Origin of the sequence: Lacrimispora struthionigena, assembly GCF_048627165.1 — a bacterium.
GTDB lineage: Bacteria > Bacillota > Clostridia > Lachnospirales > Lachnospiraceae > Lacrimispora.
Window position 1 is genome coordinate 230,686 of record NZ_JBMBWP010000002.1, and the last position, 230,686, is coordinate 461,371.

218 protein-coding genes, 5 tRNA genes, 1 other RNA gene, 1 riboswitch and 2 other annotated features (2 of these 227 running past the window's edge) are annotated in these 230,686 nt (G+C 42.1%); of the genes, 39 read left to right on the forward strand and 185 right to left on the reverse strand.

The window, feature by feature from the left end:
• The 12 genes from rpoD to ACOAOT_RS10030 form a co-directional block, all read right to left on the reverse strand.
• Nucleotides 1-906: the 5' portion of an RNA polymerase sigma factor RpoD gene (gene rpoD, locus ACOAOT_RS09975; RefSeq protein ID WP_349673552.1), read on the reverse strand. Its footprint begins 267 nt before the window's first position; 906 of the gene's 1,173 nt are visible here — the first part of the coding sequence; the start codon lies at nt 904-906; its stop codon lies off the left edge, out of view.
• Nucleotides 907-978: 72 nt separating this feature from the next.
• A complete protein-coding gene (gene dnaG, locus ACOAOT_RS09980) occupies nt 979-2,751 on the reverse strand; it encodes a DNA primase (RefSeq protein WP_420216852.1) in 1,773 nt (590 codons plus the stop codon).
• A 49-nt stretch (nt 2,752-2,800) separates the two neighbouring features.
• The gene (locus ACOAOT_RS09985; protein ID WP_420216853.1) at nt 2,801-3,811 is read right to left on the reverse strand and encodes a deoxyguanosinetriphosphate triphosphohydrolase; all 1,011 of its coding nucleotides are present in this window, start codon (nt 3,809-3,811) and stop codon (nt 2,801-2,803) included.
• A gap of 86 nt (nt 3,812-3,897) precedes the next feature.
• Nucleotides 3,898-4,728: an AraC family transcriptional regulator gene (locus tag ACOAOT_RS09990; protein ID WP_420216854.1), complete on the reverse strand. Its 831-nt coding sequence runs from the start codon at nt 4,726-4,728 to the stop codon at nt 3,898-3,900.
• A gap of 72 nt (nt 4,729-4,800) precedes the next feature.
• Complete coding sequence (locus ACOAOT_RS09995; protein ID WP_420216855.1) at nt 4,801-6,504, reverse strand: S8 family peptidase; 1,704 nt, start codon at nt 6,502-6,504, stop codon at nt 4,801-4,803.
• Between the two features lie 46 nt (nt 6,505-6,550).
• Nucleotides 6,551-8,827: a SpoIID/LytB domain-containing protein gene (locus tag ACOAOT_RS10000; protein WP_420216856.1), complete on the reverse strand. Its 2,277-nt coding sequence runs from the start codon at nt 8,825-8,827 to the stop codon at nt 6,551-6,553.
• A 9-nt stretch (nt 8,828-8,836) separates the two neighbouring features.
• A complete protein-coding gene (locus ACOAOT_RS10005) occupies nt 8,837-10,069 on the reverse strand; it encodes an AI-2E family transporter (protein ID WP_420216857.1) in 1,233 nt (410 codons plus the stop codon).
• Nucleotides 10,070-10,167: 98 nt separating this feature from the next.
• Nucleotides 10,168-10,346: non-coding RNA, 6S RNA (gene ssrS / locus ACOAOT_RS10010), on the reverse strand.
• 84 nt (nt 10,347-10,430) lie between these two features.
• A complete protein-coding gene (locus ACOAOT_RS10015) occupies nt 10,431-10,694 on the reverse strand; it encodes an HPr family phosphocarrier protein (protein WP_420216858.1) in 264 nt (87 codons plus the stop codon).
• Between the two features lie 30 nt (nt 10,695-10,724).
• The gene (locus ACOAOT_RS10020; RefSeq protein ID WP_420216859.1) at nt 10,725-11,519 is read right to left on the reverse strand and encodes a GNAT family N-acetyltransferase; all 795 of its coding nucleotides are present in this window, start codon (nt 11,517-11,519) and stop codon (nt 10,725-10,727) included.
• 84 nt (nt 11,520-11,603) lie between these two features.
• Nucleotides 11,604-12,248 (reverse strand): HAD family hydrolase, encoded by a 645-nt coding sequence (locus tag ACOAOT_RS10025; protein ID WP_420216860.1) that lies wholly within the window; start codon nt 12,246-12,248, stop codon nt 11,604-11,606.
• 65 nt (nt 12,249-12,313) lie between these two features.
• Nucleotides 12,314-14,005 carry a phosphoenolpyruvate carboxykinase (ATP) gene (locus ACOAOT_RS10030; RefSeq protein ID WP_420216861.1) on the reverse strand — a complete coding sequence of 564 codons (1,692 nt, stop codon included), beginning with the start codon at nt 14,003-14,005 and terminating at the stop codon, nt 12,314-12,316.
• A 152-nt stretch (nt 14,006-14,157) separates the two neighbouring features.
• On the opposite strand from ACOAOT_RS10030, the gene ACOAOT_RS10035 reads away from it, so the two are divergent.
• Nucleotides 14,158-15,123, forward strand: coding sequence for a pectinesterase family protein (locus tag ACOAOT_RS10035; RefSeq protein ID WP_420216862.1), 966 nt, complete (start codon nt 14,158-14,160; stop codon nt 15,121-15,123).
• A 45-nt stretch (nt 15,124-15,168) separates the two neighbouring features.
• Here the strand turns inward: ACOAOT_RS10035 and ACOAOT_RS10040 are convergent, their stop codons facing one another.
• The 3 genes from ACOAOT_RS10040 to ybaK form a co-directional block, all read right to left on the reverse strand.
• Nucleotides 15,169-15,633, reverse strand: coding sequence for a NanQ anomerase/TabA/YiaL family protein (locus tag ACOAOT_RS10040; protein ID WP_104437587.1), 465 nt, complete (start codon nt 15,631-15,633; stop codon nt 15,169-15,171).
• Nucleotides 15,634-15,736: 103 nt separating this feature from the next.
• A complete protein-coding gene (locus ACOAOT_RS10045) occupies nt 15,737-16,624 on the reverse strand; it encodes a cell wall hydrolase (RefSeq protein WP_420216863.1) in 888 nt (295 codons plus the stop codon).
• A 310-nt stretch (nt 16,625-16,934) separates the two neighbouring features.
• Entirely contained in the window at nt 16,935-17,408 is a 474-nt protein-coding gene (gene ybaK, locus ACOAOT_RS10050) for a Cys-tRNA(Pro) deacylase (protein ID WP_420216864.1), read from the reverse strand.
• A gap of 216 nt (nt 17,409-17,624) precedes the next feature.
• On the opposite strand from ybaK, the gene ACOAOT_RS10055 reads away from it, so the two are divergent.
• Complete coding sequence (locus tag ACOAOT_RS10055) at nt 17,625-18,524, forward strand: LysR family transcriptional regulator (protein ID WP_104437590.1); 900 nt, start codon at nt 17,625-17,627, stop codon at nt 18,522-18,524.
• An 87-nt stretch (nt 18,525-18,611) separates the two neighbouring features.
• On the opposite strand, the gene ilvC is transcribed toward ACOAOT_RS10055, so the two are convergent.
• The 13 genes from ilvC to ACOAOT_RS10120 all read right to left on the reverse strand — a co-directional run bounded on the left by ilvC (nt 18,612) and on the right by ACOAOT_RS10120 (nt 34,696).
• Nucleotides 18,612-19,622, reverse strand: coding sequence for a ketol-acid reductoisomerase (gene ilvC, locus ACOAOT_RS10060; protein ID WP_104437591.1), 1,011 nt, complete (start codon nt 19,620-19,622; stop codon nt 18,612-18,614).
• A gap of 109 nt (nt 19,623-19,731) precedes the next feature.
• Nucleotides 19,732-20,232 carry an acetolactate synthase small subunit gene (gene ilvN / locus ACOAOT_RS10065; RefSeq protein WP_104437592.1) on the reverse strand — a complete coding sequence of 167 codons (501 nt, stop codon included), beginning with the start codon at nt 20,230-20,232 and terminating at the stop codon, nt 19,732-19,734.
• 111 nt (nt 20,233-20,343) lie between these two features.
• On the reverse strand, nt 20,344-21,264 hold the full coding sequence (locus ACOAOT_RS10070) for a cation diffusion facilitator family transporter (RefSeq protein ID WP_420216865.1): 921 nt from the start codon (nt 21,262-21,264) through the stop codon (nt 20,344-20,346).
• 75 nt (nt 21,265-21,339) lie between these two features.
• A riboswitch (NiCo riboswitch) is annotated at nt 21,340-21,432 on the reverse strand.
• 85 nt (nt 21,433-21,517) lie between these two features.
• The gene (locus ACOAOT_RS10075; protein ID WP_420216866.1) at nt 21,518-22,114 is read right to left on the reverse strand and encodes a metallophosphoesterase family protein; all 597 of its coding nucleotides are present in this window, start codon (nt 22,112-22,114) and stop codon (nt 21,518-21,520) included.
• Nucleotides 22,086-24,077, reverse strand: coding sequence for a BMP family ABC transporter substrate-binding protein (locus tag ACOAOT_RS10080; RefSeq protein WP_420216867.1), 1,992 nt, complete (start codon nt 24,075-24,077; stop codon nt 22,086-22,088). Before ACOAOT_RS10080 ends, ACOAOT_RS10075 begins: the two co-directional genes overlap by 29 nt.
• Nucleotides 24,078-24,165: 88 nt before the next feature.
• Nucleotides 24,166-24,633: an SsrA-binding protein SmpB gene (gene smpB / locus ACOAOT_RS10085; RefSeq protein ID WP_104437596.1), complete on the reverse strand. Its 468-nt coding sequence runs from the start codon at nt 24,631-24,633 to the stop codon at nt 24,166-24,168.
• A gap of 85 nt (nt 24,634-24,718) precedes the next feature.
• Complete coding sequence (locus ACOAOT_RS10090) at nt 24,719-25,813, reverse strand: hypothetical protein (RefSeq protein WP_420216868.1); 1,095 nt, start codon at nt 25,811-25,813, stop codon at nt 24,719-24,721.
• A gap of 72 nt (nt 25,814-25,885) precedes the next feature.
• Nucleotides 25,886-28,027 carry a ribonuclease R gene (gene rnr / locus ACOAOT_RS10095; protein WP_420216869.1) on the reverse strand — a complete coding sequence of 714 codons (2,142 nt, stop codon included), beginning with the start codon at nt 28,025-28,027 and terminating at the stop codon, nt 25,886-25,888.
• 139 nt (nt 28,028-28,166) lie between these two features.
• A complete protein-coding gene (gene secG, locus ACOAOT_RS10100) occupies nt 28,167-28,400 on the reverse strand; it encodes a preprotein translocase subunit SecG (RefSeq protein ID WP_104437598.1) in 234 nt (77 codons plus the stop codon).
• Between the two features lie 75 nt (nt 28,401-28,475).
• Nucleotides 28,476-29,666: a phosphopyruvate hydratase family protein gene (locus tag ACOAOT_RS10105; protein WP_420216870.1), complete on the reverse strand. Its 1,191-nt coding sequence runs from the start codon at nt 29,664-29,666 to the stop codon at nt 28,476-28,478.
• A 132-nt stretch (nt 29,667-29,798) separates the two neighbouring features.
• On the reverse strand, nt 29,799-32,219 hold the full coding sequence (gene pheT / locus ACOAOT_RS10110; protein ID WP_420216871.1) for a phenylalanine--tRNA ligase subunit beta: 2,421 nt from the start codon (nt 32,217-32,219) through the stop codon (nt 29,799-29,801).
• 22 nt (nt 32,220-32,241) lie between these two features.
• Nucleotides 32,242-33,261 carry a phenylalanine--tRNA ligase subunit alpha gene (pheS, locus tag ACOAOT_RS10115; RefSeq protein ID WP_104437601.1) on the reverse strand — a complete coding sequence of 340 codons (1,020 nt, stop codon included), beginning with the start codon at nt 33,259-33,261 and terminating at the stop codon, nt 32,242-32,244.
• 55 nt (nt 33,262-33,316) lie between these two features.
• Nucleotides 33,317-33,560 (reverse strand) — a binding site (T-box leader).
• Between the two features lie 74 nt (nt 33,561-33,634).
• Nucleotides 33,635-34,696, reverse strand: a complete 1,062-nt coding sequence (locus ACOAOT_RS10120; protein ID WP_420216872.1) for a GtrA family protein — start codon at nt 34,694-34,696, stop codon at nt 33,635-33,637.
• Nucleotides 34,697-34,858: 162 nt separating this feature from the next.
• Here ACOAOT_RS10120 and ACOAOT_RS10125 point away from each other — a divergent pair, with 162 nt between their 5' ends.
• Entirely contained in the window at nt 34,859-35,893 is a 1,035-nt protein-coding gene (locus ACOAOT_RS10125; RefSeq protein ID WP_420216873.1) for a phosphodiester glycosidase family protein, read from the forward strand.
• Nucleotides 35,894-36,104: 211 nt separating this feature from the next.
• Here ACOAOT_RS10125 and ACOAOT_RS10130 read toward each other — a convergent pair whose 3' ends face one another.
• Complete coding sequence (locus ACOAOT_RS10130; protein ID WP_420216874.1) at nt 36,105-38,177, reverse strand: methyl-accepting chemotaxis protein; 2,073 nt, start codon at nt 38,175-38,177, stop codon at nt 36,105-36,107.
• 346 nt (nt 38,178-38,523) lie between these two features.
• Here ACOAOT_RS10130 and ACOAOT_RS10135 point away from each other — a divergent pair, with 346 nt between their 5' ends.
• The gene (locus ACOAOT_RS10135; protein WP_104437610.1) at nt 38,524-38,835 is read left to right on the forward strand and encodes a helix-turn-helix domain-containing protein; all 312 of its coding nucleotides are present in this window, start codon (nt 38,524-38,526) and stop codon (nt 38,833-38,835) included.
• A gap of 83 nt (nt 38,836-38,918) precedes the next feature.
• Here ACOAOT_RS10135 and ACOAOT_RS10140 read toward each other — a convergent pair whose 3' ends face one another.
• The 10 genes from ACOAOT_RS10140 to ACOAOT_RS10185 all read right to left on the reverse strand — a co-directional run bounded on the left by ACOAOT_RS10140 (nt 38,919) and on the right by ACOAOT_RS10185 (nt 48,014).
• Nucleotides 38,919-39,092 (reverse strand): hypothetical protein, encoded by a 174-nt coding sequence (locus tag ACOAOT_RS10140; protein ID WP_420216875.1) that lies wholly within the window; start codon nt 39,090-39,092, stop codon nt 38,919-38,921.
• Nucleotides 39,089-40,165, reverse strand: a complete 1,077-nt coding sequence (locus tag ACOAOT_RS10145; RefSeq protein WP_420216876.1) for a hypothetical protein — start codon at nt 40,163-40,165, stop codon at nt 39,089-39,091. The genes ACOAOT_RS10140 and ACOAOT_RS10145 overlap by 4 nt, the downstream gene beginning before the upstream one ends.
• Entirely contained in the window at nt 40,152-40,742 is a 591-nt protein-coding gene (locus ACOAOT_RS10150; RefSeq protein WP_420216877.1) for a hypothetical protein, read from the reverse strand. Before ACOAOT_RS10150 ends, ACOAOT_RS10145 begins: the two co-directional genes overlap by 14 nt.
• Before the next feature lie 21 nt (nt 40,743-40,763).
• Nucleotides 40,764-41,234, reverse strand: a complete 471-nt coding sequence (locus ACOAOT_RS10155) for a hypothetical protein (protein ID WP_420216878.1) — start codon at nt 41,232-41,234, stop codon at nt 40,764-40,766.
• Nucleotides 41,235-41,451: 217 nt separating this feature from the next.
• Nucleotides 41,452-42,030 carry an accessory gene regulator ArgB-like protein gene (locus tag ACOAOT_RS10160; protein ID WP_420216879.1) on the reverse strand — a complete coding sequence of 193 codons (579 nt, stop codon included), beginning with the start codon at nt 42,028-42,030 and terminating at the stop codon, nt 41,452-41,454.
• Nucleotides 42,030-42,191, reverse strand: coding sequence for a cyclic lactone autoinducer peptide (locus ACOAOT_RS10165; protein ID WP_242980208.1), 162 nt, complete (start codon nt 42,189-42,191; stop codon nt 42,030-42,032). The genes ACOAOT_RS10160 and ACOAOT_RS10165 overlap by 1 nt, the downstream gene beginning before the upstream one ends.
• A 67-nt stretch (nt 42,192-42,258) precedes the next feature.
• The gene (locus tag ACOAOT_RS10170) at nt 42,259-43,608 is read right to left on the reverse strand and encodes a sensor histidine kinase (RefSeq protein WP_420216880.1); all 1,350 of its coding nucleotides are present in this window, start codon (nt 43,606-43,608) and stop codon (nt 42,259-42,261) included.
• Nucleotide 43,609: 1 nt separating this feature from the next.
• Nucleotides 43,610-44,386: a LytR/AlgR family response regulator transcription factor gene (locus ACOAOT_RS10175; RefSeq protein ID WP_420216881.1), complete on the reverse strand. Its 777-nt coding sequence runs from the start codon at nt 44,384-44,386 to the stop codon at nt 43,610-43,612.
• A gap of 150 nt (nt 44,387-44,536) precedes the next feature.
• Complete coding sequence (locus ACOAOT_RS10180) at nt 44,537-46,282, reverse strand: ABC transporter ATP-binding protein (RefSeq protein WP_420216882.1); 1,746 nt, start codon at nt 46,280-46,282, stop codon at nt 44,537-44,539.
• A 1-nt stretch (nt 46,283) separates the two neighbouring features.
• Nucleotides 46,284-48,014, reverse strand: a complete 1,731-nt coding sequence (locus ACOAOT_RS10185; RefSeq protein WP_420216883.1) for an ABC transporter ATP-binding protein — start codon at nt 48,012-48,014, stop codon at nt 46,284-46,286.
• 115 nt (nt 48,015-48,129) lie between these two features.
• Between ACOAOT_RS10185 and ACOAOT_RS10190 the strand changes: the two genes are divergently transcribed.
• Nucleotides 48,130-49,017, forward strand: a complete 888-nt coding sequence (locus ACOAOT_RS10190; RefSeq protein WP_420216884.1) for a LysR family transcriptional regulator — start codon at nt 48,130-48,132, stop codon at nt 49,015-49,017.
• On the opposite strand, the gene ACOAOT_RS10195 is transcribed toward ACOAOT_RS10190, so the two are convergent.
• Nucleotides 49,014-49,904 carry an SPL family radical SAM protein gene (locus ACOAOT_RS10195; protein WP_420216885.1) on the reverse strand — a complete coding sequence of 297 codons (891 nt, stop codon included), beginning with the start codon at nt 49,902-49,904 and terminating at the stop codon, nt 49,014-49,016. The two genes, ACOAOT_RS10190 and ACOAOT_RS10195, sit on opposite strands and share 4 nt — an antisense overlap.
• A gap of 102 nt (nt 49,905-50,006) precedes the next feature.
• Between ACOAOT_RS10195 and ACOAOT_RS10200 the strand changes: the two genes are divergently transcribed.
• On the forward strand, nt 50,007-50,837 hold the full coding sequence (locus tag ACOAOT_RS10200; protein WP_420216886.1) for a YihY/virulence factor BrkB family protein: 831 nt from the start codon (nt 50,007-50,009) through the stop codon (nt 50,835-50,837).
• Nucleotides 50,838-50,891: 54 nt separating this feature from the next.
• On the opposite strand, the gene cysK is transcribed toward ACOAOT_RS10200, so the two are convergent.
• The 5 genes from cysK to ACOAOT_RS10225 form a co-directional block, all read right to left on the reverse strand.
• Nucleotides 50,892-51,821: a cysteine synthase A gene (gene cysK / locus ACOAOT_RS10205; RefSeq protein ID WP_420216887.1), complete on the reverse strand. Its 930-nt coding sequence runs from the start codon at nt 51,819-51,821 to the stop codon at nt 50,892-50,894.
• Between the two features lie 77 nt (nt 51,822-51,898).
• Complete coding sequence (locus tag ACOAOT_RS10210; RefSeq protein WP_420216888.1) at nt 51,899-53,395, reverse strand: carboxypeptidase M32; 1,497 nt, start codon at nt 53,393-53,395, stop codon at nt 51,899-51,901.
• Between the two features lie 79 nt (nt 53,396-53,474).
• On the reverse strand, nt 53,475-54,551 hold the full coding sequence (locus ACOAOT_RS10215) for a 5'-3' exonuclease (RefSeq protein WP_420216889.1): 1,077 nt from the start codon (nt 54,549-54,551) through the stop codon (nt 53,475-53,477).
• Nucleotides 54,552-54,585: 34 nt separating this feature from the next.
• Nucleotides 54,586-54,819 (reverse strand): hypothetical protein, encoded by a 234-nt coding sequence (locus ACOAOT_RS10220; RefSeq protein WP_104437625.1) that lies wholly within the window; start codon nt 54,817-54,819, stop codon nt 54,586-54,588.
• Nucleotides 54,820-54,868: 49 nt separating this feature from the next.
• On the reverse strand, nt 54,869-55,366 hold the full coding sequence (locus ACOAOT_RS10225; RefSeq protein ID WP_277407789.1) for a macro domain-containing protein: 498 nt from the start codon (nt 55,364-55,366) through the stop codon (nt 54,869-54,871).
• Nucleotides 55,367-55,547: 181 nt separating this feature from the next.
• Here ACOAOT_RS10225 and ACOAOT_RS10230 point away from each other — a divergent pair, with 181 nt between their 5' ends.
• Nucleotides 55,548-56,369, forward strand: a complete 822-nt coding sequence (locus tag ACOAOT_RS10230) for a CZB domain-containing protein (RefSeq protein WP_420216890.1) — start codon at nt 55,548-55,550, stop codon at nt 56,367-56,369.
• 84 nt (nt 56,370-56,453) lie between these two features.
• On the opposite strand, the gene ACOAOT_RS10235 is transcribed toward ACOAOT_RS10230, so the two are convergent.
• The 7 genes from ACOAOT_RS10235 to ruvA form a co-directional block, all read right to left on the reverse strand.
• Nucleotides 56,454-56,906, reverse strand: a complete 453-nt coding sequence (locus ACOAOT_RS10235; RefSeq protein ID WP_097005819.1) for an NUDIX hydrolase — start codon at nt 56,904-56,906, stop codon at nt 56,454-56,456.
• 117 nt (nt 56,907-57,023) lie between these two features.
• Nucleotides 57,024-58,448, reverse strand: coding sequence for a peptidoglycan D,D-transpeptidase FtsI family protein (locus ACOAOT_RS10240; protein WP_420216891.1), 1,425 nt, complete (start codon nt 58,446-58,448; stop codon nt 57,024-57,026).
• Nucleotides 58,438-59,763, reverse strand: coding sequence for an FtsW/RodA/SpoVE family cell cycle protein (locus ACOAOT_RS10245; protein ID WP_420216892.1), 1,326 nt, complete (start codon nt 59,761-59,763; stop codon nt 58,438-58,440). The genes ACOAOT_RS10240 and ACOAOT_RS10245 overlap by 11 nt, the downstream gene beginning before the upstream one ends.
• A 7-nt stretch (nt 59,764-59,770) precedes the next feature.
• Complete coding sequence (locus ACOAOT_RS10250) at nt 59,771-61,903, reverse strand: U32 family peptidase (RefSeq protein ID WP_420219410.1); 2,133 nt, start codon at nt 61,901-61,903, stop codon at nt 59,771-59,773.
• A 134-nt stretch (nt 61,904-62,037) separates the two neighbouring features.
• Nucleotides 62,038-62,406 carry a cell division protein ZapA gene (locus tag ACOAOT_RS10255; RefSeq protein ID WP_170823509.1) on the reverse strand — a complete coding sequence of 123 codons (369 nt, stop codon included), beginning with the start codon at nt 62,404-62,406 and terminating at the stop codon, nt 62,038-62,040.
• 82 nt (nt 62,407-62,488) lie between these two features.
• Nucleotides 62,489-63,487: a Holliday junction branch migration DNA helicase RuvB gene (ruvB, locus tag ACOAOT_RS10260; RefSeq protein ID WP_104437631.1), complete on the reverse strand. Its 999-nt coding sequence runs from the start codon at nt 63,485-63,487 to the stop codon at nt 62,489-62,491.
• A gap of 22 nt (nt 63,488-63,509) precedes the next feature.
• Nucleotides 63,510-64,118 carry a Holliday junction branch migration protein RuvA gene (gene ruvA, locus ACOAOT_RS10265; protein ID WP_420216893.1) on the reverse strand — a complete coding sequence of 203 codons (609 nt, stop codon included), beginning with the start codon at nt 64,116-64,118 and terminating at the stop codon, nt 63,510-63,512.
• 178 nt (nt 64,119-64,296) lie between these two features.
• Here ruvA and ACOAOT_RS10270 point away from each other — a divergent pair, with 178 nt between their 5' ends.
• Nucleotides 64,297-65,391, forward strand: coding sequence for a ribonuclease H-like domain-containing protein (locus ACOAOT_RS10270; protein ID WP_420216894.1), 1,095 nt, complete (start codon nt 64,297-64,299; stop codon nt 65,389-65,391).
• A 5-nt stretch (nt 65,392-65,396) separates the two neighbouring features.
• Here the strand turns inward: ACOAOT_RS10270 and ACOAOT_RS10275 are convergent, their stop codons facing one another.
• Nucleotides 65,397-66,206, reverse strand: coding sequence for an AraC family transcriptional regulator (locus ACOAOT_RS10275; RefSeq protein WP_420216895.1), 810 nt, complete (start codon nt 66,204-66,206; stop codon nt 65,397-65,399).
• A gap of 7 nt (nt 66,207-66,213) precedes the next feature.
• Nucleotides 66,214-66,759 (reverse strand): DUF5662 family protein, encoded by a 546-nt coding sequence (locus tag ACOAOT_RS10280; RefSeq protein ID WP_420216896.1) that lies wholly within the window; start codon nt 66,757-66,759, stop codon nt 66,214-66,216.
• A gap of 211 nt (nt 66,760-66,970) precedes the next feature.
• Between ACOAOT_RS10280 and ACOAOT_RS10285 the strand changes: the two genes are divergently transcribed.
• On the forward strand, nt 66,971-67,168 hold the full coding sequence (locus ACOAOT_RS10285; RefSeq protein ID WP_024295188.1) for a cold shock domain-containing protein: 198 nt from the start codon (nt 66,971-66,973) through the stop codon (nt 67,166-67,168).
• 113 nt (nt 67,169-67,281) lie between these two features.
• Here ACOAOT_RS10285 and hslO read toward each other — a convergent pair whose 3' ends face one another.
• The 10 genes from hslO to ACOAOT_RS10335 all read right to left on the reverse strand — a co-directional run bounded on the left by hslO (nt 67,282) and on the right by ACOAOT_RS10335 (nt 77,576).
• Nucleotides 67,282-68,160, reverse strand: a complete 879-nt coding sequence (gene hslO, locus ACOAOT_RS10290; protein WP_104437636.1) for an Hsp33 family molecular chaperone HslO — start codon at nt 68,158-68,160, stop codon at nt 67,282-67,284.
• Nucleotides 68,153-68,920 (reverse strand): class I SAM-dependent DNA methyltransferase, encoded by a 768-nt coding sequence (locus ACOAOT_RS10295; protein ID WP_420216897.1) that lies wholly within the window; start codon nt 68,918-68,920, stop codon nt 68,153-68,155. The genes hslO and ACOAOT_RS10295 overlap by 8 nt, the downstream gene beginning before the upstream one ends.
• Nucleotides 68,921-69,039: 119 nt before the next feature.
• A complete protein-coding gene (locus ACOAOT_RS10300; protein ID WP_420216898.1) occupies nt 69,040-69,549 on the reverse strand; it encodes an SEC-C metal-binding domain-containing protein in 510 nt (169 codons plus the stop codon).
• Between the two features lie 156 nt (nt 69,550-69,705).
• Nucleotides 69,706-71,013 (reverse strand): TRAP transporter large permease, encoded by a 1,308-nt coding sequence (locus tag ACOAOT_RS10305; RefSeq protein WP_420216899.1) that lies wholly within the window; start codon nt 71,011-71,013, stop codon nt 69,706-69,708.
• On the reverse strand, nt 71,014-71,511 hold the full coding sequence (locus tag ACOAOT_RS10310; RefSeq protein WP_420216900.1) for a TRAP transporter small permease: 498 nt from the start codon (nt 71,509-71,511) through the stop codon (nt 71,014-71,016).
• A 1-nt stretch (nt 71,512) separates the two neighbouring features.
• A complete protein-coding gene (locus tag ACOAOT_RS10315; RefSeq protein WP_420216901.1) occupies nt 71,513-72,535 on the reverse strand; it encodes a TRAP transporter substrate-binding protein in 1,023 nt (340 codons plus the stop codon).
• Nucleotides 72,536-72,754: 219 nt separating this feature from the next.
• The gene (locus tag ACOAOT_RS10320; RefSeq protein WP_420216902.1) at nt 72,755-73,555 is read right to left on the reverse strand and encodes a response regulator transcription factor; all 801 of its coding nucleotides are present in this window, start codon (nt 73,553-73,555) and stop codon (nt 72,755-72,757) included.
• Between the two features lie 12 nt (nt 73,556-73,567).
• Entirely contained in the window at nt 73,568-75,031 is a 1,464-nt protein-coding gene (locus tag ACOAOT_RS10325; RefSeq protein WP_420216903.1) for a sensor histidine kinase, read from the reverse strand.
• A gap of 232 nt (nt 75,032-75,263) precedes the next feature.
• Nucleotides 75,264-75,773 (reverse strand): hypothetical protein, encoded by a 510-nt coding sequence (locus ACOAOT_RS10330; RefSeq protein WP_420216904.1) that lies wholly within the window; start codon nt 75,771-75,773, stop codon nt 75,264-75,266.
• A gap of 123 nt (nt 75,774-75,896) precedes the next feature.
• Nucleotides 75,897-77,576: a S8 family peptidase gene (locus ACOAOT_RS10335; protein ID WP_420216905.1), complete on the reverse strand. Its 1,680-nt coding sequence runs from the start codon at nt 77,574-77,576 to the stop codon at nt 75,897-75,899.
• 159 nt (nt 77,577-77,735) lie between these two features.
• On the opposite strand from ACOAOT_RS10335, the gene ACOAOT_RS10340 reads away from it, so the two are divergent.
• Nucleotides 77,736-79,415 carry a S8 family peptidase gene (locus tag ACOAOT_RS10340; RefSeq protein WP_420216906.1) on the forward strand — a complete coding sequence of 560 codons (1,680 nt, stop codon included), beginning with the start codon at nt 77,736-77,738 and terminating at the stop codon, nt 79,413-79,415.
• 61 nt (nt 79,416-79,476) lie between these two features.
• On the opposite strand, the gene mscL is transcribed toward ACOAOT_RS10340, so the two are convergent.
• Nucleotides 79,477-79,962 carry a large conductance mechanosensitive channel protein MscL gene (gene mscL, locus ACOAOT_RS10345; RefSeq protein WP_420216907.1) on the reverse strand — a complete coding sequence of 162 codons (486 nt, stop codon included), beginning with the start codon at nt 79,960-79,962 and terminating at the stop codon, nt 79,477-79,479.
• An 82-nt stretch (nt 79,963-80,044) separates the two neighbouring features.
• On the reverse strand, nt 80,045-80,938 hold the full coding sequence (locus ACOAOT_RS10350) for a LysR family transcriptional regulator (RefSeq protein WP_420216908.1): 894 nt from the start codon (nt 80,936-80,938) through the stop codon (nt 80,045-80,047).
• 136 nt (nt 80,939-81,074) lie between these two features.
• On the opposite strand from ACOAOT_RS10350, the gene ACOAOT_RS10355 reads away from it, so the two are divergent.
• Both ACOAOT_RS10355 and ACOAOT_RS10360 read left to right on the forward strand, forming a co-directional pair.
• Nucleotides 81,075-82,004 (forward strand): ketopantoate reductase family protein, encoded by a 930-nt coding sequence (locus ACOAOT_RS10355; RefSeq protein ID WP_420216909.1) that lies wholly within the window; start codon nt 81,075-81,077, stop codon nt 82,002-82,004.
• A 138-nt stretch (nt 82,005-82,142) separates the two neighbouring features.
• Nucleotides 82,143-82,679 carry a CDP-alcohol phosphatidyltransferase family protein gene (locus ACOAOT_RS10360; protein ID WP_420216910.1) on the forward strand — a complete coding sequence of 179 codons (537 nt, stop codon included), beginning with the start codon at nt 82,143-82,145 and terminating at the stop codon, nt 82,677-82,679.
• Between the two features lie 18 nt (nt 82,680-82,697).
• Here the strand turns inward: ACOAOT_RS10360 and ACOAOT_RS10365 are convergent, their stop codons facing one another.
• Nucleotides 82,698-83,267 carry a thymidine kinase gene (locus tag ACOAOT_RS10365; protein WP_277407806.1) on the reverse strand — a complete coding sequence of 190 codons (570 nt, stop codon included), beginning with the start codon at nt 83,265-83,267 and terminating at the stop codon, nt 82,698-82,700.
• Between the two features lie 101 nt (nt 83,268-83,368).
• Nucleotides 83,369-84,766, reverse strand: coding sequence for a L,D-transpeptidase family protein (locus ACOAOT_RS10370; protein WP_420216911.1), 1,398 nt, complete (start codon nt 84,764-84,766; stop codon nt 83,369-83,371).
• Between the two features lie 162 nt (nt 84,767-84,928).
• Between ACOAOT_RS10370 and ACOAOT_RS10375 the strand changes: the two genes are divergently transcribed.
• From ACOAOT_RS10375 to ACOAOT_RS10390, 4 genes are read left to right on the forward strand one after another with little or no spacing between them, the layout of a single operon-like run.
• On the forward strand, nt 84,929-85,516 hold the full coding sequence (locus ACOAOT_RS10375; RefSeq protein WP_420216912.1) for a DUF2238 domain-containing protein: 588 nt from the start codon (nt 84,929-84,931) through the stop codon (nt 85,514-85,516).
• Between the two features lie 56 nt (nt 85,517-85,572).
• Entirely contained in the window at nt 85,573-85,716 is a 144-nt protein-coding gene (locus tag ACOAOT_RS10380) for a CPC_1213 family protein (RefSeq protein WP_170313619.1), read from the forward strand.
• A gap of 18 nt (nt 85,717-85,734) precedes the next feature.
• A complete protein-coding gene (locus tag ACOAOT_RS10385; protein ID WP_104437650.1) occupies nt 85,735-85,947 on the forward strand; it encodes a cold-shock protein in 213 nt (70 codons plus the stop codon).
• Nucleotides 85,948-85,965: 18 nt separating this feature from the next.
• Nucleotides 85,966-86,184 carry a heavy metal transporter gene (locus tag ACOAOT_RS10390; protein WP_420216913.1) on the forward strand — a complete coding sequence of 73 codons (219 nt, stop codon included), beginning with the start codon at nt 85,966-85,968 and terminating at the stop codon, nt 86,182-86,184.
• A gap of 80 nt (nt 86,185-86,264) precedes the next feature.
• On the opposite strand, the gene ACOAOT_RS10395 is transcribed toward ACOAOT_RS10390, so the two are convergent.
• Together ACOAOT_RS10395 and ACOAOT_RS10400 are read right to left on the reverse strand one after the other, a co-directional pair.
• The gene (locus ACOAOT_RS10395; protein ID WP_420216914.1) at nt 86,265-86,834 is read right to left on the reverse strand and encodes a class I SAM-dependent methyltransferase; all 570 of its coding nucleotides are present in this window, start codon (nt 86,832-86,834) and stop codon (nt 86,265-86,267) included.
• Between the two features lie 26 nt (nt 86,835-86,860).
• On the reverse strand, nt 86,861-87,571 hold the full coding sequence (locus tag ACOAOT_RS10400; RefSeq protein ID WP_420216915.1) for an SDR family NAD(P)-dependent oxidoreductase: 711 nt from the start codon (nt 87,569-87,571) through the stop codon (nt 86,861-86,863).
• A gap of 277 nt (nt 87,572-87,848) precedes the next feature.
• On the opposite strand from ACOAOT_RS10400, the gene ACOAOT_RS10405 reads away from it, so the two are divergent.
• Together ACOAOT_RS10405 and ACOAOT_RS10410 are read left to right on the forward strand one after the other, a co-directional pair.
• Nucleotides 87,849-89,015 carry an IS110 family RNA-guided transposase gene (locus ACOAOT_RS10405; RefSeq protein ID WP_420215797.1) on the forward strand — a complete coding sequence of 389 codons (1,167 nt, stop codon included), beginning with the start codon at nt 87,849-87,851 and terminating at the stop codon, nt 89,013-89,015.
• Nucleotides 89,016-89,327: 312 nt separating this feature from the next.
• Nucleotides 89,328-89,495 (forward strand): hypothetical protein, encoded by a 168-nt coding sequence (locus ACOAOT_RS10410; protein ID WP_420216916.1) that lies wholly within the window; start codon nt 89,328-89,330, stop codon nt 89,493-89,495.
• A 101-nt stretch (nt 89,496-89,596) separates the two neighbouring features.
• Here ACOAOT_RS10410 and ACOAOT_RS10415 read toward each other — a convergent pair whose 3' ends face one another.
• The 3 genes from ACOAOT_RS10415 to ACOAOT_RS10425 form a co-directional block, all read right to left on the reverse strand.
• Nucleotides 89,597-90,070 carry a GyrI-like domain-containing protein gene (locus ACOAOT_RS10415; RefSeq protein ID WP_420216917.1) on the reverse strand — a complete coding sequence of 158 codons (474 nt, stop codon included), beginning with the start codon at nt 90,068-90,070 and terminating at the stop codon, nt 89,597-89,599.
• A gap of 67 nt (nt 90,071-90,137) precedes the next feature.
• Nucleotides 90,138-90,764, reverse strand: coding sequence for a hypothetical protein (locus ACOAOT_RS10420; RefSeq protein ID WP_420216918.1), 627 nt, complete (start codon nt 90,762-90,764; stop codon nt 90,138-90,140).
• Between the two features lie 160 nt (nt 90,765-90,924).
• Nucleotides 90,925-91,905 (reverse strand): glycosyltransferase family protein, encoded by a 981-nt coding sequence (locus tag ACOAOT_RS10425; RefSeq protein ID WP_420216919.1) that lies wholly within the window; start codon nt 91,903-91,905, stop codon nt 90,925-90,927.
• Between the two features lie 466 nt (nt 91,906-92,371).
• On the opposite strand from ACOAOT_RS10425, the gene ACOAOT_RS10430 reads away from it, so the two are divergent.
• A complete protein-coding gene (locus ACOAOT_RS10430; RefSeq protein WP_420216920.1) occupies nt 92,372-93,589 on the forward strand; it encodes a 6-phosphofructokinase in 1,218 nt (405 codons plus the stop codon).
• A 258-nt stretch (nt 93,590-93,847) separates the two neighbouring features.
• Nucleotides 93,848-95,494 (forward strand): sensor domain-containing diguanylate cyclase, encoded by a 1,647-nt coding sequence (locus ACOAOT_RS10435; RefSeq protein WP_420216921.1) that lies wholly within the window; start codon nt 93,848-93,850, stop codon nt 95,492-95,494.
• Nucleotides 95,495-95,536: 42 nt separating this feature from the next.
• Here ACOAOT_RS10435 and ACOAOT_RS10440 read toward each other — a convergent pair.
• From ACOAOT_RS10440 to ACOAOT_RS10450, 3 genes are all read right to left on the reverse strand, one after another.
• Nucleotides 95,537-95,620: transfer RNA gene (locus ACOAOT_RS10440), tRNA-Leu, on the reverse strand.
• A gap of 175 nt (nt 95,621-95,795) precedes the next feature.
• A tRNA-Leu gene (locus tag ACOAOT_RS10445) sits at nt 95,796-95,879 on the reverse strand.
• A gap of 48 nt (nt 95,880-95,927) precedes the next feature.
• Nucleotides 95,928-96,011 (reverse strand) — tRNA-Leu (locus ACOAOT_RS10450).
• A gap of 158 nt (nt 96,012-96,169) precedes the next feature.
• Between ACOAOT_RS10450 and ACOAOT_RS10455 the strand changes: the two genes are divergently transcribed.
• The 4 genes from ACOAOT_RS10455 to ACOAOT_RS10470 all read left to right on the forward strand — a co-directional run bounded on the left by ACOAOT_RS10455 (nt 96,170) and on the right by ACOAOT_RS10470 (nt 97,581).
• A tRNA-Leu gene (locus ACOAOT_RS10455) sits at nt 96,170-96,253 on the forward strand.
• A gap of 66 nt (nt 96,254-96,319) precedes the next feature.
• Nucleotides 96,320-96,392 (forward strand) — tRNA-Asn (locus ACOAOT_RS10460).
• Nucleotides 96,393-96,644: 252 nt separating this feature from the next.
• Nucleotides 96,645-96,956: a hypothetical protein gene (locus ACOAOT_RS10465; RefSeq protein ID WP_420216922.1), complete on the forward strand. Its 312-nt coding sequence runs from the start codon at nt 96,645-96,647 to the stop codon at nt 96,954-96,956.
• Between the two features lie 55 nt (nt 96,957-97,011).
• Nucleotides 97,012-97,581 carry a DUF6143 family protein gene (locus ACOAOT_RS10470; protein WP_420216923.1) on the forward strand — a complete coding sequence of 190 codons (570 nt, stop codon included), beginning with the start codon at nt 97,012-97,014 and terminating at the stop codon, nt 97,579-97,581.
• Between the two features lie 106 nt (nt 97,582-97,687).
• Here the strand turns inward: ACOAOT_RS10470 and rplT are convergent, their stop codons facing one another.
• From rplT to infC, 3 genes are read right to left on the reverse strand one after another with little or no spacing between them, the layout of a single operon-like run.
• The gene (gene rplT, locus ACOAOT_RS10475; protein ID WP_104439346.1) at nt 97,688-98,044 is read right to left on the reverse strand and encodes a 50S ribosomal protein L20; all 357 of its coding nucleotides are present in this window, start codon (nt 98,042-98,044) and stop codon (nt 97,688-97,690) included.
• A gap of 29 nt (nt 98,045-98,073) precedes the next feature.
• On the reverse strand, nt 98,074-98,271 hold the full coding sequence (gene rpmI, locus ACOAOT_RS10480) for a 50S ribosomal protein L35 (RefSeq protein WP_013272956.1): 198 nt from the start codon (nt 98,269-98,271) through the stop codon (nt 98,074-98,076).
• 27 nt (nt 98,272-98,298) lie between these two features.
• Entirely contained in the window at nt 98,299-98,793 is a 495-nt protein-coding gene (infC, locus tag ACOAOT_RS10485; protein ID WP_104439347.1) for a translation initiation factor IF-3, read from the reverse strand.
• Nucleotides 98,794-99,201: 408 nt separating this feature from the next.
• Between infC and ACOAOT_RS10490 the strand changes: the two genes are divergently transcribed.
• On the forward strand, nt 99,202-99,615 hold the full coding sequence (locus tag ACOAOT_RS10490; protein WP_420216924.1) for an EamA family transporter: 414 nt from the start codon (nt 99,202-99,204) through the stop codon (nt 99,613-99,615).
• A gap of 64 nt (nt 99,616-99,679) precedes the next feature.
• Here ACOAOT_RS10490 and ACOAOT_RS10495 read toward each other — a convergent pair whose 3' ends face one another.
• The 11 genes from ACOAOT_RS10495 to garD all read right to left on the reverse strand — a co-directional run bounded on the left by ACOAOT_RS10495 (nt 99,680) and on the right by garD (nt 112,649).
• A complete protein-coding gene (locus tag ACOAOT_RS10495; protein ID WP_104439349.1) occupies nt 99,680-99,994 on the reverse strand; it encodes a DUF1540 domain-containing protein in 315 nt (104 codons plus the stop codon).
• A gap of 111 nt (nt 99,995-100,105) precedes the next feature.
• Complete coding sequence (thrS, locus tag ACOAOT_RS10500) at nt 100,106-102,067, reverse strand: threonine--tRNA ligase (protein ID WP_420216925.1); 1,962 nt, start codon at nt 102,065-102,067, stop codon at nt 100,106-100,108.
• A 363-nt stretch (nt 102,068-102,430) separates the two neighbouring features.
• On the reverse strand, nt 102,431-103,342 hold the full coding sequence (locus ACOAOT_RS10505; protein WP_420216926.1) for an AEC family transporter: 912 nt from the start codon (nt 103,340-103,342) through the stop codon (nt 102,431-102,433).
• Nucleotides 103,343-103,412: 70 nt separating this feature from the next.
• On the reverse strand, nt 103,413-104,483 hold the full coding sequence (locus ACOAOT_RS10510; RefSeq protein ID WP_420216927.1) for a branched-chain amino acid aminotransferase: 1,071 nt from the start codon (nt 104,481-104,483) through the stop codon (nt 103,413-103,415).
• Nucleotides 104,484-104,584: 101 nt separating this feature from the next.
• A complete protein-coding gene (locus ACOAOT_RS10515; protein ID WP_420216928.1) occupies nt 104,585-105,496 on the reverse strand; it encodes an acetamidase/formamidase family protein in 912 nt (303 codons plus the stop codon).
• Between the two features lies 1 nt (nt 105,497).
• Nucleotides 105,498-106,874, reverse strand: a complete 1,377-nt coding sequence (locus ACOAOT_RS10520) for an MATE family efflux transporter (protein ID WP_420216929.1) — start codon at nt 106,872-106,874, stop codon at nt 105,498-105,500.
• A 190-nt stretch (nt 106,875-107,064) separates the two neighbouring features.
• On the reverse strand, nt 107,065-107,514 hold the full coding sequence (locus tag ACOAOT_RS10525) for a DUF1569 domain-containing protein (protein ID WP_420216930.1): 450 nt from the start codon (nt 107,512-107,514) through the stop codon (nt 107,065-107,067).
• 23 nt (nt 107,515-107,537) lie between these two features.
• Nucleotides 107,538-108,965, reverse strand: a complete 1,428-nt coding sequence (locus ACOAOT_RS10530; protein WP_420219411.1) for an aldehyde dehydrogenase — start codon at nt 108,963-108,965, stop codon at nt 107,538-107,540.
• A 204-nt stretch (nt 108,966-109,169) separates the two neighbouring features.
• Nucleotides 109,170-110,318, reverse strand: a complete 1,149-nt coding sequence (fucO, locus tag ACOAOT_RS10535; RefSeq protein ID WP_420216931.1) for a lactaldehyde reductase — start codon at nt 110,316-110,318, stop codon at nt 109,170-109,172.
• A 163-nt stretch (nt 110,319-110,481) separates the two neighbouring features.
• On the reverse strand, nt 110,482-111,051 hold the full coding sequence (locus ACOAOT_RS10540) for a TetR/AcrR family transcriptional regulator C-terminal domain-containing protein (protein ID WP_420216932.1): 570 nt from the start codon (nt 111,049-111,051) through the stop codon (nt 110,482-110,484).
• 80 nt (nt 111,052-111,131) lie between these two features.
• A complete protein-coding gene (garD, locus tag ACOAOT_RS10545) occupies nt 111,132-112,649 on the reverse strand; it encodes a galactarate dehydratase (protein WP_420216933.1) in 1,518 nt (505 codons plus the stop codon).
• A gap of 195 nt (nt 112,650-112,844) precedes the next feature.
• Here garD and ACOAOT_RS10550 point away from each other — a divergent pair, with 195 nt between their 5' ends.
• Nucleotides 112,845-113,750 carry a LysR family transcriptional regulator gene (locus tag ACOAOT_RS10550; RefSeq protein WP_420216934.1) on the forward strand — a complete coding sequence of 302 codons (906 nt, stop codon included), beginning with the start codon at nt 112,845-112,847 and terminating at the stop codon, nt 113,748-113,750.
• Here the strand turns inward: ACOAOT_RS10550 and ACOAOT_RS10555 are convergent.
• Together ACOAOT_RS10555 and ACOAOT_RS10560 are read right to left on the reverse strand one after the other, a co-directional pair.
• The gene (locus tag ACOAOT_RS10555; protein WP_420216935.1) at nt 113,747-114,181 is read right to left on the reverse strand and encodes a PPC domain-containing DNA-binding protein; all 435 of its coding nucleotides are present in this window, start codon (nt 114,179-114,181) and stop codon (nt 113,747-113,749) included. The genes ACOAOT_RS10550 and ACOAOT_RS10555 overlap by 4 nt on opposite strands.
• 6 nt (nt 114,182-114,187) lie before the next feature.
• Nucleotides 114,188-114,892, reverse strand: a complete 705-nt coding sequence (locus ACOAOT_RS10560) for a YoaK family protein (RefSeq protein ID WP_420216936.1) — start codon at nt 114,890-114,892, stop codon at nt 114,188-114,190.
• Between the two features lie 190 nt (nt 114,893-115,082).
• On the opposite strand from ACOAOT_RS10560, the gene ACOAOT_RS10565 reads away from it, so the two are divergent.
• On the forward strand, nt 115,083-116,495 hold the full coding sequence (locus ACOAOT_RS10565) for an MATE family efflux transporter (protein ID WP_420216937.1): 1,413 nt from the start codon (nt 115,083-115,085) through the stop codon (nt 116,493-116,495).
• A 60-nt stretch (nt 116,496-116,555) separates the two neighbouring features.
• Here ACOAOT_RS10565 and nrdG read toward each other — a convergent pair whose 3' ends face one another.
• The 18 genes from nrdG to coaBC all read right to left on the reverse strand — a co-directional run bounded on the left by nrdG (nt 116,556) and on the right by coaBC (nt 136,268).
• Entirely contained in the window at nt 116,556-117,074 is a 519-nt protein-coding gene (nrdG, locus tag ACOAOT_RS10570; protein WP_420216938.1) for an anaerobic ribonucleoside-triphosphate reductase activating protein, read from the reverse strand.
• A 9-nt stretch (nt 117,075-117,083) separates the two neighbouring features.
• Nucleotides 117,084-119,213 (reverse strand): anaerobic ribonucleoside-triphosphate reductase, encoded by a 2,130-nt coding sequence (nrdD, locus tag ACOAOT_RS10575; protein WP_420216939.1) that lies wholly within the window; start codon nt 119,211-119,213, stop codon nt 117,084-117,086.
• A 113-nt stretch (nt 119,214-119,326) separates the two neighbouring features.
• A complete protein-coding gene (locus ACOAOT_RS10580) occupies nt 119,327-119,950 on the reverse strand; it encodes a flavodoxin family protein (RefSeq protein WP_420216940.1) in 624 nt (207 codons plus the stop codon).
• Nucleotides 119,951-119,969: 19 nt separating this feature from the next.
• The gene (locus ACOAOT_RS10585) at nt 119,970-123,116 is read right to left on the reverse strand and encodes a DEAD/DEAH box helicase (protein WP_420216941.1); all 3,147 of its coding nucleotides are present in this window, start codon (nt 123,114-123,116) and stop codon (nt 119,970-119,972) included.
• Between the two features lie 20 nt (nt 123,117-123,136).
• On the reverse strand, nt 123,137-124,906 hold the full coding sequence (gene argS, locus ACOAOT_RS10590) for an arginine--tRNA ligase (protein WP_420216942.1): 1,770 nt from the start codon (nt 124,904-124,906) through the stop codon (nt 123,137-123,139).
• A 135-nt stretch (nt 124,907-125,041) separates the two neighbouring features.
• Nucleotides 125,042-125,599 (reverse strand): elongation factor P, encoded by a 558-nt coding sequence (efp, locus tag ACOAOT_RS10595; RefSeq protein ID WP_104439369.1) that lies wholly within the window; start codon nt 125,597-125,599, stop codon nt 125,042-125,044.
• A 217-nt stretch (nt 125,600-125,816) separates the two neighbouring features.
• Nucleotides 125,817-126,326, reverse strand: a complete 510-nt coding sequence (locus ACOAOT_RS10600; protein ID WP_420216943.1) for a YqeG family HAD IIIA-type phosphatase — start codon at nt 126,324-126,326, stop codon at nt 125,817-125,819.
• Nucleotides 126,327-126,333: 7 nt separating this feature from the next.
• Nucleotides 126,334-126,786: a transcriptional regulator NrdR gene (gene nrdR, locus ACOAOT_RS10605; protein WP_104439371.1), complete on the reverse strand. Its 453-nt coding sequence runs from the start codon at nt 126,784-126,786 to the stop codon at nt 126,334-126,336.
• 86 nt (nt 126,787-126,872) lie between these two features.
• Nucleotides 126,873-127,133, reverse strand: coding sequence for a PRC-barrel domain-containing protein (locus ACOAOT_RS10610; protein WP_097006749.1), 261 nt, complete (start codon nt 127,131-127,133; stop codon nt 126,873-126,875).
• 59 nt (nt 127,134-127,192) lie between these two features.
• Nucleotides 127,193-128,017 (reverse strand): DUF975 family protein, encoded by an 825-nt coding sequence (locus ACOAOT_RS10615; RefSeq protein WP_420216944.1) that lies wholly within the window; start codon nt 128,015-128,017, stop codon nt 127,193-127,195.
• The gene (locus ACOAOT_RS10620) at nt 128,017-128,340 is read right to left on the reverse strand and encodes a hypothetical protein (protein WP_420216945.1); all 324 of its coding nucleotides are present in this window, start codon (nt 128,338-128,340) and stop codon (nt 128,017-128,019) included. The genes ACOAOT_RS10615 and ACOAOT_RS10620 overlap by 1 nt, the downstream gene beginning before the upstream one ends.
• Nucleotides 128,341-128,488: 148 nt before the next feature.
• Nucleotides 128,489-129,391 carry a MetQ/NlpA family ABC transporter substrate-binding protein gene (locus tag ACOAOT_RS10625; RefSeq protein ID WP_420216946.1) on the reverse strand — a complete coding sequence of 301 codons (903 nt, stop codon included), beginning with the start codon at nt 129,389-129,391 and terminating at the stop codon, nt 128,489-128,491.
• Nucleotides 129,392-129,437: 46 nt separating this feature from the next.
• On the reverse strand, nt 129,438-130,103 hold the full coding sequence (locus tag ACOAOT_RS10630) for a methionine ABC transporter permease (protein ID WP_104439374.1): 666 nt from the start codon (nt 130,101-130,103) through the stop codon (nt 129,438-129,440).
• Nucleotides 130,093-131,115, reverse strand: a complete 1,023-nt coding sequence (locus ACOAOT_RS10635) for a methionine ABC transporter ATP-binding protein (RefSeq protein ID WP_420216947.1) — start codon at nt 131,113-131,115, stop codon at nt 130,093-130,095. Before ACOAOT_RS10635 ends, ACOAOT_RS10630 begins: the two co-directional genes overlap by 11 nt.
• A gap of 333 nt (nt 131,116-131,448) precedes the next feature.
• Nucleotides 131,449-132,852, reverse strand: a complete 1,404-nt coding sequence (pepV, locus tag ACOAOT_RS10640; protein ID WP_420216948.1) for a dipeptidase PepV — start codon at nt 132,850-132,852, stop codon at nt 131,449-131,451.
• 32 nt (nt 132,853-132,884) lie between these two features.
• Nucleotides 132,885-133,337 carry a GatB/YqeY domain-containing protein gene (locus ACOAOT_RS10645; protein ID WP_170821253.1) on the reverse strand — a complete coding sequence of 151 codons (453 nt, stop codon included), beginning with the start codon at nt 133,335-133,337 and terminating at the stop codon, nt 132,885-132,887.
• Nucleotides 133,338-133,386: 49 nt separating this feature from the next.
• Nucleotides 133,387-134,976, reverse strand: a complete 1,590-nt coding sequence (locus tag ACOAOT_RS10650) for a peptide chain release factor 3 (protein WP_420216949.1) — start codon at nt 134,974-134,976, stop codon at nt 133,387-133,389.
• 110 nt (nt 134,977-135,086) lie between these two features.
• Complete coding sequence (gene coaBC, locus ACOAOT_RS10655; protein ID WP_420216950.1) at nt 135,087-136,268, reverse strand: bifunctional phosphopantothenoylcysteine decarboxylase/phosphopantothenate--cysteine ligase CoaBC; 1,182 nt, start codon at nt 136,266-136,268, stop codon at nt 135,087-135,089.
• An 84-nt stretch (nt 136,269-136,352) separates the two neighbouring features.
• Here coaBC and ACOAOT_RS10660 point away from each other — a divergent pair, with 84 nt between their 5' ends.
• Together ACOAOT_RS10660 and sigG are read left to right on the forward strand one after the other, a co-directional pair.
• A complete protein-coding gene (locus ACOAOT_RS10660) occupies nt 136,353-137,117 on the forward strand; it encodes a type III pantothenate kinase (protein ID WP_420216951.1) in 765 nt (254 codons plus the stop codon).
• A 112-nt stretch (nt 137,118-137,229) separates the two neighbouring features.
• A complete protein-coding gene (sigG, locus tag ACOAOT_RS10665; protein ID WP_104439381.1) occupies nt 137,230-138,006 on the forward strand; it encodes an RNA polymerase sporulation sigma factor SigG in 777 nt (258 codons plus the stop codon).
• A gap of 64 nt (nt 138,007-138,070) precedes the next feature.
• Here the strand turns inward: sigG and rsiV are convergent, their stop codons facing one another.
• The 8 genes from rsiV to ACOAOT_RS10705 all read right to left on the reverse strand — a co-directional run bounded on the left by rsiV (nt 138,071) and on the right by ACOAOT_RS10705 (nt 150,023).
• Nucleotides 138,071-138,928, reverse strand: coding sequence for an anti-sigma-V factor RsiV (gene rsiV, locus ACOAOT_RS10670; RefSeq protein WP_420216952.1), 858 nt, complete (start codon nt 138,926-138,928; stop codon nt 138,071-138,073).
• Between the two features lie 20 nt (nt 138,929-138,948).
• The gene (locus ACOAOT_RS10675; protein WP_104439382.1) at nt 138,949-139,428 is read right to left on the reverse strand and encodes an RNA polymerase sigma factor; all 480 of its coding nucleotides are present in this window, start codon (nt 139,426-139,428) and stop codon (nt 138,949-138,951) included.
• Nucleotides 139,429-139,540: 112 nt separating this feature from the next.
• Nucleotides 139,541-140,281: an RNA polymerase sporulation sigma factor SigE gene (sigE, locus tag ACOAOT_RS10680; RefSeq protein ID WP_104438538.1), complete on the reverse strand. Its 741-nt coding sequence runs from the start codon at nt 140,279-140,281 to the stop codon at nt 139,541-139,543.
• Nucleotides 140,282-140,310: 29 nt separating this feature from the next.
• Nucleotides 140,311-141,147, reverse strand: a complete 837-nt coding sequence (locus tag ACOAOT_RS10685; protein WP_420216953.1) for a sigma-E processing peptidase SpoIIGA — start codon at nt 141,145-141,147, stop codon at nt 140,311-140,313.
• A gap of 291 nt (nt 141,148-141,438) precedes the next feature.
• On the reverse strand, nt 141,439-144,078 hold the full coding sequence (locus tag ACOAOT_RS10690; RefSeq protein ID WP_420216954.1) for a valine--tRNA ligase: 2,640 nt from the start codon (nt 144,076-144,078) through the stop codon (nt 141,439-141,441).
• Nucleotides 144,079-144,139: 61 nt separating this feature from the next.
• Nucleotides 144,140-144,360, reverse strand: a binding site (T-box leader).
• 39 nt (nt 144,361-144,399) lie between these two features.
• A complete protein-coding gene (locus ACOAOT_RS10695) occupies nt 144,400-145,215 on the reverse strand; it encodes a tetratricopeptide repeat protein (protein ID WP_420216955.1) in 816 nt (271 codons plus the stop codon).
• A complete protein-coding gene (locus ACOAOT_RS10700) occupies nt 145,212-146,435 on the reverse strand; it encodes a DUF5716 family protein (protein ID WP_420216956.1) in 1,224 nt (407 codons plus the stop codon). Before ACOAOT_RS10700 ends, ACOAOT_RS10695 begins: the two co-directional genes overlap by 4 nt.
• A 15-nt stretch (nt 146,436-146,450) precedes the next feature.
• Entirely contained in the window at nt 146,451-150,023 is a 3,573-nt protein-coding gene (locus ACOAOT_RS10705) for a DUF5717 family protein (RefSeq protein WP_420216957.1), read from the reverse strand.
• 142 nt (nt 150,024-150,165) lie between these two features.
• Here ACOAOT_RS10705 and ACOAOT_RS10710 point away from each other — a divergent pair, with 142 nt between their 5' ends.
• From ACOAOT_RS10710 to ACOAOT_RS10720, 3 genes are read left to right on the forward strand one after another with little or no spacing between them, the layout of a single operon-like run.
• Nucleotides 150,166-151,317, forward strand: a complete 1,152-nt coding sequence (locus tag ACOAOT_RS10710; protein WP_420216958.1) for an NAD(P)-dependent malic enzyme — start codon at nt 150,166-150,168, stop codon at nt 151,315-151,317.
• A gap of 21 nt (nt 151,318-151,338) precedes the next feature.
• On the forward strand, nt 151,339-151,863 hold the full coding sequence (locus ACOAOT_RS10715; RefSeq protein WP_170821243.1) for a DUF4364 family protein: 525 nt from the start codon (nt 151,339-151,341) through the stop codon (nt 151,861-151,863).
• A gap of 37 nt (nt 151,864-151,900) precedes the next feature.
• Nucleotides 151,901-152,113, forward strand: a complete 213-nt coding sequence (locus ACOAOT_RS10720) for a hypothetical protein (RefSeq protein WP_420216959.1) — start codon at nt 151,901-151,903, stop codon at nt 152,111-152,113.
• 42 nt (nt 152,114-152,155) lie between these two features.
• Here ACOAOT_RS10720 and ACOAOT_RS10725 read toward each other — a convergent pair whose 3' ends face one another.
• From ACOAOT_RS10725 to ACOAOT_RS10785, 13 genes are all read right to left on the reverse strand, one after another.
• Entirely contained in the window at nt 152,156-153,112 is a 957-nt protein-coding gene (locus tag ACOAOT_RS10725; RefSeq protein ID WP_420216960.1) for a D-2-hydroxyacid dehydrogenase, read from the reverse strand.
• Between the two features lie 102 nt (nt 153,113-153,214).
• The gene (locus tag ACOAOT_RS10730; protein ID WP_420216961.1) at nt 153,215-153,958 is read right to left on the reverse strand and encodes an amino acid ABC transporter ATP-binding protein; all 744 of its coding nucleotides are present in this window, start codon (nt 153,956-153,958) and stop codon (nt 153,215-153,217) included.
• Nucleotides 153,959-154,753 (reverse strand): amino acid ABC transporter permease, encoded by a 795-nt coding sequence (locus ACOAOT_RS10735; RefSeq protein WP_185140378.1) that lies wholly within the window; start codon nt 154,751-154,753, stop codon nt 153,959-153,961.
• Nucleotides 154,754-154,854: 101 nt separating this feature from the next.
• Entirely contained in the window at nt 154,855-155,733 is an 879-nt protein-coding gene (locus tag ACOAOT_RS10740; protein ID WP_420216962.1) for a transporter substrate-binding domain-containing protein, read from the reverse strand.
• A 67-nt stretch (nt 155,734-155,800) separates the two neighbouring features.
• Entirely contained in the window at nt 155,801-156,400 is a 600-nt protein-coding gene (gene yihA, locus ACOAOT_RS10745; protein WP_420216963.1) for a ribosome biogenesis GTP-binding protein YihA/YsxC, read from the reverse strand.
• 12 nt (nt 156,401-156,412) lie between these two features.
• Nucleotides 156,413-158,731 (reverse strand): endopeptidase La, encoded by a 2,319-nt coding sequence (gene lon, locus ACOAOT_RS10750; protein ID WP_420216964.1) that lies wholly within the window; start codon nt 158,729-158,731, stop codon nt 156,413-156,415.
• Between the two features lie 78 nt (nt 158,732-158,809).
• Nucleotides 158,810-160,111 (reverse strand): ATP-dependent Clp protease ATP-binding subunit ClpX, encoded by a 1,302-nt coding sequence (gene clpX, locus ACOAOT_RS10755; protein ID WP_420216965.1) that lies wholly within the window; start codon nt 160,109-160,111, stop codon nt 158,810-158,812.
• 251 nt (nt 160,112-160,362) lie between these two features.
• Nucleotides 160,363-160,983, reverse strand: coding sequence for an ATP-dependent Clp endopeptidase proteolytic subunit ClpP (gene clpP / locus ACOAOT_RS10760; RefSeq protein WP_349666663.1), 621 nt, complete (start codon nt 160,981-160,983; stop codon nt 160,363-160,365).
• Between the two features lie 51 nt (nt 160,984-161,034).
• Entirely contained in the window at nt 161,035-162,321 is a 1,287-nt protein-coding gene (gene tig, locus ACOAOT_RS10765) for a trigger factor (protein WP_420216966.1), read from the reverse strand.
• Between the two features lie 113 nt (nt 162,322-162,434).
• On the reverse strand, nt 162,435-165,410 hold the full coding sequence (locus ACOAOT_RS10770; RefSeq protein ID WP_420216967.1) for an EAL domain-containing protein: 2,976 nt from the start codon (nt 165,408-165,410) through the stop codon (nt 162,435-162,437).
• A gap of 3 nt (nt 165,411-165,413) precedes the next feature.
• Nucleotides 165,414-166,859, reverse strand: coding sequence for an extracellular solute-binding protein (locus ACOAOT_RS10775; protein WP_420216968.1), 1,446 nt, complete (start codon nt 166,857-166,859; stop codon nt 165,414-165,416).
• Nucleotides 166,860-166,874: 15 nt separating this feature from the next.
• Nucleotides 166,875-167,435: a DJ-1 family glyoxalase III gene (locus tag ACOAOT_RS10780; RefSeq protein WP_420216969.1), complete on the reverse strand. Its 561-nt coding sequence runs from the start codon at nt 167,433-167,435 to the stop codon at nt 166,875-166,877.
• Between the two features lies 1 nt (nt 167,436).
• Nucleotides 167,437-168,498 carry a galactose ABC transporter substrate-binding protein gene (locus ACOAOT_RS10785; RefSeq protein ID WP_420216970.1) on the reverse strand — a complete coding sequence of 354 codons (1,062 nt, stop codon included), beginning with the start codon at nt 168,496-168,498 and terminating at the stop codon, nt 167,437-167,439.
• Nucleotides 168,499-168,637: 139 nt separating this feature from the next.
• Between ACOAOT_RS10785 and ACOAOT_RS10790 the strand changes: the two genes are divergently transcribed.
• Complete coding sequence (locus ACOAOT_RS10790; protein ID WP_277407984.1) at nt 168,638-169,090, forward strand: CYTH domain-containing protein; 453 nt, start codon at nt 168,638-168,640, stop codon at nt 169,088-169,090.
• Between the two features lie 77 nt (nt 169,091-169,167).
• Here the strand turns inward: ACOAOT_RS10790 and ACOAOT_RS10795 are convergent, their stop codons facing one another.
• The 13 genes from ACOAOT_RS10795 to ACOAOT_RS10855 form a co-directional block, all read right to left on the reverse strand.
• Complete coding sequence (locus ACOAOT_RS10795; RefSeq protein WP_277407985.1) at nt 169,168-170,166, reverse strand: galactose/methyl galactoside ABC transporter permease MglC; 999 nt, start codon at nt 170,164-170,166, stop codon at nt 169,168-169,170.
• Nucleotides 170,163-171,716 (reverse strand): sugar ABC transporter ATP-binding protein, encoded by a 1,554-nt coding sequence (locus ACOAOT_RS10800; RefSeq protein ID WP_420216971.1) that lies wholly within the window; start codon nt 171,714-171,716, stop codon nt 170,163-170,165. The genes ACOAOT_RS10795 and ACOAOT_RS10800 overlap by 4 nt, the downstream gene beginning before the upstream one ends.
• A 229-nt stretch (nt 171,717-171,945) precedes the next feature.
• A complete protein-coding gene (locus tag ACOAOT_RS10805; RefSeq protein WP_420216972.1) occupies nt 171,946-173,073 on the reverse strand; it encodes a galactose ABC transporter substrate-binding protein in 1,128 nt (375 codons plus the stop codon).
• A 194-nt stretch (nt 173,074-173,267) separates the two neighbouring features.
• Nucleotides 173,268-174,290, reverse strand: a complete 1,023-nt coding sequence (locus ACOAOT_RS10810) for a galactose ABC transporter substrate-binding protein (protein WP_420216973.1) — start codon at nt 174,288-174,290, stop codon at nt 173,268-173,270.
• Between the two features lie 14 nt (nt 174,291-174,304).
• The gene (locus ACOAOT_RS10815; RefSeq protein ID WP_420216974.1) at nt 174,305-175,276 is read right to left on the reverse strand and encodes a substrate-binding domain-containing protein; all 972 of its coding nucleotides are present in this window, start codon (nt 175,274-175,276) and stop codon (nt 174,305-174,307) included.
• Nucleotides 175,273-177,045 (reverse strand): sensor histidine kinase, encoded by a 1,773-nt coding sequence (locus ACOAOT_RS10820; protein ID WP_420216975.1) that lies wholly within the window; start codon nt 177,043-177,045, stop codon nt 175,273-175,275. Before ACOAOT_RS10820 ends, ACOAOT_RS10815 begins: the two co-directional genes overlap by 4 nt.
• Nucleotides 177,045-178,655: a response regulator transcription factor gene (locus ACOAOT_RS10825; protein ID WP_420216976.1), complete on the reverse strand. Its 1,611-nt coding sequence runs from the start codon at nt 178,653-178,655 to the stop codon at nt 177,045-177,047. Before ACOAOT_RS10825 ends, ACOAOT_RS10820 begins: the two co-directional genes overlap by 1 nt.
• 29 nt (nt 178,656-178,684) lie before the next feature.
• On the reverse strand, nt 178,685-179,320 hold the full coding sequence (locus ACOAOT_RS10830) for a precorrin-8X methylmutase (protein WP_104438507.1): 636 nt from the start codon (nt 179,318-179,320) through the stop codon (nt 178,685-178,687).
• Nucleotides 179,310-180,857 carry a cobyric acid synthase gene (locus ACOAOT_RS10835; protein ID WP_420216977.1) on the reverse strand — a complete coding sequence of 516 codons (1,548 nt, stop codon included), beginning with the start codon at nt 180,855-180,857 and terminating at the stop codon, nt 179,310-179,312. The genes ACOAOT_RS10830 and ACOAOT_RS10835 overlap by 11 nt, the downstream gene beginning before the upstream one ends.
• Nucleotides 180,858-180,861: 4 nt before the next feature.
• Nucleotides 180,862-181,950 (reverse strand): pyridoxal phosphate-dependent aminotransferase, encoded by a 1,089-nt coding sequence (locus ACOAOT_RS10840; RefSeq protein ID WP_420216978.1) that lies wholly within the window; start codon nt 181,948-181,950, stop codon nt 180,862-180,864.
• A 28-nt stretch (nt 181,951-181,978) separates the two neighbouring features.
• Nucleotides 181,979-182,959: an adenosylcobinamide-phosphate synthase CbiB gene (gene cbiB / locus ACOAOT_RS10845; RefSeq protein ID WP_420216979.1), complete on the reverse strand. Its 981-nt coding sequence runs from the start codon at nt 182,957-182,959 to the stop codon at nt 181,979-181,981.
• 20 nt (nt 182,960-182,979) lie between these two features.
• Nucleotides 182,980-183,369: a bifunctional adenosylcobinamide kinase/adenosylcobinamide-phosphate guanylyltransferase gene (locus ACOAOT_RS10850; protein ID WP_420216980.1), complete on the reverse strand. Its 390-nt coding sequence runs from the start codon at nt 183,367-183,369 to the stop codon at nt 182,980-182,982.
• Between the two features lie 24 nt (nt 183,370-183,393).
• Entirely contained in the window at nt 183,394-184,155 is a 762-nt protein-coding gene (locus ACOAOT_RS10855; RefSeq protein ID WP_420216981.1) for an adenosylcobinamide-GDP ribazoletransferase, read from the reverse strand.
• Between the two features lie 520 nt (nt 184,156-184,675).
• Here ACOAOT_RS10855 and ACOAOT_RS10860 point away from each other — a divergent pair.
• Nucleotides 184,676-185,164 (forward strand): YcxB family protein, encoded by a 489-nt coding sequence (locus ACOAOT_RS10860; RefSeq protein ID WP_420216982.1) that lies wholly within the window; start codon nt 184,676-184,678, stop codon nt 185,162-185,164.
• 67 nt (nt 185,165-185,231) lie between these two features.
• On the opposite strand, the gene hydF is transcribed toward ACOAOT_RS10860, so the two are convergent.
• The 20 genes from hydF to ACOAOT_RS10960 form a co-directional block, all read right to left on the reverse strand.
• On the reverse strand, nt 185,232-186,425 hold the full coding sequence (gene hydF / locus ACOAOT_RS10865; protein ID WP_104438500.1) for a [FeFe] hydrogenase H-cluster maturation GTPase HydF: 1,194 nt from the start codon (nt 186,423-186,425) through the stop codon (nt 185,232-185,234).
• Between the two features lie 33 nt (nt 186,426-186,458).
• Nucleotides 186,459-187,874 (reverse strand): [FeFe] hydrogenase H-cluster radical SAM maturase HydG, encoded by a 1,416-nt coding sequence (gene hydG, locus ACOAOT_RS10870; protein ID WP_420216983.1) that lies wholly within the window; start codon nt 187,872-187,874, stop codon nt 186,459-186,461.
• 60 nt (nt 187,875-187,934) lie between these two features.
• On the reverse strand, nt 187,935-188,186 hold the full coding sequence (locus ACOAOT_RS10875) for a TM1266 family iron-only hydrogenase system putative regulator (RefSeq protein WP_104438498.1): 252 nt from the start codon (nt 188,184-188,186) through the stop codon (nt 187,935-187,937).
• Nucleotides 188,187-188,354: 168 nt separating this feature from the next.
• Entirely contained in the window at nt 188,355-188,903 is a 549-nt protein-coding gene (locus tag ACOAOT_RS10880; protein ID WP_420216984.1) for a bifunctional adenosylcobinamide kinase/adenosylcobinamide-phosphate guanylyltransferase, read from the reverse strand.
• Entirely contained in the window at nt 188,900-189,982 is a 1,083-nt protein-coding gene (gene cobT, locus ACOAOT_RS10885) for a nicotinate-nucleotide--dimethylbenzimidazole phosphoribosyltransferase (protein ID WP_420216985.1), read from the reverse strand. The genes ACOAOT_RS10880 and cobT overlap by 4 nt, the downstream gene beginning before the upstream one ends.
• 3 nt (nt 189,983-189,985) lie before the next feature.
• Nucleotides 189,986-190,528: a GNAT family N-acetyltransferase gene (locus ACOAOT_RS10890; protein WP_420216986.1), complete on the reverse strand. Its 543-nt coding sequence runs from the start codon at nt 190,526-190,528 to the stop codon at nt 189,986-189,988.
• Complete coding sequence (locus ACOAOT_RS10895; protein WP_420216987.1) at nt 190,525-191,919, reverse strand: cobyrinic acid a,c-diamide synthase CobB; 1,395 nt, start codon at nt 191,917-191,919, stop codon at nt 190,525-190,527. The genes ACOAOT_RS10890 and ACOAOT_RS10895 overlap by 4 nt, the downstream gene beginning before the upstream one ends.
• Nucleotides 191,903-192,484 (reverse strand): precorrin-6Y C5,15-methyltransferase (decarboxylating) subunit CbiT, encoded by a 582-nt coding sequence (gene cbiT, locus ACOAOT_RS10900; protein ID WP_420216988.1) that lies wholly within the window; start codon nt 192,482-192,484, stop codon nt 191,903-191,905. The genes ACOAOT_RS10895 and cbiT overlap by 17 nt, the downstream gene beginning before the upstream one ends.
• Nucleotides 192,485-192,486: 2 nt before the next feature.
• Nucleotides 192,487-193,905, reverse strand: a complete 1,419-nt coding sequence (gene cobK, locus ACOAOT_RS10905; RefSeq protein WP_420216989.1) for a precorrin-6A reductase — start codon at nt 193,903-193,905, stop codon at nt 192,487-192,489.
• Nucleotides 193,898-194,638, reverse strand: a complete 741-nt coding sequence (gene cobJ, locus ACOAOT_RS10910; protein ID WP_420216990.1) for a precorrin-3B C(17)-methyltransferase — start codon at nt 194,636-194,638, stop codon at nt 193,898-193,900. The genes cobK and cobJ overlap by 8 nt, the downstream gene beginning before the upstream one ends.
• The gene (locus tag ACOAOT_RS10915) at nt 194,635-195,672 is read right to left on the reverse strand and encodes a cobalt-precorrin 5A hydrolase (RefSeq protein WP_420216991.1); all 1,038 of its coding nucleotides are present in this window, start codon (nt 195,670-195,672) and stop codon (nt 194,635-194,637) included. The genes cobJ and ACOAOT_RS10915 overlap by 4 nt, the downstream gene beginning before the upstream one ends.
• The gene (gene cobM / locus ACOAOT_RS10920) at nt 195,669-196,436 is read right to left on the reverse strand and encodes a precorrin-4 C(11)-methyltransferase (RefSeq protein ID WP_420216992.1); all 768 of its coding nucleotides are present in this window, start codon (nt 196,434-196,436) and stop codon (nt 195,669-195,671) included. Before cobM ends, ACOAOT_RS10915 begins: the two co-directional genes overlap by 4 nt.
• Nucleotides 196,437-196,438: 2 nt before the next feature.
• Complete coding sequence (cobI, locus tag ACOAOT_RS10925) at nt 196,439-197,116, reverse strand: precorrin-2 C(20)-methyltransferase (protein ID WP_420216993.1); 678 nt, start codon at nt 197,114-197,116, stop codon at nt 196,439-196,441.
• Between the two features lie 29 nt (nt 197,117-197,145).
• Nucleotides 197,146-198,300, reverse strand: coding sequence for a cobalt-precorrin-5B (C(1))-methyltransferase CbiD (gene cbiD, locus ACOAOT_RS10930; RefSeq protein ID WP_420216994.1), 1,155 nt, complete (start codon nt 198,298-198,300; stop codon nt 197,146-197,148).
• A 71-nt stretch (nt 198,301-198,371) separates the two neighbouring features.
• The gene (locus tag ACOAOT_RS10935; protein ID WP_349666695.1) at nt 198,372-198,593 is read right to left on the reverse strand and encodes an alpha/beta-type small acid-soluble spore protein; all 222 of its coding nucleotides are present in this window, start codon (nt 198,591-198,593) and stop codon (nt 198,372-198,374) included.
• A gap of 120 nt (nt 198,594-198,713) precedes the next feature.
• Complete coding sequence (locus ACOAOT_RS10940) at nt 198,714-198,893, reverse strand: PspC domain-containing protein (RefSeq protein ID WP_104438486.1); 180 nt, start codon at nt 198,891-198,893, stop codon at nt 198,714-198,716.
• 38 nt (nt 198,894-198,931) lie between these two features.
• Nucleotides 198,932-199,825, reverse strand: coding sequence for a hypothetical protein (locus ACOAOT_RS10945; protein WP_420216995.1), 894 nt, complete (start codon nt 199,823-199,825; stop codon nt 198,932-198,934).
• Nucleotides 199,822-200,568: a DUF1700 domain-containing protein gene (locus ACOAOT_RS10950; protein ID WP_420216996.1), complete on the reverse strand. Its 747-nt coding sequence runs from the start codon at nt 200,566-200,568 to the stop codon at nt 199,822-199,824. The genes ACOAOT_RS10945 and ACOAOT_RS10950 overlap by 4 nt, the downstream gene beginning before the upstream one ends.
• Nucleotides 200,565-200,885, reverse strand: coding sequence for a PadR family transcriptional regulator (locus ACOAOT_RS10955; protein ID WP_104438483.1), 321 nt, complete (start codon nt 200,883-200,885; stop codon nt 200,565-200,567). Before ACOAOT_RS10955 ends, ACOAOT_RS10950 begins: the two co-directional genes overlap by 4 nt.
• Before the next feature lie 35 nt (nt 200,886-200,920).
• Nucleotides 200,921-201,169 (reverse strand): PspC domain-containing protein, encoded by a 249-nt coding sequence (locus ACOAOT_RS10960; protein ID WP_104438482.1) that lies wholly within the window; start codon nt 201,167-201,169, stop codon nt 200,921-200,923.
• 220 nt (nt 201,170-201,389) lie between these two features.
• On the opposite strand from ACOAOT_RS10960, the gene ACOAOT_RS10965 reads away from it, so the two are divergent.
• A protein-coding gene (locus ACOAOT_RS10965) for an IS3 family transposase (RefSeq protein ID WP_420215795.1) occupies nt 201,390-202,810 on the forward strand; the annotation gives its coding sequence in 2 pieces (ribosomal slippage) (nt 201,390-201,876 and nt 201,876-202,810; 1,422 coding nt in all).
• Nucleotides 202,811-202,900: 90 nt separating this feature from the next.
• On the opposite strand, the gene ACOAOT_RS10970 is transcribed toward ACOAOT_RS10965, so the two are convergent.
• From ACOAOT_RS10970 to ACOAOT_RS10980, 3 genes are read right to left on the reverse strand one after another with little or no spacing between them, the layout of a single operon-like run.
• The gene (locus tag ACOAOT_RS10970) at nt 202,901-203,836 is read right to left on the reverse strand and encodes an ROK family protein (RefSeq protein WP_420216997.1); all 936 of its coding nucleotides are present in this window, start codon (nt 203,834-203,836) and stop codon (nt 202,901-202,903) included.
• Nucleotides 203,817-205,397: an alpha-L-rhamnosidase-related protein gene (locus ACOAOT_RS10975; protein WP_420216998.1), complete on the reverse strand. Its 1,581-nt coding sequence runs from the start codon at nt 205,395-205,397 to the stop codon at nt 203,817-203,819. Before ACOAOT_RS10975 ends, ACOAOT_RS10970 begins: the two co-directional genes overlap by 20 nt.
• A 13-nt stretch (nt 205,398-205,410) precedes the next feature.
• Entirely contained in the window at nt 205,411-206,769 is a 1,359-nt protein-coding gene (locus ACOAOT_RS10980) for a glycoside-pentoside-hexuronide (GPH):cation symporter (protein ID WP_420216999.1), read from the reverse strand.
• 140 nt (nt 206,770-206,909) lie between these two features.
• Here ACOAOT_RS10980 and ACOAOT_RS10985 point away from each other — a divergent pair, with 140 nt between their 5' ends.
• Entirely contained in the window at nt 206,910-207,953 is a 1,044-nt protein-coding gene (locus tag ACOAOT_RS10985) for an AraC family transcriptional regulator (RefSeq protein WP_420217000.1), read from the forward strand.
• A 101-nt stretch (nt 207,954-208,054) separates the two neighbouring features.
• Here the strand turns inward: ACOAOT_RS10985 and ACOAOT_RS10990 are convergent, their stop codons facing one another.
• Complete coding sequence (locus tag ACOAOT_RS10990) at nt 208,055-209,290, reverse strand: D-alanyl-D-alanine carboxypeptidase family protein (protein ID WP_420217001.1); 1,236 nt, start codon at nt 209,288-209,290, stop codon at nt 208,055-208,057.
• Nucleotides 209,291-209,584: 294 nt separating this feature from the next.
• Between ACOAOT_RS10990 and ACOAOT_RS10995 the strand changes: the two genes are divergently transcribed.
• Complete coding sequence (locus tag ACOAOT_RS10995; protein WP_420219412.1) at nt 209,585-210,886, forward strand: polysaccharide deacetylase family protein; 1,302 nt, start codon at nt 209,585-209,587, stop codon at nt 210,884-210,886.
• Between the two features lie 85 nt (nt 210,887-210,971).
• Here the strand turns inward: ACOAOT_RS10995 and ACOAOT_RS11000 are convergent, their stop codons facing one another.
• Together ACOAOT_RS11000 and ACOAOT_RS11005 are read right to left on the reverse strand one after the other, a co-directional pair.
• Nucleotides 210,972-211,925, reverse strand: coding sequence for a TIGR03943 family putative permease subunit (locus tag ACOAOT_RS11000; protein WP_420217002.1), 954 nt, complete (start codon nt 211,923-211,925; stop codon nt 210,972-210,974).
• A 17-nt stretch (nt 211,926-211,942) separates the two neighbouring features.
• Nucleotides 211,943-213,193, reverse strand: a complete 1,251-nt coding sequence (locus ACOAOT_RS11005) for a CobW family GTP-binding protein (RefSeq protein WP_420217003.1) — start codon at nt 213,191-213,193, stop codon at nt 211,943-211,945.
• Between the two features lie 243 nt (nt 213,194-213,436).
• Between ACOAOT_RS11005 and ACOAOT_RS11010 the strand changes: the two genes are divergently transcribed.
• Nucleotides 213,437-214,462 carry a PTS sugar transporter subunit IIC gene (locus ACOAOT_RS11010; protein ID WP_420217004.1) on the forward strand — a complete coding sequence of 342 codons (1,026 nt, stop codon included), beginning with the start codon at nt 213,437-213,439 and terminating at the stop codon, nt 214,460-214,462.
• Nucleotides 214,463-214,527: 65 nt separating this feature from the next.
• Here ACOAOT_RS11010 and ACOAOT_RS11015 read toward each other — a convergent pair whose 3' ends face one another.
• The 5 genes from ACOAOT_RS11015 to ACOAOT_RS11035 form a co-directional block, all read right to left on the reverse strand.
• On the reverse strand, nt 214,528-214,710 hold the full coding sequence (locus ACOAOT_RS11015) for a FeoB-associated Cys-rich membrane protein (protein ID WP_420217005.1): 183 nt from the start codon (nt 214,708-214,710) through the stop codon (nt 214,528-214,530).
• Between the two features lie 13 nt (nt 214,711-214,723).
• A complete protein-coding gene (locus tag ACOAOT_RS11020) occupies nt 214,724-215,377 on the reverse strand; it encodes a potassium channel family protein (RefSeq protein WP_349670345.1) in 654 nt (217 codons plus the stop codon).
• A gap of 17 nt (nt 215,378-215,394) precedes the next feature.
• Complete coding sequence (locus ACOAOT_RS11025) at nt 215,395-216,750, reverse strand: TrkH family potassium uptake protein (protein ID WP_420217006.1); 1,356 nt, start codon at nt 216,748-216,750, stop codon at nt 215,395-215,397.
• 103 nt (nt 216,751-216,853) lie between these two features.
• On the reverse strand, nt 216,854-217,885 hold the full coding sequence (locus ACOAOT_RS11030) for an LCP family protein (RefSeq protein WP_420217007.1): 1,032 nt from the start codon (nt 217,883-217,885) through the stop codon (nt 216,854-216,856).
• Nucleotides 217,886-217,962: 77 nt separating this feature from the next.
• Nucleotides 217,963-218,616 (reverse strand): HAD family hydrolase, encoded by a 654-nt coding sequence (locus ACOAOT_RS11035; protein ID WP_420217008.1) that lies wholly within the window; start codon nt 218,614-218,616, stop codon nt 217,963-217,965.
• 142 nt (nt 218,617-218,758) lie between these two features.
• Here ACOAOT_RS11035 and ACOAOT_RS11040 point away from each other — a divergent pair, with 142 nt between their 5' ends.
• Nucleotides 218,759-218,944 carry a hypothetical protein gene (locus ACOAOT_RS11040; protein WP_104438470.1) on the forward strand — a complete coding sequence of 62 codons (186 nt, stop codon included), beginning with the start codon at nt 218,759-218,761 and terminating at the stop codon, nt 218,942-218,944.
• A 23-nt stretch (nt 218,945-218,967) separates the two neighbouring features.
• Here ACOAOT_RS11040 and ACOAOT_RS11045 read toward each other — a convergent pair whose 3' ends face one another.
• The 10 genes from ACOAOT_RS11045 to ACOAOT_RS11090 all read right to left on the reverse strand — a co-directional run.
• The gene (locus tag ACOAOT_RS11045) at nt 218,968-220,869 is read right to left on the reverse strand and encodes a PTS fructose transporter subunit IIABC (protein WP_420217009.1); all 1,902 of its coding nucleotides are present in this window, start codon (nt 220,867-220,869) and stop codon (nt 218,968-218,970) included.
• Entirely contained in the window at nt 220,869-221,786 is a 918-nt protein-coding gene (gene pfkB / locus ACOAOT_RS11050; protein ID WP_420217010.1) for a 1-phosphofructokinase, read from the reverse strand. The genes ACOAOT_RS11045 and pfkB overlap by 1 nt, the downstream gene beginning before the upstream one ends.
• Before the next feature lie 258 nt (nt 221,787-222,044).
• Nucleotides 222,045-222,899, reverse strand: a complete 855-nt coding sequence (locus tag ACOAOT_RS11055) for a MurR/RpiR family transcriptional regulator (protein WP_420217011.1) — start codon at nt 222,897-222,899, stop codon at nt 222,045-222,047.
• Between the two features lie 74 nt (nt 222,900-222,973).
• Complete coding sequence (locus ACOAOT_RS11060; RefSeq protein WP_420217012.1) at nt 222,974-223,876, reverse strand: DMT family transporter; 903 nt, start codon at nt 223,874-223,876, stop codon at nt 222,974-222,976.
• Nucleotides 223,848-225,422: a metallophosphoesterase gene (locus ACOAOT_RS11065; RefSeq protein ID WP_420217013.1), complete on the reverse strand. Its 1,575-nt coding sequence runs from the start codon at nt 225,420-225,422 to the stop codon at nt 223,848-223,850. Before ACOAOT_RS11065 ends, ACOAOT_RS11060 begins: the two co-directional genes overlap by 29 nt.
• An 82-nt stretch (nt 225,423-225,504) precedes the next feature.
• Entirely contained in the window at nt 225,505-226,674 is a 1,170-nt protein-coding gene (locus ACOAOT_RS11070) for a class I SAM-dependent methyltransferase (protein WP_420217014.1), read from the reverse strand.
• Nucleotides 226,675-226,734: 60 nt separating this feature from the next.
• A complete protein-coding gene (locus ACOAOT_RS11075) occupies nt 226,735-227,319 on the reverse strand; it encodes a 4'-phosphopantetheinyl transferase family protein (RefSeq protein ID WP_420217015.1) in 585 nt (194 codons plus the stop codon).
• Between the two features lie 17 nt (nt 227,320-227,336).
• A complete protein-coding gene (locus tag ACOAOT_RS11080) occupies nt 227,337-227,984 on the reverse strand; it encodes an MBL fold metallo-hydrolase (RefSeq protein ID WP_420217016.1) in 648 nt (215 codons plus the stop codon).
• Nucleotides 227,985-228,190: 206 nt separating this feature from the next.
• On the reverse strand, nt 228,191-229,489 hold the full coding sequence (gene eno, locus ACOAOT_RS11085) for a phosphopyruvate hydratase (protein ID WP_420219413.1): 1,299 nt from the start codon (nt 229,487-229,489) through the stop codon (nt 228,191-228,193).
• A gap of 16 nt (nt 229,490-229,505) precedes the next feature.
• A protein-coding gene (locus ACOAOT_RS11090; RefSeq protein WP_420217017.1) for an FAD-dependent oxidoreductase crosses the window boundary here: on the reverse strand, nt 229,506-230,686 show its 3' portion. It continues 463 nt past the right edge of the window; the window shows 1,181 of its 1,644 coding nt (coding positions 464-1,644); its start codon lies beyond the right edge, outside the window — the gene reads right to left on this strand; its stop codon occupies nt 229,506-229,508.

A 230,686-nucleotide genomic window follows, 5' to 3' on the forward strand; every position in this document is an offset into this window, starting at 1 on the left:
GTCCTGGATAAAATCACCTAAATGACTGTCTTCTTCCTCGCCGATGGGTGTCTCTAAAGAAACCGGCTCCTGGGAAACTTTCATAATTTCCCGTACCCGTTCCACCTGCATATCTGCCCTTGCCGCAATCTCTTCCGGAACAGGTTCTCTCCCCAGTTCCTGTAAAAGCTGTCTGGATACACGTACCAGACGGTTAATGGTCTCCACCATATGAACAGGGATCCGGATTGTACGAGCCTGATCTGCTATGGCCCGGGTAATTGCCTGCCTGATCCACCAGGTTGCATAGGTGCTGAACTTATAGCCTTTCCGGTAATCAAACTTTTCTACCGCTTTAATCAGACCTAAGTTTCCTTCCTGTATCAGATCTAAAAACTGCATCCCCCGCCCCACATAGCGCTTAGCGATACTGACGACCAGCCGGAGGTTGGCTTCTGTTAATCTTTGCTTCGATTCTTCATCCCCAAGCTCAATCTTTTTTGCTAGTTCAATCTCATCTTCACTGGAAAGAAGGGGAACTTTACCGATCTCTTTTAAATACATGCGGACCGGATCTTCTACGCTGACACCTTCCGGAACAGATAAATCGATGCTTTCCATATCGATTTCTTCCTCTTCCTCGATGTCTTCTTCCAAAAACAGATCTTCGTCTAAATCCAGTTCTTCTCCGCCCATGGAAAGCACATCTACTTTGCTGCTCTCCAGGAAATCATAGATCTGATCCAGACGGTCTGAATCCAGACTCTCTCCAATAAAGAAATCAAGTACTTCCTGATTTTCCAGGACATTTCTCTTTTTTCTCGCCAATAAGAGAAGCTGGTTTAACTTCTCCTCAAACGCCGCTGTTGACTCTTCCTGCCTGCTGCCAAAAACCTGTTCCTCTTCTGTCTTTCCTGAACCCACCATCTTATCTGCTGTCTTCTTAACATTCTCGTCCATGTTTTTCCATCCTTCCACAGCCTGCCTATAGTGTACACCCTAATCCAGCGAAATATTCAAATCCCTCAGCGCAGCCTGTTCCTTTATAATTCTTTGCAGTTCTTCTATCCCTGCTGCATGACGGCTGGCATGATCCAGACTGTTTTTTTTCACTTTCATTATTGTTTCCGAAAACGCTTTTTTCTGTTCTTCATTATCAAGAGACTCTTTTAAGCTCGCATGGAAAAGACCTGCGACAGTCCGGTATTGATCATCATCATCGATGAAATGATTCAAAATCTCGGCCGGATTCAGTGTTCCGGCAGCGTGTCCGTCAAAAACCATCTGTGCCACCTTATGATACAGTTCTTCTATAAAATCATCAGGAGTAACGACCCCTTTAATCTTATCAAATAGTACAGGATTTTCAATCAGCCAGGTAAGCAGCAGTCTTTGAGACTGCATAACCCCATCTTCTTTTTCTTTTTTCCGCTGATTCTTCCCGTTTTCTTCCTCTTCTCCCCTTACCGAGGACCGGGCAGGTCCAAACGTTGCTCCCAGCCGGTTAACCAGACGTTTTAAATCCTGGTAATTAATGAAAAATTCTCTGGAAACAGCTTCTAAATAGTTCTCCCGCTCAAGCGCTTCCGGAAATTCCAGAAGCTTTCTTGCCGTTTGATTATAAAACTCTGTTTTCTGTTCCGGATCATCCATCTTGTAATTCTTTCTCAGAACTTCAATCTCAAAGAGAAAGCTGTTTTGTGCCTGTTCAATTCTCTGTTTAAATTCTTCCGCTCCCAGATTCTTTATAAATTCATCGGGGTCCTTATAAGGCTCCATATTAAGAACTCGAATGGAAACTCCCGCATCCCTTAAAATGGGAATCGCTCTCAGTGCCGCTTTCTGACCTGCTCCGTCACTGTCATAGGTAAGGATCACTTTGTCCGTATACCGCTTTAACAGCTGGGCATGCTGGGTGGTAAAGGCCGTTCCCAGGGAAGCCACCGCATTGGTAAAGCCTGCCTGATGCATGGCAATTACATCCATATACCCTTCGCAGATCAATATGTATTTTTCCCGTGACAATCTGGCATAGTTCAGTCCGTATAAGTTTCTGCTTTTATCAAACAGCTTTGTCTCCGGTGAATTTAAATATTTAGGCTCACCGGATCCCATAACTCTTCCGCCAAACCCGATGACCCGGTTATTCACATCCATGATGGGAAACATCACCCGGTTCCAGAACTTATCATGACTTCCCTTTTCCTCAATGGTCACAAGCCCTGACAGCTTTAATACAGAATCATCATACCCCTTGCCTCTTAAATAGCGGTATAAATCGTCACTGGTTTTATTGGAGTATCCCAGCCCAAAGCGGACTATGGTTTCATCACTTAACTGCCTGTCCTTTAAATATCGGTAACCGGCCTCGCCCTGGGGCTTCTTCAGCTGATAATAAAAATAGCTGGCTGCCAGCTTATTCATCTCTAACAGAGCGGCTCTTAAATCTTCCTGCTCCCTTGCCTCTTTGCTGTATTCTTCCACTGGCAGTTTTACTCCTGCCCGGTCTGCCAGCACCTTAAACGCTTCTGAGAAGGAATAATTCTCATACTCCATAACAAAGGTAATAACATTACCACCTGCACCGCAGCCAAAGCAGTAATACATCTGTTTGGCCGGTGACACGGAAAAGGAGGGAGACTTTTCATTATGAAACGGGCATAAGCCAAAATAATTGCTGCCCTTTTTTTGCAGTTTCACGTACCCTGATACGATATCCACAATGTCATTCCTTACGCGGACTTCTTCTATTATGTCTTCCGAATATCGCATAAAGCCATCATCCTCCTTTCACAAAGATTTATGATAAAATGCTTATTTGTCAAATTGCTTTCCATGCCTTTGGTACAAACAGTTCTTCAAACCGGTCAATGGCATAGCTGTCACTCATACCGGCAATATAATCACAGACAGCACGTTCCTTGTCTGCAGTACCTTTTTCCATTAAATAACGGTATTCCTGGGGAAGCTTATCCGGATGATCCATATAATACTCAAAAAGCATGGCGATCATCTTCTGTGCTTTTCCTTCTTCTGCTTTTGGAATCTCATTCTTATAAACATGCTGAAACATCCAGGTTCTAAGCCCCTGCATGGCTGCTTCCATATCCGAAGACATGATGATCTCATTCTTCTGATAGCTGTTATTGATAATATCATGAATGAGATTATTCAGTCTTTCCCTGACGCTGTGTCCTAAAATATCGGTATAGCAGCCGGGAAGATCCTCCTCCACAAACATCTTTGCCCGAATTGCATCATCGATGTCATGATTGATGTAGGCAATTTTGTCAGACAGCCGGACAATGGCGCCTTCTAACGTAGAGGGATGACCACTGGTCCGGTGATTTAAGATTCCATCTCTCACTTCCCATGTGAGGTTTAAACCCATTCCGTTCTTTTCCAGAATTTCAACTACCCGTACGCTCTGCCTGTAATGGGCGAACCCCTGGGAACAGATCTCGTTAAGAATTGCCTCTCCGGAATGGCCAAATGGAGTATGTCCCAGATCATGCCCCAACGCAATCGCCTCTGTTAAATCCTCATTCATGCGCAGGGACTTGGCAATGGTTCTTGCTATCTGGGAAACTTCCAGTGTATGGGTGAGTCTTGTCCGGTAATGGTCACCTTCCGGTGCCAGAAACACCTGAGTCTTGTGCTTCAGCCTTCGAAATGCTTTACAGTGAATGATTCTGTCACGGTCCCGCTGGTAAGCGGTGCGGATATCACAGGGTTCTTCTTCCCGTTCTCTGCCTTTGGTATTCTTGCTAAAAGCAGCATAAGGACTTAAATAAGCTTCCTCCCACTGTTCAGTGGATTCTCTGATATTCATTCGATCACATCCTTCGCAAAGTTATGGTACATTATATCATATTTTCAGTAATTTTAACACCCTATATTAAATTATTTGCACTGTGCTCATCTGGTGCTGCTGATGTGTTTCCTGTATTCACTGGGCAGACAGCCAAATCGTTTCTTAAATGCCTTGGCAAATGCCCTGCTGTCAGGAAATCCATGCCTCATGGCAATTTCCCCGATCTCATGATCCGTTCCCATGAGTTCACGCACTGCATATTTGACACGCAGGTCAATTAAAAAGGTACGATAATTAACCTGCGCATACTTTAAAAAAATTCTGGATAAATAGGTGGGGCTGAATCCAAAGCGCAATGCCACAGAGTCCAGTTTTAAATCCTGATCATAATTCTCCCTCATATACTGGGTTACATCAGAAAGTTTATCCAGCTGTTTTTTCTGCCGGATGATTTCTTTATCCATATTTTCTGTTTTAAACTCTGTTACCAGAAGATACAAAAGCTGATAGAACTGGCTTTTCACCTGAAAGCTGTAGCCATATTCCTGTTTGTCATAAGTAAAAAAAAGAGAGGTCACAAGATCCTTCAGCCTGCGGTTTGCCTCTTCTCCTTTTCTTTCAAAGTTCACATAGGAGTCCTCGCCCATGTAATCTTCAAAGGTCTCTCCCGGAATCTGCAGGACTATGGTAATATTGGGGTTGGGACATTCAATAGAATGCACCTCATTGGAATTGACCAGTACAAACTCATCTCTGGTAAGCTTAAGATGGGTATTGTTGATAAAAAAATCAATCTCGCCCTCCAGTACCAGAAAAATCTCTACCGAATGGTGCCAGTGCTTTGTCACTTTATAGTTCCCTTCCCTGCCCTCAAAAATGAACAGCCGGAAAGGAAGATCATTATTGGGAATTACCAGCTCATGCCTGATTTCCATTTTACACCTCCGTAAAGTACTGTATCCATTATAAAACATTTCTGTCTGTTTTCCAACGGATTTTCTTTTGTATCACACAGGGAGACTGTCACTGACACATAAAACACCATATCCCAGCTCGGGATTTGGATACTGGGTGATTCCGGGAAGCTTTCTTGCTCCGCGGATCAGATAAGCTTTTATTTTTTCCCCGAAGAGAAACGGATCTCTACCATCTACAATTCCCCACTCCATAAGAAGAGCGGAGCTGCCTGTGACAAAAGGCGTGGCAAACGAAGTTCCTGTAACCGAATCATAACCTCCTCCTGCATATGCTGCGATGATCCCTACTCCCGGCGCAGCCAGGTCAGGCTTTACCTGATTTGTTCTTCTGGTATAACCTCTTCCTGAAAAATCAGCATAGGATTGATAGGTATCATCATATGCTCCCACCGAAATAACTTTTGAAGCTGTAGAGGGAATCGTCAGTGTTGTCTCCGGCGTTGCCCGCAGAAAACGGGTGGACTGATTTAGCACACCGGAGGATGGAAGCCATAAATCGTATTTCCCCTCAACGATCTGTCTGGGTGTCAGCCGGAATTTCCAGATTCCACTGTCAACATACGTGTCCACAGGAAGAAAGTCTAAATAAATCTCCTGTGCCACACTGTATGGTCCCGGTTTTCCGTAGTACAGAAGGATTTGGGTATTTCCGTACCGAATGGTCTGGGGACCAAGCCGGCTGCTGATAGGGCCGATCACTTCTCCAGATGGAGTCACAATGCTGATATCAAATAAATCCGCATAGGATTTCCAGAGCTGGACGCTGAAGCTCTGTTGAAAATTCCCCACACTTAACTCTATCTCCTGGGGACTTGCCATGGTTAATGTTCCTGAAATATGTCCGGCACCAACCCCTTCGTTTCCTGTACCAACCACAATTACAGTTTTTCCATAATTAGAGATATCATCAAGAAATGTTTCCAAAAGACTGGTTCCGTCGTGAGATCCATAAGTATTGCCAAAGCTTAAATTAACGGCAACCGGCATCTGCATATCCACTGCTTCTTTTACTGCAAAATTCACTGCACGCATAAGTTCTGTAGTCCTTGGAAACCCGTTTTCCTGAGGCACTCCCAGCTTCACTACCAGCAGAGGGCTTTCATATGCAACCCCTCTGTACTGACCCCTATTTTCCCTGCCGTTTCCTGCTGCTATGGAGGCTACCGCAGTTCCATGACCGGTAATATCAACGGACGGAACCAGTTTATTGGCCTCTGCTCTGCTTCCTGTTGCCAGAGCCGCATCAATCTCCTCTTTTGTAAATACTCTGTTCAGGGTCTGATCCCACAGCTTTACAATCCGGGTGGTTCCATCCGGGTTACGAAAATCATCATGATAATAATCAATTCCGGAATCAATAATGGCTACAAGAACACCTTTCCCGGTCAGATTGTTCGTTCCCTGCTGGACCAGATTGACACAAGAGGCCGCTTTTGCCTGATTTATGGCAAAAAACAGCCTCTTTGGTTTTTCCACATATTCGATCTGGGGAAGATCACTTAACTGATCAATCAGGGACTCCGGTACATTCAAGATGGCATACTCATTTAACATTTGCTCCACCCTGATTCCTATCTCGGTAAGAAAACCAATATCTCCGGAATGCTTCACAATGACATCCCATGTTTTTTCCACCGGATTATATCCTACATTCAAATTACCTGACTTCTCCCGCTCCTCCGGAGTAGCACTGAGAGCGAGATTAAGCAGATTCTCCAATTTTTGATCCTGCATACAACATCCTGTGCTTTTTTTACATTGTACGCTGGAAGACTCTCTCTCATTCCTTTACACTGTCCGCCTCGCACACCTTAACACCATGATAAAAAAACTGCAGGATATCTTCAAAGGATTTCCCTTCCTTGGCCATAGTCTGGGCTCCGTTCTGGCTCAGCCCCACTCCATGACCAAATCCACCGCCATAGATATGAAACGTAGTGATGTTCTTTTCATCAACTCCCTGATTTTCTATGGCCAGATAAGCACTGGGAAGGGAGTCAAAATTTTTCATCTGGGTCCCGTCTTTTTTTGTAAGTGTCATATATTTATTACCGAGTTTGGCTCTGACCTGGCCCTCTCCGCTTATGGTCATAACGCCCTCTGAGCCCTCGACTCTTAACTTCTTTACGATACCCCCTACCCCTCTTTCAACCACTGTAATGTTTAAGATGGAGCCTACCTCAGTAATCTCTTCTTCCAGCTGCCGGTTGGTCACTGTCGTCTCCCACCGATACATAGGGAATGAGGAGTCATAGGCCGGATAATCCTTATTCTTTATAAATTGTTCAAAATCTGAATTGGTGGACAGATTTAACACTGCCCCTCCATCCTGAAGCAGACTCCCGTCCAGATATGGATACTGGGCTGGATCTCCGCCCCATACACTGCCATCAGTCGTATGACCGCAGGAAGTGGAGAAATAGAATGCTTCAATGGGAGTGTCTCCATAGAACAGCAGTTTCCCGTAAGTCTCCCGAACTGCATCTTCTGTCTTTTGCGCAGTAGGAAGATTATTGTACACTTGAAAACGTGTGCTGTCGTCTACGTGGGCACCATATTTGCTGTAGGTATTGCTTTGGATCTGGCGGTATGCGTAGGTTCTTGCGCATACCGCCTGGGCTTTCAGCGCTTCCTTTTCATAGCTGTCCGGCATCTCACTTGGAACAACTTTTGTTAAGTAATCCTCCAGATACAGTTCATTAATCAGAAGTAATCCATCCGAATCCTTTCTGATCTCAATGCTTCCGCCATAAGAAGGTGTCCCATAGGAACGGCTAATGGAATTCACCTCTATCGCCCCGCCTTTTTCCAGAGGAGCTGCCACTATTCTGCCGCTCTTTAACCTTTCATCGGATGGTTCAATGATCACTTCCGCCTTTGGAGGTACCTGGACAGTCTCTTTATCGTAAGTCAGTATAAGACCTGTTTCAGAAGAGAGTGTAACCGATGGGTGAAAGATGGACTGAAAATTCGTGTTCATCAAAAGCACCCGTATGGTTTTTGCATCAAATTCACGAACAAGTAAGGCTGCACAAAGCTTTCCATGAGCTACTACAAAATCCTGAATGTCATAACCAACTAATATATCGGTGACAGCCCGTTCTTCAAACTGGCCATACAGACGGTATACTTTAAAGTCCTTATCAAACTTCAGCTTTCCATAATTCTCAATTTCTATATAAGAATCAGTAATGGCAAGTACTTTTCCGGATATTCTCTTTTTCTTCAAAGTAACTTTTTCAAGATTCCCCCGTTTCAGACTGATATCTGCCAGATTATTAACCAGATCCTCTGTCTGCCCTAATGATGTATCAAGAGGAAAAGTTCTGATAACAGAACCAAAGTGTGCCTGGAATGTCTGATTATCTCCGGCAGTCAGCCAGACATTCTTATATGTAACAGAATCACTTACCACTTCTTTTAGTGCAATGATCTCACTTCCCTTTACGAGAATCTTTATTTCCCAGTCAATATATGAATCCAGACTGATTCCTTCAAACCCGAATGTACCTTCACTGGTATAGGCAGTCCATACGGAAGAAGGATTGATGTTAGAAGGCGTTCCATAAAGTAGTACATCCATTGTTTTTATCTGATTTTCTTTATCAAGTGATTTTTTTAAATCGTCAAACAAATTCCACCATTCATCAGCGGTTATATGTTTGTTCTTATTCTTTCTTCCTGCATGAATGTTGGTTCCAGAACCAGGAACCAGCGCTTCTGCCAGACTTTCTGCTTCCTGGTAAGTTAAAAACCCTTGTGCAGTTTCTTTGTCTGCAGGCATAAGCCCAGCATCAAGATAGCCATTGGCATATAGGAAATCCATATATTTCGCATACCAGAGGCTCTGATCCTGTTTGGAGAAATATTGCTGTTTTTGATTTTCCGGCATTTTTTCCAAGCTTTCTCTGTCTGTAAGAAGGAGAGCTGCTGACTTGCATGCCAACCCCCTTGAGATCCCCTCTGGTTCCGGCTCATTCATCAATATAATGATAATGAGAACGATAACCAAGAGAGGAATTCCGACGACAAATCCGATCAATGACTTTTTATTCATGCGCTCCTCTTATTTCATATATGTTTTTTTCTCTTCTTCAATCCGATCCAGATTCAGATAATCTTCTGTTTTTAAAGACAGATTTTTCTTTGAAAGTGACCCGTTCACCAGTCTGGTAATCACACTGTAGATCACGGCAAACGTGGGCACGGCAATAATCATTCCCACAAATCCAAACAATCCGCCAAACAGAAGAATGGAAAACAGCACCCAGAAACTGGGCAGTCCGGTGGATTGTCCAAGAATTTTAGGTCCGAGTATATTACCATCAAACTGCTGCAAAAGCAAAATAAAAATCAGGAAATAGAGACACTTTACCGGGCTGACTAAGAGTATTAAAAATGCACTTGGAATTGCACCAATGAATGGACCAAAAAATGGTATTACATTGGTAACTCCCACAATCACGCTGACTAATAGTACATAGGGCATCTTCATTGCATTCAGCAGCACAAAGCACATAATTCCTATAATTAATGAATCTAATAGCTTACCAGTAATAAATCCGCCAAATACACGGTGTACAAAACGAATTTCTTCAATTGCCTGATTGGCCGTTTTTAAAGAAAATATGCTATAAATGATTTTTTTCCCCTGAGCAGAAAGCGTCTCTTTGATATTAAGAATATATACCATAACAATTACGCCGATTAATATATTCTTAAAAACCAGAACAACACTTAACAGACCGCTGGATAAGCTGCCGATTAAGGAAGACATATTGGGGACCAAATCAGTGGTCATCCAGTTCTGAAGCCGGCTGGCAACCTGATCATAGATAGGGATTATGGCTTTTTCAAAAGCAGGATTATCCTGAAACATCTTTTGAAGTCCAAGTGCAATATTGTTGATGTTATCTCCGAAATTATTCTGTATCCCCATAATGCTTGTATATATTTCGGGTATAATCATTGAGAAAAGTCCTATGACAATCACAAACAAAAAAATCAGGCTGACCAGAGTCGCCAGAGCTCTTGAAATGGAGCGAACCGTTTTCTTGTTATGAAACACCAAATTCACCATACGGGCTGCCATATCTCTTGATTTGTTATAAACCGGCAATAAAAGATATGCCAGAACTGCGCCATAAATGACAGGCATTAAGATTTCTACAATCAAACCTATCGTACCTTTTACCGATTCAAACCGGGAAATAAAAAAAGCAAACGCAATGCTTAATGCAATTACTGCAAGAGCGGTTACTCCCCAGCAAACGTAACTGCGGTATTTAAAATCCTTCATGTTCATCTCCTATATGGTGGAATTAATATATGTCTTATCATACTTTACCATATTTTTCCATAAAGTTAAAGCAGCGATTTCTCGCTGCTTTTTTCTTTTGTAACCCCAAAATGCCGGTTCTTACTTATTGACGCCTAGCTAAGCTAGGTGGGCAACCTCACTCAGGCATCTGCCTTCCACTACTACGGAGGCCTGACATCCGCCTAAAAATATTGGAATCCCTTATGTCATAATGTAGGTTCAAAAAAGGTAAGATTATCGCACATCTCAGGAATTACAGTCTCTATTTTCTATGGCTTCAGTATACAACAATTCCAGAGAATTATCAAGTTCCTTTTCCTGTCAGTTTTTAATTTACTGATCAGAAAACAATATTCTTACCGCCAAGAAGTCTTCCGTGTTCCACATATAAATCCAGCCGGTTTAAAAGGGAATCACAGGATTCTTCCTGTATAATCAGTTCAACCGCTTCAGCAGTTACCAGGGAAAGAACAGATAAAAGTGATTTCGCATTTACGATGCAGTCTCCATTCATCAATTCCATCTTTTCTTTACATTTACCGGCTATGGTCACAAATTCCAATATGGAGTCCATCCCCCAAAAACCGATCTTAACCTTTTTCATCTGCTGTAATCCTCCTGATTTTTCTTGCGTCTAATACAGTCCATTCTCCAGATTTCCAAGTCTGTATACCTGATATTCTTTTTCAAAAATATAACCAAGCTTTTCCGCCAGTCCGGCGGCAGGAATGTTGTCCGCATCCCAGGTTGGAAAAATCTCCTGTTTTAAACAGGATAAGATTAATCCTGCACTGCATGCCAGAGCAAGACCACGGCGCTTATATTCCTTGTGTGTCGCAACTTTTACCACAATCTTCTCTTCACTGATCGGATAGGCCGAACAACCGGAAACCAGTTTTTCACCGTCCAGTGCTGCAAATCCAAAACCGCGATGGATAAAATCCTTCTGGGTTTCAAAATCAGAACAGATTTCTCTGCTCCACTCCGAACACATGGCTTTCTCAAAAAGGCCCTCATTCATTTTTGTAATTTGAATTCCTTCAGGAATGGAGTTCAAATAATTATTCAGAGTCTCCTTAGAGAAAAGATCTTCATCTGTTCTCATGGCATAACGGGACATAATCCGGCAACTGCCCCCAAACGTCTCTTCCAGCCATTCAGACCAGCGTTCGTCGGAAGGGGTGATAAAACCCTTACTGCAGTTTTTAATTAAAAGTTCCCTGAGCTCAAGAGCCTGCTCTCCCTTAGGGCAAATTCCGGCCAGATATACAAAATTACCCGAATGAATCAAACAAAAGGACGGATTATCCCGCTCCGGGACCCAGACTTTTCCGATACGCCCTTTTGCAACAGCAGAGGGAATCACCTCTTTGCTCATGCTGCAAAGTTCTCTGACAATCTGTCTCTCATCTCTTTCTAATTCAATCACAATAATTCTCCTTCCGCTGGTGCTTCGTCTTCCAAATACCGATATCAAAAGGACTGTTTCCTGTTAAAGCCCTAGTATAGCACACTAGAAAAGATTCTGCAAATCAAAAATTGATTCTACCAGAAAATCTGCTCCTGCCTCAGTAAGTTCTTCCCTGCTCCCATATCCATACAATGCCCCCACAGATTCCATTTCAAACTCTTTTGCACCCATAATGTCATGTTTTCGGTCGCCGATCATCACTGTTTTTGATATATCACAAATTTGGCAGGTATCAAGCACATAACGGATTACGTCCGCTTTTTTCACACGGATTTCTTCAAAATCCGCTCCTCCCATAAATTCAAAATAAGAATCCAGTTTAAAATGTTCCAATATCTTTCTTACAAAAACTTCCGGTTTTGATGAAGCAACATAAAGTTTTTTCCCTGATTTCACAAGTGCTTCTAAAGACTCTCTGGTTCCCTCATATACTTTGTTCTCAAAGATTCCCTGTGAGGAGAAGTATTCCCGGAAGATCTCCACTGCCTTTTGGGCATCCGATTCTGTAAAGCCATAGTACTCCTTAAAGCTGTCTTTTAAAGGTGGTCCGATAAAACAGCATAAATCATCGAGATTTTCAACTTCGATTCCAAAAGCATGGAGAGCATGGCGGGCCGATTTTGTAATTCCCTCTTTGGGATCGGTCAGCGTTCCATCTAAATCAAACAGCAAATAATCTTTATTCATAACATCTCCTCCACTTACTTAAAAAACAGAGACGAAAAAGTTCTCCTTTTTCGTCTCTGTGACAATTACTTCAATTGATCAACAACCTTCTGGATTGCCTCTAATGCATCATCAGGAAGCTTATCGTATCCTTCTTTTGCAACTGACATATTGGCAACAAATTTCACACGATCCTGCATACGAGCCTTTAACTGCTCTGCATAAGCCGGGTCATTCAGATCCGGAACGAATCCTTCCCACTCAAAGATATCAATATCTGTAAATGGTCCCCACTGTTTGAATTCTGCCTTTTTATCAACAATTGCTTCCAGAATTCCAAGTGTATCCTTAGGCTGAACCTTCTTGCCCATAAAATCACCAGTATTAATAATATAGCAGTCTACGTTCTTTTCTTCAACCAGTTTTTTAAATTTTTCATAATCATTAACAAGAGGATAGGTTCTGAATGGGTTCGCATAAGGAACAACTACCAGTGCGTTAGGATCTGCTCCCGGAGCAAGTCTCTCTGCAGAGGATCTCTTGGTAGCAAGAGTTGCGCCCATAACAGATGCCAGTGATGATCCTTTTAATTTAACTACTGGTGGGATTGTAGGATCCTTCATAATCCAGAAAATTGCATTAACAGGAGAATCAATTTTATCCACACGGTTTGGTGACCATAATTTAGACTTAATTGCACGTCCATTACCGTTTCTGATATCTTCTGTTACCAGCTGGATCTTTCCGTCTTCATCCAAAGTACAGGAGCAGTTCTGTGCAGTCAGTAAGTACTTGTTGTCCTCACATCCGGTAGGATAATCCTGTGTCTTATCAAAATATGTAGGTTCAATCGCAACAGATGCGCAGGTATCGGTGTTAATGATAAATGCATCGTCATGAAGTACGGTTACGCCGTATTTGCCACCGTGTTTTGCATGTGTAATGGTGGATTTACCGGATCCTGATAATCCAAATACAGATGCAACATACTTGGAACCATCAGAAAGGGTATACTCCTTTTGTCCGCCGTGGCAGGAAGCATAGCCGTTACGGTTGGCAAGAGCCCATACCATGGTAAGCGTACCTTTCTTATGCTCTCCAAAATATCTCATGCCGAGAATTGCAGCGCAGTTTTGCTCTGTATTAAAATAACATAGACATTTAGGATCGCTTAAACAGGACAGATCGACTCCAGGACGGTCTGAACCATTCCACTGAGGATCAGAGAAGATATAGATATCAGGCTCTTTGCCATCTCCTACCGGTTTAGAAGCCTTATACATTTTGACATACTGATCAGACATATACTGGAAATTCAGCATCCAGTTATATAAGATATTCTCCTCGCCTTCTGGAATGAGAAGATGGGCCTTCACCATATACTCAGGATCAAGACCAGCGAAAACCTCTGCATGATACATGGTTTTCCACCGAGTCTCATATACAGCATCCATAACAACTTTGTCAAGAGCAGCACAGTTTACTCCAGGTTCCCCTGCAATTCTTCTGGCTGTTGCATACCGGCCGGTAATTGCACCATCATTAAACAAAAGTACCTTTGCATCCTTATCCAGACCGAATTCTTCTCCTCTATAAACCGGCATATCTGTGACAATCGTTCCTGGTGAGTTTTTTGCCAATTCATATGCCTCACGAAGCGTATTAACTTTAATAACGTTATTCCCATAGAATGGTGCCTCGATAATTGAACGTGTCGTTGCAAAGCCAGGCTTTCCTTTTCCAATTTCATTAATTGGGTAATAAGCTTTTGTTGACATATAAAAATCCTCCTTATAAAATTCAAATTTGCTCTCATTATCTCATTTTGTTAAGAAAAAGTCAATATTTTCTATTGCATTTTCCACAAAAATTGTTTATATTTAATGTGCATTATGCATCATGTATACAACAACTAGAAAGAAGGTCAAATATGATACACATTTCCAAAGATGGCACCGGAGATTTTGAAAGCATACAAAAAGCGCTTGACTCATTGCCCCAAAACGGTACAGCTGAATATACTCTTTTCATTCACAAAGGAGTTTACGAGGAGCAGATCACTGTCACCACCCCTCACGTAACCTTTCTTGGGGAAGATAAAGACCATACCATCCTAACCTATGGCTTATATGCCCATATGCCTATGGAAGACGGTATGAAACGGGGAACGTTTCGAACCTATTCCTGTTTAATCGATACTTATGATTTTACAGCAAAAAATATTACGTTTGAAAACAGTGCCGGAAAAGGAGTTGATGTGGGACAGGCTCTTGCTGTTTATGCAGATGGCGATCGTCTCACCTTTGATAACTGCCGTTTCCTTGGCAATCAGGACACCATTTTTACAGGTCCGCTGCCACCAAAGGAAATTGAGCCAAACGGATTTATCGGACCTAAGCAGCATGCACCCAGAATCAATGGAAGACATTATTATAAGGACTGCTATCTGGAGGGTGATATTGATTTTGTTTTTGGAAGCGCTACTGCCTACTTTGAGAACTGCACGTTCTTTTCCAAGTATACTGGAAAAGAAATCAGCAGCTATGTAACTGCCGCATCAACTCCAGAAGGTCAGGAATACGGTTATGTAATGGAAAACTGCCGTTTTGAAGGAAACTGTCCTCCTGATAATGCTTACCTGGGACGCCCGTGGAGAGAATATGCAAAGACGGTTTTAATCAATTGCTACATTGGCGACCACATCTGCCGGGAAGGCTGGCATGACTGGAACAAAGAGGGCGCTCATAAAAATGCCTTCTATGCCGAATATGGAAGCTACGGTCCTAAAGGTAACTTAGAGCACAGACCCGACTGGATTTACAGACTGAAGGATACTGATCTTGCCAAATATACAAAGGATGCCGTACTATCCGGATCTGACGGCTGGAAGTTTTAAAAAAACGGGATTCTGTTCCTTTGAGAAGAACAGAATCCCGTTTTTTTAGTTTTCTTTGATTTTAACAATTACTTTCTTAATTGGAGCTGGTTCTCCGGCTGCAGCCTTTGGTTTATGGCCATCCCAGGGATTAAAAATCATATATTCTCCAGACTTTACTACCGCTTTTAAGCCTGGGTTTTCATTGTCGTAAAATACAACATCTTTTTCATCGTTATATGGTACTTTTTCATTCAGTTCATCAATTCTTGCGTAGGTCATAATCTCAGAACCGGAAATCACATACTGAATATCTGTATAATTATGGTGAGCTTCATATTTCGCTTCTTCCCATGGAATTGTTGTATATTCTACTACATTGGCAAAAACGTTCTTGCCGTCAATCTCATATTTACCTGGCTCCAGTTTCTCCAGATCAGTATTCTTAAGAAAATCTACTGCCTTGGCATATCTGTCTTCCACACCAAGGTTTCTGTAAAAATCAAGGTTTTTTGCTGTGTCAAAAATCATTTGAATACTCTCCTTTTATGTATCAGTATAGTTATAACAAAAGATGGAAAATCCTGTTATTAAACTATAGTATACACCAAAAACAGAATATTTAACAATGTTTTTATTTAAAAAATTCATGGTTTCCGTGCTGGAATAAATAAGTCAAATGGGAATCAAACCAGCTGATCGCGCCGCTCCTTGAACCCCTTCGATTCATAAAATACAAAGCTCCGTTTGAATAGTCCTCACCGTCCAGTGCCCTTTTCACGCAATCAATGGTATTGCTGGTAACCTTTACGGAATTAATGCTTCCATTGGATACCGGGGAAAACTGGGAAGGTGAATAAACAACTCCTTTCACTGTACTTGGAAATTTACCGCTTTTTACACGATTTAAAATCACATTTGCTACAAGAATCTTTCCTTCATCATCACAAACTCCGGCTTCTGCCTGCACAATTTTTAACAAGACATTATAGTCTTCATCTGACAGAGACGTAGCACGTGCTGCTTTTTCCTCTTCTGCCTTTTTGGCAGCTGCTTCTTCCGCTTCTTTCGCCTTCTGGGCTTCTTCTGCGGCTATCTGCGCCTGCTTTTTTGCTTCCTCCTCCAGTGCAATCTGTTCGTTCATGCGCTGGATTCTGGTAAAGGATTCTTTTTCCAGTTCCTGCTTTTGTATGACTTCTTTTTCCAACAGATTTCCAGCAAGTTGCTGTGCCTGCATCTTGGGATCGGTAAGGTTAATTTGTACTTTTGCTTGTGAAGCTGTTTCCTCTTCTTCAACGTTCTCATCATCGGTAGCGTCTTCTAAAGCCCGTGTTTCTGCAAATGCCGTTAATGCATTTTTTCCGCTGCTTCCAAAACCTGTGGAAGTAAAAGCAATTACTGTAATTACTGCGGCACCTGCCATAAAAACTGCTGAGGAACGATACATTCGCTTCGTGACCCTTACGGACATTCCTCTGAAGAACTGACTAATCTGCTGAAGGATAGAGCGTAGTGTAAGCATAAATACTCCTCTTTCTCTAATCTCATTTGCGTGGGCTTCGGACTGTCCCGTACCCGTTTCTTTGTGTCGTCCGTAATTATAGAAGAATCCCGTTAAAAAAGTCAATGGTCATTTAACATTTTTGTGATAATTTAACTTCTTAATTTTTTTCCATTTTTATTTTTTTGTTAGTTATACACTATTTTTACTTGTACTTATGGGGTTTTTTTGTATTAAACATGTGTTAACTTTTTACAATAGTATTACATTTCTGTTAATTATTCACCCCCGCACTATCGGCCCGTCTTACCGTCAAAATGTTTTATGTAAACTAATTCAGGGTAAGTGAGGCGAAATTACCTCTAATAAAGTCAGCAAGTTTCTGTGGAGCAATGACAATTTGCTGACCTCTGATCCCGGCGCTTACTACAATATCAGAATAATTTCCCGCAGATGCATCAATCCATGTAGGAAACTGCTTTTTCATTCCCACAGGTGAACACCCGCCTCTGATATAACCGGTGACAGACTGTAAATCTTTTACAGAAATCATTTCAACTTTTTTATCGCCTGTAAGCTTTGCTGTCTTTTTTAAATCAAGCTCAGCGTCTACAGGGATACAACAGACAAAATAGCCAGTTTTATCTCCTTTTAATACAAGAGTTTTAAATACACTACCATGATCCACGCCCAGCATGTCGGCTGCATGGCTTCCCGATAAATCCTGTTCATCAACGGTATATTCTCTTGTATCATAGGCAATCCCTGCTTTATCAAGCATTCTCATTACATTTGTTTTTATCATATCAGATCACTCCTGTCCTTTTGTTTTATGAATTACATCATAATAAGAAAAACTCTGTTTGTCCAGCAAAAGCTTATGCAGGACTTCCTTCCATGCCAGGTCATTTACCCCCTTGATTTTCCTGCTTTACATTCCGATATTTTTCCTGATATAATATCAATATATAGTATTGTCTATTATTATAATGAATGGTTATAAAATGAAAGGATTTTTAATATGGATCAGAATCTTTCCCAATATAAAATTTTTTATGAAGTAGCAAAAGCTGGTAATATATCCAAAGCTGCGAAAGAACTTTTCATCAGTCAGCCTGCAATCAGCAAGTCCATTAGTAAGCTGGAGGACAATTTAGGTGTGGCATTATTTACCCGGAATTCCAGAGGTGTCCAGCTTACAGAAGAAGGTAAACTTTTGTTTCATCACACAAAAACAGCATTTGAAGCCATAAACAGAGGAGAGCTGGAACTTAAGAGAGTGAAAGATTTTAATATCGGGCACTTAAGAATCGGTGTGAGCAATACTCTGTGTAAATACATTCTTCTTCCTTATTTAAAGGGATTTATTGAAAAGTATCCTCATATTAAAATTACCATAGAAAGTCAGTCCACCACCCATACAGTTGCCATGCTGGAACAACAGCAGATAGACTTGGGATTGATCGCTGAGCCCTCCAACCGCCGCCCTCTTCTATTTAATCCAGTTATGGAAATTCAGGACATCTTTGTATCAACCAGTGCCTATCTGGAAAATCTTTATCTAAGAGAGGGAAAAAATGCAGATTTATTTCAAACCGGTAACATCCTTTTATTGGACAAAAATAATATGACCAGGAAGTATATTGACGAATATCTAAATGAAAACCAGATTATTCCCAATCAACTTTTGGAAATTACTACCATGGATCTACTGATTGAATTCGCCAAAATCGGTCTGGGGATTGGCTGTGTGATTAAAGAATTTGTCCAGGATGAGCTGGATAAAAAAGAACTGATTGAAGTTCCCATGATAGCTGGTATAAAGAAACGAACGGTTGGATTTGCCTATAACCCGGGATCTGTATCCACTGCAATGGAAATTTTCTTTGAAGCAATGCAGAAAGCAGGAATCAGAGGCTAATACGCATAAAAAGGCTGATAGAAAAGAGAAATCGTGTTAACCACATGCTCTTTTCTATCAGCTATTTTACATATACTAAAATTATATTTAGTTATCGATCAGTTTTCCGCCGTTATTCCAGCTGTAAAGCTTACGAAGATCTGCTCCGACTTTCTCTAATTCATGAGAAGCTTCTGCATTTCTCATAGCTTTGAAGTGAGCACCGCCAACCTGATTCTCAAGCAGCCAGTCTTTTGCAAATGTACCATCCTGAATGTCTGTCAGCACTTTCTTCATAGCCTTTTTGGTCTCATCCGTAATAATCTTTGGTCCTGTAATATAATCTCCATACTCAGCTGTATTGGAGATTGAATATCTCATACCAGCAAAACCGCTTTCAAAGATAAGATCAACGATCAGCTTCATCTCATGTACACACTCAAAGTAAGCGTTCTCCGGTGCATATCCTGCTTCCACCAATGTCTCAAAACCAGCTTTCATCAGTGCACATACACCACCGCACAATACAGCCTGCTCACCAAAAAGATCCGTCTCTGTCTCAACCCGGAAGGTTGTCTCTAAAACGCCTGCTCTTGCACCACCAATTGCAGATGCATATGCCAGAGCCTTGTCCATTGCCTTACCGGTATAGTCCTGATGAACTGCTACAAGGCAGGGAGTTCCTCTGCCTACCAGATATTCATTACGAACTGTATGACCTGGTGCTTTTGGAGCAATCATAGTAACATCAACATTCTTAGGAGGAACGATCTGTCCGAAGTGAATTGCAAAACCGTGAGCGAACATCAGCATATCGCCATCTTTTAAGTTTGGTTCTACCGATTCCTTATACATAGCAGCCTGTTTCTCATCATTGATCAGAATCATGATGATGTCTGCTTTCTTTGCTGCTTCAGCTGCAGTATAAACGGATAAACCCTGAGCCTCTGCTTTCGCCCAGGAACTGCTTCCTTCGTAAAGTCCAATGATGACATCACATCCGGACTCCTTTAAATTAAGCGCATGGGCATGACCCTGGCTTCCGTATCCAATCACTGCAATGGTCTTACCTTCTAATAAAGATAAGTTGCAGTCTTCCTGGTAGTAAATCTTTGCCATCTTTCTTTCCTCCTCATATACTGACTCATAATATATTTTGTTAAAGGAACTATGCCGACGACTCACTGTCCGCCTTTGGCAACACCTCTAGCTAACAACAACAGACTGCCTATGGCAGATAGCGGATATCATCTGATCCTCTGGAAAGTCCTGTCAGACCAGTTCTTGCCAACTCTAAAATCTCATAATCTCCAAGGAGGTTAATCAGTGCATCCAGTTTTGACTGGTCGCCTGTCAGCATGACGGTTAAAGAATCTCTTCCCACATCAACAATGGTAGCCCTGAATATATCTGCAATGGCACTGATCGCCTGACGCTCACTGGCATTGGCGCGGACCTTTACAAGAATAAGTTCACGGTAAACAGAACGTCCGGGCTTCAATTCCTTGATATCCCTGACATCCTCCAGCTTTCTCAGCTGCTTTTCAATCTGATCCAAGATCTCCTGTTCACCTACAGAAACCACTGTCATCCTCGAATATCTCTCATCCGCAGTTACTCCTACCGTAAGGCTCTCAATGTTATAGCCACGGCGGCTGAACAGTCCGGCTACGCGGCTTAAAACGCCGGCAGTGTTATCAACCAACAATGATAATACGATTCTTTCCATTCACATCCCTGCCTTTTTGTATAATATTTAAATGATAACAATGTAACTGTTATTTGTCAACTAAATAATAGGAATGTGTATTATAATCTGGAGTTATACCTATAGACATATTTAATCATTTTCTTCCATATCAAGTACAGGATTTACGTGAACCATGCAATGCTTTACATCAGGAAAGTGTTCTTCTATACACAGATGCACCTTTTCTGCTATTTCGTGTGACATTACCAGTTCCAGTTTTCCTTCTGCTGCAATTTCAATATCCACATATACTTTTGCACCAAACATTCTGGTTCTGATATCGTCAATCCTCTTTACCCCCATAACTGACATTGCAAACTCCTTCATTTTTTGAACCGTATCCTCATCACAGGATTTATCGATCATTTTGTTCATGGAATCACGAAATATATCGATAGCTGCCTTACCAATGAAAATACAGATTACAATACTGGCCAGAGGATCTAAAACAGGAATTCCCATTCTTGCACCGCCAATCCCAATCATCGCTCCCACAGAAGACAGCGCGTCAGAGCGATGGTGCCATGCATCTGCCATAACAGCACCTGAATTTATCTTTTTGGCTGCTGCTCTTGTGTACCAGTACATCCATTCTTTTACGACGATTGATAAAACTGCCGCGACCAAAGCAATCAATCCCGGGATTTCTGCCGTCTTTCCATTCTGCCCTGTTATGGCTTTAATACCAGTGATGCCAATTACAACGCCTGTTGCCATTAATAAAGAAGCAAGTATGGCAGAAGCAACACATTCCATCCGGTCATGACCGTATGGATGCTCTTTATCAGATTTTTTATCTGCCAGCTGCACACCGATCATAACAATAAATGTGCTGAACACATCGGAAACAGAATGAACTGCATCCGAAATCATCGCTCCAGAATGCCCAAGCATACCTGCCGCCAGTTTAAATGCAGAAAGCATTAAATTAATGATAATGCTCACCACCGATACGTGCATGGCAAGACTTTTTCCATACTTTTCTTTCTTTAATTTAGTGATACGTTTCATACCAGTTCCCCCAGTTTGATCAGATTACAGCTGCTGATAAATAAAAAATGCACCTGTGGAACAATTAGAGTTAACTACTGTCCCACAGATGCTTTCAAATCATCTGCTGTTGCGAAAGCAACCCGGCTTACAGCTGTTAAAAGCTGACGCCTGCTCAGTTTGTACTGTAGAGTCATGTGCAGTGCAATGAGTTTAATCCCGTAAACGGGCTTCTGTAATAGGATATGAACGTATCGCTGTAAAAGTTACCATATTACGTGTAATCAATAATGCAATATTCATAAGCATTGATCACAACGGTGCTTCCATACTGATCTTCTCTCTTAAAAGCATTGCCATAATTAGCATGGATATGACCGTGAAGAAAGTACCTGGGTGCATACTTGTCCATCAACATCTTAAAGCAGGAAAACCCCCGATGAGGCAGATCCGGCAGATCATTGAGTTCAAAAGCAGGCGCATGGGTTACAAGTATATCAAACCCCTTATTTTTCTTTAACTTCCACCACATGCGCTTAATTCTCTGTTCCATTTTCTTTTCTGTAAACTGGTTGGGAGAACCCGGAATATATTCCATGGAACCACCCAGCCCCAAAATTCTTACTCCATTGAAGGTAACAATCTCATCTTCAATGCAGGTACACCCCTCCGGAGGACATCTGTCATACTGACAATCATGGTTTCCCCTTACGTAATAGACCGGTGCGTGAGAACAGGTGGCAAAAAACGTCAGATAATTTGCTCTTAAATCTCCGCAGGAAATGATTAAATCAATATCTTTTAGCTTCTCCGGTGTATAGAATTCGTAGAGCGACTTGGACTCATGATCCGCCAGTACCAGAATTTTCACGCTGAAGTTCCTCCGTATCCATGTTCTCGTATATTGTCTGACCCTGAAGACGAACCAATGACCGGGCTTCTTCTGTTAACTCTTCAAAATCAGGAATCTGACCTACTACATTTTCCGTAAGCCAGTTCATGGTAGTAATCTCCTCCGGTGTGAGACTTAACCCATCTTCACACTGAATTGTGCCATCCTGAGAGTAAATGGTTCCAACAAATGGCTGGAAGCTTCCTGCCCGAATGGAATTTTTCAAAAATGTAATCAGCCGGTTTGTGCCGTGTGGGAGATTTTGGGAGCAGATCACATCAATGACGTCTGCAGACATTCCCCACCAGTAGTTTATCGCCTGCTTGCCTTTCATTTCTTTCCTGTCAACAGAACCGTGACAGGTGAGATTTACGATTCTTTCATAAAACTTACCCCAATGCCAGATAGGAGTAGCCAGGTTTCTCAGGCTTCCATCTGCAGCTTTCTGATAGAGACCGTATTCTCTTGTAGGTGCCTGAGGAGTAATCATATCATCACCGGATATAAAACGGATTCCTTCTTTCTCAAGTTCTGCCTGAGCATCCCGCCCTGCTATCCTTGACCACTCCAGATAAACCTTTGCATAAGGATTAATCATCCTTGCCCCCAAAGCGAATGCATTGATATTGGCAATGGTGCCATATATGGGATAATCTGCAATATAACCAAGTTTGTCATCCCGTGACATGGATGCAGCTAAAGCTCCCATCAAAAACTTTGATTCGTACATTCTTCCATAATAGGTGCAGACAGAAGAATAGGACATATTGACCGAACAGTTGAACACTCTGATTTCCGGATGGTCAATGGCAGTCTTTACACTTAAATTAATCATCTGGGAAGCTGTTGTAAAAATCATGTTGCAGCCGCCTGCAATCGCAGCATCAAATGCCTTCGCCGTCTCCGCTTCCGAGTCTGCATGGAAAAAGACCATGGTTTCTGTCTTTCCGTCAAATGCCTGCTCCAGATACATCCTGCCCAGTTCATGACCGTAAGTCCAGCTGGAAGTTTCCGCTGTCTTTGCATGAATAAATGCTATTTTAAGCATGGAGGGGTCAAGGCCTGGATTGGGAAGCAGCCAGTTGATCAGCTTCATAGTGGTGTTATCCGATCCCTCTAAAGCCTCCTCCGGCTGCTCCACCAGCGCAATCTTATTGCCTCTGGAGGACAGAAGAAGTTCATCCTTAATCTTAACCAGATCCTTCTTAATCTGCTTTTCCACCCGGTCTTTAACCGACTTGTATCCAAGCAGCTCCACATAGACTAAAAATGCATCGGAGCAGGTCATGTCATAATCATCACCGCCGAATGCGTGAAATGCTTTGGAAAAACGGTCATATGCAGACTTAAACACCAGTCTGTCATCTTCGCTCCACTGTTCTCCCGGAATTTTATTCATTACCTTCAAAAGCTTATCATAGCTGCCTTCCTTGCTGAACCAGATATCACAGTTAAAGGAAACCTGATAAAAATCAAGGAATTCGTAATAAAGCCGGTTGTTTAAATCATCAGTACGCTTTGGAATCATCCGGATTACTGAGGCAGCGATGCTGAAGGCTCCCACATACTTTAATACGCTGACCCTTTTATTGCCTTCCTGTACATAATATTGATTCATGAATTCATAAACAACAATCGGATCATGAATTCCTTCCTGAATCTGATGATCATACAGGTAGGCCCACTTCGCTCCAAATTCGGATTTTTCCGACAAAAGGGGCATGAAATTACTGGCAAATGCATTGGTCCGTCCTTCTGTCTTGGTACCGATTACCTTCTCCAGCGGAATATCCATAATTCCTAAATTGACTTCAGAAACGATATCAGAATAAGATAAGATATCATCAAGCACTGGCAGATACGGATACTCTCCTCTTGATACGGATGCCTGGTACTGCCTTCGCCCTTTTCTTAATGCCCCTACATAATCATATAGTGCCATCCGCAGTTTCCTCCCATTATTTTATACCCCTATTTTACCATCCAATCGATGTTCTGTACAGACGGGCAATTACTTCGTCATACAACCATTACACCTTTAAATTGCGTACTTTAAAGTCACGTTCCAGTTCCCGCTTCTGGTCTTTCTTAGCGATATCATCCCTTTTATCATAAAGTTTTTTACCCCTTGCCAGACCGATCTCCACTTTAACCAGACTGCCTTTAAAATATACGGAAAGAGGAACCAGAGTATATCCTTTTTGTGCAATTTTTTCATCCAGTTTTTGAATTTCCGATTTATGAAGGAGGAGCTTTCTGATACGCAGTGGATCTTTGTTGAAAATATTCCCCTTTTCATAAGGACTGATGTTCATGCCAAATACATAAACCTCACCTTTGTCAACTCGGACAAACGACTCCTTTACACTGCATTTGCCCATACGTATGGACTTTACTTCAGTGCCAAACAGCTCGATACCGGCTTCATATTTTTCATCGATAAAATAATCATGATACGCCTTTTTGTTATTGGCGATTAATTTAAAATTTTCTCCCATATGGATAAATCTCCCTTATTAAAACTTTACACAATCATACTACATTATTTATATCTCGTAAAGGATAAGAAAATCAGCAAAGGCTCTATTTAAAATAAACAATACTGCTGGTATACTGATTTCCATCCCATTCCGTGTAGGATAATCTTTTTCCAGAAGCACTCCAGTTAGTACTTATGAGTTCAGTATTCACAGCAGTCTTTATGGATTTTCCAGTAAGTATATCATATACATACAGATTTCTTTCTGATGCATTATTTGCATCTTCTTTCATGCCATAAGCAATCATCTTCTGATCAGGAGACCAGGATACTCCGTACAATTCAGCATTCTCTGCAATTGTAATTTTTTCATCCTGCTCAGGACTATAAATAATCATGGAACTTTTTGAGTCATTATTCTGTAAGATTATCATCTCTTTATTGTCAGGAGACGGTAAGATTCCAGATACCTGCCCCAGATTAAGACTGGTCTTTTTCTTAGTAGCCAGGTCTAAGGTCATTAAAGTTAAATCTGATTGTGTATTATAATAAATATTGTTACCCAGTTTCTCAGCAAGAAATATTCCTTCCTCTTTTAATTCATCAATCAGGCTCATATTTCCAGTTCTGTCAGCCAGATAAACACCACCGCTATATGCTGAACCGATGACAGTTTCGTTATCCGCCCAGTGCGCACTTTTTGCTCCACCAATCGGTTCTCCCTTAAGCCCAATGCTCTCATGATTCTCCATATTCATAATGAAGTAAGCAGGATCCCCTAAAACAGATTCATCGTATATCAGATATTTCTTATCCCTGGAGAACACAGCTTCCCCAAGCAATACATCTTTTTGTTCCTTAACCAGCTGATATTCTTTTGAGTTAATATTTAGTAAATATAGACTCTTTGGATACTTGTCTGATAGTTCGGATAAGCTCATTTTTTCTAATGATTCATTATCTTTTGATACAATTGCAGTATCATCATCAAACCAGTCACTAATCATTATATGTTCCAAACGCTCTGTTTTATCAACTATTATCTTTGATTCACTTTCTTCCTTCTTCGTTTCATCAATTATTGTTTTAGTAGTTTCAGGCTCTTGAACCGTGATCTTATTTCTTTCCTTTGCACATCCGGTCATGGTAAACAACAATGCTGCTATCATGCATGCATTCATTAAATATTTTATTTTCATATCTGGCAGCTCCCTGATATAATGCAGGCAGGATAAAAACAAAGTATTTTCATCCTGCCAATTTAGTATTTATTATTCCCCGTCAAAATCTCTTCCCAAAATAAAGTCGATGGTACGAAGCAGTTTATCCGTACCCGATACGATTACCCGAATGGGCTGACCAAGTTTAAACGTCTTCCTGGTCATTTCTCCCACCAGTTCATAATGTTCTTCATCAAAATGATAATAATCATCCTGAAGATCATTGACATGAATCAGACCTTCCACCGTATTGGGAAGTTCTACATAAAGTCCCCAGTTTGTTACTCCTGAAATGACTCCCTCAAACTCCTGACCAATATACCTGGACATATACTCACATTTTTTCAGCTTAATGGTTTCCCGCTCTGCTTCATCTGCCCGTCTCTCCAGAGAAGAGGACTGAACGGCCACCTGCATCAGGAGCTTGTCATAATGGCTGACCCGCTTCTCGCTGAGTCCGGATCTTAGGTTCTCTTTGATGATACGGTGGATCTGCAGATCCGGATATCTTCGGATGGGTGAAGTAAAATGGGTATAATACTTGGCAGCCAGACCGAAATGTCCGGTATTTCCTACGGTATACTTTGCCTGCTTCATGGACCGGAGTGCAAGACGGCTGATTAAGGCTTCTTCCGGAGTATCCTCTGCATTGGCAAGCAGCTTCTGAACTTCTTTGGGATATACCTCTCCGTTATGGAAGCGAATGGAATAGCCGAAATTGTTAATCAGCGTAGCCAGACTTTTCATCTTCTCCGGATCCGGGTTGTCATGAGTCCGGTAAAGGAACGGAATTTCCTGCCAGAAATAATCCTCTGCAACTGTCTCATTTGCCATAAGCATAAAATCTTCTATAATTTTAGTGGCAGAATTCCGGTCATAAGGTTTTATCTCCAATGGTTTTCCCCGCTCATCAAGAATTACCTTTGTTTCCGGGAAGTCAAAATCAATAGAACCTCTTTTTTTCCTTTTTTCTCTTAGAATATCAGCCAGTTCCTTCATCTGTTCAAACATGGAAATAAAGGCCTCATATTCTTTCATGACTGCTTCATCATGATCGGTTATAATTGCATTTACCGCCGTATAAGTCATTCTCCGGTCCACATTAATCACCGTTTCCGCAATCCTGTGACCGGTTACCGTTCCTTCTCCATCGATTTCCATGATGCAGCTCAGCGCCAGACGATCCTCTCCCTGATTTAAAGAGCAGATACCGTTAGACAGCTTGTGGGGCAGCATGGGGATAACACGATCCACCAGATAGACGCTGGTTCCTCTTTTTAAAGCTTCTTCATCAAGAGGGCTGTGCTCTGTTACGTAATTGGTTACATCAGCAATGTGTACTCCCAGAGTATATGTCCCGTCTTTTTTTGAAATGGTGATGGCATCATCAAGATCCTTTGCGTCTTCTCCATCTATGGTAACAGTCTGTAATTCTCTCAAATCCAGACGCCCCTGCATATCTTTACCGGTAATAGAATCAGGGACTGACTCTACCTGCTTCATCACATTGTCAGGGAATTCCTCCGGAAGTCCGTAAGCACGCACAATGGAAAGAATGTCAGTTCCCGGATCATTGACATGTCCAAGGATCTCCTTGATCACGCCCTCCGGCTTTTTCCCTTCTCCTCCAAAATCGGTAATCTTCACCACTACTTTATGTCCGTTTACTGCTCCCATATCTTTTCCCTGGGGGATAAAGACATCCTTAGAAATCTTCTGGTTATCCGGAATGACGAAACCAAAATTTTTATTTTTCTGATAAAATCCAATAATCTCTTCATTTGCATGCTGAAGCACCTTAATAACCCGGCCTTCTGCTCTCTTTCCGCCAGAGCCTTCAGCCTCCGCAGATATAAGAACGGTATCTCCATGAAGAGCGCCGCCAGTCTTATCCTCCGGGATAAAGATATCTTTCTCAAAACCTTCTACCGATACAAAACCAAAGCCCTTCTGGTGTCCGAAAAATACACCTGCCATGGAACCGATATCTGGCTTTCCGTATTTTCCTTTCTGGGATACTCCGATTTTTCCTTCTGACACCAAAGCATCCAGTACCTGTTTTAATTCATCTCTCTGATGTTTGGGAACCCCAAATAGCATGGAAAGTTCCTTTAATTTCATCGGTTTATAAGTCGGATCCGAAAACAGTTCCATAAACATGGCTTTCCGCTGCATTAACTGTTCTTCTGTCATTATTTTCCTCTCTTTTCACAATTTTTCTAACAAGTTGATTTATAGTTTTATTATCTGCACTTCACCTGATGGTATGACAGAATTTTTCCTTAAAGCGAAAAAAACACCCTTGCTGCTATACCACAAGAGTGTTTAATCGCTACAGTATATTCAGATTCAGTACTAATGACAGGATAAAAAACAGGATTGCTCCGTACTTTGTAAACTTCTCCAGTTTTCCTTCCATGGAACGTCCTTTGTTCCTGCCCCAGTAAGTATCCGCCATACCACCGATAGAACCAAGACCCTGACTCTTTCCTTCCTGTAACAGGATAATCGCTGATAAAGCAACGCATATAATAACGAACACAATTGATAATATAATCCGGATCATTTTCCCACCTCCTTAAGTCAAACAACGCTTATCATACCATAAATTTTCAGTAAATACAATATTTTTTTCTATTTTTCACTGCCGTCTGCGATAGAATTCCTCAATTCTTAGCAGTTCGTTGTATTTTGCCGTGCATTCTCCCCTGCAGGGTGCACCGCATTTTATATAATCAGCACCAACTGCCGCTGCCATGTCACTTAGAAACACTTCCTCTGTTTCCTTATGGCTGTTTGAAAAGATCACTTTATGCCCAAGCCTTCCTGCTCTCTTTGCCATTTCCAGTGCAGCTGTTACCGTACCTGCTTTCTTCAACTGAATCTCCACCCCATTGGATGCAAAAAAGTCATCGGAAGCTATGGTGAAACGATGCTGAAACATCTGATACATCCGGTTTCTTCCCTCAAGATCTTTTGTCCACAGTCCTTCTGTCACAAGTCCCAGAGGAAATCCGTCTGCCAGCCTTAAATAATAGGAAATAATATCTTTTTGATTTCTGTGTACCAGTATTCCATTATTCAGGCTTTCTTTATCAAAATGGTAAATTCCTTCTTCTTTTACATAAAGATGATCTGCATACCCGGAAATACCAGCGGCCACATCAGAATCCGGATCATATCCGGAAAGTCTGACTGCATCCATTATATAATGAAGTGCTTCCTCTGCACTTTTTACGTCTGCTGCAAAACCGCCGCTTTCCCCCACTGATGTATCAATTCCGTTTAGGGATAAAAGCCGCTTTAATGTCTGGTATACTTCCCCACCCAGTCGCAGTCCTTCTGCAAAAGAAGTCCTGTTTAAGGGGATAATCATAATTTCTTTAAAATCGATTCCTTTTCCCCAGTCTCCACCGTCAATCATGCTCATGACCGGAACCGGCATGACTGGAGCCGTAGATCCACCTAAATAGCGGTATAGCGGAAGTCCAAGACCTGCTCCGGCGGCTCTTGCTGCTGCCATGGAAAGTGCTAACACTCCGGCCTTTCCTCTGCCGTTTTCTTTATGGTCCGCATCGTCTGCCTCTCTTTGTCTGATCAGCAGATTATCAATATTTTTTTGTTCTGCAGCATCTTCAAATAAAATCGCTTCCGACAGCCATTCCCTGATATAATCTGCTTCTTCTTCTCCGGTCATTTCATCAAAAACCGAAACCACAGCTTTTCCCTGTGCACCGTTTTCCAGGATCACTTCTGCTTCCACAGCCGGATTTCCTCCTGAATCCAAAAGCATTCTCCCTCTTATGAGTTTAATATCAAGATCATCAAGCATCTGTTTTGCCTCCCTGTTTTCAAACATTCCTCTACCGTAAGGATTGACGGGATTTTTCAGTTCCATGCAGGCAAACAAAAAAAGATGCCGGAAGCTTTTGCTTTTCTCCCGACATCTATTTATAAAAAATTTTTATGCTCTTAACTCAATACCAAGTGCCTGTAAACCATTGAGTATTTTTTTCATAACTCCTGAAACTTCCTGTTCTTCCAGAGTATGATCTGCTGCACGGAAAGTGATGGAATAGGCAACTGATTTAAAACCAGCCAGAATCTGTGCACCTTCATAAATATCAAACAACTCATAGTTTTCTAATATCTTGCCTCCACGCTGTTCAATGACTTCTTCTATCTGGCCTACCAGAATATTCTTTGGTACTACCATACTGATATCTCTGGTAACTGCCGGATATTTGGCAATTCCGGTGTATTTACGGTCAAAACTTGTAAATGGGATCATAGACGGCATATCGATCACTGCCACATAAGCCCGGTCTCCGATCTTGTAGTTATCGGCTACCTCCGGATGAACCTCTCCTAAATATCCGATATTTACTCCATCATAAATGATGTCTGCCTGTCTTCCCGGATGAAGGAACGTCTTTCCTGCCTTTGGATCATAATGAGGCTTTAAATTCATACCGGTTTTTTCAAAGAACTCCTCAATAACACCCTTCATGTCGAAGAAATCACCATCTCCGTAAAAGCCCAGAGTAAACTGCATTCTTTCATCTGGAAGCTCTGTAAGAGGAAGGCTCTTTGGCAGATAAATATTGGCCAGCTCATAAAGGCGAACATTTTTATTACGTCTGTTGTAGTTTGTAGACAGTGAATTTAACATTCCGTGAAGAGGAGTTGTTCTCATTACACTGAAGTCCTCACCAAGGGGATTTAAAATATTCACAGTTACCCGAAGAGGACTGTCCTGAGGAAGAAGGAGACGGTCAAAAACTTTAGGGCTTTCAAAGGAATATGTCATTCCCTGAGAAAATCCGCAGAACTCTGCAACTTCTCTTGCCAGCTCCTCCACTCTTAATTTATAGGAGAGTTTACCAGTCGTCGCTTCCCCGGTAGGAAGAGAAACCGGGATCTTATCATAACCATAAAATCTTGCTGTCTCTTCTGCCAGATCCGCCATACATTCTAAATCCTGACGGAATGTAGGAACAATGATCTCACCTGTTTTTTCATCATATTCCAGTTCCAGACGCTTGTAATACTCAAGCATCGTCTCTGCTGTAATATCTGTACCAAGAAGACGGTTCATTCTCTCCGGTTCAAATGCAACACGTTTTGCCTCTCTCTTCTCCGGATAAATATCAATCATACCGCCAATTACTTCACCTGCGCCAAGCTCCTCAATCAGCTGGCATGCACGGTCAATTGCAACCTTTGCATTGTTGGGATCAAGGCCCTTTTCGAATTTGCCGGAAGCATCAGTTCTTAAACCAACTTTCTTAGAGGAAAGACGGATATTGGTTCCATCAAAGCAGGCGCTTTCAAATACCATGGTCTGGACTTCATCAGTTATTTTAGAATTTTCCCCTCCCATAATACCGGCAATCCCCACTGCCTTCTCTCCGTCACGAATCATGAGAACGGTGCTGTCCAGTTTTCTTTCCTGGCCATCTAAGGTCTGGAAGGTCTCTCCATCTTCTGCACATCTGACAACGATCTCATGACCTGCCAGCTGTTCATAATCAAATGCATGCATTGGCTGACCGTATTCTTCCATTACATAGTTGGTGATATCAACAATGTTATTGATTGGTCTGATTCCGCAAGCTGCAAGTCTTCTCTGCATCCAGACAGGAGAAGGAGCAATCTTAATATTTTTTACCATTCTTGCGCAGTAACGGGAACAAAGACGGCTGTCTTCTACGGTTACTTTCAAATAATTGTGAACATCTTCGCTGTTGCCTGTAGCAGTTACTACCGGAGGAACAAAGGTTTTGTTAAATGTAGCTGCTGCCTCTCTGGCAATCCCTATTACACTGTAACAGTCCACACGGTTTGAAGTTACTTCATATTCAAAAACAGAATCATGAAGACCAAGAAGTTCTACTGCATCACTTCCCGGTACGGAAGTCTCGGGAAGAATATAGATTCCGCTTTCAGGAGCGTCAGGATACATTTCGTTTGTAAATCCCAGTTCTTCAATGGAGCACATCATTCCGCAGGATTCAATGCCTCTTAACTTGCCCTTTTTGATCTTAATTCCATCTTCCGGAAGAGGACCGCCATCATGGCCTCCTGCAACCTTTCCGCCGTCTAAAACAACCGGTACCTTATCTCCTGTTTTAACGTTTGATGCGCCAGTTACGATCTGAACGGTCTCAGAACCTACATTCACCTGGCAGACAATCAGTTTATCTGCATCCGGATGGCGTTCAATCGATACGATATGACCGACTACGATCTTCTCCAAATTTTTATCCAGGCATTCATAGCCCTCAACCTTCGTTCCGGTCAGTGTCATGGCATCTGTATAATCCTGAGGTGTCACTTCCAAATCCGGTACATATGCTTTAACCCATGATAATGGTGTATTCATCAATCTATCTCCCTTCCTGTTTCTAGAACTGCTTTAAGAATCTGATGTCATTTTCATATAATAATCTCATGTCATCAATCTCATATTTTAACAAGGCAATTCTCTCCAAGCCCACTCCGAATGCGAATCCAGAGTATTCATTGGAATCGATTCCGCTCATGGCAAGCACGTTGGGGTGTACCATTCCGCAGCCTAAAATCTCAATCCAGCCAGATCCTTTGCAGAAACGGCAGCCCTTTCCTCCACATTTAAAGCAGGTAACATCCATTTCTGCGCTTGGCTCAGTAAACGGGAAATGATGGGGGCGGAATTTCACCTTTGTCTCAGGTCCAAATAACTCTCTGGCAAATTCAGCCAGGGTTCCTTTTAAATCTGCAAATGTTATATTCTTATCGATTACCAGTCCCTCAATCTGATGGAACGAAGGTGAATGGGTTGCATCTACTTCATCAGAACGGAACACTCTGCCTGGTGCCAGCATACGGATGGGAAGCTTTCCCTGCTCCATGGTACGAACCTGAACAGGAGAAGTCTGACTTCTTAAAACAATGTTGTCACTGATATAAAAAGTATCCTGCTCATCTCTTGCCGGATGGTTCTTGGGAATATTCAGCTTTTCAAAGTTATAATGGTCATACTCTACTTCCGGGCCTTCAATTACTTCATAACCCATGCCCACGAAGATTCTCTCCACCTCTTCTAATGCGATGGTATTAGGGTGGGTATGGCCAACCCGGTTTCTCTTCGCCGGCAGTGTGACATCGATTACTTCTTTCTTCAGCTGCTCTTCTCTTGCTTTTTTCATCAGCGCAGTCATGGCCGCGTCCAGCTTACCTTCAATTGCTTCTCTGGCCTCATTCACCATCTGTCCAATCTTAGGTCTGTCTTCCGGAGTAACGTCCTTCATGCTCTTTAACACGCTGGTCAGTTCTCCCTTTTTCCCAAGATAAGCAACTTTAATGTCGTTGAGTTTTTCCAGCGCATCGGAAGCTTCAATTTGCTTTAACGCTTCTTGTTTGATTTTTTCTAATTGATCTTTCATCATGCTCTCCTTCTTTGATTCATTCCCTGATACATTAAAAAAAGCTCCATCCCTGTAAAGGGACGAAGCTGTGTTCGCGGTACCACCCTGATTCCTGCATCAAAAGCAGGCACTCGGCATACGTAACGTGTACGGACGTCATGACCTACCCGCCTGCCAATTAAATAAATTCACAAGTTTCAGCCATGCTGCTTCAGTGGGAAATTCGAACTCTTAATTGAACTTAAAAGGGCTTTCAGCCGGTGACCCCTTCTCTCTGATAGAAATTAAGATTCTACTTGCACTTTCATTGCATTTCATATTTTAATGTAATATTGTCACCATTATAATAAGATAAAATTAAAATGTCAAGACATTTTTAAACCTGTCCTTTCTATAAAGCGGAATGAACCGGTCTTTTCTTGAAAACGAAAAATTTCTGAACCAGAAAGTTAACAAAGAAGATCGTGACCTCCACCACAATTTTTGCTTCTAAGCCACCCATTCCCCAATCTCTTACCAGCCATAAAAGCATGGCAGTATTGACTGCCAGTATGGAAAGAGCCAAAGCGGCATAGCCCAAGGCAGACTGCAACAGGTTTCCTTTGTAATGAAATACATAATTGCGGTTTACAAAGAAGTTAAATGAAGCACTTACAATTCTTGACATGATGTTGCTGACAGCATCTGCAGTTATAACCCCGAGTCCGGAAGTAAGGGATAAAAGAATGCCAAACAGCAGGTAATCGATACAAAAACTGAGAAACGAGGACGAAACAAATTTTAGCATCGTCATATAAATCCGTGCAGAGTCTTTTAAGGGCCGGAAATGAGAAGATTTATTTCCTTCCAGATAAATCGTTTCAATGGGAACTTCCACAATCCTGATATTTTCTTTAATACAGGTCAGAAGCATATTTGTCTCATATTCATACCGCTCTCCTGATATCTCAAGTAGCATTGGAATTAATGTGCTGTCAAACCCTCTCAGCCCAGTTTGCGTGTCTTTCAGCCATTTTCCAGATAAAAGCCAGAACGTAAATCTTGTAAGCTGATTACCTAATCTGCTTCTTAAGGGTATATTACCCTGGAAATTGCGGCTGCCGATTATAAGAATATTTTTCTCTCCTGTTTTTGCCTCTAATAAACGAGCAATATCAGTCACAGTATGTTGACCATCTGCATCAGCAATGATTATTCTGCCTGAAACCTTCTGATCTCTGATAAATGTTAATGCAGTTTTAACTGCTTTTCCTTTTCCGTAATTCCTGTCATGCTGCAGTACAATTCCATAGCTTTCTGCCTCACGGAAAATTTCTTCTGCTTCTATCCTGCTCCCATCATTGACAATCAGCAGCACTGCTTCCAATTTGTAACTCAATTCCTTTAAGAGAGCAATTAGCCGATCATCCGGATTATACGCCGGAATAATAATATAATTATTCTTTACTGCCATAGAGTTCCTCTCTTTCTGTCACTTTTTCAACAGTATACAAGTAACTACTGAAATAATACTGAAAAAATTCACACAGAATAATCTTTCTTTTTTTCAGATGTATTTAAGATTCAGGCGTTATACTCAACGCTATCAGTTCCGTTCAAGAAAAGGATACCCAATATGATAAATAATAAATTTATAAAAGTAATATTATTTGATTTTATAATTGCTTTGCTCTGCTTTGGAGCATTTATCCTTTATTTCTATATCATGCCACGTAAAGGGGATCAGAATGCTACCATTTTAATCAATGAGGCCGCTACAGAGTCCCAGGCTTTTGCTCTTCCAGACAGCGTTGACAATACCAATACCAGTCCTTCTGGTAAAAAAAGAGGCAATAAAAATAATCCCGGCAATGGTAATACTAATACAAAGTCAATTGTATCAGAAAAAAACAGCCTGGATTTATCCAGTAAAACCAATACAACTTTGGAGTCATTCAAAAATGATAACATACAGCTGAACATTACAAAAAATGAGTTAGGAGAGGGAAATGATAAAATCACCTATTATACCGCCGATCTATACGTAACCTCCGTCAAGCAGCTTCAAACTGCTTTTGCCAATGGGACATTTGGTAAGAATTTAAGAGAGACAACCGTTCAAATGGCGGAAGATAATGATGCTTTATTGGCGATATCCGGTGATTCCTATGGAAATAATGAAACGGGAATTGTAGTAAGAAACGGAATTCTTTACCGTTCAGATACGAATGATGCAGAAATATGCGTTTTGTTTCTGGATGGTACTATGAAAATATATACTCCAGAAGAATTTGATCAGAAAAAGATACTGGAATGCGATGTATGGCAGGCGTGGAACTTCGGTCCATCGTTATTGGATAACGGGTCAGTCAAGACTACGTTTGAAACTACCTCTTATTTAAATGGCAGCAATCCCCGCTGTGCGATTGGTTATGTCGGCCCAGGGCATTATAAGTTCGTTCTGGTGGACGGACGTAATATAGGATATTCGAAAGGAGCAACCATGAGTGAGCTTGCAGAAATCATGGCCAATGAAGATTGTCTGCTGGCCTATAATCTGGATGGTGGAAAATCCTCTGCTATGGTATACCAGGGTAATTATATAAATCAGCCAGTTGAAGGCGGACGCACGATCAGTGATATTATTTATTTCAAAAAGGAGGGTTCATGACAATGAATAAATGGTATGTTAATTTATGGCCACACTTAACCTTCATTCTGGCACTATTCATAGCAACACTCTGGGTTTTGGATCAGCTAAACCCCATGATGAATTTTCTTAATAATCGGATCGCAGATTCTGCCTTATTTCTTTTTTGCATTTCATCCCTTATTACCTCCGCCATTTCAATCTGGCGGAGGTACAGGTGACAATAATGAAATTACTTTAATTTAAAGCCGGAAACCACCGTCTTAAGTTCTTCTGCAATCCGCTCCTGCTTCTCTGACATCTTTGACATGTCCTGTACAACTTCATATGCCTTTTCAATTGTACTAAGAACCATGCTGCTGTTGCCTGCCGTAGTCTGGACGGATTCGGAAACATTCTGTATGGCATCACGCACTTCCTGCATGACCTGGCTGATGTTGGTGGCCATCTCCTCCACTTCATTGGAAATCTCCTCAACGGTAACTGCATCCCGGCCATATTGCTGACCTACATTCACAAAATTGTTGTAATCAGGAGTCACAGTGTCTCTTAAGAACAACAGCATAGACTGTGATCCGTCTAACATCATAGAAAATGCATTCTGGACATCTGTTATAGTACCCTCAATTTCCTTAACAATCTCAGAAGTGTCCTTGGCAAGTTTCCCGATTTCTCTGGCAACAACTGCAAAGCCTCTGCCCTGCTCTCCTGCTCTTACCGCTTCAATAGAGGCGTTCAGTGACAGAAGATTAATCTGGGAGGCCGTATTGGAAATAAGACGAGCCATATCGCCGATCCGTTCCACTACCTTTGCATGCTGGACAGCCATCTGGAGGTCCTGTTCTCTTTCCTGTGAAATAACAATGGCATTGTCATAGGCTTCTCTGCTCTTTTTCTCAATGTCTTTTGCCCGTTCCATAATCTCACCGGAAATCTTGCTGCTTTTTTCCGTCTCGCTGGCAAGTACTCCTACGGATGAGTTAACCTCTGCAAGAGATGCATTCAGTTCTTCCGTTGCTGCGCTGGAAGACATCATCGCCTTGTCTACATCACTCATATATGTTTTCACATCACTGAACTGAACAAGCAGACCGGTCGATACTTTATTTAAATGTATACTGGCATCGGTAATATCACCAGCCTGGTCGGAAATCTGCTCGATCACGCCTTTATTACTTTGGAACATATTGTTTAATGAGCTGCTCATCTGCCCCAGTTCATCTTTACGTCTGGATTTCAGTGGCTTTACCGTAAAATCGCCGTCTGCAAGAGAGCCTGCGAACTTACGGACTTTCTTAAGACCAGATGTAATACTTCCAACCTGAAGTAAAACTGCAATGATACATAAAACCAAAGCTGCTGCGCTGATTTTCGCCAGCTTTTCATTTAAGGCAACAATGGGTTCTGCCAGCTCGGATTGAGGCATCTTAATCATAATAATCCAGCCCACACCCGGAACCGTATCATAATAGAGGTTATAAGTTTCCCCACCCTCTGTATAGAACGTCTTTCCTTTGTCGTTTGCCACCATCTGGGCTGCTGCTGCGGAAAGTGTGGCATTCTCATCCTGAGTCATATTCACACCTTTACTCACTTTTTCTGCATCTGCGCCGCAAAGATAAACACCTTCACCGGAAATTAATACTGCAGTTCCGTTCTTACCAACTTTAATGGATTTAATCAGTTCGTCAATGTCGCTAAGCTGCATATCTACCGTAACTGCTCCGATGAAACGGTTGCTGCTGTCATAGATAGGAGCTGTGCAGCTTGCCATCATCATGTTGAGGGTGGAATCAAAATAAGGATCGGTTATAATTGCATCCTTTGTCCCTCCTGATACGGATTTATAATACGCCTGATTAAAATAGTCATAGCTCTCATTGCTGTATTCATTGGTTAAGGTCACCTTATCCCCATCTTTATACCAGTAAGGCCCTACATACTTTTGCTGTGGATCATATACATTTGGTTCAAACCAGATACCACTGCCAAGTATTAAATCATTACCAGATATAATATCTGCTATCGCCTTGCCATATGTATCAAGATCCGTGGACTGATAAGAGGCCCCTACGATATGAGAAATATTCATCGCTGTGGTCTCTACTGCATTCAAATAATTGTCAATGCCGTTTACATTCGCTTTCAGCTCTGATTCCATAGTGGAATTACTCTGCTGCTCAATCAACTCTCTGCTTGTAGATTCACTGAGCTTCGCTAATAGTGCCAGTGCCAGCACTACGACGGGTAAAATGCCAAGGAGCATCTTTATCCCAATGCTTCTGATTCCTACTCTTCTTTTCATAATTTTATCTCCTGTAGTTCAAACTTCGACCTCATACCGCATGTTTCGACATCTATATTAGAAACATCATAACATACCAAGGTAAAATTTACTAATTACATTTGCTAATATTATGTATGCCTGATTCCGCTTTTTCTATTGCATTTTTACTTATGTACATATAAACTGATTATCAGAACTTTTATATTAATACAAACTCCTTTCCTCCCTGCACTTTTTACATAATATTAACAGTTTTTAATTATACTATTGGTATTCAAATTATGCAATATATGAATTTTACATATTTTAATCGTGTATTTTACAAATTTTATTATCATAAAATATAGTACGAGAGGTGACTATAATGGATCAAGACTATATCAATAAAAGAATTACAGAATTACGTCTAAAAAAGGGAGTGGCAGAACATAAGATGAGCCTGGAGCTTGGGCACAGCAGAAGTTACGTACAAAGTATCTCCAGTGGCAGAAGTCTCCCTTCCATGGCGGAGTTTCTGGCAATCTGTGAGTACTTAAGCGTAACGCCGAAAGATTTTTTCGATAATGATAATCCCAACCCGCCCTTAGTCAGGGATACAATAGACAAGCTTAAATCTTTGCCGGAAAGTGATTTACTGCTGATCTTAACCATGATCAACCGGCTTCAGTCAAAATAGGCGCAAACAAACTTTTATAACAGATCATTTCATCGTCCCCGTGCAGAAGTACGGGGATTTTGAGGTACAAAGGGACGCGCTGTTTATGTTCTTAAACTGCTGACACCTGAAGAATTTCTAACATCATTGATCTGATCCAGGGAAACAATGGAGGGAATTGCCTCCAAAGCCCTTACATATAATTCATCCATATCCCCTCTGTTTAACATTCCAAAAAAATATCCGTATAAATCCTGAAACGTCTGATCTTTTATCATATAATCTCTTTCCTTTCCCCAGCCGTATCTCCAGCCGGTACGCAACCAATTGCATACGCATGTTCTTCCCAGCCATCTGGTAAATATAACCGAACGGGATCTCCTGGTTTGGGCGTAACATACAAGCCCGTTCCTTCCGGTGATGTATATACAGAAGAAAACGGAAACCAAATGGGCTTTCCATAGGTTTCATCTTTCTCACTCAGCAGCTTTATCTGAACCGCGTTCTCCCCTGTATTTCTAACATTACCCATGATCATAAATCCCGCAAGATTTAAATGCTCCTTTGCAGGAACCAGGAAACCGGACCGGGTGCGGAGTACATAATCAAATTCCACCTTACCCCCGCTATAATTCATACTCATGGAGTATATGTAATAAGCGCTGTCTTCTAACATCACACAATCACATAAGCGCAGGCACTTTCTGCTTTTAATCAGATATTCAACAGTCTCACCTTTCTCATAGTCATCGTAGCATTTAATACGGTACTGGTCGGAATTAAAACACTTTCTGCCTTTTCTTTTTATTCTGCCAAAATGGAAACAGATGTTATTATGAACACTGTCTGCCATCAGAATCTGATTTTTCTTTGCAGCCAGACGTATTAAAAACTGCCAGTCTGTCTCCATATACTGTACAGCAAGACCATCAGACGTTTTCCGCATTTCTTTACTTAAAACCACAGTTGTATTCTCATATCCGGCAAGCACCGATCCAATTATCTGAAGATAATTCTGTCCCTCACCCTGAAACGTCCTTATATGCTTTTCTCTGTCAAGATCCATAGTCAGGGACACTGCAAACAGATTCCAATAATCAGCTCCAGCCCCCTCAATTTCGTATCTTCTTTCGATTCTGCCTTTGAAAACTGGTATTTCTTTGTTTTCCTCGTTAACAAAAGTTACAGTCAGCAAAACCTCTTTTGATCCTCTAAGAATCAGATTAGCTTTATCTGAATTTACCACTCCGGTTACAACAGCTGTAAAATGTTGATTTACTCTTTTATCAATAAAACATTGTGTCGGATAAAACATCTCCCCGGAATCCAAATAGATTCTAAGTTGCTCCAATTTCATTCTCCTTACTATATATCGTAATACTCTTGCGGATTTCGCTTAAGCAGCGGCTCCAGTCCAGCCTTTTCTCAAACGGACAGCTAAACATCACCATCAGCAGCTTTTTGCCCACCGGGTATATAATCAATGTATTAAAGAGATTATCATCAAGCGCTGTACTGATAAATTCCATCCATGCAAAAGGCACATTATATGTTGACTCTGTCCCATCTTCCAGACAAACACTCATTGGTTGAAATCGCTTTAAAACAAGATAAAATTCCTGTATTACATCCGCAAGCTGTTCTGGCTTAATCTCTCTATCTACCATACTGAAGGAGAAATTAACAGTGCCATCTTCATTTGTTTTTATAATTTCAGGACGCTGCTCAGAAAAATACTTTTTCTTCGCATCCTCCGGTTTCATATCCTTAAAGGTGGAGGGAAGAAAAATACCCACTTCGTTCTCAAACATCTTTGCTTCACGAAACTGAAGCAATTCTCCCTCCACATAAATCCCTGTTTCAATACTGGTAAACCGGTTAATCCGTTCAAGATGCCTGTCATTCATCAGTTTCTCTTCTTCGCACATGATTCTTCCTCTCTGTTTTGTTCAATCTTTATCTAATATATACTGGTCCATGTTCTCCTCTCCATGGCCTGCAATATAAGACAGCTCCTGACCTTTTGCGTAAATACCCTTTTCTTCCTCTCCTGCAGCAGATGCTCTGGTCATAACCAAAAGCAGTAATACAATCACTTCAATTACCAGCAGCAGTCTCTTGATTAATGATCCTTTTCTTAATACTGTCTTTTTTGATTTATAAGTAAATCTTGGTATTAAGACCAGCCTTTCCTGTAAGATTCTGCATTTTACAATTCCTGGTTCACGGGAGGCAAAGTCAAACAGCATATTCTGACTTTTTTTCAGATAATATAGACGATTCCAAAAATGGAGATCTCCGTATAAAATATCTGTTTCCAATTCGTAATTTTTTATTTCCTCGGTTCCATCCTCTTTACGGATTGAGCAGCTTGCTCTGTATTGGTAATAGCTTTCATTGTTTCTTTTATTCTGCACCATCAGCCCTCCTTTCGTTCCGAGAACTATATCACTTATAATTTACATTCTACATATAACTGAAAGAAATTCAACCGAAGTGCTAAAATTGTACACATTGAGCTCCAAAATTTGCATGCCGGTCCAGTTGAAACAGCCTTTTATTTAAGAATAGCAAGAAGAACCTGTTGATATCTAAAATAGAAAAACGAGACCGCTGCCAGGCAACAGTCTCGTTTTTCTATTTTACTTTACTATTCTTCAGCACTCCATATACAAGCATAACGGACAGCAGCATATGGCTTATAGCCAGTACAACACAGACTCTCATATTAACAAACCAGAATATTGCACCTACGATTACTTCCGTTAACCAGAACTGTCTGCTCTTTGACCGGTAACGGCTTGTCTCCTCTTTATCGAGAAGCTTGTTCCTGTCAGGAACAGGTGCAAACATAAAGATCAGAATTCCTGAAATAAGAAATCCTGCAATTGGGAGAATAAGAGCCGCTGTCCCAACTATGTACTTCTCAAGCAGACAAACAATCAGAATAAGGATTGCTGATACTACAGTACAGACTCCATTGGTTCTCGCATGATACCCGCCGCAATATGACCTTAATGGTATATAGCTGGCAAGGAACACAAACACTGGCACAGGTGCACGCATGATCACTGCTATGAACACAGCCACGACTATGTTTATAATCTGGTTTATTAATACCTCATAGGCGTAAAGATATAAAGCGCGCTGATCATCTTTTAAAAGATTCTTTTTAATTTGCCAGCTGACTATGTCTTCTGAAATCCGTTGTAACATTAGAACTTCCTGAGCATCTTAGCCTCTTCTGGCACTTCTGGCTGGTGATGAGCCCAGAAACAGGTTACATTAATTGTATAAGCTGCAACCAGTAATGCACATGTGTTCATCACCTTTACCATTGACACTTTTCCTTTTAAAGCATTTAACATTTTTCTCATTTTGAGACCTCCTTTTTTTCTTTCATAATATAACAGTAATTTAGGTTTTTCAAGTCAAGTGCCAAAATTATACACGTTGAGTGCCAAAATTTGCACACTGCCCTTCTGAAAACGCAGAAATCGTTAATATTGTATCGAATAAATTATCTTTTTGAGTAAGATTTAACGACCCTCCGTACTTCTCTGCCAACGATGTTACGATTCCTACTCCCAAACCATGATGTTTTGAATCTTCTTTTGTTGACAGCAGTTTATCCCCCTCCTTTTTGACTTTCACTTTAAAACTATTTTCAATATGGAATATCAGAAAATAATTAGTTCCCATAAATAGTTTTATATTTACTATTCGCTTTCCGGCTTCACATTTTGCAGCTGCCTCCAGCGCATTGTCAAGCAGATTACCGAACATTGATATCATATCGGAATCTGATATGAAATCCAGATTTAAATTTTTTTCTATAAACATAGATAACTGTATCTCAAGTTCCTTTGCCTTTGAAACACGTTCAGATAAAATAGCATTAAATACTGGATTACTGCTATAAATAACAATGTTAATTTCTTCTTGTATTTTACCCTTTAATTCATCAATAATTTCAACTATCTTATTGTTTTCCCCGTTTAAAGCTAATAAACGAAAACTGTTAAAATAAGAATGAACATCATGCATAAAGCAGCGGTAATGGTCATTTATTTTTAAGATATTCTGAAAATGATCATTTTCCATCTCTCTTTTAACCGAATAAAGTTCTGCGTATTTTATTTTATTCATCATATCCGTATATCTCTCCAGGATGATAAATATTGCTGCATTTGATAGATATAATAATACCGCTCCACCGCACATAAAAAATTGCAAAACAATAGTCTTAGGAAAATCCATATATAAAAAGCTGCTTGAAATAGCAAGGGATAGAATTGGCAGGATCAGTAAATACCACGAAAATCCATTATTATTCCTTATGTTTATTTTTTTAATATATTTTTCAATATAAATTAAAAATAAAATACCAACAATATATTCTAATATTAAAAAATATACTCCACCTGATGTGAACCATGGAGGTATGTAAAAAGGCAGATTGTATGAAAGAAATCGATATAATAGTTCAAAAAGAACTTCTTTTCCTCCTACAAAAGCAAAATAAATTATGGTATAAGCAATTCCATTTGTAAAGGAAACTTTAAATAAAAGCAGAGCATAAATATAACAAAAAAGTGGTATCGTAATAAAATTCAGGCCCACACTGCCAATTGCATTTTCAACAAAAATTAATAATGTTATAACTATACTAATCATATAACGCTTCATACCAAAAGTTTTAAAAGGATATATAGCGGCAAAAAATCTGCACATCATATAAACATCTGCACCGCAAAATAAAAGCCTTCTTAATGACAATAAATCATTTCCCATATCAAATGCCATCCTTATATTTTGATAACATAAATTCTTCCTTCAGCATATGAAACTCCTGCGCCTTGCTTCTGGTTATCTGAAACATGGTATCAACATCCTTCAGCCGCAATATCTTACTGGTGCAGTAGATCAAATATTTAAAGTTAATAATATAGCTGTCGTGAGGATAGCCAAAACCATATTTTTTAAGGCGCTCGTAAATTGTTTCCAGTCTTTCTGAAACACGGATATCCGGAACATCACTGCTATCTAAATCTTTTATTCCATAGATTCTGATTGAACTTTCAGAAATATGGACTCTGGTGTTTTTCTTATATTTTTCAATATAAACAATATCATCTGCTCTTAGAAACAAGCGCTCCCGGTTTACATTGGCAGAAAGCAGGGGTGCCTGTCCCAATTCGATCATTTTATCAAGAGAATCCCTTATGTACCGGTCCATAACTTCATCAGTCATATTCTTCATAATATACCGATATGGCTGAACTTCAAAACTACGTGGCGAAGGTTCTGCAAAACCCGTATAAAAGACCAGTATCACATTATTATCCAGCTGACGAACCCTGATTGCTGTTTCTTCTCCATTCATTTCGTTCATCTGAACATCAAGAAATATAATAGAAAATCTGATGTTCTTTATGGCTGCCAGAAGACTGATTCCCGAATCATATTCATGGATGCGGAACTTGTCGCTTTCCGGCATGTTTTTTCCAATTCGCTCTTTTAAACGCTCTCTGTCGCCGATACTATCATCACAAATAGCAATTTCAAACATACTTTTTCCCCTCTTACTAAGTTTCTTTCTATTAGATATCGTACTATCTCCCCTATTTTATAAGAAATATGTCAATAATACAAGAAAAGGTACCAGAAAAATACAAAATTCATATTTTCCCGGTGCCTTATTCATAATTATTCTGCCGAATTATACCGCAAACTGGCTATTGTAAAGCTGAGCATAAAAACCATTTTTAGAAAGGAGATCCTCATGAGTTCCCTGTTCAATAATATGACCATCTCTCATAACAAGTATGACATCTGCCTCCTTGATTGTGGAAAGACGATGGGCAACAATAAAACTGGTGCGCCCTTCCATCATTTTCGCAAATGCCTTTTGTATCTTTAATTCCGTCCTTGTATCAATGGATGAAGTCGCCTCATCAAGAATAAGAATTGGCGGCAGGCAGAGCATAACTCTGGCAATGCACAAAAGCTGCTTCTGTCCCTGTGATAAATTTCCTCCGTCTTCTGATATGATTGTATCATATCCCTGGGGCATTCGTAAGATAAAGCTGTGGGCATGGGCTTCTTTTGCCGCTGTAATAATTTCTTCTTCCGAAGCATCCGGCTTCCCGTATGCAATATTCTCTCTTATAGTACCTGTCTTTAACCAGGTTTCCTGTAGAACCATTCCATATTCAGATCTTAAACTTTTTCTGGTTATGTGCCGCACATCGTTTCCATCAACCTTGATTGATCCTGCATTTACATCATAAAAACGCATAAGCAGGTTGATGACAGTACTTTTTCCGCAGCCTGTGGGGCCAACAATGGCGATCCGCTTTCCCTGTCCTGCATGAAGATTCATATCTTCAATCAAAGGTACACTGGGATTGTAGGAGAAGTCAACATGCTCCAGTACCACCTCACCCTTTGCACCATTCAGTACCATCGCGTTGCTGTCATCTGGTACTTCTATTTCTTCATCGATCAATTCAAATACCCTGGCAGCAGATGCAAGTGCGTTCTGAAGCTCTGTTACCACTCCTGAAATCTCATTAAACGGCTTTGTATACTGATTGGCATAACTTAGAAAGCTGGACAGCTGTCCCACTGATAAAACGCCATTGACTGCTGCAAATGCTCCTGCAATTCCTACACACGCATACACGAGGCTGTTTACAAACCGGGTTGCCGGGTTTGTGATGGAGGAGAAAAATGTCGCTTTCAGCCCCCATATACGTAGGTCTTCATTAATGGCTTCAAATTTCTTCTGGGCTTCATCTTCATAAGCAAAGGCTTTCACCACTTTCTGATTGCCTAACATCTCTTCCACCAGTGAGGTCAGCTCTCCTCTGGTCTGAGACTGCATCCGGAACATGCTGTAAGTTCTTTTTGCAATAAAGCTGGCAACAAACAGGGACAGCGGTGTAACAAGCACAACTAAGGCAGCAATCACCGGGTTAATATAAAACATAAAGAACAAGGTTCCAAGGATTGTTAAAACTCCAGTGAAAAGCTGGGTAAAACCCATAAGCAGACCATCTGAAAACTGATCAATATCAGCAATGATTCTGCTGATGATATCCCCGTGAGCATGAGAATCAATATACTTTAAAGGAAGAATTTCCAGCTTGTTAAATGCCTGGGTCCTGATATCCTTTACTACACGGTAGGTGATCTGATTGTTAATGTGGCTCATAACCCACTGTGCTGCAGCAGTAATCAGTATAACAACAGCAATCTGCAAAAGTATCATACCCATGGCGTTAAAGTCTACCTGTCCTGCTCCTACAATACAGTCAATTGCACGTCCTATTAATATGGGAACATACAAAGTAAAAACCACAGTTAGAAATGCGCAGAACAGAGAGGCCATAACACTCCATTTATACTTTGCAATCTTATTTAAAATCCGCTTAATTGTGGACTTGTGCTTTTTTATATTCATATTACTGCACCTCCTTTTCAGACAGCTGGGAAAGGCAGATTTCACGGTAAACTTCACAGGATTCCATTAAATCACCATGCTTTCCGCAGCCGGCCATCTGTCCGTCGTCTAAAACGACGATTCGGTCTGCATTTCTGATTGTGGAAGCTCTCTGGGATACCAGAAATACTGTCATGTCTTTTGTTTCTTCTTTAATTGCCTTACGAAGGCGGGCATCTGTGGCAAAATCCAGAGCTGAAGCGCTGTCATCTAAAATGAGAATCTGGGGATCTTTGACAACCGCTCTGGCAATGGTAAGACGCTGACGCTGCCCTCCGGATAAGTTCTTACCTCCTGCCTCTATAATAAAGTCAAGACCTTCGCCCTTCTCATCCACAAAATCCTTCGCCTGGGCAATGGTAAGAGCACGGTAAATCTCTTCGTCAGAAGCATCTCTTTTTCCCCACTGCATGTTTTCCCTGATGCTTCCTTTAAATAATACGGCTCTTTGAGGAACGATTCCGACTATATTTCTCAGCTGGCTGAGAGAATAATTTTTGACGTCAATCCCTCCCACTTTAACACTTCCCTTAGATACATCATAAAATCGGGGAATTAAATTTACCAGAGTAGTTTTACCCGAACCGGTTCCGCCTATAATTCCAATTGTTTCACCTTTCATAGCCAGAAATTTAATTCCGGCCAGTGATTCTGCTTTTGCGCCCTGATAAAAAAGACTGACTTGATCAAATTCCACCTTGGGTACATCTGCTTCTTCCTTCACAATATCGTGATTTGTCTCCCTGATTCCCGATTCCATGGAAAATACGGAGCTGATCCGGTTGGCACAGGCCAGCGCTTTTGATATGGTGATAATCAAGTTTGCCAGTTTAACCAGCTCTACCAGAATCTGAGACATATAATTCACCAGAGCCACCACCTGCCCCTGGGTAATGATACCTGATTCAACACGGTTTGCACCAGTGTTAATCAGAACTATGATTGCAAGGTTAATAATGACATAAGTAAGAGGATTCATCATTGCAGAGATCTTTCCTACAAATACCTGAAATTTTACCAGCATGCCATTTTCTTCATCAAACCGGCTGATTTCATCATTCTGACGGTTAAAGGCACGAATTACACGGACTCCGCCTAAATTTTCTCTTGCAGTCAGTAAAACCCGGTCCAGCTGTTTTTGTACTTTCTTATATAAAGGCATACTTATAATCATAATGCCAAATACTACAACAGAAAGCACAGGTATGGAAACCGCAAATATAAGAGCAGCCTTAAAATCTATGGTAAATGCCATGATCATTGCACCGAATACCACAAAGGGGGAACGGAGAAATAACCGCAAAAACAGATTGACCCCTGATTGAACCTGATTCACATCGCTGGTCATTCGTGTAATCAAAGTGGCAGTTCCTACGGTATCAATTTCCTGATAAGACAGGCTGTTGATATGGGCAAATAAATCATTTCTCACTGATGTACCAAATCCGGCTGCTGCCTTTGCTGCAAAGTACTGGGCAGTAATGGAGCAGGCAAGTCCTATAATACCTAACAACACCAGCAATCCGCCCATAGAAAGAATATAGTGGAGATCGTGATTCTTAATTCCAATATCTATCACTCTGGCCATAACCAAAGGCACTAAAAGCTCAAAGCTGGCCTCCAGAAGTTTAAACAAAGGCCCCAGAATACTTTCCAGCTTATACTCATTTAGATATTTAAGGAGCTTTTTCATTTTCCTTTTCCTCCGTAATCAATACTTTTTTAGAATAATGCCTTGTATTATTATACCATTTTGATATAATAATACAAGCACAAATTGAAAATCTTATGAATAGAGGATGTACCATATGGTTCCGATTAATTCAAAACAGCTTTATTATTTTACAGTCATTTCAGAGACCGGCAGTTTCACAGCTGCCGCAAAGAAACTGGGAATATCCCAGCCGCCTTTAAGCAAGCAGATCATGCTATTGGAAGAGGAGTTGGGAGTTAAACTTTTTGAACGGGGAGCGAAAAAAACAGAACTTACAGAAGCAGGCACTTATTTATATTTTAAAGCAAGAGATATTTTATCTCTGATGGACTCCGTATCAGAAGATTTAAAACACTTTCCCTCTTCTGCCAGAGGTCTTTTAAAGCTGGGTGTCATCTCCTCTGCGGGAACAGTTCTTGTGGATTTTCTGAAACATTTTACAGCTGATCATCCAGGTGTCCGGTTTGAAGTGACAGAGGGAAACACCTATGAGCTTTTGGAGAAGATGAAAAACGGATTGGTTGAGTGTTCTATTATAAGGACACCTTTTAATCCGGAAGGACTGGAATGTGTCTATGGCAAGAAAGAACCCATTATGGCAGTGGGAATTCCAGATTTTTTTCCGGAGATATCAGATAACAAAGTAAGAATTACCGGATTAACTGGAAAGCCTCTGATTTATTACCGCAGATTTGATTCCATCATATCTCTTGCATTTCAAAACAGCGGCATAGAACCGGATATATTCTGCCGTAATGACGATGCAAGAACCTGCCTTCAATGGGCAAAAGCCGGACTTGGGATCGCACTGGTGCCCCAATCCATCTGTGATATTACGTTGCAGGATAACCTTATGTTTAAGGAGATTGATTCTCCTGATACAGTCACTCAGATTGCAGCAGTTTATAAAAAAAATGGCTATGTTTCAAACATAGCCAGAGAATTTGTAAATAGTTTTGGTTGTCAGAACGGTATGCTTTAATCAAACAGGCTTAACTGGGTTATCTGGTAGTTTTTCTTATAAGCATGAATGATATCAGGCATCTTATACAGAATCCTGTTGCGCTCACACTCTTCAGAAAATATTTGCCATAATTTACGCGCTTTGGGACTGGTGCAATGATAATTATTCTTATACTGTTTCATATATTTTTCGTCAAGATGTTCCCCGGGAAACAACTCTCTTAAGCGGTCGTAATACCATTCTCTTTGATTGTTGCGAAGTGTAACTCCAAAAGCCGGATAGATAAAATCGGCACCGGTTTCTTTTGCGGCATTTATGATTGAACGTATATTCTCCTCATGATCCTCTAAAAAAGGAAGCACGGGCATGAGGAGAATCCCTGCAAACAGCCCCCCATCCTTTAACGCCGCAATGAGAGACAACCGGTCAGAGGGTCTGGAAACTCTTGGTTCTAATTTAGCCGCCAGGGCATCGTCAGTGGTTGTAACCGTAACCTTTAACAGTACAGGTGAATGCTCTGCGATACTCTCCAGTATATCTATGTCTCTGGTAAGCAGGTTGCTTTTTGTGGCAATCGCTGCACCAAAACCAAAGGCATCAATTAATTCCAGTGCATGTCTGGTAAGTTCCAAATCCTTTTCCAGTGGATTATAAGGATCGCTCATAGCCCCAGTGCCCACCACTCCGGTTTTTACCTTTCGTCTTAAATCATCCCGGATAATTTGCAGCGCATCCTCTTTGACCCGAACCTGATCAAAATGGTCTATTCCATAACAGTCCGAACGGCTGTCACAGTATATACACCCATGGCTGCAACCCCTGTAAATATTCATATTATAATCAATCCCGAACCACCCGGAATCCTTTGTTTTTGTTACAATTGTCTTTGCAGGAATGAGTTCCATGCATCCGTCCTCTCTTTCTTTTTTGCCAAAAAGGTGATCCCTTGATATTTTCTTTCTGCCATGTTAATATGCTTATACAAGATAAGAAGGGAAGAGTTTATTATGATACGTTTGTTATTGCGCTGCAAGCAGATTTACGACAAATTTACCAGAGATGAAATGACTGTCTATGCAGCACAGGCATCATTTTTTACCATAATTGCTGCTTTTCCGTTTATTATGCTGTTATTAGCAATGATTCAGTTTATCCCCTCTATTACAAAAGCAAACCTGCTCCAGGTTTTAATCACAATCATTCCAAGCACCTTAGAGATTGACAGCGTCATCGTTACCGTAATTGAAGATCTTTATACTCATACTCCAGCGGCAATTTTATCTGCCACTGCCATAGCCGCGATCTGGTCCGCTTCCAGAGGCATGTTGAGCATAGAGCGTGGATTAAACCGTGTTTTCGGTCAGGAGAACAAGCGGAGCTATCTAATGACCCGTTTTGTCTGTGCCTGTTATACGGTTGTATTTATTATCATCTGTCTTCTGACGCTTGTACTTCTGGTACTGGGAGGTTCCATACAGTCATTTATGAACCATCATTTTCCTATCCTTGGTGAGATCACCCGATATGTTATCAGCTTTCGCACCATGCTTTTATTTATTCTCACCTTGTGTTTTGCCATGCTTTATACCTATGTACCTGAAAAGAAACAGCAATTTATGAAGCAGCTGCCGGGTGCCGTCTTTTCTACCCTTGGCTGGATCGGTTTCTCCTTTGCTTTTTCTATCTACTTTAGTAACTTCAGCAACTATTCAGTGATGTACGGAAGCCTGACAGCCATCGTCCTTTTAATGTTATGGCTTTATTCCTGCATCTCCATCCTGTTTTTCGGAGCCGAAATCAATTATTATTATTCAGAGAATTGGAAAGATGGAACATAACTTAGGAAAGCCAGTGATTCCCTTAAGAATCCCTGGCTTTTTATTACGGGCGATCTAAGAAAAAAGGGGCGTTGACAAATATCTGTCACCTGTGTCAGGAAGAAGCACTACGATTGTTTTGCCTTGGAATTCAGGCCGTTTCGCCACTTCTTTCCCGGCCCATACAGCTGCGGCAGAGGAGATACCTACGAGAATTCCCTCTGTCTTAGCGATCTCTTTTCCGGTTTCATATGCGTCATTATTCTCTACCGGTATAATTTCATCGTATATATCCTTATTGAGTACGGTTGGAATAAAACCAGCTCCAATTCCCTGGATTCCATGAGGGCCTGGCTTTCCGCCTGAAAGTATGGGTGATCCTGCCGGTTCCACTCCAATAATCCTGATATCCGGGTTCTTACCTTTTAAAAATTCCCCAACACCAGTGATTGTTCCTCCAGTACCAATTCCTGCAACAAATACATCGACTTTTCCATCTGTATCCGCCCATATTTCAGGTCCGGTTGTTTCACGGTGTATTCTTGGATTAGCAGGATTATCGAACTGTCCCATGATAACCGAACCTTCTATCTCCTTTTGCAGCTCTTCTGCTTTTTCAATTGCGCCTCTCATTCCTTTTGTTCCCTCTGTAAGCACAATTTCAGCCCCATACGCTTTTAAAAGATTCCTTCTTTCTACACTCATGGTCTCTGGCATAGTAAGGATTGCACGGTAGCCTTTCATGGCAGCAATGCTGGCAATACCGATCCCGGTATTCCCGGAAGTAGGTTCAATAATGGTGGCACCTGGTTTAATTGTACCATCTTTTTCTCCAGCCTCAATCATGGCTAATGCTGCTCTGTCTTTCACACTGCCTGCCGGATTAAAATATTCCAGCTTTGCAATGACACGAGCCTTCAGCTCATGCTTCCTTTCATAATTGGAAAGTTCCAGCAAAGGAGTATTGCCAATGAGTTCTATAGCACTTGTTCTGATATTTCCCATAATCAACCTCTTTTCTCATACGTTTATAAATTCCCGCGTATGTGTCCTGATTATATTTTATCTGCAGGCATGTATTATTATGATAAACCGTAAATCTTGCGGTACTTTTCTTTCAGGTAATCAATGAAATATTCGGGAGTAAAGTCCTCACCTGTTGCTGCCTTTAAAATCTCACGGCTTGTCTTCATCTTTCCGTACTGATGAATATGGCTCCGCAGATATTCTCTGATTACATCCATCTTTCCATCTCTTAAAAGCTGGTCAAAATCCATCTCTTTCTTCATATGGAAATAAAGCTGTGCTCCAAAGGCATTCCCAAGTGCATAGGAGGGGAAATAACCAAACAGTCCCTGTGACCAGTGAATATCCTGCAAAATCCCTTTTGAAACCTGTTCTGGACGGATTCCCAGATATTCTTCATATTTATCAGCCCAGATTTCCGGCAGTTTCTTTAAGTCCACATCTTCTTCCATAATCATCTTCTCCAGTTCATAGCGGATCATAATGTGGAGGCTGTAAGTCAGTTCATCTGCTTCTGTACGGATAAATCCGGGATCAACCTTGTTAATGGCTTCCATATACTGATCGATGGGCACAGAAACAAGCTTGTCAGGATAAAGTTCTTTTAATTTATCATAAAGAGGAATCCAGAAGTTGGGATTACGGCCAATGATATTTTCATAAAATCTGGACTGGGATTCATGCATACCCATAGAAGTTCCCTGTCCCACAGGCGTCTGAGTAATCTCATCACTAATTCCCAATTCATAAAGTCCATGACCGCCTTCATGAATCACAGAAAACATGGAGCTGTCCATCTTATCATGATAACTGGTTGTGATGCGGACATCATGATTGTGAAGATTGGTTGTGAATGGGTGGGCGCTCTCAGACAAAACGCCTTTGTGAAAGTCAAACCCAATATACTCAGCAAGGAACCGAGCCATCTCCTCCTGCTTTTCTTTGGGGTATCCTCCAGTGAGAAAGGAATCGTCAATTTCTTTTCCATTCTCTTTAATTTCTTTTAAAAGAGGAATGATCTCTTCCTTCAGTCTACCGAAAAATTCATCCAAAAGCTCTGTATCAAAGCCCTTCTCGTATTCTGCAAGAAGGACATCGTAAAGCTTCTGTCCCTCTTTCTTTCGATAAGAGGCGACTTTTCTTTTATAATTAATTACCTTTTCTAACGTAGGCAGAAATGATTCGTAATCTTCGTTCTTTTTTGCCTTAAACCACACTCTCGCTGCTTCTGCTATGAGCTGGGCATTCTCCCTGTATTCCGCTTTTGGAATACAGATCAGTTCCTCTCTGGCTTCCTTTGCGCCTTTTAAAACTGCCTGCTGGATCTCAGATAAATCAGATTCTTTTTCACACGCTGCAATGGCGTCTCCCATTTCATCACCAGTCATAAATCCGTAATACTCCTCAGAAAGAGTACCAATCACTCTGGCAGTATAAGGTCCTGATTCTTCCGGAGCCAGTGTCTCATTATCCCACTCAAAAAGAACAAGAGCAGTCTGCAGAGCCATTGTCTTTTCTAATATAAAAGATAAGTTTTCATAAGTTTTATTCATTATTATTTCTCCTTTACAAAAAAATCGGGACATTCTGTATGATTGTCTCCAAACCCATTGAAAAAATACCGGAACGGGTTTATTTTCCGCTGCCAAAGATGGAAGCTTCTTTTATATCCAGCTTTATCAGCCATTCCCGGATCTTCTCTTCCATATAAGAAGAAACGTTAAAATCTTCTAATTGAAAATCGATTTCAATATCTGTTTTCATGGTAGCAAGAATTTTAGATAATAAGGCAGCCTTTTCACCGCAAAGTTCTTCTTCGCTGGTCTTCGTCATGGCTTTATACGGTGATCTTGAAATGCCCAGATCATTTTTCCAAAAATCCTGAAGATCCTTTAACCGCTTTTTGTCTGATTCCGCTTCGTGTATGGCAGCATAAATGTTCTCAACAGTTCCATATTCCCGAAGCAGTAATGGCGCTGCACTGCTGACCCCTTTTACCCCCGGAATATTATCAGAAGCATCACCCTGTATTCCTTTTAAATCCGGAATCTGCTCCGGCACTACGCCTTCTTCATGCAAAACTGTATCCGATGTATATTCGAATACTTTTTCCGGAAGATTAATTTCTTCTTTTCCAATACCGTAAAAAGAATAATACTTTTTATAAAGCTCGTCCGCTTTCTCCTGGCGGGACTGAACCATCCACGCACGGACATTATGCTCATCACTTACCAGCTGAAGGTAATCATGATCCTTGGTCAAAACAACCATGGGGATCTGATCCCTGAATTTCATAACCAGACTTCCTGCATAATCATCGGCTTCATACTGATCACAGTAAAGCACCTTAAATCCTGCTTCCTCCAAAATACGTTCCATGAGTGCAAACTGTTCTTTTAACGGATCTGGTGTTGTTCCTCTAGTCCCTTTATACTGGGAATACAGTTCTCTGCGAAAGGTATCTCTGGTTTTATCAAAAACAAAGGCGATGTGGTCAGGCTGCTGCTTCTTCATAAGGGACACTATCATCTTAAGCATACCAAAGATCGCATTGGTATACGTTCCATCCTTTGAATGAAGAATCTTATCATAATGCTTCAGTTTTTCCTCTTCTGTCTTGGCAAACATAATTTCTCTGGGCAAAACCGCATAATAACAGGTTGACAGCATGGATGAGCCATCTACAACCACAAATTTATTTTCTGACATCTATAAACTCCATTCTTTTCCGTTCCAGACGGAATTAAGTAAAATAATTCTGCAATTCCGTTTCATTCTTTGCGCCCAGCCGTTTCATAATTTCCTTCCGCTCCTGAGCAGACAATCCCTTCCACAGCTTTTGAACGCGGGGGTCTGAAAATCCAACATAGGGCAGACCATTTCTATCGCATTCATAAGATGATAAATAGTGATTGAGCGCACTCCATTCCACATAAAAAGCAGTGATACTGCGGCTTAAAGAGCTGACTTTTGCCATATTCGTTCCTCCCGGATATTTTTGCTGACTTTATGCTGCAATGATATATCTATGATTGTGAATCATTTTTCCAAATTTGAACTTCACCTTGGTAATCGGAAAAGCAGCTATTAATAATCTCTTCCACTTTATTCCAGTCTCCACCTGCATTCCCACAGCCGATACCATAGGGAAATGCCACTTTTTCCAGTTTTCCTCTGACATCTACAAAATCCCGGATCTCAGTTACAGCCTTCAAAAGCGCTCTATAATCCGTATAAATTCCATTCTTCCCATAATTATCCTGTCCGTAAAGATTGGCAATCAGAAACCACCGGCCATTTAATTCAACCGGCTGCGCTGAAACCCTGCCTAATAAACCGGAGGTAATTCCGCCGGCCTGCTCCTGCCACTGTTTTGTAATAATCCGATATGTCTTCTCTACCTCAGGAAACATCGTTTTAATCTGCCCGGCAATTCCCCGTCCAAATACTCCCTGGCAATTCACCTGATGACAGATAATGTCCGCATCGGAATTAAAGATATCTCCGCTGAAATACTTTAGCATAATTCTCTCCTCCAAGCTTATCTAATCAGATATCCTAACTCATTATACCCTGATTTTCCAGTTATTCATAGTACATTCACCAAGTTTTAACATATATTTTCCAAAAACCCGTTGAAGTATAGGGAAATAAGATTTATAATAAACATTAACAGCAAATAAAAAAGGTAAGGTACGTAAGAGAATGGAAAAAGAGATTAAATGCCCCTACATTATATTTAAAATTGCAGGTTCTTTATACTGCATAAACAGCAAATACATATCCACAATTTTACAGTTGCCGGAATACAGTACCATTCCTGCCGCACCAGCGAATGTCACCGGAATGTTTAAGTACCGGAACCAGGTCATAAATATGATGGATTTACGCATTACGTTTGGTTTAAAGCCCATCGTAGAAGAATGCAAAGACTTTGAACAGATGATTGATGCCAGAAAACAGGATCATATCAACTGGGTCAATGAGCTTGAAAGATATATCAAAGAAGGCGGCTCCTTTAAGCTGGCAAAAGATTCCCACCAGTGTGCATTTGGAAAATGGTACGATAATTTTACCACGGATAATCAGTCAATTATCAATCATTTAAAAAAAATCGAAGAGCCTCATGAGAAACTCCATAAGGCAGCTGCTGAAGCAGAAGACTGCAAAAGAGACTGTGAAAACTGCCAGGAATCCGAATGTCTGCAAACGGTCTTAAAGCGGGTAAAAGGCGAATCCATGCCGGTTATTTTAAAACTTCTGGATCAGACAAAGGATCTGTTCCGTTCTACTATTTATAAAGAGATGGTTTTAATACTTGATGGTATCCAGTGGGGTATGGTTGTAGACGAAATCGTGGCTGTTGAGGATCTGGATATTATCTCTGAACGTCACGAAGACCCTATGGTTAATCATTGTTCCTATTTAGGCAGAGTTATGGAAAGTGAAAAACGGGAAGGACTGATCTTTGAACTTAATCCAGAGACACTGATGGCTAAATTCAGAGATCTGGAATTAACATTTTAACAATCAAATAGAGAAGAGCCGGAAAAGTTTTGGCAGAAGCTTTTCCGGCTCTTTTTACAGTCAGGAAAACAGCTCTGACTTCTTTCAGAAATACTTTTTATTACCCCAAAGGTTGCTCTTCTTCAAATCCAGATATTCATTGTATGCTTTTTCCAAAATCTGCTTTTCATTGGAAAACTTCAGAAGATGATACGCTTCATGGAACTTATAGTATCCTGAATCAATAAAATATTCTTCCCGCTGTGGTTTACTGTAATAGCTGTCGGCCATCATGAGATACCAGTATACATCCTTTTCCACCATATCCTGAGGCGTATTGAAAGAATACTGACTCTTACCAATGTACTTGATAATGGACGCACTTACTCCGGTCTCTTCCTTAACTTCCCGAAGTGCCGTCTCTTTATACTCTTCACCCGCTTCTACTGTTCCCTTCGGCAAAACCCAACCTTCATACTTGTTTTTGTAATTCTTATATAAAACCAGAATTTTACCTCGAAAAATAACCACACCGCCACAACTCGTTGCTTCTATCATTGCAATTCCTCCAGAGTGAAACCGTGAATCCATGGGGATCCCGATTTTGGTGTGTCTCACAGACTGGCTATAGTATACCTCTTTTTATAATGATATGCAAGTGTGTAATCGCTGTCCTTATCTGGAAAAATATAAATCAAAAAGCGATCTGGCGATGGGTGCAGCAGTTTTTCCCCCAGATCCTCCCTCTTCTACAATCACACTGACGGCTATCTTTGGATGCTCTGCAGGAGCATATCCCACAAACCAGGCATGAGTTTCTTTGTTTTTATCAAATTCCGCTGACCCCGTCTTTCCTGCTACTGTATAGGCATCTGTCCGAAGAGCAGATCCAGTTCCTTCCGTGATCACAGCCTGCATCAGTTCTGTCATTTTGGCTGATTCTTGCGCAGTCATGATATTTCCATAAGCCTGGGGCACAAATTTCTTAATAATATCTCCTCCGGCATTCTCCACATGATCAATCAGATAAGGCTTCATCAGAGTCCCCCCGTTGGCTATTGCTGCAGTAATCATGGCATTATGAAGAGGAGTAATCTGGGTCTGACCCTGGCCTATGGCAGTCTGAAGTATCTGCCACGTATCTGCCCCTGGTGCCATAATATAAGAACTTCTGTTGGAAGGAAACGGCAAAGAAAGATCTGTGTTAAACAGCAACTGCTCGGAAGTGTTCCTTAATCCGTTTAAATCCATCATAAGGCCAAGATTTGAAAAAGCTCCGTTGCAGGAGTTGGCAAATGCCTGGGTAAAATTCTGATGTCCATGGGCGGTCTCATGATAGCATTTGATGGAGTAATCCCCATTTTCATAAATCCCGTCACAGTCAAAAACATAATCTTTATAGTTTTCAGGATTTTCACGGATGTATTCCAGGGCCGTAACAATCTTAAATGTGGACCCTGGCGGATATAGTCCCTGGGTTGCCCGGTTTAACAGCTGTCCTGATGTATTTTCTTCTGCAACCAGACTATTCCAGTCGCTTAAAATCGTGTTGGGATTATAATCAGGCTTTGACACCATGGCAAGAATCTTACCCGTATCTGGTTCCATTACAACAATTGCCCCATTTCTTTTTCCAAGCGCTTCATATGCCTTTTTCTGAAGATCCACATCCAGGGTTGTCACCACGTTATCTCCCTGATTTTTCCTTGAAGACAATTCATTAATTACCTGTTCAATGATATTGACATGGCTGGTAAGCAGATAGAAATTAGACTGGGCCTCCAGCCCGGTCTTTCCGTTAACCGAATATCCCACTGCATGGGCAAACATAGAATCGAATGGGTAAACCCTGGTCTCATGCCCTTCCCCGTCCACATCAGTCCGGGCAAGAACCTGACCGTTACTGCTTCTGATCTCTCCCCTTACTACCCGGTCTGCGAAGCTGTCCAGCCTGGCATTATAGGAATTATTAATTACACTGTCGCTCTTCACCTGAAGAAAGTATCCATAATAAACCACCAGACCTATAAATAGCAAAACAATACCATAGGTTAGAATTAAGATCTGATGATTTGCTTTTGGATTCGCATTAGCTTTCATATTGGTCCTCTTCCTCTTCATTGCGCTTTAGAATGTAAAGTCCCTGGATAATTCCAAATATAATAAAGGTACTTAGCACCGAACTTCCCCCATAACTGACAAGAGGAAGGGTAACACCAGTTGAAGGGATGAATTTGGTCACTCCCCCTACTGTTAAAAAGACCTGGATTGCGTAGATCATACCCAGCCCAAAGGCGATAAGTTTATAAAATACGGCCTGCATATTCCCTGCAATCATCATAAACTGTAAAAAGCAGCCAAGGCATATTAAGAGGACACAGAGGGCAAAAATGCCACCCATTTCCTCTGATATGGCGGAAAATATAAAATCTTTTTCCACAACCGGGATTTTTCTTGGCATCCCACGGTAAAGCCCCATCCCAAACCAGCCGCCTGTTCCAATGGCAAACAGGGACTGACTGATCTGATATCCTTTTCCCGCGATATCAGACCATGGATTCAGCCACGCCGCAACCCTGGTCTTTACATGACTAAATAACTGGAATGCAAGTGTAGACGCTAAAATTCCTCCCACCGTTCCTCCAAGTAAGTATCGCCATTTACCGGTTGCTATAAAAAGCATAAACACATAGGTGATAAAGAATATCAGTGCACTGCCTAAATCCTTGGAGAGTACCAGTATCAGCACATGAAGCGCAGAAACACCACTGACTAAAAGAATTGTCCGGTTACTGACAGAGCGGTAAAACATGGTAGCGATAAAAAAAACATAGCTGATCTTTACAAATTCAGACGGCTGGAAGGAAAATCCAGCTACCCCGATGGAAAGCTGGGCTCCATAGCTTGTGGTTCCAGCGACACACACGACTCCAAGAAGGATTACACCTCCTATGCCATAAACCCAGGGGATCTTACTTAGCTGCCATACCCTGTCAATGATAAATGGTATAATACAGGTTACTGCCGCCGCCACAACCACAATGGTAAACTGCTTCACCGCTTTGTCAAATGACAATCTGGTAAGCATAATAAATCCTATGGATAGAAGCATACACATATTATTAACCAGTAGCTTTGATAAGTTTCTGTAAAACAGCCGGTATAAAAAAAGGTAAGCAAAAAAGAACAGGACCTGTGCTCCATAAAAAACAAGCATCCGCTCATCTTCTGTCTCCAGCCAGATGATTCCATAGGCCAGAAGATGAATCAGAAACATCAAAATGTTCTGCCGCCTGCAAATGCTGTTTTTTCTCTTATCATCCTGAAAAGAAAAATATCTAAAATTTAAATATGTGTATAAAGCGATCAGCAGTATCATCAGATACCGGGATGCATCTATTATCAGATTAATCATAAATCACCTACTCTATACCGCGTTTAAAATGTCCTCTTGTAAATTCCGGCAGATTAATTTCTGCCTTTTTCCCCCTTAGAAACTCGTCTGAAAAAGCCTTAACAATGCTTTCTGTCTCTTTTGGACCCTCAGTTGTAAATTGAAGTCGTAAAGAGGCGGGTGATAAAGAACTCACGGTATCACTTAATCCCAAAAGAGAAAGGGGTGCTGTGTTATAAATGGAATTGTAGCAAAATGCACAATGGTTTCTTACAGGAAATTCTTTTCCCATACGATCTTTTATATTTAATTCCACCGGTGTCTTATCACACCGATCCATTCCCTGGTGAATGCACTGTGCTGTCACCATCATTGGAAGACGACCGTAGATTAACAGCTCTCCTGGAATCTCTAGCTTTTCCAATTCTCTGCTGTTTAATTCCACCGGCCAGGTGATCTCATCTGCACCAAGGTTCTTAAGCATCTTTTGTGCCTGGTTATTCATTCCATATACGCCGAAATCAAATATGAGATTTCCTTTTATGCCTGTCTTCTTTAAATAGCCCGGTTCTTCCATGGAACGGATTAAAAAACCGTCAAATCCTGCTTCTTTTAAATAGTTCTGATGGCGTTCGAAGAACAGCTGCGCTTCTGTACGAAAAATATGAGGCATGGTCAGATAACACTCTTTTCCCTTTTCATGGCACACATTTACATATTGATTCCACCGTTCCGGTTCGAAATGAGCTGCTTCTATATAAAGTCTGTTTACATTGGGATTACAAACCACTGCGTCAAAACATTCTGGTTTTTCCAGAGAAACAGTAAGTTTTGCCGGCTCAGATACTGGGACTTTTAAAGCATCATTACTTTCACCGGAGGATTCATTTTGTGGGTACTGCCTTTTGTATTCCCGGAGTATCTCTGCCTCCAGTTCTTCCAGGCCTCTGCGCCTTAAATCATTCAGAGCCTGAACAGGAACAAAGACATTGCCGCTAATCTCTGCCTCCAGGTTTTCAAATAAAAATGGAGTGTTTCCTGTTTTATTCAACTGCTTTAACACCTTTTCTTCTGACATGGGCTGGTTTAAAGCCGTCATCACCAGATCTCCTTCTATCACAATGTGATGCTTCTGTGACGTCAGGATCAGGGAAGCCTTTTCTCCTTCTGAAAGCAAAATCTTACCGGTAACGGGTACTTTTAACTGCTTTTGTACATATTCACGGTCAAGCATATCAAATAACTGATTGTTCCCCTCCCTGAATGACGGTTTTTCCTTCCATACTATCATATCCCTGCCATTATGTTTTTTATAATAACCGTCTGTCTGTCCGCCTCTGTCAAACAGATCCAGAAGCACTTTTCTGTCTCCGTCTTCTACTTTATAACCGCTTCTGCCTTTTTCCAGATAGAGATCCGCGTATTTGCGGTAAATGCTTACCACACCTGCCGTATATCTGGGACTTTTCATTCGTCCCTCGATCTTCATGGAATAGACTCCGGCTTCAATCATATCGGGTATCAGATCCAGTGTGCTTAAATCCTTCAGGCTTAAGCAGTAGCGCTCCTCTTTTTTCCCAAGAGTCTTTCCCTTATCTTTTACATCAAATGGAAGCCGACAGGTCTGGGCGCATCTTCCACGGTTCCCACTTCTGCCCCCGATGAGACTGCTGAAAAGACACTGACCGGAATAACAGTAGCAGAGAGCACCATGAACAAAGCTTTCGATCTCTACATCAACCTGTTGGTGGATCTGCCGGATCTCTTTTAAAGATAGTTCCCTTGCAGTTACGACCCGTTCTGCGCCAAGCTCCTTTAAAAGCCCGGCACCATAAACTCCGGTAATCGTCATCTGGGTACTGGCATGAACGGGAAGATCTGGAAAATATTCCCTTACTAAGGAAAGCACTCCTAAGTCCTGTACAATAACAGCATCAAGTCCCTGACGATAGTAAGGAAGAAGGTACTCAAAAAGTTCCTTTATCTCCTGTTCTTTCATAAGAGTATTGACAGTTAAATAGAGTTTTCTACCGTGAAGATGAACATAGTCAATCGCCTCCAGCAGCTTGTCCTCTCCTGGATTTTCTGCGAATGCTCTGGCTCCGAACCGGCTTCCTCCAATATATACTGCATCTGCGCCTGCGGCTACTGCCGCCTTCATGCTTTCAAACGAGCCTGCCGGAGCAAGGATCTCAACTATTTTTTTCACATCTGCCTCCAAAATTATCAGTAATTAAATTCTGATTGATAAAAAGGAGGAGGTCACGGAAAATCCATGAAACACCCCCTCCTGCCTTATTCATTCCTGTCTGAACCAGAAGATTTCTTTAATCCAGCCAGTTCTGTTTTCACTGCCTCCAGCTTCATCTGAGTTGCAACCAACTCATGCTTTAAACTGTAGGTTTCCTTCTCCATCTCAGTTTTTTGCTGCTCCAGCCTTGCTATCTGTTCTCTGGCCTTAAAATAATCATCTGCCATATTTAACTCTATCATAACGTTCTGGTATTCTGCACTCTGCTTCGTGAATCCTTCCCGACGTTTTAAAGTTATGATCATCTCATTGATGTAGCTGGCAAGGCGCTGTATATACCCCTCTTCTTCGCTGCCGCCAAGTGCATAAATCTTGCCATCAATCAAAACTTCTGTATATTGCTTGGAATCCATGTTGTTCTCTCCCTGTTATCATTTGCTCTTTCTTTACTATATCATACTTTACACAGTTAGGAAAGTTCTAAAATTCAGGCAGTTACGACTCCATGGGGATACCAAGATGCCCATAAGCCCGTTCCGTTGCCACCCGTCCTCTGGACGTCCGGTTTAAAAATCCATTCATCAGAAGATAGGGTTCATATACATCTTCCAGCGTTCCTGCATCCTCACCCAAAGCAGCAGCAAGGGTATCAAGACCTACGGGACCTCCGGCAAATTTTTCAATTACTGTGGTAAGAATCGCGCGGTCGTTGTAATCCAGTCCGAATTTATCCACATCCAGTATATCAAGAGCGAAATCTGCCACTTCCCTGGTAATCACTCCATGGTACTTAACCTGGGCGAAATCCCGCACTCTCTTTAACAGGCGGTTTGCCAGTCTAGGTGTACCTCTGGAACGCCTGGCAATCTCCACCGCTCCCTCTTCCTCGATTTCCACCCCCAGAACATCTGCGGATCGGGATACAATAATCTTTAACTCATCTGGTGTATAAAATTCCAGCTTTTGAACAACTCCAAAACGATCCCGAAGCGGTGCCGTCAAAAGTCCGGCTCTGGTGGTGGCTCCCACCAGAGTAAACTTAGGAAGGTCCAGCCGGATGGATCTGGCTGCCGAGTCTTTCCCAAGCATAATATCAATGGCAAAATCCTCCATGGCTGGATAAAGTACTTCTTCCACCTGCCGGTTTAAACGGTGAATCTCATCCACAAACAAGACATCGCCTTCCTGAAGATTATTTAAAATAGCTGCCATCTCACCTGGCTTTTCTATGGCGGGTCCTGAAGTAACTTTCATGTTCACGCCCATCTCATTGGCAATAATACCGGAAAGAGTGGTCTTTCCAAGTCCAGGCGGACCATAGAACAATACATGGTCTAAGGATTCCCCTCTGGCTTTTGCCGCTTCAATATATACTTTTAAATTGGTCCGGATCTTCTCCTGTCCGATATATTCATTCAGACTTCTGGGTCTTAAATTCGGTTCAATCTTTTTATCCTCTTCTGTTAACTCTGTGGTTATTATTCTACGCTCCATCTTCGCCATACCCTGTTATATTCTATATAAATGCCAAATGCTTTAAGGAAGCCTTTAAGACATCCTCCACAGACATGGTGTCCGTTACCTCTACCTGACGTACCGCACGTCCGGCTTCCGCAGAAGAGTAACCAAGTGCAGTGAGGGCATCAATGGCCTCGCCAGTGACTCCGGTCTCTTTTCCCAGATCATTGACCGCCTCTTTAAAGGCAGCTGGGATCATATCTTCTATATCAATCTTATCCTTTAAATCCAGAATAATTCTCTGAGCAGTTTTCGCACCTACGCCAGGCGCCTTGGAAATAGCCTTTGCATCCCCTGATACCACCGCTCTTTTTAAATCATCCGGATCCATGGCAGACAAAATTCCCAGTGCTCCTTTGGGGCCAATCCCATTCACACTGATCAGCTGCTTAAACATCTTTAGATCCTGGCGGGACAAGAAGCCGTAAAGACACATGGCATCCTCTCTCACCTGGAAATATGTATATAATTTTACTTCCCTGCCGACACCTGGAAGCTTCTCAAATACAGACAGGGGAATGAAAATTTCATATCCTACGTTTCCGCATTCAATTACGACACAGTCTCCTGTCATCTCGGCAATCGGTCCTTTTACGAAAGAAATCACTCTGCAGTTCTCCTTTTATGCCTTGCAAATACTTTTGTAAAACCATTTCTCTGATTTTTATCATAGCATACTGCCAGTTGATATGCAAGTAATTGATCGAACAAATATTCTGTACTCCGTTGACGAACCAGAAAGCTTTGGCTATAATAAGGAGGGAAAAGAAAGGACGAAACTGCTGATGATCACTCTAAAAAAACAAATAGCCTTTGAAGAAACCTATCCCCTTCACCGTCTGGGAAACCGGGAGGAACTTCTGTTCTTTGACATAGAAACCACTGGATTTTCAGGGGAGTATTCCACTCTCTACTTAATTGGATGCGTCTATTATCGGAACGGGGTCTGGAATCTGGTTCAATGGTTTGCCGATACTCTGAATTCGGAAAAAGAGCTTCTTGTAACTTTTTTCGAATTTCTTAAAAGCTTTCAAAAGGTAATACATTTTAATGGGGATGGATTTGATATTCCTTATCTGTTAAAGCGCTGCCGTGCCTACGGGTTTGACTACAATTTTTCAGGAACCGAAAGCCTTGACATCTATAAAAAAATCCGTCCATACCGGAATCTTTTAGGTCTTTCAAGCATGAAGCAGAAAGCCATTGAAGCATTCTTAGGTGTGGAGCGGAAGGATCTTTATTCCGGCGGACAGCTGATTGAAGTTTATAAAGATTACTTATTCTCCAGGGACCAGTACCTTTTTGATTTACTGATCCTACATAATGAAGACGATTTAAAAGGTATGCCCTTAATTCTCCCCATTTTAAACTACCCGGATTTTCTGGAGCATGATTTTACATTGTCAGACCAGGAGCTTATTATCAATCCTGATTTACTGGGACGGGAGCAGCATCTTCTTAAGCTGACCCTTGAAAATGGTTTTTCTGTACCTGTGGGATTTTCAAAAGCCAATTCCATGGTCAGGGCAACAGCAGACGGCAGAGAGCTCACCCTTCTCATCGACCTGTATGAGGGAGAGCTGAAATACTTTTACCCGGATTATAAAAATTACTATTATCTCATATATGAAGACAGAGCCATTCATAAAAGTGTAGCCGAATACGTGGACAAAGAAGCGCGGGTAAAGGCGGCTGCAAAAAACTGCTATATCCGGCAGACTGGCTGCTATGTACCTCAGTTTTCTCCTTTATGGACGCCCGTTCTTCAGTATCAGTGGAAAGATAAGATCACCTATTTTGCCTATGATCCAAAGTTCTTTCAGGATCATGAGAAGCTTCAGGCTTATATCCGCCACCTGTTCGATCATCTTTCTTCTTAAGCCATTTATCGGATCCCCTGCATTTTCCGGAAGTCTCTTGGAGATACACCTTTGATTTTTTTAAAGGCATCTCCAAAGTAATTTCCGTCACCGAACCCGCATTCAAGTGCGATATCTGTCACAGATTTTGAAGTATTGATTAACAGCTGGGCAGCTTCCCGAATCCGGATATTGGTCAAATACTCTTTAAACCCAAATCCGGTGACTGATTTAAATTTTCTGGAAAAATAGGCAGGGCTCATATGGATCATTTCTGCAACTTCATTGAGAGTCAGGGGTGCTCCGTAGTTATGGTAGATATATTCCGCCGCTTCTTCTATGGCTTTTTCTCCTATCTCCATCTTTCCTGCATCCGTCCTGGATTCCTGGCACCTGGAGAGAAAAATCAGCAGTTCATATAGATAATTTCTCATCATCATAGGAGAATATCCGTCCTGACCAGCTCCCTCATAAACCATCTTCTGAATTAATTCTTCTGCGTAAGACCTGCCGCCTGCCGGTATGGAGACTTTGGAATTTTGAAATAAAGAGTCTGTCAGATGGGAACCGCAGCTTTGAGACATATCATTTAAGTATTCCTGATCAAAGCTTAACGTAATCCTTTCGTTGACCGGACTGGAATAATTAGTAGTCCGGTGGATTTCACCAGGTGTGATGAATACCATATCACCTGGTTCCAGATAATATAAGCTGTGATTAATAAATATTTTACAATGCCCCGATACCAGGTAGAACAGTTCGTAATAAGGGTGCCAATGGCTTTTCCACATATTAAATTCATAAGGACGTCTTGTCCTGCTGATTTGAAATTCCATAATTTCTTTAATAGTCCCCTTTTTTCAACAATTCTCTGATATAGGAAAATGTTTTTTTCTCTCCCTCATCTTTTAACATGATAAGAAGTTTTTCTAAAAGTTTTTCTGTCTCAGGCGCAACAATCATATAAGCCTTCCCCTGTACGTAATATTCCCACGGAGATGCATCCGAATAATCTTTCCCCTTATAGGTCTTAGAGGCTGCAATCCGGTCCATGACCATCTCCACCAGATATTTAAGAGGCATTTTATAACCAATCATCCCTTTTGACGGATCCATGGAGAAATCGATCCAGTATTCACAGTGATGCTTGTTTCGTCCCTTGTGATGAAGCCATGCTTTGGAAAAGCCTTTTTCTTCAATTTCTGCAGCATTGGGACTTCTGTTTCCCTGATAATATAAGACACCTGGTATGAATTCTTCCAGACTGTATTTGGAAAGATCGTGAAGCAGGCCCTGTTTTATCAGCCCTACACGAAAGCAGTTTTTCATAACCCGGATTTTGTGTATATGAATGGTACAAAAATGTCCCCAAAAATTTTTAAATTTCATATTTATCCTTCCTGTCCCAACGTAAAATCTTCACCCATTTTATCACAATTACATATGATTTTACCACATATTTTTCGGTTTCATTTTTTTAAGAGAATTCTTGTTTTTTATGGTGGAAAATGTTTGACACCTTACCCATTTTATGCTATTCTTAGGGAAGTTACAGATATCCTGTAACAGTACAATTTTTAGTCGTTTTGGAGGTATCATAATGAAAGGTACAGTTAAGTGGTTTAACAACCAAAAGGGTTACGGATTTATTTCCGACGAACAGGGTAACGATGTTTTCGTTCACTACTCAGGTCTCAACATGGATGGATTCAAGTCTTTAGATGAAGGCGCTGCTGTAGAGTTCGATGTAGTAGACGGAGCTAAGGGTCCACAGGCTACAAACGTTATCAAAATATAATCATTGACTTATCAGTGTACCTTTTTTCAATATAGGAAGAAGTTATATTGTTTCACATGATTACGATTGGAGCCATCCTAGGATGGCTCTTTTTGACGCTTCTATGGTTTTGATTATTTTGCTTTCTCGTATAACTCTGATAAATCTTCCACTGTAAATTCATAATGTTTATTACAGAAATGGCAGTTTACTTCTATGCTCTTTCCGTCCTCAATCATCTCTTCCAGTTCTTTTCTTCCAATGCTGATTAACGCCTTTTCAACCCGCTGCTTATCACAGTTACAGGTAAACTGAACCGGTGTCTGCTCCATGATCTCAAGTCCAAGTCCGCCCAGAATATAGGTCAGTATCATCTCCGGAGTTTTCCCTTCTTCCAAAAGAGAAGTCACTGAATGGATCTCACCCAGTCTTTTTTCCAGTAATTCAATCATCTCTTCTGATGCTCCCGGAAGAAGCTGGATAATAAAACCGCCTGCCTGCTTTACTGTATTATCTTTGTTCATTAAAACGCCAAGTGCTACGGATGAAGGTGTCTGTTCTGAATTGGCATAATAATAGGTAAGATCTTCTGCAATCTCTCCGCCAACCAATATGGTCTGTCCCACATATGGCTCTTTTAAACCAATGTCCTGGATCACGCTTAAAACGCCTTCTCCAACAGCACCGCCCACATCCAGTTTTCCGAATTCATTGGGAGGCAGCATCACGCCGGGATTATACGCATATCCTTTTACATTTCCCTTGGAGTCAGCAGTTACAGTCAGACCTTCTATGGGACCGCTGCCCTGGATCTTAATTGTAAGTAAATCCTCTTCTCCCTTCATCATAATACCCATCATACCGCCAGCCGTTAAAAGTCTTCCTAACGCAGCCGTTGCCACAGGACTGGTATTATGGGCCTGTCTTGCATGCTCCACCAAGTCCCTGGTAGTCGCTGCAAAGGCTCTGATCTGATGATCCCCTGCTGTTGCCCTTACAATATAATCAGCCATTTTTTTGCTCCTTTCCATGCTCTCGCGCAATCAGATAAATTCGTTCACTGGTATCCTTAACCGGTTCCCTGGTAAAAGCATCGTATGCTTGTAAAAACTCCAGTCCGGCTTCCTTTAATGCCTTCTTAATTTCATCGATGGTATAGGCTCTCTGGTAATGGGTTTCCATATATTTCCGATACAGATCCTCTTCCTCTCTGATAAAAAGAGAAAGATCGTATTCGTTGATTTTTGTATCCTCATCATAAAAATTATCCCAGATAAAACTGCATTCTTCCCTGTCCTCCGCAATGGTAGTATCTCCCATCACCGATTCATACTTATAAACCGTATTCAGGTCAAAGATAAAAACGCCGCCAGGATCAAGATAATTATTTACCAGCCGGAATACTTCCACCAGATCTTTGTATTCCAGAATATAGTTGATACAGTCACAGATACTTAAAACAGCCTTCACAGTGCCATAGAGTTCAAACTCCCTCATATCCTGCAGCAGATAAAGAATATCCTTACCAGATTCCGCCCGCTTATCCATGGCAATCTGAAGCATATCTTCCGAGTTGTCCACTCCAATCATATCATAGCCTGCATCTGCAAGAAGCTCTGTAAGACTTCCTGTTCCGCAACCCAAATCCAGAACCAGGCCGTCTTTCACCCCATGCTCTTTTAAAAGGCCAGTCACATAACCACACCAGTCTTCGTATGGAATATTATCCATAAACAGATCGTAGACTTCCGCAAAATTTGTATACGCTTCCACTTATGAGTTCCTTTCTTTATAGCCCTATTTCTCCCAATGGAAAAACAAAGCAGGTAGCCCCGGAGAGGTACCTGCTTTCCTGTCTCATTGTCTCACTGCAATCGCAGCAACCGTTACAATTACAGGTTCTGTCCGCAGCACTTTTTATATTTCTTGCCGCTGCCGCATGGACATGGATCATTTCTTCCGATTTTAGCACCTTTTACAATGGTTCCGGAAGCCTTCTGAGTCTTATAGAGTTCCTTCTTCTTTTCCTCTGTCAGGATCTGATCCCACTCGGGAAGGCTGTAGAGCCATTCCGCTTTTGCTTCTACCATATTATAATAAAGCTTTTCGGGATCGATCTCAATTTTAACAACGGTATTCTCGTCCATCGTCTCAACAGGATTCTCGTAACCCTTTAAGCTTTCATTGATACCATCTAAAAATCCGGTCATAGTCTGCACGTCTGTGCCATATCTCTTAGCCAGTTCTTCAACGGTTCCTTCCACTACTTCTTCCGGCTTAGACAGAATATGTTCGTAAATTCCTTTTTCAACCTTAAAATACTGGGTCCATAATTCTTCTTTTTCTTTATCATCCAGACCTTCGCCGTATGCCAGATTTCTCCAATTTTCTAAAATAGTCATGATTAAAACCATCCTTTTGTCTGTTCTTTCTTGTAATACTCCATCAAACAGTATATAACATATTGAAAAATTTTGCAATGCAGCTTTTAAGAAAAATACAAACTGCCTTCCATCCTGAGGAAAAAGGAATCGAAGGCAGCTTACACTTATCAAATTTTATACATATCCAAGAAGTCCCGGCAGCCATAAGGACAATGCTGGAATATACGATACCATAAGAAGTACGATAAAAATTGCCGCAAAATAAAGCAGTAATGTCCTGATTACATTTTCAATCTTTGTCTCCCCTACCTTTACACCTACAAACAGGGTTGTTCCAACAGGAGGTGTTATGGTTCCAATGCATAAATTAAAGATCATCATGATACCAAAATGTATGGTATTCATTCCAAGTGCCTGGCAGACTGGCAGAAAGATTGGTGTGAAAATCAGGCAGGCTGGTGTCATATCCATAAAGGTTCCTACCAGAAGGAGTAAGATATTTATAATGAATAAGATAACATAGCGATTGCTGCTGACTCCCAGCATTGCTTCTGAGACTGCAGTTGGTATGCCGGTAAATGCCATAACCCAGCTCATAATGCTGGAAACACCAATTAAAAATATAATAATTCCTGTCATCTGTGCACTTTCCAAAAACAGTTTTGGAAGTTCTGAAAGCTTTAATGACTTATAAAAGAATAAAGATAAAATTAAACTGTAAACTACGGATACCACACTTCCTTCTGTAGCCGTAAAAACTCCTGCGATAATTCCTCCAATTACAATTACAATCATAAGGAGACAGGGAATCGCCTGAAGGCACACACGGATTTTTTCCTGAGTTGTGAAGCGTTTGTTACTTTGATATCCTTTTTTCTTAGCAAGAAAATAAATAACCACCATACAGGCAAGTCCCCATAAGATACCTGGAATATAGCCTGCCATAAAAAGGGCAGCAACAGAGGTTCCTCCGCTGACAAGGGAAAACGTAATCATAACATTGCTTGGTGGGATTAACAGCCCGGTTGGTGCAGTGGCAATGTTTGCAGCTGCAGAGAAGTCTCTGTCATAGCCTTCCTCCTCCTCAATCGGACCAATGATTGCTCCCATCGCAGAGGCGGCTGCCGTTCCGGATCCTGAGATAGAACCAAACAGCATGTTAGCCACAGCATTTGTGTGAGCAAGGGATCCTGGTATTCTTCCTGTAAAAAGTTTTGCGAAATTAATGAGGCGGATTGCTATGCCTCCTTTGTTCATAATATTACCTGCCAATATAAAAAACGGAATTGCCAGAAGACTGAATATGGAGATTCCGGAGAAAATTCTCTGAGCTCCTGTGAGCACTGCTGCGCCAGTATTCAAGATGGGCAGAATGGCACATATGGATGAAACAGCAAGTGCAACGGCAACTGGCACGCCTAATAAAAGCAGGACCACAAGGACCACTAAAATGATCAGTCCGCAAAGTATGGAAATATTCATTTATGCTTCCTCCTTTTCTTTGTAATCCGCATGCAGCAGATCGATTGCATTTACCAGACAAAATAACATAATCAACACACCTGTAACCGGGACTGCTGCATACACATATCCCATGGGAATCTGTAAGGATGCCGTTGTCTGAATCATTGTAAGCTTTGTAATGGAACTTCCGCCATATACCATCACGACTCCGGCAAAGACAAATGCCAGAATTTCAATGGCAGCATCTAACCATTTCTTAGGAGTACCGGTTAATTTATCGGCCAGAAATCCAATTCTCATATGATCCCGTTTTCCAAATACATAGGCAGAGGCGAACAAAGCCATCCATGTAAATGAATAAGTCAGCAGCTCTTCTGAAATAGTACTTGGTCTGTTAAAAAAATATCTGGTAATAATCTGATAACTGCCAATTACCGTCATAGCTGCAAAAAGAACAATAATAACGGCTCCCAGAGCCTTCATGATCCAGTCTTTTACCTGATGCATCACTGACATTTTATTGTCCTCCTTTATTTTTATTATTTTCATCCTGAATATGCTGATATAAATCTCTGATTTTTGGATTTTCACTGAGCATTTTTTCATGAAGTGGAAGCACCTTTTCTTTGAATGCCTCTACATCCACATCAATAAACTCCACACCCATATCTGTTTTTGCTTTCTCCCTTGCTTCATCAATACTTTTATCCCATTCAGCAAGTTCTACCTCTGTGGAATATTTGGCTGCATCTTCAAAAACCTGATATTCTTCAGGGCTTAAGCTGTTTAAAAACTTTAAATTGCCTACCAGCATGTCTGGTACCATCTGATGCTTGTTGTAGGAATAATATTTTGCTACTTCACCATGCTTGTTATTGGTCAGAGCCAGCTCGTTATTTTCCGCTCCATCAATAACGCCCTGCTGGATCGCTGTGTATACATCACCAAATCCCATAGGTGCTGCTGCCGCTCCAAAAGAATTTACCATTGCTACACTGGCAGGACTTTGCTGAACACGTATCTTCTTCCCCTTTAAATCATCCGGAGTGCGAATTGGTGTCTTTGCATAAAAATTCCTGGTTCCTGCATTGTACCAGGTAACAACCCGAAACCCGGCTTCGTCTGTGGAAGCATAAACTTTCTGCATATAGTCCGTATCTTCCATAACGGAGCGATACACTTGCTCGGAATCAAACAGATACGGCATACTGAAAATTTCATAAACATCTGCAAATGTTTCTAAATTTGCAGTACCTGCCACAACAAAATCGATTGCTCCTGTCTGTGTAAGCTCGATTGCTTTTTGGGCAGACCCAAGAAGCTCATTGGGGAAAATCTGTACCTCATACTTGTCTCCCAGACGATCCTCCACATACTGTTTAAATGCAAGAAGCCCTAAATGCTCCGGATGTGTTTCAGACTGGGCATGAGAGATCCTGATGATACGTTTGCCGGAAGTGGCCGTGCCACAGCCGCTAAGTCCCACTGCCATTGCTGCTGCCAGAATGCCTGCTGCCAGTCTTTTTAAGAATTTCTTCATATAATTTTCTTCCTTCCCACTCATTTAAGATCGATTACGGCAAAAAAATAAGCCCCGGGTAATATGATTGAGTAAATCAGTAAAGGGGCAATGCCTGCCTTAATGCTTTCTCAATTATATAACCTGAAGCTTTTTTTTGTACCGAAGAGAATTGTCCTCCAGGGAGAATATTTTAACATCCTCCTTGGAGCTTTTGCCAATTTGCATAAATAAAACATCTTATTTTTGTATATTCTGACTATCACGAAATTCAGAAGGAAGCTGCCCTGTCAGTCTGCGAAACACTTTAGCAAAATAGTTAGAATCGTAATATCCTACCTGCATGCTCACATCTTTTACACTGGCAGTTTTGTTCATAAGTAATTTTTTTGCTTCATTGATTCGGACTTTCGTTAAATAAGTAGTAAAATTCTGGTCAAAGCACTGCTTAAACAGTTTGCAAAAATAAGCATCCGAATAATGAAGCATCCGTGCCGCGTCCTGCATGGAAATTTCCTTACTATAGTTATTTTTAATAAACTCAAGTATTCGTGCTGCCACTTCACTTTTGGGATCCCCATCCGCCAGTTCTAAAAACTCGGAATCTGTTTCGGAAAACTCAGAGCTGTCATTTTCTCCATCTGCACCAGATTTTCCCTTATCCTGTTGATCTGCCAGGCGCATGGCTTCCTCCATGACAGCAAGAAGTTCTTCCTCTTCGCATGGCTTTAAAAGATAATCCAGCGCCCTTATAACAATGGCCCGTTTTGCATAAGAAAATTCGTCGTAAGCAGTAAGAAAAATAATAACGCAGTCCCTGCTCAGATGCCTGATTTGTTCTGCTGCCTCTACACCGTCTAATTCCGGCATGGCGATATCCAATATGGCGATCTGGCAATTATCCCGCTTAAATACAGCCACTGCATCTGCTCCATCTACCGCTTCACTGATTTCTATGCTGTCACCAAAATGCCTGGTGAGTCTTCTCGCCAGTGCCATACGTTCAATCTGTTCATCATCTGCCAGTAAAATACGATACATGCCTCTGCCTCCCTATGAATTCTTATGGTAATCCGGTGTAAAGGAAAGCTGCACGGCTGTTCCTTTTAAAGGAGTACTGAATATAAAAACTTCCCCATCCCCATACATCCCATGGACTCTCCGATAAATATTTCCCACACCGATTCCATTCTTTTTTTCTTCCCCGTCTCTTAATGAGCTGCGGATCTCTTCCAGTCTTTCTTTGTCAATTCCCTCTCCCGTATCGGCCACTGAAATTACCAGTTTCTTATCCCTGAGCCAGGTCCGGATCAGGATCTTCCCTCCCCTGCTTCTTTTGGAAAGTCCATGTAAAACCGCATTTTCAACCAAGGGCTGCAGTGAAAAAGAAGGAATCAGAATATCCAGTGTCTGGGGGCTTATATCAGTCATATACTGAAATCGCTGTCCAAAACGCATCTGCTGCAGATACATATAATCCTGGACAACTTTTAATTCCCGTTCCAGAGGCATGACTGAATCTGTGGATTTTAAATTATAGCGGAACAGACTGCTAAGGGCAGAAATCATCTTTTCAGTGACTAGTGCATCTTCGATCTGAGCCATGCTGGAAATCATATTTAACGTATTAAAAAGGAAGTGCGGATTAATTTGGTTTTTAAGCATTTGCAGTCTGACCTCATCAAGCTGTTTTTCCATTTCATGTTTCTCAGTCAGAGCACTGATATATCCGCGGGTTGAGGATTTCATAGCAGTAAAAGCACGTACCAGCCTGGCAATCTCATCATCTCCTTCCGTTTTCACTTCCTCACCGGAAAAATCGTTTTTACCAATCCTGGACGAATCCTCTGCCAGCTCCACCACAGGTTTTATAATGCTTCGATGAATGGAACTGTTTAGAAGTTTTACAAACAGCAGGGAGGCTCCTCCCCACAAAAGGCTTGCTGCAGGAACAATTACCAATAAATAACGGTTTCTTTCATAGCTCTCGCTCCCCTGCTTTACAGTCATCTGCTCCAGTTGTCCTGCATGAGTTGTCAGATATCCCTGTAGCCGGTATATGGTATAAAGCTGCTCCGTATAGTTCGGATCCTCCCTGGTAAGCAGTTGGAATTTATCCCGGTACCCAGAGTAATTTTCATACATATTACGAATGGACCATACTTTCGCATATTGATACCGGCCTGTCTTTTTGTAATCATAAGGCAGCTGATCCACTGCTTTTTTTGTATCCTGACAGGCCTTCTCGTATACGTCACGGCTGTCTTTCGTTTCCTCTCTTATATAGGAAGCAAATGCATTCTTTTCATTTTCCATGGCAGACCAAAATGCCAGGCTCTGTGAGTTGCTTCTTAAAACAGTACTAAATCCCCTCATACCAAACCCTGCTACCATAAAATTAGCAAGAATTGAAAGTATGATTACAGCTGCGCCACTGGCTGTAATATAATTTATTTTCTTCTGAAGGGACAGGGTACCCCAGAACCAGCGCAGTCTGTTGGTTTTTTCTTCATTCATTTCATTTACCTTTCATACATGTAATGCACGGTAATTGGCATTTTTAGTCAGAGTATATCAGTTATCCTCCTGTTTTTCAAGCATCTTTGTCTTTCCCATAAAAAATACCCCACATGCGACGCCTTTGCCGCACATGGGGTATTAAAAAGGGGAGGATAAGTATTCACTTATCTTTGGTATAATTCTATTATCACCCATACCATTGTTTTTATTCACATAAATCAATTTAATTTTAATGAAGTCCGGAAAGTTTTGCTTTCAGCCCTTCCAGATAGATTCCATCCAGTTTGCGTTTTGACCTTAAGGATTTCACATCTTCCTTTTGCAGCTGCTCATCAAGTGCTGCAATCCGATCCTCACATTCCTTTATCTGTTCCTGAAGTAAGGATCGGCTGGGCTTTTTCATAAGGATGGGAAGATCAAGTGTCCTGGTAAGAAAACGGGAAATGGCTTCCTCTGTCCTTGCCTCATCCTGATATACCCGATTGAAAAAATCGCAGACTGCCAGGTATAAATTTTCATAGACTTTTAAATCCCCACCATCTTTACCGGAAACCAGAATGGTTCCATCCTTAATATAAAAGCTGGTCCTATCTTTTTCTTCTTTCTCTATACTGTATCTGCACTCATCTATTTTATCCAGTTTTAACCGTTCCATAATCAGATCAAATACATACCACTTCAGTTCACTTGTCACCAGACCGTTTAAGGATTCCAGCCCAATCTCTTCCTCATGCTCCATACCGTATCTCCATTCCTTTCTTTTGCATTACTTTTGATTATACAGGAACAACACTCTGACCTCAACTATTATTTCCATAAAATTCGGCATTCCCTTACTTCTGGACAACGGGATGTCCTGAATTTAAATATTGGTGAGCCGTTCGAAAAGAGTGTTAATATCAATTTGTCCATATCCCCACACATTATTGGGATATGTATTAGATGGATTCCGTCTGGCTCCTCTGATCAGAAGCCGGTTTACATCATTCCCTGTTATGGTTGTATAATTTCCTCTTGGTACCGCCCATTCAAAAACCATAGCTTCTATGCCTGCAGCCTGAGCAGCTGCACACCCGCATCCTGTTATGGTGCCATATTGATTTCCTGGTACCGCACAAGTAAGCTGATATCCTGGCGCTGCAATGTCTGGTTTGATATATCCGGTTCTTGTATACCCTCTTCCTGACTCCGGTAATATACTGTCATTTTCCCCATTGTATGCGGTTACGGCAAGGGGATGGGTTGACGTACCCGGAGCAGTTATGGTTGTATCCGGATTGGAATTTAAAAAGAACGTGTTATCACTGATCAGATTTCCCGATGGCAGCCAGGAATGGAACGAGAAAGGTTCCTTTTCCAGATTTTGCAGTTTAATGGTCCAGATTCCCGGTATCGGATTCTGAAAACGGATCAGTATCAATTGATCTCCTGTCTCTTCTTCAAAAATATAATTATTTATGTATATGACACTTTCATTTAATACAAAAGAGAATCTTCTGCATTCGCCAAGTGTAGGAAATACCTGTCCGGTGGTTTCTCTGTTTGGCACTGTAATTTCAACAGATAGCCTTGCCGGTGCAAAGGGCCAGATTTCCAAAGAAAAAAGCTTATCATTTTCTCCCACCCGCATTTCAAATTCATTTATATAGGGATCTGCAACGGTATTATTAAAATAGTGTCTCCGTTTATTTCCTTCGTTACCTGCTGAGATTATGATTCCGGTCTGGGGCTGTTGAGCCAGAAAATTGGTAATATAACTGGTTGCCCCCCGCCCATCGTGACTTGACTGATTGGTTCCCATAGCGATACACACAGCTATGGGCCGGTTAAGTCTCTTGGCAAGTTCTGTCACATAACTGAGTCCGATAATCAGATCAGATTCCTGATAGCATTCCGCATTTTCAGGGACAAAGAATATACGTTTCAGCGTATTTTTTGCGGGCTTCAGCTTTACAATCACCAGATCTGCTTCCGGTACCACACCACTGAAAGACTGGGCTGCATTTGGCTTGCCTGCCAGAACACTGGCGATTGCAGTACCATGTCCGTTGGTATCCTCAGAAGGTACAATTGAGAGGGGATTTTCCGACCGGAGAGCCACATTAATGTACTCTCTGGTATACTCGGATCCATATGTATAGCCTGATGGAGGAGTTCCAGTCTGAACCGTCTGATCCCAAAGTGACAGGATACGGGTTGTTCCATCATTAAAGAGAAACGCCTGGTGCTGATAATCAATGCCAGTGTCTATGACTGCTACTATGACCCCTCTCCCAAATAAAGCCAGATATGGATTTCTCTGAACCGTTCCAATTCCTGATTTTTCCAGACTGACCGTGGAGCTGAGAGTCAGCACAGAGGGAAAAGCATTATAAGGATAGGTTCCTAAATCGCATGGATCCGGCGGAATAGAGGGGATGGGTATGTGAGCCAGGGAATGCCTTAAATTCATATAAGTGATATTATCTCCTGTATCATAAGTGGATCTCATCACGTTACTGATAATGATATCATAATAATTTTCATCCAGTATTTTTTGCATAAGCAGGCCTCCCTGTCTATCACTAGAAGTACATATAATATATCTTATGCTAAAAGGCACTTATTATGAGTTGTGTTGGCAGCAGACCACTCATAATGGAAAGACTTTTGCATAAGATATAACATATGCCTGGAGAATCGGAATAAAGGAGAACAGTTTATGGGAAAAATACTGGACAATAATTATTATGATATGATAATTAATAATTACATGGTGCCCAATTTCGGTGCTGGTGATGATATTACTCTGTTAAATGGATATTTTTCCCTGCTCCATGTATCAAAAAAAAATAAAGATCTCTGTGATCTTGGAGTAAATCCATATCATTTCTTTCCCTCTGTTTATACACTTACATCAGCCATCGGCCAGCATTACTCCACTCCTTTGCGTTCTATCCTGCAGCCCCCTGATTTCTCCCTCTCAGGCCAGGGAACGATTATAGGGATCGTGGATACCGGAATTGATTATCAGCACCCCGCTTTCCTAAACAGGGATAAAACAACCAAAATCCTATCTGTCTGGGATCAGACCATTCAAAGCGGACCTGCCCCACCGAGTTTTACATTTGGCACAGAATACACAAAAGCAGCCATTAACAGCGCTCTCAGCTCTGATGATCCTTTGCTCACAGTGCCGTCCCAGGATTTAATCGGGCATGGAACTGCTGTGGCAAGTATTATTGCCGGAAGCCAGAGTAAGGATCCTCCTTTCCAGGGAATTGTTACAAATGCAGAACTGGCGGTTGTTAAGCTTAAGGAAGCCAAACAAAATTTGAAAATGCTATATGCAATTCCCGATGACAGGCTGTGCTACCAGGAAAGTGACATTATACTTGGTATCCGTTATCTGGTTGTCCTTGCCCAAAAGTTAAAGCGTCCCCTGGTGATCTGCCTTGCTCTGGGAAGCAGCCAGGGAAGTCATGACGGAAAAGGGGTTTTATCCAGATATATTGATGATCTGGTTCAGATACCAGAAGTTGGAATTGTTACTTCGGCTGGTAACGAAGGGAATAATGGAAGACATCATTTTAACTCTGTCGTTTCACTGCCTTATACAAGGGATTTCCAGCTGAACGTCGGTCAGGGAGAAATGAAATTTGCCATGGAAATATGGTCCCAGCCCCCAGGGCAGCTTTCTATAGAGGTTACTTCCCCAAATATGGAAAAGGCTCCTCAGGCCGACCCAGCCTTTAGTGATTGCATAAAATATCAGTTCCAGGAAAGTGAAACCATACTCTGGATTAATAATATAACATTTGAGCAGCAAAGCGGAGATCAGCTTATCTTACTGCGTTTTGAAAATCCCCTTCCCGGCACATGGAACTTTCATCTAAGAAGTACGGAAAACGAGCGTTTCTCTATTAATGCATGGCTTCCCTCAGGAAATTTAATTTCTGAAAATACGTTCTTTCTCAGTCCTGATCCTGATACGACCATCACTTCACCTGGTAATACCAAAAGTGCATTTACTGTAGCCGCCTATAATCAGCAGACAGGTAATATCTTAAATGAGTCCAGCAGGGGATATACAAGAAGCGGTCAGGTAAAGCCGGACGTGGCAGCTCCAGGCTACAACATCACCTGTGCTGTTCCAAACGGTAAATACGGAACATTAACGGGTACCTGCGCATCTGCTGCACAGGCCGCCGGCGCAATGGCAATACTGTTTGAATGGTCGGAGGGAAAAGGAAATCTGACTTCTATAACCGGAGAACAGGCAAACAAACTTTTAATAAGAAGTGCGCAGCGAAGCCCCGCCTACCATTATCCAAATAATATCTGGGGTTACGGGATACTTGATGTTTATCGTATTATTAACCAACTCTATAAAAATTTATAAGTTTCCTATAACACAAAGAGAATGATGATCCCCGTATGATACAAAGATCATCATTCTCTTTTTACGATGTCTGATTTTTAGAATTCAGCTGACTGGTGCAGTGAGGACAGCGGGTAGCCTTGGGATCAACAGGCTGATAACAAAAAGGACATTTTTTATCTTCTGCCGCAGCTGAACCACCCGCCTGTTTCGTTCCTCTTAAAACATTAATCGCCTTAATGATAAGGAATATTACCGCGGCCATAATGAGGAAATTTATTACAGAAGTAATAAAGGCACCATATGCAAAAACCGGGCCCTGCTTCTGAGCATCCGCAAGGGTTTGAATGACAGTTCCATCAGGAACTTTATAAAGCAGGAAAAACTGATTGGAAAAATCCACACCTCCTGTTATCACACCGATTAAAGGGGAGATCACATCTTTGACCAGGGAACTTACAATTCCCTGAAAGGCTCCGCCAATTATTACGCCGACAGCCAGATCCACTACATTTCCCCGCAGAACAAATTCCTTAAATTCAGCTGCAATTGACTTTTTATTATTCATAGAAACCTTCCTCTTTTCTTAAGATTCTAACTACTATCTGACTTTTAGGATTGGTGAAATTTTGTCAGAATATACCTGTATATCAGTTAATGATTACATTTTCCGCATTCTCTTTTACCCATTCCCTGGCAAAAGCTGAGAATATTCTGACTGTTGGACGCAGTGTCTTACCGGAAGGAACTATGAAATAGATAATACGGTAAACTTCCGGATCCAGAGCTTTTCTTACATATCCCCCGCTGCCATAAGAATCCAGAACCAGCTTTGGTAAAATACTGATCCCGCAGCCTCCGCATACCATGGATATGGCTGCCTGATCACTTAAAAAACCACTATGCTCCATTAAATTTCCTTTTGCCTGACGGAGCATTTTTCCCACGGAATAGCTGGTTCCTTCACTTGGTATAATAAAGGTTTCCCCTTTTAAATGAGTAAGAGTAATGGTTTCACAGTCACAAAGAGAGTGATCCTTTGGCAAAATGACATAATAGGGATCTTTTACCAATGGTGTCTCATTCTCCTTTTTGTTTGATTCTGCAGAGATGGCACAGTCAATTACATCTTTCGAGAACCAGTCTTTCATTATTTCGTAATTAATGGCATCGTTCAGGAACACATCCACCTGAGGATATTTTTTTCTGAATTCAATAATTATCTGAGGCATCCATCTGACTGCAACACTTGTGATAACGCCAATACGGATCTTGCCATGCTGAATGTTCTCCTCTCCTGCCAGCTGCCTTATGATTTCTTCCTTTTCTGTCAATTCCTTCGCCACCCAGTAAATTCTTTCCCCCTCTTCCGTTAATGACACCCCATTTCTTCCTCTGTAAAGCAGCTTAATTCCCAGTTCTTCTTCCATGGAAGAAATCATGTGGCTGGCCGCAGTCTGTGAATAACTAAGCTGTGCTGCTGCCTTGGAAAGATTCCCGGTTTCTGCTGCTTTTACAAACAGCATATATTTATTTACATCCATATTGATTATCCTCTCTGCTTTTACCTTCTCTTATTATACATGAATATTTTTCATGATACTATTGAAATTTTAGCATTATATTAAGAAAATAATTCATGGTAAAATCAAGAAAAACATACCGATTACGGAGGACATAATGAACATAGCTATACTTGGCGCGGGAGCCATGGGCAGCCTCTATGCCAGCTATCTGGCGCCCTATCATTCAGTTACACTGTTAGACAGCTACGCTCCCTTAGTAGAACACATTAATACAAAAGGACTGATTAAAGTCAGCCATGACAATACAGAAACACCATTTCAGGTAAAAGCAGTATTAAGCGGAACCAGTCTTGACTATCAGGATCTGGTTATTGTTTTTGTAAAAGGAATTCATACTTATGAAGCCATAAAAAACAACCAGTCTCTGTTAGGACCCGATACAATCGTCATGACGCTTCAAAACGGTGCGGGCAATAACCGGGACATCGCACAGTTTGTTAAAAGAGAACGGATTATTGTAGGCACCAGCAGCCACAACAGTGTTTCCCTTGAGCCTGGTAAGTTTTATCACTCCGGATGCGGACCTACAAACATCGGACCAGATCTCCCCTGTGAAGAATCCTTACGGGATGTAAAAATAGCAGCACAGGCTCTGGAAGAAAGCGGTCTTTCCGTTAATATCATGGAAAATATCCAGTACGTCCTATGGCAGAAGCTGGTTATAAACTGCGGCATCAACGCCTTGAGCACACTGATGCAGTGCAGGATCGGAGAAATATATACCAATCCCTATTTGTGGGATTTATGCAAAAGAATTGTTTATGAATGTGTATTAATTGCAGAAGCAGATGGCACTTATCTTGACAGAAAGGAAGCTCTTCTGGCAGTCTCAAAAGTATGTATCAATGATGCCAATGGTTATGCCAGCATGTATCAGGACAGACAGAATCAGCGAATGACCGAAATTGACAGAATAAATGGTGTTGTCGCCGATCTGGGAAGCCAGTATAAAATTGCTGCTCCCTGCAACTTAATGCTGGTCACTCAAATCCATGGGATGGAGCAGATGTATTCCAGGCAATAACTAATATGCTGAAATAGCAAATATGGATAAACGACTCCTGACATACCATCAGGTTTCGTTTATCCATATGATTGACAACAAAAGCGTTCTGTGCCATAGTTAAGATGAAAGTTACCTTCCCTGCTATGGAGATTTAATATGAAAAATATACCAAACTATATTACAATGGTCCGCCTGATCCTGTCCATCCTTTTATTTTTTATAACGGATAACTGGATTCTTTTTCTAGTGATCTATTTTGTCTGCGGGATAAGCGATGTCCTTGACGGCTTTCTTGCAAGAAAATTTAAGTGGCAAACCAAAACAGGAGCCAGACTGGACAGCCTGGCTGATTTTATATTCTTTTTTGCCGCATTTTTAAGAATGCTGCTTTCTTACAGACTCGCGATACCGGTGCCCGTTATTTTGGGGGCAATCCTGATCGCACTAATCCGTTTTTTTAATTTGTATATCACAAGAAAAAAATTCGGTATGCCAGGTATCCTCCATACCGTAGGAAATAAATTATCCGGAATCATCTTCTTTTTTGCATGCCCCGCGGCTGTTATTCTGGGGTACATACCTCTCTGGGTTATTTTTATTCCCTTAATTTCTTCATTGGAAGAAACCATGATTATAGTTAAAGCAGATACTTATAATCCTGATATCATGAACTTCTATGATTTGTTAAAATAACAACCAGCCAACGCTCTCTCATTCTGGCTTGATTTTTCCTTCATTATAATGTTTCCTGCACAGAGATACATATTTATCATTTGCTCCCATCAGGATCTGTTCCCCGTTTCTCACAACTTTTCCACTTCCATCGATCCTTGCTGTCATTCCTGCCCGATTGCCGCACCAGCAGACGGTCTTTAATTCCGTGATCTCATCAGCCAGTTCCATGAGACGTTTGGAGCCCGGAAAAAGATGTGAAGTGAAATCCGTTCTAAGACCATAGCAGAAAACCGGTATCTCATACTGGTCTACGATATAAGCCAGCTTATCAATATCTGCTTCTGCAAGAAACTGTGCTTCATCTATGATAATAACATCAGATTTTTTCAACTGCTCCGAATCATATTTCTCCAACTCAGACCATACAATACATTCGGCCTCCAGGCCAATTCTTGATCGGATCTTGTTTATCCCATCTCTGGTTTCAATATCCGGCTTTACCAGAAGTACCTGTTTTCCCTTTTCTATAAAATTATATCTGGTCATCAGTGCGTTTGCTGTCTTTGAACTGCCCATCGCCCCATATCTGAAATATAATTTAGCCATCTCTATCCCCTTTATCTTAAATGAAGTAAAAGCGTTAATCCGCCAGTTGCATTTTATCATAGACCGGGTTGGAAGTCTACATAGAATGAATTATATACTCATTATTTCTCCTGATAACAAATGATGGGAATACCGGATTCTATGTGTTTATATATTGTTTTAGCAAGATAATAGGGGGCATTCACGCAGCCATGTGTTCCATTCTTTTTATAAATCTCTCCCCCAAAAGCACGCCTCCATTTTGCGTCGTGAATTCCGATATTTCCATAAAAGGGCATCCAGTACTGGACACCGGCTTCGTAGCCAGGCCCGGATAACACTGCACCTTCCTGTTTATAATTAAGCATGTAAGCTCCGGTTACTGTGGCATTACCTCTGTTTGGGTTTCCTGTAACCACCGGACCCTGGGCTATGAGTCTGCCATCTTTATAGAACCACATATGCTGCCTGGTTATATTTATCTCCACATATGTCTCTCCGATTTCATTGCCGGCTCTGGATACTGCTTTTTGAATATAAGCGGGTTCCCTTATAAGAATTCGTCCTGAGTTAATATTTTCCGCCAGTGCCGATGTCTCAGCTTCCTGATCAATTTTCCAGCCATAGATTCCCCCCTCTATATCCACCATTGTCCCGAGAGAGGTTTTAAAACTTCTTTTCACGCCTACCGTATCATATTTCTTCCCCATAGCTTTCACATAGGCCCTGACTCTATCTTTATCCAGTATAATATCCAGATTCTCGTCTACTGTAATCCAGTACTGTAGCACATTCCCATCAACCACTTCTCTTTTACTTCCAAAAAGATAGGTGACATGTGTAGAAGCGCATTTATTTAAATGTCTCAGGGTTTTATAGGCTTTGGGGGATTTCATGGTATATACTGGATTTATATAACAGGAATTTGCATCCAGATCAAGTTTTGTTTCTCCTTTTAAAAGGCTGTCTGCTACAGTAGCTTTCAGTTTTTCTTTTTCAATTCGATTACCGTAAATTTCCTTTAACATTTGATAATGTCCGTCTGTATATTGATAAGACACATTTACAGGTTCTATTTTCACCTGTTTAAAGCAATTTAACTGATTCAATGTTAAATTAAGCTTGCTCTCATTATAGAAAAATAAATTTTGCGAAAGAAATTTCTGTTTTTTAAATAATGATCCGATCCATTGAAGTGCTTTCTGCTCATTAAGTGCTTCTTTTACATATGTTTTATTCTTGTATTCCAGTCCTGCTTCCTGTCCGGTAATCTCATCCGTTTTACCTTCTCGTTCTATCAGAAGGAGCTTATAATTCTCCGTGTATCTTCTTATACTTTGATCCGCTTGTCTTTCGTTTTTTAAAGATACATCTGCTCCGTTTATGGTCGTAGAAAAAAAGAAATGACTGGTAAAGTAAAAAGAGATGAGTAAATACAATAACAACAATGCTGTCACTATGATTCCCAGGAGTTCTATGGCCTCCCGCTTTTCACAAGCGCTCATTTTTTCATAATTCATAACAGCTCAGCCTCACTTTTGCAATGCACTGGGATCATATCATTTTATGTTCTGGAAATTGTATTTAATACCAGTCTGTTGTAAAAGAAAACTCCATCTTTATTTACAACCAACTTGCATACTCCTCTTACAATCGTACATACTTCATTTCGAGGTGACTATATGCATGTTATTAATCTAATTCAGTTTGTTTTCCGCTGTTTAACAATTGCTTTGGCATTGTACTATTTAATTAAGAAAAAATACAAAATGATTGGTTCTCTTATATTGGTGTTTGTATTATCTTATCTGCCTGGCTTGGCAAACCGGTTTCTGGGTATAGTCATAGATCCCTATAGTATCATGATTTACCTGATTGTTTTATTTATGGCATTATATCTTGGAAGTAGCCTGGGTTATTACGATCGGTACTGGTGGTGGGACCGCTCCATTCATTTCCTTTCCGGGGTTGGATTTACCGGATTTGGAACAGCAATAATTAAGATAAGTCCTGATACAAAAAAAATTATATATCTTCTGTTTGGATTTACATTTTCCCTTACACTCCATGTAATTTGGGAAGTCCTTGAATATGTAAGTGATTGTCTGACACATGGGAATGCCCAGCGTTGGCAGAAAATTCATGGGTCAGTCAATCATATGCCAGAAAATGCAATTCAACCAGCCGGCCTCGTTGATACTATGAACGACACAATCTGCTGCATGATCGGAGCAGGAATCGCTACCATTATATGGTGGCTTATCTTATGATTTTATTGCGGAATCTGTAGCATACTAATAAAGACATCAAGAAAAGGAGAAAAACTATGAGCAGAGATAATTCTAAGAAAAGCACAAGTAATCACAAAAAAGAAGATGGCACCTTTCATTCCAAACATATCAATCACAATCCTCAGGCGGAAAGCGCCAGAGCTGTATTTGGTTTAAAAGAAGATAATTCAAAAAGATAAGGATGGGAGGATTTAACCATGTCAAACTACACCGGTGTTGTTAAATGGTTTGATAACGAAAGAGGCTATGGCTTTATTTCAACCAATGATGGTCAGGATGTTTTCGTACATCATTCACAGGTAAAAGAAAAGACTCATAATAAGGACCTTCACGAAGGTGAGTCTGTTAACTTTGACATCAGACAGGATGAGAAAGGCTTAAGCGCTTTAAATGTCCAGAAAAATGATTAAAAATACAAGGAGCATTCTATGAATAGAATTCATTATGAAACATCAGGAATACAGAATACCGAAATCAAAACCCAGCTTAAAAATGCGTTAGATAAAATCAACGGAGTATCTATGGTAAATATAGATGTAGCGCGAGGCTCCATTGAGGTCGGATTCAATCAATCAGCGGATGAAAATTTAATAAAGTCCTGCATTGAAACAGTTGGGTGTGAAATTACAGGACAAGCTTGGGAATAATAATATCGAAGCAGTTTAAACTACTAACTTTTTTGGGTTAGTAGTTTTTTATGACTATACAGAAAATATTCGCACCAGTTTTACGACTGGATACGCCATATATATCTGACAAGTTCTCTTTGGTTAATTTCATAATTTTTTTTATCTAGAAGTACGTTCTTATCCAATAATTCAAACTCCTCGTCCAGCATAATATCACTTTCTTTTACATCTGGGTTATCAAATGGTATCGTTCGAAAACCATTAACCCACAGCAATCCATTTTTATTCAGTATATCTTCAAAATCTTTTAACAGCCGGGGTGATGGTTTATAATGATTGATTATAATCCCATCAAACTTTTCCTCTAATGTTTTTAAGCTGTCTTGTGACAGATCTGCTATCCTGGTTCTGATATTCAGATTTTCTCTATTAGCAAAATATGTCAATCTGTTTATCGCTTCTTCACAAAAATCAACGGCAAGTACTTCATAACCCAAACGAGCCAGATAGATGGAATTTCTTCCATCTCCACAGGCAATATCAAGAATTTTCCCTTTTAAAGGAAAATAAGACATATCCTCTTCCAGGCACATTTCATGACCCATAATTTCCAGCTTTCTGCTTTTAAACCTGTCTCGCCACCAGGCGGAATCTCCCATATAATTCATAAAATTCTCCATTCTGCTTTTTTAATTTATTTTGAATACATGCTGGTAGAGGATACTCCCCCGTCAACCGGAAAAGCCCCTCCGGTTATATACCCAGCCTCATCGCTTACAAGAAAAGCCACCATATTTGCCACATCTTCCGGCTCTCCGATCCGTTTTAACGGAATGCGGTCAGAGCAACGGTCGGCTGCTTCCTGATCAGGAAAACCATTCTGTAAAAGAGGGGTATTAATCGGTCCTGGCAAGACACAATTAACCCGGATTCCAAGCTCGGCATATTGCTGTGCAAGGCACTTTGTCAGCATAATAAGTCCTGCTTTGGTTGTACAATAGAGGGGCGAGGTTAATTCCGGCACAAGTCCCAGGCAGGAGGCAATAATCACAATGGAACCTTTTGAAGCCTTGATTTTTTCTATTGCATTACGCGTCATAAGATAAGTCCCTTTAATATTAATATCTACCATTTTATCTATCTCTTCATTTGTAGTGTCTTCCAGATATTTTTCAAAGTAGATACCTGCATTATTTACAACAATATCTAAATGCGGAATATGGGACAGCGCTGCTTTAATCTCCTCATCATTACTTATATCAACATGATAAAATTCAAAATCCTCCGGCGGAATCTGTTTGTCAAAAACTATCACTTGCATTCCCATATTTTGAAGCTTTTTTGAAATAGCCAGTCCCATTCCCGAGCTTCCGCCTGTAACAACCGCAACTTTTTTATTTTTCATAATTACCTTGTATGATAATTAGGAAGTTAATTATCACACGTTCCTTTCTTTTTAATATCGTGGTTATAATACATTCAGATACTGTGGACTTTTGATTTTTTCCTGTAGCTTTGACTACTCAACTAGAGTGTATTGCCGCTACCTTTATCTGAATTGTTTATATGCTGGATGTACCGGAGCACTTTGTTCCAATGAGTACTTATTTCAATCAAGTCTACGATGATAATCGCTGGTGGATATCACGGTATCAGATCTTACGAAAGGGAGGTACAACCTCATGATTTACGTTGGTATTGATATTGCCAAACTTAACCATTTCGCCGCTGCCGTTTCTTCGGAGGGCGAGATACTCATTGAGCCGTTCAAATTCACAAATGACGCTGATGGCTTCCAACTGCTGATTTCCAAAATCGAATCATTCGATAAGGACAGCACCATCATCGGTCTTGAGTCGACGGCACACTACGGTGACAACCTTGTTCGATACCTTGTTGCCAGTCTTTACAGAGTGTGTGTTCTCAACCCTATTAAGACGTCTCAGATGCGAAAGAACAACATTCGCAAAACTAAGACAGATAAGGTCGACACTTACGTTATTGCTAAAACTCTAATGATGCAGGATTCCTTACGGTTCGTCAGCTTCTATGATCTTGATCTGATGGACTTAAAAGCTCTTGGGCGCTTTCGCCAGAAAACGATAAAACAGCGAACCCGCCTTAAAATCCAACTGACGACCTATGTTGATCAGGTCTTCCCCGAATTGCAATACTTCTTTAAATCCGGTCTGCATCAGAATGCTGTCTATGCCCTTCTTAATGAAGCACCTTCTCCTAACGAGATTGCTTCCATGCATATGACTCATCTGGCAAATCTGCTCAAAGTGAAGTCTCATGGTCACTTTACAAAGGAGCAGGCCAAAGAATTAAGAGTTCTGGCACAGAAGTCTGTCGGTGCAAACGACAGCGCTATATCTATTCAGATAACCCAGACCATTCAACAAATCGAGTTACTGGATAGCCAATTAAATAAGATTGAAGCAGAAATGACGGACATCATGAATTTCAATGAATCAGTCATCATGACCATTCCTGGTATCGGATACATAAATGGCGGAATGATTCTTGGTGAAATAGGTGATATTCACCGTTTCTTAAGTCCTAACAAGCTGCTTGCTTTTGCTGGTTTAGATCCGTCCGTATATCAGTCTGGTAATTTTCAGGCTAAACGAACTCGTATGTCCAAACGTGGCTCTCGTGTACTGCGATATGCCCTAGTAAATGCAGCTTGGAACGTTGTAAGAAACAACGACACCTTCAAGGCTTATTATGATGCCAAGAGGGCAGAAGGCCGAACTCACTATAATGCCCTTGGGCACTGTTCCGGCAAGTTAGTCAGAATCATCTGGAAGATGCTTACTGACGAAGTTGAATTTAACCTCGAATAAGAGGTCTGTATACCAATATCGATAGATTTTGAAAAAGCACCCTCAGGGAGCTTTATTAAAGTTACCCTATTTTACCTTTGATACGAAAAAGAAATTTTTTGCTGATTTATGCTTGACTTTTCATAGCTGGTCTCCTTTTTGATAATAAATTTACTTCTTTGTAATTTTAGAATAAATATCAAAACCAATGCCTCATATGCTCAATACATTGGATTATACAAACTAATAATATCTAATACAATAGAAAAACTACTTATTAATTTAAAAGTTTTATGATATAATAAGTTATTAATGAATAGAAAGGAGCTTGCTATGAAAGATTTTTTTAATGAGGAATGGACTATTCTTGACAAAAAGCTCGTCGTATCAACAGCATTATTATTTGGTATCATTATTGGTTTTTTATTTGCTCCAATAAAAAGAGGAGTTTATTGCGGAAACCATAACGGAAATACTCAGCTTAATAAAACACAAGATTAAATATAACAGAGTACTAACCGCTTCTTGCATAACAAAGCGGTTAGTTTTTATGTTAGCTTCTATATTTCGATATCAATAAATTCGATTAATAGTCAATTACTCTACAATCTGCGAATAGGAAAATACATATAATTTCTACCTGTTTTGGGACAACTAAAATCATTCACTGCACCTGCAAGAGAAATATTGTTTTCCTCTAGATACGTTATGACATCTTGAAAAATATCGTCATTTTTATTCTCGACATAAATATATTCGTATCCTGGTATCACCCATTTGGTCCAACCGTTCGGTGCTTCTGAATCATCTGAGCACTCGACTCCAGCAAGATATAGTCCTTGTGAGAAGTTTTCCCAAGGTTTGTATGCGCGAGAAAAATCAGACATCGCGCCCCAAATCCCCAGCAGATTTCCTTTATCATCTTTTTTTGCCAGATGTTCTACTTCATCAAAATGTGAATTAGCGTTATCCCAAAGTCTTTGTATAAATCCGCTTCCATCATTTGTAGTGCCTTCTTTCCCAATAATAACAAATGAATCTAGGAAGATGTAATCTCCTGCTACTACTTTTTTCATTATATTTCCCTTTCCTATTACTTTCTACTAAATTAAGTATATGCCAGCTTCTTTCAGCTATCAACACTCAGTTTGATTTAAGTTGTTTTTGTTTAATTGCTCGCCAGACTTCTTCATCCAGATCTTTTAAATTTTTTACATCTGAGTCTGTAAACCCATCATAAATAAATTCCAAAGCCCTATAATCTTCACCTTGAAGGATTAAAAATCCTACATTATAATTAGATTTTGAAAAATCGTATTTATAATCGTGTGAAGAAAGTAACCACTGTGAGAATACATAATATCGATATCCATCATTATCAACCTCACATATTTTTGACAATTCCTTATTGCCTAATTCGTTTTTTTCATTATTTATATTTGCATAGACATATAAATCTTTATTATACAAAAGTAATGTTTCTTCATCAATTCCTTCAATTTTAACTTTTGCAATTACATAGGGTATATATGAATTACCATCATCAGATTTTTCCTGATACAGTTCACATGATGAAAGCGGAATAATATATTCTTTGTATTCCATATCATAAGGCAAAGTTTGCAAATTAAATATTACTCTCTTATCACCTTCATAAATTCTTACACTTTTATCAGCCTCAAAATTTTGCATTATCTGGACATCTTTTGAACAGCCCGCCATTAAAATAATTACAAGAGCCAAATATATTGTTAAATGATACTTTTTCATCGTACAGCCCCCTATTGCTCATCTTTATATTCCATTATATCATAATATTATTTTTCCCTTAATATATTTTTCAGATAGTACACCCACGAAAAATGCGCTCAGCCGATTAATGCACGGCGGAGCGCTTGTGAGGCCCGGAATTATGAATGGTTCGTTTCATCTATTTCGCTGTGATAAATATCTTATTGATTATTTCTTCAGCTCTCTCTTTATAGGTGTGATTTTGTACGCTTAAAACAGCATTTTTACGAACTTTTATATATTCATCTATGTTTTTTCTATAATATTCCAATATCTCAAGAGTCTCTTCAGAAGTATTAGCAATCGCTAGTGCACCGCTATCTCCAAACAAATTTTTTATAGCAGTATTATAACAAGAAAGCCCGAAACCTCCGGAGCCTAATATTTCAAAGGTACGTCTTGTTATAGTTTGATCATGATTTTGTGTGATTAGATTTATAAAGGAATTATTATATATATCGCAGGTCTTCTCATAGGGAATAGTGCCTTTGAACCATTCAATTGGTATATCAAGATTTAGAAATTTTTTTATAACCTGCTTATATTCTGTCGTACCATAAAAATCTATTTTATAATTATTTTCAATTAAAGGTTTTAATATAGTAGGAATTGCTTTACTATAGCGGAAATGAGCAGGATAATGATCTGAATACCATAACCATGCATTTCCAACTAAGCTAATCGTATTATTTTCATTTATAGATGTTGATTTTGGATAATGAATAGTGGGATTATAAGCAAAATCAAGTCTCTCACATGGTATACTTTTACTTTTAAGCTTTTCGAGCATTTCAGGACAAATCGAAAATATCATATCGGGCTTTGAAAATTCAAAACCTGTCATCTGTAAATCGTATTGCCCAACTCCTTCGGTATCCCAGCAAACACACTTATAATTTGGTGAATTTCTGGAACCGATATGAGAAAGCATAGAATGTTGAAAATAACCCATATAGGAAGAAAGAATTAATAAATCAGGATTTATTAATTCCATTAATCTATCAAAATTTTCTATAGAAGTCGGTGTTATTATTTGCGCTTCATGACCCGCTGCAGTAAATCCCCACAAAATATCGCCTGCATAAAGCTTGTCACAATAAATTACTACCTTATATTTCATATTTATTAGTCCTTTTTGCCATCTGGCGCACGGAATTTTAACAGTAACTACTAAAATTATATGAAATAAAAAAATCAAATGCCACTTTATTAATATTTATTCATCAATAAGCACCTTATATACATATATAAACAATAATCGCTTATAAAACACCGCCATTATTCATTCACACATTTTTCACAAGGCGTACAAAAATTATTTACATCTTCTACAAACTTACTTCACATCTCTCCTATATACTAAGTTATAGAAACAAGAACTACTCCAAACTTGTTTTATAAAACTTTTTTTCATAACTCGCCGGTGAAACCCACATTTCACCGGCTCCTCCCTTTTTATCCTCTTTTTTCCATTTCCATTCCTTTCCAATTCCCTTATATCCTTTAAATTGGGTTGCAAAGATGTAGTTTCTATTATAGAATAGGAAACGTGCACCTGGCATATGCAGATTTGGAGGAAATTATACATGAAGAAAAATGTAATCGTAGGACAATCCGGCGGACCAACCGCTGTGATTAATGCAAGCCTTTACGGCGTTATAATAGAAGGAATGGCTCACGAAGAGATCGGCCGGGTTTACGGCATGATCAATGGCATAGAAGGCTTCATGTCCGGGAATTATATGGATCTGACCAATGATTTAACACCGGAGGAACTGGAGCTGCTGAAACTGACACCAGCGGCATACCTTGGCTCCTGCCGTTATAAACTGCCCGATGATTTGTCATCACCATTCTACCCTGCACTGTTTGAAAAATTCCGTGCAATGGAGATTGGTTATTTCTTTTATATTGGCGGTAATGATTCCATGGATACCGTAAGCAAGCTTTCCCGGTACGCTTCTCATCACAAAAGCAGCATCAAATTTATCGGTATTCCTAAGACCATTGATAATGATCTGATTCATACCGATCACACTCCCGGATTTGGAAGTGCTGCAAAATATGTGGCTGACACGGTACGGGAAATTGTTTTGGATTCCTGTGTTTATCAGCAAAAGTCTGTGACGATTGTTGAACTCATGGGGCGTCATGCAGGCTGGCTCACTGCTGCCAGTTCACTTGCAAGAAAATTTGAAGGAGATAATCCTGTCCTGATTTATCTTCCGGAAGCTGCCTTTGAATTTGAACAATTTGCAAACGATGTAGAAAAGGCTTTGTCTAAAAAAAGTTCCGTTATTGTCTGCATCTCTGAAGGAATTTCTGATGCAAATGGTAAATTTATTTGTGAATACGCAGACGAAGTCCGTACCGATACATTTGGCCACAAGATGCTGACTGGAAGCGGTAAAATGTTAGAGAATTTTGTCCGTAATCGATTTGGTGTAAAGGTTCGTTCTATAGAGCTTAACGTAAATCAGCGCTGCAGCGGCATGCTTGCATCGGCAACTGATATCGAAGAGGCAGTTGCAGCCGGCAGAGAAGGAATCAAAGCTTCCTTAAATGGAGCCACAGGTATTATGATCGCCTTTAAGCGTATTTCTGATTCCCCTTATCAGATCCAATGCGTTACGGTTGATGTAAATGAAGTATGCAACAAAGAAAAGCTATTCCCTTCTCATTGGATCTGTGATCATGGCACCAATGTTACAGAAGATTTTCTTACCTATGCCCTGCCTTTAATTCAGGGTGAACCAGACAGGATTATAAAGGATGGCAGACCCCTCTACCTGTACCGGTCTTAATATCCGGGGGCAGAATAAAAGACTGTTTTAAGCTGACAACACAGAATCGGCTTGAAACAGCCTTTTTTCTGTTTATGATATATTTTCTCAACTACTCTTTTTTCTATTTACACCTTACCCTTTTTCCCTATACGAATTACATGTTTTGTATTTATTTTATTATTTTTGTTAAATAAGTAATTTTTTGTATGCTTGCCTCATATGCTTATAATAATAGATATTTCTATTTTCTAACGCACTTATGGGAGAAAGTGAACAATGGACGGAGATGTTTTTTTAGACCGCATACCATGCGGCATACTAAAGCTTAAGGCAGAAGAAAACTTTTCAGTTACTTATTCAAACGATATGATTAAGAACTGGTTTCAGTCACCCTCCTGCCTTGAGGATATGATCTGTGATTCTGAATTTTGCGAAATTGCAGAAAGAATTCACAGTCATATGGAACTGGAATCCAGTACGTTCAGGCTGGAATTCAGATCCAAAGCAATGGATAACCACTGCTGGTACTCCATGGATTTTAATTTTATACGAGAAGAAGAGTTATTCTATTGTTCTGTATCGGATATCACCTGCCTGAAGAGGAGTATGGAAAGCCTGAGAGCTCAGGAGGAGCAATACCGCCTTGCAAGCCGTCATTCCGGCTGTATTGTATGTATTTACGATATACCAAACAGAACCCTTTCTCCTTCCTCAGAATTTACCAGATGTTTTCCGGCCCCATTTAACACGCCCCTTTCCCCGGAATATTTAATCGAAAATGGCGTTGTACATAAGGAGAGCATTAAAGATTTTCTGGACTTTTATGAAGAAATGGAGCGGGGGACTCCGGAAGGCGAATGCGCGGTCAGGCTAAAAACCGGTTCCGGGGAATATCACTGGTTTTCCAAGCATTTTTCACTGGTATATACGGAAGAAAAAAAGCCACTACGTGGAATTATTTCCTATCAGGATATTACAGATCAATACGAAAAAGAGCTGGCATATCAACGTTGGGCTGAGTATATGCGGGAGCAGAAAAAAGACTGTATCGGTTATTACGAGTACAATACCAAATCAGATCTGTTTGAAGAGATAATCGGGGAAATGACCAGCAATGTTCCGGATGAAGCAAAAAATTCTTTTGCCGATATCATGAATTATATTGCAGAGCATGAGATTTTCGAAGAAGACAAAGAGCTTTATTTAAGTTTCTTTAATAAGGAGCACCTGCTTTTCCAGTATTATCAGGGGAACCGCTCTCTCCGGCTGGAACATCGCCGTTTAAGGGCTGATGGCAGCGTCTGCTGGACTCTTGGTATGGTACAGATTGTCACTGACCCTTATACGGACACCATCAAGGCATTTATTCTAATTAAAGATATTGACGCCTCAAAGCGGGAAGCTCTGACTTTACATGAGCTGTCCCAACAGGACTGTCTGACGGGGCTGCTAAACAGATCCGCTGCTATCCGGGCAATCCGTCATATTTTAAACAGTGGGAAAGGACATCATATCCTGATTATGCTGGATATTGATCAATTTAAACAGTTAAACGACAATTATGGTCACCAGTTTGGAGATAAGGCGCTCCATCGGGCCGCATCAAGGCTAAAATCTGCACTTAGGAGAGATGACGTCTTTGGACGTTTAGGCGGCGATGAATTTATTATTCTTTTGAAAGATGTTTCTTACAGCATGGATCTATATTCCCGACTGGAAAACCTGTGCAGTTTAATTGGAAGTGCTCTGGAACCGGAAGTACATATATCAGGAAGCTTAGGAACTGCCGCCTACCCGGAGGACGGGGTCACGTTTGAAGAATTGTATAAGAAAGCGGATATCGCACTGTATCAGGCGAAAAAGCATGGCAGAAACCAGTATACGGTTTATGAACCTGGAATGTCCATGGCCAATATTGAGTAAATAAAAAATGTCCTGCAGTTTTCATGCAGGACATTTTCATTATGCAGAAGAAGGGACTTGAACCCTCAAGGTATTGCTACCACACGGACCTGAACCGTGCGCGTCTGCCAATTCCGCCACTTCTGCTTTCGCAATTGCACAAATTGATGAATCAATTCGTACAATTATATTACTATACTTTTCCAAAATAAGCAAGCACTTTTTTATTTTTTTATTCGTTTTCCTGAAACAATATCATCTTAACGCAATAATAAATTGCAATAAAAAAGCAGTTCTTCATCAGTGAAAAACTGCTCTTTAATGCGGGAGATGGGACTTGAACCCACACGATCATACAACCACAAGATCCTTAGTCTTGCCTGTCTGCCAATTCCAGCACTCCCGCATGTCATATTATATAAAACCTTACAGCCATGACACTCTATAAGATTCGTGCAGAAGAAGGGACTTGAACCCTCAAGGTATTGCTACCACACGGACCTGAACCGTGCGCGTCTGCCAATTCCGCCACTTCTGCAATTCGTCGTTATCTCTTTCAGCGACAATAGCTATTATAGTATACAAGCCTGGTTCTGTCAACACGAATTTCAATTATTTTTAAAATATTTTTTTTGTATATATTTTTTAAATAATATTGACAATTCTTCATAAAGATGGTAGAATTACTTTCGTTGTGCGGGAGTGCTGGAATTGGCAGACAGGCAAGACTAAGGATCTTGTGGTTGTATGATCGTGTGGGTTCAAGTCCCATCTCCCGCATTTTCAATAATAAAAGAGAGTTATCTCTTGACATATTTTACATTTAGAGTATAATAGGTCGTATATTCCTCGATAGCTCAGTCGGTAGAGCAAACGGCTGTTAACCGTTGGGTCGTAGGTTCAAGTCCTACTCGGGGAGTTTTTAATCACACTTTATGTGTGATTTTTTTATTGTCTTTTTCGGAAAACATATTTTTTCATATTCAATCATATATATTACTGTACATACCTGTCAAGGTGGTACTTAGGTGCTTCTTTTGCACCCGCATTTCCGGGCGGAAGTCTCAATCTCCTGTAGACTTCCGCCCCTTTTTTCCCTTTTCAGATTTTGTTAACTGCAATCCATAAATCTCATATAATAATAATAACATAAAATGAAAGGGTGTAGAATATGCCCCCATTCCCACCTTACGGCAACCCTTCAGGCGGTCCAATGCCTATGGGTCCTCCACCATCGTCCGCGCCACCTAAGCCCACACAGGCCCGTTCTGGATCAGCTACCAAAATGGTCAGCCCAGGCTCCATGCAAAACTGTATCGGACGTTTTACCTATATATGGATGAGTAACGGTCAGGAGTTCTGGTTCTTTCCGATTCAGATCTGGCGTGACAGCGTGTCAGGCTTCCGCTGGGACAGACGATTTGGCTGGTCATACACAGGAATATCGTTAAACCGGATTGATATGTTTACCTGCTCCTGGTAGAGATAGCTCAGCCAGACCGTTAAACGATAACAATTCAGAAAGGTGATGTGGTAATATGGATCATTATTCATGCCGTTACGATACGTGCATATTACCCAAAAAAGCAGATGTACCAATCGAACTCTACAAATCGCTGCAAGGAAAATATTTTATCGGCTACGCAGATAACTTGTCTTTTGGCAACAACACTAGCGCCTGGGCCAGGTTATATAATCCCAGCCGTTCACAGGTAAACTTATATGTAAATGTATGGACTGTTACAGATATTTCAGTAGCTCCTTACCGCGCTCAATTTTGGTTCAATGCAACTCCACCTGGTACGCCGATGGATTCAGATTTGGTAACGCCCACCAATACTGCTATTGTTCCTTTGCCCGAACCAATAATTAAGTTACAATATGCATCCAATGTGGAAGGCGACCCAACGGGAGGCGTAAAAGCATTTGTTCGCAGAGCTCAACCGGAAACAACTCTGGTAGAGAGTGAAAATGGCAAACTGATATTCCCGCCGGGAGGTTCTTTATTAATATTCCTCTCTACGCCAGAATCTCCAACCTCTTTAGCCTCTGGCAGAATAGCCTTTGGTTGGTGGGAAGAAAGCATTTATGATTCGTGTATCGTATGACCGGATTACCAGTGAAAGGAAGCAAAGATATCACTTTTGCTTCCTTTCATCATTAAAATAACAAAAAACCCCGTAAACACGAGGTTTCCGAGGTTTGAATATGCGATTAAGCTACTTTAGATTTTGCAAGCTCAGCTAATTTTGCGAAGCCTTCTGCATCATTAACAGCCATGTCAGCTAATACTTTTCTATTTAAATCAACGCCAGCTAACTTTAATCCATGCATAAATACGCTGTAGGATACGCCGTTAATACGTGCTGCTGCATTGATACGAGCAATCCATAACTGTCTGAACTGTCTCTTTCTTTCTTTTCTGCCTGCATAAGAACTTGTTAAAGCTCTCATTACGGACTGCTTTGCTACTCTATACTGTTTGGAACGAGCGCCTCTATAGCCTTTAGCCATTTTTAACACTCTGTTATGTCTTTTCTTAGCGTTCATACCGCCTTTAATTCTTGCCATCGGTCTTTCCTCCTTCTCAACTTAGAATTCTATAAATATGGTAAAATCTTTTTCATTACTTTTGCATTGGTTGCATCAGTAACAATATCTTTTCTAAGATTTCTTTTTCTCTTAGTAGATTTCTTAGTTAAGATGTGAGATTTGTAAGCTTTATTTCTTACAAGCTTTCCTGTACCTGTAACTTTGAAACGTTTTGCAGCTGATTTGCTTGTTTTTAATTTAGGCATTGTATTTTCCTCCTTGATAATGTTCTTTTAGCGTTTTGCGGTTAAAAACATAACCATGCTTCTTCCTTCCACTTTCGATGGTTTGTCAATTGTGGCGATATCGGATAACTTTTCAGCGAAATCCTCTAAAATATATCTGGACTTTGACATATGCGCCATCTCACGACCTCTGAAACGTAAGGTTACCTTAACTTTATCTCCTTTTTCGAGGAACTTCCTTGCGGCGCCCATCTTTGTATTCAAATCATTAGTGTCAATGTTGGGAGATAAGCGAACTTCTTTTATTTCGATTACCTTCTGTTTCTTTTTAGCTTCTTTTTCTTTTCTTGCCAGCTCATAACGATACTTACCGTAATCGATGATCTTGCAAACCGGTGGTTTCGCGGTAGGAGCAATTTTAACCAAATCAAGCTCTGCTTCTTTAGCCATCTGCATGGCATCTTTGGTTAACATAACCCCAAGCTTTTCTCCGTTTTCACCAATCAACAGAATTTCTTTATCTCTGATCTGTTCATTAATCATTAAATCGCTAATTGTCGTGCACCTCCATTATATTGTGTGTATTGGTCGGAATTACATTGCTGCCTTTAGGCATAAAAAAAGTAGATAGACAAACGCTATCCACCACCAAAGTCTCTACACAGTACACCTATGTATCAAAGGCTATGAACCAGGGACACTTACTCGTGCCGTGGTGAGGCGGATACCTACTTTCCTGTCTGTTGCTTTCACAACTTTAATTATAATACTACACAATTTGTGATATGTCAATGTTTTTTCATTTTAATTTGCTGCCAGAATAAATGACACCTGTCTGTCCCCTTTTTATTTACAATTACTGCATAATGCCTGTTGCGAATCCAAGAAATCAGAGATAGAATTTAGTTATAAAAAGGAAAATTGTAAAACTGCCCAGGGAGGTATTTTATTATGTGGTTTGTCTTCGCACTGCTTTCTTCTATCTTTGCTGCATTTACTTCCATACTGGCAAAGCTGGGAATGGAGGGAGTTAATTCCAATCTTGCCACTGCCATACGCACTGTTGTTGTGGTTCTTCTGGCTTGGTTCATTGTCTTTATCACAGGCTCCCAGGATGGAATCCGCCAGATCAGCTCAAAAGGCTGGCTCTTTCTTACTCTTTCTGGCTGCGCTACCGGAATTTCCTGGCTCTGCTATTACAGAGCACTGCAGCTTGGAGAAGCATCCAGAGTTGTTCCAGTGGATAAGTTCAGCATCGTATTTACTATCATTCTGGCATTTCTCATTCTCCACGAACAGATTGTATGGAAAAAGCTGATTGGTATCTTGCTGATTACCGCTGGCACATTTTTTATGATATTATAATTAATATAGAAGAAAGACAAAGACCTGCCATATTCCTGTCGGCCTGTCTTTGTCTTTTTTACCCTTATCTTGTCTTAAATGTAGCGCATTCCGTATGCTCTGAAGATCTGGCGCCATCACCGGCAATGCCAATATGCTCTGCAGAACAGTGACGCCCTTCATTGTACACACAGTTAACGGCTTCACAGTCCACTTCCAGTCTGCTCTCTGGAGTTTTGAATAAATTGTGGAAAGAACCGTCTCTGTTCTCATCAAAGCTGCCGCAGCAGGTATCAACGGTATCCTTGGCCTGAGAGCCTTCCACGATAATTGCAGATTTGCAGCAGTAATTATCAGAATTATGCAGGCAGCTGGTTACATTACAGTCCAATTTTGTCATATTTATTTCCTCCTGGAATACTGATTGAGATTTTCTTTCAGGAGGTATTATGCGCTGTGGGAGAGGAAAATATTCTCAAAGATATCTCCTCTCCCACAGAATGAAACATGATTATTTAGATTCTTCTGTTACATTAATTTTCTTAATTTCTTTTGTACGGATTTCTTTGCAGATATCGTCAATAAAGTCTGCAATCGGACGCTGTCCTTCGTCTCCGTTAAAGCGGCTGCGGACAGAAACCACGCCGTCTTCCTCTTCTTTTTGTCCCACTACCAGCATATACGGCAGTTTGGAAAGGCGTGCTTCGCGGATCTTATAGCCGATTTTTTCAGAACGCTCATCTACTGTGGCAAGAATTCCGTTTGCTTTCAGCTGATCAGCCACTTTTGCTGCATACTCATGATACTTCTCAGAAATAGGAAGTACACGAACCTGCTCCGGACATAACCAGGTTGGGAACGCACCTTCGTACTTTTCAATCAGCCATGCAAGTGTTCTTTCATAGCAGCCAATGGAAGTTCTGTGAATAATATAAGGACGTTTCTTTGCTCCGTCTTTATCTACGAAGCTCATATCAAAACGCTCTGCCAGGAACATATCCAGCTGAATGGTGATCATGGTATCTTCCTTGCCATATACATTCTTCGCCTGGATATCCAGCTTCGGACCATAGAATGCTGCTTCTCCCACTGCTTCTGTATACTGGATTCCAATGTGATCCAGAATCTTACGCATCATGTCCTGTACTTCATCCCACATCTCAGGAGTTCCAAGATAGTGGCTGGCATTGTCAGGATCCCACTTGGACATACGGTAAGTTACATCACCTTCCAGACCAAGAGTTGTTAAGCAGTATTTTGCAAGATCCACACAGCCCTTAAACTCATCCTCAATCTGATCAGGACGAACGATTAAATGGCCCTCGGAAATAGTAAACTGACGAACACGTGTAAGTCCGTGCATCTCTCCGGAATCTTCATTTCTAAACAGAGTGGAGGTTTCACCATATCTGCATGGAAGATCGCGGTAAGATTTCTGGCTCTGTTTATATACATAATACTGGAACGGACATGTCATGGGACGAAGAGCAAATACTTCATCATCCTTTTCCTCATCACCAAGAACGAACATGCCTTCTTTGTAATGATCCCAGTGATCAGAAATAATATATAAATCACGCTTTGCCATAAGAGGTGTCTTGGTTCTCATGTAACCACGTCTTTCCTCTTCATCTTCGATCCATCTTTGCATTGTCTGGATGATTTTAGCACCCTTTGGCATTAAAAGAGGAAGGCCCTGACCGATTACATCTACAGTAGCGAATAATTCCATGTCACGGCCAAGTTTGTTGTGATCGCGGTTTTTGATATTTGCTAAATACTCCAGATATTCGTTTAATTCGTCTTTCTTTGAGAAAGCTGTTCCGTAAATACGGGCAAGCATTGCGTTCTTCTCGCTTCCTCTCCAGTAAGCACCAGAGGATGAAGTCAGTTTAAATGCTTTAATGGACTTTGTGCTCATCAGATGAGGGCCTGCGCAAAGATCGGTAAAATCTCCCTGCTTATAAAATGAGATCTCCTCTCCTTCCGGAAGATCTAAAATCAGCTCCACCTTGTAAGGCTCACCCTTTTCTTCCATAAATTTAACTGCTTCTTCTCTTGGAAGGGTAAAACGCTCAATCGCTTCTCCTTCTTTGATGATCTTTTTCATCTCAGCTTCGATTTTATCTAAATCTTCTCTGGAGAAAGAAGGATTTTCAAAATCATAGTAAAACCCGTTCTCGATGGAAGGTCCGATTGCAAGTTTGGCCTGAGGATAAAGTCTCTTTACTGCCTGAGCCAGAATATGGCTGGTTGTATGACGGTAAGCTGCAAGACCTGCAGGATCACTGACTGTTAAAATGCTTAAAGTGCAATCCTTATCCACGGTAGTCCGTAAATCAACAACCTCTCCATCTATCTCGCCTGCACAGGCATTTCTTGCCAGTCCTTCGCTGATATCGGATGCGATATCAATGACTGACATTGCATGATCATACTCTTTGACTGAACCATCTTTTAACGTAATCTTCATTGTTCTAATCTCCTTTACCAATATTTTTAAATCATGGATCAAATAAAAAAAAGCCCCTTTCCATATGTTTCCATACAGAAAGGGACGATTCTAACATAATAAATCGCGGTTCCACCCTACTTGAAAGAATGATTCACTCATTCAAACCACTTATACTGATGATAACGGAATCACCGTTCCCGATTAAGGGACGCTCCAAGCTGGTCTTCTCCTGATATTCCCGCAAGGCACTTTCACCGTATGTGCCTCTCTCTGAGCTCTCCTGTCAGGATACTGGTCTTGTCACCGCTTTATCTTATTTGCATTTCTATGCCTAAATTATAGCACTCAAAAACGTTTTGTCAAGCGTCATAAAATATTTTCTTACAAAAGGAGAAGAAGTGCTGCCGTAATCGCCACAATACTGGTTACAATGGACAGGGAATTAATGGCGCTCGCCATTTCAATATCGCCTTTTAACTCTGCGGTAAATGCAGGCGCTACTGACGCGATCGGTCCAAGGGTAACGATAGCAAGAGTCTGACGAACCTCCAGACTAAAGGGTGACAGATAATAAAAACCGACTGACATTACAATCGCTATGACATATCTCATGAGAAGTATCTGAATGATTTTTTTTAGTTTCTCTTTATCCATGCGGATCTCAAATCCAATCCCAAGCATCAGAAGAGCCAGAAATGCATTGGCGGCTCCTGCTGTGTCAGCAAAACTGATTAGTATACCCGGAAGCCGGATCTTAAGGATGCTTAATACAGTCATGATTACATAAGCATCAAAAGGAATGGAAGAAAAAAGTTTTTTAACCATCTTCATAACAGTTGGTTTCTCTTCGCCTCCTGCGACCATGCTGGCAAGGGAATAGGTCATCCCCGTACACATCACGGAGTTTCCCGCATCAAAGAGACTTGTCGCCGCAAAGCCTACAGGGCTTAAAAAGCTCTGCACAAAAGGCATGGTAAAATTCCCCACATTATAGCCGGACATATTAAGCATGGCAAATGCTTTACTGTCTCCGGATCGTGAGATATTGGTTATATAGCCGATGCCTATTGTTACAAAATTGCATAGAATTCCGATGATACACATGGCAAGAAGGGAACGCTCCATGGTGATTTTACTGAAATTAGATACAATAGCTGCCGGAAGGGTTATTTTAATTACAACTCTGGATATAAGTTGAAAATCTTTCGCCTGAAAAAAGCCTGCCCGTTTCAGTAAATAGCCCATTATAATAATCGCCACAAAGGCTACTGCCCTCATTAGTACTGCCGTCATAAATACTCCTTTTGTCTCTACGCAAAACTGCCGGCGGTGCTTAGAAGCCCCGCCGGACAATCATTTTTTATTATTTTACCTCTACGCTCCAGCCTTCTGGCCCTGTTAACCTGCCAAGCTGGATACCAGTAATGGTATCGTAGCATCTTTGGGTGAGTTCTCCGATCTTTCCTCCACCGATTGACATTCTCTCATCTTCCAGGCGCAGCTCGCCAACAGGTGAAACAACTGCCGCCGTACCGGTTCCAAAGCACTCTTCCATCTCTCCGGATCTGGCTGCTGCCACGATTTCGTCTACTGAAATCTTCCGCTCTTCAACCTTAATTCCCCATTCTCTGCACAGAGATAAAACAGAATCTCTTGTAACTCCGGGAAGAATGCTGCCATTAAGCTCCGGGGTGATAACAACGCCGTTGATTTTGAAGAAAATATTCATGGCGCCCACTTCTTCAATGTATTTACGATGTACACCGTCAAGCCACAGCACCTGGGAGTATCCTTCCTCATGGGCCTTCACCTGTGCAGCCAGGGAAGCAACATAGTTTCCGCCGGTCTTTGCTTCACCAATTCCGCCTTTTACCGCTCTTACATAATCATCTTCAATCCAGATCTTAACCGGGTCCAGTCCGCTGGCGTAATAAGCACCTACCGGAGACAGAATAATCATGAACTTATAAGTATGAGATGGTCTCACTCCAAGAAACGGATCAGTGGCAATCACAAAGGGTCTGATATAAAGAGAAGTTCCAGGCTTTGTGGGAATCCAGTCCTGATCTACGCTTACAACTGTCTTTAGCGCCTCTAAAAAGAGTTCTTCCGGAATCTCTGGAATGCAGAGTCTGTCATTACTTCTGTTTGCCCTCTCAATATTCTTGTCAGGACGGAATAACAGGATCTTTCCCTCTTCCGTTTTATACGCCTTTAATCCTTCAAACATCTCCTGACCGTAATGGAATACCATGGAAGATGGCTCCAGTTCCAGCTTGTGGTAAGGCACAACTCTTGGATCGTACCAGCCCTTTCCTTCCTCATAATCCACCTCAAACATATGATCCGTAAATATGGTACCAAATGTCAAAGGATTTTCTTTGCCTGGTTTTTCTTTCGGGCAAGCGGTTCTCTCAATTCTTATAGTCTGCATGTTATACTCTTCCTTTCCCATACCGGCATATCGTCAGCTTTTATAATTTGTTTATCATTATCTTCCAAAAGCCTGCTGATGTCAAGAATTTTCAGCCTGTTTTAGTCTGCCGAAATGGAATCAAATCCATAACTTCTGGTTATATAACGGGGAAATTCCATTCTTACCGTCTTCATAGGGTTCACAGTCTGGCAAATTACCAGGTCTCCTGCCATGGTCAGAAGCATTCCGGCATCGTTATCATCAAGGCCCACCTTTTCTTTCAGGAAGCTATACATCTGTCTGACCGCTTTTTTCCATGCAGCCTCAACGTCTTCTGCCGAAGCAATGGTAATCAGCTTTTCACTGGTCTCAATCATAGGATACGGAACGCAATTTTTGTTTTTCACAACATCAACCTGCAGAACCGCCTTTCCTTCTATCTCCAGACCGCAGTCTTCCACCTCACCGTCACCCATAATAGCGTGAAAATCGCCCAGGGATAAAAGAGCTCCCTCTGTAAAAACCGGGAGGTAAAGAGTGACTCCCTTTCTGATCTGTGTACAATCCATATTGCCGCCATGATCCATGGGAGTAATGGTGGAGACGCCGCCTCCGCCCGGAGCCACACCAATCACTCCGATCATTGGTGTTATGGGCAATTTCAACTGCTCACTGTAATGGGCAAATCCGTCAATTACAGGAATCCGCTTTAATGTTTTTTGTGAAAAAAATTCTTTTTCACTGCCGCTTCCCGGTCCCAGCATAACAACTCCCACAGGTCCCAGAACGATATCCAGAATATCAATTTTTAACATGTCTCCAGGCATGGCTCCTTCAATAAAAAGTGGTCCTGTTGCCGGATTTCCAGGCTTACGGACAACATTTTCAAAGGTTGCTTCTTCTGGAAGGAACTGATTGGTAAAGCAGTCATATGTCTCAAATGCAACCGTCTCTCCTGCCCTGATTCGTCCGCAGGGAGGATTATCTTTTGACAGTATGTGGGTAATATAATTTCTGGTTATAGTTTTCATCTTACCCTTCCTTTCCGGGTTTTGTCTTTTGACTAAGTTCTGGCCATACAGTAACCAGCATGGTGATAAAACAGGCGCCTCCCCCGATTAAATTGGAAATTGGCTCTGCCATAAGAACTCCATCTACTCCATTTCCCATAATAACAGGAAGAAACACGATGAGAGGAACCACAATAACAACTTTTCTGAAAATGGAAAAGAACACGGCCCGTCTGGCCTTTCCAAGTGCCACAAAAACAGACTGTCCGGCAAACTGGAGCGACATAAAGAAGAATCCAAAGTAATAAATCCGCATAGAAGGAATTCCTGCTTCCAAAAGCTGCCCATCCTGATTGAAAATCCGAATAAAAAACTCCGGGAAGATATGGACAAGTCCCCACATGACAGTTGTATATATGATGGCTACAACTGATATGAATTTAATTGCCTGCTTCACCCGTTTGTATTCACCGGCACCGTAATTAAAGCCCATTACCGGCTGTGAACCATTGGTCAGTCCATGGACTGGCATGGATATTACTTCTCTGACAGAATTAATGACTGTCATAATTCCTACATACAGATCCCCTCCATAGCGCTGAAGAGATGAATTGTACATGATCTGAACCAGACTGTTGGTTATGGACATGGTAAAACCAGACATCCCAAGAGCCGTAATCGCCTGAACCCGGTGTTTTTTTAAGCGGAGAGTGGAAAACTTCAGCCGTAGTATGGTCTTTTTCCCTCTTAAGAAGAGCACAATCCAGAGTGCTGAGAGAAACTGGGATATAATTGTCGCAAGTGCAGCTCCTCTTACCCCCATATCCAGGGCAAAAATAAAGATGGGATCCAGCACAATGTTAGCTGCCGCCCCAACCAGAACTGTTACCATGCCTATAGTTCCAAACCCCTGGGAATTGATAAAACTGTTCATCCCAAGTCCAATCATAACAAAAATATTGCCAATCAGGTATATACTGATGTATTGATTTGCGAACGGATATGTATTATCACTGGCACCAAACAGATACAGCATGGGCTTTTTAAAAAACAGTCCCAGAGCAGTGAGTATGATTCCGGATATTACAAGAAGTAAAAAGGAATTTCCCATGATTTTTTCCGCTTCTTCGTTATTCCCCCTGCCTCTTTCAATGGAGCACAGAGGTGCCCCTCCCATACCAAATAAATTAGCAAAGGCAATAACCATGGAAATTATAGGAAGACAGAGTCCCAGTCCCGTCAGTGCCAGTGTTGCATCTTCAGCGATTCTGCCTATATAAATTCTGTCGATAATATTATAAAGAACATTAATCAGCTGGGCAAATGTCATGGGCACTGCCAGTTTCATTATGTTTTCAACGATACTGCCTTTTGAGAAGTCATTTTTCGTGTCTGCCATCTGCTCACCCCCTTTGTGATAGATTATGCTTTTTTAGCACTTTTTTAATCATAGCATGATTACTCTTATTTTGCATCCTGTTTTTTAATCTCCTCACAGGTCCTGTTGATTCTGCCATAATTACCATGAGAACAAGTGCCCGGGCGAGCTGATAGAACAGGTATTTACAGGCTCCAGCTAAATGCCCTGTTTAATACTCTAATTCATTCAAATGATCCGCGATGTGCATGGCAAAATATTGGTCATACTCTGATTTACTTAACCTTCCAAACAATAAATGAGGTTTAAGCTCCCTGGTATACATTTGAAACAAATCAATTGTATCCAGTAATTTCTGGATCCCTGCCTGGGCATCAACATCAGAATCCAGCTTGCTCCCGCCTTCAACATGAGCAGATAAGTCGTGCTTCATATACCCTTGACTCAAAAATTTACGAATGGCTATTTTTCCTATGGTCCCGCGAATCAACGCAGGTTTCATCACCGGGTAACCCACCATGGCATATTCAATAGTCTGTGCACAGTGCAGACAGATCTCTGCAACACCCCAGTTTTTCACCTGTACGTGCCTGGCCTCTTTCAATCTCATTAATTCCTTTTTGGCTTCCTCTAATGAGGCTATGTGTAAAACATTCTCCATTTTATAATTCCTCCATTTTAAATTTACTTTAAAATCTTCTTGATCAGATTCAGCTTGTTATGATAGGGGGGAAAGGTAAGTCCAGTTTCCAGACGATCACTCTTTCTCATAATACTTTTTGCATGGGTAAATAAATCAAAGCTGTATTTGCCGTGGTAAGCACCCATTCCAGAGTTTCCAACCCCTCCAAAGGGAAGGTTGTAATTTGCAATATGTGAAATGGTATCATTGACGCATCCTCCCCCAAAGGAAACCTGGGTAAGCACCTTCTTTTCCACGCCTTTATCCCTGGTAAAGAGATAAAGAGCCAGGGGCTTTTGATGATCCTGTACCATACGTATGGCTTCAGACAGGGACTGATAGGTCATAATGGGTAGGATTGGCCCGAAAATTTCATCCTGCATGGCTGCGCAATCCCAGGAAATTGCTTCTGTTAATGTGGGTTCTATAAACAGCAGTTCCTTCCTACACTCTCCACCGTACAGGATATGAGCGCGATCCTGCCCCAGAATGGCGGCAAGGCGGTCGAACTGCCGATCGTTTACGATTCTTCCAAAATCCTTGCTTTCCATTGGAGCTTTTCCAAAGAATTTTATCAGCGCAGAATTCATTTTCTGAACTAATTCATCCCGCACCGATTCCTCAACCAAGACATAATCCGGAGCAATGCAGGTCTGACCTGCATTTAAAAACTTCCCCCAAATAATACGCTTGGCAGCCAGATCCAAATTTGAGGTCCGATCCACAATGGCCGGACTTTTGCCACCCAATTCCAGCGTAACCGGAATCAGATTCTTTGCTGCTGCCTCCATTACAATTTTACCGACCGAAACACTGCCGGTAAAGAAGATATAGTCCATAGGGGCATGAATCAGCAAAGAGGTCTCTTCACGGTCACCCTGTACCACACTGATATACGACTTATGAAAGGTTTCTTTAATGAGACGATCCATGGAAGCTGAAAGATGAGGGGTGTTTTCTGATGGTTTTAAAATAACGCAATTCCCTCCTGCAATGGCACCGATCATGGGTTCAATCAGTAGCTGGAACGGATAATTAAACGGTCCAATAATAAGAACGGTTCCATAAGGCTCTTTTATAATATAGCTTCTGGAAGGCTGAAGGTGGAGCGGTGTTCTAACGGCTTTAGGCTTCGCCCATTTTCGCAGGTTACGGATGATATGCCTAATGCTTTGGTATACAAACCCTATCTCCGTAACATATGCTTCGAATTCACCTTTGCCTAAATCTTGAAATAATGCTTCTTTTATCTCATTTTCATAGCGATGTAACGCCAAATAAAGCTTTTCCAATTGTTTTATACGGAAGGAAATATTATGGGTATGCCCCTGCCGGTAAAAATCTTTTTGCATTTTCAGCAGTGCCTGAACGCTTTTTGAATCAAATGTTTCCATATTAGTTCTCCTTTTTGCAGTAATCTGATCTATAATCCAGTATCAGTTAAAAACTGAACAATATGCATGTGAATGTCATCAATCTATCTTCTGTATCACATCTGATTCTTTAAATAGTATCTTTTTGCCTAGCAAATGTCAATAACTTCCATTTTCTATTTTCAAGTAAAAAAGTGGAGCGATTGCTCCAATAGATTACTCATCTATTTTTGCAACAGCCCCACAACAGACTATAAAATCTCACATAAGGGATTGGTATAACCGGATAATATCTTCCAGACTGGCTTCCTTTGGATTACCGGGAGCACAGGCATCTGCAACTGCAGACTCGGCAAGAAACTGAATATCTTCCTCTTTTGCTATGCTGGTTAAATCAGCAGGGATTCCCACATCCTCAGAAAGCTTTTTAACAGCTGCAACGGCTGCTTTTCTGTATTCTTCCTGACTCATTAATTCCGTTCCTTCCACTCCCATAGCTTTTGCTATATCACGATACTTTTCTCCCGTTGCTTCTGCATTAAACTCCATAATGGCAGGAAGGAGAATTGCATTGGCCACTCCATGAGGAGTATCATAGACGGCACCCAGTGCATGAGCCATAGAATGTACGATTCCAAGGCCGCAGTTTGAAAATCCCATACCTGTTATATATTGTCCCAAAGCCATACCTTCTCTGCCTTCGGGGGTATTATCAACAGCGCCTCTTAAGCTTTTCCCAATCAGCTCCACAGCTTTTAAATTAAACATGTCCGTAATGGGATTGGCTCCTTTCGTGATATAACCTTCTATTGCATGAGTGAGTGCATCCATACCGGTAGCTGCAGTCAGGCCTTTTGGCATGCTGGCCATCATGTCCGGATCCACAATTGCAACAACAGGAATGTCATGAGGATCAACACATACAAATTTACGTTTTTTCTCCACATCAGTAATTACATAGTTGATGGTTACTTCAGCTGCCGTACCAGCTGTGGTGGGCACTGCAATAATCGGTACAGAGGGGTTCTTTGTGGGTGCAACGCCTTCTAAGCTTCTTACATCTTCATATTCCGGATTTGCAATGATAATACCGATTGCTTTGGAAGTATCCATGGAAGAACCTCCACCAATTGCAATGATATAATCAGCGCCGGATTTTTTATATGCTGCTACTCCGGTCTGAACATTCTCAATTGTGGGATTTGGCTTGATATCAGAATAAATTTCATACTCCAGCCCGTTATCTTCCAGTATTTTTGTCACCTTTGATGTTACCTGGAATTTAATTAAATCAGGATCTGATGCGACAAATGCTTTTTTAAACCCTCTTTTTGCCACTTCGCCAGGAATTTCTTGTATTGCACCTGCGCCGTGATAAGATGTTTCATTTAAAATAATTCTGTTTGCCATGGTAATCTCTCCTTTTCTTTTCTCCCATAGATGGAAGCCGTTTCATGCTGTTATAATTTTAACAACCAGACCTGAAAAAATAAAGTTACAGTTTAAAGCTTTTGTAACAAATGTTACATCAGTTTTAAACTGTAACTTCAATTATGTGCATAAGTACTATATTTTAAACAAGCCCGGCTTCCTGAAAAACTGCAGACAGTTTGGGAGGCATGGCCTCTACAAGACTTTTGGCCATCTCCGCTGGTGCCTGAGGCATTCCGGAAAGAACCCACTTAACAGTCATGTACACAGATCCGCGGCAATACATCTCCAATAGAAACAGGATCTCATCTGATAAAGGTTCCTGCCTTCTATGAATCAGTAAATCTGTATAAAAACCCATGATCAGTTCAAAATCATGTTCCTTTAATGAATTATAATCATCGGAACGAAATGCTCCGGTAAAGAACACCGATTCCTTCTGAATAAACTGGAACTTCTCATTCAGGCTCTGGCAAACCGTCTTGTCCACGCCGATCTGGGCAAAGGATTCCAGCACCAGTTTGTCAAAATACCAGTTAATCAGATCATACTTATCTTTAAAATTCCGGTAGAATGTCTGCCTGGTCATCTGACAGCCGTCTACAATATTCTGAACCGTGATTTTATCCACCGGTCTGGTTTTCATGCAGTCTTTCATGGAATCAGCAAGCCGGTATTTTGTCTTTTCACTCTTGTTGGGATAATCAGCCATGTTCCGCTCCTGTCATGTATATTTGATTTCTATTCTATCACAGCAGGAGCTTTTTGTGAATATTGCTGATGAAAATCTTATCAGGTGATTGGAGCCGGATTAAAAATACACAAATCATTGTGGAGACGGTATTTTTCAGCCCAGGTCTGCTTACGGCCGCTGGCAACATCGATGATCTCATGAAACAGCTGGGTTCCAATTTCTTCAATGGTGGTATCTCCTGATGCAATGGTGCCTGCATTGATATCAATCAGGTCCTGCCACTGTGCCTTCATATCATTTCTGGAGCAGACCTTGATAACAGGAGCAATCGCCAGACCGTAAGGAGTCCCTCTCCCCGTCATGAATACCTGGAGCCCGATTCCGCTTGCCAGCTGACAGGGACCGCAGACAATATCACTTGCCGGCGTTGCGGCATAGATCAATCCCTTTTTGCTGGGCTTCTCAGCAGGCGACAGCACTTCCACAATGGGAGACGTTCCTGATTTTGCAATGGATCCCATGGCTTTTTCCACGATATTTGCAAGCCCTCCTTTTTTATTTCCTGGAGTGGGATTTGCACTGCGGTCGACTTCTCCCTCCTGGAGATAATGATCATACCATTTCATCTCACTGGCAAGCTTCTTTCCAACCTCTTCATTGATGCACCGCTCCGCTAACAGATAGACTCCGTCTCTTACCTCAGTCACTTCGGAAAATAAAACAGTTGCTCCGCCTTTCACCAGCATGTCAGAGGCATAGCCTGCTGCCGGATTGGCCGTAACACCGGAAAATGCATCGCTTCCGCCACACTGCATTCCAATGAGCAAATCAGAAAGGGGCAGAGTCACCCGTTTTCTATCATTTAAAATCTGAAGTTTTTTTTCTGCCATCTCCATCAGGGATGTAATCATATCTTCAAAGCCCTCTTTTTCCTGAAGAATAATCACATTGTCCGAATTTATATCAGCAGAATCGCAAAGCATCTCCACTGTAAACTTTTCACAGCCTAGTGCTACAACCATCAGCTGTCCGCCAAAATTAGGGTGTTTGGATAAATTCCGAAGGGCGCGGATTGGTATCTTTGCCTCTGGCGCATTGATGGCAACTCCGCAGCCATAGGCATGATTGATGGGTACAATATCATCCACATTTGGATATTTGTGAAGGAGTTCCCGTTTCATGCGCTCTACAGCTACGTTTAAAACACCGGTCACACACTGAACCGTTGTACTGATTCCCAGAATGTTACGGGTTCCTCCCGGACCTCCCCATGGATTTACATATCCTTCCCATGTGGTAACCGGGGGCTTGGGCAAATCTGTTACCATATTGGTTGAAAACACCATATGATCCACATCCGGCGGTTCAGGAAGCTCCAGCATATATTCATTAATCCAGTCTCCCCTTTTTATTGCCTCTGTTGCATAGCCTAATACGACGCCATAACGGATGACAGGACCGCCCTTTTCAATGTCCAAAAGCGCAATCTTATGGGCCTGGGGAATCTCATGTCTGGCAACCACACCTGGCATAATCTCCTGTCCTGCTTTCATATCATCAACTGCAATCGCCACATTATCTTCTTCTTTCATTTTAACGAACAGCGGTTTACTCATTCCTTACTGATCCTTTCTATTGTAATATTACACAAAAAACAGGTTGTTTCTGTTTGTTTTTATTTTAATTACACAGGATGCTTTTGTAAAATTAATAGTTTTAAGAATTCTCTAATTTTTTCTTTGAGTAATCGTTGTGCTTTTTGGGGAAATAGTCTATACTGACAATACAATATTGATATAGGGGGTATATGCTTGGATACCAAACAGATTGAATATATATTAAAAATTGCAGAGGAAAATAACATCACAAAAGCGGCAGAAAAACTTTTTCTCACCCAACCGGCACTAAACCAGCAGCTTCTTCGCCTGGAAAAAGAGCTGGGCACTCAGCTTTTTCACCGCTCGCGGACCAATTGGCGGCCCACTCAGGCTGGAGAAATCTATCTTGAAAATGCCAGGAAAATGCTTCTGATCAAACAGGAAACCTACCGGATCATCGGCGATATGGTGTCAGATAAAGAGGGCACTCTCTCAGTAGGGCTTACACCAGGGAGAGGAATCGCCATGTTCTCCGCAGTGTATCCCAAATTTCATCAAAAGTTCCCCGGCATCCATATCATTCCTGTGGAACGCAGTGTGAAAAACCAGCAGGAAATGATTGTAAGAGGAGAACTGGATATTGGATTTCAGACATTATGTCCCAGCCAGCGAACCGGCGATGAGTATATAGAATTGGGAAAAGAAGAAATTCTTCTTGCTCTTCCCAAAAAGCACCCCTTAAGCAGCCTGGAAGAAAACAGCCGGGAGATTTATCCGGAACTGGATATCAGACTTCTGTCAGAAGACCCCTTCGTACTCATGTACCAGGAATCCACCATCCGTTATCTCATAGACCGGATCTTTCAGGAAGCAGATTTTGTCCCCAACGTATTGTTTGAGACTTCCAGTACCAGTGCAATTATCACCATGATTCAGGCCGGTCTTTGCTGCGGGCTGATTCCCATGTCCTATTTCCGGACGAAACCGGAAGGAATTGCATGCTTTTCACTCCCCTCCCACCCCGTATGGGATGTAGTGGCCTCTTACCGGAAAAACAGCTACTTAACCAGGGCATCTAAGTATTTCATCCGATTAGCCGGGGAATATTGGGGTTATTAATCCTCATTCATAAATTCAAATAAATTTAATCCCACTGTCTCATCTGCTCTTCTGCCAACACTGCCGGGGATTTCCGTAATAATGATTTCTCCTGTTGCGCTGATGACTGCACGTCCCAGATGACCGCTGTGGCATTCTCCATTGTGTGGATTTCCTATGACCATATGAAGATGGAGATAAGGCTCTCCGTCTTTTTCAGTTATACTGCCCATAAGAGAAGCAATCTCATAAAGTCCCTTGTATTCATGGCTGTAATACTGCTTCTTTTCCGTGTCATAAACTCCAAGCTGAATGGTGCCGGCTGCACCCAGACCGGTAACCGACGCCAGCCTGATTCCTTCTTTTTTACAAAGCTGGGTCAGACTGGTCAAAATCTCGTCTCCCACATCCAGCCTTATTACATACGTATGTTCAAATTTTCTGTATTCCATATCTATTTACCTCCCGTCTGTTTCTTCTGCTTCAACTTCTTCATGATTTTCTTTCACAAACATAATGCCAAATGCAAAAACTAAAAGGATGCAGGAAAACCATATGGTTTTTTCTGCAAATAAAGGTACCAGAAAACTACCAGCTGCAGCTCCCACTGCAAAAAACAGGATCACACCATAATAACGGAGACATTTTTCAAGATTCTCTTTGTCTCTGGTCTGACGGTAACGGTAGAGCATCTCAGTCGCACTTCTTAAATTACCGATACACATGGTACTTGCAAAGGCACTGCCCTTCATCTTTCGAAACGCCTCCACCTGCATGGCACAAACAAAGGATACCATGGCATTGGCTGCCAGATCTAAGTTATTTGGCATAAATCCTACCAGAAGCAAAAGCACTATCTCCGCAACCACTACAATCTGCCGCCAGTGTATCTTCTTACTGTCTCTGTATTTTCCTCTGATCACCTCAGAAACATAGATTCCTGCAACAAACGCCAGTATGGGCATCAGATAACGTAACGCTGTCTGCCAGCTACCGTTCATGATATTGTGGGCAAATATAATAATATTGCCAGTCTGGGCATTGGCAAATACCTTTCCCCTGTAAAAGTAGGTATATGCATCCTGCAGGCCGCCGGACAATGTAAGTATAATTCCCGTTGACACAGCTTCCGACATCTGTCCTTCCAATTTATTCAGGAACATGTTCCATCACCTGCCTTTCCAAAACTTACTATATCACATCTTTTTCTGCTTGAAAACAAAGAGCAGCCGAAAGTGAACAAAAAATCTGTAGTATTGGCTAAATATATCATAAAATTAGTAGATTTTATTTTTTCTTTGCCTTATGCTAATAGAGCGCGAAAAATGATTGAACTTAAAGAGGAGAAATACCATGTCAGAGAAAGCAACATTATCTGCAAAAGATGAAAAATTTCGTAATTTTGCACTTCATGCCAACATGTGGAGGGTGGTTCTCTATGTGGGAACACCGCTGGCCCTTTATCAAAGCTTAAACCAGCTTTTTAAAATATTTGATTCCATGATGGCTGCCCATATCGGCGCATCCTCCGTCTCCGCAGTCGCCTATCTTTCCCAAATCGGCTTAACACTATCTGCACTGGGCGGCGGTCTTGCAATCGGATCCAGTATAAAAATCAGTGAGGCTTACGGTTCAGGAGATTTTGACCTGGTAAAAAAACGGGTCAGCAGTCTCTTTGCCATGTGCGGTTTATTAGGTGCAGTCATTCTCCTTGTTTTAATGCCTGCTGCTCCCCAGTTTCTTAAACTTGCTAAAACACCTGACAGCTTCATTGCAGAAGGCACCCAGTACTTCCGCCTGGAACTGATCGGTATGGTCATCAGTTTTTTTAATAACGTCTATATTGCTATAGAAAGAGCCAGAGGAAATTCCCGGAGAATCTTAAACTTAAACATGGGTGTCATTGTAATCAAACTTTCTTTAACTGCTTTTTTCGTATATGTGTTAGGATCAGGAATTAATATGATCTCTGTTGCAACCATTATTTCACAGATATTTATCCTGGCAGCTGCAATAAAAAATTTAAACCAGAAAGACAATGCATTTGGCCTTTCCCTTCACAGCATCAGTTTAAAATCTGCTGTGATTGTACCCATGATTTCTCTGTCCATACCGGTTATTATAGAAAAAATCGCTTTTTCCCTTGGAAAGGTTGTCATCAATTCCATGAGTACGATTTATAGCGCTCTGACTGTGGGAGCTCTCGGAATTTCCAATAACATCGGAGGAATAACCACCATGCCCCAAAACGGGTTTCAGGAGGGCGGTTCTGCCATTATCAGCCAGAACATGGGAGCCGGCAAGCCAGAGCGTGCTCTGAAGGCATTTGGGTGCATTCTAGTAATTAATGTGGCTCTGGGAGCTGTTCTAATGTCATTGTCACTGATTTTTTTAGGACAGATCAGCAGGCTTTTTGCTGGTGATAACAGAGAATTTGCAGATATGATTGCATCGATTTACCGGTTTGAAGCCTATGGAGCAATCCCTCTGGGTATTAATGCATCCGTTCTGGCACTGCTGTACGGATTTGGCCGGACAAAAATTACACTGGCCATTAATTTCTGCCGGGTATTTGTATTCCGCATTCCGGTTCTCTGGTATCTGCAGAACTTTACGAAAATGGGAAGCTCCAGCGTTGGCGTAGTCATGGCGGTCAGCAATATCTGCACCGGATTATTTGCGCTTATCATCGGCATCATCGAAATCCGAAGAGTCTGCCTGGAGTATCATCTTACTGGCAGTGTCCTTCAGCCAGAAGCGGACTGATAACTGCCAAAACAGGGTGTCAGCCACTGTCTTTATGACAGCGGCTGACACCCTGTTATTTTATTCCCACAATATAACTTTTTCACGAGCCAGTGAATCCGGGACCTTTATAATCCTTTGGTTAGAGGATCCTTTAAAACGAAGTTTCAAATCCTTTTTTTCTTCCACAAACTTACCATCTACCAATACATCCAGGCAATCTAATAGTGGACGGGTCTGGGGAATATTTTTAACCATATTTCCTAAAATATCCGTCTCAAAATCATATCCTGTATAGCACCAGATGGTTTTATCGGGGAACCGGCTTCGTACTTCTTCTACCAGCTTAAGAACTTCTGCCTGATTTTCCGGATGCATGGGCTCCCCTCCCAAAAGGGTGAGCCCTGCTATATAACTGTGATCTAAATTGCGGATAATCTGTTCTCTGGTTTCGTTTGTATACTCATTTCCATAGTGGAAATCCCATGCTTCTGCATTAAAGCAGCCCTTACAGTAATGGGTACACCCACTGACAAACAGAGACACTCTCACACCAGGTCCATTGGCAACATCGGTGGGTTTTATTGTCGCATAGTACATGGCGCCCTCCTACAGATGCAGTACTCGGGATTTAATTTCTTTGGTCTTTCCTGTGTTCCAGAAATTTTCTCCTAAATAACCGCAGGTTCTTCTTGTTACGTTCATGCGGTTTTTATCTTTATTATGGCACTGAGGGCATTCCCATTCCATATCATCATTAATAATAATCTCTCCGTCATAACCGCATGCCTGGCAATAGTCTGACTTGGTATTGAATTCAGCATACTGAATGTTATCGTAGATAAACCTAACCACATCTTCCATAGCTTCTAAATTGTGACGCATGTTGGGAACTTCCACATAGGAAATAGCTCCGCCGGAAGAAATCTTCTGGAACTGGCTTTCAAAATTAAATTTTGTAAATGCATCAATATGCTCTCTTACGTCTACATGATAAGAGTTGGTATAATATCCCTTATCCGTCACATCAGGAATACTGCCAAAACGTTCTCTGTCAATCTTGGCAAAACGATAGCAAAGAGATTCTGCCGGAGTTCCGTAAAGGCCGAAACCAAGACCTGTCTCCTCTTTCCATCTGTCAACTGTCTCACGCATATGGTTCATAATGCGAAGGGCAAACTCCTCACCCTCAGGTGTGGTATGGCTGACCCCTTTCATAAGCCTTGTGGTCTCATACAAGCCAATATATCCAAGTGAAATGGTGGAATATCCGCCTTTTAGCAGAGCATCGATGGTCTCTCCCTTTTTCAGCCTTGCAATGGCTCCGTACTGCCAGTGAATCGGACTTACATCAGATACGGTTCCTTCCAGTGATTTGTGTCTGCACATCAGCGCTTCATAACAAAGACTTAACCGCTCCTCTAAGAGGTTCCAGAAGGTTTCCTCATCTCCCTTTGCTATAATTCCAATCTGAGGAAGGTTTAAGCTTACCACACCCTGATTAAATCTGCCTTCAAACTTATAATTTCCATTCTCATCCTTCCATGGAGAAAGGAAGCTGCGGCAGCCCATACAGCTGAATACATTGCCTTCATAGTATTCCCGCATCTTCTTCGCAGATATATAATCCGGATACATGCGCTTGGAGGAACACTGTACTGCAAGCTTTGTGATATAATCGTATCTTCCGCCCTTTAAGCAGTTGTTCTCATCAAGGACGTAGATCAGCTTTGGAAATGCCGGCGTTACATAAACACCGGATTCATTCTTAATGCCTTCCAGTCTCTGGCGGAGAACTTCTTCCACGATCATGGCATTTTCATTAATATATTCATCCTGATCATCCAGGCATAAAAACAGTGTTACAAAAGGTGCCTGTCCATTGGTGGTCATCAGAGTATTGATCTGATACTGAATGGTCTGAACACCAGACTTTAGTTCATCCCTTAAACGGATGGAAGCCATCTTCTCTATCATCTCTTCTGATATGGAATCACCAAATTCTTCTTTGATCTGTTTGTGGAATTTATTGCTGCTTTTCCGCAGATATTTTCCCAGGTGACGGATATCCACAGACTGGCCTCCGTACTGATTGCTGGCAACAGCCGCAATAATCTGGGTCATGACGGTACAGGCCACCTGAAAGCTCTTGGGGCTTTCAATCATCTTTTCATTCATCACAGTGCCATGATCTAACATATCACCAATGTTGATCAGACAGCAGTTGAAAATCGGCTGAACAAAATAATCGGCATCATGAAAATGAATGGAGCCCTGTTCATGAGCAAGAGAAATCCGTTCCGGCAGAAGCATTCTCTTTGTTAAATCTCTGGATACTTCTCCTGCAATGTAATCTCTCTGAGTCGATGCAAGAATGGTATTCTTGTTGGAGTTTTCCTCAGCCAGTTCTTTATTCTCATTCTTAATCAGCTTTAAAATTGATTCATCCGTTGTATTGGCCTTACGTAACAGTGCTCTTTGGTAACGGTAAATGATATACTTTTTAGATAATGTATATTTATTGTTATTTACAAGACCGCTTTCGATCATGTCCTGAATGGTTTCCACATTCATCACATCTTCTGAACGGCTCTCCACATCATCTAAAATGGCATCTATCATGTCTTCGCCAGCCTGCTCAGTAAACTCCACCTCAGCATTCGCTTTGAGTATCGCCTTGATGATCTTATCTCTGTCATACTCCACAATTCTGCCGTCGCGCTTTTGTACTTTTATCATTCCTGTCACCCTAACCTATTCAATATTTTGTGTATTTATCTCTCTTCGCACTACATATAGTGCTTTTTAATTATACACCACCCAGAAGAAATGTAAAGGAGATTTTTGGAATTTTAACGGATAAAATTAGTCCAGACCTTCTCCTCTTTCTTTGGAAGACTGATTCCTGCTGAGTTTCCAGCCTCAATGCATTTTAAAAGCCATGCCATATTTTTTCCCAGTGTTCTCATCGTATAAAGACCTTCTAAATCCTGCTCCACTTCCTCAGGAGTTCTTCCATGTACCATATTCCAGTAAGAAGAGGAAACCAAAGGCATCTGGGCAATGGTAAAATACTTATTTAAGGCATCAAGGGTTGCAGTGGTGCCCGCTCTTCTGGCAGAAGCGATGGCTGCACCCGGCTTGTAAGCAAACTCTCTGCCCCCTGCGTAAAAGAGACGGTCAAGGAAAGAAAATAAAGCTCCATTGGCAGATGCGTAATAAACCGGTGAGCCTACGATAAGTCCATCTGCCTTCTTCATCTTCTCAATAAACTCATTGACCGGATCATCCTCAAATACACAGGCGCCAATTTTCATACATGTTCCGCATGCGATACAGCCGTGAATGGCTTTATTGCCTAAATGTACCATCTCAGTGTGAATACCCTCTGCATGTAAAGCCCCTTCTACTTCAACCAGTGCCCGATTGGTACAGCCCTCTTTATGAGGACTTCCATTTAACAGTAATACTTTCATGACTCACCCTGTCCTTTCTTTAATCCAGCAGCCCCAGCAAATCTTCTTTTGTCAGATTGCTTAAGGAAACTGTACCCTCTGTTATAATCTGCTCTGCCAGATCCCGTTTGGATTCCTGCAGTTTTAAAATATTTTCTTCAATCGTTCCTTTTGTAATCAGCTTAAATACCGTCACCTGTTTATCCTGACCGATTCTGTGAGCCCGGTCTGTGGCCTGATTCTGTGCTGCTACGTTCCACCATGGATCAAAGTGAATCACCATATCTGCAGCGGTTAAATTAAGTCCCGTTCCGCCTGCTTTTAAGGAAATAAGAAACAGGGGAATCTCATCATTTTTAAAGGAATTAACCATATGAAGCCGTTCTTCCTTGGGCGTGCCTCCTGTGAGCATATAGCAGGAAATTCCTTCTCCCTTTAGTCTTTTTTCGATAATCTCAAGCATGGAGGTAAACTGGGAAAATAAAAGGATCTTATGTCCTCCTTCCACGCCATTCTTAATTAAATCAACACAGGTTTCCAGTTTTGCCGAATCACCTCTGTAATTATCATAGCATAAATGGGGATCACAGCAGATCTGACGCAGCCTTGTAAGCTCTGCCAGTATCTGTATGTTATCTCTTCCGCTTCTTCCTTCCCTGCTTTCCAGTTCTGTCTTTAAACGATAGGCATTGGCTGTATATAAATCCTTTTGCTCTCTGTCAAAAGCAGAGTATACCACTGTCTCCAGCTTGTCAGGCAGCTCTTTTAATACGTCTTTTTTCAGTCTTCGTAAAATAAAAGGACCGATCAGGCGGTGAAGGCTTTCTAATACCCATTGCTCCTGGTTCTTTACAATGGGCATTTCATACTCTTTCTTAAACTTCTGGTAATGGAAAAGGAAACCAGGCATCAGGAAATCAAAGATACTCCAAAGTTCAGAAAGGCGGTTTTCAATGGGGGTACCGGTCAAGGCAAACCTGCACACGGCATCCACTGTTTTTACAGCCTTTGCACTCTGGGTAGATGCGTTCTTGATGTACTGGGCCTCATCAATGATCTGGAAACGGAATGTAATTCCTTCATAAAGATTAATATCTCGTTTCAGCAGATCGTAAGAAGTGACCACCACAGTTCCCTTTTCTAAATTCCCTAACTGTTCTTCTCTCTCTGGTGCCGTACCAGTAACAGTTATTACCTGTAACGACGGTGCAAAGAGATGGATCTCATTTTCCCAGTTGTAGACAAGTGAAGCCGGACAGACCACAAGAAAGCTGGCATCCGGATTTCTCTGGGCTTCATCAAGGATTAATGCTATGACCTGAATGGTCTTTCCAAGTCCCATATCGTCCGCCAGTATTCCGCCGAATCCGTAATTGTCCAGAGTCTTAAGCCAGCGGTATCCCGTCTTCTGGTATCCTCTGAGCACAGACTTTAGGGTATCCGGTATCTCAAACTCGCTGTCCTCTACGGATTTCATCCCCCGTACCACTGCTTTGTACAGCTGGTCCCTGTATAATGTTATGCCGCTTTCTTCTTTAAAAAGGCCATCCAGATATAGAGCCCTGTATTTAGGCAGGCGGAAATTTTTATTCTCCAGCTCACCTGTATTCAGCCCCAGTCCCTCAACAAGCTTTGCGATGGTAATGAGACCATTATCTTCAAGACTAACGAATTCTCCGCTTTTTAACCGGTAGTACTTCTTTTTTCTGCTGTATTCAGATAAAAGCCTGGCTAAATCCTGACCGGTTAATTCACCTGCATCCACATTAAGCTCAAGCCAGTTTCCTGTACTTTTCACACCCACAGAGATTTTAGGGGGCGGAAGCACTTTCAGTTTTTTAAATGACTCCGAAAAATAAACCTCTCCTACAGACATGAATTCTCTGATACCTTCTGTAAGAAGACGGTATACTGCTTCCTCGTCATCCCTGATCGCCGGATAATCTGATTCATATTCCCTGTACTTAAAATACTTTGTGATCAACTGGCTGATGCGGAATTCTCCCGGTACATCTCTGCAGACGGTTCGGGGCAGTTTTTCATCTTCAACCGGCTGAAAGGAATAGGTGCCATAAGAAAGGGTGGGACGTAATATCAGCTTACTGGGACTATCGCTGTCAAAATCAAACCTGGCTCTAAGTTCCTCCGGTTTAAAAGACTCCAGATCAAGACTGCCTGAATCAATGTTACAGTAAGAAGCGATCCTTTTTAATACCCGTTCATAAAAAAGAGGCATATCCTTATTATTAATTACGGTTTCACACTCCATGCCATAACCGCTCATCATCTGGTCTAAAAAAACGCCAAGAGTCTCACTGCAAGGCTGATCACAACAAGACAGATGTTTTAAATCTCCAAGGTACAGACGGTTTTCTCCCTTCACAACCAGGAGCTTTTTGTCCATGGATATACGGACTCCATCTCTGCCCTCACGGGCCGCCGTCACAGTCAGATCCGGATTACGGCCTGAGATCTTCAGCTGTCTTTTTTCCCCCCTGTGATCCTCAAATTCCAGAGTCGTGCCTTTCATAATTTCAAAGAACCGGTCTCTTGCTGTCTTACTTAAGTTTAAATAACGCATGACCGGGCGTGCAGAAAAGGAGCTTTTCTGCATCTGCTCATACTGTTCGCAGTATCCATTAATGGATTCCAGCAAAAAGTCCAGAAGTGGACGGCTCTCCTTTACAAAGACAGACCGGTTATGATAAAAAGCAAGATTTTTGCCATATTCCACATAAGTTCCATGATCCATGGCATCTGCAAACGCTGCTAAATCCTTAATAAGATAAAGGCGGTCCCTGCCAAGCTTTACTTCCAGTTTCACCTCTCTGCGGTTAACCAGAACGGATACCAGAAGTGAAATCTGTTCTTCCTGGCCCTCACTCATAATTCTGGCAACTTCCCCGTTGGTATACTCACGGATCATGGCTCTCGCCTGGGCAGAAGTGGTAACCGGCTTTCCCTGATTCCCTGATTCCTGTTCTTCATAAGCCTTAAAAAGAGCCTGACAGTGAGAGCACATCCCACGGTAGGAATTCCCCTGAGCGCAGGAACAAGAGTAGTCAAATACCTGACTACCCTTGATATGAAGACTTGCTTTATATTCTTTTCCCTGATCTTCCACCAATGCCTTAACTCCGGTTTCACCCTTCCAAAAAGCATTGGCAGTTATCTGTGATACTTTCATAACGCTCACATCCGTTCCATTTACATACGTTCCGGCGCTTCAATACCAAGTACTCCGATGCAGCCATTCAGCACATCCTTTGCCAGACGAATGAGACTGATCCATGAGGCCTGCTGTTCTTTATTCTCTTCCGAAATGATTTTTGTATCATGATAGAAGCGATTAAATGAATTGGCTAATTCATAGACATACTGGCATATTTTATGAGGAGCCAGCTCCAGGAAAGAGCTTTCTGCCACTTCATTGTATCTGGACAGCTGGAGCATTAAATCTTTTTCTGCATCTGAGGCAGCGGGAAGAATCCGTTCCTCTCCCTGATACTTATCGTCCAAAGTCTGGTACTTTGCCAGAATGGATTTGATACGTACAATGGTATAGAGGATGTAAGGACCTGTATTACCTTCAAAGGATACGAACCGGTCCATATCAAAGATATAATCCTTTGCAGCCTGATTGGATAAATCCCCGTATTTTAAAGCTGCCATGCCCACGATTTTTGAAGTCTCTCTTGCTTCTTCTTCGGAAACAGAACGGTTCTCCATAATCTTTTCATAGGCAGCCTGGCTGATATCGGAAATCAGAGTTTCCAGACGCAGCACACCGCCGTCTCTTGTCTTAAATGGTTTTCCATCTTTGCCGTTCATGGTACCAAAGGCAAGATGAGACATCTTTTTATCGGCATGAACAAAGCCTGCTTTTTTTGCAACACGGAACACCTGGGTAAAATGAAGCTCCTGGCGTTTGTCTGTTACATAAATATACCAGTCCGGCTTTATCTCCTTCTCCCTTTCAATAATGGTACCAAGATCAGAGGTGGAGTATAACGCTGCTCCATCGGACTTTCTGATAATACATGGAGGAAGTTCCTTGGAATCCCCATCCATAGCCACATCAACCACAAGGGCGCCCTGACTTTCGTAGGCAAGTCCTTTTTCGGTCAGTTCTTCAATCACCTGGGGAATGTAGGCTTCCGCATCGCTTTCGCCCTTCCATAAATCAAAGGTGACATTGAGACTGCCGTAATTCATCTTTAAATCAGCCACGGAAACATGAATAATATGCTGCCAGATAGCACGATAGGGAGCATATCCATTTTGCAGCTTTAAGGTTGCTTCATGAGCTCTCTTACTAAAAGATTCGTCCTCTTTGGACTTTAAACTGGCCGCAGGATAAATCTCTTCTAATTCTGTGATGGTAAATGGGGCATCTTTTGGATATTCACCTTCAAATGACTCATCAAAATAAGGAAGTTCCGGCTTTCTGTCTCTTAATTCTTCTATAATCAGACCCATCTGAAGACCCCAGTCACCCAGATGTACATCACCGATAATGTTGTGTCCCAGAAAACGGCCCATGCGCTTGATGCTCTCTCCAATAACAGCAGAACGCAGGTGACCTACATGAAGAGGCTTCGCCACATTGGCACCGCCGTAATCTACCACAATGGTCATAGGCTCATCTGTTTTTTCACAGCCGCACTGGTCTTCTAAAGCCATCTTATTCATATATTCTGCCAGATAACCGGCATTGATTTTTAAGTTAATAAAACCAGGCATCACCGCTTCCACAGCTTCAAAAGCGTGACTTGCTAAAAGTTTTGACACCACTTCCGATGCGATATCAAACGGTTTCTTTTTATAAGCTTTGGCTGCCGCCATGGCTCCGTTGCACTGGTACTCGCAAAGATCCGGACGGTTGGATAAAGTCACCTTTGCATAAATTTCATCGTATCCGCAATCTGCAAAAGCTGTCTTCATCTCTGCCGTAATTAAATCAAGAATCTTCTTCATCGGTTTTATGATCTCCTTTTTTCTATTCCAGAAATTTCTAAGCTAAATAACAATTATATTACAAGTACAAAAAAAAATCAAACCATTTAAGGCAGAAAGAAAAAAAGACCGGATATCCCGGCCCTTTTAATCTGATTAAACTCTGGACAGGTATTCACCTGTACGCGTATCAATCTTAATCTTATCACCCTGTTCAACAAATAAAGGTACGTAAACCACTGCACCGGTTTCTACGGTAGCTGGCTTGGTTGCTCCCTGAGCAGTATCACCCTTAAATCCTGGCTCTGTATCAGTTATAACCAGTTCCACAAATAACGGAGGCTCTATAGAATATACCTTACCATTGTAAGAGCATACCTTTACTGTATCATTCTCTTTCACAAACTTTAATGCATCTCCAACGACATCATCGCTTAATGCAACCTGTTCATAGCTGCTGGTATCCATAAAGTTATGAAGATCTCCATCGGCATACAGATACTGCATGTCTACTCTGTCGATTCTTGCCTGGGGAAACTTCTCTGTCGGGCGGAATGTGCGCTCTACAACGCCGCCGTTTACCACATCTTTAATCTTTGTTCTTACGAAAGCAGCACCTTTACCAGGTTTCACGTGCTGAAACTCCATAATCTGATATACAGTACCATCGATCTCCAATGTGATACCGTTTCTAAAATCACCCGCTGATATCATAAATGATATTCCTCCTTGAATTCTCTTCTTAACCTTTTATATTCTATACTAAAATAAATTCATTTTCAACCGTTTTTTGCAAATAACTCCTTTTTTCTTAGCAATATAATCAATTGCGGTTTAAAAAAGAGATCTGCATGTCCAACAGAACAATTTTCTTATCAGGTATTATAACCGGAATAGATTAAATCTACCCGTCGTTTAAGTCAGCAGCTTTTTAAATGTTTCTTTTTTTATCTTTACGGTAAAAATGCAGAACAACAAATTCTAACAGCCTCTTAAATCTGATCTGAATCTCTTCTTTTGGATGGATCCGGCTGACCAGTATGCTGTAGATCCCTGCCCTCTTTGCACCAAACACATCGGTAAAAAGCTGGTCTCCTACAAAAATTGTATTGGAAGAATTGGTACCCATAAGCTTCATGGCTCGCTGATACCCTTCCACTCCAGGCTTTCTTCCCTTGAAAATATAATTAAGGCTGCCAGTATCCTTAGCAAACGCGGATACTCTCGGCTCTTTGTTGTTGGATAAAAGACAGGTTTCCATTCCCAGATCCTGAAGCCTTAAAAACATCTTCTTTGCCCGGTTGTCCGCTGGTGCCCCATGGGGAACAAGGGTATTGTCAATATCAAAAATAATACCCCTGATTCCTTTTTTATAAAAATCCTCAAAGGGTATTTCATACGTGGAATTTACGTCTTCATCTGGATAAAATTTCTGAAACATAGCTCTCCTATTTCTTTAATAATTTTCCTATCTCTTCCATAAAGGTATTCACATCTTTAAACTCTCTGTATACAGAGGCAAATCTTACATATGCCACTTCATCCACTTCCTGAAGCTTTTTCATAACCAGCTCTCCAATGACGGTGCTTTCTACTTCTTTTTCTTCCCTGTTAAATACCTGGGTTTCAATCTCATCTACCATAGCAGCGATCTGCTGGGACGAAACCGGTCTTTTGTGGCAGGAGTGAAGAATTCCTGATTCTATCTTGGATCGGTCATAAACCTCTCTGGAATTATCTTTTTTTATAACCATAAGCGGCATGGTTTCCAGCTTTTCATAAGTGGTAAACCTCTTACCGCACTTTTCACATTGTCTGCGGCGTCTGATCGAACTGTTGTCGTCTGCCGGTCTGGAATCAATGACCTTTGTATCTGCCTCGTTGCAAAATGGACATTTCACGCCTGGGATCCTCCTGTCTTTCGGACTGTAACTTTTATTATGTATATCATAACTTACAATCCTTATATTCGCAAGCCCATCTTCCATTAAATACCGCATTTTTCCGTTGCTTTTTCCAAATCCACGTTAACCAGTATGATATCCGGACCTACCTGTCTGATATCACAAAATGGAATTACATATTCTCTTTCCCGTACCAGAAAGCCGCAAAAGCATCCGGGACCTGGCACAATGATAGCCAGCAGACAGCCGGTTTCCATATCAAAATCCACGTCTCCTACAAAACCAAGACGTCTGCAGTCACAGATATTAATTACTTCTTTTTGCTTCAGATCGCAAATGCGCATAAGACACACCTCCTATAGTGTATTCTATGCGCATGCAAATCCTGTGACACGGTTTCAAATTAAAATTCCTGTTTCTTAAGGGATTCATAAGAAGAATCGCAAAGATACACTTCAGGATTGGGAATCAGCTTCGGTTTCAGTTCATTATAGTATTCGGTTAATGTTGCGTACATATACGGCATAATCCAAAGATATGCGATTCCAAACGAGCAATATCCAAGAAGAACCAGTCCCATAAAGCTTAAATTAATATAGAAAAGACTGCCCTTGTGCCCTTTCATCATCTCTACACTCTCTTTTAAACATCTGAAAATTCCTTTATCCGGCGCTTCCACAAATATAAACGCGGCCTGGGCCAGATACAAAGATGTAATCGTAACTCCGATTAAAAGCAGCAGATAGGTAATAATCAGGAGAACGATCATAACCGGAATATAATTTGTAATTTCTGCCACTGCAAGTACTACATAATAAGGAATGGACCAAACCATTGCAATCAGGAATATGATCAGATTCAGACCAATAAATTTATGGGGCTTGTTTTTAAAACCATAAAGCAGATCTGATATATGTACTGGTTTATTCTCACTGATATTTAAATAGATCTTTAAGGTTCCAGGTGTAAACAGGGATACGAGAACAACCATAAGTATCATGGATACCACCACAATCGCTATAATGATGATATATTCCGCCATATTGCCGCTTAATCCGTATATACTGCCAGATCCCAAAAGTCCGGCAATCAGGCTTGCAAAAAACATGATTACTAAAACGATTGATACAATAGCGTTTATAATTAACTGAACGCCAACGCAGAGTCCGTAATTGCCCTGCAGTTTCTGTTTTGCACGTTTTTTCAATTCTTTTGATGAAATTTTCACTAAAATCCACCTCCTGCAGCAAGTTCCTCCATCAGTCCCGATCCTACAAACAGAATAAACACGATTGCAGTAAACACCAGACCAATGATAGAAGTAATCAGTCCTGCCACTGCATTTCCTTCAAAGCGATCCTGGGTCTTGGAAAGCAGGGCGAATACAATTCCCAGACTTCCAAAGATAAGGCCTCCGAAACAACAGCAGGAAGTGACGATTCCGATAATTCCCATTATCAGTGAGGCAAGCGCCATATTATTCTGTTTATTTTTCAGCGGCTGTTGGTATGTAGAAAGATCATCCAAATTTATTTGATTATCCTGATCCATGAATTATCATCTCCTTTTAATCATAATAAAGGCATTATACATTATTTTCCATTGTATGTAAAATGAAGATTTCTTTCATTTTGCACAAAAAAAATGCAGCAGGGCTTTTAATTCCTGCTGCACGATAGTTTTGATCCCTATTTACTTATTAGAAAGAAGGAACAACCGCTCCGTTGTAAGTATCTTCAATAAACTTTTTCACGGTATCGCTGGTTAATGCTTCAACCAGGGCTTTTGTCTTTTCGTTTGTTTCATCTCCCTTACGGACAGCAATGATATTGCTGTAACGGGTTGCTGCTGCTGAGGACGCATCTTCTACTGCAAGTGCATCAGAAACTTTTAAACCGGCATCAATTGCATAGTTTCCGTTAATAACTGCAATGTCTACATCACCAAGAGAGCGGGGAAGCTGGGCAGCCTCTACCTCAACGATTTTAAAGTTCTTATCATTTTTTACAATGTCATTCTTGGTTGCTTCCAGACCCACACCATCTTTTAACTGGATAAGACCTTTGTCAGCCAGAAGATTTAATGCTCTTGCTTCATTGGATACATCATTTGGTACAGCGATCTGTGCTCCGTCTGCAAGATTGTCCAGAGATTTACTCTTTCCTGCATAGATTCCGTATGGCTCATAATGAATGGAGCCTGCGCTGACTAAGTCAGTTCCTTTTTCCTGATTAAACTGATCTAAATATGGCTGATGCTGGAAGTAGTTGGCGTCTAAGTCGCCGGAGTCAAGTGCTACGTTTGGCTGAACGTAATCAGTATACTCCTTTACTACCAGCTCATATCCTTTTTCCTTTAAAATATCTTTTGCAGCATTTAAAATCTCTGCATGAGGAGCCGGTGTTGCTCCTACCACAATTTTCTCCAGTTTGCCGGAAGCCTCTGTCTTACTCTCTGTTTCTGCCTTTGTCTCAGCTGCAGTGGTTTCCGTCTTGGACTCTGCTGCTGCAGTGGTAGCGGGTGCTTCTTTGCTTCCTGCGCAGCCGGTCAGTGCTCCTGCCAAAAGCAGGGTTGCGGTTAAAGCATAAAAAGATTTTTTCATAATGTTTTCCTCCTGAAAATTTATTTAATAACGCCAGTGGCAGTTACTATTTAATTCGCTTGTCACTCATTCTGGACAGCTTCATGCCTGCCTCCTGAATCACCTGGACAATAATAACAAGAATTGCAACTGTAATAAACATCATCACAGTCTGATACCGGTAATAACCATATTTGATAGCGATATCACCCAGACCGCCTCCGCCTACAAAACCTGACATTGCGGAGTAAGCAAGGATGGTGGTAACGGATAAAGCTGCTCCTACTAAAAGGGAAGGCTTTGCTTCCGGCAGAAGTACTTTTAAGATAATCTGCATAGCGGAAGCCCCCATGGATTTTGCCGCTTCAATTACTCCGGCGTCAACTTCTTTAAAGGAAGATTCCACCACTCTTGCAACATAAGGTGCAGATGCGATTACCAGAGGTGGGATGACAGCTTTTGCTCCCAGGGTCGTTCCAGCAATAATCTTGGTAATTGGCATTACCATAATCAGCAAAATGATAAAAGGTACGGACCGAAGCAGGTTGATGATCAGTCCCAGAATTCTCTGAAGCCAGGGAACCGGATAAATCCCGTCTTTATCCATAACAATCAGAATGATTCCTAAGGGGATTCCAATTAAATAAGCGAAAAAGGATGATGTGAAAGTCATGAACAGGGTTTCCCAGACACCTAATTTTAACATCGCTATAGTTGCAGCATCAAAGGTCATAATCCTTCACCTCCTCAAAATTAATGTTTGCTGTTTTCAAATAATTTAAAACACGATTCTGGTCAATTTCTTCTTCCGGAAGCTGTATCACCATCTGACCCATGGCGGTTCCCCCGATATCACGGGTTTCCGCATGCATAATATTTACCGGTACTTTACAGGCAAGTATCATATTGGAAAGAACTGGTTCAAAGGAAGAACGTCCGTCAAAGGATATGCGGATTCTTCTGTTACTGCCGAACCGTATGGCCTGTTCTGCCGCGTCTCCCAGAATCAGCTGTCTGCCGATCTTGGATTTAGGCCCGGAAAAGATGTCAGCGACGCAGCCGACTTCCGCAATGTGGCTCTGATCGATGATGGCAACTCTGTCGCAGATCGCTTCTATAACCGACATTTCATGGGTGATGACTACTACAGTCACTCCCATATTTTTATTGATTTCTTTTAAAAGACCCAGTATGGATTTCGTTGTGTTGGGGTCCAGGGCACTGGTTGCTTCGTCACAAAGAAGAATCTTTGGATTTGTGGCAAGGGCTCTTGCGATGGCAACTCTTTGCTTCTGACCACCGGAAAGCTGGGAAGGATACGCTTTTGCCCGTTCCTTTAAACCGACCAGTTCCAACAGTTCCATGGCTCTTTTTACTGCTTCCTTTTTCGGCACGTTAGCTATTTCAAGGGGGAAGCATACATTCTGTAACACATTCCTTTGTGCAAGTAAATTAAACTGCTGGAAGATCATACCCATGGATTGTCTTGCAAGTCTCTGCTTTTTGGGGCTCATGGCTGCCAGACTCTGATTTTCAAACAACACATCACCGGATGTGGGGACCTCTAAATAGTTGATACAACGGACAAGGGTACTTTTACCAGCACCGCTTAAACCAATAATTCCAAATATCTCTCCTCGTTCAATGGAGAGATTGATATCGTCCAATGCTTTAATGGGACCGTTTGAAGTAAAAAATTCTTTTCCCAGCCCAACCAGCTGAATAATAGGTTCTTCTGACTGCATGTGTCATTTCCTTTCTTTTTATGTACAAAAAGGCCGCAAGCCTTGCACAGACCTGCGACCTGAAACTTCCGCATATGCGGTTTCCAGAGAACTCCTATCACAATCTATACAAATGAATTCCTTTATCGGTTTTTTACGCATTCAGAGAAACAACACATCATCATACACATGCCGTTCATCTGATCCATATTCATCTGCATAGCTGTTAACCGTCTCATGGCAGCCGCTCCTTTCCCTAAATCCTACAGAGATAGTAGGTATATCTTTATGAGGCGTATTTTACGCCCTCTTATCTCATTTGTCAATAGTTTTTTTGATATACGGAAATAATATTTATGAACAGAGATCTACTATTACCTGTGCAAAGATCTTTGCGCTCACCAGTAGTTCGTCTATGACAGCAAACTCATCGGCTCCATGCATACGGTTATCCGTTCCAGGCAGAGAGGCTCCAAAGGCGACACCGTTATCCAGCTCATGAACATAGGTTCCACCTCCCATGGAAATGCACTCTCCCTTTAACCCGGTATAGGATTCATAGGCATTTAAGAGGGTCTTTACGAATTCTGAATTTCCGTCTACGTGGTGAGGCGGGCGCATGGAATCATTATGCAGGGTAAATCCCTTTTCTTCCATATTCTTTTTTACTACGTCAAGGACATTTTCCTTTGTTGCACAGATGGGACAGCGGCTGTCAAAGGTTCCGGAAAGGCCGGACTCTGTCACTTCCAAAAGGCTGAATGCCAGAGTTAATCCACCTGAAAGTTCATCACTCATGGCGATACCAAGGGCTTTCCCTTCTGTATCACCGTGTGGAATCAGCTCTAAAAGGCGTTCAATCATGGTAATCTGAGAACATTTTGCTAATGGAAGCTTTGTTAAATAAACCAAAAGACCAGTTAATGCATTATTGCCCTCTTTTGGTGTGGAGGCATGGGCACTTTCTCCCACAGCGGTAATATGAGCCAGATCGCCCTCGAAAGCCAGTTCAAAACCAACGCCGGTTTCCTTCTCACATTCTGCGGCAATACTGGTTAATACTTCTTTGTCAAGGCCGGCAACGGTAGCATTGGCCTTACCCGGCACAACATTTACCTTAACGCCTGCTTTGATGCTTACAAGCTTTGGAAGTGCAGCTGACGGCTCCCAGTCAGCTGTAAAATGACCGTTTAATCCGCCTTTTTCCGTGTTGACAACTGGGAATGCTCCGTCTGGAGAAAAGGTCATGGGTGCTTCCTTTTCGATGGAATAATAATGGGCAATATCGGAACTGCCGCATTCTTCATCGGTTCCAAGGATCAGGCGTACATTTTTCTTTAACGGAATGTTTAATTCCTTCACTGCACGCATGGCATAAAGAGCTGCCATCGCTGGTCCTTTATCATCGGAGGTTCCTCTTCCGAATAATTTGTCCCCTTTTACAACTGGTTCAAAAGGTTCTGTTTCTTTCCAGCCTTCTCCTGCCGGCACCACATCCAGATGGGCCAGAATATCAAGCTGGTGTTCCTTATCATTTAAATCGGCTGTTCCCACATAGTTGTCATAATTGGTGATAGTAAATCCATAAGAGTCCGCGATATCAAGTGCTTCCTCCAGCGCCTGAAATGCTCCGGGACCATAAGGCATCCCTTCTTTGTAAGGCATCTTCTCACTGTTGATTCTGCAAAGTCTGCAGATATCTTCAATCATTTCCTCCTTATGAGAATCAATGTACTGGCCAATCTCTTTCTTATACATAAATCCGCACCCCTTTCTGCTTTACTGTCTTTTTATTTCATCATGGCAGCCAGTGTCTCGTTCACTACCTTGCCATCTGCTTTTCCCTTCACTTTAGGCATCAGAACTTTCATGATCTTTCCTTTGTCTGCAGCAGTGGGTGTTTCAATTCCAAGTTCCGTAAGCACACCGCTTATGATCTCCTTAATCTGATCCACGCCCATATCCTCTGGTGCGAACTCTTTGTATACTGCAATTCTGAAAGTAGCCTCTTCTTTTATGTCAGTACGGTCTGCCGGAGCCTGCTCAAATGTCTCCTGAGTCTGTCTCAGTTCCTTTTTCACAACTGCATCTGCTTCTTCATCCGTAATGGGCGTATGGTCTTTCTTATCGATCTCAAAATTCTTAAGAGCGGAAAGGAGCATGGATAACGCATCTTTTCTCTGCTTATCCTTTGCCTTCATCGCTTCTACCATCGCCTGTCTTACTTCATCAATTCTACTCATTGTCTGCTGCCTCCTTGTTTTTATACATGACCAGATCCTGCTTGTTCAATTAGTTGTGTCCGAATTCAGAAAGTTTGAGACCCGGATTGCGGTCCAGTACCATTCCGACACTCCAGCTGTTTACAAAAAGCAGAAGCGGGTTATCTTTTAAGTCCTTAATCCGTTTCATGTCAGATGTACCCTGAATTTTTGCCACATCAACCTCTGAGCTGTTTTCTATCCAGCGGATATGCTCATATGGCAGCTTTTCAAGCTTCACTTCCACGTTGTATTCATTCTCCAGACGATAGGTAAGAACTTCAAACTGCAGTTCTCCCACCACGCCTACAATGATCTCCTCCATTCCAGTGTTAAATTCCTGGAAAATCTGGATCGCACCTTCCTGGGCGATCTGATTCACACCTTTAATAAACTGCTTGCGCTTCATGGTATCGATCTGACGCACTCTGGCAAAATGCTCCGGTGCAAATGTAGGGATTCCTTCGAATTCAAATTTTTCACTGGATTTGCAGAGGGTATCTCCGATGGAGAAAATACCGGGATCAAATACACCGATGATATCTCCGCCATATGCCTCTTCTACAATCTTTCTGTCCTGAGCCATCATTTGCTGGGGCTGGGATAATCGCAGTTTTTTTCCTCCCTGAACATGATTTACTTCCATTCCGGCATCAAACTTACCGGAAACGATTCTCATGAAAGCAATCCTGTCTCTGTGGGCCTTATTCATATTTGCCTGGATCTTAAAGACAAACGCAGAAAAATCCTCATCGAAAGGATCAACCACACCTGTGGTGGTCAGTCTTGGAAGAGGTGAGGTGGTCATCTGAAGAAAATGCTGTAAAAATGTTTCTACACCGAAATTGGTCAGCGCAGAACCGAAAAATACGGGAGATAAATCTCCTCTGCTAACCCGTTCCATATCCAGTTCATCACTGGCTCCATCAAGAAGTTCTATCTCGTCCATCAGCTGTCTGTGAAAGGATTCTCCGATCAGGGCATCTACCTTGTCATCTCCTAACTGAACTTCGGTGGATTCTACTTCTTTTTGTCCGTTCATGGCTGCCTTAAAAGTGGTAATCGAGCCTTTAAACCGGTCATAAACACCTTTAAACTCTCTGCCGCAGCCAATAGGCCAGTTCACCGGGCAGGTTCTGATACCAAGAACGGATTCAATCTCATCCATCAGTTCAAAGGGATCTCTTGCCTCCCGGTCCATCTTATTTATAAAGGTAAAAATCGGTATATGTCTCATCACACAAACTTTAAAAAGCTTAATCGTCTGTGCTTCCACACCCTTGGAACCATCAATAACCATGACTGCAGAATCTGCCGCCATCAAAGTACGGTACGTATCCTCAGAGAAATCCTGGTGTCCGGGGGTGTCCAAAATGTTAATACAAAATCCGTCGTAATTAAACTGTAGCACGGAGGAGGTTACGGAAATACCTCTTTCCTTTTCGATCTCCATCCAGTCGGAAACCGCATGCCTTGATGACTTTCTTCCTTTTACAGAGCCTGCTAAATTAATGGCTCCTCCATATAGAAGAAACTTCTCTGTCAGTGTGGTCTTTCCCGCATCTGGATGGGAAATGATGGCAAATGTTCTTCTCTTCTTTATTTCTTCTGCAATATTCACAAAAATAATTCCTCCAATTATACGTCTGGGTCTCGTCTATTGTAGTATGATTCCAACCATAAGTCAAGATTCTCATCGGCAGTTGGAATACGGAATTTTTCCTGTTGTGCCTAAAAAATCTCAGATAAGAGGCGGTGTGCTACTTCTTCTTTTGTCATCTTTGGGAGAGCAATCTCTCTGTCCTTTGTAATGATGGTAACTACGTTGGTGTCAGTTCCGAATCCGGCCCCTTCCACCTTTAGATTGTTGGCTACGATCATATCAATTTTTTTCCGGTTTAATTTCTCCCTGGAATTTTCCAGCATATTCTCTGTTTCCATGGAAAATCCGCAGAGAAACTGGCCTTTCGTTTTGTGTTCTCCAAGCCATTTTAAAATATCTTCCGTCCGTTCCAGCGAAAGAGTTAAATCTCCGTCTTTTTTCTTGGTCTTCTCTGTATTTACCTCTTTGGGGCGATAATCCGCAACTGCTGCCGCTTTGATCACTGCGTCCTGTTCTTTGGCTTCTTTTGTTACAGCCTCAAACATATCTGCAGCGCTTTCTACCTCTATGACTTTTACAAAAGAAGGCTTTTTAGTCTCCGTTTTTCCAGTCACCAGTGTGACGTTTGCCCCTCTTAGAGCTGCTGCTTTGGCGATTGCATATCCCATCTTACCAGTGGAAAAATTGGTGAGATACCGCACCGGATCCAGTGCTTCTCTTGTTGGTCCTGCTGTAACAAGAATCCGCTTTCCTTCCAGATCCTTTTCAAATGCAGCTTCTTTTTCAATGTATTCAAATAAAGTCTCTGGTTCCGGCATCTTGCCTGCGCCAACATCCCCGCATGCAAGATAACCCACTGCAGGAGTAATCACTTCCATGCCGTAGGACTGGCAGATTCTTATATTATCCTGTACTATGGGATTTTCATACATGTTTGTATTCATGGCAGGGGCAATGATCTTCTTACACTTACATGCTAAAACCGTTGTGGAAAGCATATCATCTGCCATACCATGGGCAAGCTTCGCAATTACATTGGCACTGGCGGGAGCAATCATCACCACATCCGCTAACTTGGCAATGGAAACATGTTCAACCTGATACTGAAAATTGCGGTCAAAGGTATCCACCAGGCATTTATTGCCGGTCAGTGATTCAAATGTAATTGGATTTATAAAATTAGTGGCATTCTCCGTCATGATTACATGGACGTTACAGCCTTGTTTCACCAGCATGCTGGCAAGCCCAGCCGTTTTATAAGCAGCGATGCTTCCTGTAACACCCAGAATTATATTTTTTCCTTTCAGCATAATCGCCTCCCGTTGTTTTTCCTTTAAAAATATGATACTCTACAGTATAACACAAGAAAAAAAAGTTGGAAAGGAGTTCTCTCCATGATTTTAGCCATCGATATTGGAAACAGTAACATTGTCATAGGAGGCATAGACAGCAGCAAAACATACTTTGTGGAACGGGTCAACACCAATCACAGAAAAACAGAGCTGGAATATGCCGTGAATATAAAGGATATTATGGATCTTAACGGTTTTTCAATTTCTTCCATCGAAGGATCCATTGTCTCTTCCGTGGTTCCTCCTCTCACAGAGGTAATTCTTTCTGCAGTCAGAAAGCTGACAGGCAGCACGCCTCTTCTCGTAGGGTCAGGAATGAAGACCGGTCTAAATATCAAAATGGATAATCCCAAGTCGGTAGGAAGTGACTTAATTGTAGATGCAGTTGCTGCTTTAAAGGATTTTACACCTCCCATTATCGTCATTGATATGGGAACTGCCACTACCGTATCCGTCATCGATCAGCATGGGAATTTTACCGGAGGGATCATATTCCCCGGACTTCGGGTTTCTCTTGATTCCTTAAGCAGCCGGGCCGCCCAGCTTCCTTATATCGGTTTGGATAAGCCGGGGAAAATTATTGGAAAAAACACCATCGACAGCATGAAAAATGGCATTCTGTATGGCAACGCAGCCATGATTGACGGCATCATAGACCGAATGCAGGAAGAAATCCATATGGAGGCCAGTCTTGTGGCGACTGGCGGACTGGCTTCTTCTGTTATCTCCCTCTGCCGTCACAAAATCCACTACGACGATGCTCTGCTGTTAAAAGGTCTGCAGATTTTATACGAAAAAAACAGGTAAAACAGATCCGCCCAAAAACTGGAAATAAATTTTAATTCGGCAATCGTATAAAAGCCCTCGAATAAGTACATCATTTCTATGTAAGAGATTAAAATGATGCGGAGGGAAAGATATGTCTGGATACAAAGTAGAGATTTGCGGCGTCAATACTTCCAAACTGCCTCTTCTGAGCAACGAAGAGAAGGAAGTTCTTTTCAAGCGGATACTTAACGGAGATAAAAAAGCCAGAGAAGATTACATCAGGGGAAACTTAAGACTGGTTCTCAGTGTAATACAGCGTTTTTCCGGCAGCAGTGAAAATGTGGACGATTTGTTTCAAATCGGCTGCATCGGTCTGATCAAGGCCATTGATAATTTTGATATCACTCAGAATGTAAGGTTTTCCACCTATGCAGTGCCTATGATTCTGGGTGAGGTACGGCGTTATCTTCGGGATAATAACTCCATCCGTGTCAGCCGTTCCCTGCGTGATACTGCTTATAAAGCGATCTACGCCAAAGAAAACCTGATGAAAAAGAACTTAAAAGAACCCACACTTATGGAAATTGCAGATGAAATAGGGGTAAGCAAGGAAGATATTACCTATGCACTTGATGCAATTCAAAGTCCGGTAAGTTTGTATGAACCGGTTTACTCGGATGGGGGAGATCCTCTGTTTGTCATGGATCAGATCAGTGATAAGAAAAACCTGGAAGAAAACTGGGTGGAGGACATCTCTTTAAACGAGGCCATGAGAAGACTTCCGGAACGGGAACGGCATATTATTGATATGCGTTTCTTTGAAGGCAAGACCCAGACGGAAGTTGCGGAAGAGATCCATATCAGTCAGGCTCAGGTCAGCCGTCTGGAAAAAAACGCTCTTAAAACCATGAAGAATTATCTTTCATAAAGCTTTATGTGTGACTCACATGGCATAAGCCCACCTTTTTAAAAGGCAGGCTTAGCTTACATAGTTAAAATTCAACTGTAGATTTCGGTATGGTAAATTCCACAGAACCCATATATCCGGGAGCTACTTCATACTCGTCAAAAACAATGACCAGTTCTCCGTTTTTATTAAAATAAAAATTCTCTTCTCCTGTAATCCGGTCAAATCCATCTCCGTCTTTTTCCTTATCAAAGTAGGTCAGTGAATCATCCTTTGCCATCTGATCTTTCATTTGTGTTTTAATACTTTCCGTTATGGCATCCTGATAACCATGTCTCTCAGCCAGTAAATCCTTAAGTGAGATTTCTTTTCCTGTTTTTTTATCAATGTTAAATATTTTAACAGACTCTGCACCACTTGCCATAACAACAGTAGTATTGATCCGAAGGGATAAATACGTTTCATTATCCGCTATTACTTCATAGGAAGAGGTAACGGAATAATGCCCGTCTCCTGCCAGATCAGCTGTCACCTGCTTTTCATATTCTTTAATCAGCTGGTTTGCATAATCTTCAATGGAACGGTTCACCTGACCGCTGTCATTGTTTCCCATTGATACCTTTGGAATATCTATTTTTGCATCGTAATTACCTTTTTCATCTTCAAAGGTTCTGAATGTCACAACTTTTGCGATTGCGCCCAAAACAGGGATATCCTCCATGGCGCTGGCTGTCACAGAGCTTAAATTAGCCATGACTCCAATGGTAAGTAATACTGCCGCAGCCGCAACTCCTGTTCTTTTCAATGATCTCATAATGATTCTCCTTCTCTTTTCTTCTTTTGCCTTTTTCATTCCCTGTTTCATGCGGTCGTATGCCGCATCGGGCACTGGTATACTAAAATATTCTTCTTTTAATTCATTCAGTCTGTCTTTGCCTTCCAAATTTACAGCCCCTTTCTTAATCAGACGTGTTCTGTTTCCAGAGTAACCCGGATCTTTTTCAGCGCACGATACAACCTGGTTTTTACCGTATTGACATTCATATTAAGTGCATCTGCGATCTCTTCCAGTTTTAAGTCTTCAAAAAATTTTAATATGACAATGGTTCGTTCCTCTTCATTTAGAAACGCAATCATCTCTTTGGGATCATCATCCTGATACTGATCCTCATGAGGAATTTCCAAATCATAAATACTTACCGTTTCATTGTTCCGCTTTCTTAAAAAATCAATGGAAGTATTGATTACAATCCTGTAAATCCAGGTGGAAAGGAGGCTTTGGTCTTTTAACTTTTTAATATCTTTCAGCACTTTATAAGCGCTTTCCTGGACAATGTCCAAAGCATCGGATTCATTTTTTGCATAGCTGTATGCCAGCCTGTAATATTTCTCATAATTGTTAAGAAGCAGACTCTCTGCCTGTTCTTCAATCTTTTGTTTCATCTCTTCCTCCTTTTTCGTCTTCTGTTTATTAGACGAATCATAAGCAGTAAAAGTTTCAGGTTTGTAAAAAAAAGAAAGACCCTTTTTGAGTCTTTCCTTATTTTAACCACATTTATTCAAATCGCACAATTTCTTTTTTCAGACGCTTCATAATCTTTTTCTCAAGTCTTGATATGTAAGATTGGGAAATGCCAAGTAAATCCGCCACTTCCTTCTGGGTCATCTCTTCCCCGTCCTCATCAGATAGACCAAACCGCAGTTCCACGATTTTGCGTTCTCTGGGGCTTAAACGGCTGATTGCTGAGTTAAGAAGGTTTCTTTCCACCTCTGTTTCTAAATCTTTATATATTACATCCTCATCTGTGCCAAGAATATCGGACAAAAGGAGCTCATTTCCATCCCAATCCACATTCAATGGCTCATCAATGGATACTTCCATTTTTGTCTTATTATTTCTTCTCAAATACATGAGTATTTCATTTTCAATGCAACGGGAAGCATAAGTAGCCAGCTTTATATTTTTAGTCGGATTAAAGGTATTAATTGCTTTAATCAATCCAATGGTACCAATGGAAATTAAATCTTCCACACCAACACTTGTATTATCAAATTTTTTAGCTATATATACCACCAGGCGGAGATTGTGTTCAATCAATTCTGATTTCGCTTTCTGATCGTCGTCTCCTCCAAGAAGTGCAATAATCTGGGCTTCTCTCTCATTGTCCAGGGGCGCTGGCAGGATATCCGCACCACCAATGTAATGGATTTCCCCCTGAGACGGCATCATCAATGTTCTAAATGTAGGAATTGCTTTAAACTGAAAACGATTTGGTACAGACACTTTTATAATCATATCGACACTCTCTCCTTTACATCAAACAATCACTCATCGTGCAGCAGCATCTGATATTCTCCGCTTGAGGACAGGGCCTTTTTGCAGACAGCAATCAGTGGCTTTTCAATTATTCTCACATCATCTCCCTGACGTACTTCCATCTCGTCTAAAAAAATACCGGGCATGACTCCGTTTGATTTCCCAACGCTTCCAAATGGAATATAGACCACTTCTGAAACGCTTTCACAGAGTTCCCGGACGGCTTCATAGGTCACAACATGGGCTGGGCGGCGGCTTACCGGCTCATAAAGGCGGTTTCCTGTATCAAGAAGAGCAGTCACCTTCTTTTCCTTTCCTCTGTAATGCATGGTGACTTCATAAAAATTACTCTTTGCTTTCCACAACCCCGGCAGCCATCGAAGCATGACCCGGATTCCAAAATAGGATCCGGCTCCCAAAAAAATCAACTGGTAAAAAGGTATGGCCTTGCCTGTATTTCCTCTAAGAATCTGTTCTATATAATAGCCAGCCATCGTATGCTGATATAGGAACTCCATAATTCCTCCTACAGCCACAGCAGCCAGATAAAGGGCTATTAATCCTTTTCCGATATCTTTGGGTCTCTTTAAGTCGAAAGCCGTCATTACCATCAGGGTACTGACTCCCAGATAAGTAACTGCCATCTCAAGCAAAACAGGCAAATATGGAAAAGCAGCGGCAAACACGGCCCACGCTGCTCCCAAAACTGCCCCCAGAATCAGCCTCCATCGGATCAGACGGTACTTCATTGCGCGTCTTACGATAGACAATACCAGAAAATCCATGGTAAAATTAATAAAGAACAATACATCTATGTACAGGTTAAGTTCCGTTGCTACGTTCACCTCCCGCCCTGTAGGAACATTATAGCCAGTTATCCATTCAGAATTTGTCAAAACCACGGAAAAAATTCCACTTTTTCATCGTCTTTTTCCAACCCCCTGTGTCACTTCCCGACAGTATTTTACAGTCCCAATCTGATATTTTTGTCTTACCCTCACTTATTTGGAAATGATCGGCAGGGCTGAGAATGATTCTAAACCAATCCCGGACAGCAAAAAAACAGCCGGACACGATTCAGTTCCGTGTTCGACTGTTTTTTCATACAAAATTATATTGTCGATTTTTTAAAAGCTTTAAGAGAGCTGGGAAAGACGTTCCTTCACCTGTTCCATCATCTGAGCATATTTCTCAAGTTTTGCTTTTTCTTCTTCGATTTTGGCCTCAGGCGCCTTGCTTACGAATTTTTCGTTGCTTAACATGGCACGCACACGGGTCAGTTCCTTTTCCAGACGTTCTTCTTCCTTTTTCAGACGGTCAATTTCTTTTTCAATATCAACCAGTTCTGCAAATGGCATATAGATGACAGCCTGATGGATCACTGCAGAAACCGCATCCTCGTCGATTCCTGACTTGTCCTTTTGTATGAACACCTCGCCAGCATAACCAAGGGTCGCAAAGAAAACTTTGCTGTGTTCAAAGATATCAAGTATTTCCTGGTTCTCAGAAACTACATATACCTTTGCCTTCTTGCTGGGAGGAACATTCATGGAGGTTCTGACATTTCGGATACCTCTTACTGCTTCCTTAATGGTTTCTACCGCCAGCTCTTCCGCTTCAAATGCATATTCTTCCCTGTATTCCGGCCAGTTTGAGATCATGATCGACTCTTCTTCCTCCTGAAGATTACAGAAAATCTCCTCCGTTAAGAACGGCATATAGGGGTGAAGAAGTTTTAAGGAGTTAATTAAAACCGTTTTTAAGGTCCATACAGCAGCATTCTTTGTGGTGTCTTCTTCATTCCACAGCCTTGGTTTCACCATCTCGATATACCAGTCACAGAATTCTTCCCAGATAAAATCATAAACTTTGGAAAGAGCAATTCCAAGCTCATATTTATCCAGATTTTCTGTCACATCCCTGGCAAGAGTATTGGCTTTTGACAAGATCCATTTATCCGCCATGGTAAGCTCAGAAAGTTCTGCCTTTGCATCAGGAGCCTTTTCAATATTCATCATGATAAAACGGGAAGCGTTCCATACTTTATTGGCAAAGTTTCTGCTTGCCTCTACCCGCTCCCAGTAAAAACGCATATCATTTCCAGGAGCGTTTCCGGTAATCAGTGTCATTCTAAGAGCGTCTGCGCCGTATTTATCGATAACCTCCAGAGGATCAATCCCATTTCCCAGGGATTTACTCATTTTTCTACCCTCGGAATCTCTTACCAGTCCATGAATCAGTACGGTGTGGAACGGAAGCTCCCCTGTCTGCTCAATTCCGGAGAATACCATACGGATTACCCAGAAGAAAATAATATCATAGCCGGTTACAAGAACGCTGGTAGGATAGAAATATTTTAAATCCTCTGTATTGTCCGGCCAGCCAAGGGTTGAGAATGGCCAGAGGGCTGAGGAAAACCAGGTATCAAGGGTATCTTCATCCTGGGTAAAGTGAGTGCCTCCGCACTTTGGACATACATCTGGTGAATCCTTGGAAACAATAATCTCATGACACTCATCACAATAAAAAGCCGGAATTCTGTGACCCCACCAAAGCTGTCTGGAAATACACCAGTCCCGGATATTTTCCAGCCAGTGAAGGTAGATCTTATCAAAACGTTCCGGAACGAATTTCAGCTTGCCGGTTTTCAATGCTTCGATTGCCGGTTTCGCCATCTCTTCCATCTTCACGAACCACTGCTGTTTTACCATTGGCTCTACTGTAGTCTTACAGCGGTCATGGGTACCAACTGCATGGGCATGGGGAACTACCTTAACCAAAAGTCCCAGTTCTTCCAAGTCCTTTACAATTGCCTTTCTGGCTTCATAACGTTCCATACCGTTATACTTGCTTCCTGCAAGACATATGGTAGCATCATCGTTCATAATTGTCAGTTCAGGCAGCTGATGTCTTCTTCCCACTTCAAAATCGTTAGGGTCATGAGCCGGAGTGATCTTAACGCATCCGGTACCAAATTCTTTGTCAACATAGGAATCTGCAATCACTGGAATCTCTCTTCCAGTCAGGGGAAGTATTAACATCTTACCAATAATGTCCTGATAACGCTCATCATCGGGATTGACTGCTACTGCCGTATCGCCTAAGAGGGTTTCCGGTCTGGTGGTTGCAATTTCCACAAATCTGCCTTCTTCACCGGCAATGGGGTAGTTTATATGCCAGAAAAAGCCATTCTGGTCTTCATGCTCTACCTCTGCATCAGAAATAGAAGTCTGACACACAGGACACCAGTTTACAATTCTGGAACCCTTATAGATAAAACCTTTTTTGTGCAACCGAATGAATACTTCCTGTACTGCCTCGGAACAACCCTCATCCATGGTAAAACGCTCTCTGTCCCAGTCAGCGGAAGATCCCATCTTGTGAAGCTGGTTAATGATTCTGCTTCCGTAATCTTTTCTCCAGTCCCAGCATTTTTCCAAAAAGCCATCCCGTCCCAGATCTGCTTTCTCAATACCCTGGGCTCTTAAGCTTTCAATTACTTTTACTTCTGTGGCAATGGCTGCATGATCCGTTCCCGGCTGCCATAAGGCCTCAAAACCCTGCATTCTCTTATAGCGGATCAGAATATCCTGCATGGTATTATCAAGGGCATGTCCCATATGAAGATGACCGGTAATATTGGGTGGGGGCATCACAATGGTAAATGGTTTCTTATCCTTATTTGGTTTGGCATGAAAATACTTTTTGTCCAGCCATTTCTGATAAAGTTTGCCTTCAATCCCTGACGGATCATAGGTTTTTTCCAACTCTTTCATAATCTACTCCTTTTGTCAGCTCGTTATTTGGGAAAACAAAAAGCCCTCTGCATCCGAAGACACAAAGGGCGTATAAACGCGGTACCACCTTTATTATGGCAGATTCTGCCATATCTTTACGGCCTTTAACGGGGCCACGCGTGAAAGCCTACTGTATATTAATCATTCAGCTTTCCAGTTCCGAAGCTACCTTCCGCAAACACTACCTTAACCGTCTTTCAGCCAGTGAACGGTTCTCTCTTTCAGGGTTATGTGCGTACTCCTCTTCATCAATACCTTTTCCTGTTATCTAGTATATGATAGAAGTTTTTTGCCGTTTTGTCAAGACATAATATTACGGTATTCCTTCTTCCACTTGGAAACCAGATCTCCTGCTCCCTGAAAACGCTTGATGGGATCTTTCTGGAATAAGTTTTCCAGCTCAAGCAGGCTTTTTGCCTTCCCTGCGTTTTCGTTTGCCACCGCCCGCTCATCTTTGCATACTTCCTTTAATTCTTCCGTCATCAAAGACAAAAAACGTTCTCCCGGCGTCACAGACGGGTTCCACTGGCTTAAGTGGCAGATCTTTTTTAATACTTCCTCATTGTTAACCAGGTCATATGATTTTTCATAGGCTCTGCATGCTTTATCCATCAGAAACAGCCGGGCATAGGCAGCACCTAAGTTATGATAGACTTTTGCGGTAAAACTGTCACTGCCCCGTTCCGCTCTTGCCATATCAAGGATTCTGATATAGATAGAAACCGCCTTGCCGTATTGATTCTTCTGAAACAGGAAATCCGCCTTTTGCTTTAACAGTTCAGACTGGGGTAATCTTCGAAATGCAGCCAGCTGCTGACGAAACCGTCCCACTTCCACCGCGGTGTAATAATCACATTCGTGAAGGATCATCGCCAGAAGCTCGTCTTCCTCTTCTCCGCTCTTCTGCCATTTTTCCAGCTTCGCTGCAAAAAAACCCATATCCAAATCTTCCCGGATAAACTCCAGCAGGCTCTCATCCACAAAGCCATCCAGTACAAGAAGGGGGTGATTATAAATCACATAACAAAGTTCCTGGGAGGAAAAAATACGTACTCCCAGATATTCAAAATAAAAAGGCCGTTTTACCGGTTCCTGCCGGCACAAAATCAGGCTCATAGCATGACCTCCTGCCTGATCACCGTATCGGTTGCAGGAAACAATTCTCCAAACCCCTTATCCTTTAATACCACCGCCATGGTTCTCTCATCCAAAAAGCCAAAGCTGATTCCCAGTCTGGTTGTCCGGTCCGGGCGGTTGGGGAATCCCTCCAGGGGTATCTTTACCAGCCTCTTTTGCTTGGGATCCATGGGTGTTACCATAAATTCCACATAATCCTGTTTGTCTACGATTAAATCAACACTGCTTTTTGCCTCATACCAGTTGTCCCCTGCTGCAGCAACTACCAGCTGACTCTCCCGTTCCTTATGAAGTACACGTAAGGATACCGTAGAATGAAGATGGCCGTCACAGATACAGATAAACGGATAAGCGCTGTTATCCTTAAGATAATCCATACCTTTAAAAGCAGCTCCTCTGGCAAACAGTTCCGGCTCCATATAAACCTTTTTTCGGGAACAGAGTACTTTCATGGAATCTTTTGCCCAGTCATGGCGTTCGAACCCTTTCCCTGTTAGAAATACAGAAGAAAAGAGTTTCTTTTGCAAAAGCCTGTCTGCACAGGAGCTTAAGATTTTATCTGCAAGCTTTCCGCCGGAAGGGGTATCTAATATATCCAGATTAAAGCTTTCTTCCAAAGCCTCATGCTCTGCAATCACCATCATTTTCCGAAGCCCTCTCTGAACCTTAAGCTCATGATAGTGAAAGGAGTCTTCTGACAAATCAAATACGCCCACCTGATTGCCCCATACTTCTTTTTTCTGGCTCAGCACATAGTAAACAAAGCTTTCTGTATGGCTGATAATATGAACCTTCTCCCGCTCAATTCCAAGGGAGTCCGCACAATACATCAGCGCATCCATCAATTTTGTATCCACTTTCTGCATGGTAATTACCAGCTCTTTAATCTCCTCACAGAAGAATTCTTCCATAGGGAGCTTCATTATCTTTTTCAAAAATAGCTTTAGTAAGTCAAGACCTTCATATTTTGTACCGCCTAGTGTTGCAGTACCGTCTTTTCTTACCATCTTTATCAGCTTGTCCACAATGATGCCTTCACCCACAAGAGTATAGGCGTATGCTTCTTCTCCTATGTACCAGGCTTCCTCATCCTTTTTCTTACAGATAACCGTAGGAATACTCCATGATTTTTCTCTGTCATGGCAGCATATCCGGGTATAGGCATCACACAGATCAAGCCCTATTATCAGTCCGTCCATTGACATCCCCTTATCTTACATCAGTGAAAATATTTCTTCTGCAGCAGCATTCTTCTTTAAATACTCCTGCATCCGTTTTTTAAGCCCCGTCTCGTCCTTCAGATTGAGAGACAGGCTCATTTCGTTTAAGCAGGCATATCTGCTGTCCGAATCTTCCGGTGTCACGCCTGCCTCGCAGCTGACGCTTCCCTCTTCCTTTAATACCCATTCCTCATCAACCAGTTCTTTTACCCGGTATTCCATGATTTCGCCTTCAAACAGTATCTTCTGTTTTACGAAAACACCCTGATACATACGGGTTATATCCTCACTGTGATATTCTTCTTCATCAGGAAGAATCCGGATCTCAAGTTCTATTTTAGAATCCCGCTCTGCACAGTGGGAAATCATGGCCTTATCCATGATATCCTCTGGCATGGCCATATATTTCGCCAGCTTTTTATAGTATGGAAATACCAGACGTTCTTCCAGTAAAAGGGATACCATGCTTTTTAACAATTCTTTCTGCTCTTCATCAATGGCCGGCAGCTGAGAATAATATCTGGTCAGAGCCAGTAAATAGATGGTTGGAAAACGGCCTTTCTGAGCCGCCGTCTGTATGATCCCTTCCAGATACGAAAATACCCACTCTTCCGGCTCTTTCTCATTCATAAAATAGTCGGTGCACTTTATGGTAAAATATGCTTTTACAATGCTCTCACCCGGCTCTTTTCTGCTTTGGTACAGATGAAAAACCTTATCAAGTCTTAAGGTGTCTCCGCTGAACATCATCTGTGCGGACAGACGTTCTTCCAAGTCATAGGTTTCCACATGAAGAGAGACTCCCTGCAGCAGAATCCGGTACATCTGGCTGCTGAGACCATTATAATGTTCACACAGGTAATCCAGAAGAACACTGTCGTTCTCCTCTTCTAAAAAAGCAGTATATGCCAGATGGAGTAAAAGCCCATCCTCACGGAAGAGATTCTTAAGAATCATCTCCGTGCAAAGCTTATGAAGCTGTTTGGAACTAATTCCTTCGGCGCCGAAATCCCGGATCATTTTATAAGCTTCTTCCATGTGATTGTTGCGGATCAGCGTATCACAGACTCCGGCCCGTTCCTGCCTGGTAAGTACCTTTTTATCAAGCTTTAATAAGTATCCGGCTCCCTCTCCCTGTTCCGGCCCGGTTTCTGACTGCTTCTGATAATATTCAATGACTCTTGAGAGCAGCAGCTTCTGGTAAAACGGCCGCAGATTGGGATCTTCCAGTGTGCTTTCCAGAATCTGAACCTCTTTTGCATCTTTCGCTCCGTCAGCCAGAATCTGATCACAAACGCGAAGCCGAAGCATGGAATGCTTTGGATACAATTCAAAGCACCGTTCTTCCAGCTCGGTCCGTTCCATCACCGGATCCTTCTTATATGGAATGTTGGCGTACCGGTTTCCATAGGCATCCTGGAAAAGCAGAATGCTGTGTTCGGAAAACAGGGGTACATAGGCAACTCCGTCATTTAAAAGAAATGCATCTTCCTGTGTCATCTCTTCATAGCAGACAATTACATATTTCATTTTTTTATTGCTGCATTCCACACGGTAAGAGCGCAGAATAGAAGGAAGCACTTTTGCCATGGATAAATCCACTACTTCCTTTAATAAAATACGCTCATAGATGGCAGCCAGGTAATTATCAATTCTGGATTCAAAAAGCTGTTCTGTGGCAAATTTTTCAATGACCCGTTCATAAGCCTGATAAAGAGGATCAACCGGCTCTAAATATACGAGAACATTCTTATATAAAACACTTCTGCTGTAAAGATCCAGTTCGCTTCCACCATAGGAAAAATAAAGAAGCACTTCCTTAGGAAGCAGATAGCAATAGTTTTTTGGCAATGCATAAATATAGTATTCATAAAGCCTGGTCAGGCTGATTCCCGCTCTGATTCCCTTCTCATACCAGGAAAAGGCCTCCAAGTTACGGCACTCCCCTTTGATTAACAGGGAACAGATGGCTTCTAACACCTCTTTTTCAGATGTCTCTTTGTACAGTCTGCAAAGCATCCGGTAATGCAGCCGGTTATAATGCTTGGCTGTGAGAGTGAGTCTGCAGATCTGCGTGATCAGCCCTTTCTCTATCATGCCTTTTCCTGCAGAGGAAAACAGGATCTGAAGTTCCATGGGACCAATGGCACGCATCAGGTCCGGAGCGCTGTTTAAAACACGGCATCCCCACACATAGAAAAAGGGGCTTCTTACCCCTGCTTCATATTGACGCTTGAGGATTGCCAGTAATGCAGGAGGATTCTCAAGCAGCCGGCTGTCTGATTTTGTCAGAAGTCCAAACAGATAAAACAGATGCTGATCTTCTTCCAAATATTTCTTCATCAGACGGACTAAAGATTCCCTCTGGTATTCATCGGGCTGGATCTCAAGTCTTAAATACTGGTAATAACAGTAAATCTCTTTCTTTTCCTGTCTTTGTGAAAGAATCTCATCCCGGCTTTCATCGAGGAAAAGGGCAGCTTCTGATTTCTCTCCGGCAAACAGACGGCACTGCGCACGAAGCAGTTTAATAAGGCCTGACTCTCCCTTCATCAGTTCGATTTCATCCAGTGCCTTCTCCATCTCTTTGCACAGGGAATCAGCCGGTTCTTTCCCTGTCTCTGCTTCCAGGCGGAGCCGCAAAAATCGGCCGAATGCCTCTTTTGCAAAGGCGTCCTCCGCCGATATTCCTCCTCCGGGGTTACATACCGATGTTACTGGTATTAAAAAGCACTCTTCCACTCCGTTTATCTGAATTCTGCCATAATTTTCTCCCTGATGCATACGATCCGGGTGTACAAGAAAGGGCAGCTCATATCTGTCATCTTCAAAATCCTGCTCGCCAATAGTCTTCTTTGGCAGCTCTATAAAATCACAGTCTGTCGTCACTTCCAGATTGATATAGCCCCAGCTGCTTCGCTTTAACTCAACCCAGTCTTTAACAACATCCTCCAGTTGTCCATATCTGCGTTCTGCGGTATCCACCGATAGTTCAACCGGCTTTTTTACCTTTAACGCTACAAGAAACTCTTCCAGTTCCTTTCTTCTGTCAGGCCGGCCCTTTAATCCGTCATAAATTGCCCTTACGTGAAGGTCTTTCATAAACGGGGCCGTAACAAAATCGCGGTACTCAAATAAGCGAAGAGCCGTATCCATATCTTTTTTTGCAGTATCTGCAAAATTCTCTGCTGTCGTTAAATCACTCAGTGCTTTCCCTGACGTGCCAAGCTCTACCCGAAACGAATAAGGGACTTCCTTCTCGCCGCCATTGGTAACCAGATAAAAAGATCCCTTAATTACGTCCCCATCTTCCATGAAACTACTGTTAATCTCATAGACAAGATGGTTGTATGTACCTCCAAACGACCCGCTTATCATACGAACGCGGTAATCAGAGGAATATGCAAGCCCTTTTATATGCAGGTTATTCTCACTGGTAACGACAAGTTCCCGTCTCGTGGCTCCGCCTGAACGCACCACATCATCAATTCCCGATGGGGTAACCTTTATCTTTGGAATTTCTGAATCAATGATGCCCTTTGCCAGCCTGTTGATTCGTTCTCTCATAGTACCACCTGTATCTTCAATTTCATTATGTTTTTCATTTGCTTCATTTGAATTACTCTATATTCTAACATATTTTCTATTGATTTAAAACCCTAAAATTGGTATGATAAATAAAAACTGTTGAAAAAAGGACAAACTCATTATGACAACCAACGAGAAAGCATTATTGCTTCATGAAAAATGGGGCGGAAAGCTGGAAATCACTTCCAAAGCAGCAGTAAAAAGCAGGGAAGATTTAGCCCTTGCCTACACCCCCGGAGTAGCAGAGCCATGTAAGGTAATCGCGGACAATCCGGAAGCTGCCTATCAATATACCATAAAGTCCAACACCATTGCTGTTGTATCCGATGGCAGCGCTGTTTTAGGACTTGGTAATATCGGACCACTTGCAGCCATGCCGGTTATGGAAGGAAAAGCCGTATTATTTAAAGAATTCGGGGGAGTCAATGCCATTCCCATCTGTTTAGACACACAGGATACAGAAGAAATCATTAAAACCGTCGTTGCCATTGCTCCTGCTTTTGGCGGAATTAATCTGGAAGATATTTCAGCGCCAAGATGCTTTGAGATCGAAGAGCGGTTAAAGAAGCTGCTTTCCATTCCAGTCTTTCACGACGACCAGCACGGGACTGCCATTGTAGTTCTTGCCGGAGTGATCAATGCCCTGAAAGTAACAGGGAAAAAGAAAGAGGACTGCCGTGTGGTAGTAAACGGCGCAGGCTCTGCCGGTATTGCTATTACCAGACTTCTGCTGTCTTACGGATTTTTGCATATCGTCCTTTGCGACCGGGCCGGTATCCTTTTTAAAGGAATGGAGGGCTTAAACTGGATGCAGGAAAAGATGATGGATTGTACCAACCTGGAAGGTCAGACAGGAAACCTGGCTGATGCCATGAAGGGTGCCGATGTTTTTATCGGAGTATCAGCTCCGGGGATTGTAACAGAAGAGATGGTCTCTTCCATGAATTCTGATTCCATTCTTTTTGCCATGGCTAACCCGGTACCTGAGATCATGCCGGATCTGGCAAAAAAGGCCGGCGCCAGAGTTGTTGGTACAGGAAGATCTGATTTCCCTAATCAGGTCAATAACGTAGTAGTTTTCCCAGGTATTTTTAAAGGTGCACTGGAGGGAAGGGCTGCTGCCATTACAGAAGAGATGAAGCTTGCTGCTGCTGAGGCCATTGCCGGTCTGGTAGCGCCTTCGGAAATAAATGAAGACAATATCCTGCCTGAGGCTTTTGATCCCCGTGTGGCAGATATTGTCAGCCGGGCGGTAAAAGACCATATCCGGTAATAGAAAGATGGAGGTTATCCGATGCTCTCAGAACCTATGACACTATATAAGCTGATGATTCTATACATGCTGAAGCAGGTAAACTTTCCCCTGACCAGTGCACAATTATCTAACTTTTTTCTGGAGCATGAGTATACCACATATTTTACGTTAAATCAGGCATTGAATGAACTGTTAGAGGCAAGACTACTGCATGTGGAGACCAATCACAACAGCAGCCGGTATGACATTACCAGAGAAGGGGAAGAGACTCTTTCCTTCTTTGGCAATAAGATATCACCGGCCATTGTCCATGACATGGATGAATATCTCAAAGAAAACAAGTTCCGTCTCCGCAACGAAGTTGGTGTAACAGCAGATTACTATAAATCCACAGCCCAGGATTACATTGTTCACTGCGAAGTAAGGGAAGGTAAGAACTGTCTGATTAATCTGGAACTATCTGTCCCGGATAAAGATCAGGCAGAAATCATGTGTGACCACTGGAAGTTAAAAAGTCAGGAAATTTATGCATTTGCCATGAAATCATTGATGAGCGGATCTTAGAAATGCTGTCATTAGACATTAGTAAGGGGGAATTCGTTTGAAAAAAGTTCCGGTAAAAAAAACATGGTATCATTCTATATCAGACCATTATCAGACTTTAAAATTACAGCACAAAAAGAAGATGTTCCGGCTAAAAGCCAAGTTGTTTCTCACTGTTTTTCTGCCATTTCTGATTCTGGTGCTGGGAGCCGAAGTGCTCCGTACATTCTTACGGATCAAGATACGTGACATTTTTTCCCGTAATGATTAAAAGGACTGATCACATAAGGCGGCTGTCATCAGCCGCCTCTTTTTACCTGATTCGATTTCTTTCCTCTCCTCGAAGGTAAGAAACCATGTTTTCGTACACTTCATACAGACACCTTCTTCTGGCCTCAACCGTAGCCCAGGCGATGTGAGGAGTAATGATCAGTTTTGTACTGTCTTTGATCTTAAGAAGGGGATTATCCGGAAGTATAGGTTCTGCACTGATTACATCCAGTCCTGCCCCCGCGATTTCTCCTGTTTCCAGAGCTTTTAAAAGTGCTTCTTCTCTTATGATATTTCCCCTTCCCAGATTCAAAAGAACAGCAGTTTTTTTCATCTTCTTCAATGCATCTTCATCAATTAAATATTCTGTAGCAGGATTTAACGGGGCATGTATGGATATGATATCTGACTCATTTAATAAAGCATCAAATTCAACCCGCTCCCAGAGAGAATTACTGTTATTACCGGAGGTGGAATAATAGATTACGTGGCAGCCAAAGGCTTCTGCCACCTTTGCCACTCCTCTTCCAATCTCTCCAAGTCCGATAATGCCCCAGGTTTTTCCGTAAAGTTCATTGAATTTTATATCAAAGTTACTGAATATATCACTGGCTGCGTACTCTCCCGACTTTACAAACTGATCGTAATAAGAAAGCTTCTCATATACATAAAACAACAATGCAAAGGTATGCTGTATCACAGACTGGGTGGAATATCCTTTAACATTGGTGACTGCGATGTTCCTTTTTCTGACATAATCAAAGTCAACAGTATTGGTTCCTGTAGCTGTCAGGCAGATGAGTTTTACATGCCGGGCATACTTTAGGGTTTCCTCATTCATAGGAATCTTATTTACCACAATTACATCTGCATCCTTTACACGCTCCTGATTATATTCTGGCTCTGATTTATTATATTTTACCACCTCTCCCAGATTATAAAACGGTGTATAATCCACATCATCTCCCATAGTATCCGTTTCCATAAAGACAATTCTCATATGTACCCCCTATTTGTTATCTACTTTTTGTTACCAGTATATCAAAAAGGAGCCTGCTCCACAACTGATCATTCAGTTATTTTGCGACAGCTCCGTCTGCTTCTAACCCTGCATAAAACGGGTTAAAAATTCCTTTGTTGAGTTTTTCTGAGGATTACCAAATATATCTGCTGGTGCTCCCTCTTCTTCAATCACACCACCCGCCATATAAACCACATGATTAGACACATCTCTTGCAAACGCCATCTCATGGGTTACGATGATCATGGTGAGTCCTTCCTTTGCAAGCGTTCTCATAACTGCAAGAACTTCTCCAACCATCTGGGGATCCAGTGCGGAAGTGGGTTCGTCAAAAAGAAGAACCTCCGGTTCCATGGCAAGTGCTCTTGCAATGGCTACCCTCTGCTTCTGACCACCTGAAAGCTGTCTTGGCTTTGCATTGATATAAGGCGCCATTCCAACCTTCTCTAAAAACATCATGGCTTTCTTTCTGGCTTCTTCCTTATCTTTCATTAAAACCTTCACCTGACCAACCATACAGTTTTCCAGCACAGTCATATTATTAAAGAGATTAAAATTCTGAAATACCATGCCAACACGGGTACGGTATTCGGGAACATTCATCTTTCTGTCTGTAATATCCACATCATGATATAAAATCTCTCCGGTAGTGGGTGTTTCCAAAAGATTGATGCAGCGCAAAAGAGTGGATTTTCCTGAGCCGGATGCTCCGATGATACAGGTCACATCTTTGGCATTTACATTGAAATCAATATCTCTTAATACTACATTGGTTCCAAATGTCTTGCTTAAATGACGAATTTTTAACACATTGCTTTCAGCCATTTATTTATCCTCCTTCTCTTTCGGGTCCGGAAATTTCACCATTCCACTGGTATAAGCCAAGGTATCTGTTGTAGCCAGATCGTAGCTGTCCGGCCCATCCATCTTTTTCTCCCAGTGCCGGAGAATTCTGGAACAGGTAAAGGTCAGGACAAAGTAAATGACCATGGTGATGGTAAATGCTTCAAAATACGTATAGTAAGCTCCTGCCACACCCTTTGTCGCATAAAACAGCTCGACGACTCCGATCACAGAAAGTACACAGGTATCCTTAATATTAATAATTAAGTTATTGCCAATCTGAGGCATGATATTACGAAGCGCCTGTGGCATGATAACATTTAACATGGTCTGGTAATGGGTCATACCAATGGCCTTTGCTCCCTCTGTCTGGCCCGGATCAATAGAAAGGATTCCACCTCTGACCGTCTCTGCCATATAGGCTCCTGTGTTGATTGAGACTATAAAATAGGATGCAAATACAATGGACATATTAATTCCAAAAAGTGCGGAAGATCCATAAAAAATAAACATGGCCTGAACCATCATGGGGGTTCCGCGGAATACCTCTACATATACATTTAATATAAATTTAATTCCTTTAATCAGTATCTTTTTAAACAGATTATCCTGCTTTGATTCCGGAGTGGTCTGAATAATTCCTACTGCAAATCCGATTACACATCCGATCAATGTGCCTACAATGGCGATCGCCATTGTCTTGCCAGCCCCTGCTAAGAAGGACGGACCATAATTTTGCAGAATAAATACCATTCTTCCAAAAAAATCTGACGGCAAAGACATATATTACCCTCTCCCTTTCACAGCTTGGTTAAAACAGAACAAGGGGCACGGAAAAACTCCCATCCCGTGCCTGCAAGCTCCGATTCATCTTATTATTATTTTGAAAGCGGCTGTACTTTAATTGCCTCTTCCATCATCTTGTTAAAATCGTCCTTGGTCATCTTGCCAAGTACTCCGTTTATGGCATCTTTTAATTCAGCATTGCCTTTTTTAACAGAGACACCAATATTAATATCCTCATCAGAAACCTTGAACTCACCATCTGTACCTGTGAAATCAAGAAGTTTGAAATCAGGATATGCAATTAAAGCTGCCTGACCAGTTGGCTTATCAGTTACAACCACGTCACATCTTCCAGAACTTAAAGAAACAAGCATAGCAGGAGCGGATTCCTGAGCCGGCTGAATATCAGCGTCGGGAATCTGTGGAAGACAGTTATCATACCAGATGGTGTTTAACTGGGATGTAGCAACTGCACCCTTTAAGTCAGCAACACTCTTTGCATTCTCATACTTACCACCGGCTTTTACCAAAGCTACGATGGTTGCAAAATAATAAGGATTTGTGAAATCAACGGACTGCATACGCTCTGCAGTAACGGATTGTCCTGCGATGACACAATCAACCTTTCCAGATTGAACAGCAGGAACTAAAGAATCCCAGTCCAGCTTTACAATCTCCAGGTTATAGCCCAGCTCGTCCGCAATCTTTTTCGCCATCATTACATCATAACCATATGCATAATCTGAGCTTCCAGAGATCTTCACTGCTCCGTTTGCATCGGTTGGCTGAGTCCAGTTGTAAGGAGCATAGCTGCACTCCATGGCAACTTTTAATACTTTTTTGTCTCCTGCTTCTTTTCCTGTACCGGAAGTGCCCGCTGTGGAGTTACCGCCTGCACAGGCAGTCAATGCTGCCGCTGCCAGAGCTGCTGCCATGAGAGTTGATACAATTTTCTTCATAGTTTTTTTCATAACTGTTTTCTCCTCTTTCTGCTATAATGAACTCTATGTAATAAATAGGTTCATTATAAAAAGATTTTTACTCCTTGTCAAGACTATTTACAGATTCATCGATCAAATCCCAGATTTCTTCTCTGCCCTGTTTTGTCTCCGCTGAAAACGGAATTACAGTCACATCTGCTCCGATTCCCAGTCCGGTCCGCACTACTTTTAATGCCTTTGCAACCTGACTTCGTTTCAGCTTATCTAACTTGGTGGCAATAATAACCGGCTGATATCCATTACTAATGATCCAGTCGTACATGGTTTTATCATTATCTGATGGCTCGTGACGGATATCAATCAGCAGAAACACACATTTCAGCATAGGCGAATTATGAAGATAATTTTCAATCATCTTTCCCCATTTTGCTTTTACTTCTACGGATACCTTTGCATAACCATATCCGGGAAGATCCACATAATACAGGGAATCATTAATATTGTAAAAATTAATGGTCTGTGTTTTACCTGGAGAGGATGAAGTTCTTGCAAAGGACTTCCGGTTCATAAGTGCATTGATGAGAGAGGATTTGCCCACGTTTGACTTACCTGCAAATGCAAATTCCGGTTTTGTGTTCTCCGGAAGCTTGCTGGTAATTCCGCATACAGTCTCCAGTTCTACGGTTTTAATAATCATGTAATTTCCTTTCTATTCCTGGACGAAAGCCTCTTTTAATACTTCGGGCATTTCCTTTACAAATACAATTGTAAGGCCTTCTGTAATCTCTTCTGATAATTCTGCGATATCCGGACGGTTTTTATCCGGAACCAGAACTTTTTTCACATGTGCCATACGTGCAGCAAGAATTTTCTCCTTTAAGCCTCCGATTGGAAGAACCCGGCCTCTTAAGGTTATCTCTCCTGTCATGGCAACGGTTGCACATACCTTCCTGTTGATAGCCGCAGAAAGCATGGCAGTTGCCATGGTAATTCCTGCTGAGGGCCCATCCTTTGGAACTGCTCCCTCCGGGATATGAAGATGAATATCGTGTTTCTCAAAATAATCATCAGGCACATGATATTCCGGTCCTATGGACCTGACATAGCTTAATGCAGTCTGTGCCGACTCCTTCATAACATCTCCCATTTGTCCTGTGGTCTGAAGGGTTCCTTTGCCAGGCATTACATTTACTTCAATCTGCAGAGTATCTCCGCCTACACTGGTCCATGCAAGGCCTCTCACAATTCCTACCTGGTCTTCGTCGTTAACATTGTTATAGGATACTTTTTCTTTCCCTAAGTATTTTTCCAGCTGACACTCTGTCACCTCAATGACATGGCTTTTGTCTTCCAGGAATTCTCTGGCTGCCTTTCTGAAAACAGAACTGATCCGCCGCTCTAAGTTTCTGACTCCGGCTTCTCTGGTATAATTGTGTATGATCTTTTCAATCGCCTGATCCGTTATGGTAACGGGCTTTCCCGTTAGACCATTTCGTTCCTGCTGCTTTTTCACCAGATAGTTTTTGGCAATATGGAATTTTTCATTCTCAGTATAACTGTTTATTTCAATCACTTCCATTCGGTCAAGAAGAGGTCCGGGAATGGTTGTTATGGTATTGGCTGTTGCAAGAAAGAGAACATTGGATAAATCAATGGGAAGTTCGATATAATGGTCTCTGAATTTTACATTCTGTTCACTGTCAAGCACTTCTAACAGTGCGGAAGAGGTATCGCCTTTATAGTCACTGCTGACTTTGTCAATTTCATCAAGAAGCATCAGCGGGTTGTTTACACCTGCCTGTTTGACAGCCTCTGCAATTCTGCCAGGCATAGCGCCCACATATGTTTTTCTATGTCCTCTGATCTCCGCCTCATCCCGGATACCTCCCAGGCTGATTCTTACATATTCTTTATTCAGCGCTTTTGCTACAGATCTTGCAATGGAAGTCTTTCCTGTTCCAGGAGGTCCAACCAGACATAAAATGGGACTGGTTCCTTTTTTTGTAAGAATCCGGACTGCTAAATATTCCAGAATCCGTTCTTTTACTTTTTCCAGGCCATAATGTTCTTCATCCAGAACCTGCTGTGCGTGAACGATGCTGTTGTTATCCTTTGACATCTTCTTCCATGGAAAATCAAGAACTGTATCCAGATACATCCGTACAACATTGGCTTCCTGGCTTCCTCCCGGCATGGATTTAAAGCGGTCGATTTCTTTTTGAATCTTTTCCTTTATTTCTTTGTCTGCTTTTAATGCTTTCAGACGTTTGGCATATTCATCACTGTCAGAAAGCGGATTATCTTCTCCCAGCTCTTCCCGGATCACTTTCATCTGCTCTCTTAAAATGTAATCCTTCTGATTTTTGTCAATCCGTTCCTTCACATGGGCCTGTAATTCCTTTTTCACCTTAGTCACTTCTATTTCAGTAATCAGGTGTTTCATAACCAGAGCATACCGTTCTTCCAGAAGTACACTTTCAAGCACCTGCTGACGAAGGCGGTAATCCCAGGACAGCTGAACTGCAACCTGATCAAGAAGTTCCCCCAGCTCCGGAATAACCAGCAATCCAGGGACCACTTCCTTAGCGATCCTTTGATTTTCTTTGCCATAGGCTTCCAGTTTTTCTTTCACAATCTCAGCCATTGCCTGTATGGTAACCGGATCTAATATATCCATTGGCACCTGAAGTTCTTCAATCTCGCCTATAAGAAGAGGTTCTTCACTTTCAAGAGTCAGAAGCTCTGTCCGCTCCAGGCCCTCTACCATGACACGGATCACGTTATTGGGAAGCTTCACCAGCTGTTTGATTAAAGCAACCGTTCCTACCTGATATAAGTCTTCTATTCCAGGATCGGTTTCTTCCGGATTTCTCTGGGTTACCAGGCATACCTTCTGATCCCCTACCATGGCTTTTTCAACCGCCGCGATAGATTTCTCACGGCTGATATCAAAGTGCAGCATCATTTTGGGTAGAACAGTCATACCTCTCAGGGCAATAACCGGCATTGTAATTGTCTTATCTACCATTTGGTTCTCTCCTTTGCATTCAAAAAGGTGTTCCAGCAGATTGATTCGCTGTAACACCTTCCCGACTCATGCAGGGATCTATGCGATCTCGCCTGTCTTATCTTTTCTCAATTTCTGAGCCAGTGATTTTCTGGGAACTGCCGTGTCCCGATAAACCAGTTCCGGCTCTCCATTTTTATCCACAACCTCTTTGGTGATTCTGCAGATTCCAATGCTGCTGTCTGATGGTATCTCATACATCAGATCCGTCATAACGCTTTCCATAATGGAACGTAATCCTCTGGCACCGGTTTTTCTTTCCACAGCCAGCTCTGCGATCCGTTCCACCGCATCAGCGGTCAGCTCCAGCTTTACATCATCCAGTTCGAATAATTTCTGGTATTGCTTAACCAGCGCGTTCTTCGGCTCTGTCAAAATCTTAACCAGAGCTGCCCGGTCCAACAGTTCCAATGATACGGTGATGGGAACGCGTCCGATAAATTCAGGGATCAGCCCAAATTTAACCAGATCCTGAGGCAGGGTTTTCTTTAAGAGATCATCAATATCTGTCTTATTCTTATCTACAATCTCCGCATTAAAACCAATGGATCCTGCACTTAAACGGCGTTCAATGATTTTTTCCAGACCATCAAACGCTCCGCCGCAGATAAATAAAATGTTGGTGGTATTGATCTGCAAAAGTTCCTGGTGGGGATGCTTTCTTCCACCCTGAGGCGGAACACTGGCAACCGTACCCTCCAGAATCTTTAACAAAGCCTGCTGAACACCTTCACCGGAAACATCTCTGGTGATTGACACATTCTCCGATTTCTTGGTGATTTTATCAATCTCATCAATATAAATGATTCCAAATTCTGCTCTGCTGATATCATACTCAGCTGCCTGGATCAATTTTAAAAGGATGTTTTCTACGTCTTCACCAACATAACCGGCTTCTGTAAGGGCAGTAGCATCTGCAATGGCGAAAGGTACGTTTAAAACCTTAGCCAGAGTCTGCGCAAGATAAGTTTTACCGGAACCGGTAGGCCCCAACATCAGAATATTGCTCTTTTGTATATCCACATCCAGCTTTTTACCGGATGTAATTCTCTTATAATGGTTATATACTGCTACGGACAACACCTTTTTTGCTTCGTCCTGCCCAATGACATACTCATCTAAAAAAGCTTTCATTTCCTTTGGCTTCATCAGATTAATATTGCTGAAATCAGGTGCCTCTTCGTCATGGCCGTCAAATTCTTCCTCTAATATCTCTGCGCACAAATCAATGCACTCATCACAAATATAGACATTATTGGAACCGGCAATCAGTTTCTTTACCTGATCCTGGGTTTTCCCGCAAAAAGAGCATCGGATCTTGTCGTCTGTTCTGACCGGCATATACACACCTCATACTTTCCTTGTTTGTGGCTCATGCTTTTTGAGCATAAAGGGATACCCGAAGGGTGCTCCTTGTTGATGGCTCACGTTTTTTGAGCATAAAGGGATACCCGAAGGGTGCTCCTTGTTGATGGCTCACGTTTTTTGAGCATAAAGGGATACCCGAAGGGTGCTCCTTGTTGATGGCTCACGTTTTTTGAGCATAAAGGGATACCCGAAGGGTGTTCCTTGTTAATGGCTTTGGCTCATGCTTAACGGTCGTGGCTGTAAAGAATATTATCAATCAGTCCATAAGCCTTTGCTTCATCAGCAGTCATGTAATTATCACGTTCTGTATCACGTTCAATCACTTCGTAAGGCTGACCGGTATTTGCTGCCATAATCTCATTTAAACGCTTCTTAATCTTTAATATATTCTCTGCAACTATGCGAATTTCAGTCGCCTGACCTTTTGCTCCGCCAGAAGGCTGGTGAATCATAACCTCAGCATTGGGAAGTGCAAAACGCTTGCCCTTTGCTCCGCCTGATAAAAGAAAAGCTCCCATACTGGCCGCCATACCCATGCAGACAGTAGAGACATCGCATTTGATATAGTTCATGGTGTCATAAATTGCCATTCCTGCAGTTACAGAACCGCCCGGGCTGTTAATGTAAAGATTAATATCCTTTGTGGGGTCTTCTGCCTCTAAAAATAACAACTGTGCCACAATAAGGCTTGCCGAAACATCAGACACCTCTTCACCGAGAAAAATAATTCTCTCTTTTAAAAGTCTGGAATAAATATCGTAAGAGCGTTCCCCCTTACTGGTTGATTCAATGACATAAGGTACTAAACTCATCTTTCTTCCTCCTGTCTGTTCTTTCTCACTCAAAACCGAATAGACTCCGGACAGGATGTCTGGAATCTACCGGGAATAAAACTCTTAAACTAATTTCGCTTCTGCTACCAGGAAATCAACAGCTTCCTGTACTGCCAGATCTTCTTTCATCTGAACAATGCCGCTTTCGCCAAGATATTCTTTAATCTGTGAAACTTCCATCTTGTAGCTTTCAGCCATAGTTGCAATTTCTTTCTCTACTGCTTCATCAGAAACAACGATGTTCTCTGCCTTGGCAACTGCTTCAAGAACCAGTCTTGTCTGAATTCTCTTTAATGCCTGTGGCTTCATCTGCTCTCTTAATGTTTCAATCGTCATTCCAGTAAATTTCATATACTGGTCAAGAGAAAGTCCCTGGCTCTGCATTCTTCTTGCATAGTCATTCACCATGTTATTTACCTGGCTGTCGATCATTGGCTCAGGAATATCCATAGCTGCGTTCTCTACAACCTTCTCTACAACATGATCTTCATTCTCAGTAGCTGCTGCTTTCTGCTTTCTTTCAGCAACTTTTTCCTTGATGTCATTTTTGTATTCTTCTAATGTATCATATTCAGAAACTTCACCAGCGAACTCATCGTTTAACTCTGGAAGTTCTTTTCTCTTAACTTCCTTAACTGTTACTTTAAACATAGCCGGTTTACCAGCAAGCTCAGTGGAGTGATATTCATTTGGGAAAGTTACGTTTACTTCACATGCTTCTCCAATGTTTTTTCCAATCAGCTGCTCTTCAAATGTATCAATGAAGGAGTGGGAACCAATGGTAAGTGGATAATCTTCTCCTTTGCCGCCGTCAAACGGTTTTCCGTCAACGAAGCCTTCAAAGTCGATGACTGTCTGGTCGCCATCTTCCACAGCTCTGTCTTCTACAGTAACCAGTCTGGAGTTCTGTTCCTGGACTCTCTTTAACTCTGCTTCAATGTCCTCTTCTGTAACTTCAGCAGTTGCTTTGGTTACTTCGATTCCTTTATACTCGCCTAAAGTCACTTCTGGCTTTACAGCTACAGTAGCAGTGTAAATTAAGTTCTGGCCTTTTTCAACCTGAACAACGCTGATCTCTGGTCTGGAAACGATATCCAGTCCGCTTTCCTCTACAGCATCGCCATATGTTGCATCAAGAGCTTCATTGACAGCGTCCTCATATAAGACACCTGCTCCATACATCTTTTCTACCATGGCACGTGGTGCTTTGCCTTTTCTGAAACCAGGGATGTTAAATCTGCCCTTATTCTTATTGTAAGCTGCGGTAAGAGCCTTCTCAAACTCCTCAGCCGGCACTTCAACCGTTAATTTTGCCATGTTCTTTTCTAATTTTTCCACTTGTAAACTCATTAATGGGTTCCTCCTTGAGATATATGTGAACCGCCTTACCGACAGGGCGTTACACTTCAATTTAGCATTATACCATACTCGTCCCCTAAATTCCAGTATTATTTACGATAAAATCAGGTTTTTCCTGCAAGCGCCTTCATCTTCCCGGCAATGTAAGGATCAAGGGGACGGATCTCGATTTGGGGCCTAGCGATATAGTATCCCTGGAATAAAAAGATACCGCAATCCATTAAAAACACCAGTTCTTCTTCCGTTTCCACTCCTTCTGCCAGCACACAGATATCGTTGTTTATAGCAAATTCAAGGAGATTTTTTAATATCATCTGCCTTTTTGCATCTTTGTGTATCTGTCTGACCAGACTCATATCCACTTTTACAATCTCCGGCCGCATATGCAGAAGAACGGATTCGCTGTTATATCCGGTACCGAAATCGTCCACAGCTGTCTGTCCCTGCCATTTTTTTGCCATCTCCATCTTACGGGCCATATATTCCCGGCTGGCAGGCTCCCCTTCTGTCATCTCAATAACAACCCGGCTTAAAAGATCGCCAAAATTATCTTCCAGCAGTCCCTGCTCCTCTTCAGTAATACACACAGAAGCAATGGAGTTAATAAACAGCTTTTCAGACTCTCCTAAATGTCCTTTTTCCTTCTCAGCTGCCGCAGCCCTTAAACCGGCAAACCAGGTCAGTGATTCGATCTGAGGCAGCTTTGCCTGAGATCTTGCCAGATTTAAGACTTCTCCGATCCCTTTTAAATTTGTAAAATGAGGTCTCATCAAAAGCTCATATCCGTATATATTACCATCTCTTGTTACGATTGGCTGAAAAACAAAGCTTACATCTCCGGTTTCCAGCATTCGGTTCAGTTCTTCACTGCCTGTCAGCATATAAGAATTCTGGGAATATTCATCAATATCAAATTCTCTTATATTGCCTTTCACACTGTGTTTTACCATGTACATGGCAAAATCTGCATAATTAAACAGGGTTTCAAAATCTGCCGCATCACCGGGATACCAGGATAACCCTCCTGAAACCCGGACTGGAATCATGTATCCGCCTTCCATGGTAAGAGCTGCCTTTTGAATGTATTTTATAAAATCACGGACATCTTTTCGTATTTTCTCTTTGTCATCTCCATGTAAATAGGTCACAAATTCGTCACCGGAATAACGGGCTAAGATTCCCCTTCCTGCAAAACTGTTTTTTAAACATTCTGCAAACAGAATCAGGTAACGGTCTCCTTCATCATGCCCATATGTATCGTTGATATACTTTAAATTGTCCAGATCCCACATAATGACTGCACCGTACTTCTCCCCCTGGGTTGCCATCAGGGATTCCACCTGTTCCCTAAATGCCCTTCTGTTATACAATTCGGTTAATAAATCAAAATTGCGCTCCCATTCAAGCTTTTCCTTCTCCATCACATCTGCAGTCACATCAGAACAGACTCCAAGAATCGTCCCTGACTTTGACTCATCTAAAATAACCTGTACCCATCGTGTTTTACCATTCATCTGGAAGCTTTGAATAACCCGGTCCCCCTTCATCTTCACACCAGTAAACGTCTGCTCCATCAACATCTCAAATCTGTCCACTTCCAGATACCGGTACGGATCCTCTATATTACCCCAGTCAAGCATCTCAAATAGTGACTGGCTGCAGAAAACCAGACCGTCTCCTTTGGCGTATTCAAAAACACCGATCATAACGTTTGCATGGCGCAGGATACTGGAAATCTTTGACGAAGACTGCTCCACGTCATGGCTTAACTGCTCAATTGTTTCTGTTAGATCATCGATTTCACGGATGTAAACCCTTTTTAATGCCAGTCCTCTGTTGCCGGATTTGCCCTTTAACTCGAAAGACAGTCTGCGGATGGGTTCCGTTATAATTCTACCAATAACAAACGCTCCCAGAATACTGAACAGAATCGGAACCAGCATGGTACTAAACAACATACGCCGAATGGCATTGTAAAATGCAAGCAGATCCTTCTGCTTTGCCATTCCCACAAGCACCCAGTCTTCTTTTTCCATTACTCCGTTATTGGCATAAGCATCCAGGCTTTTAATACCGGCATACCACTTTGTTCCATCAGTCGATTCTATTTCACTGACTGATTTCTTATCGTTATCTGTATAAGAGAGTTTTTTGACATCGTTAAAATATTGATTATAGAGATAACCGGAATCAATCACCGGAACAATTGTTTTTGTCTCTTTATCCCGCATTCCAAGAAGCCAGCATTCCTCAAAACTGCTGTTGGTCTGCTTCTCCGATAATATCTGTCCCAGCTGGTTTAAGGTCATCTCAAGCCCCCATACTCCCGCAACTGTCCCATCGTTTAAAATAACTGGAACGGAATAGGTGATAACAGGCATATCTCTGGGGCTTAAGCGAAAAGGCTGACTTAAATAAGCCTGATTTAAAGCATCCGCCTTATTGGTTCCTGTCTGTAAAGCCAGGTTAAGAGGCTTTTGGTAAAACTCACTGTTTTTTAGATCTCCGCCGTCACTAAAACCTATTTCCCAGAAGGAATCCAGTGGTATCTTATATTTTTCTGCCACAGAGGGCAATCCCCGTTCCATAAGGAGAGAAGAATTGTCTGTTAAATATCCTCCCGTATTGGAGTTTCTTATGTAAAATCCTGCTTTTACATCATTGGAACTATTGGCTGCTGCCGGACCGTCAAGAACAAAATAAACTCCGGTCGCATAACTCATATGAAGCATATCTATGGATTTTTCTATGATCTGTTCCACAATTTCCCGGTTCAGTCTGTAATCTTTTGAAATATCAAAGGGACTGCTCCCGTTTTCCTTTAGAATCTGCTCTATTTCATCAGAAACAAAGGATGATTGGTTCAGCATAACAATCCAGTGATAGAGAGTCTCTTTCTCTAAGTCAACCCTGATGTTCTCTGTATTCTGACTTAATATGTGGATTTCATTATTTTTTAATTTAACAGAAACTCCGCCGAAAAGCACTGTGCCGGCAATCACTACAGCCTGAACAACCAGCAATATCAGCAGCGGTCCAAGCAAACGGATTCGTATGGACTCACTTTTCTTCTCTCTCATAAATTACTCTCCGATGACTGTTTCCAATTGCAGCCTGGTATCTTCGTACCACTGATTAAAATTCTCATCTGTTACGAAATCAGCAACCGCTCTCTCTCTGTCAATCCCCTGTGTCACCAGTGCCTCAACTTTCTGGTAATCCTCTTTTGCCTTTGAAACCATGGAAGTCTGAAGGATCTCTCTTGCACGATCCCCTCCCTGAAAGGGTTTGGAGGTATACAGTCTGTACCTGTTGGCTGTATCAAGCCCAATGATCAGGTTCTGTGACACCGCACTGTTTTCTCCAGCCTCCTGTAAAAAAGGCTTTAGAAGTGACTGCTCCGCCGCTGCTTTTTTTACTGGCAGATAACCGGAACCAATGGCAAACTTCATATTCTGGCTGGTGTCGGTAAACCATTTTAAAAAGCAGACAGCTGCATATTCCCGTTTTTCCTCTGATTTTAGTACCATCATTCCTGCCCCCTGGGAAACAGCACAGGGAACTGTGCCTGCAAATCCGGGAAGAGGATACAGTTTACTTTCAATCTCATAGTTTGTTCCGTCTTCCAGGGTTACAGAGGTGGGAAAATAAGAGATTCCACTGGTAGCTCCTACAAACGCCACAAGCTGTCCGGTTTTTACATCATCACTTCTAAATCTTCCGTAAGCCCCAAAATATCCATTCACAAACGGGACATAGTAATTATCCCATAGTTTTTTTATCGCTTCTTTGTCGAAGTCCAGAACTGTTTTCCCGTCTTTGACGTAAAATATCTCATGTCCCAGCTGCAGACTTCCAATAATCATATAATTGGCAAACGCATCTCTTCCAAAAAACGCTTTTCCATCACCTGGAGTTTCTGTCAGACTGTCCGTCCACTTATAATAAGACTGGGATACTCTGGTGATCCCTTCCCAGGTGGAGAATGCATCTTCCGTCTCACCAGTAGCAGCTGCAAACTTATCCCAGTCCGTCTTGTTCACAGTCAGTATCTCAGTGGATTTGGCAATGGGAAATACTTTAACAGAATCACTATCGCCAAATCTCCCCTCTTCCATGTAAGCATCCACATACTCTGATATCTCATCGGAGGTAAGGTAATCACTTAAATCTGCAGCCAGACCCATTCGGTCCACCTCATAAACTTTATCTGCGTAAGCAGAAAAAACATCAGGAAGGGGATCAGAACCAACCCTGTGTTCAATACTCTCATTGATGGTATTGCTCAGTTCATCAATACTTCCTTTGTTATAAGCTTTCACGACAATTCCTTTTTCCCTGCCCTCATTTTCATTAAATGCCCTGACCAGTTTGTCAAATTCCTCTTTCTGGACACCATTATAATAATGCCAGACTGAGATTGTAACAGGGTCCTTGGGAGAGAGTCCGTAGGGGTCCTTTTTCTCACATCCGGCAAGCATAAATAAGCAGGAAACGAAAGCGATTGGTACTATCCAATTCTTTTTCATAAGTTCACCTGCCTGTTACATGGGGTTCTGGTCGTATTGAATTGCCTCTTTTATTTTACGTGCATGATTTTTATCCACCAGCAAAGCCAACAGCTCGATGCCCATGTCAAGGGCATAACCAAGCCCTCTGGCTGTTGTAATATTACCGTCAGTCACCACACCCTGTCTTACCACGCAAGCTCCCTTTAGTTCCTCTTCAAATCCAGGAAAACAGGTGGCTTTTTTCCCCTCCAGCATTCCAAGTCTTCCAAGAATACTTGGAGCCGCACAAATCGCAGCGATTCTGCGATTGTCCTGATTCGCTTCATTCAGTGCGTATACTAATTCCTGGCAGGCTCCCAGATTCCTGGTTCCAGGCATACCCCCTGGAAGAAACAGCACATCTGCATCTTTTAAATCTGTCTGCTCCATTAAAACATCTGCCTGAAGCTTAATTCCGTGTGATCCAGTCACGTTCTTTTTACCAGTTACTGATACAAGTTTCACATCCTGCCCCCCTCTGAGCAGTACATCAACCACAGCTAGCAGCTCCACCTCTTCTGACCCATCTGCTAAAAACGCATAAACCTTCCCCATATCAATCGTCTCCTTTCCAATTTTGAAATGTACTATTCATGGTAATCTTTATATAATCCACCAGATACCTAGTTTCGGTATCTTCTCCCTGAATCAGCCGGATCAGCGCATCAGCAGCGGTTCGCGACTGCCCCTGATGGTCATTTAAAACCGTTCCGGTAATTTTACCCTCTTTTATATATTCCACGGTTTCCTGTAGTGCATCCACCCCTACCAGAGATATATCTTTTCCTGGTACCATACCGGCTTCTTCTACCGCCTCCAGCGCTCCATTTGCCATTGCATCGTTGTTGCAGAAAATCACATCAATTCTGGGACCATAAGTTGATAAAGCCTGTGCAGCAAGCTTTTTCCCCTCTTCTCTGTTCCAGTTTCCGATACCAGAAAAAAGCTCTTCTGTTTTTACTCCTGCCTCTGTCAGTGCTTTGATGGAATACTCCGACCTGTACCGGGCTGCATCACTGCCTGCCTCTCCCTTTATCATCACATAAGAGACGATTCCATCTTTGTTTTTATCACCCTTACCTGGGGTTTCAAGAATAATCTGTCCCTGATAGGTTCCCGCCTGCTTAGAATCCGTTTCCACACTGGAAACCGCCATATGACGGTCTTCCCACCGTTTTCGCTCAGATTCATCCGGCTCACTGTTAATGAAAACCAGCGGGATACCTGCCTGGCTGCAGGTATCTGCAATTGTTCCTGCAGCCGAGGTCTCCACAGGATTAATTATAATCCCGTTACACTTACTATCTATAAATTCCTTTATCTGCCGGTTCTGCTCATTCTGATCCCCGCCTGCATTGCGCATGATGATCTGGGCATGATAGGTCTCTTCCAGATATTGTTTTAATTCAGACCGGTAAAGCTTCATAAATGTGTCGTCGTAGCGATAGATGCTTATGCCGATTTTAGGACCTTCTGCCGCTTCACTTCCTTCCGTACCAGCTTCCTTGTCCGAACTTTCCCCAGATTTTGGCTCAGCACTTTTTCCTGCGCAGCCTGCTGCAAAAACCACTGCCAATATCAGAAAAAAGAAAGCTGTCCGCCTTATCAAGCATTTCATATCATTAATCTCCTGATTTTTACTGTATTTTCCATATTACCACGTTTTTCTTCTTTTTGCCACTATCTTCTATTTTTTATCCTATTGTGGTATACTAACCCTGTTTTATAGTCCAATACATGAAATCAGGAGGTTTTTCATGGAAATCGAGCGCAAATATCTGGTCACCAGCCCGCCGGAAAATTATAAGTCATTTCCCCATCATTTCATTGAACAGGGATATTTATCGACAGACCCTGTTGTGCGGGTCCGAAAAGAGGATGAATCCTATATTCTAACCTACAAATCCAAAGGTCTTTTGGCAAGAGAAGAATACAATCTTCCCTTAAACGAAGACTCTTATCACCACTTAATCAGCAAAACAGACGGCTGTGTTCTTACAAAAAGAAGATATTTAATTCCTGTGGAACACTGCGATCATCTCACCATTGAACTGGATGTTTTTGAAGGCCGCTATGAAGGGCTGATGCTTGCTGAGGTGGAATTTGAGAGCCTGGAAGAAGCACACTCCTTTACGCCTCCTTCCTGGTTTGGGAAAGATGTTACCTTATCCGGAGAATACCAGAACAGCCGGCTCAGCCAGATGCCGTAATTTTTAAACAGTCACGAATATAGAAAAAAGCGTCCTGAACGGCATTGCTTTAGCCGGACAGGACGCTTTTTAAGTATTTATTTCTTGGCAATGTATTTTCTGATATCTAGAGCAATGGCAACTACGATAACGATACCCTGAGCAATATACTGATAGTTGGTGTTAACTCCTAAATACTGGAGACAGGTTTTTAAGATTTCGAAAACAAGAACACCGATTAAAACGCCGGATACTTTACCAATACCACCGTTTACAGATACGCCTCCGATGGTACATGCTGCAATTGCTTCCAGTTCCCAGCCCATACCCATGTTAACGGAAGATCCGCCGGATTTTGCACCTACCAGAAAGCCGCCCAGTGCGTAAAGTGCAGCTGCTGTCACATAGATAATAATCTTTGTCTTCTTGGTATTAACACCGGAAACTTCTGCTGCCTGTTCATTACCGCCAATGGCATACATGTATTTTCCGTGAGGAGTCTTATTATAAACGAACCAGATCACAAGTCCTACTGCAAGGGCTATTAAAAACAGGTAAGGCATGAAACCAAACAGTCTTCCTTTTGCCACTTCCGTATAAGCCGGACGGTAACCGCCGATTGGTGTTGCGTTGGTATAAACAAGGCAGGCACCGTATACAATCAGCTGCATACCCAGTGTTCCGATAAAAGCGGGAACCTGCAGATAGGAGACTACCAGACCATTGATCAGACCAAACAAGCAAGCAACTAAAATACAGATTAACAATACTACAAACACCCACCAGATACCAAAATCCGGAAGATTGGGGAAAAACTTGCCACTGTAGCCCGGTTTCTGTAAAAGTGTACCTGCAAGGCAGGCGGAAAGGCCTACAATACGTCCTGCTGAAAGATCGGTACCTCTGGTAATCAGGCAGCCTGATACACCGCAGGCAATGATGAAACGGGGCGCCACATTTAAGGCAATATTTTTTAAATTGTCAGGTGTTGCGAATGATGGTTGCTTTATTGCCGTAAAAATGGCAAGCAGGACGAGGACAACGATGATTCCATTATTAATAAGGAAATCCTTCATATTTATCTTCTTAGCTGTCATGACTTAACCTCCTGTTTGGAATTATTTTCCGTTTTGTTTATATCGAATTTAGTGGCAAATGCCATGATTTTCTCCTGGGTTGCCTCACTATCCTCTACTTCTCCTGTGATTCGTCCGCCGCACATTACGATAATCCGGTTAGACATACCGATTAACTCCGGCATTTCAGAGGAAATCATGATGATGGATTTCCCCTGCTTTACAAGGTCAATCATAATCTGATATATCTCATACTTTGCGCCTACGTCGATACCTCTTGTCGGCTCATCCATGATTAAAATTTCAGGATTGCTTGCCAGCCATCTGGCAATAATTACTTTTTGCTGATTTCCACCAGAAAGGGACTGGATCTGAGTCCTGTCGTTGGGAGTTTTTATACTCAGCTTTGCAATGCTGTCCTTTACAACCGATGCTACTTTCTTCTTCTGAATCACTCCCGCTGTTGTATAATTGCGGTAAGAAGCAATGGCTGTATTGTCAGAAATGCTTAAGCATCCAAAGATGCCGTTTCCTCTTCGGTCTTCTGTAATCATTCCCACGGAATCGCCGATGGCATCCTTGGGGCATTTAATCTCAACTTTTTTTCCAAGGACCTCAACTTCTCCCCCGGAAATATTTCTCATTCCGAATATGGCTTCCATTAATTCAGTTCTCTGAGCTCCTACCAGACCTCCGAATCCCAGAATCTCTCCTTTTTTCAGTTCAAAGGAGCAATCCTGAAAAGAACGTTCATGAATACTGCTTAAATGGCTTACCTTTAAAACGGTTTCTTCCGTCCGGTAATCATCCTTTGGAGGGTAAACATTTCCCAGTTCTCTTCCTACCATCTGTTTTACAATCTCTTCGTCAGAGATATCTGCCACTTCCCATGAACCAACGTAAGTCCCATCCCGCATGATGGTGATGTCATCTGCAATCTGTCTGATCTCTGCCATTTTATGGCTGATATATATCATAGAAACTCCGCGGGACTTTAAGTCCCTGATAATACGGAACAGTGCTTCTACCTCATTATCAGTCAGTGATGAAGTAGGTTCATCCAGAATCACCAGTTTTGCATTCTGGCTGACTGCCTTTGCAATTTCTACTGACTGCATTTGTCCGATTGATAAGGTCCCAAGTTTTGCTTTGGGATTGAACGTCATTTTAACATCTTTTAACCACTTTTCTGCTTCTGCATTCATGGTTTTATGATCAATTACTTTAAGCGGTCCTATTTTATATATTGGAAACCGTCCGAGATACATATTCTCTGCAATAGAGCGAGCCGGTACCGGCTGAAGTTCCTGGTGTACCATAGCAAGGCCTTTGTGAAGTGCATCATCCGGATTGGCAATACTCACCTTCGCACCATCAATCAGAACCTCACCTTCATCCATCTTGTATATGCCAAACAGGCATTTCATCAGTGTTGACTTACCTGCTCCGTTCTCTCCCATCAGAGCGTGAACGGTACCGGGACGTACTTTTAAATTGATTTTATCGAGCGCTTTGACGCCAGGGAAGGATTTGCTGATTCCAACCATTTCCAGTCTGTAATTCTCTGCCATCCCGCTTCTCCTTTCATTGATTCGTCCGTTTCTCCGGACATAAAGGGATACCTGTTAAGGTATTTCATTAATCTGTCCGTTTCTCAGGACATAAAGGGATACCTGTTAAGGTATTTCATTGATTCGTCCGTTTTTCCGGACATAAAGGGATACCTGTTAAGGTATTTCATTCAACTTTTAAAAATCGGGTGTGCCTTACCGACACACCCGCAATTTCGGCTGCTGGATATTATTTTTTTAATTTGTCAAGAGTATCCTGTGCATTTGCCTTGGTAACCTTGATATAGTCAACCATGTTAACGTTTTCAACAGAATCACCCTTTAAGAACTTAACAGCCATATCGCTTGCTGTCTGAGCCTGAGAGAAATGATCGTTAAATACGGTACCGGTCTGTTTGTCATCAATAACGTTCTGAACAGCTTCTGTTAACGCATCAACACCTACTAAATAGATATCTTTGTTTACAGTACGTCCAGCTGCTTCGATTGCCTGAAGTGCACCAAGTGCCATAGCATCGTTGTTGCAGAAGATAACTTCGATCTGATCACCATACTGTGTCAGAGCATCCTGAGCAATCTGCTGAGCTTTTGCCTGATCCCAGTCACCACGCTGCTTTAAGAGCTCTTTTACTTTTACGCCCTTGTCAGTCAGTGCTTTTACAGAGAATTCGGTTCTGTACTGAGCATCTACGTTCTCCGGGTCACCCTGGATCATGATGTAGTTAACTACGCCGTCGCCGTTGATATCGCCCTTGTTGGAAGTTTCAAGAATTTCTTCGCCCTGATAGGTTCCGGACTGTCTTGCATCGCATCCTACATAAGTTGCATTGATTTTTTCATCTTTCCATCTCTGCTCTTCTTCTGTATCTGGCTCACGGTTAATGTAAACAACAGGGATTCCTGCTTCTTTACACATATTTGTGATTTCTGGAGCGGAAGAAGCCTGAACAAGATTTAAAATAAGTACGTCATATTTCTGGGTAATGAAGTTCTGGATCTGGTTGGTCTGTTCTGCCTGATCGCCCTTACCATCCTGAATTACTACATTATCTTTCTTAAAGCCCAGGTCTTCAGTTAAATAACGCTGAAGTTCTGTACGATAAAGTGTCATGAAGTTATCATCGAATTTGTAAATGGAAATACCAACTTTCTTATCAGCTAAATCCCCGCCTACTGCATCCTTAACGGCTGCTGCAGTAGTTTCTGCTGATTTGGTCTCTTCCTTCTTTGTTTCTGCTGCAGTGGTTGCTGCCTCAGATGCTGCTGTTGTGGCCTTTGAGCTGGAACCGCAGCCTGCCATGGAAAATACCATTGCAGAAGCGAGACCTACTGCTACTACTTTTTTGAGTAATCTCATGATAAATCCTCCCTTATCATTATATAATTGTGTTCGATTGGTACTTTTACCTCATCGACATGCACATTATAACTTTATTTTGTGCACTATTCCATATAATTTTCTTGGTATATGTATCGATTTTTTTAGATTTTTCATGATTTACTCAGTTTTTTTATAATTTTTTATTGATAAATGCCAGTTTTCCTGTTTTCCTATTTGGCAGTCAGGGTATTTTGTCTGCATTCATAATACTTATCCCGGCTTAAATCTACTGTTTCCTGTACATTTTTACCAAGAGCGGCCGCTGCCGCAATTTTAAAAATCACTCCGGCATATTCATCGCTGTCGCATTGTACTGTACCAAACAGCTTCCCTTCCCGGACGCCTTCAATTCCCTGGGGAGTCCCGTCAATACCAACTACCTTGATTGGTCTGGAACTTCCCTTGCGTTCAATGGCATCCGCTGCTCCCAGTGCCATATCATCGTTATTGCAGATCACTACCTCAATTTCACCCGGATACTGGGTCAGCCACTGCTCCATCCAGGCAGAAGCCTGACTTCTGTCCCAGTTTGCTATGGCACCCGTAATCTTTTCCAGAGGGACTCCTCCATCCTTTAGCGTCTGGATCGACCACTCGGTTCTGATCAGAGAATCCTGATGGCTGCTCTCTCCTTCCAAAAGGACATAGCTCACCTTACCATCTCCGTTTATATCCAGAGAACTCGGGTCAGCCTTGTAAGCTTCTACCAGCATATTTCCCTGGAGAGTAGCGGACTCTTTTGCATTTTCCCCTACATAGTAAAGCTTTTCCCAGCGCCGCATATCCTCTTCTACCGGCTCCCGGTTAAAAAATACTACGGGCGTATCTGCATCCATTGCTTTTCCAATAATATTTGATGCAGCCGACCGGTCAACCATATTGACGCAGATTGCATCATATCCCAGAGAAATAAAACGGTCTACCTGGCTGTTCTGGGTATTCTGGTTTCCCTTTGCATCCACGATTTCCATAACAATCTTAATGCCGGTGTTCTTTTCATATTCCTTGGCCTGATCTTCTAATTTTCCCCTTATGGTATTAATAAATGAATCATCTCCCCGGTATAAAGTCACCCCAATGCGAACTGCTTTGTTCCCTTCTTTTATCCCGGATTTGTAGTTCTGATAAAAAAAGCCCAGAACACACACAAACAAAAGAATAACCGCTGCCAGCACTCCATATTTTTTTTTCATTTCGATTCCCCCATTTAGTCAATCGGATATAAGATTTTTTCGAATTTGCTCTCTCTTAAATCTTCTCTTCGGATATAATAAGAATCCAGTACAATCTGCTCCTTTTGAAATCCTCTGTGGACCGACTCAACCGCTTTTTCAATGCTCCTGTACCCCGCATCAAACTGATCACTTACCACCAGTCCTTTTATCACCCCGTTGTCCAGATCAGTCAAAAGCCTGGTGGTACTTCCTACCCCGTAAAGACCATCCACATAACTGCCATAAACCGGACTTCCTGCAATAATTTCTGCCGTTTCGTCGAGACTTTTTGTGTCTATTGCTGCTATAATCACTTTTTCGCTCCCTGGATAGACAAGACCTTCTATCGCTTTGCGAAAGGTGTCTTCCATGGTCTTTTTATAAAGTTTCACTGTAAAACCGGCATTTTTCAGCTCACTTTCAGCACCTGCATAAATATCCCGGTTGTATCCATAGTCTAACCCTTCCATAAAGATCCATACCGGTTTGCCAGGAGAATTCTCCCTTGCTATTGCCTGTCCCAGCTTACGCCCTTCCTCTTCAAAATCCGGTGCAATCCCGCTTTTCACCTTCTCATTGGGAATTAAGTTACCAACAATGACTGCAGGACAGTTTAAAACCATATCATCCATTTTTTTTGCGCATTCTTCCGGCTTTACGGGAACTAACACAACTGCTAACGCTCCGTCATTAATCTCCCGTTTTACCAGTTCCAGCTGCTGATCCTGATCTCCCTTTTCATAAAGGGTAATGAAACTGACGTCAACATTATATTCTTCCGCCGCCTTATCCACACCTTTTCTGAAATTAGCAAAATAATCATCTGAGGTATCACTGATAATAATGGAAATCGGATAAATAACCGTCTTTTTCTCCTTAATGATCAAATCCGTGGAGGACAAAAGAAACAGGATCACAAGCACTACCGGCAAAATAACCCACAAAATCTTTTCCTGTTTTGTCATGATTGTTTCTCCTTTTCTAAAACGGAATCATAGGTCACAGCAGGGAGAAGAATGGTAATGGTGGTTCCCTCATCTGGCTCGGAATCAATGGTTAACCCGTAATTTTCCCCGAAATAAAGCTTGATTCTTTCATTCACATTCTTCACTCCAATACCGGAACCCTTTTTAGAGGTGACATGAACGTCATGGGAAAAGAGGCTTTTCACCTGTTCCTCTGTCATACCCAGGCCATTATCAGAAACCTGGATAATCAGATTATCTTCCTTTCGCATCACCGATAATTTTATTTCCCCCTCCCCATCCATGAATTCCATGCCATGATAGATGGCATTCTCCACCAGCGGCTGCAGAATCAGTTTTAAACTGGTTAATTCCATACATTCTTCCTCTGCCTGAATTTCATAGGTGAATTTATTTTTAAAACGCATATGCTGGATCATTAAATAGCTTCTTACATGTTCCAGTTCATCCCGGACTGTAATAATGCTTTTTCCTTTACTTAAGCTGATCCGGAAAAACCGGGCAAGTGCGGTAACCGCCTTAACTGCTTCGTTCTTTTGTTCATTTTCAATCATCCAGACGATAATGTCCAGAGTATTGTATAAAAAATGGGGATTAATTTGTGATTGCAGGGTATCAAATTCCTGTTTCCGTTTGGCCTCGTGTTCCGTTACAATGTCATCCATCAGAACGCGGATCTGTTTTGCCATATTTTTAATGGAATTACCCAAATGCTGAATTTCATAAGAGCCTCCGATGGAAACTGCAGTTTCCAAATCCCCTTCTTCCAGGATTCCTACGGATTTTTCCAACTCCTTGATAGGATTTGTTATACGAGATGAGATATAGGAGTTGATCAGTACAAGTATAAATAAGATAAGAGTAATCATGAATACAATAAAAAGCCTGGTTTTGATGGTATTTAAGGAAACTACACTATTAGGCGTAACACCAACGATTTTCCAGCCTGTATAGCCCACTGATTTAACTGTTATGATTCTGTTATCCCCTTCAAAAACTTCATGGTGAATCCCATCCTTATATCCGGATGCCACTTTATTGTTTTCCTTCAGCCTCCCTGAGTCAATTAACTGAATTCTTGGGTGATACAGGATTTCTCCGTCGCTTCCGATCAGATAGACATAACCGCCTTTACCTGTGGTGACTCCTTCAAATAGATGCTCCAGACTGGAATAGCTTAAATCCACCAGCAAAACGCCCTGGGTGGTAGATGTTCCTTCCGTCAGTTCCACCGCTCTGGACAGGGAGAACACCCATCGGTACTGGTTTTCATTGTTTTCAAATATATACTGGACGTGGGGATCGGAAAAATGCTGGTTTTCCGTTTTTTCAAGAGCATTGGAAAACCATTTCTCCCCCGTTATATTAAGATTCTTTTTCAGTCTTGCTGCTGGAACAGACTCCACCATTGCTCCGTCCTGGGTGAAAAGGGCAATGTTATCCACATTGTCCTTATTGTTGTCATACAGAAGGGTGATCTCATTATTGATGGACTGGGAAGAAAGGTCTGCATTCTTCACAGCCCCATAATAAAGAGAATCAGATAGTTTCATAACGGTCCGCAGATAGGATTCCACAGACCGTGCCACCTGATTAATCAGACTCTGATTTTCCTCCTGTACCACCTCTGCAACCTGAGAGGAAAGACGCTGGTATAAGGAAAGGGAAATAAGCAGGCCTGCGGCAAGGGCCGTTATGGTAAAATATACGAAAATGGTATAACGAATGCTGTTATTCTTCTTTTCCATTACCTCACTCCGCGAAATTTAGTAGGTGAAACTCCAAATTTCTTTTTAAACACATAGCTGAAATAGTTTTGCTCCGGATACCCTACCTTTGCCGCTATGACATAGGTCTTATCCTCGGTTTTGTTTAACAGTTCCACTGCCTTGTTTAACCTAAGATCAGTTAAATAGGCGATATAGGCCTGTCCGGTTTCCTTTTTAAACAGTGTGGAAAAATAAGCGGGGCTCATATGCAGATGGCGGCAGATCATTTCAACGGATAAATCCGGATTCTGATAATGATCCATAATATACTGTCTCGCCTCCTGAATCACCTGTCTTGTGGTAAGATCACGTTCCTGATTAATCGCCTGATTGATTTTTTCTGCAGCCTTGTAAAGCCAGGTACCAAATTCCCCTTTTTGCATCTTATCAAAGAATGTCATGGACTCCAGATCCCAGCCCATGATTTCTTCCAGATCAAGATCATACTGCTGTACCATCTGTATCACACTGTTTAATACTCCGAACATATAAACCTGCTGCTGTCTGAAATGTACTTTTGCAGATTCCATTTTCCCAATAATCTGTGTCACAGCAGCTTCAATCTTTCCATCAGGACCAAACTTGATGGCCGAAATCAGATCTGCCTCCAAAACACTGTCAAATTCCAGCTTTCCGCTTCCCACTGGTTCCATATCATTGATATAGATGGTACTGCCTTTTCCTGCTATGGCTTTATAGCCAAGAGCATCAATCGCCGACTGGTATGCATAAGGGATATTGGATAGTTCCTCACAGCTGTGACCAATTCCTATGGTAACGGGAACCTCCAGAATCCTTTTTGTTTCTTTGCAGATATCTCCAAATACATCGATCAGCCCGGTGATGAAATCGTCATCGAGAGCTACCACCACTACCATCTCAGCTTCCAGAACAGACTGAAACAGCGCAAATCTGCAGTATCCTTCCAGCTTCTCCCTGATAATCTGCATAACAGATACAGGGATCAGCTCCTCCTCACTGTGAAGACTCAGGGTATCATTCACCTCAGCCCGTTCAACCGAAACGGCTGCTATTATCCATTTCCATGCGCCTGCAATAGGGATATCGTATTCTTTTAGCTTCTGCTCTGCTATTTCATTGGAAAGGTTCTTGTGTACCAGATCATTAAAGAACTGCTCCCGGAATACAGGAAGGCTCTTTCTGTAATTTTCCCTGAGCCTGTTAATATTACGCTTTTCCTCTATTTCCCGGTCAAGGTTGCTTTTAATTCTTTTTAAAATAGAGGTAAGCTCCTCCACATTGACAGGCTTTAAAATGTATTCGGTCACATTTAGCTTAATTGCTTTCTGGGCATATTCAAAGTCGTCGTATCCGGAAAAAATAACAACTTTCATAGACGGATAACGCTGTCTTATTTTCTCTGCCAGTGCGAGACCATCCATATAAGGCATCCGGATATCCGTCAGTACCACATCCGGCTCCAGAACCTCTATTTTTTCAATGGCATCTTCCCCGTTTTCTGCATCGCCCACCACTTTAAAGCCAGCTGACTGCCATTCAATTTTCTTTATAATGCTTTTGCGGACTTCTTCCTCATCATCCACTAAAATGATACTGTATAGATCCATGCTGTTTACCCCTTTAAGAAACCTTACTGTTATGAAATCTGATAAAGCATTGCGTTGACAATTGCTGCTGCCACATTACTGCCGCCTTTTCTTCCTCTTGCCACAATATAGGGCACATCGGGAAGAGATAAAATCATCTCTTTGGACTGGATTACATTGACAAACCCTACCGGTACACCAATGATTAATCTGGGTTTTATGATTCCTTCCTGTATCAGCTCATGAAGATGAACCAGGGCAGTGGGTGCATTGCCAATAGCAAAAATACATTCTTTTGACAATCTGGCGGCTTTATCCATACTGGCATGAGCTCTCGTGGTCTGCCTGTTTTTCGCATCCTCTGCTACATCCTCATCTGCCATAAAGCAGTGGACGCTGCTTCCTGCCCGCTCCAGCGCTTTTTTATTGATTCCTGCTTTTCCCATGTTGGTATCAGTAATAACCGGAATTCCTTCTTTTAATGCTTCTATTCCAAGCTTAACCGCGTGGGGCGAAAATATCAGCTGATCGGCATAATCAAAATCTGCCGTTGTATGAATCACCCGTTTGATTACCAGTTCCTGCTCCGGATCCAGTTTCTTATCTCCCAGTTCCTGAGTTATAATTTCAAAGCTTCTCTTTTCTATTTCTTCAGGGCGAACCCGTTCCAGTTCTCTAAATTCCATTCTTTCCTCCGTTGTCACCGGTTAATCCCATCAGGCTGTAAATCCGGTCCATATTAAGGCTCTCCCGCAAAAGGTCTGCCAATCTGTCATACTGTTTTTCTTTATAATCCTGGTAGCTGAAAGCCGTGCCCGGCTGGCTGGGCAGCCCTTTTTTCTTTCTCAGCGCCCCTACTATGGTATCTGCAATCTGTTCACTGTCAAAGAAACCGTGTATATAGGTTCCGTATACGTTCTTTCTCTGACAGCCGTCCATCTTTGCCAGATGGGAACCGGACTGGCTTTCCATCACATAGGATAAGGGCGGCAGCGCACGTTCCGTCTGACCCATATGAATTTCATAGCCTTCTATATTCATTCCTGATAAATCTTCAAAGATCCCTTCCACTGCCGTACAGGAACCAGTTACCCTTGTTCTGGTTTTTTCTGCACCAAATTCAGTCCGTATGGGAAGCAGTCCCATGCCCCGTACAGAGGAAAGACCGGAAACAGACTCCACTGCCAGCGGATCCTTTAACTGTTCTCCCAGCATCTGAAAGCCGCCGCAGATTCCAAACACCGGAACTCCTGATGAACTCAGCTTTAATACTCCGGCCTCCAGACCATTCTGACGCATCCAGAGAAGATCCTCTATGGTGTTCTTGCTTCCCGGCAAAATCACAAGATCCGGTTTTCCAAGAGCCGATACAGAATCCACATAGCGAAGAGCCACAGACGGTATGGTGGAGAATACAGAAAAATCTGTAAAGTTAGAGATTCTTGGAAAACGGATGACCGCTATCTCTATCTCCGCCCCCTCTGTTTTTGCAGCTATGGAAAGATGATTTCCAAGGCTGTCTTCGTCCTCGATATCCACATCCATATAAGGAACCACTCCAGCCACGGGTATGTGAAGCCGATCTGTTATCATGTCAAGACCAGGCTCTAATATGGATTTATCTCCACGGAATTTATTCACTATCAGTCCACCGATTCTGTCTCTCTCTTCCTGCTCCAAAAGCATAACAGTGCCATAAAGCTGAGCAAATACTCCGCCCCGGTCAATATCTCCCACAAGCAGCACCGGCGCATCCGCCATCTTAGCCATTCCCATATTGACAATGTCTTCCTGCTTTAGATTGATCTCTGCCGGACTTCCTGCACCTTCAATTACAATAATGTCGTATTCCTCTGACAAAGTATCAAACGCATTTTTTATTTCCGGTATCAGTTTCTTTTTATAGGCAAAATACTCTTTTGCAGGCATATTGCCGATGGACACACCATTTACAATCACCTGGGAACCGGTATCATTGGTGGGCTTTAGCAAAACTGGATTCATGGCTGCTACTGGCTTGACGCCTGCTGCCTCAGCCTGCACTACCTGCGCCCGCCCCATCTCAAGCCCTTCCTCGGTAATAAAGGAATTAAGTGCCATATTCTGGGATTTAAAAGGAGCAACCCGGTATCCATCCTGCTTAAAAATCCGGCATAGTCCTGCCGTAATCAGACTTTTGCCTGCATTGGACATGGTCCCCTGAATCATAATCGTCTTTGCCATGTTCTCATTCTCCTTTTGTCAGTATGGATTTTAATACTGCAAGAAATGCATCATTTTCTCTTCTCTGCTTGACGCAGATCCGGTAATAGGTATGATCAAGCCCTCTGTAATTGGAACAGGATCTTATGAGCACCTGCCTGTCAAGCAATTCATTGTATAAAAGTTTTTCCACATTACAGGCGTTCTTTCTTGTATCTTTAAAAAACAAGTAGTTTGCCATGGAATCATAGACCAGAAAACCTAAGTCTTTTAAGTTTTTCTTTAGGTATTCCCGTTCACTGGAAATCAGCTGCCTTGTTTCTTTTACATATTCCGTTTCACCAAGGGCTGCTTCACCGGCTGCCTGAGCAAGCGCAGACACGCTCCAGGGCTGGCGGATCCGATTCATGAGTTCTATGGTTTTCTCACCTGTGGATATCCCATACCCAAGGCGGACTCCTGCCATGGCATAAATTTTTGTAAATGCTTTTAAAACAAACACATGATCATAGCCGCCATTTGAAATCAATTTCAGTACGGAATAAGATTCCGGATCATCGAGAAATTCATTAAAGCATTCATCGATTACACAGAAAATTCCTTTTTTTAAGCAGACATCAAGAAGTTCTTTCATCTCCTCTTTGGGGAGTGCAAACCCAGTAGGGTTATTGGGATTGCACAGGAATAACATTTCTACTTCCTGATCGTTTTCTTTCAGCCATTGGGTTATTTCTTTTACAGATAAGTGAAATCCATCCCTCTCATTTAAATCATACCATACAATTTCTGCAGAAAATGTCTCTAAAGCCTGCTCATATTCCAGAAAAGAGGGGGCTATTAACAAAGCCTTTTTGGGTTTTATAACCTGTACAATCTGAAAAATCAAATCTGCTGCTCCATTTCCACAGATAAGCTGCTTATCGGAAAATCCATGGAAAGCTCCAAGTTCTGTAATCAGTTTGCCGCAGCGGCTGTCCGGATAGCAGGAACAGTTTTCAACCGCCTGTAATAATGCATTTTTTACACCATTTGCAAGCCCAAGGGGATTGATATTCGCTGAATAATCCATGGTAACCTGGTTGGTGTAAATGTCTCCTCCATGCTGATATTCCATATTTATTTCTCCCAATTATGTGTATCTTCTAAAACGCGATTAAAAGCAGGATTCCAACGGGAATCAGCGCCAGTATGTAAGTAACTGTCATCAGGACGTTAGCCCTTACTATATCTTTATACTCCACTGCCCTCACCGGATCTCCAATCACAGGTTTTTCATATAAGGTTCCAAAATACCATGCATTTCCAGCCAGTTCAATCTGAAGAATTCCGGCGCAGGCAGATTCCGTCTGTGCGGAATTGGGACTTTTGTGATTAAAACGGTCCCGTTTCCAGATCCGGAAACCATTATTCCCATTAAATTTACTGCCGAAAAACAGCTGGCATAAATATCCTGCCGCCAGCATGAAAAAAGCGGATACTCGGGCCGGAATAAAATTAACCAGATCATCCAGTTTTGCAGCACACCGTCCAAACCAGAGATACCGGTCATTTTTATAACCTACCATGGAATCCATGGTGTTCACTGCCTTATATAGGAATACACCGGTTCCTCCAAAGAGGGCCATGAAAATCAAAGGTGCAATCACACCATCAGAGGTATTCTCCGCCACAGTTTCCACCGCTGCCTTTGTTATACCCATATCAGTGAGATTTTTTGTATCACGGCCCACGATCATGGATACAGCATGCCTTGCCTCTTCCGTATCCTGTTTTAAAAATGCACGGTATACCTTCATACTCTCTTTCCTTAAGGAATGCCACGCCATCATCTGGAAACACATGATGCTTTCCAGAGCCACTCCGGCGATGGGAGAAATGCCGTAAGAAACTGCTAAGAGCGCAAATGAACTCCCCCCGGCTGCAAGCAGAACCAGCAAAACCAGCCATACACCTGCCTGTCTTTCTCCTGCCTCATTTTGCGGAAACAGGGGTCTTAATTTTTTCTCCAGCCAGCTTATCAGGTTTCCAATTCCGCAAACCGGGTGCCACAAGGATAAGGGATCTCCAAAGCACGCATCCAGAAAGCAGCCAATCAGAACCGCAATTATATGATATTTAAACATAAGTCAGTCCTTTTTCTCTTCTATTTTATCCGGGCAGGTATGCCACATACCATGCGATAAACTTCGCCACTGTGTTTTGCCAGCTTCACTGCCGCTCTGCCGGCACTTTCCCTCCACCGCCTGTCAAATGGATCTTGGGGTACGATCCCGCAGCCAAGCTCATTCATGGTAATAATCACATCCGGATTATGTTCCACAATTTCCTGGATCAATTGGTCCGGGTCTTTTTCTTCTTGTAACAGTCTTCTGACGTATTCATGAAAATCATGAATGATTGTGCATTCAAGGGCTGCCTCACAGGAATCTGTGGCGCCCTCTATAACCTTTTCACAGTCTTTCGATTCTATATTTGCGATTTGCAGGGCATAGTCAAGCTTCCCCTGCCATGCTCCTCCGATAATTAATTTCATTCCAATTCCTTTCTGATGCCGGTATCATTTCATATGGGAAAGAATAGCCAGTCCCATCACAAGAGCCAGCTCCAGAACCTGGAGAAAGTATCCCGCAAGATCTCCTGTGATACCCCCAAATTCCCGTTTTGACATGTGATAATAATATAAAAACACCATAAACGATATGGCAAAAACTCCTGATACTGCAGGAACTCCTGTCAAAAGCCATACTGCAAGCAAAGAAATAATAAGATAAAGAACCATAACAGTTCCAACCACTCTTTTATGAGCTCCATCTGAAAAAGCTGCAGCCAGTCCGCTTTTTTTCGCCATAGGAAAGGTAACTACAGAGAGCCCGCTTAGCGCTCTTGTTATAACAAATGTAATACAAAATGCAGGGATCATCACTGGTCGCATTTCCATAAAAAATGCCAGATATAAAAGGAAATAGATTCCGCATCCAATGATGGCAAAGGCTCCTGTATGAGGGTCTTTGAGTATCTCCAGTTTTTTCTCTGTTTCACCGTGGGATGATTTTGCATCAATTACATCTAACAATCCATCCATGTGGATTCCGCCTGTAACCGCTACAGGGATAACAACAGGCAGTATCTGTGCCAAAAAGGGGAATCCCATAGTACGAAAAAGGAAGATGGCACCGTATTCCATCAAACCGATTACAGCACCTATGAGGGGGAAAAAGCACATGGCATATTTCATCCGTTCTTTTGTCCACTGAACCTGGGGCACAGGAATCCTGGAATACATGGAAAACGCTATCATCATACTGCCGGGTAGATTCATGGTACTGCCCCTTTCTTTCTATTAAATAACTTTGTATTTAGCATCTTACAGCCATTAAAAAATATAATATCACAAAATCTGGTAAATGTCATTTCCTAATCATGATCCAGTTTAGACCGGAGAGGTTCAGATGGGTGCAGCTTAGGTTTTGAATATCTTTATAGGGCATAGGAAGAGAACTGTCTGCTGCTATGCCTCAAATAGTATAGAAAAGGACAATAAAAATGTGGATATTGGGCATGTGTAGGAAGAAGACTTTGTCTTGCCTCGCAAGCTACAAGACGGCGGGGCAAGAATAAAGAGTCAATTGCTTCTATGCCAAAATTAGGGATTAGAGAGGTCGGAAAGTCAGGAATACATGGCAGGGGAGCCGAAAAGAAGTCATCTCTGCCCCTGCTGATAACGACGGGGCAAAAATAAACAGCAGTGCTTTCAACTTTTTCAACTCTTAATCATGGTTCTTTTCCTTTTTCATCTTTTATGATAAACTTGAATCATCAATTATACAGGGGGAAAATGTATGTTATTGGAATTCACTTACACAAAAAAGGAGTATGCAGACGGTTGGAGGAGATTTTTTTTCCTGACAAAAGTAATTAAGAAATTTGATCTGGTTGTTATGGCATTTTCTTTACTGATTCCGCTCTATTTATTCTACCAATATGGCTTTAACAGGTTTTATATCATGCTGGCGTTCGTAATATATTTTTTTAATATTATCATTGTTGCAGTCTTCTTCATACGTCCTTACATGTTTTATCAAGAGTATGAACAACTTCATCATCCCTATAAGCTATTGTTTGAAGACGATAAAATCACCTTTGACGCTCACGCCATCCATTCTACCTTATCCTGGGATATCTACAAACACTATATGGAGAACAAGAACTATTTTTATATTATTCAGAAAAAGCGTACCTACACCTTAATACCAAAACGTATTTTTGCATCAGAAAATGAACTCAACGAATTCCGGCAGCTTTTAACCGCTCATTTAACAACTCCTTAAAACATACAGGCTGCCGCATTCAAAGACATCTTGGTCCTTAATGCGGCAGCCCTATTAATAATTCTGCCTAAATCAGTTTTTCCAGATCCGGAAGCACCTCTAAGCTTCTCTTTAAAATCCCCTTCATGTAAGCAATGGCAGTTCCATAGTTGGTAAAGGGCACTCCTGCATCCGCGGCTGTCTTTCTGCGGTAAACCATCTCCCTTTCATTTAACATACAGCTGCCGCAGTGAATAATCAGCTTATAGTCAGAAAGTTCTTCGGGGAACTCTCTGCCTGAAGACGTTTCAATCACAAGATCCTTACCCGTAAATTCCTTCAGCCAACGGGGAAGTTTTACCGTACCGATGTCATCACACTGTCTGTGGTGGGTACAGCCTTCTGATATAAGAACTTTATCTCCATCTTTTAGCGTGCTGATTGCCGCCACTCCTTTGATCGCATCCTCTAAAAAGCCTTTGTACCGTGCCATCAGAATGGAAAATGAGGTCAGGAGAATGTCATCTGGCGTATCCTTATTCACCTGTTCAAATGCCTGACTGTCTGTTATAACCAGATAAGGCCTGGTTCCAAGCTTTTCAATGGTCTGCTTAAGTTCCGTATCTCTTACGGATATGGCAACCGCTCCGGCCTCTAATATGTCCCTCATGGTCTGCTGCTGTGGCAGAATAATTCTTCCCTTTGGAGCTGCAGAATCAATAGGGATAACCAGAATGACTAGATCGCAGGGCTTTAGCAAATCGCCTACAATCCGCATCTTCATGTCGCCTGTATTGACCAGAACTCCGATCCGCTCTTTCAGTTCATGAATCCGAAATCCTGTCTGGGCACTGACAGAAAGACCATCTTCATAATCTCCCTCTCCCACAAGATCCGACTTGTTATACGCAACTACATAAGGAATATTTTTCTCTTTAAACAATCCGATCAGCTGCTGGTCCACTTCTGTCTTTCCTGCAGTTCCATCCACCACCAGGACTGCACAGTCTACGCGGTTTAAGATCTGTTTTGTCTTACGCACACGCATCTCACCCAAAGCACCTTCATCATCGAAGCCTGGTGTATCGATAATCACTACTGGTCCCATGGGAAGAAGTTCCATGGATTTATGAACGGGATCTGTTGTGGTTCCTTTGATATCTGATACCACAGACAGCTCCTGTCCGGTTACTGCATTGACTACACTTGATTTTCCTGCATTGCGGCGGCCAAAAAAGCCGATATGAATTCTCTCAGATGACGGTGTCTCATTTAATCCCATGTTTATCTCCTCTTTTATGTCGTCTGCGGGGTATCAGAACCGGAAATCCCGGATTCCAGCTTCAATCTTTTCCAGATGATCTTCACAGATCGTCCGTACCTTCTCTTTGGGGATATTATTTAATTCAGCAGCAATTAACGCCTCGCCTACTTTCCGTGTATCCTCGGAAGCATAGTCCATTAAATATTCTTTTAATGTCATCAATGCGTTTGGCTGGCAGCAGTTTTGAATCTGACCGCTTTTACAGAGACTCATAAAACGGTCGCCGGTTCTTCCTTCTCTGTAGCATGCCGTACAGAAAGAAGGGATATAGCCTAAATCCATCAGCCAGTGTACCACCTCGTCAAGGGTTCTCTGGTCCGATACGTCAAACTGTTCTGTATCGGTAGGACGAACCTCTTCTTCGTAACCACCAACACTGGTTCTGGAACCGCCGCTGATCTGGGAAACTCCAAGGCGAATCACCTTTTCTCTCACACTCTGGCTTTCTCTGGTGGATACGATCATGCCTGTGTATGGAACGCAAACACGGATCAGAGCGCACAGCTTTGCAAAAATCTCGTCACTAATTCCGTTAGAAAAAGCATTGGGATCAATATCGTCAGCACTCTTAATACGTGGGACACTGATGGTATGAGGGCCTACTCCATGAACTGCTTCTAAGTGCTCCGCATGCATTAACAGGCCTGCAAATTCATATTTGTACCGTTCCAGTCCAAATAAAACTCCAATTCCCACGTCGTCAATACCGCCCTCCATAGCCCGGTCCATGGCTTCTGTATGGTAAGCGTAATTATGCTTTGGTCCTGTTGGGTGAAGGCTTTCATAGCTTTCCTTGTGATATGTTTCCTGAAATAAAATATAGGTTCCGATTCCGGCATCTTTTAACTTCCGGTAATTTTCCACGGTGGTGGCTGCTATGTTAACATTCACTCTGCGAATGGCACCGTTTTTATGCTTGATGGAATAAATGGTATTGATACATTCCAGGATGTATTCAATGGGGTTATTAACAGGATCTTCTCCAGCTTCAAGAGCAAGCCGTTTATGCCCCATGTCCTGAAGGGCAACAACTTCTCTGGCAAGTTCTTCCTGTGTCAGTTTCTTTCTTGCAATATGTTTGTTCTTTAAATGATAGGGGCAATAGGTACAGCCATTTACACAGTAATTGGACAGATAGAGAGGTGCAAACATAACAATCCGGGTACCGTAAAACTTCTTTTTAATCTCCTCTGCAAGATCATAAAGTTCTTTGATCTTTTCCGGGATATCGCAGGCTAAAAGAACGGAAGCCTCCCTGTGGGTCAGCCCCTTTAATTCTCTGGCCTTTGCAATAATCTGATCAATCAGTTCCACATTGTCTTTGTTTTGTTCCGCATAATCAAGAGTTTCCAGAATTTCTTCATGAGAAATGAATTCTTCCGCTTTCAGCGATTTTGGATCATACATAGTAATTCACCCTTTCTTTTGGGTCAGCATCTGCTTTCCCGTCAGTGTTTTTTTGTACTTCTAAGCATTCACATTCTGATAGGCTGTTTTGGAACTGATTCCACTTAACTTTCCGATCTTTCCGGTAAGCGCGGAAATGGTACTTTGAGGAGCATCTACCGCAATGCTGATGACACTCACTCCTTTTTTCGGATATGGAATTCCCATTCGTCCGATGATGTAATGTCGGTATTCATGTAGAATTTCGTTTAAAATTTCTACAGAATCTTCCTCCTCCACAACAATACCGATCACAGCAATTCTTGTTTCCATGCTTATCCCCTTCTTTCCGTCTTTCTTTTCTCATTTGAACAAGAAAAGCCGCGCCAATCAGGCGCGGCAAACAAACAATTCCTCAATTGCCGAACCTTCTACCTCAAAACTGGTTTTTGGTATCAGGATGCTACTATGTGATAAATATAACATACTTGAGGATTTTTTTCAATTAATTCCTTCTTTGATTTTTATGGGGATCCCTGCCACTACTTCCACCACCATATGAGCCCTGTTTGCTGCAAGCTGATTGATGCTTCCAAGAACCTTGCGGTATTCATTGGTTTCGGGGCTGTAATGATCTCCATCAGAAAAAACTTCATTTGTCACGATAACCAGATGATCGGTCTGCTGCTCTAAATGAAAGATTCCTTCTGTAATCTCTGCCGCAGCTGTTTTTTTATCAAGAACCGGTAAGTCTCCTTCTTCCCACAGGCCAAACAGCTCATTGGATACCAGATTGGACATGCATTCCAGAAGAACAACGGAAGGTCTTGATTTAAAAACCAGATTTTTTAAGCTGCGGTAACATTCTACCGTCTCAAACTGCTTTTCTTCCCTCATTTTCCGGTGTCTTAAGATTCTGTTTCTGCATTCCTCATCCCACGGTTTCATGGTGGCAATATAGACTTTTCTGTCTCCGCCCAGAGAAACCGCCAGGTTTTCTGCATATTCTGATTTTCCGCTGCCGCTTCCTCCGATAATCAGGGCAGTCATGACGGATCCTCCATAGGCTTATAAGCCTCGATCTCAATATCTTCAAAAGAGCTCATGGTTCCATATACATCTGCCGCCATTTGAAGCAGCGGAACTGCCGCAATCGCCCCCGTCCCTTCTCCCAGACACATACCCGCCTGAATAAGAGGAGACAATTCCAGTTCTTCCAGAAGAATGCGTCCTGCGGGTTCTGCTGATACATGGGAGGCAATCATAAAATCCCGGCACCCCGGATAAATCCGTTCCGCCAAAAGTGCCGCGACTGCTGATATGAAGCCGTCTAAAAGTACAGGAATGCGGTAAATGGCTCCTCCTAAAAAGATTCCCGTCATACCAGCCAGATCAAAACCGCCCACTGCTGACAGGATATCAATTTCATCCTGACAATTGGGACTGTATCTGGCTACCGCCTCCTGAATCACCTTACGTTTCTTTATCAGGCCAGCATCATTTAACCCGGCACCCCTTCCGGTCAGATGCGTTGGGTCCTGCTTTAATAAAAGCGCTGCAACCGCACTGCTGGTGGTTGTATTTCCGATTCCCATCTCACCGGTCGCCGCCAGATCATACCCTTTATCTGAGAGTCCGCCCATTAGTTCGATTCCTGTTATGATTGCCTGCACAGCTTCATTTCTGGTCATTGCATTGGTTTTACTAAAATTTTTGGTTCCATATGCAATTTTTTTGTTTATTAACGGATAGGTGGAACCGGACTCCAGATCTCTCGCAACCCCCATATCAACCGGAAATACGTCCACTCCTGCCCGCTTTGCCATAATACACACACTGCTGTTGCCTCGTGTCATGTTTTCTGCCACCACTGCAGTCACTTCCATACCGGTCTGGGTAACACCTTCTTCCACAATTCCGTTATCTGCACACAGAATCAGAAGTCCGCGTTTTTTTAATGTTACCAGTGAGTTACCCCTGATCCCCGCGATTTTTACAATATCATCTTCCAACACACCAAGGCTGTTTAAGGGCTTGGCTACATGAGCCCAGCGCAGACGTGCTGTCTCCATTGCTTTCTTATCAGGCTGCTGTATCGCTGATAAATATTCCTTTAGTTCCTCATTCATTCTTTATGCCTCTCTGGTTAAGATCTTTTCATAGAGTTCAAACCATGGGATTCCATACTCACCGTAACCTAAATCCGCCTTTCCGGCAAAACAGTAACCAAGCTTCCGGTATAGCTGAATGGCAGGCGTATTCCTTTCATTTACATCAAGGCGGATTACGGTTCTCTTCTGCTCTCTGGCTTTTTCTTCTGCAAATTCCAGTAATATTTTTCCAAATCCTCTTCCAAGGAAGTCCGGATGTACCAAAAAGGTATGGATAACTGCGACCTCCTCTGGTTTCATATCCTGACTCCAGGATCCTGTTTCGTATCCCTTTTCCTGTAACTGGTTAACGACTACGGAACCGGCTATTTTACCCTCTGCCCAAAGCACATAAAGAGTTCCCTCTTTCACACCTGCCTGTGCATCTTCTTTTGTAGGATAAATTCCTTTTCTCCAGCCCGGATAATTGATATGACTTTCCAGGTAGTCATTTACCGAATCGTAAAGATCTGCAATCTGCTCTATATCCTCTGAACTTCCCTGTACTATGGTAAATTCCTTCATAATTTCTTCCTCTGCTGTGTCATAACCTGTCTGCAAGCTTCTAAAAACCGTTTGGGAAGCATGGGATTGGAAGGGTAATAAAAATGAGGAAAGCCTGCCATCACATTTTCTCTGGTCAGAACACAATCCCAGCTCACATCCCTGCCAGGCTTTCGTGCCTGCATCTGTTCTCCATTGTTTGTACTATCCCAGTAATGGAATTCATGTCCCCTGATGGACTCACCCTTTTTTAAAAATGGCATATCTTCTTTCGCCGCTGCTTCTATGTAGCCAAACCGTTTTAATTTTCCTACAGGAAATGCTCTGCCCGGAATAATCCCTGCCATCAAAAACACTTCATGCTCCTGTGATTCCAGTTCCTCGTGGAGATAGAGGAAACCACCGCATTCCGCCAGTATGGGAATTTGATTATCGCTGGCTTCCCGGATTTCCTTAAGCATATTCTGATTTTCGGACAGCTGTTTTAAATATAGCTCCGGATAACCTCCACCCAGTATCAGCCCGCAGATTCCATCTGGAAGATGGCTGTCCCGAAGGGGACTAAACGGGATCAGCTGTGCCCCCATATCCTCTAACATCTTTCTGTTTTCCTGATAATAAAAGCAAAAAGCCTCATCAACGGCAATTCCTACCGGTATCTTCTCTCCGTATGTGGTTGGTTCATCCCGTTCTTCTTTTCCAGATTCCAAGGATAATTCCGTGGCAGTTCCTGATAACTGAAGAAGTCCGTCTATATCAACTGTTTCTTCCATCTTACACGCCAGTTTTATTAGTTTGTCTTTCAGTCCTTCCACTTCCCCCGGAAGAACCAGCCCTAAATGGCGGCTGGAAAAATCCGCCTCGTCGCATTGGGGAAGATATCCAAACACCCGGATTCCCAGCGCTTCTATCTGAGGAGTCAGCCGTTGTGCCATGACTGGTGAGATCCTGTTTAAGATTACGCCTTCAATGCGGCTGTCATTTCTGTATTCCAAAAAACCTTTTAATACAGCAGCCAGAGAAAGACTGGCACCCCTGCAGTCAAGAATCAGTACCACCGGTGTTTTCACAGCGCAGGCTACTTCGTAGGAGCTTGCCCACGTACTGTCTCCTCCCATTCCGTCGTAATACCCCATGACACCTTCTATTACAGATATTTCAGCTTCTTTCGATTCCCTTAGAAAAAGCTCTCTCACCGATTCCTGAACCAGAAAAAATGTATCCAGATTTCCTCCGTCTATGCCAAGAACCGCCTTATGGAACATGGGATCAATATAATCTGGTCCGCACTTAAAGGAACGGCAGGCAATGCCTCTTAAAAGTAACGCCTGCAAAAGTCCACAGGTGATCATGGTTTTTCCGCTGCCGCTTTTGGGTGCAGCAAGCATGATTCTCTTATTTTCCTGACTCAAAAGACATTCCTCCCTCCCCTCCGAAGGAAATAATGGAAACCGGGTTCTGCCCCATCATCATATGATAGCTGCCTGCTGTTTTTGCTTTTGAAACCTGCATCTGAACGATCTCTGCTTCTATGGAATGTTTTTTCAGCCACAATAACATTTCAGATAAGGATTCCAAAGCAATGAAATTAGCAACTACCCGGACCTTGGGATTCTTTTTCAAAACAAGATCTAAAACTTCTTCTAAATTTCCTGATGTGCCTCCCAGGAACACATGAGTAGCAGCTTCCAGTCCGGATAATGCTTCTGGCGCAGTTCCTTTTACCACGGTAACGCAGTCCGCCGCAAATTTATCTTTATTTGCTTCTATGAGAGCCTGTGCTTCCGGCTTCTTTTCCACAGCATAAACCTTCCCGTTGGTTAAATACCCCGATGCTTCTATGGATACGGAGCCAGTACCTGCTCCGATATCATAAAGAATGGAGTCCGGACACAACTCCAGTTTGGATACACAGACTGTCCGGACCTCACTTTTGGTCATAGGGACATCACCTCGGATAAACAATTCGTCTCTCATTTTTACCTCTCAATCAATACTGCCGCTAAGATATCAAACGTCTGGTTCTTTAGCGTAGCAGGTGTTCCTGTGGTAATTCTCTCATCTTCGTAAGATAACCGCTCGCCTACAGATAAGCGTGCATGCTCATATCCATTCTCCTCTAAAAGACTGCACAAAGCATTTACGGAATTACGCTTATCCAGCAGGGCGAATATTCTCTGGTGATGGTTCAGTTCTTCCACAAGATCCCAGTCTCTGCCATGAAGACTGATCAGCCGCACGTTCTCCCAGCCGGTTTTCAGTCTTGCGCATAAATAGGATACGGAAGAAATTCCAGGAAGAATCTCCGTCTCATAAAGTTGGGAATAGGGTTCTTCTAAAAGGGCTGCTGCCATTTTCTCCGCACCGCTGTAAAAACCGGCATCACCAGAGAAAAGAATGGCAATCCGCTGATACTCTCCATGTTCATTCAGCCAGGGAAGGATATCCTTGCTTAAATAATAGGGAAGCTTTAATATCTCAGGATTTAAGTCTCCAATATCATGAAGAATCCGCTTAGCCCCGAATACAACCTGGCAGCTTTTAAGAGTATTTAATGCTTTTACCGTCATCTGCTCCGGCCCGCCCATTCCGGTTCCTATTAAATAAATGGCCCCTTTACAAAAAGAGGTCTCTGATGACTTCCTCTTTATTAAAATTTCCTTTACTTCATCTAATCCCACACCCTCTTCGTCTATGGGGCGTCCGATTACAACGGCTGTAATGTTGCATAAAGAAGCTGCCTGCAGCTTTTCTAAAAACCCTCCTGCATGACCAGCCTCTTTTGTGACGAGATAACGGATATTTAACTGCCTGATCATAGCCTGATTCAGTTCCAGAGAAAATGGTCCCTGCATCCCAATGATCCGGTTTCCCTTAAATCCCAGCTGTTCACAGGCAGCCAGAACGGAGGAAGAAGAAAGCACTCTTGCATAGACCCGATCCTCCCAGTTCTCAACCTTTGTATACCAGTCCAGTTCCTTGCTTCCTGTAGTTGCCAGCACATTGCCTGTATTCTGGTTTAAAAAACGGATGGCCTCCTCCATGGAATCCACCCAGACCACATGATCTCCATCCCCGCTGTCTTTTAACGATTCCCGCAGGATCCTTAAGCGTTTCGCTCCTGTCTGAGTACACGCAAGAAGAATATTCCTGCTTACTTCGGCTGCATAGGGGTGGGTGGCGTCTAATACAAGGGTAATTCCCTTTTCCCTGATAAATGCTCCCATCTCTTCTGCGTCCATGGGAGTGTTGTGAATATGGAGATACCGGCTTTCCAAAAGGAGCATTTTCCCATATCCTGTAGCAACGCTGACCCATGCTTCAAGCTGGTTTTCATGACAGAATTCGGCCAGAAGCCGCCCCTCTGTTGTTCCGCCAAAAATCAGTATTTTACACATTTTTGTATCCTCTCGGTGTGACCATTCGTCCATTGATCTCTCTGGTCATGGAATTTCCTATGTAAACGGTGGTAAACATATCCACATTGGTATCTTTTAACTGGGCAAGAGATAATACCTCCATCTCTTCCCCGTCTCTGCCAATGTTTCTTACAAGCCCGCAGACCGTCTCCGGTTTCTGGTACTGCAACACAATCTCGCAGGCATTTTTCAGATAATCCGCCCTTTTTTTACTTGACGGATTGTATAAACAGATCACCATATCAGAACTGGCAGAATTCTTCAGTCTGACTTCAATCAGCTCCATGGGAGTAAGAAGATCGCTTAAACTGATCACTGCAAAGTCATGGCCAAGAGGAGCGCCAAGTACAGCTCCGCCGCTGAGAGCTGCTGTAACACCCGGAATCACTTCAATTTCTAAATCTGGTGACTCTTTTGCCAGCTGAAGGATAAGGCCGCTCATTCCATAGACACCGGAATCACCGCTGCATACCATGGCAACCCGTTTTCCTTCCTGTGCTTTTAAAATAGCCATCTGGCACCGTTCCTGCTCCTGGCGCATCGGGGTAGTAAGCATCTCTTTTTCGGGAAAATGTTCCCGCAAAAGATCGACATACACCGTATATCCCACTATGATCTCACTGTCTTTTAAGGCATTCACCGCCCTGATTGTCATATCCTCATAGGAACCCGGGCCCATTCCTACCACAAATAATTTACCTGTTGTTTTCATAGCATTACCTTCCAATCTAAGACTGCAGCAGCAACTGTCACGCCCGCAGCCGCTTCTTTTTTTATGATCAGTTTTCCGCCCCCCAATTCCTTTACACAGCAAAGTGCTGCCCGCTCGCATACATTTTCCACACCTGTAATCTGCTTCACAAAGGAAGAAGAGGTAAATTCCCCCTCTATCCCTGCGAGAATCTCTGCCGGATAGGTATAAAAGGGAACGCCTGTATCTCTGGCAAATTCACAGAGTCCTTCTTCCTCTTTTTTTAAGTCAATACTTGCACACCCCGCTATGGCAAGAGAGGATATATTATGTTCCTTTAACACACGGGTTACCCCGTCTTTTATGGCAGTAACAGAGGTGTTTTTTCTGCATCCGATTCCCAGTATCAGAATCTTTGGAATAAGCCTGAGTAAATGATCCGTTTTTCCCTTCTCCCCAGAATCTGAAATTGTGATATACAGGCCGGTATCCGCTTTTGCATCTAAGCTTAATTCCTCCGGCAGCATTCCATCTATGGGAAAATCACTGTGAAACCCAACCGTTTCTCCCCTTAAAACAGCTGCTGATACTTTTTTAACCATGCTAAGTTCTGAAATGGCAAGTCCCAGCCTTTTGGCAAATAAATCAGCTGCGAATTTTCCATGTATATCGGTAGCAGTGGTAATCACCGCCTGACCGCCTGTAATTTCGGCACTACGTTCTGCCAGTTCATTGGCTCCCCCTAAATGCCCGGAAAGCACGGAAATACTAAATTTCCCCTGATCATCTAATACCACCACTGCAGGGTCAACCGCTTTCCCTTTTATATAGGGAGCAATGGAACGGACTGCAATCCCCATAGCTCCAATAAACACAATTCCGTCTTTATCAATAAATTGCTCTTTCGTCCACTCTCCCAAAGACGAAGTCAGAGGCTTTAATCCCGGTCCTTTTCCAAAGCCCTCACAAAGCTCTCCCTCTTTTAGAAGTCCTTCCATCAACGTAATAGCGGTACTGGCTCCTGCCTGCGTAAAGCAAATGACAGCAATTCTCATTCCATCTCCCCGGTTCCTTTCCGAAATTCAGTGGTAAAGGATGGATCATAAAGAAGTGAACGGCTGTAATTACTTTGTGACACCGCATCTCCCACCAGAATCAGAGCTGTTTTTCGTATCTGCTCCCTCTGGGCGCATTCTTCCAATGTGGAAACGGTACAGACAACGGTCTTTTCCTCGGGCCATGTTGCCTTATAGCAAATGGCTGCCGGTGTTTCCGGAGAGTATCCGCCGCGAATCAGTTCCTTTGACAGTTCCTTTAACATTCCTGTACTTAAAAAAATTACCATGGTTGCACCATGAGCTGCAAAAGACGCAATGGATTCCCGTTCCGGCACCGGAGTACGCCCAGCCATTCTTGTAATAATCACACTCTGCGTTACCTCAGGAAGTGTATATTCCATCTTCATTGCAGAAGCCGCGCCGCAAAAGGAGCTGACACCCGGGCAGATTTCATAGGAAATCCCTCTGTTATCAAGCTCATCCATCTGCTCTCTGATGGCACCGTAAATGCATGGATCTCCTGTATGGAGGCGTACCGTCATTTTCCCGCTTAACTCTGCCTGTACCACTACTTCAATTACCTCTTCCAGAGTCATCTTTGCACTGTCATAAACAGCGCAGTCTGGCTTTTTATAATCCAGAAGAGCGGGATTTACCAGGGAACCTGCATAAATAATGACATCCGCTTTTTCTAAAAGTTCTTTTCCTCTAACTGTTATTAAATCCGGTGCTCCCGGACCTGCTCCAACTATATGTACCATATTTACCTCACTATGATCAATGAATAATAACCTGCCTCGTCGGGTATCTCCCCAAGGGAATGATAGACCCGCTCATCTGACATGCCGCAGTTCTCCACCATAACAGCCTCAAAACCCCCGGCACTGATCTCTTCCTTAACTGCTTTCATCTGTCTTCCTGCTTTCATAAGAACCTTAACACCAGGAAGCTTTAATGCATCTTTTATCTGATAAGAGGCAGGGATGACGTGAAGCTCTTCCGCTCCTGTTACCAGAGGAATACCAAGCCTGGCGGCAACGGCACAAAATGATGTGATACCGCTTTCCAGCCGGGTGGCATAACCTTCCTTCCACAGCCTTTCTAAAAGATAACTGCAGGTGGAATAAATCGTAACATCTCCAAGGGTAATAAATCCCACATTTTCCCCTCTGTCCAGCCGTTCCATTACCGCTTTTGCGGCAGATTCATGGCTGTCTTCTAAAACTTTCTTATCTTTTGTCATGGGCATGGGCAGATAAAGGCATTCCTTTTCCTCAATCTCAGGAACCGCCGCTTTTGCAATCTGGTATGCCGTACAAATATTTTTATCGCTGTGAGGGATGGCAATTACATCTATTTCCCTGATTCTTCGTACCGCTTTTAAAGTCATCAGTTCCGGATCTCCCGGTCCTACCCCAATCCCATACATGATTCCAGCCATTTGTTATCCTCCTGTATCCAATTACTAATCTATTGTTTTATTATTTTAAGTGCATCCGGTGTCATGGAAAGAATACCAAGTGTATTGGAAAATGTGATTACCTCCACTGGAATTCCTCCTGTCCACTCTGTCATATATGCCTTTATTCTGTTTACCACCTCAGACATCACCGGTTTTAGGACTCCCATCTCTTCTAATACCCCAGCTGCCGTCTCCATGGTGTTGGATTGTAGAATCACTTCTTTTTTATCGCTGCTTAAAAACTCTCTGGCACAATCCCAGAGCACCTCCATACGACGGTCTCCGTATCTGGAATGGGTGTTTTCCACCCCTCCCGCGACCTTAATCAGTTTCCCAATATGTCCTACAAAAAGGATCTGCTCAAATCCTTCTTCCTTTACCATAGTACAGGATTGCCGGATAAAATTACTGATGGTAACACCTTCCCCGTCGGGAAGATTTAACTGATCTTTTATAAAAGACTCCCCATAATTGCCCGGTGTCAGTATTACCCGTTTCAGACCGGCCACCGCTTTCATATGAAGCTCCAGGGAAATGGTGGCAGTCAGGGCTTCTTCACTCATAGGTTTTACAATTCCGGTTGTTCCAAGAATCGACAGTCCGCCTATAATTCCCAGCTTTGAGTTAAAGGTCTTTTCTGCAAGTTCCCTGCCTTCTGGAATCCAGATGCAGATTAACAGGGCACCTTTATAATCTGCTGTTCTTCTAACTTCATCCACTTCATCAAAAATCATGGTTCTGGGTACTGGATTAATAGCCGGATATCCCACAGGTGAAGAAAGGCCGGGTTTGGTTACCCGGCCCACACCTTCCGACGCTGTTAAAATCAGCTGTCCGAATTCTCCGGTCTTTTCTCTGATAAAAGAACAGCCGGCCGGAGCTGCTCCATCTCCGGTTTCATCTAATAATTCCACAGACGCATAGATGAGCGCCTGGTCTGTTACATCCGGGTCGTCACCTGCATCTTTTCTCACTGCACATGACACCTTGTCCGGCTTCATGACAACATGAAAAAGGGGCAGATCAGCTTCCGTCCCTTTTGGCGTCATTAGCTTCATATGTTGTAACTGGTTTCCCATAAGCAGCATTGCTGCCGCCGCTTTGGCAGCAACAGCCGCACAGGTACCAGTGGTAAATCCGCATCGCAATTCTCTTTTATCCATAGTTCTCTTCCTCTTTGAAAAATATTATAAAAGATTTTTGCTTCCGGTGCAAGGAATTTCCTGCTTTTTACCTATACTTCCTCTTTTTTCTCCATTGCATCGTTTTTCAATTCTCTTTTTCTCTTGGTAATCAGACCGCCGATGCGGCCGCTTTCCTTTGCACTTAAACAGCGCCAGCCTCCTTTTATTACTTTCTCATCAAGACCAAGCTCTGTGGCTATTTCAAATTTAAGTACCTCCTCCGGTTTTAAATTACGGGGATCGAAGGGTTCTGATTTTTTTCCTTTTGGCATACTGTCGTTCTCCTTTCATAAATCTAAAAAGAGTATGCCCGTTTCAAATGGAAATAAACTCCATTTTACTAAAACAAAAAAGAAAGAAGCAAAAAAAGCTTCTCTCTTCTTCGTTTTACATTATCTTTTTGGTATAATCACGGCTGCAATGATATAGGCTACAATTCCAGAACCCGTACAGGCAAGAATTGCCCATAAAAGGCGGATTATTGTAGGATCTACATCAAAATATTCTGCAATTCCACCACATACACCACACAGCATTTTGTCCGTATCAGAACGGTATAATTTTTTCTCCATGTCTTAATCTCCTCTCTTGTTGTCACCAGGCTAATCTATTATTCATAAAATTTTACTTCAATCCCACCTGTGCTGCAATCTAAATTCATGTCCTTACTGGCGGAATAATCCCAGCTATCTCTGCCGGAAATGGCTGCCATCTGTTCATCTGCGATTTTTATTCCTCCAATCGTTGACTGAATCTTATAATTGTAATCTTCCTTTTTGCCTGAAAGAAGCAAAAGGACGGCACCAACTTTGCATTCTCCGTTAATATCACCAGTGGTTGTACCGGTATATTCCACGGCACCAACGCTGCATTTAATGTCTAAATCGCCTACATTACTCTGTCTCACGGAAAGTGCACCCGCCTTTACATTAAGGTTCATGTCATCAGCAGATATAGACCGGCAGGCTATAATCGGATCCAGACCATGCATCCCTCTCTTCTTAGAAACCGCTAAATCCACATCTGTAAAACGATACCCCTGGGGCACGCTGATCGTCATAACAAGATCCGTTTCATCTGTCAGGAACCCAGTCCCGGTCGTCAGCTCAATCTCATCATTCTCATCTTTTAAATTCCAGTTGCCATCCTTTTTGTTGCAATATATGGTTAACTCACTTACAGCTGGATCCTCTACTATAAAAACCCTTCCTGCTCTGATATCTACACTCAGGCTTTTTGCAGTACCGGTGGTATAAATTTGCTGTCCTTTTTCTTCCGGTACTTCAACATTAAAATCAGTATAATCTTCAGTCCCTTTAGGCTGGTTTTCATAATCCAGATCCTCAAATGAGAAATCAGAAAATGTATCTTTCCAGAAGCCACTTCCCCTTGGAACAATATTCCGAAGGTCAGCTCCATAGGTTACCGCTGTAGCAGCCATAATACCACCCGCAACTACAAGGATTATTCCTGCAATCACACATTTTTTCATAAACTTGCTCATGTCCGCGCCCTCCTTCCGTGTAACAACCGGTTAAACAGATCGATACAGCTTCGAAACAGAAACGGTAGAAATTTTCCATAAAACACACCGCAAATGGCCAGGGAAACAAGACCAAGACCAAGAATCAGTATCCCCAGCCCCAGCAGCAATATTCCGTTCAGAGGGTGAATGATCATGGTAGTAAACCCAGCTACCGCCAGGGCAAATCCTGCTGCCAGGAAGGCGAACGTGACCGCTCCTATTGCTACCACCGCTGCAAACAGCACTCCTACCAGACCTGCCAATATGCCCAGTATTCCGCCTCCAATGCCAAAAAGCATGGGAGATGCTGCAATAATCAGAACAATCCATAAAATAATTTTAATCGTACGTCTGTCATTTCCCCGTTTTTTTCGGACGGGTTCACTTTCCTGTTCATAAAACCCGCTGTCTTTTTCCGGCTGCACAGTAACCTCCGGGAGATCGTAACGCTTTGCCATCTGGTAATTGGGGTCCCGGAAGCGCTCATCCTGATAACCATTTTCCGTGAATTCACCGCCTTCTTTTAAATGCCCATTCATATCCGCCCGGATCATGGCTGCAATCCGTTCTGGACTTCCAAACTCCCGTATTACAGAATCCTCATTCTCCGGTCCTGCTTCTTCCAGATAATCTCTGTAATATTCAATAGCATCTTCTTTTTCTTCATCAGGAATATCCGCCAGCAGATATTCCAGCTCTCTCATAAACTCATCCCTGTTCATATATGTGCCTCCTCAAAAATTCGGGATATCTTCTGCGAATAACCTGCCCATTCGCTTTTATAGAGATTTAACTGTATCCGCCCTTTCTCCGTAATCTTATAATACCTGCGGTTCCTTCCATCGTATGCAAGATCATATACTTCCAGACATTCTTCCTTCTGAAGTCTTCGAAGAACAGGATAAAGGGTTGATTCTGATATCTCAATAACATTTCTTACATCCTGGGTGATCTTGTAGCCGTAAGTTCCCTCCTGGTCTTTTGATACGACTGCCAGGACAATGGCGTCCAATAATGCTGCTCCTGTGTTAAAAACCATACGTCCACTCCTATCTTTTCTGCCTGGGTATTCCTTTACTCTCTGCCTTCTCCCGGATCCTTTGGTATGATCACTGCTGCAAGTATATAAATGGCAATACTTCCGCCGATTAAGGATGCCCCGGTTATCAGGTGAAACAAATGCCTCCATGTCTGAAACAGCATAAGCAGAATCCATATCAGCCTTATCATAACCGGATCTACGGCCAGATACTCACCAATTCCTCCACAAACTCCACATAAAACTCTGTTCTTTACTGAACGGTACAAACGCTTTGCTCCCACGATTGACCACCTTTCCTCTGACTTTTAATCTTCATCTATAATATTATTTATGTTTTTATATTATATGTTGTATAATATAGTGTTATTATATGCTATATAATATTAGTTGTCAACACCCATTAGAAAAATATTTTAATCTAAAAGACACCTTTGACGCAAGTGCGTGAACCGACCCCCAAAAGTTAGACCTAGAATCTAACGATTGGAGGTCGGTTTTATTATGTCAAAATACAGTTTTGAATTTAAAAAACAGGTGGTTGATGCATATCTACAAGGAAAAGGTGGATATACGTTTCTAGCTGAGAAGTTTGGAGTTACGAATAGGCGTCAAGTTTTAAATTGGGTTCATTATTACGAGAAATTTGGTGATGAAGGACTATTTCGTTCTAGAAAAAATGAGAGTTATTCTTTTGAATATAAGCTTCGTGTGGTAGAGTTATACTTATCAAGTGAAGTTTCATATCAAGAGCTGGCTCTTTCTGAAGGAATTAACAATAATGCATTAATTGCAAAGTGGGTAAATGATTACAGAATTGCCGGTCCTGATGCTTTGAGACCAAAGAAGAAGGGACGTAAGAAATCATTGGATTTATTTAGAAGAAAACAAGATATTCAGCCTACTGAGATTACTCCAGTTGATACTAGTGCTGAACATGTAAAGCAACTTGAGGACGAACTTCTAAAACTTAGGATTGAGAATGCTTATTTAAAAGAACTGAGGAGGCTGCGTTTAGAGGAGGAAGCTCTTCTGAAAGAAAAGCGAGAATCGTCTACAGCCTCCGAGGAGAATACAGACTAAAAGACATTCTCGCAGTTATTGGATTTCCAAAAGCAACTTATATGTATTGGCAAAAAAGATTTGATAGAGAAAATCCTAATCAGGAACTTGAAGATAAAATTTTAGAAATTCATAAAAATAACAAAGATTATGGATACCGTCGTATGTATGGAGAACTTCGTAATCAAGGATTTACGGTTAACAAGAAGAAAGTACAGAGAATTATGCAAAAGCTTAATCTTCAGGTATTCTCCTTTACCAGAAAGAGCCGTAAATACAGTTCTTACAAAGGGAAAGTTGGAACTGTAGCACCCAATAGAATCAGGAGACGATTTAAAACTTCTATACCTCATCAGAAGATTACGACAGATACTACTGAGTTTAAATACTATGAAGTCGATTGCAAGGGACATATGGCAATGCATAAGCTGTACCTGGATCCATTTATGGATATGTGTAATGGTGAAATCTTAAGTTTTGCTATTGATAAACATCCATTGGCTGTTAATGTAATGAATGCATTAAATGAAGCAATAAAAATAACATCTGATTGCCCATATCGCAGAACCTTTCATTCAGATCAAGGCTGGGCTTACCAAATGAAAGCATACTCTCATCGCCTCAGAGAAGAACGAATCTTTCAGAGTATGTCACGAAAAGGGAACTGTTACGACAATTCTGTTATGGAGAACTTTTTCGGACTTTTAAAACAAGAAATTTATTATGGTGTTGTGTATTATAGTTTCGAAGAACTAAAAAGTGAAATAGAAAAATTTATCAAGTATTACAATGAGAAACGAATTAAAGAGAAACTAGGATGGATGAGTCCTGTGCAATACAGACTCAGCCTCTTGGCAGCATAAAAGAAAAAGGCGAAGCGGAAAAATCCACCTCGCCATAAAGTCTAACTTTTAGGGGTCACCTCAGCGTGAAAGGTGTCTTTTAATAGCCGGTTAGTGTAATATAAAATCAATGTTTTTTTTCTTCTTATAATGATACAGGGCTCCAATCAGATTTGAATCATTAAAATAACGGCAGGCAACAACCTCCGGTCTTGGTAAATAAGGAGACAGTTTCCGCAGAGGATGTTCATTGCAGAATTTATCCACATGTTTTCTGATATACTCAATCAGAAGAGGCTGTTTGCTGATTCCGCCTCCGATTGCCACCAGCTCCGCATCAAACAGCACTTGTAAATTATAAATCCGGACTGCAAGCTGTCTTGTATAGCGGTCCAACCCCTTTAACACTTCCGGATTTCCCTGTTCTGCCATCTCAAAGATACGGATACCATCAAGCTCTTCCTTAGGAATTCCCGTTTCTTCTGATACCGCTTTGATCAGGGCAGTCGCTCCTCCCGCAGTTCCCCAATATCCGCTCATCTGATCCAGATTTTCATCTGATACTGCCATGTAGCTGAATTCTCCTGCTGAAAAATGGTTTCCCCTGTAGATCTTACCGTCGATAATCAGGCCACCTCCTACCGCAGTTCCCAGCACAAGGACAATTCCATTATTAACGTCTTTCAGACTCCCCATCCATTTTTCTGCCAAGGCCGCACATTTTCCGTCATTTTCAATTGTAACAGGCACTTTACATTTTTCCTGAAGCAGTTCAACCATATTATGTCCTGTCACGCAGCTTATTCTCCCGCCTGTATAGCAGAATCCTGTCTCACTGTCTAATATCCCGGGAGCACTCATGGCAATCCCCTCTGCCCTACCTTCATACTTTTTAAAAATGGAATACAGGGTTTCCAGATAATTCTCCAGATTTTCACTTTCACAAACCGTGGTCTTAACCTTGCCTTTTTCAATAAATTCCCCGTCTGCATTCATAAGAGCATACTTAATAAATGTACCCCCTGCATCAATTACCAGAAATTCCATTGGTCTTTTCCTCCTTCTTAAGTTTTCGCAGCAAGTAGGCCGGAGTACAGCTCCATGCATGGCAATAGCTGTTGACAGCGGAAGAACCATAAGGAGATTCTTCCGGATTTTCCGGATTATACAGTTCCCAGAACGTATCTGCCCCATAAGAGAGCATACCTCCCCAGTAATATTTCATATAATCCACTGCCATTTTCTTTTCCCCGCACAGAATCAGCGCCTCCACATAATGATGATTCATGTAAGGTGTGACCATTCCCATATCAGGATTCATCTCAGTTATATGTTTTAAAAGCGCACCTGCCTCTTGATCTTTTTTTACACCTGCCAGTACCATCCATACCTGGCTTGCATAAGAAACCTGACGTTTGGCTCCACTGATAAATACATGAAGCTTTTCATCCCATAAATACTTCAAGGCTGCACTGATGCAAGACCCCTTCTCCTCCTGTAATTGCTTTGCAAGTTCTTCTTCCCCCAGGATCTTGGCAAGTTCAATGGCTGCATTTAATGTATAGATATAGATTGCCTGAGCACTGGCCTGTTTGTCAAGTCCTTCTTTCCAGTCAACAAAGCACCAGAAGTTATCGCTGCCTTCAATTATATAGTTACCATTAAAACGCTCTCTTGCCAGTTCGATCTGCCTGTAAGCCGGCTTCCAAAGATCCTTTAAGGTTTCCAGATCCTTTGAAGCCTCATAATAATCCTTTAAAGTGGATAAGAAAAACAGAGAATAATCAAATAAAAATGTATCATCTACTATATACTCCGGTTCTGTAAAAAGACAGGCACCGATGGCTCCGTCGTCTCTTGTAAGGCCGCCGAACAGATACAGGCATCGTTTGACCATATCATAGTTTTTAAAGGTCTCGTAATTGGTAAGTGCCTGCAGCCTTAAATCCCCCAGCCAAAGGCGCCTGTCACGTTTAGGACCATCCTCAAACACAGACTGCATACAGTTTTGAAGAGTCCGTAAGCTGACTTTATCCAGCTGACTCATACGCGGGTCAGCAACACATGCCAGCCCTTCCATGCTAACTGCAGAAACAGCCCTGCATACAACTTCCTCTACCACCACCTGATATTTTAAAGAGGTATCCACCACATGAATCTCAAGAAAGCGGAATGCATACCTTCTGGGCAACTTAAGACATACAGGAAGCACATCAATATGTATATACTCCTCCTGAATCCACCCCCTGCTGATCCAGCCATCGTATTCCTCGGATTTTTCTATCAATTCTTTAGCAATTTCACCGAATTTCAGCCTTAAGTATGCAGGTGCATCCTGAGGACTTCCGGCTGATTTTAACTTTAGGCTGACATAGCCCACCTGATGATCTCCAAAATCCAGAACAACAGAATCTCCTTTTTTCAGTAACATACCGGGTAAATCTTCAAGCTTTGCACCCGGATGGATTTTCCCTTTATGATCTACAGTTACAATTCCTGCCGGTTTCACCAGATTTTCTATCAGCTTTCCCTCCAGCTTTTTTGCCTTTTCTATAAATGCCTCATTGGTAACTCTCTTCATCTCCAAATCAATACTGACTGCCGCCATAATTATTCCTTTCTTAACGTTCTGCCAATCTTCTTTCCTCTAACTCTTTGTTGATCTGGGGAAGCTTTTTATCCAGATCATACATCAAAAAAGTAATGATAGTTAATATATTGGTTGCAAGGGGGATCCATATATACATGGCACTGATGGCATTTAAAGCAGAGTTTGTCTGAACCTGTGCATTTGCTACATAGCCGCTGGATGCCAAAAGCGCTGCTGCCACAGAACTTGCCACTGCCATTCCCACCTTACCTATAAATCCATTTACGGCTGACATGGTTCCTGCAATGTTAACTCCTGATTTCCATTCACCATAATCCACTGGATCAGGCTGAATTGCAAAATGCATGCTTCCCTTCAGTCCATATCCTAAAGCTGCAACTGTCACGCCTGCAATCACAACGGGAACTGAGGTTCCTCCAGCAAAAACAATAAGAAGTCCTGCACCATGTAATACAGAGCCTGTTATCATCAGATTCCTTTTTGAAGTCATACGAGCCAAAAACGGAACACTGAGATTTGTAGCAACAGGAATTAAAGTTGTAATCGTCGCCACCACACTTGAAAGCTCTTTATTGTTTAAGTTGTAAGTGAAGTAATATATGATGGCCCCTGCCTGAATAATAAAACCGCCGAAAAACCAGATAATATTGGCAGCAAATAATAACCACGGCTTATTGTGAATCAGACAGTTTATACTGGCCTTCAGGCTTACCTTTACTTCATTGATACCCACTCTCTCTTTTGTGTTATAAAAACAGAAGAAGAATACCAGACAGCCTACAATACCAAAAATCATCATAACAATTCGAAATCCTACGGCTTCATTTCCATTGCCAAAACGGTCTACCATCTTGAGAGCAAAGGCAGATACTACAGTGGAACCCATATAAGAGAAAAACACACGGCTGGCGGCCAGGTTGGTTCTCTCCTGGGGATCAGCAGTCAGAGACGGCAGTATGGAGGCCATAGGAATATTTACAATGGTATAGGCAAGAGATAATAGCATATAGGTTACATATGCATAAATGAGCATCCCCTTCTGTGAAATATCCGGTACGCTGAATGCCAGAAATGCAGTCACTGCAAACGGCACCGCACCTGCGAAAATCCATGGTCTGGATTTCCCCCATTTCGTATTGGTTCTGTCTATAAGAATCCCCACTGCCAGATCTGTAAATCCGTCAAATATTTTAGTTACCAGAAACATGACGCTTACTGCCGCTGCATTTAAATGCATCACATCTGTATAAAAGTATAATAAGTATAATGAAATCACCTGCCAGATCAGATTACAGGCAAAATCAGAAGAGCCATAACCAATTCGCTGCCTCCACTTGCTTTTTTTAATCTCTTTTTCAAACGTATCCATCTTCTCAGCCTCTCCTTATTTATTGATAGTTGTATACTATCATCATGCAAAGGTTTTGACTAATGACTAATTTATGTTATTGACTTGATATTTTTTAACATGGTACACTTATGAAAAGATTACACCCGGAGGAAGCTGTCATGAAAATAAACAAGAAGAAATTTAAAGAATTTATTGTTTCATATAATGAAGATGAAGAATTTTACCGCCGCCTTTTTGAGACGGAACAACGCTCTCCCCAGACCTTTTCCTCCTATGTGGATTCGTTGGACCAGGAATATATTGAACGGCGCCAGCTATATGTTCCCTGCCTGCATCCAATCTGGCATCCATATATCTCTGAAAACGCATTTTTTAAATCCTCCTCACAGAATATTTACATTAATAAACATAACCGCTATACTCCAGAATTTATTCATGAACATGAATTTTATGAATGCTTTTACGTGTATTCCGGCGCCTGCTCCAATACCATTCAGGGAAAAAAAAGAGTGTGCAAAACCGGAGATTTATGTATTATTCCTCCTAAAACAAGGCACAGCATTGCCGTATTTGATGACAGTGTGGTGATTAATATCATGATTAAAACCAATGCCTTCCATTCAACCTTTTTTGAGCTGTTTGCCAACAACAATGCCTTGTCCCACTTTTTTGCCTATACCTTATATAAAAAAACGGAAAATAATTACCTGCTGTTTCATACCAGGTCAGATGAGGTAATCTGCAATCTGATCGAAGACATTTATATTGAATTCTACGGACACGAAAAGTACTCTGATCCCTTACTTGACAGCTATCTTCTCACATTCTGGGCGATCCTGCTGCGCCGGCATGAAAAGCATCTGGAAAGCTTTTTAAATACCACCCATAAAAACCTTGCCCTGCCTGATATCCTGAATTACTTTCAGACACACTTTATGGATATTACACTTTCCTCTGCTGCAGAACATTTCGGCTTTTCGGTCCCCCATTTCAGCAAGCTGGTCAAGGAACATACCGGCCAGACCTTCATTAAGCTTATCCGGAACATACGACTGGAAAAAGCCTGCCGGGCACTTAAGACTACAAATTTAAGCATCTCTTCCATCTGCGAAATAATTGGATATACAAATCCGGAGCACTTTAACCGGATTTTTAAAGAAACCTTTCATATGACTCCGGGAGAATACCGCAAAAATAAATGAGTATCCCGGAAGAATACAAGACTCTCTGCTGGACGCCCATGCACACAAAGTCAGGAAAGGAGCAGAAAATTCTGCTCCTCACTGTTTTTTAACCAATTCTCCTATAAACTAAACGCATGAAGAAGCCGTTTTAGATAATCTCCAAACTTCGCTTCCCGCACAGCTCCTGCTGTCAGAACCGGAACTTCGCCGATCTTCTTTCCCCCAAGACTATATACAAGGTTTCCTGCAGGCTGGCCTTCTTCAATAGGAGCAGACACTGACGGAACAAGCTCCAGTTTCCTTTCTATTGCGGTAAAGTCCTCGCCCTTTAAGCTTAAATAGGAAAAGGAACCGCCGTATTTCAAAGGAACTTTCTCGTCCACACCGTTATCTACAATCATATCCGGAAGGGGCAGCATCTCTTTATCTTCATATAGCTTACAGTTTGCATAACCATAGTTTAAGAGAGTCTGGGCATCTGCAAACCTCACCTTATAATCCGGCGCTGCCATAATGGAAGCAATGAGACGGACACCATCTTTTTCTGCAGTTGCAGAGAGACAGTACTTTGCAATAGAAGTAGACCCGGTCTTTAAACCTGTTACATTAAAGTTTGTTGCCATTTTTAAAAGCTTATTGGTATTAGACAGACCAAATTCTTTCGTTCCCTGTTTCGTCACATGAGTGATGTTTTCCATCCAGATCGTTGAATAGTTATGAATCTGTGGATACTTATTAATCAGTTCCCTTGACATGGTTGCGATATCTCTGGCAGTTGTTACATGTGTGGGGGATTCTGTAAGACCGCAGCAATCTTCAAAATGGGTATTTGTCATCCCAAGTGCTGCCGCCCGCTCATTCATCATCTTAACAAATTCATCCTCTGTTCCTGCTATGTACTCCGCCATGGCGACTGATGCATCATTGCCTGACGCAACAACAATACATTTGATCAGAGTTTCAACCGTCTGTACTTCCCCTTCTTCCAGAAATACCTGAGATCCTCCCATGGATTTTGCGTGGGCACTGGTCACTACTTCATCGGTCAGCTTGATTTTACCTGATTCCAGAGCATCAAAAATAAGGATGAGTGTCATAATTTTTGTGATGCTGGCAGGACTTCTTTTTTCATCTGCATCTTTTTCGTAAATGACCTGCCCGGTAGATGCTTCCATTAAAATCGCACTTGGAGACTGCAGGGCCGGGCCGCCTTCTGTATTAACCGCCTGGGCCTCTTCTGCTTTTACAATCATGTCCGAGGCAACCGCTATATCCGGCTCCTGCGCTGTCACCGTCTGGCAGAAGCAGGAAAATAGCAGAAAAAAGCTTAATATAAATGCTGTAACTCTTTTCATGTTATACACGTTCCTCTGATCTATATCTTTCTATCATTGTATGGGACTGCTTCCCATACATATGCCACTTTTCCCAAAAAAAATTACCCCATTTTCATTTCATCTTTCTACAAAGTATGCTATACTTGGACAGGGAATGTTATTTTAGTAATAGATTCAACCAAAAATATAACAGAATTATGAGGTTTCGTTATGAATCAAAATGATTATCGTAAATGGAATGTTGGAAAAGGGCCAAAACACTCAAAAAACATGTTTGCAATTATCCTGACTGGTCTGCTGATTGTAATGGTTATGGTACTCTGTGGAATTGTTATTAATAAGAAGCTGCATCATAAGCTGATACCTGCCGGCTCATCGGCTGCTGTTTCTTCTGAAAGCGAGGCACAGCCTTCTACTGAGGAAACTACCCCAGCTGATACATCGGAAGCAGATTTAAAGGCTATTTTATCAAACGCGGAACAGCTTGCTTCCCAATACGATTATGACGGAGCCATTAATCTTTTAAAATCAGACACCAGGTTTGTGGAAAAGGAAGAGGTAACGAAAGCGGTTTCCGATTATGAGACAGCCAAAGCTGCTCTTGTCCGTATTAATCCACAGGAAGTCACCCATATATTTTTCCATTCACTGATTATGGATACTTCAAAAGCATTTGACGGTGATTCCAAGCAGGATGGCTATAACCAGATGATGACGACGAAAGATGAATTTATTAAGATGATGCAATCCATGTATGACAAGGGTTACGTACTTGTAAAAATTCATGATCTGGCGTATGAAAAGAAGGATGAGAACGGTAATCCAAAGTTTGTATATGGAGACATTATGCTGCCTCCTGGAAAAAAGGCTTTTGTGCTGTCACAGGATGATGTATGTTATTATGAATATATGAAAGGCGATGGCTTTGCCACCCGAATCATAATTGGAGAGGACGGTTATCCCACCTGTGAGATGCAGATGGATGACGGAAGTGTTTCTGTAGGCGATTATGATTTAGTACCAATCCTTGAGAATTTCATAAAAACCCACCCAGGTTTTTCTTATAAGGGAGCAAGAGGAATTCTTGCTTTTACCGGATACAACGGAATTTTGGGCTATCGCACTGACGAAGCTTATAAAGATACCAACCCAAACTATGAAGCTGACCGTCAGGAGGCTGCAAAGGTTGCACAGGCATTAAAGGATCACGGCTGGGAACTGTCTTCCCACAGTTGGGGACACCGGAACATGGGTGAGATCTCCATGAATCACTTTAAGACAGATACGGATAAATGGGAGCGCAATGTGGAATCCATTATCGGTCCTACTGATATCATCCTGTTCCCATTTGGAAGTGATATCGGAAGCTGGACTCCTTACACAGACAGCAACGAACGTTTTACATATTTAAAATCCAAAGGCTTCCGCTACTTCTGTAACGTGGACGCAAGCAAGCCTGTGTGGATGCAGCTTGGACCTGATTACTTCAGACAGGCCAGAAGAAATTTAGATGGTTACCGGATGTTTTACTATCCTGACAGCCTGAATGATTTATTTAATGTACCTGACGTATTCGATCCGGCAAGACCGACTCCGGTTCCGCCGATGAAATAACAGAACTTTAAAAGGACGAGTTGCTGTATAACCTTAACTGGTATACAGCAACTCGTCCTTTTTATTACTCAGCAGACCTTTATAATTAAAATTGTACAAACCCTTTCACTGGCTTTGCAGGTTCTACAGACTCGGCATAAAGTACCGGACCTTCCCCTTCATAATCTTTCCAGTATTCATAGGCTATCTTGGCTTTCACCCGAACCCACTGCTTTGTCTCAAGATCCTTGGCCTCTCTTGACTTAGTGATAAAGCCCAGAAATGTCATATCATCCTCACAGCAGGTCATGGCCATACGCCCCGGGACAAAGTAATTCTTTGGAAAATCGGGTGTTTTTAAAACCATTGCGGTAAATTCCACCGTCTTTCCTTCATAGCGATCCCGACGTTCCATACAGTCCAGGTACCAGATCCCATACGCTTCCGGTGATATCTCCACTAAATCAGCACTGATGTCATAAGGTAAGTCCTCTTCTGCAATTTCATTCACTTCCCCTTCTGAATCCTCAAATACGATTTCTCCTCGTGGACACATGGACTTTAATGTGCGGCGGTAGCCAGACAGATCTTCGATTCCATCACAGCGGTTGCAGATAATCATCTCGGAATTGCGTACCATGGCATATAAAAGGGACTTCATATTGGCAGCGTACAGATCAAAGGTAGACATATCGATCAGCGTTATCTGCTGGTAAACGTTCCAGTCATCCGGAAGCTTTAAATCATCTAAATTCCACATGCCATTCCATTCAATTAAGACTCTCTCCGGATTATACAAAAGTTCCAGTTCCAAAAGTCTCTCCTGGCTTAATTCCTCCAGACTGTTAATGTATACAGCTGCCGTTTTTGTTCTTTTCAGCAGCTCGTCACTGTACTCTGTTTCTCCCTCTTCACAGACAATGAGAAGTGTCTTCCCTTCCGCCTTAAAATAATCCTGTTCCATAGTGAATTGAAGGAATTGGGTCTTTCCTGACTCCAAAAATCCATCGATCAGGAAAACCGGCATAAAATCATCTTCCATTTCGTCGATATTACTCATGATTTCCTCCAGTCCAATTATTTGCCAAAGGCAAGTTTTAATTCTTCTTCTTTTAAATTAGCCCCGATTACACAAACTTTACCGGTGTACTCTGGGATACCATCTCTGATCTCATATTGTTCCGGAACCAGATCAAAATAAAGCCATGTTCCCTTTTCTATGCCCGGAATCATGCCTTTGGCACGAAGTACGTCTCCAAAACCATCGCCGTATGCAAGTTCGTCAAGAATCCGGTCAAGTGTCTCCTTGCTCATAGCAGATACATTCTCAACTCCCCAGCTGGTAAACACTTCGTCAGCATGATGGTGGTCATGACCGCAGCTGCAACCTTCTCCGTGTTCATGATCGTGGTCGTGGTCATGACCTCCGCAGCCGCAGCTTCCTTCTTCGTGATCGTGGTCGTGGTCGTGGTGATGGCCTCCGCAGCCACAGCTTCCCTCTTCATGATCATGATCATGGTCGTGGTCGTGGTGATGGCCTCCGCAGCCACAGCTTCCCTCTTCATGGTCGTGATCGTGGTCATGGTGATGGCCTCCGCAGCCACAGTTTCCCTCTTCATGATCATGATCGTGGTCGTGGTGATGGCCTCCGCAGCCACAGCTTCCCTCTTCATGGTCATGATGGTGATCATGATGCTCTTTCAGCTCCTTTAAAAGGTCTTCTTCCATCGTGTCCGGCTTCTCAATAATCTCAAGGAGCTGTTGTCCAGTTAACTCATCACAGGGAGTTGTAACAACTGCTGCTTTTGGATTCAGTTCTCTGATTATTTCAACTGCAAGATCCACTTTGTCAGCGGGTGCAATATCGGTACGGCTAAGTACCACTGTTCCGGCATTTTCAATCTGATTGTTAAAAAACTCACCAAAATTCTTCCGGTACATCTTACACTTCTGAGCATCTACAATGGTGACAGCACTGTTAAGCGTTACCTGGATCTCAGCTGCCACATCCTTAACCGCTTTCATTACATCGGATAATTTACCCACGCCGGAAGGTTCAATAATAATACGGTCTGGATGGTAGGTTGTAAGTACTTCTTTCAAGGATTGTCCAAAATCACCAACCAGAGAACAGCAGATACAGCCGGAGTTCATTTCCCTGATTTCCACGCCGGAATCCTTTAAAAATCCACCATCAATTCCGATCTCACCAAATTCATTTTCAATCAGGATAACCTGCTCACCAGATACAGCCTCCTGCAGAAGTTTCTTAATAAAAGTCGTTTTTCCGGCTCCAAGAAAACCGGATATAATATCAATCTTTGTCATACGAATCAATACCTCTTTTCTTTCCAGAGTTTAACAGGAACTACAACTACTTATTGTGTCACAAACAATGAACAAAGTCAAGCAGAGGCCCCATGGTTTTTCTCTGCATATTGTTAACGTTTTATCAGTTTTATATAAAATAATAAAAAAAACTTGAATTTTGGTTATACTATGGTAAAATACATGCAACTGCTTTGGCTTAAGGTCAAATGTGTGCACCAAACAAAAAGGAGATTTTTAAACATGGAAAAACGCGGCGTAAAAGAATTCCTGAAAAGGAAGAACGTCACTATCACAGTCCAGACCTATCTCATTGACGCATTGGGTGCTATGGCATTTGGCCTTTTTGCGTCTCTATTGATCGGAACCATCTTCGGTACCCTGGGCAAGCAGTTCAACTTAGAACTGTTTAACGTGATTTCAGATTTTGCAAAAAGTGCCACAGGTGCAGCTTTGGGTGTGGCCATCGCCTATGCCCTTCATGCTCCTGCTCTGGTACTGTTCTCTGCAGCTACTGTAGGGATTGCGGGCAATGCCCTTGGCGGACCGGTGGGCGCGCTGGCAGCAACAGTAATTGCAACGGAACTGGGGAAAATGGTTTCAAAGGAAACCCGGCTGGATATCCTTGTGACACCCGGCGTCACGATTATTTCCGGTGTTCTGGTAGCTCAGTTTGTCGGACCCGGTGTGGCCGGATTTATGAACTGGTTTGGCAGCATTGTAAAAACAGCAACCGAGCTGCAGCCATTCTACATGGGCATACTGGTATCCGCTCTCATCGGAATCGCTCTTACCCTTCCCATCAGCAGCGCAGCCATCTGTATTGCCCTTTCCCTGGACGGGCTGGCAGGCGGAGCTGCAACGGCGGGATGCTGTGCTCAGATGGTTGGATTTGCCGTTCTCTCCTTCCGGGAAAACGGAGTAGGCGGGCTTATGGCTCAGGGACTTGGTACCAGCATGCTGCAGATGGGAAATATCGTAAAAAATCCTAAGATCTGGATTCCCCCTACAGTGGCATCCATGATCACCGGTCCTGTTGCAACCATGGTATTCCACTTAAAAAATATACCAGCGGGCTCGGGAATGGGAACCTGTGGACTGGTTGGCCCCATTGGTGTTTATACAGCCATGGGCGGGGGAAAAAGCATGTGGCTGGGTATTTTATTAGTCTGCTTTCTTCTGCCAGCTATTATCACACTGGTTCTTGGAGAACTGCTTAGAAAAGCAGGCTGGATTCAATTTGGAGACTTAAAACTGGATTTAAAATAAGAACATACAAAAAAGGAAACGGCAGGAACCAATTATTCTTCCCGTTTCCTTCTTTCTATCCATTATTATTTCCTGCTCTTTTTATCCTTACTCCTGCCCCCGTTACAACCCATACAGTTTTCACAGCCGCCGGATCCACAGCCGCCTCTGTTGTTTCGTAAGCTGCGGACAGCAAAAAATACCAGTACTATAATTATGATCAATATTACAATAGTTACCCAGTTCTCAGCCAGCCAAACAGACATCATTCCTCCGAATATCCTATTTCATCTCTTTTAATATACTGTCAATATGTTCTCTCCTGCCAATTACCATCAAATGCTCCTGCGCCTGTATAATATAGTCTGCAGGGGGCATAAGCTGTGCCCTTCCTTCCCGCTTAATTCCAAGAACACTGATATGATACAGGTTTCTGATATCAACTTCTCTGATGGATTTATGCACCCATTCCGGAAGGGGCGGGATCTCATAAATGGAATACTCAGGAGTCAGCTCAATGTAATCAAAAACATGATCTGTGCTGTAACGAACCGCCGTCTTTTCAGCAATATCCCGGTCAGGATAGATTACCTCATCAGCACCGTTTCTTAAAAGGAACTTAGCATGTATATCCCTGTTTGCCTTACTGATTACCCGTCTGCCTCCCAGTTCTTTCACCAGACTGGTGATTTCAAGGCTGCTTTGGAAGTTAGTGCCGATACACACAAAGCAGATATCAAAGTTGGAAATACCAAGACTTCTTAACACAGTTTCGTTGGTACAGTCACCAATCTTTGCACTTGTCACATAGGGAAGTAAATCCTCCAAGCATTCTTCCTTCTGATCTACGATCATAACATCATTGCCCAGACTTGCCATATTGATGCAAAGATGATGCCCAAACCTGCCAAGGCCAATAATTAAAATTGATTTCATGAATATACTCCTTTTCTTTATCCTACGTTAATTGCTTCTGCGGGTTGTTCCACATGAGCTATTTTATGATTTTGTACAAAAGCAAGGGCAAATGAAAGGCTGCCGATTCTTCCGCAGTACATCAGTAAAATGATAACAACTCTGGAAAATGTACTTAGATCTCTGGTTATTCCGGTGGTCATGCCCACCGTTCCTATGGCCGAAAACGTCTCAAACAGGATATCAGAAAAGCCCAGAGACTGATTAGCCATAATCATCAGAGATGCTGCAAGTGCAAGAAACAGATTGATTGTCAAAATGGTTCCTGCCCTCTTAATGGCCTCCTCCTGCAGACGCCTTCCAAATACATTGACTCCATAAGACTGTTTGATATTGGAATGAACACACATAAGAAGTACAAACAAGGTCGTGGTCTTAATACCTCCGGCAGTAGAACCCGGGCTTCCTCCAATAAACATAAGAATAATGGTAAGAAGCTTACTTCCATCAGTCAAAGCATGGGTATCCGTTGTATTAAAGCCTGCCGTTCTGGCCGTTACAGAACTGAACAGGGAAGTCAGTATCTGACCACTGGCATTCATTCCCACTAAGAGATTGTTTCTCTCAAGCAGATAGAACAGAAGTCCTCCGCCAAATACAAGGGTAAGGGTTGTAACCAGTACGATTTTGGTATGAAGCATATATTTATTAAAATGCAACCGGTTCTTATAAATATCATCCCATACGATAAATCCAATACCTCCGATAATAATCAGGGACATAATAACCAGATTAACCAGCCAGTCATCGTAGTATGATACAAAGGAATTATAAGGTTCTATATGCCCCATTAAGTCAAACCCCGCATTACAGAACGCAGATACGGAATGAAAAATACCATAAAAAACGCCTCTTAAAATTCCAAACTGGGGAACAAACCGGATTGATAATAAAATGGCTCCTGCACTCTCAAACAGAAAGGTACCTTTTATTATCCTTTTTGCAAGCCTTACCACTCCTCCGATCTGAAGCGTATTCACACTTTCCTGTAAAAGTCCCCGTTCTTTCAGGCCGATCTTGCGTCTCAGTACAATGGAAATAAAAACTCCCACCGTAACAAAACCAAGTCCGCCGATCTGTATCAGGGTCATGATCACAATCTGACCAAAAAGTGTCCACTGTGTCCAAGTATCCCTGACAACCAGCCCTGTCACGCAGGTCGCACTGGTGGCCGTAAACAGGCAATTGATAAAATTCTCTGACTGCCCATCCTTACTGGAAAAAGGGAGCATTAAAAGAAGTGCTCCTGCTAAAATAATACCCAAGAAACCGTAAGCCAGATACTGGGTCTGGCTTATATTCCACTTAAAACGCTTTTTTCGTTTTTTATCCATGATTGTGTTGCTGCCTTTCCTTTCTTACGGCTGATTCATCAGCATAGTATAGCACATTTTTTTCTAAAGGAAAAGGTAAGTTTTTAACATCCTATTAGTAAAATCACTTCTTATTTTTAACATTTACCTGAATCTGCCGACTGGTCTTTTTTACAAGCTCCGAAGGCTCATACTGGTCCTCATCAAATAAAAACTGATGTAGGCGTTTTACGTTGTCCTCCAGAGTAACCGGTATGACACAATCCCTCTTATTAATTTTAGCATCAATCATTTTAGTGGGAAATCCCTGATTTTCCGTCAAATGAAATCTCTTAATATTTTTCATAATCGGAATGATATCTTTCATTCCAATACTTGTTGAAATCTGGGGGAGTACGGCATTGGCCAACCGGTTTAAGGTGGGCAAATCTGCCTCCCTGGCTTTTTTCAGTGCCAGATTGGCAACCTCTCTCTGCCTTTCTGTCCGTTTAAAATCCGTATCCATTTTTCTAAGTCTGGCATATGCAACCGCCTGAACACCGTCTAAATGGTTGGGACCTTCCTTCTTTAAATGATGAGATCCCACACCTGTTGATTCCACAGTCTCTGTGATAAATCCATTGATTAACCGGAATTCATCGTGGCTGATATCCACATCGATCCCACCCAGAATATTAATGGCATCAGCAACCGCTTTCCAGGTAAAAGACGCATAATCATCAATATTAATATCCAGATTATCTGTCAGTGCTTCCAGCGCCTGTGCGGGGCCTCCGCTGAAGTAGGCTTCATTAATCTTATCAAACCGCCCCTTGTTATTCACTTTTAAATAAGTATCCCGATAAACAGAAACCGCTCTTATTTCCCCTGTTCCCAGGTTTATATTAAACAGCATCTGCATGTCAGATCTGGTTCCTTTTCCAAGTGTACCGTCTCTGGAATCCACTCCAAATACGGCAACAGTCCAATATCCCTCCATCTTTTCCTGGGTCTCAATGCTGATATTGGTATTTTGAATTTTAGGCATTTCCACTTCCGGCAGTTTTTGAGGCATATGAGTGATGTTCCATGCATATCCAATCATTGTTCCGATTAAAGAAGCCCAGACCGAAGCTATGATAACCAATCCCCACTTTAAATATTTCGAATTTGCCATGTTTCCTCCATCCTCTTCACAAAAAAAGAAGAGATCCATTTACGTATCTCCCCTTAATTTTCCATCATTTCGGATTTTTATTCAAAAACATGTTGAATCTCTCTGGGATGGCTGATAATATATTTGGGCTCAAATGCTTCCAGCTCCTGCCTGTCCCGAAATCCCCAAGTCACTCCTACCGTATCCATTCCTGCATTTCTGCCTGTCTTCATATCCGTATTGGTATCGCCAAAATACAGACAGGACGATGGCTGCAGTGAAAAACGTTCTGCCATTAAAAGAGCTCCGGCCGGATCTGGTTTTACCTTTATTCCATTTCCTTCTCCAATAATCTGGTCAAAAAAGTTTTTCCCATAAACACTCTCCACACATTCAACTGCCCGGTCGTGTCCTTTATTGGTCAGCACTCCTAATTTAATCCCCTTTGCTTTCAGATTCTTTAATAATTCAGGCATACCGTCATATGCCCTCACTTTATAAAGGCAGTTTTCCTGGAATGTCTTTTCATAGATCAGCAATGCCTCCTTATAATGAGTCAGTTCGTTATCTCCTGAATATAAAAGCGCCCGTTCCACCAGTTTGCGGTATCCATCTCCTACAAATTTTTTGGTATGGGCTTCGTCAATGGGAGCATAGCCAAATTCTCCCATAGTCAGGCTGATGCTGTGAGTCATGGACTGGATTGTGTCAATGATGGTTCCGTCTAAATCAAATATACAGCTTTTATACATGTTATACCTCCTGGCTGCAGTACTATATAAAAATTGTACTTCCTGTCCGGCTTTTAATCAACACTTTTCGTACTTTTTCGTATATCAGGCCTTTATTCGTCCATACTTTCAATATCACATACAAATAAAACAGGAGTCTATTATGAATAAACATTACAGATACTGGGCAATCGGATTAATCCTGGCATTTGCTTTTCTGATGATTGCCGTCTTTACAACTGTAAACTGGTACAAAATTAGAAAAGCAGCTCCGGAAAGCCTTCCTGCTGTAGAGGTTAACCGGAATTTAGATAACGTTATGGCAGAAACTCAAATGCCCCCGTCGTGACTGACAGGGGCATTTGATAACTATTATGATTCAGACTGAAGATTTTTCTTTAATGCTGCAAGAACCAGGCAGCCTGCAAAAGAGCCGACAATAATTGCAATCAGATAACCAAATGGATTGCCGATTGTAGGAAGAACAAAGATTCCGCCGTGAGGTGCTCTTAAGGTACATCCAAGTGCCATGGAAAGTCCGCCTGCTATTGCAGAGCCGATCATACAGGAGGGGATCACACGAAGAGGATCCGCTGCTGCAAAGGGAATTGCACCCTCAGAGATAAAGGACAGTCCCATGATATAGTTTACAAGACCGGACTGACGTTCTTTGTCTGTAAATTTCTTTTTAAAGAATGTGGTGCACAGTGCGATTGCGATAGGAGGAACCATACCGCCTGCCATAACTGCTGCCATGATATCGAAGTTTCCTTCAGCCAGCTGTGCCGTACCAAAGACGTAAGCTGCCTTATTAACCGGACCGCCCATATCCACTGACATCATGCCTCCAACTACTGCTCCAAGTATAATTTTACTTGTTCCGCCCATGCCGTTTAACAGACTGGTCAGTCCGTCATTAATCGCTCCCACAAACGGATTGATAAATGTGGTCACAACGGAAACAAGGAGAATACCTATTAACGGATAAAGAAGAACCGGTTTAATTCCCTCTAAGGATTTTGGAAGTTTTTTAAATGCACCCTTTAATAACAGAACAATATAACCACCGATAAAACCAGCAAGCAATGCTCCAAGGAATCCGGAGTTTACGCTTCCGCCGCCAGGATTTGCAAAGGTAGCTCCCATTTTAGCAATCAAACCGCCCACAAAACCGACAGCCAGACCTGGACGGTCAGCAATACTCATGGCAATATATCCTGCCAGCACTGGGAGCATCATTCCAAATGCCTGCTCTCCAATTGTTTTTAAATAAGCCGCAAGCGGTGTGTTTTTACCAAAATTAGAAGGGTCAATGGAATAATCATCAAACAGGAATGCAAGTGCGATTAAGATACCGCCGCCAATAACAAAGGGAAGCATATGAGAAACGCCGTTCATTAAATGCTTGTAAATAGAACGACCCACACCCTCTTGTCTTGCATCTTCTCCAGAAGCTTTAGCACCACTATAGTGGTAAACCGGAGTTTCACTGCTTACTGCACGTTTGATCAGTTCTTCACCTTTTTGAATTCCCTCAGAAACGGTTGCCACAACAACACGTTTCCCATCAAAACGGGACATATCCACATTCTTATCAGCTGCAATAATAATACCGTCTGCTGCAGCGATTTCGTCCTTTGTCAGTGCATTTCCGATCCCCTCTGCGCCGTTTGTTTCTGCTTTAAGAGGAATTCCTAACTTTTTACCCTTCTGTTCCAGGTTTTCAGCTGCCATAAAGGTATGTGCAATTCCGGTGGGACAGGCTGTTACTGCCAGAACACGGTAACCACTCTTAACTTCTTTTGGTTTTGCTGTTCTGCCAGCTTCTTTTTCATCAATCAGACGCAGAAACTCTTCCTTGGAACCTGCATGAATCAATGATTCCTTAAAATCCGGATCCATTAACAGAGTCGATAATTTAGACAGTGCCTCCAGATGAACATCTGCTTCTCCATCTGGTGCTGCAATCATAAAAATGATCGTGGACAGGGAACCGTCATAGGCGTCATAATCCACTCCGTCCGGTACTACAATTGCTGCAAGGCCTGGCTCTTTTACTGCCGCTACCTTCGCATGGGGAATGGCAATTCCATCTCCCACTGCAGTACTGCCAAGTGCTTCTCTTGCCAGAATGCCTTCCTTATAGGCTGCTTTGTCTCCCAGTCTTCCCGCAGCATCCATCAAATCCACCAAACGATCGATGGCCCCTTCCTTACTGGAAACACGAACCCCAAGCTCCACACTTTCTTTTTTCAGTAAGTCTGTAATCTTCATCAAAACCCCTCCTTTAATAATTCATTGTAAAGCTTCATAATATCTTCCTTCCCTGCAAGGCCATCGGAAAATGCGGTGGCACTTCCTGCAGCGCTTCCAAGACGCAGAGCATGTTCATAACTGCCGTTTTCTAAGTATCCTGCAACAAAGCCTGCTACCATAGAATCTCCGGCTCCAACAGAGTTTTTCACAGTTCCGGAGGGAACTCCCATGGTAAAAACTTCTCCCTTTTCCGTAATCAGAACTGCACCGTCTCCTGCCATGGAAACCAGTACATTCTCAGCACCCTTTTCCTGAAGGAGTTTTCCATAATGGATAATTTCATCAACACTTTTAAGCGTTACACCGAACATCTCCCCTAGTTCGTGATTGTTTGGTTTTATCAGAAACGGATGATAATAAAGCACATTTGAAAGTAAATCCCGGGTCGCATCAACCACAATGCGGATCCCCCTTTTATCCAGATACTCCATGATCCGTTCATAAATATCATCATTCAGTGATGCAGGAATGCTTCCTGATAAAATCAGGATATCCCCATTTGTAAGACAGTCAAGCTTTTCATAAAGCTTTTCCACATCTTTTTTCGTGATCTTTGGTCCGCTTCCGTTAATTTCTGTCTCTTCACCGGATTTGAGCTTTACATTAATTCTGGACATTCCCTGTTCAACATGAATAAAATCACTTCGAAATCCCAGATTTTTCACTCTGCGTTCAATCTCGTCTCCGGTAAATCCAGCGACAAAGCCTAACGCAGTATTCCCGTATCCCAGTGTAGCCAGAACGGTTGATACGTTCAGCCCCTTCCCTCCGCAGTAAATGTCTTCCTGCTCAGTTCTGTTAACGGTTCCCAGTGTGAAGTGATCTACTTTTACGACATAATCGAGAGCCGGATTAAATGTTACTGTGTAAATCATATATCACTGCTCCTTCTTTATATAAAATTTTATTTCATCCCCTCGTCTATACTATAATACGATTGTTTTATTTCGTCAATAAGTTTATGCAGGAAATATTATTTCTTATATCATTTCGTCGCTTTGCACAATTAGTGATAAAACAACCCTTATTGTACCCCTGTTTTTTGTGCTATTTCCCCATATACCATTATTCCCCAAAGAAACTGCTAAGATTCATCCCTTTGAATCAAAAAAAAGAGAACCTTACGGCTCTCCTTATTTTTTATCATCAGATATAGCAATTTCGTGACGTCTGATATGATCATGTGAATTCTTCCTGCTGACCGATAAAAAGAGATATAAGATCTCCATTACGGTTGTAGCCGATACTCTGGAAAAACAAAATTCACCTAAAAGCAGTTTCTCCCTGGTTGCCGTCGTGATGTGAAGATCGCAGGCCTGTCCCAGAGGCGAAGACGGATTATTGGTGATTGCAATGGTAGGAACATGGTTTTCCTTAGCTACTGCCACCAGAGTCATAAGCCGTTTGGAAAAACCGGAATTGGATATGATAATGACCGCATCCTCCGGCCCCATATTGCAGGTATATGCCATCTGGGTCTCCCAAATGGTTCCAGATACAGTGGCAATTCCCAGTTGATTGAATTTAAAGGCGCCGTCAAGTGCTACGGGGATGGTATTGCCCACTGCCACCAGCTGGACTGTTCTGGCTTTTTCTATCATGGTTAAGATCTGATCAAGCTCTGCCGGTTCCATCATGGAAATGGTCTGGGTCAGTTCCGCCACTTTATTGGCCAGGATATTCTGAAGAGACTGACCGATATTATCACGGCTGATGTCATTGGAAACTTCAATGGAATTGCCCCGTTCTTCCGCCACCTCTTTCGCCAGATTAATCTTTAGATGATGAAAGCCATTAAATCCGCATCTTCTGCAGAATCTGGATACTGTGGCATCGCTTGTTCCGCTTGCTAAAGCCAGCTCTGCTACTGTCATGTCTATAATATCACTTTTATTTGAGAGAATGAAATCCGCAATCTTTTTCTCTGCTTCAAAAAAAGAATCGTAGGATGAGCAGAGAACTCCGGACACACTTATACTTTCCTGCATATATGGTTTACCTCTAATTCATGTAATTTTATTTCATCATTATATATGATATGAAATAAATTGTAAAGCATGGACTATTCTTTCCCCGACGTCAGAAGAAATACCGTGGAGAGAATGCACACAAATCCCACAAAATCCATAAGACCAAAGTTAACGCCCATATAAATCACAGAAAAAACAGTGGCTGACACTGGCTCTACCGATGCCAGAAGACTCCCTTTCTTAGGTCCCACACAGTTGACGCCTTCCATATAGCAGGCAAATGCAATGATTGTGCCAAACACAATAATAAGTGCCATTGCCGTAACAGCCGCCCCATCAAGGAGAACGGTTTTCTCCCAGGGTCTGAAAATCAGACCAAGTAAAACTCCGCCAATAAGCATTCCCCATGCCGTTATTACCATAGAGCCATACTTGCTTAAAAGCCTTCCCGGCTGAGTGGTGTAAACTGCAAGGGCTCCCGCAGAGCACAGTCCCCAAAACAGTGCACGGTCTGAAATTGCAAGACTTCCAGGTTTTCCATGGGTTGCCAGTAAAAAAGTTCCTGCCATGGCAAGAGCTGCCGCAAGCAGTTCGTGTTTCTCAGGAATCTTTCCCGCCCGTGCGGAAACATAAAGCATAATCAGAACAGGTCCTATGTACTGAAGCACCGTTGCGGTACCTGCATTGGAATAACCAATGGCGGTGAAATAAGTATACTGGCACATGGACATGCCAACCATACCAAAGATGAGTAAATCCTTCATATCCTTTGGGTTTTTAAAGGGTGCAAAGATCTGCTTTCCCTGTTTCATAAAACAGATAATCAGCAGCAGAATTCCTGCACAAAGTAATCGCACCGGAACCAGCCAGTCGGAAGCCATTCCTTTCACCTGCAATAGATACTGCCCGCAGGTTCCCGATATTCCCCATAATATTCCGCCTGTTATGGTCAGAACGCTTCCCCGCTTAAGGCGTTTGTTCTCTGTCATCTTCATCGCTGTCTTCCTCTTTCGTTTCTTCTGTCCTGCCCTCCCATGTATTATGGTCTGAAGCCGTATCTCTTAATATCTGGTCAATCTGGGCAAATAGCCGGCTGTCCGGCAGGTTCCTCTGCCATAAGCGAAATGCTGTGGTGGATTTAATCTCTCTGGCATCGATGGGTCTTCCGGCGCAATAATCACTGTTTAAATCCCCATACAGCTTTGCCATCTCCTCAATCTGTTCTCTTGGAAGGTTCTTAATCTGGCTGCTCACCTGCTCATACACCACATCTTTTAAGCTTTTTTCCGCATATCCGCTAAAGCTTAAAAGGTTTTCATCCGATGTTCCGGTTTTCTTACCCCAGTCCTCCACATCGGTTCGTTCCGTGGTATAAATAAGCCGGTTGTCGCCGGTCCAGGTCAGGACACCGTACTGATTGGGGCTGATGGCAAAGGAGTTCGCAACCACTTCACTGATGTGGTAATCTGCCCCCACTTCACCCGGTTCCTGTTTGTAAGTCTTGGTTTTCTGCAAATGCAGATGACCGCTTATATAAAGAGGAATCCGGTAGCTCTCCAATAAACGTACTACATCCTGGCTGTTTTCCAGGGTACAGTCCTCCGGATATAAAATACTCTCTTTTAAAAGGTTATGGTGGGCAATTACCACAACCGATACACCCAGCTTTTTCGCTTCTTCCAGCTGTGTTTTCATCCAGTCAAGGGTTTCTTCTTTTATTCTTCCCCCTACTTTGTTATAAGGTTCATACTGAGCAGAATCAACCATAAGAAGCCAGTTTTTTTCGTCCAGTTCATAGACATAACTAAGAGAGTTCTGATCCAGACTTCTGGCCTGATCGTATCCGAATCTGCGGTAAATATCATAGAAATCCTTTTCGTTTGCTTCCTGTATGGGTTCCTTTTCCTTACCAAAATAAGATGCTGCCGCATGATTATTAATATCATGGTTTCCAGGTATCACAAGAACTTTTACTCCCTTTTCTTCCAGAACCGCTAATTTTTCAGCCAGCGCCTCATGTCCCTTTTTCTCTCCATTTAAAGTTAAATCACCGCTTAAAATCACCGCGGCAGGCTTCTTTTTCTCCATCTGGTCTGTAAATGCATCCATAATCTGTGGAATATAGCGGACTACCTTACCATCGTCCAGCTTTTCCAGCTCATCGAAAGCTTCCCCGTAATCCGTCAGCTCCGGTGAAAAATAATGGACGTCTGATGCAATTACAACGACTGGAGGCTGGTACGGTTTTTCCTCTTCTTTCGATTCTTCCACTGCCATTTCAGTACAGCGGGGAAGAGAAGGGCGTGTGGCCTCTTTCGTACATTGTTCCGTCTCAACAGCAGAAAACGTTTCCCTGCTGTCTTTTGTCTCCGGTTCTTCCTCTGTATAAGGTACTGCTGTACTTTCCGTCGCCTTGTTATCGTCTCCGTCCTTTGTATGAGGAGAATGAACTTTCTGTAACAACAGGACAATGAGAAAGCACAGCAGAAGCATAACTGCATAGATACAAACCAGAAATATGTTCTTCTTTCGCTTATTCATCTGATTCCATAAAGATCCTTTCTGGTTCTTCCCATGGAATCATACCATGTTTTTTATGCAGGAGCAACCCTGGTATTTAACGTTAGTACCACCTGGTAAGGGGGAGCTCATTATTAATTCCCTTTGATATAAGGATCTGGTGCAGATCAATGATTCCGTTATGAAATGTTGCTGCGCAGGCATTTAAATACAAGTCCCACATCCTCACAAATTCAGTTCCCATCTTTTTTTCGATCTGATCCCTGTTTTCATTAAAATTCTGATCCCAGTGGCGCAGTGTTTTATAATAATGGCGTCTGAGACTTTCCACATCCAAAACATAAAATCTATGATCACTTAAGAGATTTATCATTTCTCTGAGACTGGGCACCATGCCTCCCGGAAAAATATATTTTTTCATCCAGGGATCTCCCGGATACTCCCTCAGCGCGCTGATAAAATGTAACAGGAACAGCCCTCCCGGCTTTAAAACGGACTCTGCACTTTTAATAAAGAGATCATAATTTTCTCTCCCAACGTGCTCCACCATTCCCACACTGGCCACCCGGTCAAAGGTCCTTCCGCTTTTAGGCAGATCTCTGTAATCCATTAATTCTACGGTAATACGATCAGACAGACCCAGAACCTCAATCCGCCTTTCAAATTCCTTTTTCTGCTCTGCGCTTAATGTAATCCCTACCCCTTTTACACCGTATTCCTCTGCCGCCCTTATTAACAGATAACCCCAGCCGCAGCCAATGTCCAAAAGGGTCATGTCCTCTTTTAAGCAAAGTTTCTTTAAGATGCGTTCCACTTTATTGCACTGAGCCTCATAAAGGGTATCATTTTCTGTCTTAAAATAACCACAGGAATAGCTCATTGTATCATCGAGCCACAGACTGTAGAAATCATTTCCGATGTCATAATGAGAAGCAACTTCCTTTTCCTGATTTTTTTTGGAAAGAGAAGTAAAAAAAAGTGTTTTTAGTTTTTTCTGATCTGCCGTAAAAGCCGCCATTTGTCCCATAAAATGATCCAGTGCCTGGAATAAATCTCCCTCGATATCCAGATTCCCCTTCATATAGGCTTCGCCCAGTGCAAGGGAAGTACTGGACAGCAGCTTACTGCTGTCAATTTCCTCTTTCATACTGACTGTAAATACTGGATTCCCCTCACCGATTAAATGGGTTTTTCCGTGAAGTTTTACTTCAAACGGATATTGGTCAAATCTTTGAAGATACGTGATTAAATATTGATCCGATATAAGTTTCATGGGCTTTCCTCCATTTCAGTGATAACCACTTACATAGATTCTTGCCCATTTATTTCCATCTTATAATATTTCGTCAAAACAGATCTCCGCTTTTTCTATCGTGCACAAAGATAATATATATCTTTCTTTCAGGCAATACTGGACCAACTGCACTCCAGGAACAGAACATGTAATACCATCCGGTCTCAGTTCAAAGGAAAACTCCGTAAGAGGAATGGTGATCCCCCACCCCCCGGCTTTTACATAACTCTCCTTCAGTGTCCAGATCTTAAAAAAGAAGGCAGTCTGTTCTTCTCCCTTAAGTTTATAAAACTGCTCCTTTTCCTGTTCTGACATCACCTTGCGGATAATTTTTTCTGAAAATGGGCGAATTTCTTCCACATCAATCCCCATGGGTACATCTCCAATTGCACACGCAGCCAGTCCTGCTGTATGACTGATGTTATGAAAGATATGGGGATATTCCTTTAATTGAGGTTTGCCATGTACTCCCTTTATAACCGGAATTGGATTGCAATCAACATAATTAATCCCATAATCTATCTTTAATCCCTTTCGAAGGAGCAGCTCCCCCTTAAGATGTTCTGTTTCCCGTTTATTCTCACCCTCAGCTAAATTAAATTCTTCCGCGTAAATTTTTATCATACTAAATTTTCCTCTGTTTATTTTTCTATCTGGCTCCACGTTCTGTTCTCTGCCGGATTCCCGTGACAGAAATATATTTTTCTTGCTCCAAGAGCACTGATTTTTTCCGCACTTTTAATCATGGCTTCCCGATCACAGTAAATCATGGGAAGTCCGGGATAAAATAAGTTCATCAGGGCATCTCCCACAAAAACAGCCCGTTTCTCCAGTTCCAGCCCGATGGAGCCTCTGGTATGACCGGGCAGTTCAATAATTGTCCCGTCAATGCCGTATTCATCCAACCTGTCTCCCTCTTTTAAAAAAATATCAGGTGTAAAATCAAAAATAACAGATTCTTCAAAGTTTTTTGCAGCAACATCGGCCACTACCATCCCTAAAAGGCCCTGATAAGACACAGGTTCTTTAAAGTTATCCTTAAGAATCCCCAGATCATCTCTGTGGATTGCCAGAGGGGCTTTTAACTCTTTTGATAAATGGGCCGCATTCTGTACCTGTTCTATATGACCATGAGTCAGAATAATGAGTTCTACCCTGCTCTTTTTACAATGATTTAGAATCTTTTCTTCAAAGCCTTTTCTACCGGTGTCAATCAGAATGGCTCTCTCTTTTTTTTCTATCAGATAACAGTTTTCACTTCCGCACCTGATCCTCTTTATTTCCGCCATCTATCCTTCTCTCACTTTCTCATACATTCCCACTTAATGCCCTTTTATAACGGGTATCACTGTTTATTCTATTGAGAAAGTATCTCAGATATTCCACCAATTACTTAAGCATATCATTTATTTCTCCCTACATCAAACCCTTTTCGCAAAATGAAAAAAAGACCTGCAAGTCTTATCTTCGACCTGCAGGCCTTACTCACTCTTAATTAGGAACGGCGGATATGAAATGCATCCATTCCCGGATATACAGCACTCTCACCCAGTTCCTCTTCAATGCGAAGGAGCTGGTTGTATTTAGCCACACGCTCGCTTCTGCTTGGAGCTCCGGTCTTAATCTGACAGGTATTTAAAGCCACTGCCAGATCTGCAATGGTAGTATCTTCTGTCTCTCCGGAACGATGGGAAGCAATGGCAGTATACCCTGCCCTGTGAGCCATCTTAATGGCTTCCAGTGTCTCAGATACGGAACCGATCTGGTTGAGTTTAATGAGGATGGAATTACCGCATCCTTCTGTAATACCTTTCTTCAGACGTTCTGTATTCGTAACAAATAAATCATCACCTACCAGCTGGATCTTGTTTCCAAGTTCCCTGGTTAAAAGCTTCCAGCCTTCCCAGTCCTCTTCATCAAGTGCATCCTCAATGGAGTAGATGGGATATTTATCACAAAGCTGTTTCCAGTGTTCAATTAACTCTGCAGAAGTGTAATCCTTGCCGGATTTAGGCAGATGATACTGTCCCTTGCCTTCCCCTTTCCACTCACTGGAAGCTGCATCCATGGCAAGTACAAAGTCACGTCCAGGCTCATATCCTGCTTTTCTCACTGCTTCCAGAATCAGTTCAATGGCTGCGTCGTCGCTCTCTAAGTCAGGAGCAAAGCCGCCTTCGTCGCCTACTGAGGTTGCCAGGCCTTTTGCTTTCAAAATAGATGCCAGACAATGGAACACTTCGGTACACCAGCGTAGACCTTCCTTAAAGCTTGGTGCTCCTGCAGGCATGATCATAAATTCCTGAACATCTACGGTATTGGCGGCATGAGCTCCACCATTTAAAATATTCATCATGGGAACCGGAAGGCGGTTGCCTGTAATGCCTCCCAGGAACCGGTAAAGAGGAATTCCCATGCTCACTGCTGCTGCCCTGGCACAGGCAATGGATACTGCAAGAATGGCGTTGGCGCCAAGTCTTGATTTATCCGGTGTTCCATCGGCTGTAATCATCGCCTGATCGATTCCGTAAATATCAGATGCATCCATTCCTACCAATGCATAATGGATCACCGTATTAATATTGTGAACTGCGTTTAAAACGCCTTTTCCGCCGTAACGGGTCTTATCTCCGTCTCTTAACTCCAGCGCTTCAAACTCGCCGGTAGACGCTCCGCTTGGTGCGGCTCCTGTGGCAATGGTACCATCCGCTAAATGAACCTCCGCCTCAACAGTAGGATTTCCTCTTGAGTCAATAATTTCTCTTCCTATGACCTTTTCAATTTCCAGATAATTCATCATGATTTCTCCTTTTCTACTCTATACTTTCCAAAACGGTCAGAAGCTCCTCTACGGATTTCTTTCCGAATTCTACTACCTTATCATTGATAATCATACAGGGCACACTCATAATCTGATAGCGCTTCTTTAATTCCGGATAATAAGCAAGATCATAAGTCCATGCCTTTACTTTACCATTTTCCGCCGCAACTCTTCCTGCTGACATAACGGTGGTGGGACACATGGTACAGGATAATGAAACCGCAATCTTAATAGTCATTTCTTTGTCTAACCGGTGTATTCTGTCTTCTTCTTCCAAAGAAACAGATTGTCCCGGCCCTGCCGCATTATATAATCCGATAACAAAGGAATTAAACTCATGACCTCCAGGAATTCCATGGAAGCGGATTCCTGTTTCCGAACCATCTTCCCTTAAAACCAACAGAGCGGGAATTGTCTCATCCGGTTCTGGCTTATCAGATACCTGCTCTGTAAGAGATTCCACTTTATCTGAGATACCAGAGAGTTCCTGTAAAAAGGAATTCATCTCAACGGATAGCTGACTTTGATCCAAAAGTGCCTTTACAACAACTTTTTTCTGGAATTTTTCAAACAACACTTCTAACTGCTGTCTCATTTCGGAAGTAATAAAATTCTCTTCCCCTGAATCATCCTGCTGCTTTCTATTCTCACTTTTGTTATCCGCTTGTGCCTGAGGCTCCCGCGGAGACAAATGTAACTTCTCATAAACATCAGCCACATATTTTTCTAAGGACGTAGCGGCAACTGCACCGTCGGAAACAGCGGTTACCACCTGTCTTAAATTCTTGACACACACGTCACCGGCTCCATACACTCCGGGAATCCCCGTCATCTGATTGTGATCTGTGATGAGATAGCCGTGGCTGTCAAGCTCAAGCTTTCCTTTCACTATTTCAGTGTCAGGTACATAGCCTGCAAATACGAATATACCAAAGGATTCTCCCTCTGGCGCTTCATAAGTCCATTCTCTTCCAGTCTGATTATCCCGAAATCTGGCAGATTGTAAAAGCCTGTCACCAGCAGCTTCCACGATCTCAGTCTGATAATGAACTTCAATCTTTTCGTGATTTTTCGCTTTATCCGCTACGGAAGCGGCACAGGTAAAATCTTCTTCTCTGACAATGATGGTGACCTTTCTTGCATATTTGGTGAGAAATACAGCTTCTTCTGCTG

Coding starts and splice junctions, on each gene's coding strand:
- ACOAOT_RS10740 (WP_420216962.1), bottom strand. CDS start 155,733: ATGAAAAAAACTATGAAGAAAATTGTATCAACTCTCATGGCAGCAGCT.
- thrS (WP_420216925.1), bottom strand. CDS start 102,067: ATGAAGATTACGTTAAAAGATGGTTCAGTCAAAGAGTATGATCATGCA.
- ACOAOT_RS10560 (WP_420216936.1), bottom strand. CDS start 114,892: ATGTTCCTGAATAAATTGGAAGGACAGATGTCGGAAGCTGTGTCAACG.
- ACOAOT_RS10305 (WP_420216899.1), bottom strand. CDS start 71,013: ATGAATATTTCCATACTTTGCGGACTGATCATTTTAGTGGTCCTTGTG.
- efp (WP_104439369.1), bottom strand. CDS start 125,599: ATGATATCAGCGGGTGATTTTAGAAACGGTATCACATTGGAGATCGAT.
- ACOAOT_RS10730 (WP_420216961.1), bottom strand. CDS start 153,958: ATGGCTGAAAGCAATGTGTTAAAAATTCGTCATTTAAGCAAGACATTT.
- cbiT (WP_420216988.1), bottom strand. CDS start 192,484: ATGAGAGACGAATTGTTTATCCGAGGTGATGTCCCTATGACCAAAAGT.
- ACOAOT_RS11070 (WP_420217014.1), bottom strand. CDS start 226,674: ATGAAACTTATATCGGATCAATATTTAATCACGTATCTTCAAAGATTT.
- ACOAOT_RS11060 (WP_420217012.1), bottom strand. CDS start 223,876: ATGAAGATGACAGAGAACAAACGCCTTAAGCGGGGAAGCGTTCTGACC.
- ACOAOT_RS10795 (WP_277407985.1), bottom strand. CDS start 170,166: ATGACAGCTAAGAAGATAAATATGAAGGATTTCCTTATTAATAATGGA.
- ACOAOT_RS11045 (WP_420217009.1), bottom strand. CDS start 220,869: ATGAAGATTACAGACTTACTGAAAAAAGAAAGTGTGGAGCTTGGGGTT.
- hydF (WP_104438500.1), bottom strand. CDS start 186,425: ATGGGATTAAATGAGACACCGTCATCTGAGAGAATTCATATCGGCTTT.
- ACOAOT_RS10555 (WP_420216935.1), bottom strand. CDS start 114,181: ATGGAATACAGAAAATTTGAACATACGTATGTAATAAGGCTGGATGTG.
- ACOAOT_RS10520 (WP_420216929.1), bottom strand. CDS start 106,874: ATGGCAGACACGAAAAATGACTTCTCAAAAGGCAGTATCGTTGAAAAC.
- ACOAOT_RS10470 (WP_420216923.1), top strand. CDS start 97,012: ATGGATCATTATTCATGCCGTTACGATACGTGCATATTACCCAAAAAA.
- rnr (WP_420216869.1), bottom strand. CDS start 28,027: ATGACAGAAGAACAGTTAATGCAGCGGAAAGCCATGTTTATGGAACTG.
- ACOAOT_RS10505 (WP_420216926.1), bottom strand. CDS start 103,342: ATGACGGCAGTACTAATGAGGGCAGTAGCCTTTGTGGCGATTATTATA.
- ACOAOT_RS10435 (WP_420216921.1), top strand. CDS start 93,848: ATGGACGGAGATGTTTTTTTAGACCGCATACCATGCGGCATACTAAAG.
- ACOAOT_RS10045 (WP_420216863.1), bottom strand. CDS start 16,624: ATGCTTACACTACGCTCTATCCTTCAGCAGATTAGTCAGTTCTTCAGA.
- ACOAOT_RS10715 (WP_170821243.1), top strand. CDS start 151,339: ATGCTCTCAGAACCTATGACACTATATAAGCTGATGATTCTATACATG.
- ACOAOT_RS10850 (WP_420216980.1), bottom strand. CDS start 183,369: ATGAAATTAATTATCGGAGGAGCATGGCAGGGGAAGCTTGACTATGCC.
- hydG (WP_420216983.1), bottom strand. CDS start 187,874: ATGTATGATCCAAAATCGCTGAAAGCGGAAGAATTCATTTCTCATGAA.
- ACOAOT_RS10675 (WP_104439382.1), bottom strand. CDS start 139,428: ATGAAACAAAAGATTGAAGAACAGGCAGAGAGTCTGCTTCTTAACAAT.
- ybaK (WP_420216864.1), bottom strand. CDS start 17,408: ATGATAAAAACAAATGTAATGAGAATGCTTGATAAAGCAGGGATTGCC.
- cbiB (WP_420216979.1), bottom strand. CDS start 182,959: ATGTTTAAATATCATATAATTGCGGTTCTGATTGGCTGCTTTCTGGAT.
- ACOAOT_RS11075 (WP_420217015.1), bottom strand. CDS start 227,319: ATGATAAAAATTTACGCGGAAGAATTTAATTTAGCTGAGGGTGAGAAT.
- rplT (WP_104439346.1), bottom strand. CDS start 98,044: ATGGCAAGAATTAAAGGCGGTATGAACGCTAAGAAAAGACATAACAGA.
- ACOAOT_RS10490 (WP_420216924.1), top strand. CDS start 99,202: ATGTGGTTTGTCTTCGCACTGCTTTCTTCTATCTTTGCTGCATTTACT.
- ACOAOT_RS10770 (WP_420216967.1), bottom strand. CDS start 165,410: ATGAGAGAGAAGAAAAGTGAGTCCATACGAATCCGTTTGCTTGGACCG.
- ACOAOT_RS10880 (WP_420216984.1), bottom strand. CDS start 188,903: ATGACTGCCCTGATTATCGGAGGAAGCGGCAGCGGAAAATCAGAATAT.
- ACOAOT_RS09990 (WP_420216854.1), bottom strand. CDS start 4,728: ATGGAAATCAGGCATGAGCTGGTAATTCCCAATAATGATCTTCCTTTC.
- ACOAOT_RS10200 (WP_420216886.1), top strand. CDS start 50,007: ATGATACGTTTGTTATTGCGCTGCAAGCAGATTTACGACAAATTTACC.
- ilvC (WP_104437591.1), bottom strand. CDS start 19,622: ATGGCAAAGATTTACTACCAGGAAGACTGCAACTTATCTTTATTAGAA.
- ACOAOT_RS10055 (WP_104437590.1), top strand. CDS start 17,625: ATGGATCAGAATCTTTCCCAATATAAAATTTTTTATGAAGTAGCAAAA.
- ACOAOT_RS10805 (WP_420216972.1), bottom strand. CDS start 173,073: ATGAGATTACTCAAAAAAGTAGTAGCAGTAGGTCTCGCTTCTGCAATG.
- ACOAOT_RS10600 (WP_420216943.1), bottom strand. CDS start 126,326: ATGTTTCAGAAATTTTATCCAGATGAAGACGTAAATTCCACGTATGAA.
- ilvN (WP_104437592.1), bottom strand. CDS start 20,232: ATGGAAAGAATCGTATTATCATTGTTGGTTGATAACACTGCCGGCGTT.
- ACOAOT_RS10025 (WP_420216860.1), bottom strand. CDS start 12,248: ATGAATAAAGATTATTTGCTGTTTGATTTAGATGGAACGCTGACCGAT.
- ACOAOT_RS10040 (WP_104437587.1), bottom strand. CDS start 15,633: ATGATTTTTGACACAGCAAAAAACCTTGATTTTTACAGAAACCTTGGT.
- ACOAOT_RS10195 (WP_420216885.1), bottom strand. CDS start 49,904: ATGGAACTCATTCCTGCAAAGACAATTGTAACAAAAACAAAGGATTCC.
- ACOAOT_RS10840 (WP_420216978.1), bottom strand. CDS start 181,950: ATGGAATATCAGCATGGAGGAGACATTTACACCAACCAGGTTACCATG.
- ACOAOT_RS10835 (WP_420216977.1), bottom strand. CDS start 180,857: ATGGCAAAGACGATTATGATTCAGGGGACCATGTCCAATGCAGGCAAA.
- ACOAOT_RS10080 (WP_420216867.1), bottom strand. CDS start 24,077: ATGGCACTATATGATTATGTAGGGGCATTAAGAAAAGGGCGAAGGCAG.
- ACOAOT_RS10385 (WP_104437650.1), top strand. CDS start 85,735: ATGTCAAACTACACCGGTGTTGTTAAATGGTTTGATAACGAAAGAGGC.
- ACOAOT_RS10245 (WP_420216892.1), bottom strand. CDS start 59,763: ATGATTAATCTGATAATAGATGCATCCCGGTATCTGATGATACTGCTG.
- ACOAOT_RS10380 (WP_170313619.1), top strand. CDS start 85,573: ATGAGCAGAGATAATTCTAAGAAAAGCACAAGTAATCACAAAAAAGAA.
- ACOAOT_RS10315 (WP_420216901.1), bottom strand. CDS start 72,535: ATGAAGAAATTCTTAAAAAGACTGGCAGCAGGCATTCTGGCAGCAGCA.
- ACOAOT_RS10700 (WP_420216956.1), bottom strand. CDS start 146,435: ATGGACGGACTGATAATAGGGCTTGATCTGTGTGATGCCTATACCCGG.
- ACOAOT_RS10280 (WP_420216896.1), bottom strand. CDS start 66,759: ATGAAATTTAAAAATTTTTGGGGACATTTTTGTACCATTCATATACAC.
- ACOAOT_RS10390 (WP_420216913.1), top strand. CDS start 85,966: ATGAATAGAATTCATTATGAAACATCAGGAATACAGAATACCGAAATC.
- ACOAOT_RS10705 (WP_420216957.1), bottom strand. CDS start 150,023: ATGAGAGAACGAATCAACAGGCTGGCAAAGGGCATCATTGATTCAGAA.
- ACOAOT_RS10565 (WP_420216937.1), top strand. CDS start 115,083: ATGTCAGAGAAAGCAACATTATCTGCAAAAGATGAAAAATTTCGTAAT.
- ACOAOT_RS10860 (WP_420216982.1), top strand. CDS start 184,676: ATGTTATTGGAATTCACTTACACAAAAAAGGAGTATGCAGACGGTTGG.
- ACOAOT_RS10165 (WP_242980208.1), bottom strand. CDS start 42,191: ATGAGAAAAATGTTAAATGCTTTAAAAGGAAAAGTGTCAATGGTAAAG.
- ACOAOT_RS10415 (WP_420216917.1), bottom strand. CDS start 90,070: ATGAAAAAAGTAGTAGCAGGAGATTACATCTTCCTAGATTCATTTGTT.
- ACOAOT_RS10035 (WP_420216862.1), top strand. CDS start 14,158: ATGATACACATTTCCAAAGATGGCACCGGAGATTTTGAAAGCATACAA.
- ACOAOT_RS10190 (WP_420216884.1), top strand. CDS start 48,130: ATGGTTCCGATTAATTCAAAACAGCTTTATTATTTTACAGTCATTTCA.
- ACOAOT_RS10000 (WP_420216856.1), bottom strand. CDS start 8,827: ATGAATAAAAAGTCATTGATCGGATTTGTCGTCGGAATTCCTCTCTTG.
- ACOAOT_RS10230 (WP_420216890.1), top strand. CDS start 55,548: ATGGAAAAAGAGATTAAATGCCCCTACATTATATTTAAAATTGCAGGT.
- ACOAOT_RS10420 (WP_420216918.1), bottom strand. CDS start 90,764: ATGAAAAAGTATCATTTAACAATATATTTGGCTCTTGTAATTATTTTA.
- ACOAOT_RS10645 (WP_170821253.1), bottom strand. CDS start 133,337: ATGAGTAGAATTGATGAAGTAAGACAGGCGATGGTAGAAGCGATGAAG.
- ACOAOT_RS10710 (WP_420216958.1), top strand. CDS start 150,166: ATGACAACCAACGAGAAAGCATTATTGCTTCATGAAAAATGGGGCGGA.
- argS (WP_420216942.1), bottom strand. CDS start 124,906: ATGAAGAAGATTCTTGATTTAATTACGGCAGAGATGAAGACAGCTTTT.
- ACOAOT_RS11040 (WP_104438470.1), top strand. CDS start 218,759: ATGAATAAACATTACAGATACTGGGCAATCGGATTAATCCTGGCATTT.
- ACOAOT_RS10105 (WP_420216870.1), bottom strand. CDS start 29,666: ATGCTTGATGATCTTGATATTAAACTCATAAGAGGGAGAATGCTTTTG.
- ACOAOT_RS10955 (WP_104438483.1), bottom strand. CDS start 200,885: ATGGTTTTTAACACAGGAGCAGCATTATTGGACGCCATTGTCCTGGCA.
- ACOAOT_RS10775 (WP_420216968.1), bottom strand. CDS start 166,859: ATGAAAAAGAATTGGATAGTACCAATCGCTTTCGTTTCCTGCTTATTT.
- hslO (WP_104437636.1), bottom strand. CDS start 68,160: ATGGCTGATTATATTGTAAGGGCAACAGCAGGGGATCATCAGATCAGA.
- ACOAOT_RS10830 (WP_104438507.1), bottom strand. CDS start 179,320: ATGGAATTTAGAGAACTGGAACGGGTTCGCCCTGAAGAAATAGAAAAG.
- ACOAOT_RS10330 (WP_420216904.1), bottom strand. CDS start 75,773: ATGGAGCATGAGGAAGAGATTGGGCTGGAATCCTTAAACGGTCTGGTG.
- sigE (WP_104438538.1), bottom strand. CDS start 140,281: ATGATTATAAAAGTGTCTGTACCAAATCGTTTTCAGTTTAAAGCAATT.
- ACOAOT_RS10120 (WP_420216872.1), bottom strand. CDS start 34,696: ATGGCAGTAAAGAATAATTATATTATTATTCCGGCGTATAATCCGGAT.
- pfkB (WP_420217010.1), bottom strand. CDS start 221,786: ATGATTTACACAGTAACATTTAATCCGGCTCTCGATTATGTCGTAAAA.
- ACOAOT_RS10695 (WP_420216955.1), bottom strand. CDS start 145,215: ATGAGCCTGATTTTGTGCCGGCAGGAACCGGTAAAACGGCCTTTTTAT.
- nrdG (WP_420216938.1), bottom strand. CDS start 117,074: ATGTACTATGCGACAATAAAACCCACCGATGTTGCCAATGGACCTGGT.
- ACOAOT_RS10625 (WP_420216946.1), bottom strand. CDS start 129,391: ATGAAAAAATCTTTTTATGCTTTAACCGCAACCCTGCTTTTGGCAGGA.
- ACOAOT_RS10180 (WP_420216882.1), bottom strand. CDS start 46,282: ATGAATATAAAAAAGCACAAGTCCACAATTAAGCGGATTTTAAATAAG.
- ACOAOT_RS10400 (WP_420216915.1), bottom strand. CDS start 87,571: ATGAAAAATAAAAAAGTTGCGGTTGTTACAGGCGGAAGCTCGGGAATG.
- ACOAOT_RS11080 (WP_420217016.1), bottom strand. CDS start 227,984: ATGGCGGAAATAAAGAGGATCAGGTGCGGAAGTGAAAACTGTTATCTG.
- ACOAOT_RS10320 (WP_420216902.1), bottom strand. CDS start 73,555: ATGTATCGTATTTTACTGGCAGATGATGAACAGATTGAACGTATGGCA.
- ACOAOT_RS10030 (WP_420216861.1), bottom strand. CDS start 14,005: ATGTCAACAAAAGCTTATTACCCAATTAATGAAATTGGAAAAGGAAAG.
- ACOAOT_RS10015 (WP_420216858.1), bottom strand. CDS start 10,694: ATGAAAAAGGTTAAGATCGGTTTTTGGGGGATGGACTCCATATTGGAA.
- lon (WP_420216964.1), bottom strand. CDS start 158,731: ATGGTAGATAAGACAATTACAATGCCGGTTATTGCCCTGAGAGGTATG.
- ACOAOT_RS10300 (WP_420216898.1), bottom strand. CDS start 69,549: ATGACTATTTTAGAAAATTGGAGAAATCTGGCATACGGCGAAGGTCTG.
- ACOAOT_RS10975 (WP_420216998.1), bottom strand. CDS start 205,397: ATGGCGGCAGTCAGTATTGATTTGGAGATGAAGAGAGTTACCAATGAG.
- smpB (WP_104437596.1), bottom strand. CDS start 24,633: ATGGGAGAAAATTTTAAATTAATCGCCAATAACAAAAAGGCGTATCAT.
- cobK (WP_420216989.1), bottom strand. CDS start 193,905: ATGTGTAAAATACTGATTTTTGGCGGAACAACAGAGGGGCGGCTTCTG.
- ACOAOT_RS11035 (WP_420217008.1), bottom strand. CDS start 218,616: ATGTATAAAAGCTGTATATTTGATTTAGACGGAACCATCATTGACACA.
- ACOAOT_RS10690 (WP_420216954.1), bottom strand. CDS start 144,078: ATGAAAGAGTTGGAAAAAACCTATGATCCGTCAGGGATTGAAGGCAAA.
- ACOAOT_RS11065 (WP_420217013.1), bottom strand. CDS start 225,422: ATGAATAAGCGAAAGAAGAACATATTTCTGGTTTGTATCTATGCAGTT.
- ACOAOT_RS10525 (WP_420216930.1), bottom strand. CDS start 107,514: ATGGAGAATGTTTTACACATAGCCTCATTAGAGGAAGCCAAAAAGGAA.
- pheT (WP_420216871.1), bottom strand. CDS start 32,219: ATGAATACACCATTATCATGGGTTAAAGCATATGTACCGGATTTGGAA.
- ACOAOT_RS10175 (WP_420216881.1), bottom strand. CDS start 44,386: ATGTTTGAAATTGCTATTTGTGATGATAGTATCGGCGACAGAGAGCGT.
- ACOAOT_RS10250 (WP_420219410.1), bottom strand. CDS start 61,903: ATGAAGGCGGCAGTAGCCGCAGGCGCAGATGCAGTATATATTGGAGGA.
- pepV (WP_420216948.1), bottom strand. CDS start 132,852: ATGTATAAGAAAGAGATTGGCCAGTACATTGATTCTCATAAGGAGGAA.
- ACOAOT_RS10985 (WP_420217000.1), top strand. CDS start 206,910: ATGAAAATAAACAAGAAGAAATTTAAAGAATTTATTGTTTCATATAAT.
- ACOAOT_RS10410 (WP_420216916.1), top strand. CDS start 89,328: ATGAAAGATTTTTTTAATGAGGAATGGACTATTCTTGACAAAAAGCTC.
- ACOAOT_RS10540 (WP_420216932.1), bottom strand. CDS start 111,051: ATGGCTGATTATCCCAACAAGAGTGAAAAGACAAAATACCGGCTTGCT.
- ACOAOT_RS10635 (WP_420216947.1), bottom strand. CDS start 131,115: ATGCAGTCAGAAGAACCTATTATTCAGCTGGTTGGGCTGGGAAAAGAA.
- ACOAOT_RS10395 (WP_420216914.1), bottom strand. CDS start 86,834: ATGAATTATATGGGAGATTCCGCCTGGTGGCGAGACAGGTTTAAAAGC.
- ACOAOT_RS10215 (WP_420216889.1), bottom strand. CDS start 54,551: ATGTCAGAAAATAAATTTGTGGTTGTAGATGGCTCATCCATGCTGTCA.
- ACOAOT_RS10915 (WP_420216991.1), bottom strand. CDS start 195,672: ATGAGAATTGCTGTCATTTGCTTTACGCAGGCAGGAGCCAGTACCGCT.
- ACOAOT_RS10580 (WP_420216940.1), bottom strand. CDS start 119,950: ATGAAAGTATTACTGTTAAATGGAAGTCCTCATAAAGAGGGCTGTACC.
- coaBC (WP_420216950.1), bottom strand. CDS start 136,268: ATGCTGAAAGGAAAAAATATAATTCTGGGTGTTACAGGAAGCATCGCT.
- ACOAOT_RS10220 (WP_104437625.1), bottom strand. CDS start 54,819: ATGGCAAAAGTCAGCTCTTTAAGCCGCAGTATCACTGCTTTTTATGTG.
- ACOAOT_RS10355 (WP_420216909.1), top strand. CDS start 81,075: ATGAACATAGCTATACTTGGCGCGGGAGCCATGGGCAGCCTCTATGCC.
- ACOAOT_RS10940 (WP_104438486.1), bottom strand. CDS start 198,893: ATGGAGAAAAAATTATACCGTTCTGATACGGACAAAATGCTGTGTGGT.
- ACOAOT_RS10155 (WP_420216878.1), bottom strand. CDS start 41,234: ATGGTGCAGAATAAAAGAAACAATGAAAGCTATTACCAATACAGAGCA.
- ACOAOT_RS10515 (WP_420216928.1), bottom strand. CDS start 105,496: ATGAAAACTATAACCAGAAATTATATTACCCACATACTGTCAAAAGAT.
- ACOAOT_RS10170 (WP_420216880.1), bottom strand. CDS start 43,608: ATGGGAAATGATTTATTGTCATTAAGAAGGCTTTTATTTTGCGGTGCA.
- ACOAOT_RS10465 (WP_420216922.1), top strand. CDS start 96,645: ATGCCCCCATTCCCACCTTACGGCAACCCTTCAGGCGGTCCAATGCCT.
- ACOAOT_RS10990 (WP_420217001.1), bottom strand. CDS start 209,290: ATGAAAAGAGTTACAGCATTTATATTAAGCTTTTTTCTGCTATTTTCC.
- ACOAOT_RS10140 (WP_420216875.1), bottom strand. CDS start 39,092: ATGATAAAAGATCAGACGTTTCAGGATTTATACGGATATTTTTTTGGA.
- ACOAOT_RS10185 (WP_420216883.1), bottom strand. CDS start 48,014: ATGAAAAAGCTCCTTAAATATCTAAATGAGTATAAGCTGGAAAGTATT.
- ACOAOT_RS10350 (WP_420216908.1), bottom strand. CDS start 80,938: ATGGATGTAAATAAATATATGCTGTTTGTAAAAGCAGCAGAAACCGGG.
- ACOAOT_RS10270 (WP_420216894.1), top strand. CDS start 64,297: ATGATCACTCTAAAAAAACAAATAGCCTTTGAAGAAACCTATCCCCTT.
- ACOAOT_RS10790 (WP_277407984.1), top strand. CDS start 168,638: ATGGAAATCGAGCGCAAATATCTGGTCACCAGCCCGCCGGAAAATTAT.
- cobM (WP_420216992.1), bottom strand. CDS start 196,436: ATGGTACATATAGTTGGAGCAGGTCCGGGAGCACCGGATTTAATAACA.
- fucO (WP_420216931.1), bottom strand. CDS start 110,318: ATGGCAAACAGAATTATTTTAAATGAAACATCTTATCACGGCGCAGGT.
- ACOAOT_RS10825 (WP_420216976.1), bottom strand. CDS start 178,655: ATGGATCTATACAGTATCATTTTAGTGGATGATGAGGAAGAAGTCCGC.
- ACOAOT_RS10240 (WP_420216891.1), bottom strand. CDS start 58,448: ATGAAAGCTAATGCGAATCCAAAAGCAAATCATCAGATCTTAATTCTA.
- ACOAOT_RS11005 (WP_420217003.1), bottom strand. CDS start 213,193: ATGACAAAGATTGATATTATATCCGGTTTTCTTGGAGCCGGAAAAACG.
- ACOAOT_RS10585 (WP_420216941.1), bottom strand. CDS start 123,116: ATGAAAGTATCACAGATAACTGCCAATGCTTTTTGGAAGGGTGAAACC.
- ACOAOT_RS10090 (WP_420216868.1), bottom strand. CDS start 25,813: ATGAAAATAAAATATTTAATGAATGCATGCATGATAGCAGCATTGTTG.
- ACOAOT_RS10430 (WP_420216920.1), top strand. CDS start 92,372: ATGAAGAAAAATGTAATCGTAGGACAATCCGGCGGACCAACCGCTGTG.
- ACOAOT_RS10785 (WP_420216970.1), bottom strand. CDS start 168,498: ATGAAATGCTTGATAAGGCGGACAGCTTTCTTTTTTCTGATATTGGCA.
- sigG (WP_104439381.1), top strand. CDS start 137,230: ATGTCTGGATACAAAGTAGAGATTTGCGGCGTCAATACTTCCAAACTG.
- ACOAOT_RS10630 (WP_104439374.1), bottom strand. CDS start 130,103: ATGACCTTTGATGCTGCAACTATAGCGATGTTAAAATTAGGTGTCTGG.
- ACOAOT_RS10945 (WP_420216995.1), bottom strand. CDS start 199,825: ATGAGCAAGTTTATGAAAAAATGTGTGATTGCAGGAATAATCCTTGTA.
- ACOAOT_RS10005 (WP_420216857.1), bottom strand. CDS start 10,069: ATGAAGGATTTTAAATACCGCAGTTACGTTTGCTGGGGAGTAACCGCT.
- ACOAOT_RS10995 (WP_420219412.1), top strand. CDS start 209,585: ATGGTACTCTGTGGAATTGTTATTAATAAGAAGCTGCATCATAAGCTG.
- dnaG (WP_420216852.1), bottom strand. CDS start 2,751: ATGCGATATTCGGAAGACATAATAGAAGAAGTCCGCGTAAGGAATGAC.
- cobI (WP_420216993.1), bottom strand. CDS start 197,116: ATGGCTGGAATCATGTATGGGATTGGGGTAGGACCGGGAGATCCGGAA.
- ACOAOT_RS10935 (WP_349666695.1), bottom strand. CDS start 198,593: ATGCCAAAAGGAAAAAAATCAGAACCCTTCGATCCCCGTAATTTAAAA.
- tig (WP_420216966.1), bottom strand. CDS start 162,321: ATGAGTTTACAAGTGGAAAAATTAGAAAAGAACATGGCAAAATTAACG.
- ACOAOT_RS10800 (WP_420216971.1), bottom strand. CDS start 171,716: ATGGCAGAGAATTACAGACTGGAAATGGTTGGAATCAGCAAATCCTTC.
- ACOAOT_RS10780 (WP_420216969.1), bottom strand. CDS start 167,435: ATGGGGAAGGTTTATGCGTTTTTAGCAGATGGGTCAGAAGAGGTGGAG.
- ACOAOT_RS11025 (WP_420217006.1), bottom strand. CDS start 216,750: ATGGATAAAAAACGAAAAAAGCGTTTTAAGTGGAATATAAGCCAGACC.
- ACOAOT_RS10235 (WP_097005819.1), bottom strand. CDS start 56,906: ATGATAGAAGCAACGAGTTGTGGCGGTGTGGTTATTTTTCGAGGTAAA.
- rpmI (WP_013272956.1), bottom strand. CDS start 98,271: ATGCCTAAATTAAAAACAAGCAAATCAGCTGCAAAACGTTTCAAAGTT.
- eno (WP_420219413.1), bottom strand. CDS start 229,489: ATGAATTATCTGGAAATTGAAAAGGTCATAGGAAGAGAAATTATTGAC.
- ACOAOT_RS10950 (WP_420216996.1), bottom strand. CDS start 200,568: ATGAACAGGGATGAGTTTATGAGAGAGCTGGAATATCTGCTGGCGGAT.
- ACOAOT_RS10365 (WP_277407806.1), bottom strand. CDS start 83,267: ATGGCTAAATTATATTTCAGATATGGGGCGATGGGCAGTTCAAAGACA.
- ACOAOT_RS10310 (WP_420216900.1), bottom strand. CDS start 71,511: ATGTCAGTGATGCATCAGGTAAAAGACTGGATCATGAAGGCTCTGGGA.
- ACOAOT_RS11015 (WP_420217005.1), bottom strand. CDS start 214,710: ATGATGTCTGTTTGGCTGGCTGAGAACTGGGTAACTATTGTAATATTG.
- ACOAOT_RS10890 (WP_420216986.1), bottom strand. CDS start 190,528: ATGAAGGAATTTACCATAGTACAGGGAAGTTCAGAGGATATAGAGCAG.
- nrdD (WP_420216939.1), bottom strand. CDS start 119,213: ATGATAAAAGTACAAAAGCGCGACGGCAGAATTGTGGAGTATGACAGA.
- ACOAOT_RS10210 (WP_420216888.1), bottom strand. CDS start 53,395: ATGAATAAAACTTATGAAAACTTATCTTTTATATTAGAAAAGACAATG.
- ACOAOT_RS10375 (WP_420216912.1), top strand. CDS start 84,929: ATGCATGTTATTAATCTAATTCAGTTTGTTTTCCGCTGTTTAACAATT.
- cobJ (WP_420216990.1), bottom strand. CDS start 194,638: ATGAAAACAACAGGTAAATTATTTGTGGTAGGAATGGGCCCGGGTTCC.
- ACOAOT_RS10125 (WP_420216873.1), top strand. CDS start 34,859: ATGATAAATAATAAATTTATAAAAGTAATATTATTTGATTTTATAATT.
- ACOAOT_RS10660 (WP_420216951.1), top strand. CDS start 136,353: ATGATTTTAGCCATCGATATTGGAAACAGTAACATTGTCATAGGAGGC.
- secG (WP_104437598.1), bottom strand. CDS start 28,400: ATGATCCGGATTATATTATCAATTGTGTTCGTTATTATATGCGTTGCT.
- ACOAOT_RS10225 (WP_277407789.1), bottom strand. CDS start 55,366: ATGCTAAAGTATTTCAGCGGAGATATCTTTAATTCCGATGCGGACATT.
- ACOAOT_RS10820 (WP_420216975.1), bottom strand. CDS start 177,045: ATGGAAAAGAAGAATAACAGCATTCGTTATACCATTTTCGTATATTTT.
- ACOAOT_RS10875 (WP_104438498.1), bottom strand. CDS start 188,186: ATGGAAACAAGAATTGCTGTGATCGGTATTGTTGTGGAGGAGGAAGAT.
- cysK (WP_420216887.1), bottom strand. CDS start 51,821: ATGGGAAATATCAGAACAAGTGCTATAGAACTCATTGGCAATACTCCT.
- ACOAOT_RS10425 (WP_420216919.1), bottom strand. CDS start 91,905: ATGAAATATAAGGTAGTAATTTATTGTGACAAGCTTTATGCAGGCGAT.
- ACOAOT_RS10150 (WP_420216877.1), bottom strand. CDS start 40,742: ATGTGCGAAGAAGAGAAACTGATGAATGACAGGCATCTTGAACGGATT.
- ACOAOT_RS11020 (WP_349670345.1), bottom strand. CDS start 215,377: ATGAAATCAATTTTAATTATTGGCCTTGGCAGGTTTGGGCATCATCTT.
- ruvB (WP_104437631.1), bottom strand. CDS start 63,487: ATGGAGCGTAGAATAATAACCACAGAGTTAACAGAAGAGGATAAAAAG.
- pheS (WP_104437601.1), bottom strand. CDS start 33,261: ATGAAAGATCAATTAGAAAAAATCAAACAAGAAGCGTTAAAGCAAATT.
- ACOAOT_RS10370 (WP_420216911.1), bottom strand. CDS start 84,766: ATGAATTATGAAAAAATGAGCGCTTGTGAAAAGCGGGAGGCCATAGAA.
- ACOAOT_RS10725 (WP_420216960.1), bottom strand. CDS start 153,112: ATGAGAATTGTCTTTATGGAAACGGATACTATGGGAGATGATGTGGAT.
- ACOAOT_RS09985 (WP_420216853.1), bottom strand. CDS start 3,811: ATGAATATCAGAGAATCCACTGAACAGTGGGAGGAAGCTTATTTAAGT.
- ACOAOT_RS10135 (WP_104437610.1), top strand. CDS start 38,524: ATGGATCAAGACTATATCAATAAAAGAATTACAGAATTACGTCTAAAA.
- ACOAOT_RS10160 (WP_420216879.1), bottom strand. CDS start 42,030: ATGTTACAACGGATTTCAGAAGACATAGTCAGCTGGCAAATTAAAAAG.
- ACOAOT_RS09995 (WP_420216855.1), bottom strand. CDS start 6,504: ATGCAGGATCAAAAATTGGAGAATCTGCTTAATCTCGCTCTCAGTGCT.
- ACOAOT_RS10510 (WP_420216927.1), bottom strand. CDS start 104,483: ATGCAGACTATAAGAATTGAGAGAACCGCTTGCCCGAAAGAAAAACCA.
- ACOAOT_RS11055 (WP_420217011.1), bottom strand. CDS start 222,899: ATGCAGGAAAGTATAAGTGTGTCCGGAGTTCTCTGCTCATCCTACGAT.
- ACOAOT_RS10855 (WP_420216981.1), bottom strand. CDS start 184,155: ATGAATCTACCCGGCAGTATGATGATAGCGTTTTCCATGTATTCCAGG.
- ACOAOT_RS10980 (WP_420216999.1), bottom strand. CDS start 206,769: ATGGATACGTTTGAAAAAGAGATTAAAAAAAGCAAGTGGAGGCAGCGA.
- cbiD (WP_420216994.1), bottom strand. CDS start 198,300: ATGGATAAAAGAGAATTGCGATGCGGATTTACCACTGGTACCTGTGCG.
- ACOAOT_RS11030 (WP_420217007.1), bottom strand. CDS start 217,885: ATGGCAAATTCGAAATATTTAAAGTGGGGATTGGTTATCATAGCTTCG.
- ACOAOT_RS10815 (WP_420216974.1), bottom strand. CDS start 175,276: ATGACAAAACAGGAAAAGATTTTGTGGGTTATTTTGCCGGTAGTGCTT.
- ACOAOT_RS10070 (WP_420216865.1), bottom strand. CDS start 21,264: ATGAAACGTATCACTAAATTAAAGAAAGAAAAGTATGGAAAAAGTCTT.
- ACOAOT_RS10255 (WP_170823509.1), bottom strand. CDS start 62,406: ATGGATTCCAAGCAATATACAGAAGTTTTGATTGATGGCAAGATTTAT.
- ACOAOT_RS11000 (WP_420217002.1), bottom strand. CDS start 211,925: ATGAGTAATATCGACGAAATGGAAGATGATTTTATGCCGGTTTTCCTG.
- yihA (WP_420216963.1), bottom strand. CDS start 156,400: ATGATTATTAAAACCGTAGAACTGGAGACTGTATGCGGAATTACCAGC.
- ACOAOT_RS10810 (WP_420216973.1), bottom strand. CDS start 174,290: ATGAAAAAAAAATATGGAGTGCTGGCAGCGGTTATTCTTTTGTTTGTG.
- ACOAOT_RS10620 (WP_420216945.1), bottom strand. CDS start 128,340: ATGGATCAGGATAATCAAATAAATTTGGATGATCTTTCTACATACCAA.
- ACOAOT_RS10325 (WP_420216903.1), bottom strand. CDS start 75,031: ATGAATGAAGAAAAAACCAACAGACTGCGCTGGTTCTGGGGTACCCTG.
- ACOAOT_RS10285 (WP_024295188.1), top strand. CDS start 66,971: ATGAAAGGTACAGTTAAGTGGTTTAACAACCAAAAGGGTTACGGATTT.
- ACOAOT_RS10970 (WP_420216997.1), bottom strand. CDS start 203,836: ATGGAATTTCTGGTAATTGATGCAGGGGGTACATTTATTAAGTATGCT.
- ACOAOT_RS10495 (WP_104439349.1), bottom strand. CDS start 99,994: ATGACAAAATTGGACTGTAATGTAACCAGCTGCCTGCATAATTCTGAT.
- cobT (WP_420216985.1), bottom strand. CDS start 189,982: ATGAATGAGGAACTAAAGGAATATTTATCAGCGATACAGCAGCCTGAT.
- ACOAOT_RS10275 (WP_420216895.1), bottom strand. CDS start 66,206: ATGGAATTTCAAATCAGCAGGACAAGACGTCCTTATGAATTTAATATG.
- ACOAOT_RS10335 (WP_420216905.1), bottom strand. CDS start 77,576: ATGCAAAAAATACTGGATGAAAATTATTATGATATCATTATCAGTAAC.
- ACOAOT_RS10405 (WP_420215797.1), top strand. CDS start 87,849: ATGATTTACGTTGGTATTGATATTGCCAAACTTAACCATTTCGCCGCT.
- ACOAOT_RS10360 (WP_420216910.1), top strand. CDS start 82,143: ATGAAAAATATACCAAACTATATTACAATGGTCCGCCTGATCCTGTCC.
- ACOAOT_RS11010 (WP_420217004.1), top strand. CDS start 213,437: ATGGAAAAACGCGGCGTAAAAGAATTCCTGAAAAGGAAGAACGTCACT.
- clpX (WP_420216965.1), bottom strand. CDS start 160,111: ATGCCGGTCAGAACAGACGACAAGATCCGATGCTCTTTTTGCGGGAAA.
- infC (WP_104439347.1), bottom strand. CDS start 98,793: ATGATTAATGAACAGATCAGAGATAAAGAAATTCTGTTGATTGGTGAA.
- ACOAOT_RS10610 (WP_097006749.1), bottom strand. CDS start 127,133: ATGCGCATTTGCGATCTGAAGCAAAAAGAAGTAATTAATATCTGTGAC.
- ACOAOT_RS10130 (WP_420216874.1), bottom strand. CDS start 38,177: ATGAAAAGAAGAGTAGGAATCAGAAGCATTGGGATAAAGATGCTCCTT.
- garD (WP_420216933.1), bottom strand. CDS start 112,649: ATGAGTAAACCGCTGTTCGTTAAAATGAAAGAAGAAGATAATGTGGCG.
- mscL (WP_420216907.1), bottom strand. CDS start 79,962: ATGAATAATAAAAAGTCAATTGCAGCTGAATTTAAGGAATTTGTTCTG.
- ACOAOT_RS10340 (WP_420216906.1), top strand. CDS start 77,736: ATGGGAAAAATACTGGACAATAATTATTATGATATGATAATTAATAAT.